The sequence below is a fragment of the Halomonas sp. ATBC28 genome, assembly GCF_005937175.1.
GTDB lineage: Bacteria > Pseudomonadota > Gammaproteobacteria > Pseudomonadales > Halomonadaceae > Vreelandella > Vreelandella titanicae.
This window is the reverse complement of record NZ_VCQL01000007.1, coordinates 1-221,164: the sequence shown is the minus strand read 5'-3', so window position 1 is coordinate 221,164 and position 221,164 is coordinate 1. Positions and strand designations below refer to the sequence as shown.

Here is a 221,164-nt window from a genome sequence, read left to right as displayed (position 1 = left end):
AACCACGCATGCCGTGAAGCGGAGTGCTCCCAAGCGGCTAAGGTCTCGCTGCTGCTAAAGCGGAATATAATCTGGTATTCATCGTCATCAGCCGGTGGCGACAGTACGCCAGAACCGAGGTAGCCAGCGAAGTCGGCCGCCAGTTCGCGTCCTTCATTAAGCCAACGATTAAAATCGGCGTAGCGGCCGTGCTCAACGCGACGAGCCACCATCAACGTGACGGGTGAGGCAGACATGGTATATCTCCTAATGTGTCTACAGCCAGCGCCGGGTAGGCAGGCTGTTTGCTTTCAAGGGGATAACCCTGAAAGTCCAATTGGCACATTATACAAGCAATGTTGATGCCATGTGATGAATGATTCGCTATACCCGTTGGCGCGACATGGATTCGCGCCCAGGCACAGGGTGGGGGCGCTCGCCGCGCTGAAAGGCGCATACATGAACATAGATATCCACAGCGCTGCGAATGGCATCGGCCTCTTGGGCGTCGGGCTCTACTACCGGGCCGGTATACTCACCTTCGCTACGCAGCACAGCCTCTAACTCGGTGCGGTAACGGTCGAGCAGGTGCTCCAGGTTGATGCGAATACGATGAACTTCCAGACCAAACGCTTGGCGTTGATCGGTGCGTTTAAGGATGTCCAAAGGATTTGAAGCGGCTTCGATCAAGCTTTCTAACGTAGCGAAAACTAACTTTTCAGCACTGTTTAAATTAGGAATAATGGAATAAATGAGGTCATTTAAAGTGATCGGTGTTCCATGGCGGTGCATAGGCGGTTCAACGTCCGGTTAAGGGGTCAATGCTAATAAATCGGCCCTGCTCAGAAAAACTTAATCGATAAATGCCGCGCACACCGTCCCGGCCCACCACCCGCCGAATTGCTTCGGCGGGAAATATCACCCAACGGCCATCTACGCTGCGGGTTCGCACGTTGGCGATACGCCCTTCGTAATGGGCTAGACATTCATCATAATTAAGATTAATGACCACATCAATGGTTTGCATAGGGCAGGGATAGACTTGGCATAGGCTGGCATCGTGTCAGAAAAGTGTTGGCATCGCACAGCGCAAACTTGCACTGTCGGCGTTGCTCGCTAATACTTCATGGTATCCCAACTCGTACTTAGTCGGTAATGACCTATGGCCGTTTCTTCCATTAGCACTGTTTCTCACGCTGCCGGGACGTACCCTTCAGCGAATACAATGTCCCCGCGCGTTGAGCAAGCCGCTAAAGGCCGTGCTCTAGAAGAAGATACGGCGTCTACCGACGACCCAAAAACGACTAGTGCTAGTGAAGAGAGCAGCAGTGCCGAGGCTGGCCCCAAACGGGCTGACGGTACGCCCATGGCGCCGGATGAGATTCGGCTACTAGACCAGCTTAAACAGAACGACCGCGAAGTTCGCCAGCACGAGATGGCGCACCAAACCGTGGGCGGTGCCTATGCAGGCGGCGCCAGCTACGAATATGAAGTTGGCCCCGATGGCAAGCGCTACGCGGTCGCGGGAGAAGTACCGATCGATTATGGCCCGGTACCCAATGACCCCCAAGCCACTATCGAAAAAATGCAGACCGTGATCGCCGCAGCCATGGCGCCTGCAGATCCCTCTCCCAAAGATCATCAAGTGGCTGCCCAAGCGCGTCAGTACTTGTTGGAAGCCAAGCTCGAAGCGTCCATGCAGCGCAGTGAAATGGAGCAAGCCCGCAGCAACGGCGCCGAGGCAACTTCTTCTGCTGATGAATCAGCCGCTAACGAGCAACCTTCAGAGGAACAAGCCGCTTAATTGTCCGCTAGCGCAAGAGAGCTCCACTCTTCACGGCTAGGCCAATTTGCCAACCAGGTAGGTAATGCCTCGGCGGGCATAGGCCGCGCAATACCATAGCCTTGGGCTAAATCGCAGCCTAGCGCCATCAAGGCTTTGGCATGGTCTAAGGTTTCTACCCCCTCTGCCAGCATGGGCCGCTTAAAGCGATTAGCCATGTAAATGACGCTTTCTACAATCGCCATATCATCCTGATCGGTGAGCATATCGCGGACAAAGCTCTGATCAATTTTGATCAGGCTGACCGGCAACTGCCGCAGATGGGTTAACGACGAAAACCCGGTGCCAAAATCATCAATAGCAAAACTCACCCCCAGCGACTGGCAGCGCGCCATATTTTGCAGCGCAGCCTGGATATCGTGCATTGCGGCGCTCTCCAGCACTTCGAGCTTGAGCATTACGGGCGGTACATCAGGGTAGCGTGCCAATAACTCGCCAAGCCGCTGGCTAAAATCACTCACTAACAGATGCGTAGGGCTTATATTCACATTGATCGGCAGCGCGATGCCCTGAACTTGCCACTCACTCAACTGACGCAGCGCTCGTTCAATGACCCACTCGCCAAGATCCACCTCCAACGGCGTGGTATCGATGATGGGTAAAAACTGCCCAGGTGCCAGCAGCCCATCTTCAGGGTGCTGCCAACGAATCAGCGCCTCTAGACCGACCACTTTGCCACTGCGCATATCGACCTGGGGCTGATAGTAAAGGCACAGCTCATTGTGAGTGAGGGCATCAATAAAACGCTGGCGCTGCTCATGGCGCACCTGCAGCAAGCGGTCATGGTTAGGGTCAAACAGGTGGAACGTGTCGCGGCCACGCTGTTTGGCACGATACATGGCCTGATTGGCATGCCGCAGCAGCACATCGCCCTGAACGTGGTCATTAGGGTAGAGCGTAACCCCCAGGCTCGCCGTCAGATGAACACTCTGGCCCTCAATCATCATCGGTTGTCGAATGGAGCCCAGCAACTTCTCGAAAAAGTCATCGTCGACACCGTGGTGCAGTAACAGCACGAACTCATCGCCACCCACCCGCGCCAGCACGTCATCGCCAAACAGCAGATGGCTGATGCGCTGTGAAAAAGAAGACAGCAGCGCATCGCCTACGGTGGGACCCAGCCGGTCATTAATATTTTTGAAGAAGTCGATATCCAGCGAACACACCGCCAAGGGGAGCTGCTTGGCTTCTGCATGCTGCATGGACTCTTGAATCAACTGCGTCAGCAGTTGCAGGTTGGGTAGCCCCGTGAGGGCATCAAAGTAGACTTCTCGATTAAGGTGGCGGGCATGGGCCGGAATGGCCGAAAGATCTGCGAGCACAATCACATGGTGATCGATCTCGCCGTGCTCATTGCGCACACGATTGATCGACATCATGCCGGGATAAAACTGGCCATCGTGACTACGGTAGCTCACCTGGCTTTTGCTACGGTCACGCAACTGCAGCTCTTCCCGCATCAACCGCGTGGTGCGGCTATCGTCCAGCGGTAAAATGCTGAACGCTTCTGGTGTTTTGCCCTGTACATCGCCCTGCGTAATCCCCGTTAATTCACAAAAAGCGGGGTTCACCTCCACCACCCGATTTTCCGCATCAGTAATAATGATCGCTTCGTTGGCGTAACTAAATACCGATTCAGCGGGTGACGCCGCATGGCTTACAGATGCCGTTGGCATCGCATTCGAGCGGGGCAGTGAAGGCGATGGCTGGGAGTGCTGTTGAGACAAAGACTGTTCCTTCGATAAATTCAAGGATTCATACATATGTCTTTGCTCTCCTCGTCGTTTTTATAGAGCCGTCGCTATATAGGTTCGTTGTTATATAGAGCCGTTATTATGAAGACAGTAGTATTGCTAGGCATAATAACACCCTATGACGGCGAAGGTACTTTGCACTACAAAGTACCTTATCGGCTGACGAGGTAATTAGTTAAAGAGTTTGCTCAATATAATGGCAGGTAAGCTACGCGGGAGAGAGGGCTAAACGCTGGGTGGCCAACGCCGTATCGCGTACTTGGTAATCGCTCACTTTGCGGGTCATATCATCGGCCTGATCATCAAGAGAGCGGCTCGCCGCGGCCATTTCCTCAACCAATGCAGCGTTTTGCTGAGTCACCTCCTCTAACTGGGCCATGGCACGGTTAATTTGCTCAATACCCGCCGACTGTTCATGGGTAGCCGACGCCATTTCATCCATCAGGCTTGCCATTTGCCCTACCCGTTGAGCAATCCGCCCCAGAGCTTCATTGGTGGTAGTCACCAGGCTTTCGCCTTCTGAAATTTTGGTCACATTATTATCGATCAATTGGCGAATCTGGCTGGCCTCCTGGGCGCTGCGGCTAGCCAATTTGCGTACTTCATCGGCAACCACCGCAAAACCACGCCCATGCTCACCGGCTCTCGCCGCTTCAACCGAGGCATTAAGCGCCAGCAAATTGGTTTGGAAAGCGATGTTATCGATGGTCGCCACAATGCTAGTCACCTGCTCGTTGGCTTGCAGGATAAGCTGCATGGCTGCCTGGGTTTGAGAAGCGACTGCGGTGGCTTCTTTTGCCTCTTGAACCACCTCACCGGTCATCTGCTGGGCTTGCTGCGCGTTCTCAGCACTCTGGCGCACCGTGGCGGTGATCTGCTCCATGCTCGACGCGGTTTGCACCAGCGAGGCGGACTGCTCTTCGGTTCGCTGGGCAAGATCCTGATTACCCTGCGCCATTTGATTGCTGGCCACCGCCACCGACTGCGCATTGCGCTTAACGTCAGCGACCAGCGCTTCAGTAACTTCCGACGATTCATTAAACGCCTGATATAGCTTTGATAACTCATCGCTACCCGGCACCACTAAGCGCTGTGTCAAATCGCTACCCCGGGTCGCGATACTGGTTAGCGCTTGGTTAAGCGACTGGGTAATGACGCGTACGATCAATACGGCAGCGACAATCGCCATCAAGCTGGCCACGAGCGCAATTACCGCATACTGCCAAAGTGCCTGTTGGGCCGACTCACGCAGCGCGACAGTCTGGGCCACCACTGTATCTGCCACGCTATCCTCTAACGCTTTAAGGCGGGCAATTTTCACCGTTTGCCACTCAAACCACTGTTCCGGGTCGACACCATAACCGCCGGCTTGCGCTTGACTGATCGCCAATTCGCGCCGAGCCAAGAGACGCTCGATCTCTGCACCGCTCAATGCCTGGTCAAGCTGGTCGCGGCTTTCATCTCCAGCCAACAGGCGGAAGCTTGTCAAGAATGCCTGTTCCTCGCCCAGCAAGGACAAGAAACGGCGTAACGTAGCGTCGGGCATGCCGTCGCTGGCGAAGGCATTGGAAAGCAGAGCCCGCTCAATCCCCGCTAAATCTTTGGCTTCCAGCAGTTGGTAGTAGGCACTTAGCTGGCGAGCAATACCCCCTTCGCTGGTGAGATGCGACAGCGTACCCACAAAGGCCATTAGTTGGCCGTTGATGCCAGTGTAGTGGCTTAACGCATCGCCCATCGCCATATCCAGGTCATCGACACGTTTGCGCAAGGCTGCCTGGCGCTGCCACTGGGCGTCGATTTCGTTGAGTCGTTGCTGGGCAGCAGGCGTTAACAGCGCTGAATCCAAGGCATCACGCTGAGTTTGGAAAGCCTGCACAGCGGCGTCGGTGTTGGGTCGCTGCTCACGTAGTCGGTTGCCAAATGCTTCGCCTTCGCTGCCCAAAAAACCAGCGGTCATACCCCGTTCAAGCTGCATTTGGTGCACGGCGTCACCGGCACGTTGGGCCAGTTGGGTTAAGGCGTGCAGACGATCGAACTCCTGCACCGTCGCGCGCCGTTCCATAATGCCTTGCGCAGCAAACCAAGCCAGGGCAAGCAAGGGGAGCACCAACACACAGGCAAATTTAAACCGCATCGACATGCGGTTAACGATAGTTTTCATAGCTTAGCCTCAAATATATAGCGTCGTTGGGGTAAGCGGCGTGCTCAATTATTGTTGTCCGCATCAGCTGACGCGTTTAGCTAAGTCTGCCGCACTTTGCCGTTTAGTAAAATATGATTAATTTTAGGGGATGAAATAACGACAAGCGGCGCGAGTATAGGGCGTGTGAGGAACTCTATATTGATTCAAGTCATAAAGTCTGACGGATTTTCCGGCCTACCAAGCGGCTGAGTTGAGCGCCCCTTAAGGCGCTGGACTGGCGGCACCCAAAAAGCGCGCCTGCCAGTAATCGATCTCTAACGGCACGCTGACTACTGCACGGCCCTTACCAGGTGCATGAATCATTTGGCCGTTGCCACGATAAATTCCTACGTGGGTCGCTTTGCGACGGTCGCCAAAGAAAAGCAGATCACCAGGGCGTGGTTTTTTCACCTGTGGCAAGGCACGAAACTGTTCATCGGCGGAACGCGGAACACGAATACCCGCCGCCCGGTAGGTCATTTCCACTAAGCCAGAGCAGTCCAGACCATCGGGCGTATTTCCCCCAAAACGATACGGTGTGCCAATGGCCTGCTGAGCATGGGAGAGAATCAGCGCACGCTCCATAGAGAGTCCTGCGCGGTTAGGAGGCGCCTCAATGGGGGTAAGATCGCGGCTGGCACAACCCGCTAGTGCCAGTAGTAACAGGCAGGTAAGCAGCCACCTTCCAGAAGGTGCCAACCCGCAAGGTAGAGGCCACAGGCGAACCAGTAGCATGGGCAGCCGCTCCAATAAATCAACATGCTTTCATGATGGCGCAAAGCATGCCTAGCCGCCAATGGTTAGCGGCCAATCCACTCGACAAAGCTGGTTTCACCCAGCGCATGGCGTTCATGCCGCACCCGGCTCATTGCCGCGTAGGGTAAATCCATTGCCAGTACCCGCGAAAGCGGCTGCTCGATCACCTGGCGCAGCAGGCCATTGCAGACAAACAGATGCGCCACTACCAGCACATGCTTGCCAGGCGGGTTACTTAACAGCTGCTGCCAGGCCTCGGCTAATCGCGCGTCAAAGGCTTGCAGGGTTTCGCCACCGGGCGGCGACACCGCGGCAGGATCGAACCAAAAGGCACTCATTCGCTCGGTGCCCTCTTCGGCAAACACCTGGGCGTGGGTTTTGCCCTCCCACTGCCCCAAATGCAACTCGGCGAAATCGTCTTCCACCTGAACGGGCAGATCAAACTCCTCGCCCAGCCATAAGGCGAATTCACGGCAGCGTGTTAACGGCGAGGTAACGATCGCATCGTAGGGCAAATGCCCGTCGACCGTTTGCCTCATGACTGCATCGGTCACCTGCTGCCAGCCGGTTTCACTCAGCGGATGGTCGGTGGAGCCGCGGAGCATACGCCCGCCCACCGGCTCGCCGTGGCGCAGTAAATCTATCGTTGTTTGTTCGGCTTCAGGAAAGCGCATAGGGGTAACCTCGCCGACCTAGGCAGTTTGTAGATTAGGAAACCAATTACTAGATAATCGCGTGACGCACACGTGCGGAAATCCACTCCGACACCAGCACGGTAGCGAAAATCATAATAAAGATGACGCTAACTTGATCCCAGGCGAGGCTATTGATCGAGGCATTCAACTGCAGACCAATACCACCTGCCCCGACCAAGCCCAACACCGTCGACTCACGGATATTAATGTCCCAGCGGTAAACGCTAATCCCCGCGAACGCGGGCATCACCTGGGGCAGCACGCCGTAGTTCATCACCTGCAGTCGACTCGCGCCGGTAGCGCTAATCGCCTCAACGGGCGTGGGATGGATCTCTTCAATCGCTTCGTAAAGCAGCTTGCCCACAAAGCCGATGGAGCGCAGGGCAATGGCAATAATCCCCGCCAGTACGCCGGGGCCAAGAATGGTGACCAGTAGCATCGCCCAAATCAGCGAGTTAATGGAGCGCGATGAAACGATCACCATCAGCGCCAAACTGCGCACCAGCGGATGCGGCGTCGTGTTACGGGCGGCTAAAAATGCCACCGGAAACGCCATCATAATCCCTAACGCGGTGCCCAAAGTGGCGATATTGATGGTGTCCCACATGGGCTTCCAGAGCACATTGGCGTAGCTCCATTCGGGAGGGGTCATGCGGCTGATCAAATCTGCTCCCTGGCGGCCGGCATCTTCCACAAACACCCACATGGTGTTGTCGGAAATCATCTTCCAGCAGAGCAGAAATAGGCTGACACCCGCCAGCCAAGCCAGGTACTGCAACCATTGAGCGCGGGTGGTGCGCCGCCGCCAAACCGGCTGACCCTGGGGTGTAGTGGAAACAGGCATTTAAACTCTCGACAAATTAAGGGGCCAGAACTTACGGATCCAGCAGTTACTGAATCAGCGTTTACTGAGTCCAGCGGCGGACATGGCTTGAGCTGTACTCGCACAGCAGCACGATGGCGATGATAATCAGCAGAATCGCCGCGGAGGTGTCGTACTCATAGCGGCTCAGCGAGGTATTCAGCGTGGCGCCAATACCGCCTGCGCCGACAATGCCAATCACCGAGGACTCACGGAAGTTGATATCCAAACGGTACATGGAGAGCCCGATCAAACGCGGCATGACCTGGGGCTGCACGGCGTGGTTCATGGTTTGCCACCAACTGGCGCCCGTGGCGCGTACCGCTTCTACCTGCCGCCAATCCAAATCTTCAATATCTTCCGCCAGTAGCTTGGCCATAAAGCCAATCGTCGCGAAGGCCAGAGTAATCATGCCCGCAAAGGGCCCGAAGCCGAACATCACCACAAACAGAATCGCGATGATGATCTCCTGGAACGTGCGCGAAACGGCGATAATCGCGCGGCACACAAAGTAGATCGGCAGTGGTGAAATGTTACGCGCTGCCCCTAAACCCACGGGGATCGCCAGCAGCACACCCAGTACCGTGGAGGTGAGCGTCATGGTCAAACTTTCCAGCAATCCCGCGACGATATCGTCGTAGCGGCTGACAAAGTCGGGCTGCATAAAGGCGCCTAAAAAATTAACCGCACGGCCTGCGCCTTCCGCCACCCGCTCCCAGTTCACCTCAACCGAGGCAAGCGCTAAAGACAGATACACCACTGCACCAATGGCGAGCCCCCAGCGCAAGCGGGGACTGTCAATTAGCGGTAGTCGCCGCCACTGACCGTGCTGCGCCGCCTGCTGGCGTGCATGCTCGCTCATCGTGCTGCCCCCGCTTCGATTGACGACATCACCCGCGCGTAGGGAGGATTAATCGGAGCAGTGTTAGTCGCCTCATCGCCGCTGACTTCATCGTCCATTGGTTCAGGCGTGGTGTCCCAGTCCTCTTCACCGTAAATCGTGGTGAGGATCTCGCTGGTGAGGTCGCTGGGAAGGCCATCAAAGACGATTTCACCCGCCCGCAGGCCGACAATGCGGTCAGCAAATTGCTGGGCCAGCGCTACGTCGTGAATATTGATGATCGCCGCCAGTTCGCGCTCTGCGCACAGCTCACGAATCAAACGCATGATTTGGCGCGAAGTTTTTGGGTCAAGGCTGGCGGTGGGTTCATCCACCAGCAACAGCTTAGGACTTTGCAGGAGCGCCCTGGCGATACCCACCCGCTGGCGCTGGCCGCCAGACAGGGCATCGGCACGTTTATCGATGGCATGCGGCAACCCCACTCGCTCCAATAGACGGAAGGCTTCAATCACAGCCTCCTGCGGGTAGCGGCGCAGGAAGCTGCGCCAAAAGCCCACGTAACCGAGCTGACCTGAAAGCACGTTTTCCATCACGGTTAGGCGGTCTACTAACGCATACTCTTGAAAAATCATTCCCATGGAGCGGCGGGCATGACGCAGCTTATGTCCCGAGAGCTTCGTCAGTTCCGTGCCGTCCAGGCGAATGCTGCCCTGAGTAGGCTCAACCAACCGGTTCACACAGCGAATCAGTGTGCTTTTACCCGCGCCAGATGGTCCAATCAGCGCCATCACTTGGCCTTTGGGCAGCGTGAGTTCAATATCCGTCAGCGCTCGATCCCCGGTAGGGTAACGTTTACCAACGCCGGTGAGTGTCAACATGGAAGTGCCTCATCTACATAGCGGTTCGGCCAGAAGGTTGCCCTCCTGGCCGATCGTATTGGGGTACTGTTTAAAGATTAATCGCAGTCGTAGGTCACGCCGTTGGCGTCAGCGATAGTGCGAATAACCGCCCAGTTATCCTGATAAGTAATCGGAATAAACTGCGCTTCGCCGGAGTTGGCGAATTCTGACTCGAGGGCCGTGCCTTCCCAGTCGTAGCTGAAGAACGCATCCTGAATCTTCTCGGCAAGTTCCGGGTTCAGGTTATTCGCCAGCCCGTAAGCGGTGGTGGGAAAGGTTTGTGAGGTGTAGATAATTTCGTAATCACCTTCGTTAACTACACCGCGGGAAATCATCCGCTTGCCCACGGAGTTAGCAATCGCCGCCGCGTCGTAGTCTTCGTTGACCACGCCGAGAATGGAGTTGTCGTGAGAACCAGAGAAAGCGGTCTCAAAATCTTCCCCCGCTTCCATACCGTACTCAGAGCGCAGCAGCGCAGAGGGGGCGCGGAAGCCAGAGTTAGAGGTTTCTGAGGTAAACGCTAGTTGGCGACCCTGCAAGTCTTCAACGGCTTCAATGCCGCTTCCTGGGTAGGTGATAATCTCCATCTCATAGCCAAAACTGCCATCTTCCGCGGCCATCATGGCGAAGGGGCGGAAACCACCGCAGTTAACCGCGACCGGGACGCCACCGGTATTGAAACCGGCTACGTGGAGACGGCCAGCGCGCAGCGCTTCCTGCTGGGCAGCATTGGACTGCACCGGGAAGAACTGGACTTTTTTGCCCGTAGCTTCGCTCAGGTGATCCAGAAAGTCAGACCAGACATCCGCGTAAACCGCGGGGTCTTCAACCGGCGTGTAGGCAAACACTAAAGTATCCGGATCTACCCACTGAGACTCATCGCTGGGGACATCGGCGACCATATCGCCATCGTTATCCACATAGCGCGATGAAAGATCCGCAGAGGCGTTCACTGCGACCAAGGCGAAGGCACTGGCAACGGCGGCACTGATTAACGTGCGGGAGAGGGATAATGTCTGCATGGGTCACCTGTAGCGTTCTGTAGAGTTATTAAAAGATGACAACATCCTGACGACTCCAGATGACAAAAATGGGGCACTTATATGACCGCTTCGTGACGTTTTGGCGAAGGACAGTTAATCTGCAGTTTGAAAAGCCTCGTGACCGCGGCGCTCTACAAACAGGCTGTTACCGGGAATTTTTTTCGCCTGATGCTTCAGCTCAGAAAGCTCGCCTGCGATATCCAGCGATTGGCAGGTAGTCGTATCATGGATGGGTTTTACCGCAATCGAGACGCTCACAAAGGGAAAAAACGTCATTCTATTTTGACGGTTTTCGATGTAAATCCCGCCCTGAAGGCGATCAGCCTCTTCATAGAAGCCCGGTGCCATCACCTCGAATGAGTGCAGAATTTGCTGGCAAACACTTTCCCAGTACTCAAGCGGCAGCAACATCATAAAATCATCGCCGCCAATATGGCCAATAAAGCCCCCGGCATTCTCTACCTGTGCTTGCAGCAGCCGCGATAGCGAAATGATGATGTGGTCACCTCGGGCGTAGCCATAGGCATCGTTAAAGGCTTTAAAGTTATCCAAGTCAACATAGGCCGCAGCAAACCCATGCCCGGAGGCCAAATAAGCCGCCAGTGTTTCATTGATCAGGATATTACCCGGCAGGCCGGTGAGCGGGTTGGCATGCCGCGCTTGGCGCACCTGAATCGCGGTAATCTCACGCAAAAGGTCAACGATATTGCCCATCCCCAGGTAGTCTCCGTTAGCGTTAACGATGACAAAGTCCTCTTGCTCAATATCCCGGCTGTCGGTCAACTTCTGACTCAAAATCTCAAGCGGAGTATCCGCTTCGGCCACCAGCATGCGTGCATCAGCAACGTCCAGCACACGGCGCTTGGCATAAAGCGAATGGCTATAGGGGTTGGTAAATAGAGTTAAAAACGAGTTGCGTCGCACCACCGCCACGGGCTTACCATTCTCCAGCACGGCCACGCAGCGCAAGCTGGGTTGTTGGCGAAATCGCTCGGAGATATACGGCACTGCGCAATCCGTCGTTATGGCATCGGTAGCCCGTAAAATCGAGCGCGTGGTGCGACCCGCAGGGCTTTTTAATTGGGTGCTCGCTGGCAGCACCATATTGAGTTCTAAAGGCGGCTGCTGGTTGGGTCGGGCGAAATAGAAGCCTTGTAGTAGTGCGAGCCCACGGTCGAGTTCCCACAAGCAAAGATGCTCAGCAGCGGTCTCCACCCCTTCGGCGATCACTTGGCAGTCCAGGCTACGCGCCACATCGAGAATCGAACGCAGGAACTCTCGCTTGGCAGGATCCTGGTCAATGCCGGAGATAAAGTGTCGGTCGAGTTTAACGAAATCGGGGCGCAGCTCTGACCAGTGACGCAGGCTTGAGTGCCCTGCACCGAGATCATCCAGTGCGACTTGAAAGCCCATAGTGCGGTAGTGATCCACCGCTTGGCGCATTAGCTCGTAGTCGTGGATTGGCACGTGTTCAGTGAGCTCGATCACCACCCGCTCTGGGGGCAAGCCGCTGTCACGAATAAAGCCAAGCGTTAAGCCTTCACGAAAATCACGCTCTACGATCGTCAACGGCATAACGTTAAGAAACAGCAGGCCCGGCAGATCGAGCTCTGCAAAGCGGTAGATGGCTAACCGTCGGCAGAGTATATCTAATTCCACCAGCTTTCCGGCCTGAGTGGCTACTTCAAACAGTCGTAACGGCGAGTGAAGCGGCGATGTTTTAGGCCCACGAATCAGTGCTTCGTAGCCATAAATCGCCTGCTGGCTGGCATCCACAATGGGCTGAAAGAGCACGTGCAACTCTTCTGTTGCAATAATCTTTTGCAACCACTGCGATTCTTGTGCGGTCATTTGCCTGCTGCCCTATTCTGCCACCCTAATAACCAGCGGTGGTTCCTATGATGTGTCACCTTCCCTGGAGTTGGTTGATAAGCTGCAAGCAAGCGTGCGTCATTTTTGTGACGCTATAATGACAATCATCAAGGACATCAGTCAGTTGACGCTACACTGATGTTAAATGAGCGGTTTTTCCCGCGCCGGAAAGACCACCTCGCTACCGTCGGCGTCGAGCTGTCGGATATCGATAGGGTGGCCTTTTTCATCCAGCGTTACTAAGCCAATGCCGCTGGCGTTCCACAGCCGTTCACCCGCGCTGGCGCGGTCAGGATCGCGGGGGTGAACGCTTAGCTTGCGGCGCTTGGTGAACCAATTAAGCGGCGACCACGGCGCATAGAGCCAGCGATTGAGCCGGTCAAAGGTATTGAGCAGGTTTTTGGGAAAGGTGTTTTTGATCCCGCTTGAGGTGATCTGCCACAGATGGGGAGAACGGCGCTGATGACGCACCACAATGTCGTAGACAAACGAGTAGTGCACGTCGCCAGATAGAATCACGTAGTTGCCTGGGGTTTTGGAGTGCCGCCAAATCTGCAGCAGCGTATTGGCCGCTCCCCGGTGCGCCATCCAGTTTTCGGCATCCACCACCAACGGCTTACCGGCAAGGGTAAACAGCTTTTGGATTCCCTCTATCAACTTGACGCCGAACATCGGTGCGGGAGAGACAATCACCGCACTTTTGGCCCCCATTAGCGCCTGCTGCATTTCCATTAGCGCCTCCCAGTCCATCAAGCCTGAAGGCCGATGCGGGCTGCGTTCGCTGCGCCAGCGTCGGGTGCGGGTATCCAGCACGATTAGTGCGGGAGTGCCGGGCACCTGAAACTCCCAGCCCTGAAAACGCAGCAATCGCTCGATCAGCCCATCCTGTTCAGCGCAGACTAGCGGTTGTTCGCCATCACCCAGCAGGGTCAAGGCATGATGGGCTAACGGGTTCAATTTATCCGGATCGTTACCCCAGGCTTGGCAAAGCAGATAGGCCACCAGAGCGTTACCGATAATACGTTTAGAGAACGGGTGACCGTAGGCGGCGCGCTCCCAGTCGGCGGTTAGGTTCCAGTCGTCGGTAACGTCGTGGTCATCGAAGATCATCAGGCTGGGCAGGTGCGCCATCAACCGCGCACACTGGGGCAAGCCTTCAGCAAAGGCATCGATTACCGCCTGCTCCTGACGATAGAGCTCGGCGTCTTTTTCATCTAAGGCAGGCGCTTTAGGGGCAATCACCTGCCAGGGCACCGGCGACCACACCAGGCAGTACATGGCGAGCATTTCAGCCAGCGTCATCAAGTGATTATGGGCATTCGCCGAGGTAAACACTGGCTTTTTGACACCGCCGAAGAAGCGCTCGCGCAGTGCCGCGTTGCTGGTCACATCGGGCAGCAGCTCCGCGCGCCGATAGTAGCTATCCGGCGAGCGGTAGAGCGCCTGGCTATCGTCGACAGTCGCGCCTTCCAGCCGCTCATCCACCAGCCCTAACCGCTCAATCAACGCATGCACGGCGCGTAGCATCGGCCCGGCCACGTCGTCGGCGTACACCTGGTCACCGGTCATCAGCAGCCAAGCGGGCCACTCGGTGGGCGCTGACTGCTGCTCAGCAAGCCAACTGTCGGCGCGCACCAGGCCATCGGCACTGTCGTGATGGGGCTTGCGGCAGGAGCCATGCATCAGGCGGTGATGGCGGGATGCAATCACAAAGGCAGGATAGGCGGCGCCATCATAACAGAGCCACGGCGCCCACTCGGGCAGAGAGCGCCACTCGCCCTGCTGGGTTTCCACCTGCAGGTCGTACTCGATGCGCTCGTCACAGGGCAGCGCTGAATCAAGCTCACAATCAATTAGGTAGATAAAGGCCCGCTGACCGATGGGGATGCACTGCTGGTGGTGCGCTAAGCCGATTGACTGGCTATCGGCGTGCCCTGGGCGCAGCACTAATGCCATGTTCAGTGGCCGAGTGGCGACGAGCCAAAGTACCAGCCGTGTAGTGCTGATACGTCTTAATAGGGGGCCGGCGACTATATCGGGCAGCGTATCTGTACGATTCATTCGGTGCGGTCTCCATTATTTATACGAGACGATTACGCGCGACGACGGGCAGCTCCACCACGACTTTTAACCCACCAGTGCTGGCGCGGCTAAGGTGCAGTTGGCCGCTATACAGAGCGACAAGATCAGTCACAATGGCCAAACCCAAGCCACTGCCCGAACGCTGTTCATCCAACCGTTTACCGCGCTGCACCGCCTGCTGGCACTCTGATTCGTTCATACCGGGGCCGTCGTCGCTAACGGTCAAGGTTAACTGCTGCCCGTCACTCTCTAGCTGTAGCTGCACATCGCTATGCGCCCAGCGCAGCGCGTTATCCATTAAGTTACCCACCAGCTCTTGAATATCCTGCCCATCCATATGGACTTTAATCTCACCCGCCCAGGTTTGGCGCAGCTCAATGCCACGCCGCTGGGCAAGCTTGGCCAGCCCATTGAGCAGCGGCGCCAGGGTGGCATGTAAATCAATGGGCGCAAAGCGAACGCCTTCGCCCGCCGCTGAAGCGCGTGCCAAATGATGACGTACCGCGCTATCCACGCGTTCTAGCTCAACCTCCCAGGCGGCTCGGTTCGCTTCCGGCAACTGGCGTAGCTGCAGGCGCATCACGCTCAGCGGGGTTTTCAGCGCATGGGCAAGGTTGCCAGCGGTATGGCGGCCACGCTCAATCAAGCGCTGATCGCGGGCCAGCACCGCGTTCATTGAGGCAGCAAGCGTTGCCAGCTCGTCGGGCAAGCGGGTATCTAACTGCTCGGCGCGCCCCTGCTCCACCTCATGCAGGTTGGCGTGCATGCGGCGCAGTGGCGCTAGCCCCCAGCGTACCTGGAGCGCCAATACGCCAAGCAACAACACGCCCAGGCCCACTAAACCGCCCCACAGCAGGCGCTGAAATTCGCCAATGTCCCGGGCCAACACATCGTCCCGGGCGGCGACGCTAATATGTAGCGGCGTTTCTAACGGCGCCAAATAGATATCACGCTCCACCACGCGCAGCGACTGCCCCCGAGGGCCAGGTATCGAGCGAGCGCTAAGAGTGTCGCTATCAATCACCGGCAGGCGCTGATCCCACAGCGAGCGCGAGGCCAACGTATGCTGCTCGCCATCGGTGATTTGCCAATACCAGCCGGAGTAGACATTGTCAAAACGCGGGTCGCCCAGCGCCCGGTCATGGACAAGCTGTTGCTCTATGCGGTCGTAGGTAACGCCCGCCATGATGACGTTGAGGGTGGCCCCCAGGCGCTCATCAAAGGCCTGAGTGGCCGAGGCACGGTAATGATGAGAAAGCAGCGTGCCCGCAACGGGCAGCGCCAGCCCTATCATCACTAGCACCGCCAGCAGTAGCCGCAGGCTTATAGAGCGCTTTGCCCAGCGCCTTACCCAAAGTTCAGGCCAGACCGAATTGAGTCGACTCATTCGGTAGCGGGCTCTTCTGCTAATAAGCGATAGCCCTGGCCACGCAGGGTGGCAATTCGCCAACTGCCCAACTTGCGACGCAGGCGGCTGACCTGAACATCGATCACGTTGGAGTCCGGCTCGTGGTCGCGGTCATAAACGTGCTCCGAGAGCTCGGTGCGGCTCACCACCCGCGGTGCGGCGTGCATTAAATAGCCCAGCAGTCGGGTTTCCTGGGCGGTTAATCCCACCGGACGCCCTGCCAAGGTGACGTGCTGGGTGTGGGTATCCAAACTCAACTCACCCACTTTCAGTACTGGATGGGCATGGCCGTGGCTGCGGCGCACAAGGGCGCGCAGGCGAAACAGTACTTCCGCGGGCTCAAAGGGTTTTGTGACGTAGTCATCCGCCCCGGCAGTAAAACCCGCGGCTTTATCGGCCCAGCGTTCCCGGGCGGTAAGGATCAGCACCGGCAGGTCGATACCATCTTCCCGCCATGCCGAAAGCCAGCGAGTGCCATCGCCATCGGGTAGTCCGACATCCAGAATCAGCGTGTCGTAGGCTTCCGTGCGTACCAGAAAATCAGCATCCTGACCGTTAGCCGCATGCTCTACAAGCCAGTCGCCATCGCGCAATGCTTGGCTAAGCTCGCGAGCCAGCGCCTGGTCGTCCTCTACCAACAAACACTTCATCGGCTAACTACCCTTTTTTGGCAAGTGACATCAACAGGCTAGCGGCGCATATCATTGATACGCACCCCTTCAATGGCCATCAATTGGCCGTTATGGCCATCAAACTCGAACTCGACCACTTGGCCCTGGGGGCCAAGCAATTTGATCTCATACTCGACATAACCCCCTTCACGTTCCACCTCAACCTCCAGTACTTCCCCTATATAGTGCGCTTCCAGCCAGTCCAAAATAGTGTCGAGAGGCACAACCTCACCGCGGCGCACTTCACCGTGTAGCGACTCCCAATGCTGGTCACCCACCGCGCTACCCGCCAGCAACAGCACCAAGGCTAACCCAGTGACGTTGCGGCGAGGGACGCTGCGCAGTAGCTTTTTAAAGTGGCGTAGGATTTTACTCATTGGGTCAGCATGCCAAAGGCAACATGAACGTTAGATGAACAGCTTTGTCAGCTTAAGGAAAGTATCGGGGTGGTATAAATTCACTGTCGCATTCGCTGAATGCCGTTTATTCACTGTTGTATAAACATTGACGTACAGACATTCTCGTACAGATACGTAAAGAAGGAATTTGCTATGAACACCATGAAAAAAATGCTGCTGATCCCGACCTCTGCGCTGCTGCTTGCTGCGGCTGCAGGGAGTGTGCAGGCCGACGATTCGCTGCCGATGGATCGCATTGATGACGTATTGACCCACGCCAATGACTACGGTTTCAGCCACTACGAAGAAGTTAGCATTAAAAGCCGTGGCCGCGTAGAGGTAGAAGGTTGGCTGGACGATGAGTGGTACGCCGATGTGGAATTTTCTCTTGATAACGGTGAAACGCTACAAGAGAAACGCGAGCGCCTGATTACCGGTGCCTGGGGTATGAGCGAAGACGATATCCGTCAAGCACTGGACGTAGCTAGCCAGGAGGGTATGGTTGAATTTGAAGATCTCGATATCGATAAAAGCGGCATCATCGATATTGAAGGCCGCGGCGAAGATGGCCGTGAGCTAGAAATCAGCGTCCGTCAGGGTTCTTCCGAAGTGACTCAAATTGACCGCGATTAATTTATCCAGCTAATCGCTTTGCGGGCTCCCCACGGGGAGCCCGCTGCGTTTATGGTAGGCTGACAAATCATGTAGCTAAAGTGATAGTGCTGACCTTATGAGGTTGCTGAGGAGATATCCGTGCTGAACGAAGGCGTTGATGGCGCGCTGGAGAATGTAGAACTCGGCAACACGGTGTCAGTGCTAAGAGATTTGGCTTGGCTGATCTCCACGCCTGATCTTGTGGTGCTTCCTCCGCCGATCCCCTGTGGAGGGCGGCCCACCATTAAAGAGTTAGGGCTGGAGAAAGCGCTATTGCCCTGGCTACGTAAGCTTGGCCTATCACCGCTAACCGCGTTGAACGGCAGCCGCGCAACGCGCATGGGCCATTACCACGAACGCCTGTGGCATATGCTATTAGATCACGCACCGAATACACGGCTGCTCGCCCGGAACGTGCGCATCACCCGCCAGCGCAACACCCTGGGCGAGCTGGATATGCTGTACAGAACCCGCGACAACCCGGCACCGATACATTTAGAAGTCGCTATTAAGTTCTACCTGGGGCTGCCTGAAGGGCCTGGGGCAGCCAATAGTCAAAGCCGCTGGATTGGCCCCGGCGGGTTAGACAGCCTGGCGCTTAAGTGCTCTCACCTCAGACGTCACCAGCTCCCCCTTTCCACCACGGCGCCTGCGCTGGAAACGCTTACGCATTGGCTAACGCCACGGGATCTGGGTGTTTCTGATCTGCGTTTAGGCGAGCAGTTAACCCAGCGGTTGGCGATGCCCGGCGTACTTTACTACCCCTGGCACGCCGCCATGCCAGCGCCCGAAGGCGCGACGGCAGACCATCGCCGAGGTACCTGGTGCTACTTACGTGACTGGCCTGCGCTGGCAGCCCGGTTTCCCGCCATGCCGCGCATGGCGTGGTTGGAAAAACCTCACTGGTTGGCACCGCCGCCCCTCAGCGCTTTTCGCCCTGCGGCGGAGCAGTTGCCCGCCATTATCGAAAAGGTTCACGCCTGGCGCTCACCCCAGCAAGTGATGCTGTGCTTCTCAGAGCGGGAGCACAATGAACAACGCTACGAGCGGCTATTTTTGGTACCTGATGACTGGCCCCGGCAAGTGCCTCTACCGCCCCGCATTCGGGACTGAAAAACGACCAGAAGAAGCCTCTATATCACGACAAGGTTATCGCGATGGATCAGTTCATGGGCTTCCACGTAACCGAGGATGGCTTCGATCTGGTGGCTGGGCTGGCCCGCCAATTGGCGCGCTTCATCAGCGCCATAGTTCACCAAGCCTTTGGCCACTGACGCACCCTGCTCATCCACACACACCACCATATCGCCGCGTTTGAAACCGCCCTGTACGTCGCGCACGCCCACTGCCAGCAGGCTTGAGCCTTTATCGCGCAATACTTTGACTGCTCCCGCATCCAGCACCAGCGTACCACGCACCTGCAGTTGACCCGCCAGCCAGCGCTTGCGCGCCGCCATGGGCACTTGGTCAGGACGCAGCAGCGTGCCTAGCGCTTCGCCCGACATTATCCGGTTGATAACGTCGGGCTGGCGGCCACTGGCAATCACCGTGACCGCCCCGGAACGCGCCGCCAACTGCGCCGCGCGCACCTTGGTGGTCATACCGCCCCGCCCCAGCGCGCCACCGCTGCCTGCGACGGCGGCTAAGCGTGGGTCGTCGGCGCGCCCTTCGGCAATCATCTGGGCATTGGGGTTGTGCCGTGGGTCGGCGTCAAACAGGCCTTCCTGGTCGGTCAATAGCAGCAGCGCATCCGCTTCCAGTAGGTTAGCAACCAGCGCGCCTAGGGTGTCGTTGTCGCCAAAGCGAATCTCATCAGTGACTACGGTGTCGTTTTCATTGATCACCGGCACCACGCGCATCTCTACCAACGTACGCAGCGCTGAGAGCGCATTCAGGTAGCGCTTGCGGTTGGAAAGATCATCATGAGTAAGCAGAATCTGCGCGGTGAGCATGTCGTGGCGGGCAAAGTGCTGCTCGTAGCATTGGGTCAGGCCATTTTGGCCTACCGCCGCAGCCGCCTGCAGTTCATGCACGGCGCTGGGGCGCACCTGCCAGCCAAGGCGCACCATGCCAGCCGCCACGGCGCCGGAAGAGACCAGCACCACTTCAATCCCCTTCTGGTGCAAAGCGGCAATTTGATCCACCCAGCCACCGATGGCGGGTTCGTCCAGGCCGCGGCCATCGTTAGTCAGCAGCGCACTACCAATCTTCACCACGACCCGCCGTGCACGGCTGAGCGCGCTGCGGCCCAGGATTTGCTCGTTACTTTCCATGCGACCCACCTCAATCAGACGCTAACAACTTAATCAGGTACTCATCACTAAATCAGCCACTTGCAACTTAATCAGACGCCCATAAAAGGGGCCGCGCGAACGCAGCCCCCTTTTTGCATACTACCGATTTCAGCTTACTACCGAATGCACCCGCTCAATACCACTAAGGGGCGTATTCGACTTCAACGTCGTAATCATCGTCGTCGAAGTCTTCGTCATCTTCATCGTCCCGCTTACGCCGACGGCCCAGGCGAGCTTCGGTACGCGCAACCGACTCCTCTTCCATGCGGCGGCGCATCTCTTCTTCACGGGCCAACGCCTCTTCATCTTCGTGCTCAAGGCGGCGCTGCTCGGTCAACCAGCGGTAAGCCGCCTGAACCAGTTTATCGGTGCCGTCGCTGCTGATCGCCGAAATGCGAAACACCGGGCCTTCCCAGTTGAGCGCCTGAATAATCTTCTGGGCGCGCTCTTCACGCTCATCTTCCGGCAGCAGGTCAAACTTGTTCAGCACCAGCCAGCGCGGCCGCTCAGAAAGCGCCGGAGAAAACTGCCCCAACTCATGAACAATGGCTTTTGCCGCTTCCACCGGGTCGGACTCGTCAAACGGTGCGACGTCGACCACGTGGAATAGCAGCCGCGTGCGGGTTAAGTGCTTCAGGAAGCGCAGCCCTAAACCGGCGCCATCAGAGGCTCCTTCAATCAAGCCGGGTACATCGGCCATTACGAAGTGCTCGTGCATACCCAGTTTTACCACGCCCAAGTTGGGCACTAAGGTCGTGAACGGGTAGTTGGCAACCTTGGGCTTGGCGGCAGACACCGAACGAATCAGCGTCGACTTACCCGCGTTGGGCATGCCCAGCAGGCCCACATCGGCCATTACCTTCATTTCCAAGCGCAGGTTGCGGCGGTCACCGTCGGTACCCGGTGTCGTCCGACGCGGTGCGCGGTTGGTAGACGATTTAAAGTGGATGTTACCCAAACCACGACGACCACCTTCGCCCACCAGCACCACCTGGCCAATTTCGGTCACATCGGCGATGACTTCCAGGGTGTCTTCATCAATCACCGTGGTGCCCACCGGCACTTTGACGTGCAGGTCTTCACCGGCCTTGCCGCTCATTTGACGGCCCATGCCGCCCTGCCCGTTCTGGGCTTTATAGAAGCGCTGGAATTTAAAATCGATCAAAGTGTTAAGAGCATCGTCACCAATTAGGTAAACGCTACCACCATGACCGCCATCGCCCCCATCGGGGCCGCCCCTGGGCACATATTTTTCGCGGCGAAAGCTCAGACAGCCATTGCCGCCTTTGCCCGCCTCAACAATAATCGAGGCTTCATCGACGAACTGCATTGGATTCTCCCGGCCGCTTCCGCCGCCCTAATATATGCACTACTTTTTCTCCAACCCTTTATTCCCACCAGTATCTTGGTAAAACCCAGCATTCTGGTAAAGCGTATTGGAAAAGAGATTTAACCGACAAAAAAGCCCCGCCATAGCGGGGCCTTTTTCTCGCAACCGCGAGCATAGTACTAGCCGTTTAGGCAGAAACGATGCTAACGAACTTGCGGTTTTTCGGGCCTTTGGTCTCAAACTTCACAAAACCGTCGCTCAGTGCGAACAGTGTGTGGTCACGACCAAGACCTACGCCTGTGCCCGCGTGGAAACGCGTGCCGCGCTGACGCACGATGATGTTACCCGCAGTCGCCGCTTGGCCACCGAAGAGTTTTACACCTAAGCGTTTGGACTCGGAATCGCGACCGTTACGCGTGGAGCCGGCTGCCTTTTTATGTGCCATTGCAAAATCCTCCTAAGGGAATTGACCGCTTACGCAGAAATTCCGGTAATTTTGACTTCAGTGAACCACTGGCGGTGGCCCTGACGCTTCATGTGGTGCTTACGACGACGGAACTTGATGATGGTGACTTTATCGCCGCGCCCGTGGGAAACCACTTCGGCAGAGACTTTAGCACCACTGATCATCGGCGCACCGATGTTGAAGTCATCGCCGTCAGCGACCATCAGCACTTCGTCAAACTCAATCGTTTCGCCGGTAGCGACTTCGATTTTCTCGAGCTTGAGGGTTTGACCTTCTTGAACGCGGTACTGCTTACCACCGCTTTTGATAACTGCGTACATGTCGCTCTCCGGACTGTCGTTAATGCCGTTCTAACGGTTAAACGGCACTCATCTCCTACGCTCTTTCGAGTCGTGCTCTTATCGACCTGCTGCGAGTGGCGCCCCTTTTGGAGCCATCTGACAGGGAGCAAGATGAGTGGGTCGCGGATTATAACGACTATCTTCTCTTACCACAAGACCATAGGCCGTTGTCAATTGACACGACCATCTCCTTATAACGGCATATCATAGCGTGACCACAGCGCGTGTCTTGACGCCTAACAGGCAGCCCCATAGCATGACCTCCACTATGGGCGGGAGTTACCGCCTCAATCTGCCGCGATGAACGTATCCCATGACCGCTAACGTCTCCTCAGCCCAGCCTGACAGCCCAACGCCTTCACCGCTGCATGCCGTGGTGGCCGATGATTTCGCAGCCGTCAATCGGACAATTGTCGAGCAGCTCAATTCTAAAGTGCCACTGGTTGAAACGATCGGCCAGTACATTACCGAAAGCGGCGGCAAGCGCTTGCGCCCTTTACTGGCACTCCTAGCCGCCCGCTCCCTCGACTACACCGGCGACAAGCATATTCCGCTGGCCACATTAATAGAGTTTATGCACACCTCCACGCTGCTACACGATGACGTGGTGGATGAATCGCATATGCGCCGGGGCAAGAAAACCGCCAACGACGCCTGGGGCAATGCGCCCTCGGTACTGGTCGGCGACTTCCTCTACGCCCGCTCGTTTCAGATGATGGTCGATGTGGGCTCGATGCGCATTATGGCGATCCTTTCCGGCGCTACCTGCATCATCGCGGAAGGGGAAGTGCTGCAGTTGACCAACATCGGCAACCCCAGCATCTCCGAAGAGGACTACTTCGAGACCATTTTGGGCAAAACCGCCATGCTGTTTGAAGCGGCTTCCCACAGCGGTGCTGTGCTGGCAGAAGCAACGCCGGAACAGGAGCGCGCTCTCCAATATTATGGCCGCTACTTAGGTCTCGCCTTTCAGTTGATCGATGACCTGCTGGATTATCAGGGCGACGCCGATGCCATGGGCAAAAACGTTGGCGACGACCTAGCCGAAGGTAAGCCGACACTGCCGCTGATCCACGCCATGGAGCAAGGCACGCCGGAACAGGCCAAGCTGATTCGCCAGGTGATTCGCGATGGCGGGCTTGAGCAGCTCGACGCCGTACTGGAAATTATTCACGCCACCGGCGCACTCGACTATACCCGCCAGCGCGCCGAAGAGATGGCCGATAAAGCCCTGCAGCAACTGGACGCCCTACCGCCCAGCGTCTACCGCGACAGCATGGCCCAATTGGCCCGCTTAGCGGTTGATCGCCAAGCATAAAAATTGCTAGATCTCACCGCCGAGGACTTGAAAAAACACGTCTGGCTAAGTATGATCCACCTCCGTTGTTGAGCACAGATAAGCATTGCTCGGCAACCTTCGGAATATAGCTCAGCTTGGTAGAGCGCTGCCTTCGGGAGGCAGAGGTCGTAGGTTCGAATCCTGCTATTCCGACCAAAAATTCCAGAAAAAACGGCCACTTAGCTAATGCAGCAAGTGGCCGTTTTTTGTTGGTAGCAACACTAGGTTCCATATAGGTTCCAAGCTGAAACATTAGAGGGCTAGCAGCAAATGGTTAATCCATCGCAAAAGCTCACCCGCTTCACCTACCGCCTACGCCAGGATAAGAACAGCGACCATTACGCCTGGTTTGAAATCCGCTCACAGAATCGGCGCGCCAAGATCGGCTTACTACCTTCAGAAACTGAAGAGCTGTGGATTACCTACGCTGAAATGCCCCACTCCCTGGCTCATATGGTTGATGATCGAACCTGGGATGCCCACCGAAAACCTATCTTAGAAATGCTTGCGGCTCACTACCTCCCACCATCTCACTGACCACCTCTAAAACTGCAAAAATGCGCATGAAAACGCATAAAAAACTGTTCCCTTAAAACTGTCCTTCCGCCCAGCACTGGCGTGGCTTGAGCCGCTGCCGCACTGGTGCATAAAAACCACTACATTTAGCGCGCGGGCGGGGCGGGGTGACGATGGCGCGTGTTAGCACCTATTCACTCCAAAAAAACGTAGCACCTGATGATATCGCATGATATTTTCAAAGGACTTAGTTAATTTAAATGAGATAGAGGGACGCGATATGGCTAGACCTTATGACTTTCCAGACCCGAATGATAGAAGCCCAAACCACCCTTCTGAGCTAGCAGAACGGGATCGCATAATCAGTTTATACAATTCTATTCATCCAAATGAACCGGCACAAAGAATGTCCAATTCTGTAAAAACTTGGTTCAACACAGCAGCTACTGAAGCTGGATGGAGTGATATTCAGTTTGTTGGCGACCAAGCAGTACTCACCGCTAGCGTTACTCTCAACAACTAGTCTAGACGTTATCAACGGTTCATGGCTTACAAAAGATTTATATAGGGTCTACTTTCACCTAAATAAGATCGCTTGGTAATCAAACCGTAGAATGAGTTAATTTCTTACCTACACTAAAAAGCCGCCTAGCTAGGCGGCTTTTTAGTGATCGCGGTTAATCAACACTGGCTTATTCCAACAAATACGGATCGAACCTCACCACCTCTTCCCCCACGTGCTCGTTGATCTCTTTAAAAGTGGCTTGGAGTGGCTCTAGCTCGTTGGCCACATATACCTTGGCGGCTTTTTCCGCGTCGCCAAATCCGGCGGCGTTTTGCGGCACCACACCCATTAGCTGTGGCGGGATTCGATGCCCGGCCAGTTGATCGTCGCGGGTGATATTTTTGATGTTGTAGAACTCGTCTTTCGCCGCGACCTCTGAGACCGGGATGATCTGCACCCCGTCCTTTTTGCCCCTGGGGGAGTAAAGGAACAGGTTGCGGAAGTTACCCGGCCCTTTGCTCTGTTTGAGCGCTTTACGCATGTCGTCGATGTCTTTTTGATCGTGGGCCGGGTCGTTGACGTACATGATGAAGCCCGCGTGGCTGCCGTTGAGATAATACCGGCGGCGGAACAGGGTGGCGGATTCGTTAAGCCAGGCGCTTTGCAAGCTGCCGATATAGTCCGGCACCCCATAAATGGTCTGATCGATATCCGGCTCAAGCAGATGAACGGTGCGCCCTGCAGGCAGCTCTACCCGCTCCATGTAGTTGGGTACCCACCAATAGCGGTCATTCTCACCGCGACGCATATACTTAGCGCCGCGATGCTGCAAACCCAGCCGCCGCCCTAGCCGCCCGCGAACATCCTCAAGGTAGCCATTGCCAAACACCAGGTAGTCGAGGGCCAGCGAGCTAAAGGTGCGGCGGTTCAACAGCGGGTGGGGAATAAAGGTTTTCAGCAGGATATTGCGCTTCACCTGCAAGGCGCTGCCGTGGTGGGCGGTGGCCCGGTAGCTCTTGGCCAACACACTTAGCGGGATCGGCGGCTCATACCACTCATCCGGCGTTAGCCACACCCCCTCATACCAAACATCACGCATGCTGGTGACCGGCTCCGGGTCGCCAAAAGTGAACGCCTCCATACGGCCACTGTCGGTGGCCACCGCCGGGGCGGTATCGTTTTGAACCTGATACGCAGGCACGCGAATGCGCGGCTTGGCCGCCGCGGTGTTAGTCGTCATCGTCAGAAAACTCCATGATGGAACGCCCAGCGCCTTCACTGGCTGGGCCGTCGAGTGGCTCGAAATGTAGGGCGTGCATGGTGGCCCACGCGAGATCCGCGTGGCCGGTCGCCTTGCTGCGGCCGGAAACATAAGTGAACTGGCGGCCGCTGCCGGTCAGCTCTTTTTTGATCGCCATAAAGGAGGCGGCCAGATCCGACCAGCCCGCATCAAACTCCAGCCGGTCTTTACGCATGATCTGCTGGGCTTGCAGCACCATTGAGGTTTTTAGCGAAACGTCATAGCGGTAGCGTACCACCGTGGGGAACCACTTCTCGACGTACTCGGCCACCGCGCCGCCGATGCCGGTGGTGTCGATACCGATGTGACCAATGGTGTATTTGTCGCGGAAGGATTCGATAAAGGCGGCCTGGTCTTCGTAGTCCTGGCCCTTCAATCGGTGCCGCTCCAATACCCGGTGCTTTTCGTTGCTCGAGCGCGCAGGCAGAACCACCACCAGCCCCGCTCCATCGCCATCTTCGCCAGTACCGGTCGGGTCATAGCCAATCCACACTTCCCGATCGCCCACCGGGCGAGGCGCAAAGGGCCGGTAGTCGTCCCACACTTCCCAGCTATCGACCATGCAGGCTTTCATCACCGCCAGCGGGAAGGCGCTTTGACTGTCATCGACAAAGCCACACATCAGCAGGTTGTCGAACTCTTCCGGCGAGTACTCCATGCGCAGCTGCTCAAGATCGAACAGGTGGCAGCCGCCCTCGATAGCATCCAGTACCGTCACGATCTGCCGCCAATGGCCATCCGGGCACAGCTTGCCGTTCTTCAGCGCCTCATGGCTGACATCAAACTCGGCGCGCTCGGATTTTTTACGCCGCTTGTTGAACAGCTCACCGTTCCAGAACGGATACCCCTCATGGCCAACGCTGGAAGGCGTACTGAAATACGTCTGCCGCCACTTCTTGTGCATGGCCATGCCGCTGGTGACCTTGCGGAACTCGGCAAAGCGGTGAATCCAGAAGTACTCATCCAGGTACACATCACCGTGATAGCCCTGGGCGGTTTTGGAGTTGGTACCCAGGAAGTGCAGCTCGGCGCCGTTATCTAAAACAATCGGGTCGCCTTTAAGCTCCACATCGCACACCTCTTTGACGAACTGCACGATGTAATTGCGGAAGATATGCGCCTGGGCGCGGCTGGCAGAAAGGAAGATCTTATTACGCCCGGTTTTGAACGCATCAACGATGGCCTCGCGGGCAAAAAACCACGTTGCGCCAATCTGGCGGCTTTTGAGAATATTGCGAATGCGGTGCTTATGCCCCGCTTCAAACCAAACCTTCTGATACTCGAACAAAGAATCGAGAAACGCGATTTCCAGCGCCTCCATTAGCTCTTCATTCAGCGCATTACGTCGCGGCTTCTTTTTCGGCCCAGCGTTGCGAGCTTCGATGTTCGGATTGAGATCCGCCTCACTACCCGTTTCTTGATACCGCCTTACACGTGCTAGTCGCTCAATCTGTCGGCCCAGCAGGTCAATCTCTTTGAAGTGCTTGCCTTCCTTATCAGGCAGCGCGATGAGCTGAACCATCCGCGCCTCAAGCGAGTGCTCAACGCGTTCGGTCGGCGTGGCATCTTCCCAACGGTCGCGCGCTTTCCAGCTATGCACCGTCGCAGGTTTCTCGTTAATCACCTCAGCAATACGCGCGACTCGCCACCCCTGCCAGTACAAATGGCGGGCGGTCATTCGCGGCGCTTCCTCGGCGCTTAAAGTCGGGGTGGGGGCTGTCGTCGTCATGTCGCCAGCGTACCCGCCGCGCGCGATGCCCACGCCTGCCGCGCCTTGTGCTAGCCCGCCCGCACAACGCGCAACCGTTGAGCCAAAACGCTTACACGCGGAACCTGAGCGCACATCAACCGCCGCCCCGCTCAGGAAGCCCAACATGTCAGGAAAAACTAAAAAATTCCGCGTCGCCACCGAAGGCGCAACCACCGACGGCCGCGAGATCCAGCGCGAATGGATCGAGCAGATGGCCGCCAACTACGACCCCAATAAGTACGGCGCCCGCGTCTGGATGGAGCACATCCGCGGCATGACCGCCGACAGCGTCTTTAACGCCCTCGGCGACGTGCTCTCGGTAGAAGCCCGCGAAGTCGAAGACGGCAAGCTCGCCCTATTCGCCGAGATCGACCCCACCGACGAACTCAAGGCCATCAACAAAAAGCGCCAAAAGGTCTACAGCTCCATCGAAGTAAACCCCAAGTTTGGCGACACCGGCGAAGCCTACCTGGAAGGGCTGGCGGTCACCGACTCCCCCGCCTCGCTGGGTACCGAGATGATCAAGTTCAGCCGCGAAGCGGGCAGCGCCTCACCACTGGCCAGCCGCAAGCAACACGCTGAAAACGTGTTCACCGAAGCGGTAGAGATTGAGCTCGACTTCAGCGAAGAGAAACCACCCGCCGCCGAAGGCCTGAAAGCCAAGATCGCCGCGCTGTTCAGCCGCCAGGACACCAAAACCGCCAAAGGCTTTGAAACCTTCCGCACCGAACTGGAAGGCACCTTGGAAGTGGTCGCCGAGCACTACAACGCCCTAGCCGACGAACTGGAAACCCGCCCCACCGCCGACCAGTTCAGCCAGCTGCAAACCGCCCATGACGATCTGAAAAAACGCTTCGAAGAGCTATACACCCAGCTCGACAACGAACAGGACAGGCCGCCGCGTAAACCCGCCACAGGCGGTGAGGCCCAGCTAACCGACTGCTAAGCGCTGGCCATACCTGCCAACGCCACCACTTCAAGGAAACCCAATGCGCAACGATACCCGTAAAGCCTTTAACGCCTTCAAAACTCGGTTAGCCCAGCTAAACGGCGTCGACAACACCGGCGAGCAGTTCAACGTCGAGCCCAGCGTCCAGCAAACGCTGGAGAGCAAGATGCAGGAATCCAGTGCCTTCCTGGGCCAAATCAACGTCATTGGCGTGGATGAGATCAAAGGTCAGAAAGTCGGCCTGGGCGTCTCCGGCCCCATCGCCGGGCGTACCAACGTCGATGAAAAAGACCGCAGCACCCGTGATGTCACCGAACTCAGCGATACCACTTACGAATGTGTCAGCACCGAATTTGATACCCATATTCGCTGGGCACAGCTGGATGCCTGGTCACGCTTCCCCGATTTTCAGGCGCGCATCCGCAACGCCATCATCAAACGCCAGGCGTTGGATCGCATCATGATCGGCTTTAACGGCACCAGTGCCGCCGTGGAAACCGACCGCACCACTAACCCCATGCTGGAAGACGTCAACAAAGGCTGGCTGCACCACTACCGCACTCACGCCCCCGCCCGCGTGCTCACCGGCGGCGCCACGGCGGGCAAAGTCATCGTTGGCCCGGCGGGCGACTACAAAAACCTCGATGCCCTGGTATTCGATGCGGTGAGCGAAATGATCGACCCCTGGTTCCGGGAAGACACCGCCCTGGTGGCCATCATGGGCCGCAAAATGCTGGCCGATAAATACTTCCCGATGATTCAGCAGTACGCCGAAACGCCTAGCGAAGCCCGCGACCTAGACATGATGGTCAGCCAAAAGCGCGTCGGTGGGCTGCAAGCCGTCCGCGCCCCCTTCGTGCCCGACGGCTCCCTGTTGATTACCTCCCTGGCCAACCTCTCGCTCTACTGGCAGTTGGGCAGCCGCCGCCGTCATGTCATCGACAACCCCAAGCGCAACCGCATCGAAAACTACGAATCCAGCAACGACGCCTACGTGGTCGAGGATTACGGCTTCGGCTGCCTGGTTGAAAACATCGAACTGACAGAAGCCGAATAAGGGGAACCGATGAAAAGCCCAGCCCGTAAACACTACGAGCAAGTGACCGCCGCGAAAGCGGCGGGCGCTGCCACCCCCGGCCAGCAGCAGGCAGGCGAGCAGTACGAGCTCCACGCCGCTGCGCTCTATGACGCCACGCGCACGCTGAAAAGCATCAAATCGATCCAAGCCAAAATCGAGAAAAAGCGCGAGCTGCTGCCCGACTTTCTGCCCTATGTGGAAGGCGTATTAAGCGAAGGCAACGGCGCCAAAGACGACGTGCTCATGACCATGATGGTCTGGTGCATCGACGTGGGGGATTTTGAAAAAGCCCTCGCCATTGGAGCCTATGCCGTGAAGCACAACATCGACACCCCCGACCGCTACGCCCGGGACACCGTCAGCATCCTGGCCGAAGAGATCGCCGAAGGCGTCAAAAGCGCCTTGGCCAAGGAAGATGCCGACGCCGATGCGCTCGCCAACGTCATGGCCCGCGCCGCCGCCATCGTGGATAACCACGATATGCACGATGAGATCAAAGCCAAGCTGCACAAGACCTACGGCTACGCCCTGCGCGCCGCCGAAGATACTGAAGGCGCGCTTGATCAACTCAAGGCCGCGTTAGCGCTGGATGAACGCATTGGCGTCAAGCAAGACATCCAACGGCTGGAAAACCAACTCAAAAAACAGGGTGGCCAGGCCAAGGCCTGACACCAACCGAGTCGCACCCCGACGGCAAGGGGGCACCGCCCAGCAAGGGCTTTTAGCCTCGCGCGAAGCGGTCCACCCCCTTCTTAATCCAGTCGGTAACCACAGGTCGCCATTATGCTTGGCCACAGCACCAACCCACCCAGCCCAACGCTGGACATCATCATCAACAACGGCTTCTGGCCGGATATCGACCCCAACGACTTCCGCGAAGAAGAGCGCGTGCACAACGTCACGCCTCCGCGTTTACGCCAATCACTGCGCGCCGCCGTGGCCGATGTTAACCGCCAGTTGGCCAACTACCAGCACGCGCACCAACAAGCGGGCCGCATGGCCTGCGATGCCATACCGCCAGAACCCTGGCAAAGCCCAGGCGATATCCAACTGCTCTACCTGCGCGCGGTTTACGCCCAGGCCCAGGCGGATCTCCTGGAGCGCTACCGCGACGCCTCCGCCACCGGCAAAGGCGACGAACGCGGCGAAGCCAAAGACCTGGCCGCTGATGACTACCGTGCCGATGCCCGCTGGGCCATCGCTGAGCTCGTCGGCCGCCGCCATACCACGGTCGAGCTGATATGAAGCGCACCGTATATGCACACCAGGGTGAAACGCTGGACGCCCTGCTCTACCGCGTATACGGCAAAACCGCCGATATCACCGAGCAGGCGCTGCGGCTAAACCCGCACCTGGTCAACCAGGGGCCAGTCCTGCGCGAAGGCACGCCGGTCACGCTGCCGCCACCACCGGAAGCACGCGACACCACCCAACCGCCCATCCAGCTTTGGAACTAAGCGACCATGAGCCACCCGTATGAAATCACCACCGAGAGCGTCAAGGCCGCCCCACCGGCCATCGTCTCCCTACTGCATATGGGCGGCATGACGCCCGCCGATTGGGTCACGGTACTCACGCTGCTCTATCTCGCGCTGCAAATCGGCCTGCTGTTGCCGCGCTACCTAAAACGCATCCGGAACTACCTAGAGGAGCGCCGCCGTGAGTCTTAAACGCCGCCTTGCCATCGGCGCGACAGCCGGGGCGCTCAGCATCGCCACCGCCGTGGTCTCCTATTACGAAGGCTACCAGCCCACCGCCTACCGCGACCCGGTCGGCGTGCCCACCATCTGCTTTGGCCACACCGCCACGGCACGAATGGGGCAAACGCTTAGCCAGGAACGCTGCACCGAACTGCTGCAGGCGGATCTTGGTCACGCCTTTTCGGCCGTGGATCGACGCGCCCAGTTGGATCTCCCCCCACCCACCCGCGCCGCGCTCGCCTCCTTTGTTTACAACGTGGGGGAAGGCGCCTTTGCCCGCTCCACCCTGCTGCGCAAACTCAACGCCGGAGATCTACGCGGCGCCTGCCATGAGCTAAGCCGCTGGGTATACGCCGGTGGCAGAAAGTTAAACGGCCTGGTCAAACGCCGCGCCACAGAGCGCGAGCTGTGCTTGCAAGGCATCGAGCAGGAGCCAGCACCATGACCCGCCTACTCACTGCCTTGGCCATTCTGCTGCTGGTGGTGCTGGTCACCTGGGCGCTCTGGCAGCGCAGCAACGCCGCGGATGCCCGCGCCGAACTGGCCGAACAGCAACTGGCTGAATCCCACTACCGGGAACAAAAAAGCCTGGTGATTATTGATGCGCTTTGGGAGAACGCCCGCCGCCTGGAAGCCCAACGCCGTGCGCTGGATGAACAGCAAGCGGCGCTTAGCCATACCGCCGCCAACCGCTTGGCCACCATAGAGGAACTGCAACGTGAAAACGCCACGCTACGCGCTTGGGCCAACACTCACCTGCCTAGCGCTGTTATCCGCCTGCGCAAGCGCCCCGCCGTCACCGGTGCCAGTGATTACTATCAATCGCTGCGCGACGCCGAGCCCCTGCAGCCTGCCAGCGAGTAACCCGCAAACCAACGGCGAACTGCACCTGCAGTTGGAAAGCACCGAAGCCGCCTGGGCACAGTGCGCCGCCGAAGTGGATGCCATCATCCTTTGCCACAGCGAAGCACCGCAATGATCAAACTCCAGTCCCTACGCCAACACCTGCTCGCCTCAATCCCAGAACTAAAGCGCAACCCCGAGCAGCTCCATACCTTCGTCAATGACGGCAAGATCAAGTTTGCGCGCGGTACCAACCTAAGCCACCAATACACGGTCGATGCCCAAATCATCATTACCGACTACAGCGGCAGCCTCGACATGGTGATGGTTCCGCTACTGCAGTGGCTCAACAGTTACCAGCCCGATTTAGTCGAAGATGAAGCCGTTCAGATTGAGGCCGAGATACTCAACAACACCCATTGGGATCTCGCCTTAACCGTCCGCCTCACCGAACGCGTCGTCGCCAAAGTGGATTGCCAAACCGGCGACATCAACGCCGAACACCGCATGCCTGAATACCCGGTGGACGCCTGCCCGGCGAAAAGCTGGCAGCTGTACGTCAAAGGCCCAAGCGATGCCGAACACGTACTTAAAAGCGAATGGCAAAGCCCAGGTGGCGGCGAATGAGTGACGACCTCCAACAGCTGGAAAGCTGGCTAACGCCGCTAATCAACAAGCTCAGCCCCAAAGAGCGGCGGGTGCTGGCAAGGGAAGTCGCGCGGGATCTGCGCATTGCCAACCGCAGCCGCATCAAGGCCCAAACCAACCCCGACGGCGCGCCGTTTGAACCCCGCACCCAACTACGCGGCCGCAGCGGAGCCATCCGCCGCAAAGCGATGTTCACCAAGCTGCGCACCGCTAAATACCTTCGCATCAAAACCACGGCAGACACCGCCGAGGTGGGTTTCCTGGGCCGCATTAACCGCATCGCCCGTGTACACCACTACGGCCTGCGCGACCGCGTCGAGAAAGGCGGCCCACAACACCAATACGCCCGCCGCGAGCTGGTGGGTATCACACCGGCCGACCGAGAACGCACCGCTGAGAACGTTCTTAACCACCTAATGCCTCCCAATCGCTAGGTTGCGTTTCTTGTGAGCGGTACTACAATTCAGTATCATTTTAGTATGAAACGAAAACACGCCAAGACACTGGCTGCTATTTTTAGCCGACCCACTCCCGGCACCATTGCCTGGAGTGATATCGAATCGCTATTCAAGGCGATGGGGGCAGAGATCCAGGAGCGGGAAGGGTCGCGTATTGCCGTTGTATTGTTTGATGAAGTGCGTGTTTTTCATCGCCCGCACCCATCACCGGATACCGATAAGGGCGCAGTGGCCAGCATACGCAAATGGTTAGAAGAGAACGGAGAGACGCCATGAATAACATCATGATCATTGACGGCTATCGTGCCGTCATCCAGTACGACCCCGACATTGAAATGTTCCGTGGCGAATTCATTGGGCTGAGCGGCGGGGCCGACTTCTACGCCGACAGCGTTGCCAAACTACGCGACGAAGGCGAAATCTCGCTGCGTATTTTTCTGGAGGAGTGCCAGAAGCGCGGCATTAAACCCACCAAGACCTACTCGGGCAAGTTCCAGGTACGCCTACCGGAAGACCTACACAAACACGCCGCCGATGCCGCCACGGCCAAAGGACAAAGCCTCAATCAGTTTGTGGCCACCGCTATTGAGCACGAACTATCTGCGTGACTGCGTCGGTTTTGGCCCCAGGGCGTAGCCCTAATCAAAGAACCAGACCCATAACAGCCTAACGCTCCCAGCCAAGCCTGGGGGCGTCACTTGTCCTACCCACCCCGCACAACGCCCGCCGCTACCCATCCGCGCGTAACGCCACCACCATTAGCGGCATGACTAACGCCGCCGAACTACTCCGCCTAATACATAACCTGATCCGCATCGGCACCATCGCCGAGGTGGATTACGGTGACCCAAGCGCCGAGCCGCCAAAACCACCCCGCGTGCGGGTCGACATTGGCGATATGAAAACCGGCTGGCTGCGCTGGATCGAAAGCCGCGCGGGTACCACACGCACCTGGTGCCCGCCTACGGTCGATGAGCAGGTCATCGTTATTTCCCCCGGCGGAGATCTCAATGCAGGCGTAGTGCTAACGGGCCTGTTTCGTAGCCTTCACCCCGCCCCCAGCGATAACGGCGACCACTTCCACGCCGTGATGCCCGACGGCGCGGTGATCGATTACAACCACATTGAGCATCATTTGAAGGTCGACATTCCTGGCGACATCACCATCAACGCCACCGGCGAGATCCGCATTACCGCCAGCGGCGATATGCACCTCAAGGGCCGCAACATTTATGAAAACTAAGCCTGTAAAAGCCAGGGAGCAATCACATGGGCGTTAAAACCAGCGATGAAAACGCTATCGACTACACCGACGACTTCGCGCAAATGATCGCTGTCGGCGAGCAGATCCGCGACGAACTCACGCTGATTCGTGAGGCGCTCTATGCCGGCGAGCAAGCCGACGGCAATTCACTGGCCACCAGCCAACACGCCATTGCCCAAGCCATTGAGCAAATCCGGCAACGGGCTAGCCAAGAGCAGCTGGGCATTTTCACGCGCCCCATCACGAAAGGCGACGGCGGCCTCAGCCGCGCCGCCATGATCAACGCGCTCAAACAGTCAGACCAACTCGACAACGTGCGCCAGGAAATGGCGGCCCCCACGCCGCTATAGGAGAACTCCATGCCCGCTGCTACCCGTCTAGGCGATATATGTACCGGCCACGGCTCATGCTCACCACGGCCGTCGGTATCTGGCTCGCCCAATGTGTTTGTGAACAGCATCCCCAGCCACCGCGTGGCCGATGCCTGGGCGCGCCACTGCTCCCATGAATCCGTGCTAGCAGCGGGCTCCAAAACGGTATTCGTCAACGGCCGCCCCAAAGGCCGCGTTGGCGACCCGGTCGCCTGCGGTTCGCTGGTGGCCACCGGCTCGCCCAATGTGTTTGTAGGGGGCTGACCATGGCAGGCATGCGCACATCAAACGGCCACCTGGTCAGCGGGCTGGCTCATATCCAGCAAAGCATCCGCGACATTCTCACCACGCCCATTGGCACCCGCGTGATGCGCCGGGAGTACGGTTCGCTGCTGCCGGAACTGATCGACCAGCCGCTAAACGACACCACCTTGCTACAAGCCTACGCCGCCAGCGTCATGGCCATAACCCGCTGGGAGCCAAGAGTGCGCGTGCTGCGCGTCAACCGCCAAGTGGATGCCAGCCAACACGGCCGCGCCATGCTGGAGATCGACGCCCAAACCCACGATGGCCAGCGCTTCCATGTGGAGGTACCGTTCACATGAGCACCCCCATCGATCTTTCCCAGATCACCCCGCCGAATGTGATTGAGCCGCTGGACTTTGAAGCGTTGCTGAGCGAACGCAAAGCGCGCCTGCTAGAACTCACCCCCAGCGATGAACGGGAAGAGCTGGCCAACACCCTAGCCCTTGAAAGCGAACCGCTCACCAAGCTGCTGCAGGAAAACGCCTACCGCGAACTGCTACTGCGCGAACGCATTAACGACGCCGCCCGCGCCGTGATGCTTGCCTATGCCGCCGGTGGGGATCTCGACCAGCTAGGCGCTAATTTCCAAGTTACCCGCTTAATGCTCGACCCCGGCAACCCCAACGCGGTGCCGCCGGTACCGCCCAGCTATGAACACGACCGCGACTTTCGCGCCCGCATCCAATTAGCGTTTGAAGGGCTATCGGTGGCCGGGCCGGTGGGCGCCTACCAGTTCCACGCCGCTGCCGCGCATCCCGATGTGCGCGATGTGGCGGTGGAAAGCCCCGAGCCGGTGGATGTGGTGCTGACCGTGCTATCACGCAAAAACGACGGCATCGCCACGCCCGCGCTGCTGAATATCGTGCGTGACTACTTGGAGCCATACCGTCCCCTAACAGACCGGCTCACCCTGCAGCCCGCCGACCGGGTCGATTACACCATCAACGCCACGCTGACCCTACGCCCCGGCCCCGATGCGGAGCTGGTGATCGAGGAAGCTCGCCGGGAGCTAAACACCTACACCGACGCCCGCTACAAGCTGGGCACCTGGGTGACCCGCTCCGGCATTAGCGCCGCGCTCACGGTGCAAGGGGTGGAAAACGTCACACTGCATAACTGGCAGGATCTACGCAGCCAACCCCACCAAGCGCCCCGCTGCACCGCGATTCATATCGCTACGGAGCGGCAGCCATGATCCACCTGTTACCTCCCAACCGTAGCCAGTTGGAAGCCCGCGTTGCTGCCTCGCACCCGCTGGCCCTGCCGGTACCGCTGCGCACGCTGTGGAACCCGGCCACCTGCCCGGCGGAACTGCTGCCGTTCCTCGCCTGGGCGTTTTCCGTAGATGTATGGGAAGCCGACTGGCCAGAGGCCACCAAGCGCGCCGTGATCGCCGAAAGCTTTGCCGTCCACCGCATCAAAGGCACCCGGCTGGCGGTGGAAAAAGCCCTGTCGGCCATGGGTATCAAAGTCACGCTCACCGAATGGTTTGAGCAGCAACCGACTACCAAGCCAGGCACCTTCCGTGCGCGCCTGCACCTGAACGACAACCGTGAAGTAGCCGACCAGCTCAGCGGCACCTTTTATCAGCAGATCCACCACGCCATTCAAAGCGCCAAGAACCTGCGCAGCCACTACGATTTTTCGCTTTCCGCCCAGTTCGGCCCTGGTCGTGTTGGCGTGGCCAGCGCCCAGAGTGCCGCCGGTTTAGCCCGCAACGATGCCCGCCCGACCCAACCGCCACTTGAGATCACCGCCGAAATCGCCGTTACGGCAACGCATGAGGCCGGTGCACTGACTCGCCGGGCGGCACAGGTAACGGCTGACGCCACGCTTTCACCGGCATGGCTCGCCATTATCAGTGCCTGTCGCGGGCTGGCCGTTACTCGTCGGCTCATGGCCAACGCCCCCAATACCGACCTACCCGATGCTGTGGCCCAGGCCAATCTCCCGGCAGCGTCGCTGTTAGTCGCCGGTGCCTATCGCGGGCTGGCCGTCACTCGTCGGCTTATGGCTAACGCACCCGATACCGATCTGCCCGACTCTGTCGCCCAAGCTAACCTTCCGGCGGCTTCGCTGTTAGTCGCCGGTGCCTGTCGCGGATTTGCCGTTACTCATCACACCATGGAGAGCACCACATGACAGCTCTTGTACCCGTTATTACCACGGCGGGCCTCGCCGCCGTATTCAATGCCGAGAGCGATGGCCTCGCCGCGCGTATTACGCATATCGCCATCGGTGACAACGCCCGCAATCCCGGCAAGAACGAATTCAAGCTGGTCAACGAACGCAGGCGCGTCAGCATCGCCGATGGCCAACGCGTCAGCCCCCACCAAATTCACCTCACCGGCGTAGTGGATGGCGATGGCCCCGAGTTCTGGGTGCATGAAGTGGGCTTCTTTCTGGAAGACGGCACGCTACTCGCTGTGTGGTCGGATGCCCAGCCGCTAGCCTACATCTCCAACGCGGTACCGCTGCTGCTGGCGTTCGATCTGCGCCTGGACGCCCTGCCCGCCGAATCTGTCACGGTGGAAGGCACCGGCGCGAACCTCTCGCTGGCCGCCTGGGGCGAGCAGTACACCGCCAACGCGGCGGCCATCGTTGAGAACATGGCCCGCCAGGTCAATCTGCTTTATCGCGTGCACGAGTTAGAGAAACGCGCATGAGTACCCAGGCACCCACGATCAGCATGGTCGCCGGTACCACCTACCGCTTTAGCGCGACCTGGGCCAGCGACGACCCTAGCGCCGCGCCGGTGGATCTCACTGGCTGCGAAGCCACGTTCGTGGTGGCCACCACCCAGGGCGCGCCGCTGCTCAGCTGTGAAACCGGTAACGGCATCGAGCTGGTACCCAGCGAAGGCGGCATCAACGTGCATATCCGCCCCGAGCAAACAGCGGGCGCCGTATCGCCGGAGTGGTCGGGCGCCCGTTACGAGCTGCGCATCACGTTCCCATCCGGTGATGTGTACAGCCTACTGCGTGGCCACTTTCAGCTAACGCCGGGGGTAGTTCATGACTAACGCCACTCGCCTCACCGTTCAAATGCCCGCGCGCTCGGTCACGGTTCACCTACCCGCGCCGCCACGCTTCCAAGTGATTAGCCACGGCACGCAAGGCCCGCCCGGCACCCTCTCGCCGGAGATCCTTGCCCAAGTGGAGGAAGCCCGCCACGCCACCCAGCAGCTCGGCAGCATGATGGCCGCGCTCACCGACGCCATTAGCTACCACGGCGGCATGATCGCCGCCCAGGAGGACGCCACCCCATGAGCTTCGATGAAAACCTCATCGCCCTGCGCCAAGCCGTCACCCATACCCTGGGGGTGATCGACGGCAAGCTGCGCAATAAGGCCAACAAAGCCGACGTGCCCACCATCGAGCAGATCGACCAGCGCTTCAGTGCCCTGGCCGGTAGCGCGCCGGAAACCCTGGACACTCTCGCCGAGCTCGCCGAAGCCCTGGGCAATAACCCTAACTTCGCCACCACCATCACCGAAGAGCTGGCCAAGAAGGCTGCCAAAACGCAGGTAACCGAGTTGGAAAACCAGTTAAGTGAATCGCTCACGGCATTAACCGACGCCTTTGCCCAGGGCGCCGCCACTATTCAAAACAGCACCACCAATGAACAGGAGGCCACATGAGCCTAGAAACCCAAATCGCCGCGCTGGTTGGCGCTACCAATAACCTGACCAGCGAAGTCGCTAATAAGATGAGTGGCATTGATCAGAAGGTTGATCAAGCGACGGAGGCCGTTCCGGAAGCCGTTGCTAAACTTTCTGACCGCATAATTTGTGTTGATGCCGTCAACGGTAGCGATGCGAACAGCGGGGATGACTTCAATAGCGCAAAGCGAACCATTCCAGGCGCCCTTAACGACCTACCGGCAAAGATCAATATTGAAATTCGCTTGGCAGCGTCGCAGACACATGTCCTCGATGCTGTCGCCCAGATGAAGGGAAGCTCAATTCTCGCAAGATCGTACTATACGACCTCTTCAATGGGCATTGCGCTGCGCAGTGGTGATGATGCTGATCGGGCGACTATTGTTCAGTCCGGTATAAGCATTAGTGACGGAGCTACACGCGCCGCTAACTTTAGGCCTGGGTTTGGGGGTGTTTTCTGGTGCGTTCAGCTGAATTTTGAAACAGCAACGCTAACCAGTGATAGTGACGGAACCAGGGTTGAACCTTGGCAGTGTGGGCTTTTTCCTTCTATATCATCAACGTTCGTGTTCTTGTCTCAAAACATCGGCATTAAGATAAATAGCACACCGTTTTCGCATGTCCATGCATCGGGCAGTATCGGTAAAGGTGACTATTACATCACTAACTCAGATGTTGTTATTTCTGATTTAGCGACGCTCCCTTCTAGTGCGGCAGACCAAAAGCTGATCTCTAACAATGGCTCAGACTCCATCCCGTTTGACCTATTCGTCGTTAATAGCACGCTGGCTGGTGCTGCCGATTGGTCAAATGTTGTTTCCGCCAACACGGATAACGTGACCACCAACCTAGTATTTTAAGGGCGCATTCAATGATTATTAACATGAAGCACAATGGCACCACCTATTCAGAGTTTCATCACGCTGGCTTGCTGGAGAGAGGGGTGCCTATCGAGCTTGTCAAAGCAGCCGCTGCGAAAGTCTTAGGTCGTCAGGTCGACACCGCCGCAGGCAACGCCCGCGCCGCTTTCGTTAGCCCCGGCAGCTATATCGATCAGGAGTACCTGCTGGCCAAGCAAGAGGCTGAAGCATGGTTGGCTAACGGCAAGGATGAAACGGCCATCCCTTCCAGCGTCAGCGACCACATGGCCATGTTTGAGGTCAGTGCCGAAGCGGCCGCCCAAGAGATCGTCGCCACCGCCGAGCAATGGGAAACCGCCCTGCGCGATATCCGCAACTTGCGTTTGGGTGGTAAAGCAGCGGTGCAACGCGCTGACACCATCGAAGCCGCAGAAGAAGCGGCCCAGCAAGCCATTGAGCAGCTCAATCGCTACCGACCGCCAGAAGCGTAACACCTACCCTAAACGAATGAAGCCCGCCAATATTGGCGGGCTTCACTCTTCGGAACTAGAACGATACGTTACCTAATGCCACTGACATGGCTATCGCTCAACAAAGCATCCATAAACAACGGATCATCAAACAGCTCATCGAGCGTTTCTTCAATCGCCAATTCTACAGGCCTGGCTAGGTTAGACGCAGACTGGTACATCAGGCCTTTATATTCAGGGGCAACGGATATTTCTCTGCTGAACAGCACCTCATCGGCTTCTAACATCACCTCTAGCTGAATCGTAGACTTACCTACCGCCTTGCCTGTAAAGAAGGTGTCTATCAGGTGTAAGTTCGAGTACAGCTCGGTGATATCGCCTTGAATAATGACAGAAGCATCACCGTCTAACCCAAACCCTCTAGCTAACAACTCCTGCTCGATGGCAGCTTTCACGGCTTCTTCTACTGGCTCCTCACTATGAATCGATGCCATCGGAAAGCCCCAGCTGTGTCGTTTATGACTGATACGGCGCTGATCCTCACGCGCATCCTCAACCACAACATTGACCGCGACCTGCGAAGCACCCTCAACAGGGGTAACGTCTGGCTGCGGTTCATAGGCCAGCTTATGAGATTCGGGTACGGCCGCACAGCCGTGCAACAGCGCTAATCCAGCCAACAACCCGATAATTTTCAAGTACTTCATGTGTTCCCCTTGCTACGTCATTTTTTAGTTTTGAGGTTTAGTTTGCCGGGAAACCTTAAAGGTAAATTATGGTTAGTCAACTTTTTGAACGTATGGAGACTGTCAATACCATTGAAGTGACCAGGAGAGCTTGCATGCAGGCCATTGAGCAGCTCAACCTAAACAGCCCATAGTTAATCTGAGCACTTAGCAAAATATATGGCTCGCCAATGCACGAACCATATTGTTTTTCGATCAGCAATGATTAAAAATCATACAAAAGAACAACCACATTCAAAAATAAAATACAAAAAATAATTTCGACATTCTTGACGAGAACCTGAAGATTCATATATTGTGAGTATGCAAGAACGTAACGCCCCTAACCAAAGGAACAGCACGATGACCAACGATGAAACAAAAGTAACTTGCTTGCTTAGCTTTATAATTATCTTGCTAAAAGAGGTCAGGCATGAGCGAAACATACACCAAGCCCAGCTAGGAGAGATGGCGGGGAAGACGCCCAATGCATGGACTAAGATAGAAACTGGCAGAAGTCCTATGACATTTGAGGTGTATCTACGGATATGTAATGGGCTTCAATTGCCACCCTCTTATGTGTTGGCCGCTGCTGAAAGACATTCAATGCTGTTTACTCAAAATGGTTGGGCAGTGCTTGGCTCACAGCTTGAGTTCAACGAAGATGCTCTTTTAAAGTTGTCTCAAGAATATTGGTCTTCACCTGGATACCGTAAGCGTGCGCCGCACATGTGGGGATATCAATCTGTCCTTAACGGACCTATATACAACCAAGATGGTTCTATAACCATTGCCCCCGTCTTTCAATTTATATTAGACCCCACGTTTAGGGCCGAACAACTGACTGATTAAGCTGATTCAGCCCGCCTCGGCGGGCTTTTTTGTGTCCGCTATCCACAGCTTTCTGTCCCCCACCTCCCGCACAACGCCCGCCACTACCCTCCCGCGCGAAGCCTGCCCACCATAGCAGCACACCTCAACAGAACCCCGCTTGAACCTGCGCAGGAGACAAGCATGGCCCAGGATTACCATCACGGCGTCCGCGTCGTCGAAATTAACGAAGGCACGCGCCCCATTCGCACCGTGGCCACCGCCGTTATCGGGCTGGTGGCCACCGGCCCGGAGGCAGACGCCGAACGCTTCCCCCTCGATACCCCGGTGCTGGTCACAGATATTTACTCCGCCATTGGCGCGGCGGGCACCACCGGCACCCTGGCCCGTTCGCTTCGTGCCATTGTCGAAGAAACCCGCGCCCTATGTGTGGTGGTGCGCGTGGCAGAAGGCCAGGACGAAGCCGAAACCACCGCCAACATCATTGGCAGCGTGACCGCCACCGGTCAGAAAACCGGCATTCAAGCCCTGCTCGCCGCCGAACAGCGCTTTGGCGTGAAACCGCGCATTCTAGGCGTGCCGGATCTGGATAACGAAAACGTCGCCACCGCCCTGATCAGCGTGGCCATCAAGCTACGCGCCTTCGCCTACGTGGCCGCCCACGGCTGCGAAACCAAGGAAGAAGCGGTGATGTACCGCGAGAACTTCGGCGAACGGGAAGCCATGGTGATCTGGCCCAACTTCCAGAACTTCGATGTGAACGCCCAGGAAAGCCGCCCACTCTCCGCCGTTGCCAAGGCGCTCGGCCACCGCGCCCGGTTGGATAACGAAATCGGCTGGCACAAAACTCTCTCGAACATGCCTGTAAACAGCGTCACCGGCATTACCCACGATGTGTTCTGGGATCTCCAAGACCCCGCCACCGATGCCGGGTATCTCAATGCCGCCGAGGTCACCACGCTGATCAACAAAAGCGGCTTCCGTTTCTGGGGCTCTCGCACCTGTACCGAAGACCCGCTGTTCGCGTTTGAATCCTACACCCGCACCGCGCAAGTCCTCGCCGACACCATCGCGGAAGCGCATTTGTGGGCAGTGGATAAGCCCATGCACCCCAGCTTGGTGCGCGACATTATCGAAGGCATCAACGCCAAGTTCCGCGAGCTCACCCGCAAAGGCTACATCCTGGGCGGTGAAGCCTGGTTCGACCCCGAGCTAAACAGTAAGGAAGTGCTAAAAAGCGGCAAGCTCTACATCGACTACGACTACACGCCGGTGCCCCCGCTGGAAAACCTCATGCTGCAGCAGCGCATTACCGACCGCTACCTGGTCGATTTTGCCGACCGCATCAACGCCTAACAGGAGCAACTGACCATGGCACTCCCCCACATCCTTAAAGACTTCAACCTGTTCGGCGATGGCAACAACTGGCAGGGCCAGATCCCCGAACTCACCCTGCCCGAGCTGGCCCGCCGCATGGTCGAGTACGAAGGCGGCGGTATGGAAGGCCCGATCGAAGTCGACCAGGGCAATGAGCTGCAGGAATTCGAGTGGACGGCCGGCGGCATGATTGTCGATATCTACGAAAGCTACGGCAGCCCCATCCACGACGCCGCCATGCTGCGTATGACCGGCTCTTACGAATCCGACGAAGATGGCGGGATTATTCCGGTCGAGATCGTCATGCGCGGCCGCCACAAAACCATCGCCATGGGTGATGCCAGCAAAGGCGACAACAACCAGATCAGCGTCACCACCACCCTTTCGTACTTCAAATTAATCGTCGATGGCGAAGAGGTCATCGAGCGCGACGTCCCCGGCTTCATCTTCAAAGTTCGTGGCAAGGATCGCTTGGCAGAGCGCCGCGCCGCCCTGGGTGTGTAAAGCACCTCCACCCTACGGCCACCCCGGTGGCCCTACCCCTTTTCTTTTATAGGACACGACCATGATTGATAAGACCGAAAACCAAAACACCGACACCCAAGCCGTTGAGAAAAACGAAGAGCTAACCACCGCTACCGCCCCAGGCGTGCCGACCGAAGTAGTGCCACTGGAAACCCCGCTGCAGCGTGGCAAAACGTTGGTTAAAGAGATCACCGTGCGTAAACCCATGTCCGGCGGTATGCGTGGCGTCAGCTTGGTCGACATCATGAACTTCGAAGTGACAGCCCTGCATAAAGTGTTGCCCCGCATCACTACGCCATCGCTCACCGAAGCCGAGGTGAAAACGCTCGATATCGTCGACCTCATTCAGCTCGGCACGGCGCTCAACGGTTTTTTGATCCCAAAGAAATTCAAGGAAACCGAGGCCTAGCCCTTCAAAAAAGAGCCCTTCCCGAGTTCGTAGAAGACGCCATGGCGGATCTCGCCATGGTGTTCCACTGGGAGCCCAGCGCCATGGACAACATGGAACTCGAAGAACTCATGCAGTGGCGCGAACGCGCCCGCAAACGCCACGAAGGCAGCAAGCCCGGTAAACGCACCAAATAGGAAAAAAGCCGATGTCGCGTAATCTACGCCTGCAAGTCATGTTGAACGCGGTAGATCGCGTCACCGGCCCCCTAAAGCGGATGCGCCAAGGTGCAGGCCAAACCGCCCAAGCCATGCGCGAAACCCGCGACCAGTTAAAAGACCTGCAGCGGCAACAAAGCGACCTCACCAGCTACCGCAAAGCTAACGCCGCCCTGCGCACCAACACCCGCGCAATGCGCGACGCCCGCACCCGCAACCAGCAATACACCCAGGCACTCGATAAGCAGCGCGAAGCCCACGCCGGTATTAAATCCGGCCTGACCGTTGCCCGCCGAGAATACGACCGCCTAGCCCGCGAGCTACTCAAAACCAAGCAGCCCAGCGACCAACTGACCGCCTCACTGGAACGCGCCCGCGTTCGCCTGCACGGCCAGCAGACCGAGTTCGACCGATCCGCCCGCGCGATGCGGGAATACCGCAACCGAACCCGCAACGCAGGCGAAGAGGTCAAGCGCCTCACCCAGAACCACGCCACCCAAACCGAGCGGGTGCGGGGCTTAAAAACCCGGCTGGATGAGGCGGGCATCAGTACCGACAACCTCGGCCGCAGCGCCCGGGAGCTGCGCACCAAAGAGGAACGCTTAAACACCGCGCTGCAGGAACAAAAGCGCCACTTATCTGAAGTCGCCGAACGCCAGCGCCGCTTAACCCAGGCCCGCGACCGCTACCAGAATGGCATGGCCAACGTCGCCCGCGCCCAAGGGGTGGGCATGGGCATGTTCGGCACCGGTATCGCCCAAGGCTACGCCGCCTCTCGCCTGTTAACGCCTGGCGTTGCCTGGGCGGAACAGATGAGCACCCTACAGGCCGTTGGCCGCTTCGATGCCGACGACGAACGCTACCAGGGGCTACGCCAGCAATCCCGCAACTTAGGGTCAACCACCGCCTTCAGCGCAACCGAAGTGGGTGCAGGCCAAGAGTTCCTACTGCGCGCAGGTATGAGCGCCGGGGCCATTCAGGCCTCAATGAAAGACGTGCTCGCGCTATCGCTGGCCAATAATACCGAGCTGGCCCGCGCGGCGGATATTGCCTCCAACATCGCCGGGGCGTTCAAGGTCGATATGGAAGCGGAAGGCGCCATGGCCCGCGTCGGGGATATCCTCTCCGGTACCGCCAGCCGCGCCAACGTTAACCTGGAAATGCTCGGCGAAACCATGAAGTACCTGGGCGGCGCCGAAGACCTCAAACTCACCATGGAACAAGCCGCCGCCATGTCGGGCATTCTCGGCAACATCGGCATCCAGGGTAGCCAGGCCGGTACCACCATGCGCGCCATGATGAACCGGCTCACCAACCCTGCCGCCAAGGGAGCGGCCGCAATTGAAAACATCGGGCTCCAAATTTCCGACGCCAACGGCAACATGCGCGCCATGCCCGATATCCTGCGTGATATCAGCCAGGCCACGGCGGATCTGGGCAACGTCGAACGTAAAGCCATCATGCAGGATATCTTCGGCGTAGAAGCGGGCTCCGGCATGGCGGAACTGGTCGACGCCATGGGCGGTGGCCAGCTGGATGACATCATCAATGCCCTGGGCGACAACATGGGCGAAAACGCCCGTATGGCCGAAGTCATGGCCGACAACATCGGCGGCGATTTAAAGAACCTGCGCAGCGCCTGGGAAGAAGTCGGCATCAGTATCACCGACACCAACGACGGCCCCCTGCGCGACCTGGTGCAGAACATCACCGCCATCACGCGAAGCGTAGGCGACTGGATCAAAGCCAATCCCGAGCTGGCAGGCACCATCGCCAAAGTGGCCGCGGCCATGATCGCCCTGGCCACCATCGGCGGCGCGGTCACCATGACGTTTGCCAGCATTCTCTCCCCGCTGCTGTTCGCCCGCTTCGCCATGTCCACCCTGGGCATCCAGGCAGGCGTGCTAGCCCCGGTGTTAAAAACGGCAGGCGCGGCACTGTTTGCGGTGGGTAAAGCGCTCACGGTTGGCCTACTCGGCGCACTCAAAGCCACGGCGGTATTCCTGGCCACCAACCCCATTGGCTGGGCAATCCTGGCCATCGCCGCTACCGCGTTGGTGATCTACAAATACTGGGAACCCATCAAAGGCTTTTTCCTGGGCCTATGGCAGCAAGTGAAAGACGCCTTTGGTGACGGCATCGGCGGCGTGTCTCGCCTGCTCATCAACTGGTCACCGCTTGGGCTGCTGTATAGCGCTTTCACCAGCACCCTCGAACGCCTGGGCATTTCAGTGCCGGAAAACTTCCGCAGCCTGGGCGGCTTTATTATCGACGGCCTGCTGGGCGGGCTGACCGAAAAGCTCACCGCCCTGCGCGAACGGGTGACCAGCATCGCCTCCAGCGTGGCCAACTGGTTCAAAGGCGTGCTTGGCATCAACTCCCCCAGCCGCGTGTTTGAAGGCTTCGGCGTCAATATCGTTGAGGGCATGATCAACGGCATCGGCAGCATGATCGGTGCCCTGCGCGACCAAGTGATGGGCATGGCGGGCAATATCGCAGGCTGGGTGCAGGACGCCATGGGTAGCGCGCTGGACTCACTCAGCAGCGGTGCCAACCGCGCTATCCAACTAGGAAAGGATACCGCCGCCGGTTTAGGGCAAGGGATACGCGACGGCGCCAATCGCGCAACGGAAAGCGCCGCCAATCTGGCCAACGACGTCACAACCACCGTGCGCGGCTGGCTGGATATCCACTCCCCCAGCCGCGTGTTTGCCACCATTGGTAACTACATCTCCCAAGGCCTGGCCAACGGCATTGAAGCCGACGCCGATGGCCCCGTTAAGCAAGTGCGCAGCCTCGCCTCCCACCTACACAATGCAGCCGCTGGGCTAATGCTGGGCGCAGGGGTGGCATCGCCCGCTATCGCCATGGAAGTGGAGCGGCCTACGTTACCCCAGCTGGGCGCGTTAGAGATCCAACGCCCCGAGCTGCCCACGCTCCATAGCGAGGTGGCCAAGCCCGAAACACCCACGCTGGATGCACTGCGCATCGAGCGGCCAGCACTTCCCGAGCTGGGCGCGATGCCATTCGAGTGGCCAACGCCGCCGACCTTCGACCCGCTACGCATCGACACCAGCGGCATACAGATCGACGCCCGGCCACCGCTGCAGAGCCACGCCAGCCAGCCCAGCGGCGGGCTGGTGATAAACGGCGGCATCAATATCGAGATCAACGCCGCCCCCGGCATGGATGAACAAGCCCTGGCACGGCTGGTAAACGCCGAAGTACAACGCGCCCTGCGCGATGCCGAACGCCGCGCCCAGGCAAGCCACCGCAGCGCCTTCCACGACATTGATTAAAGAGCAGTGAGGAAATATCACCATGATGATGATTTACGGCATGTTCGTGTTCGCCCTCGACACCGCCGCCTATCAAGAGCTGCAACGCCAAACCCGATGGCGGCAGGAAGCCCAAGGCCGGGTCGGCCTGCTGCCCGCCCGCCAGTTTCTCGGCCCAGGGGAAGACACCTTCACGCTCACAGGCACCCTTCACCCCCAGTTCACCGGCGGCCAACCCCACCTGGATCAATTACGCGACATGGCCAGCCAAGGCCACGCCTGGCCATTGATCGAAGGCACCGGCAAAAACTACGGCTTTTTTGTCATGGAAAGCCTAAAGGAGCGCAAGGTCGCATTGATGCGCGACGGCGCCGCCCAGCAAATTGATTTTGATATGGTGCTGCATCGGGTAGAAGACGATAACGGCAACCTGCTGGCCATGCTCGGCCCGCTGGCCGGTATGGCCATGCGCGCCGTGCCAAGGTTGGTGTAAGCATGATTCCCGCCCGACGCCCCGCCTACGCCATCGGCGGCATGGCCGCCACCGGCCGCCTGCAAAGCCTGACTATCACCGACCGGCGCGGTACCACCACCGACGAACTCACCATGACCCTGGAAGACCACGACGGCCGCCTCGCCATCCCCCCGCGCGGCAAGATCCTGACCGTGGCCCTGGGCTGGGAGGGTGAAGCCCTGGTGGATCGCGGCAGCTTTACCGTGGATGAAGTCGAACACTCAGGCGCGCCGGATGTGCTCACCATCCGCGCCCGCAGCGCCGACCTGCGCAAAGAGAACCCCGCCAAGCGCTGCGAAAGCTACCACGAGAAAACGCTCGAAGAGATTGTGGCCACCGCCGCCGGTCGCCTGGGGCTGGCTCCTAACATCGCCTCAGCGCTGGCAGGCATATTCATTGATCACATCGACCAAACCGACGAAAGCGATTTACACTTTTTGCACCGCCTGGCTGAACGCTATGACGCCCTATGCATGGCCAAAAACGGCAACTTACTGTTTATGCCCATGAACGGCGGCGTTACCGCAGGCGGCACCCCCATCCCGATGCTCACCCTCAAGCGCGGTGTAGGCGACACCCACCGCTATCTCATCGCTGACCGTGAAGAGTTCACCGGCGTGCTGGCTTATTGGAGCGACCTGGAAAGTGCGGAGAGAAAAGAAGTGCTGGTGGGCAGCAGCGACAATACCAAGCGCCTGCGCCACACCTACGCAAGCGAGGCCCACGCCATTGAAGAAGCCAGCGCCGAACTCAAGCGCCTACAGCGCAAGCACTCCGAACTCACACTGGAGCTAGCCGAAGGCCGCGCCGATATCTACCCCGAAACCCCGGTCACTGCAAAGGGTTACAAGCCAGAGATCGACGCCACACCCTGGATCATTGACGAAGTGACCCACAATTTCAGTGAAAGGGGCTATACCTGCAGTATTCGGATGGAGACGCGGTGAGTATTAACGCAGAGAGGGCAGGAAGGACTATCGAGATTAGCCCTTAAAAGCAGCACCTAACAACACCCGGCCATCCGTTGGCCGAGGGCTTTTGGTATCCGTCTCCTTACAGAAAAGCTGGTTCCTTCCATCTCGCGCATCCAAGCGTCATAATCAGCATAGACCAAAAAATAGCCCCTGTTTGTAAGAAATTGCCGACAAGATTTGTAAGAGATATCTTACAACTTTGTGTTTAGCATCTTTGACGAAGTGACCCACAATGTCACGGAGCAGGGGTATATGTAGAAACAATGAGGCTCACCGTAGATTTGCCTAGTGAAAGGAAAGCAGCGTATCTCCGTGCCATAACACTCGGCCCGTTTGTAGGAGGCGGTATGGGCATTATTAGAGGAACATGCTATGCATTTATACGCGAATGATCACAGCTCACAGCGGCAGCGCAAGGCGGCAACCATTGAGGCCGCACGTAAGCGCTATCTTGCCGCGAAACGGCAAGGCAATGTGAGAGTCAGCCTGAGCGCTGAAGAAGCACGGAAACGCGCTCAGAAGTCCATTTTTCGCCTATCTTAATTTTCCAGCTTCCAAAAAACCCCCGACCATACAACATGGCCGAGGGTTTTGTTTGCCGCAATCTTCTGACGAAGCGTTTCCGCCACGCGTGCTATTAGGCGACCACACCACTATGCCAAATTAACTGAGCAATGCATGTAAGCATTTTGCCATCTGTTTGTAAGAAATAACCTACACCGCCCAACACCTAGCCTGCCTCACCACCACCCCGCGATACTGCTTAGCGGTGATAAAACACCCCTGGCCACCAGCAGTGGGCAATAACCGGCAACGGCTACCCACGCGGTGGGATTTAAACAATCGGTACTCCCCTTCCACCTCAGCCACCACCAGATCGGCATGGCCAAACGTGCGCGCCTCATCCACCACCAGCACATCGCCCTCCATCCACGGCCCGCCTGGCTGCGCGTCCTCACTAATCTCCACCAGAAAGCAGCTGGGTGAAAATTTTCGCCTGTCCATTTCGGCCACTGCTGGGTGCTCCACGCCCACCACTGCTGGCCCCAAGTAATTTACTCGCATGCTGTTGCCCTGTGCTTGCTCCACATTAAGCGACGTACATTAGCGTTTGCCTGTCGCTTCCCTGGCTGCTAATACTGTATAAATTAACAGTCTTACACAAGTAGTGGAGCTCAATATGATTGGCCTGGTGGACTGCAACAATTTCTATGTCAGCTGCGAGCGTGTGTTCAATCACAAGCTGAATGGGCGCCCCGTGGGCATTATGTCCAACAACGACGGCTGCATTATCGCCCGTTCAGAAGAGCTGAAAGCGCTGGGTATCGAGATGGGCACCCCCGCCCACCAGGTGCGTCACCTGGTCGATCGCGGCGAGATTGTGTTGCACTCCTCCAACTACGAACTTTACGGCGATATGTCCCACCGGGTGCAAGGCATCCTGGAGCGCGAAACCGCTGGGGTAGAGCCTTACTCAATCGATGAGATGTTCGTACGCATGGATGGCTTTGATCCTGAAGCGCTGCTGGAACACGCCAAATCACTGCATCGGATGATCCGCCGCGGCACCGGCATTCCCGTCTGTGTAGGCGTGGCCGCAACACACACCCTTGCCAAGCTGGCCAACCGCATCGCAAAAAAACACCCCGGCTACCCTGGCGTGTGCATCCTTCACGCGGAGAGCGACGAAGCCAAACACCTGCTAAAGCAGATCGAAGTAGGCGATGTGTGGGGCGTTGGCCGCCGCCTGAATGAGCGCCTGCAGATCCTTGGCATCAACACCGCCTGGGATCTCCGCGAAGCGGACGCCAAACGCCTGCGGCGTAAGTTCTCGGTGAACATGGAGCGCACGGTACTGGAACTACGCGGCATCAGTTGCCTGAAGATGAACGACGTTAACGAACCACGCCAGCGCATTATGACCAGCCGATCGTTCGGCCGACCCACTTCACAGCTTTACGACCTACAGGGCGCTATTCGCCAACACGCCCAACGGGGCGCCGAAAAGCTACGCGAGCAGAAAAGCCTTGCCCGCGCCGTGCTGGTGTTCCTCAAAACAGACCGCTTTAGGCCCGACCTGCCCCAATACTCCCCCAGCCTGGCGGTAGAAATGGAACGCCCCAGCCAGGACACCCGCGACATCCTCCACGCCGCCCAGGAGGCGCTGCGCAAGATCTATCGGCCAAAGTACGGCTACAAAAAAGCAGGCGTGATGCTGATCGACCTCACCGACGAGAACCGCCAACAGCTCAGCCTGATGGACACACCGCAAACGGAAGAAGAACGCCAGCGCAGCCAAAAGCTAATGGCCACCATGGACGCGCTAAACGAGAAGATGGGAAAAGGAACGGTACGCTTAGGGCTGCCAGAAAAGAACGCCCCCTGGCACCTACGCTGCGCGAACCGCAGCCCGCGCTATACCACTAACTGGGATGAGTTGATGGTGGCGTATACGGATGAGGGAGCGGCGAAGAAAAAGAAGGTGGCCATGCAGCCCCACGGGTACTAAAATGGCGTTAAATAACGCAATAATGAAATAACGCAATAAAGAAATAACGCAATAGGGGTGTGCCTGCGTCATCATAGGGCGTTAGAATCGCCACCATTTCGAATACCATCATCCCGTGAGGGAGTTAAGGTTTAGGACAACGTCATGCCAACAGCAGTGTCACTTTTCTCAGGTTGCGGAGGCTCAGACGCTGGCATCATCAATGCTGGCTTCGATGTGCTGATGGCCAACGATGTGTTGGCTTATGCGCAAGCGGTATATGAGCACAACCATCCAGAAACTGACTACCGCCTTGGAAGCATAAGCAAAATAGAACATTTTCCTGACGCCGAGTTGCTGGTTGGATGCTACCCATGCCAAGGGTTCAGCCAGGGCGGGGTGCGTGATGCTGGCAGACAAATTAATACCCTTTACCTTGAGTTTGCTCGTGCGTTAGGACAGATCAAGCCCAAGGCTTTCATCGTTGAGAACGTCTCCGGCATGGTGCGTAAAAATTACGCCCATCTTCTGCAGGATCAGCTGAGAGTATTCACTGAGGCTGGGTACAACGTTTCATTTCAAGTACTTAATTCAGCAGATTTTGGAGTTGCCCAAGAACGTAAGAGAATTTTCATCGTCGGTATTCGTGACGACTTTGGTATTGATTATACGTTTCCGCAGCCAACTCACGGCATAACAGGCGGCCCTGCCAAAGCAACGATTCATGATGCTATTGGCGGTATGCCCGAATGGCCTGAGGGTGAATTTTACGACCTAGATTTTCACTGGTACTACTTATCCAGAAACCGGCGTAATGACTGGGCAGAGCAATCAAAAACGATTGTGGCGAATCCAAGACACATGCCCCTTCACCCAATGAGCCCGCCGCTGGAGAAGTTGGAGCATAATGTATGGCGTTTCACGCACGATGGGCCAGCGCGCCGCTTTAGCTATCGTGAAGCCGCCAAGCTACAGGGGTTCGAAGACCTAGCTTTTCCAGAACACAAGTCGGGCAGCATGAGCATGCGATACAAAGTGGTAGGCAATGCGGTACCACCGCCCTTATTTCAGGCGGTAGCTGAGGCAATACCAGCTATATGGGATTAATAAAAAGAAATTTCGAGAGCCTCTTGTATCGTCTCTCTTTTTATAACCTCATGAATATTTACTTGATATTGCTTCGCAATTCTCATAATTCTAAAGCGATCAACTACAATTGACCTAGAAAAATCAGAGTACTTAAGCCAATCTTTACCATCATTGGTCAACATCGATTGGGGCATAAAATAATAACAAGCCCACTCATAACCTACCTTTAAATGAAGGCCGAGTTTACTAGGTGAAGCTTCTAACATTTTCATACCAAACTCCTCTGCTGTACATCCGCATTGAGCGAAAGCCATTGGTATGAGGTTTCGTTCATCTGACATAGGGTGCCAAGCTACTAAATCCAACCCACCATCACCTTGGTCGCGCTCACTAAAATGAGTTCGTTTTGCGGCCAATTCACCTCTTACGTCATCGGCAAGTAACGAGAGCTTGTCGTAAAGATGTCCACGATATCTACTTGATTTATCTTTGCCGAATGGATGAACAACCCACCCTTGCGGCATTAAACATTTGAATATCGCATAACTTACTTCTTCAAATGGGCCAGTGAGCTCATGCCGACGGGAACGCGGGCAATAACGAAGAGCAGAAGATATTAAAAGTTGAATATAAAAATAATGCCAATCAGTAAGTTCATCTTTAAGATATATTGATTGTAATTCTTCATCAAAATAAAATGGATAAAGTTCGTCTCCAAAATGACGCAATCTACTTTTTAGATGGAGAAATCTCTCATATGTTTTCTGCTGCAGTCGATCGTTTACAGCTGGAGTAGATTGATACATTTCATCATGTTGAAATTCATCAAAATCAAGACCTAAATCTTCAGCATATTCTTCATCTGAAATATCATCAGCATCATCTCTCGTATCTGTCATCTCCTCCTGAGTCTCCATTAAATCAGAACGAGAAAAGCTTTTATCTGGGTGTACTAGACAACGTAGCTCTATATAATCACACCAAACAAAAACATCTGACAATCGAGGCAGTAATGATAACTTAGTAAATATTTCATTACTCATCGTCTAACCGCCCCTTAATCACAGAACGAATGCTTTTAGATAAATCAAAAATACTCTGTATCTCATCCTCATGGCTTTTGTCGACTTCACTAACGGAAGGGAGGGTTTCATAGGCCAAATTTAGTTTCTTTTTAGCAGCCTCTAGCATTTGAGAAAAAGCCACCTGCGGGCCTTCAGTCATTAAGAAGGCTTCATTTAAATCGCCCTTTCTCTTTAAATTTGAAACTGCCTCTTGATTAGCGACAACTGCAGCAAGATCTTTTAGTTTTCTTGAATCAGAAACAATAGTATTTCCCTGTTGGTCTTGGGAGTAAATCCATGAAAATACATCTTTCAGCTTATCATCTTCAACATTTTCACATTGGGTATCAACCTTACTTTCTAAACCTAAGTAATCAGAAATATTTCTATATCCAATTGCGGTTGTGAGCAATGTAAACTCAATCCCTTTTTCAGTAATTCCTGGCAAATTAAAGAACTCACTATCTTTAGCTTTATCATAAAGCTCAAGGCCCGTGAGCATAGTTCCGACATAATCAGACCTACTACCAATCTCTTTGGCTAGCATTTTCAGCTGAAGCTCTTCTGGCTCATCAGCATATACATCTTCTCTTAATTGCTTTAAGTATCTTGCCTTTGCTAATGGCCCCCAGGCTTTTATCCCAGTAATATGCCTAAAACCTAAATATCTTAAAATATCTTTTCTTTCTGAAAATACGATACATGGTACTTTCGTAGGCTTCTCGGTAGCATCTTCAATAATTGAAAAAACAGTTTTAAGTCTTTTCGGTGTTTCAAGCTCACCATTCAGCAGCTTTAAAGCAGCCAGGCGGCGATTACCTTCAACCACATAGTATTTTTTGCTATCTGAAGCCTGGGCCACCAACAATGGTTCCCCTTCAAAATAACCTTGCACACCAATGCTTTGCATAACCTCCGCGACACGTTCGTCACGAATCATTTTCTCCAAAATAATATTTTCCGCGCCGGATGATATTTCCCGTGGAAAGCGGGGATTTTCTGGATCAAACAATAACTCGCTTGTATTAAGCGTTTCTGGATAAGGAAATTTAGCCATATCACCCCCTGCGCATAAACCTGTTTATAAATAATTATAAAATCATTGAGTAAATCAAAACTTTCGAATTAGCCGTCTTTATATATTCAACTTTTACACTCAAACCACCCGCCCAATACGAATCTCACACCGCCCAAGTATCTCCACATCATGCATATCCTGCGGCTTGATCATTTCCGGCTGGTAGTGATCGTTATCACTAATCAAGTACAACGCCCCGCCCGCCAGGCGCTGCACCCGTTTGATTCTTCGCTCCCCACTTACTAGCAACAAAAACACGCCTTCCTGTTTAGGGTCGCGGTTGCTGCGATCTACCAGCACCCAGTCCCCATCGGCCAGAGTTCCGTCCATCGAGTCGCCACGAACCTTAATGCCTACAACTTGCGCAGGATCTAGCCCCTGCTCGGAAAGCTCAGCCGTCGAAAAATACAGCGTGGTTTTTACCGGTTCGCCTTCAAAGCTGCGTCCAGCGCCCGCTGCCGCTTCAATGTCGTACATCTTAACGGGTGAGAGATCCGGCCCGGGCTCATTAGCCGCCAAGCTCAAAGACTCACCACCTGATGAAATCGAACGATTCCCTGTTAGCACGTAATGAGTGTTCACCCCGGCAGCATGCAAAGCCGAAAGGTAATCAGCCTTGGGGCTACGCTTCTCACTCTCATAGAGCATTTGGGTGTTTTTCGTGATGCCGGCAATGTCACCAAGCTCCGTTTGAGAGAAGCCTAGCCTTACCCGTTCCTCACGCAAACGCATCCCTATAGAACTCATTTAATTTCATTCCCCATTGACAATGAAATCATTTGATTCCATTCTAATGATGTCTTTTACTTCACAACACACCGCAAGGGAGCCACTGCCATGGCCACACCTGCTGATACATCACCGCTCATCACGGTGGAAAAACTGACCGTTAACAAAACCCAAGGGATGCTTACCGTCGAGAGCGCTCAAGAAGGCCTCGAAAGCTTCAATGCCCGTTGTCAGGAAAAGCCAATGCCCTTCCAAGAGTTCGTCAACGTATTGCTGATTCTCAGCGGCTTTGGCGCAACCGACATCACCGCCTCTTTCCTACCCAATCAGTCAGGGGCTCAAAAAGTGTCGTGGACGCTAACCGTCGCCTCAGCCTGACCCTTTTAAAGCCTTTTACTCCACTAAGGAAGCCTAACCCATGGCCACCGCTAACACCATTGCCCCAAAGCCGATTTATGCCCCCAAAGGGTGTAACTCGCCAATCATGACCTACCTCACCGAAGCCGAGCGAGGAAGCCTGGAACGCATTACCCAGCTGGAAATGCGTTCGATGTCGGCCACCGCTCGCATGCTCATGCTGCGCGGTATCGCCCAATACGACCAAGAAACCCTTTCCGCCGATTAACCCGTTGTTCGTGCTTCTGCATAAGGAACGCCGTCATGCACCAAGACACCCGTCGCATCCGTCAACGCTATGCCGCCATCAATTTGGACGACTACGAAGCCAAGTTGATTGACGCCCTGGTCGACTACACCGGCATGTCGAAAGCCACCTTGCTGCGCCAATTGGTGCTGAAAGAAGCGCTCGAAACACTCGGCGTTAGCGACATCGTGAATACCAGTATGGGCCAACGTGCGTCGTAAAAGCAGGCACAAAAAAGGCCCAAAAGGAGCACCCAAAATGCCCCATGAGTTTCGCTTAGCACTGGATGAAGAGCTGGACACCCAGCTGGAGGCAGTGCGGCAACAGCAAGGGCTTGAAACGCTCGACCAAGCCGCGGAGTGGCTCGCCCGCCGACGACTACGCAAGGGCACGGCCAGCCTCACCGGAAGAGGCCGCGCCCTTTACGAAATAAGGGGGCCGAGTGACTGAAAAAACAGATGTGAAACAGGGCTCCATCGAAGGGGAATACCTCGAAGGAGAAGAAACAGAAGGCGTAGAACACCAGGACAGTCGGCTGCGGTTCGATTGCCCTCACTGCGGATCACATATGTGGGTGCGAACTTCGAAGACGCATCTACCCATCTTCCGGGTGCTCTACCTGCACTGTAGCAACGTATTTGGTTGTGGCTTCCGTACCACAGCCGACCTTTCGTTAAAGCATGTGCTGGCCCCCAGTTTCAGGCCAAACCCAAAAGTAGATCTTCCGTACTCACCTTGGTTCAAGCGGCACGCCCGCTTGGAGAAACAAGGCCAGATGCGTCTGGGTATCGAAGATCAAACCAAGAAGGAACCACAACATGAACGTAGCACCCATTAACGCTGCAAAAACCCCCTTCGATATCGCCACCGAAGTGCTCTGGCAAAACCGCTGGGATAGCCGCGCCGAAGCGCTGCGCATCACCATCGGCACCCTGGTGCATGACTACGGCATCGCGGAAGCCACCGCCGAAGTGGCCGCCATTCAAGCCTTCGCGGATCTGGATAGCGTCAATCTGGATTCAAGCATCGACCTGAACGCCAGCACTTCCCATGTAGTGGTGCTGCGCACCCGTAACGGCTGCCCTGTGGTGTTCACCGCCCGTGACCTCGACCACATGATCCAGCAGGCCCGCGATGCTGGCCTTGCTCAAGTGGTCGATGCCGATACCCGCCGTCCCATCGTCCTCGAGCACTAAGGTAAAAGCCATGGCTAACGTAACGCCGTTACCCACACGCCAACCCGCGCCCATCGTCCACGCCGACCGCGCTGGGTTCGGTGAACTCCGCGCCGAGCTGCACAGCCGCGCGGCGGATCAAGACTTGATCAGCGTCTGGGCGGATCTCCCCTTCCCTGAACGCCGCTTTGTGCTGAAAAGTGCCGGACTAACCCCGGATGCCACCCAACAAATCAGCCAGCTAGCCAAGCCGGAACGCGCCGCCGTGCGCGCCGCCATTCACCGCATGAGCGACTACGCCAGCGGCCTGAAAGACCAACTGCGCAACCGCGCCCAACACCCCAGCCGTGAACTGGCCAGCCACGCCCGTCAGGCGTTGGCGGAAGGCAACACCAAAGCCGCCCTGCACTGGCTCAGCCTGATCGAAAAGGGGGTGGCATGAATATCGATAGCACCATGTTGGCGATCTATCTTGCCCACGAGCAACTCACCAACCTAGCTGAGCAGCTAGAACAGCAGGGCTTCTCCATGGCCGCTGCTGAGCTTGTTCGCGAAACAAAAGCACTCGGACGCCAAGCAATGCAGATTGAAGGCGTGCTGGGCGACTACCCAACGGAAATTGCCGCCGCGCAAAACCCTGCGCCGTGCTGGCTCGGTATCGACTTTGCCAAGGTGCCCGCATGAGCGCGCTGGAACTCGCCTTTGGCCACAGCTCTGGCACCAAAGATTGCTACCTGTACTTAAAGGGCCACTTTGAGCGCCTGCCCTCGCTGGCGGAAAAGTTGGCGGGTGGCTATGTGCACGTTTCCAAACGCCACGGCCACGCCGCTGCTAACCGCTGGTTAGCGCGCAACACTCGCGAGCTCATCGACCCCGCCAGCGTGTACCGCCGCTTCCCTGCCATCGCCAAAGATCTGGAGCGCGGCTTTAACGGGCTGGTCAAACGCGCACCCACCACCATCGAAGGCTTGCAACAGGGCTGCCGCTGGCTGGCCAGCGTCGAAAAGGATCTGGTGCTGCACGGCCTGAACGTCACCCACGACGATGAAGCGGTCATCAATCACGCCGATGCTCAAGCCACGGCGATTGAGCGAGAACGCAGCAAGCTGATTGGCGGCATCGCCGAGCATAACCGCCGCCTGCGCCTGGGCTTGCTGCCGCCACCGCTGAACCTGAAAACGCCCAAGGCGCGCACCCTTTCCGGCCAAGCGCGGGAAGTCGCCCTGCAAATCGCGGATTCCCGCAATCCATTAAGCCCGCCGCTGGGCGTCATTCCATTGATGGCAGTGTTCAACTGGCACCGTGCGCCGGTCATGAGCCTATCCGTCGTCAATGAAATGGCGCTCGTCAAAGCCCGCCACCGGGCGCGCCTGCACGGCATCAACCCGCCCAGCCTCAAGCTGAAAAGCGCCGTGCAGCTGGCCAAGCTAACCGACCCCATTTGGTGGCGTCGGCAGCTGCGCCGCCTGGGCGGCCGCCGGTTGGAACAGGTGCAGCGGGAAGCCCACCGCGTACATAAGCGCGCAGGCATCTACTGCAGCAACGTCACGCTCGACCGCCGCCGCGCACAGAAGAACCGTAACCGCGCCCTGCTCGAGGCATTGGAAGCGATCAACCAGGAAGGCCAGGTTTACACCCTGGCCGAACTCGCCGAGTTGGGTTTATCGAACCCCGACCACCGCCGGGCGGAGTTGATGCTGCGTATCAGCGACACCGAGGCGGAGTCCCGCCGCATGGGCCATGTGGGCATGTTCTACACCATCACCGCGCCCAGCCGTTTCCACCCGGTGATCTCCGAAAACAGCGTCAGCAACCCAAAGTATGACGGCAGCACCCCGCGCGAAGCCCAAGCCCACCTGCAGCAGGTATGGGCACGCGCCCGCGCTGCACTGGCCCGCGAAAACCTGGGTATTTACGGCATTCGTGTGGTGGAACCCCACCACGACGGCACGCCCCACTGGCACCTGTTGCTGTGGATGAAGCCGGAGCACACAAAGCGAGTAAACGAGATCTTGCGCAGCCACGCGGAAGCGGACACCCCCGAGGAGCTGTTCGACCGTCGCGGCAACAAAACCACCGCCCGCTTTAAGGTGGAAAAGATCGACTACAAGCGCGGTACCGCCGCGGGCTACGTGGCCAAGTACATCAGCAAGAACATCAACGGCGAGCAGTTCGTCCGTGATGGCGTGCAAAACGATGACAAAGACCGCTATGGCCATGAGCTAACCAGCGTCGCGCCGCGCATTGAGTCGTGGGCGGCGGTGTGGGGCATTCGCCAGTTTCAGTTCGTCGGCCTGCCCAGCGTCACCGTGTGGCGTGAAGTGCGCCGCCTAAACGAAAAGCACATCGATGAGCTGGAAAGCTGGGAGCAAGCCACCCGCCCCGATAAACGCATCGCCAGCCGTTTGGAACAGATCCGCAAGGCGGCCAACGCCGGTCAGTGGGATCAATTCCTGCGTTTGATGGGCGGCCCCAACCTGCCCCGCAAACAGCGCCCCGTTAAACCCTGGACGATGCCCCGCGTGGATCTCGAACGGGCTGAATTTAGCCACGCCACCGGCGAGGTGCGCGAAGGCATCGAGGCCAAAGGCCGCCACGGCGAAAGCAAGCTGGGCACCTTCGGCATCGTCGTTTCAGACGGCCGGGGCAACGAACACGAATACCTGACCCGCTTCTACCGCTGGCAAGTGCGCGGCAAGTCGCAGCGGCACCAAGGGGTTTCGGGAGGCGGCGAAGCCGCGTCCCCTTGGACTCGTGTCACTAACTGTACGCAGGGGCCAGATATCCAGCCCCGAGAGCCATCACCCGACGAGAAAAAAGCCCAGCGCGAACGTCTCGAAGAGTGGAAGCGCTCAGAAATTTACCGGGCCGAAGCGGAAGACGCCTACCGCGAAGCCCAGGAAGCCAGAGAAGCCGCGCGAAAACTCTTCGCGCCGTCCAACCCTACCCAGCAGGAAGAGTACTTCCCGCCCGAACTTTGCTAACCGAAGGAAGAACGATGGCAGATAACGCCGACCGCGCCGCGGTCACCATCCAACAAAGCCTGGAGGCCACGCTGGCACGCCGCGCCACGCTCGCCACCCAGGCCGCCAACGATGAATGTGTTGATTGCGGCTACGAAATCCCCGCCCAGCGCCGCAAAGCCGCGCCCTGGGCCACCACCTGCATCGAGTGCCAGGGCATTCGTGAGCTGAAAAACAAGCAAGGACGGTAAACGATGAAAAACCCAATACCCGTCAACCATCGTTCGGCCATTACCTTGCTCGCCGCAGGTTTTGGCCTGGGCGCCGCTTTCCAGCTAGGCGTGAGCACCGTTAGCCACTTCAAACCCCGCGTTGAGGTGATCGAGATCCGCACTCAAGCAAAAGCGGTGCCCAAGGGCATCGCGCAGCGTTTTGAGTTTTAGGGGGCTACATGGCTATTGATCCGAACTGGGTTCGTGAGAACCCCGAAGAGGCTGCAAAACAGTTAGACGTACTCGGCGAAATGCATGTTGATCATGTTCGCTACTTGTGGGAATTGCGTGGTTTCGGGGGATGTGTAGAGTTTGCGGAGGCCTTCGATTCGCTGGAGAAAAAGTACGCTGCGCTTTCTTTGGCAAAGCTGGAGGCCATGCCCGCCGACCTTAAAGATCGCTACTTGGTGGTAAGGATTAACGACATTTGGCATCAAACAGAGGTTAATAAAATTGGAAAGGAGCTGCGTAAACACTGCTCAGGTGTTGGCATTTTTTGGAATATGGACGTTGATATCGAAGCGCTCGATATGACAAAGCGCGATGCGTTAAAACAGGCTGAAGCGCTGGAAGAGGCGGCGGCAGAAACAGTGCCAGCCATGCACAAGATGGCTAATTGGCTTATCGCTCGCGCTGCAGAGAAACGCCGCAAAGCCGCACCCTGGGCCACCACCTGCATCGAGTGCCAGGGCATTCGTGAGCTAAGGGGGCGGCATGTTCGCAAATAAATTAATTGAGTGTTTGCAGCATCAATCGAGCACCAAGGCTCATGATTTCAGTGACCGCTTTGCGAACGGCATCGCTACTGCCTTTTTTGGCGGCATCAGCCAGTTGGTCACCCAAGCTCGGTTCATCGGTAAGGCTGGTCGGCTTGATCTTAAGCACCTCAAGCCCCTTGGCGGTCAGTACGCCGTTCTTAACGATTCGATCATTGCCATCTTGTTCATCCGCATGGATATACCCCGCTCGGCGCAGCCACTCAACCGTTGCAATAAAAAAGACAGCATCAGGGGAAGCCCTATCGCACTGAGAACTTTCATCATACTGAGTTGGCTGTTCTACAAAGTCTCTGGCTTGCAGATTAATGGGTACCGGAAAGCTGTTGTAAAAACTAGCCAATACCTGACCACTGAATTCATCAAATTTTTCAATATTGTTCGCTTGCGTCATGAGGCCGCCCACCATGAATAGTGATGAAAAAGAAAGAATCCTATCGTCAGTTGATTACCTAGTCACCCAGCAAACTCGCAACCTGATGCCATACGACGAAGCTGAGCGAATTTGGAATAACCTTCTGGCCAACGCACCAAGAGAAACGATAGCCGAAGGGCTGGCCGTATCACTAACGGGTCTCAAATCACAGGTGAACACCTGCCCACTTGCTCAGCAGCTCCAGGCGCTTTGCTCAAAGAGGCATCCATGACTCAAAAGCAACCTGCTCGCGGTGGCGCCGTGGCACGCCAGGCAGCCATGCTTTGCCAGGATCGCGCCTTCCAGCTCTACCTGGATCGTCGCCGCCGAGCCAAGTTTGGCATTGATGAAAGCACCTTGCCCGACGGTACCCACAACGAACAGGACGCCCGGGATTGGTTAATCGCGGCCTGCCAAATCAACAGCCGCGCCGAGCTGGACAGCAACCCAGCCGCGCGCCAAACGTTTCGCATCATTCGCAACCGCTTCAACCGCTGGCGGGCTAAACAGAAGGGAGAAAAGAACCAATGAGTATTAACGATCAACGTGATATCGATAAAGAGCTAGCTGATGCCTTGGCCCGCGCAAAGGCAGGGGTAGACCTGGCAATGATCGAGCTGCCAGATATCGTGGTTTTCCCGCGGCTAATTCCGGCAATGCCAGCGACAGCAAGAAAGGCGCGCAGCACTGGCATCCTACTCGGTAGGCCTGGGCCACGATTCGTGAAGCGTGGCCACCATGTGCGCTATCGCCTATCTGACGTATACGCCTGGCTGGAATCAAGCGAGAGCTATTCAAGCACCGCTGAAGCCTCAATGCGCAGCGCTACTTCCATCGCCTCGTAACTCCTTGCCCATGACCTCTTTCCCCTGCCCGATCTGAGCAAACAGCTGTACCGCATTACGCTTATGGTCGGGCTGGAGGTGGGCATAGTATTTGATCGTCGTCTGAATATCCGAGTGAGCCATCAGTTTGCTCACCGTGAGAAGATCCACTCCCGCCATAACCAACTGGCTCGCAAAGTTATGGCGCAGCGTATATAGCACCATTCCATCGTTTAACCCTGCCAACTGGCGCACCCGCCTCCACGGCTTTCGCATTGCATCTTTGCCCAGCCGCTTGCCCGTAACAGGTGATGAAAACACATAACCGCTGCTGGGCTTCCCTTGCTGCTCCCACCACGTTTCCAGCACTTCCATGGCCGGATCTGAAAGCGGGAAAGTTTGCGGCTCGGGGGATTGGTGCGCGGTTTTTTCGATGATTTTGCGAACGCTCTTAAACTCGAAACTCACATGCGGCCAACGAAGACCAAATAAATCACCTGGTCGAAACCCGGTGTAATACATGAGCAGTAGCCACGGCGTGGCATGATCGACATAGGCCACACCATCCAGGTCGGGTAAATACCGCTTACCATGAGCCCGGCTGCTTCTTCGCTGCGCCCGCTTTTCCTCCTGGTAGGCATCCAGACCAGCAAAAAAGGCGTCACGCTCACTAGCCTCCAGGTAACGGCGCCCCTCGTCCGCTTCAAGTTGGTCGTCCGTAAGCGCTGGCTTCTGGAGCTTGATGTCTTTTAGCGGGTTTTGAGTAATGACGCCGCGCTTAGCCGCGTGGTTAAGCAGTGTTTGCAGTGCGCCATAGGAGCGTTTCATGGTTTGGTAAGCCTGGGGTTTTACCGGTGGGTCTGCATCCGGGGCTCCCACCTCTTTTTGAGATTGCCAGCGCTCAACATCAGCCAGGCCGAGGGTTTCCATCGGCTTATCAAGCCAATCGGTAAAGCTATTTTCGATACGTCTTAAGGTGGCGTCGCCATCCTTGCGGCGCTTCTGGTGATCGGCATAATCAGTCTGCAGGTAAGATCTAAGCGTTTGTTGCTGCTGGTGTTGCGCTTCGGCTTTCGTCTCTTCAATCACCGCGCGGGGATCGCCACCTTGGGCAACGACAGCCAACGCCTCGCGCGCGGTTTCTCGCGCTTGAGTAGCGGTATAGACACCAAACTTGCCAATTGTAAGCACGCGCCGTTTATTCAGCGTGTTGTAATAAGAGAGCCGGATCGACAAGCCTCGCTTGCCAGCGCGAACGTGGTAACCTCCAAGATCCGAATCCCAAACCTCATCACCTTCCGCCAGCTCTTTGGCCAGACGCTCCATTAGTCGCGCTGTCAGCTTCGCTGTAGTCTTATCCATAAAAACTAGGTTCCAAATAGGTTCTAAGCGGAGGATAAAAGAGGGGCAATGCGTCGACAAGCAGAAAAGAAGCCTAGCCCATAAGTGATTGATTCAAAATAACTCTAGTTATCCACACATTTCTGGGGATATATCGAGTTATTTTATCCACAAGCCTTCGGGAGGCAGAGGTCGTAGGTTCGAATCCTGCTATTCCGACCAAAAATTCCGGAAAACGGCCACTTAGCTAATACAGCAAGTGGCCGTTTTTTGTTGGGAGAGGTTCTAGGTAGCAAATAGGTAGCAAAATAAAAACATTGGAAGGGAGGTAGCTAATGGCAATGTCATCGCAAAAGCTCACCCGCTTCACCTACCGCCTACGCCAGAATTCGAACGGTGGCCACTACGCCTGGTTTGAAATCCGAATCCGCTCGCAGAGCCAGCGCGTCAAGGGCGGTTCTTTGACCGCATTAGCCGTTGTATTGTTTGATGAAGTGCGTGTTTTTCATCGCCCGCACCCATCACCGGATACCGATAAGGGCGCAGTGGCCAGCATACGTAAATGGTTAGGAGAGAACGGAGAGACGCCATGAATAACATCATGATCATTGACGGCTATCGCGCCGTCATCCAGTACGCCCCCGACATTGAAATGTTCTGTGGCGAATGCATTGAGTTAAGCGGCGGGGCCGACTTCTACGCCAATAGCGTTGCCAAGCTACGCGACGAAGGCAAAATCTCGCTGCGTATTTTTCTGGATGAATGCCAAAAGCGCGGCATTAAACCCACCAAGTCCTACTCTGGCAAGTTTCAGGTGCGTCTACCGGAAGAACTGCACAAACACGCCGCCGACGCCGCCACGACCAAAGGACAAAGCCTTAATCAGTTTGTAACCACCGCTATCGAACACGAACTTTCTGTTTAAGCAATTCAGCCGCTTCATTTTCCCAATACCCTGTTTTAAAAACATAATCCCCGGCCATCCAATGGCCGATAGTCTTTGGTATCCGTCTCCTTACAGAAAAGCTGGCTCCTTCCAGCTCGCGCATCCAAGCGTCATAGCCAGCTCCTCAAGCCCCCATTGATGTAAGCCATTGCCGACAAGATTTGTAAAAGATCTCTTACACCGACAATCACCGGATAATCGACGGAACCACCCATTGAGTAAACTGGGGTTATCAGGGTTATAGAAGTTGACCCTTTTTAAACTCGGGGGTTATAGTAACCCCAGAAATTAACAGCACAGGGGCAGGAGGTGGATAGCAGAACACTGATAAAAGAACTGAAGAAAGATGGCTGGGAGTTGGTCAGAGTCAACGGCAGCCACCACCACTTCAGGCACCCTACCAAGCCCGGCACGGTCACCGTGCCACATCCTAAAAAGGATTTGAAAACGGGCTTGGTAAGAGCAATCAGAAAAAGCGCCGGCCTCTTATGAGGTTGGCCACTGCTGCCCCCCATAAAGGAGATCAACGTATGTTGTTTCCCATTGCAATTGAGCGCGGCGACGAACAGCACGCCTATGGCGTCGTAGTACCCGATCTTAACGGCTGCTTTTCAGCGGGTGACACCTTTGAAGAGGCGTTAGCCAATGTGAAAGCAGCGATCGAAGGATGGCTGGAAGTAGCCGTGGACTATGGCGACCCCATTCCCGAAGCAACGTCTATTGAGCACCACATGGACAACCCTGAATACGCCGGCTGGATCTGGGCGGTGGTGGATATCGACCTGACCCCCTATCTGGGCAAAAGCCACAAGATCAACGTCACATTACCTGATTTACTGGTTAAGCAAATTGACGACTTTGTGGCCAGCCACCCCGGCGACAAAACCCGCTCGGGCTTTCTCTCCCGCGTCGCCATGGCCGAACTGGCCAGAGCACGCAAAGGCGCATAACCCAAGCAAAACAAAACCCCCGGCTACTCCAAATAGCCGAGGGTTTTTATTGCCGCATTATTCTGGCGAAGCGTTCTCGCAACGCGTGCTATTAGGCGACACCTTCAATATGGCAAAGTTTGGCTAAGTTGCAAACAAGTAATTTAACGTTACTCAATGTAATGTCTCACCTGCACCACCCAACACCTAGCCTGCCTCCCCCTTTAAACTGCGCAAGATCTATCGGCCCAAGTACGGCTACAAGAGATCGACCTGACTGACGAGAACCGCCAACAGCTCAGCCTAACGGGCACACCGCAAACGGAAGAAAAACGCCAACTCAGCTACAAGCTCATGGTCACCATGGATGTGTTAAACGAAAAGATGGGGAAGGGAACGGTAAGCCTAGGGCTACCGGAAAAGAATGCCCCCTGGCATCTGCGCTGCGCGAATCGAAGCCCGCGCTATACGACGAATTGGTATGAGTTGATGAAGATGTATACGGATTAGGGTGACGGCTAAGAAAAATAGCTTTCGACCTGGGTTCATAGAATAAGCGCAGCAGATTGCTTGGATTAGATTTGTTGGCACACATCAACAGTACGACCAAGTAAATGCGGAGACTGTATGATGAATATCCAGCCTATCCATAACGATGCCGATCTTGATCGTGCATTTGCTCACCTAGAAGAGCTATGGGCCGCAGATGCTGGTACTCCAGAGGCTGATGAGCTTGAGGCACTCTCCTTGTTCATCAAGAAATATGAAGATGACCACTACCCCGTCGGTTCTTCCCATAGCGCTTAACAGTTCGTAGCCAAGCCTGACTGTTTGAGAAGCAGAAGGTAAAAAACACAAACATAGCATGCTAACAAACATGCTACGATATGCGTTTATGCTTTTCACTCTCCCTCCTTCTCTTGGTATGGACAAGACTATTAGCCAATTAACGCATATTAAGGCCGTACTACTGTTTGCCAGCACCATGACCGTGATGTCGGGGGCAATTATCGCGCCTGCACTGCCGGGCATCAGCCGCCATTTTCCCGACCAGCCCCAGGTAGTGATCCAGCTGATTCTGACCCTGCCTGCGCTGATGATTACGCTGTTCAGTCCACTGATGGGCTATCTTGCTGACCGGTTTGGGCGCAAGAAATTGCTGCTGATGATGCTGGGCATCTACGGTTTTGCGGGGGGCGCGGGCTTTTTCATTGATCGCGTGGATCTGCTATTAAGCTCCCGCGCACTGATGGGGATTGCGGTAGCCGGTATTCTCAGTATCAGTACCACGCTGGTGGGGGATTATTTTGACAGCTCCGAACGCGCCCGTTTTTTGGGGCTGCAAAGCAGCTGCATGGCGCTGGGCGGGGTAATCTTTATTAACCTAGGCGGGCTACTTTCCGACTGGAGTTGGCGCGGCCCGTTTTTACTCTATATGACCGGTGTGCTGCTGCTTCCCTATGCCTGGGCGATTCTCCAAGAGCCTCAATCCAGTGATGGTGCCAGCCGCGATACAAGCGATGCGCCGGTAACGGTGGACTACGGGCGTACCTGTCTTGCTTACCTGATCGCCATGATCAGCATGACCATGTTTTATATGTTTCCCGCGCAGCTGCCCTTTCTGCTTTCCCAGCAGGGTCAAGTCAGCGGCGTAGCGATCGGCGTGGCGCTCTCGATGGCAGCCCTGACGGCCAGCATCGTGGCGTTTTGCTATGGTTACTACAAGCCGTTCCTGTCGGTGATGACCATCTATGTGCTCGGTTTTTTCCTGGCGGCCGCCGGTTTTTTGGTGGTGGGCTTCACCCAGAGTTACGCCATGGCCATCGTGGGTGCGGCGATCTCCGGTTTTGGCCTTGGCGCCTTTATGCCCAATACCACCACGTGGCTGATGCGGATCACTCCTCAACGAGTGCGTGGTCGGGTGTTTGGCGGTTTTACCTCGACCTTCTTTTTCGGCCAGTTTGTCTCCCCGGTAGTGGTCGCCCCGGCGGTCATCTGGCTGGATTCGCTGCGTAATGTGTTTACCGGCATGGCAGTCGTGTGCGGCCTGCTGGCCGTTGTCCTGATCATTCTGGGCAAGACGACGCTAAAGGCCGACAGCCAGCTTTGAGCATCAGCACTTACGCGGGCGGGTGAATCAACCCCACGACACTGACAAGAATCAGCACCGCGCCCAGCACACGAAAGAACAGCCCGGTGTTCGCTTTGAGCATATAGCGATGGGCTTTATCGCCCACCAAATGGCCGATAAAGGCACAGGGCAGCAGCCACAGCTGGTGAATTAACTGAAGATCCACGCCTGCAATCAGGAACGAGACCATCTTGATCATCACCAGGATAAACCACAGCACAAACATGGTATCCCGCAGTTGCTCTTTGGCGACGTGAGTGGCGAATACCGCCACAATCAACGGCGCGCCAATCAGCGACGTACCGCTGACATACCCACCAAGCGCCAGCAGCACGTAGTCCACGTACTTGTTCTTGCTTTTGAACGGCTTATTCAATACATAGCCAATGGCATAGATGATCACAATGCCGAAAATGATACTGGTCATGACTTGTGCGGGCAGCGTTAACAGCCCCACTACCCCAATCAGCTTGGGGATGATCATGATTTTTAAGGCTTTGGTTAAATAACCCCAATCGATATTACTCTCTGGCGATGTGGTGCCCACGCCCGCTTGCTGTAGCTGGCGATGCCCACTCCAGGCGATCCAACTGGAGAAAATCAGCAGGTGAATGGCAATAATCGGCAAGAATACCAGTGGCTCATTGACGACCAAAAGCAGGAAAGGCAGTGCCAGCACGGCACCGCCAAAGCCCAAGCTGGTTCGCACAAAACCGCTCCAGGCAAAAATTAGCCCGATCAGCGCATACTGGTACCAGAGTAGATCTGTCATGGTTCGCGTTAGGATCCTAAGTTAGGGGTGGATATCTCCCAGCGTCCACCAGCGTGGCAATAGCGCACGTACGCTGGCCTGGGCAAAACGATCATCCATTAATACCACAACCCCTTGATCTTCTGGACTGCGAATAACGCGACCTGCGGCCTGCACCACTTTGATCATGCCGGGAATGCGGTAGGTATAGTCGTCACCTTGGCCGAAGCGGGCGGTTAGTCGTGCTTTAAGCGCTTCGTTAAAGTCGTTAAACGGCGGTAGTCCCAAGGTGGCGATAAAGGCTCCGATCAATCGGTCGCCGGGCAGGTCGATGCCTTCTGCAAAGGCACCGCCCAACACCGCAAAGCCGATGCCTTCTCCGCCGGGTGCAAAGCGCGCCAGAAATTCCTGGCGCTGCGCTTCCGGCATCCCGCGGGTTTGGCTGAAAACGGGTACTTCCGGGTGCGCCTCGCGAAACCGCGCCAGCGCTGCCTCCAGGTAGGCAAAGCTGCTGAAGAACGCTAAATAGTGGCCTGATTTGCGCTGATACTGCTGCGCTATGGCCGCGACGATAGGATCGATAGAGGCGTCCCGATCCCGAAAACGCGTGGAGATATCCGTGCGTATACGCACCTCCAACTGACACGCGGTAAAGGGCGATGCCACTTCCCGCCATACCGTGTTTTCCTGCAAGCCCAGCAGATCCCGGTAGTAGTGGGCAGGGTTTAACGTCGCCGAAAACAGCACCACTGAGTGGGCCGCGTTAAACCGTGCGGCCAGAAAATCGGCGGGTATCAGATTGCGTAACCCCAACACCGCCCGACCGCGCCCATAGCGGGTAAGATCACACAGGGAGTGCTCACCAAAGCGCTCCGCCAGGCGGCAGAATGCCAGCGCTTCAAATAACAATTCCTGTAGTTCCAGGCTGGCATCTTCGGGGTGCTCACCCAGGTGGTCAGTGATGGCGGCGCCCACCTGTTGGGCAGCGGTGACTAGCTTGTCGGGCAATACCGTAAGCAGCCGGTAGGCCGGTTTCCTGGGGTCGCCCTCCTCTTCCAGCCCTGCTTCTTTAATCACCGCTTGCCATTGGCGGGCCAAACGACCCAGGGGCCGGGAGAGCGCTTTGGGCGCAGCACGGCGAACCTGGTTGAAACGCTGCTGATCGAGCTCGGCGCTGTACATGCCGCGGGCGCGCTCAATCAGATTATGCGCTTCGTCGACCAGCACGCCCGTTCGCCAATCGTTGGCCTGGGCCAAACCGTGCAGCAGGGCGTGGCTATCGAACCAGTGATTGACGTCACCGACGATCACATCCGCCCAGCGCGCCAGCTCCTGGCCGAGATAATAGGGGCAAACATCGTGGGCCAACGCCACTTCGCGCAACGCGTCGCGATCCAGCCATCCCTGATCCACCGCCGCTTGGCGTGCTGCAGGCAGGCGATCGTAAAAGCCGGCGGCCAGTGGGCACGACTCGCCGTGGCAGGCGCGATCTGGGTATTCGCAGGCTTTCTCCCGCGCCACCAGTTCCAGCACCCGCAGAGGAAGTGTTTCATCACTAGTGCGCAGTGTAGCCAGGGCATCCAGCGCCAAACGGCGGCCGGGGGTTTTCATGGTCAGAAAGGCGATTCTATCAAGCTGCTGGCGGGGCATGGCCGAAAGCATCGGAAACAGCGTGCCCATGGTTTTACCAATACCGGTGGGCGCCTGAGCGAGCAGGCAGCGCCCGGTACTGGCAGCTTTGTAAACATCTTCAGCGAGTTCGCGCTGGCCGGGGCGAAACGCAGCATGGGGAAAGCGCAGGGTCTGCAGGCCACTATCGCGATCCTGACGGTGAACGGCCTCCTGTTCTGCCCAAGCGAGGAAGCGTTGGCACTGCTCGGTAAAGAACGCCTGGAGTTCATCGGCAGTGGCTTCCCGGCTGATCAGGGTCTCTTTGCCGCTGGCAATATCCAGATAAACCAACGTCAAGGTAATCTGTTCCAGCGCACGCTCAGCACACAGCAGCGCGCCGTAGACTTTTACCTGCGCCCAGTGGAGGGCGCGCTGATTATCCGCCATGCGCTCCAGGCTGCCACGGTGGGTTTTGATCTCCTCCAGGCGGTTGGCCGTGGGGTCGAAACCATCGGCGCGGCCGGTAACTATCAGCCCTTCAAACTTGCCCGACAGGGGCAGTTCAGCGAGATAGTCTTCTCCCCGGCGGCTGGTCACTAGCGTATGCCCTTCCATCCCTTCGCGCGCACTGGGCGCCGGGGTAAAGCGGTGATCGAGGTCACCCTCCCGAGCGGTAAAATCGCACAGCGCGCGCACCACCACGCGATAGGCCGCGCTCATGGTTCAGGCTCGTCGCCAGTCGACCAGCTCACGTAACACACCGCCACGGGCATGGCATGGCGGTGAAAAAACGTAAGCCAGCGGCGTTGGTTATCCTGCAGCCGATCGCCGGGGCCTTTGACCTCAATCATCCGATAGCACGGCTCGCCAACGGGCGCACCGGGCATAAATTGAATTAAATCCGGCAGTCCGGCCCGGTTGGCTTTCAGATCCCCCAGCAGCCGCTCAAAGCACAAGCGTAGGTGCACGGCGGGAATGCACGTCAACGCCAGCTCAACCAGCGGTTCATCGACAATCGCCCAGTGCACAAAGGGAGACGCCAGGCCGTGTTTCTCCCGCCAAGTCGCCCGAATCACCTCTTGGTAGCTGCCATCTTCCAGGTGCGCCAGGCACGCATCGAAGGCGTCTCGCCGTCGCGCCACGAAGTCCTCACGGTACAAGTCAGCTGGGCCATGGTGAAAGGGGTGGAAGAAAGCCCCCGGCAATGGAGCGAAAATCGCTGGCCAGCAGAGCAGACCAAACAGCCCGGTCAGCAGCGCGTTTTCCACGTAGTAGACCGGCGCCCCAGGCTCGCTGAGTGCCTCGACCACGGCGCGTTCGACCCACTGCGGCCCCGGCAATGATAAGTCCCAGCGCTCATGAGTGGGTTCGGGGTCGCTCGGCTCAGCAGGCAATTTAAGCCGCCGCTGCAAGCGGGGCAGAATCCGCGCCAGCGCCTGATGCTCGGTTTCGTTGGGGCTGCTATTGAGGGCTTGGGTCGCCAGCTCAAAGGCCGCAGTGTGTTCGCCTTGGCGCTCCAACACACGTAACTGCCGAATGCGCGCTTCGCTACTGGCGGACTCGCTATACAGTCTCAGCGCTAGCGCTGCGTCTCCGCTACGCTCTGCCTCACGGCCCAACTGGAGCAGTAACCGCGCGCGCCGTGTGGCTAGCCAGCGGTTATCCGCAGGCGGTGGCATTTCAGGGAATAGATCGGCGGGCAGCTCGCCGTCGTCCAGACGTTGGCGCAGACGATGGAGCGCTAAATACGTATCCACTTCATGGCGCGACTGGAAAGCGCGGGACTCTGGCGTGAAGGGCACACTTTCAAAACGCTGGAGGCCAAGCTCGGTTAACACGAACTCGGCCCAGTCCTGGCGCAGGTTGCCAAAGAACATCAGGCGCAGGCGGTCGCAGGTTTCCATGACTGTTAGCCGCAGAACTGGATCGTTTGCCTCGGGCCACCACTGGCATAACCGCTTGGGTTCATTGAGCTGGCTCGCCAGCGTGTCGTAGAGCACGGTTTTAGCGCTTGAGGCGCTCAGCCCGGCAGCGCGTATCTCCGCTACCAACGCCTGGCGCAGTTCGGCCAAGCGTAGCTGGTTAAACAGCTCATCAACGCTAAGCACCGATTCACTATCGACCCAACCTAGCGACATCAAGGGCGCCATGGCGCTGGCACTGTCGCCAACCTCGGCGTAGCTTAATTTGCTGAGCCGAAACAGCTCGCCCTTGCGCATCACCATGCGCACCAGCAGCGCTTGGGAGGCTTGCGGTAAGCTCTCAAACTGTTCAAGAAAAGCGAGCTCGTCTGCCGCGAGCAGATCAGCGTGGCGCTCCCCCACCCAGGCCAAAACGAAGCGGAAGTTCGTTAAGTAATAGAAGGGGTCATCAAGGGAGGCGGTAGGTGTCGCGAAAGCACTGTTCATTTATCCATTGTATCAGTGCGATGCTATTTTGACAGTCTCGCCGTCATTGAGATTAAACAGCACTATGTCAGTTGCCAGTCTGCAAGCTCTGACTACTCAAGCTTAATAACTCGTTACTGTCATTCCTTCGGCACAAGGTCAGCCGTGTTCTGCTGGTACTGGCGTGGCGTCATGCCCTTTAGCTCACGAAAGTGACGGTTGAAATTGGAGAGGTTGTTATAACCAACCTCGAAACATATATCGGCGATGGACTGCTTACCTTCAAGCAACAGCCGACAGGCATGACCAATGCGGATCCTCCTGAGAAAGGCAACGAAGGTGTCGCCGGTGGCATGCTTAAAAAAACGCGAAAAGGTGGAAGGCGTCATGCCGTTATTCTCAGCCATTGTCGACATGCGCAGCCCTTCATGAAAGTGGTCGTGGATATAGAGCAGTATGGCATCGACCTGCTCGGAAGAGGCGCCCTTGGCATCCAGGCCGTACTCTCGACCGGCCAGGGTATGGTATTCGCTTTGCGAGAGCCTGCGCAGAATGGTCAACATGGTCAGTAGCCTGCCAGCATTATCCTGCTCGCCCATCCTGATGAGCAGTTCGGCACAGCGTGCCGCTTCTTCCCCCTTGAACTCCACTCCCAAGGCCGAGTCCTCGATGAGCGTCGACAGGCAGTTGAGCTCCGGGCAGAGCGCCATCATGTGTTCCAGCCACTCGCCCTTGAACTGGAGGACAACGTCACGGCCCTTGATCACCGGTTGCACGTCATCGAGCTCGCTAAACCAGGCGTGCGGAATATTCGGTCCCACCAGCACTAAATTACCGGGTTCGAAGCGGCCAATATAATCCCCTACAAAATAATGCCCTGCCGAATAACGGATGAGATGTAACTCATATTCGGGATGGTAATTCCAGCGGGCAATAGGGGCGGGGAAATCATGGCTGTGCCAGTAGAAACTAAATTTCGGATCCTGACTGATGCACTCGAAAACAGGCGCACCAAGAGGAGTATCGTTGAGATGCGAAGTAATCATAGTTTATCAGTGCCTCTTTCAGCTATCAGCGATGTCTGGATAAGACGCCCATGCCTGATCTCTTACTATCCTGAATTAAAGTGAGCCGTTGGCCTTTTATACTTTGGTCACAAAAAGTCTTTCGTCTTTCCAACAGCACCACCCAGGCATTATGGAAAGTGCCATTTAAAACAGACCATTACCTACCACGCTAAGAAAGCCTGCAAAAAAGTATCAGTCCCAAGCAAATTATAGCCTAGCGGTTTTTTCCACATGGCGCGTAGATTTGTTTCAAGCCTGAAGCGAGGTTAACTAGACCAAAAAAAGGCCGGTTCTCGCCCCTTTAAATACAATTCGAGAATAGCGTCATGAAAGCAAAAGCTCTGGTGCTGGAGAAGAAACGCGAGCTGTCGTTACGAGAGATCGAGCTCCCTGACCAGCTCGGCCCAGAGGACGTTCGCGTGCGCATCCATACCGTCGGCATCTGCGGTAGCGACGTGCATTACTATACCCACGGCCAGATCGGCCCCTTTGTAGTCCGTGAGCCAATGGTACTCGGCCATGAAGCATCCGGTGTAGTGACTGACGTCGGCCGAAACGTAAGCCATCTTCATGTGGGCGATCGGGTGTGCATGGAGCCTGGTATACCCAACCCCAGCTCGCGCGCCGCCAAACTAGGCGTCTACAACGTCGACCCGAGCGTAAGGTTTTGGGCCACGCCACCCGTGCACGGTTGTCTGACGCCCGAAGTCATCCACCCAGCAGCATTCACCTTCGCACTTCCCGATTCGGTGTCCTTTGCCGAAGGCGCCATGATTGAGCCGTTCGCGATCGGCATGCAGGCGGTCATTAAAGCGCGCATGCAGCCAGGCGATATCTGCGTCGTGACCGGCGCAGGGCCGATCGGCCTGATGGTTGCCCTGGCCGCGCTTGCGGGCGGCGCCAGCGAGGTGCTGGTCTCCGACTTGGTTGAGGAAAAGCTGGCAATCGCGGCTCGTTATAAGGGCATCACGACTGTCAATGTTTCGCGGCACTCCTTGCGAGAAGCCGTCGACAGGTGTTGCGGCCACGAGTGGGGTGTCGATGTGGTATTCGAGGCCAGTGGTAGCCCCAAAGTCTACGACGACATCTTGGCCTGCACCCGACCTGCCGGCACGATCGTGCTGGTTGGTATGCCTGTCGAGCCGGTCACCTTCGATATCGTGTCGGCGCAAGCCAAGGAACTGCACATCGAGACCGTGTTCCGCTACGCCAACGTTTACGACCGGGCGATCGACCTGATCGCTTCGGGTAAGGTAGACCTCAAACCATTGATTACCGAGACCTTTGATTTCGAACACAGTATCGATGCGTTCGAGCGTGCCGCAAGCGCACGGCCCAATGATGTCAAGCTGCAGATCACGCTTGATACCTAACCCCGCCAGACCTGAACCCAAGAGAGGAAAACAACAATGACCCAGTTCAAGCGTCGCGACATATTAAAAGGAATGGGTGGACTCGCCGGCCTATCGTTGATGGGCGCAGGCCCACTGCGCACGGCCCTGGCCCAAGGCATGGCCAGCGATGAGGCCTGGAAGCAAGCCAGTGGCACCACCATCCAATTCATCTCCGAGAACACTCCACCGACCACCGCCATCGCCGCCAACCTGGCGTCTTTCCAGGAACTCACTGGCATCACTGTCAACATCACCGAAATGCAGTTGGGTGCCTTGGTACAGAAAGTTGCGTTGGACTTCGGCGCTGGGCGCAGCGCCTTCGATGTGATCTATGCTGATCCTTACCAGGTACTCGCGCCATATCATCGTGGCCTAGTGGATCTCAATACCTTCATCAACGACGACCAGCAGTTGGTCGTGCCCCAGGGCATCGAGGACTTCATCCCCTCGCAACTGGCCGCCGCGGGCCGTTTCAAAGACAGTGAAAGCCTGTACACCCTGCCCTACGACTGCCCGACGATGATCTGGATCTACCGGCGTGACCTGTTCGAAAAATACCACGACCAGATGCAACAGGATCTCGGCTTCGACCCGACTCCGTCGGACAGCACCACCTGGGAGCAGTACTACCAGATCGCCGAGTGGTTTAGCCAAGGCAACGCCAGCGAGGTTCAGTACGGAACCGGTCATCAGGCTCAGCAGTACGATTCGCTGATGTGCGACTTCTCCAACGTGCTGTTCGCCTACGGCGGCGATTACTTTGCCAACGGCCAGCAGGTCGGCCTACTCGGCACCGACTCCCCTGGCGCCTGCCAACTGACCAGCGAGCCCGCGCTGGAAGCCGCGCGCTTCTACCAGAAGTTGCTCAAGGTCGCCCACCCCGGCAGCACCAGTTGGGATTGGACTGGTGTCGCCAACGCATTCCAGAACGGCGAATTCGCGATGATGCCAGAGTGGCACGAGTTCGCCGGTTCGCTGGAAAGCTCTCAGCTACAAGGCAAAATCGGCTACGCCCCGCTGCCCAAGGGGCCAGCACGCAGCGCCAACCTGTGGGGCGGCACCGGGATCGGCATTAACGCCAACGCCTCGGCCGAAAAGCAGAAAGCGGCCTGGCTATTCCTGGTCTGGGCGACCTCGCCACAGACACAACTGATGGGGCTGAGAAGCGAGGACGGTGGCGGCACACCGACACGCCAATCGGTTTACGACATGCCTGAGGTCAAGGCCGCCAGCACCCCACCCACCGACATGCCCAACATGCTCACGGCGGACACCATGCTGACCGCCTGGCAGGACGACCACATCGGTCTGAGGCCCAAGATCGCCCAGTGGAACGAGGTCGACACGGTCATCTTCACCGAGCTTTCCAAGATGTTGGCGGGGCAAATGTCCCCCGAGGAAACCATGCAGAGCGCCAAGCAGCGCATCGATCGCATCGTTGGGGCGTAACCCATGGCGCTGACGACCGGAAAACCCTCGACGCGGCGACAGGGATTCGAGCTGGCGATGATGTCGCCAGCGCTTTTTCTGCTCGCCCTGATCACGCTGGTCCCGTTCTTCTCGATCATCTGGATGAGCTTCAATGATGTCAGCCTGATGGGCGGTCTGGCCTTCGAGTTCTCGGGCCTCGATAACTGGCAGCGGGTGTTCACGGATCCGGACATCCGCTCCAGTTGGCTGATCAGCCTGGTCTATTTCCTGGCCACGGTGGGCCTGGAAATGGTCATCGGCACCGTGATGGCGCTGCTGGTTTATAGCCTAACGCGGGGCAGCAACATCATCATCTCGCTGCTGTTGATCCCGATGTTCATCGCCCCGGTGATCGTCGGGCTACTGGGGCGTTTCATGCTCGACCCCAGTCATGGCCTGTATGCCTGGCTGCTCAATGAAAGCGGTCTGTTCGACGGCAACATCCTGGGCAGCGTAGGCTCCGCGATGGTCGCAGTCATCCTCATGGATGTCTGGGAATGGACGCCGCTGGTCGCGCTGATCGTCCTCGCGGGGCTTGCTTCAGTACCCGAGGACACCCTGGAAGCGGCCGAGATGGACGGCGCCAAATACGGCCAAAAACTTCTCTATATTATCCTGCCGTCTATCTCCAATATCCTGCTGGTGGCGCTGCTCATCCGCGCCATGGACGCGATTCGCTTCTTCGCGATCATCTTCATCACCACCAACGGCGGGCCCGCGGATTCCACCAAGATCATCCCCATTAGGCTCTACGACATCGCCTTTCGTTTTTTTGATCTGGGCTATGCCGCCGCCGTGGGCATCACCATGCTGGTGTTCTCGATCATGGTGGCTACAGCGTTTACGAAACTGCTCAAACGCCAGGAGACGAGTTCATGAATACCTCCAAACGCTGGCTGCCCCACACGTTCAAAATCGCTCTGTTAACGCTCCTGCTGTTATGGACGCTGATACCGATTATCTGGATGGTGCTGTCCTCTTTCAAGTCGAACGACATCATCACCGCCGGTACGCCGCGAGTCTTCTTTACCCCTACCCTGGAGCATTACACCTCGTTGTTCAGCAGCGGCAACAGCCTCTGGCCTTACCTGCTCAACAGCCTGTTCATCGCCGGGGTCTCGACGCTGATCGCCGTAGTGCTCGGCTGTATGGCCGGCTTCGGGCTGTCGCGGATTAGAATCAAGGGCAAGCAGCATCTGGCCTTCTGGATCATCAGCACCCGTATGGCGCCGATCGCCGCAGTTATCGTGCCGCTATACCTGCTGTTCCGTTACCTCTACCTGCTCGACACTCACGCCGGCCTGATCGTCGCCTACCTGAGTTTCAACCTGCCCTTCGCCATCTGGCTGATGACCGCATTCTTCGACGACCTGCCACCTGACCTGGAGGAAGCGGCGATGATCGACGGTGCCACCAAGCTCCAGGCGTTCCGCTACGTTGTGCTGCCGCTGATGACCCCCGGGCTGGTGACCACCGCTATCCTGTGCTTCATCTTCGCCTGGAACGATTACGCCTTTGCCCAAACGTTTTCCGGGCCCAGCACGCAGACCATTCCCATTGCCGCGGCGCAGTTGCTGACCCAGACCGGCATCGATTGGGGCAAGCTGCTGGCGATCGGCACCATCGTGGTCTGCCCGATGGCGATTGCCGGGCTGCTGGTCAAGCGCTGGCTGGTTCAAGGGCTGACCCTGGGCGCGGTGAAATGACTGGCCCTAAGACAACGGATCTACGGTAAAGGCCCCGACAATAACGGCTCTACAATAAAAACAGGGAGAAAACCATGAACGTGATGTCACAGTTCGATCTCAGCGGCAAGGTCGCCGTCGTCACCGGCGGCAACGGCGGGCTCGGAGAAGCATTCGCCCATGCGCTGGCCCAGGCCGGCGCCCAGGTCGCCATCGCCGCCCGGGGGCACGCGCGCAGCCTGGAAGTGGTTAAGGATCTGCAGGACGCCGGGCATCGCGCCATGGCGGTGGAAGTCGACATTACCCAACCCGAAGCAGCTGACACCCTGCTCGACGAGGTCGAGGCCACCCTCGGCCCGGTCGATATCTTCCTCAACAACGCCGGCGCCTGCCAGCACGCGCCGGCGCTGGAGGTCACCCCGGAGCGCTGGCAGGACATCTTCAATATCAACGTCCACGGGCTCTGGTACTGCGCCCAGTCCGCCGGACGGCGGATGCAGTCGCGCGGCGGCGTGATCATCAATATTGGCTCGATCTCGGCGATGATCGTCAACCGCCCACAGATGCAGCCTGCCTACAACGCCTCCAAGGCCGCGGTGCATCAATTGACCAAGTCGCTAGCCGCGGAGTGGGCCCCCTACGGCATTCGCGTCAACGCGCTGGCTCCCGGCTACGTCAAGACCAGCATGGCGCCGGTCGACGACCCCAGGTTCAAGCCACGCTGGATCGATGACGCGCCCATGCAGCGCGCCGCCACTCCCGAAGAGCTCGGCCCCACCATCGTCTACATGGCCAGTAATGCATCAAGTTTCATGACCGGCTCCATCGTCGTGGTGGATGGCGGCTACACCCTCTGGTAACCACAATTCGAGTAACCGCCCGACCCGCAAGGAACCCGACATGGCAACGCTACAACTCAACAACATCGTCAAAGACTTCGGCGGCACCCAAGTCATCAAGGGGGTCGACCTAGAGGTCAAAGACCGCGAATTCGTAGTCTTCGTCGGGCCTTCGGGCTGCGGCAAGTCGACCTTGATGCGCATGATCGCCGGGCTCGAGAGCGCCACCAGCGGCGACATCTCGATCGACGGTGAGCGCATCAACGACGTTGGCCCAGCCGACCGCGGTCTGGCGATGGTCTTCCAGAGCTACGCGCTTTACCCGCATATGACCGTCGAGGACAACATGGGCTTTAGCCTGCGCCTGGCCAAGGTGCCCAAGGCCGAGCGTCGCGAGAAAGTCCTGGCCGCCGCGCGCATCCTGCAACTCGAAGAGCTTCTCGACCGCAAGCCCCGCGCGCTGTCCGGCGGCCAGCGCCAGCGCGTGGCGATCGGCCGGGCAATCGTGCGCAACCCAAGCATCTTCCTATTCGACGAGCCGCTGTCGAATCTCGACGCGGCGCTGCGCGTACAGATGCGCATCGAGCTGGCGCGACTACACGAGGAGCTCGACGCGACGATGATCTACGTCACCCACGACCAAATCGAGGCCATGACCATGGCCGACAAGATCGTCGTGCTGCAGGGCGGCGTGGTCGAGCAGATCGGTTCGCCGATGGCGCTCTACCACCATCCGTGCAACCGCTTTGTGGCCGGCTTCATAGGCTCGCCGAAGATGAACTTTCTGGATGTGGAGGTTCGCGGGGCTGACGCTGAGGGGGTCGATGTGGTGCTGCCCGGCGGCGATTGCCGGGTGCCAGTCGAGGGCAACGGTGTCAGCAGCGGCGACACGCTGACGCTGGGCGTCCGTCCAGAGCACCTCACGCTTGATGACCAGGGGCCGTTGACGGGCAACATTTTGGTCATCGAGCGCCTTGGCGGAGCGACCACCCTGTATCTAGAGAACGCTGACAGCCAATGGACATTGGTAGCCGACGGCGATGTCGCTCACCGGGTGCACGATCAAGTACGCTTTTCCTTCGATCCGGCCTGCGCGCACCTTTTCAATGGCAGCGGCGAGGCACTGCCCCACCGACACCGCCATCCACTGGTCGCCATTGACCGTAAGGAAAACCGTGCACCGCCAGCCTGAAGATTTCTACTGGCCCTACCCCACCCGATGCTGCTTGAGCACGGTGAGACTTCTCTCTTCCTCGCTTTGCGGCTGGGAAGGAGCTTGACGGGTGCCGACCAGCACGTACCACTCGGCCTCTGAAAGGTAGGTTTGGCACCAGCGGCCAAGGTCGGCGGCGCTCTCCTCGCGGCTAGAATCGCCGCAGCGGTAGTCGTTCGCCAAATGAAGGAGGTCTTGGCGGGCGGTACGCGCACGGGCGTTGCCACCGTGTACTTTTACCAGCGGGCAGCGTCGGTCATAGGCAGCGTTGGTTAACGCATTAAGCCAACGCTCCAATTCATGTGCCTGAATTCCACCATACACTGCCACGCTTGAGCTCCCTGCCCCGTTGAAAGGGCAATAGCCTGCCCGATTTAGGGGCCGCTGTCACGGTTAACCTTTACCCTTGTTTAGATGCAGTTCCAGACCGTTTTATAGCGCCTGTTCAAAACCTTGTAACACGTTGACTACATTGACACCTATTTCATCTACAGCATAGCCCCCTTCCATCAGAAACACGCTGGGTAAGCCTACTTGGGCCAGGCGCTCACCTAAAGCTGTGAAATCTTCGCTGGTAAAGGTGAAGGCACTTATGGGGTCACCTTCGAAGATATCGACCCCTAACGATACGATCAGGCATTCACACTCCGCAGCTTTAATTTGCGCCAAGGCTTGTTCAAGTGTGGCCATCCACGTGGTAACGCTGGTGCCCGGCGGCAACGGGTAATTGACGTTAAAGCCCTTGCCTTGCCCTTCGCCGTTTTCATCAGCGTAGCCCAAATAGTAAGGAAATGTGACTTCAGGGTCGCCGTGCAGTGAGATAAACAGCACATCATCACGCTTGTAGAAAATCTGCTGGGTGCCGTTGCCGTGGTGAAAGTCGACGTCAAGAATGGCGACCCGGCGTTTGCCTGCATCCAGCGCTCGCTGGGCGGCAATGGCGGCATTGTTAAAGAAGCAGTAACCGCCAAACTGATCAAACGCGGCGTGGTGCCCTGGCGGCCGGCATAAACCAAAACTGGGTTCGCCGGTTTGTAGCGTATGTTCTAGAGCGCCTAACGCCACGTCTTTACTCGCCATGGCGGCTTCAAAGGTGCCTGCTGAGATCGACGTTTCCGCCGCCAGCGCGTAGTAGCCTAGCTGACCGCTAACCGATCGCGGGATGCGGTCGCCACGCATGGTTCGTGCGGGCCAAATATTGGGAATCGCCTCCCCCTCATGCCCAGCCGCCTGCCACTCTTGCCAACAGTTGGCTAGAAACGTTACGTACTCTTTGTCATGCACCGCTAATACTGGGGCTAATCCATAAGCGCTAGGGGTACGAATATCGCCAAGCCCGGACTGGTGAAGATGCTTTAGCACTAGATCAAGGCGTTCGGGGCACTCAAACGGGGTCACCAGCGCGCCGTCATGTAACTCCGTGCGCGCTTGGCGCAAACGGCTGTCCTCTGAGTAAAACGTCAGCATGTAGGTTCCTTAATCTACGCCTAACGGAAAAGATACTAGTTAGCTTCTAATTGTACAGGCCACTGCTTGGCCCAGCGGCGCTTTTGGCTCGGTGTTTGTTGCTTTAACTGATATTCAGCCCGGCTTGCGGCGGCGCGGTCTTCAAACGGTTCGGCACCCAGCAGTGCAACAGGCGGATTTGCACGGGTATAACGCGCCCCTTTGCCGGTGCAGTGCGCTTGATAACGCTTTGCCAGGTTATTGGTAATGCCCGTATAGGTGCCACGCTGGCACTCCAGCAAATAGAGATACCATTGCGGTTCGGCTTTGTGAGGCTGAACGATGCCACTATTCACCGCAACATACCTTTAATTTACGCCCACTACCACATAAGCACGGGTCGTTGCGGCGTGGTTTCAGGCGGGTAAGCGTGGGTGTTCCGTCTATATACCACCAGCGTTGCTGCTCTTTAACGAAGCGGGAGACCTCTTCTAATACATGCCAGCCTTTTTGCACTCGCCCCCTTTCATAAAAACAGGCACGAAAATGCACGTAACCGATATTGTCGAGCGGCGGTTCTGCGGAGACGATAGATAGCGACTTCCACTCAGCGTCAGGATCAGGCGCAAGCTCTGCAGGGCGGGTAGAGGGGTGCCATGTCGCCAACAGGTAGTCGCTACGCCCTAGCACAAAAGCCACATAGCGAGAGCGCATCAAAGCTTCAGGCGTGGGGGCAAGCCCGCCTTGGTGATAACGGCCACAGCACTTATCAAGCGTTAATAAGCTACCACAGGGGCAACTTGGATTAGTTGTGGAGGTCATAGAAAAGCTCGTTAGTCACATCTTTTATAGCCTAACCGATACGCCCTATGCGCGTCGCCCAACGCGTATCACTATTGTTCGATATTTATGCTGCGTTAGGTATATAGTAGTGGGGCAATACATTCAGACGATGGGGTACGAAACACGATCGATCATTCTTTCCAAAATTTTTGGAGGTTCTCCTATGAAGGTCTTTAAACCGGAATGGCAGTGCACGTTTAGCGTAAACGAAGGCGCGGAAGAATCAGCAACTTGGAAAGAGAAAATCGCGTGGCGGCTCAGGGGAGTTGCGGATCGGCTGGAAGGTGGTGGGCGCACGGTAAAAATCGATTACCGAGTGACGCCAGCGGTTAGCCAACAGGAAGTCGACACTTGCTTAGGCAAGGGCTTCGAAGTAACTCAACGCCTGCTAACGCAGTTAGCCCAACAGCAGGCGTGCGAAGATGTGATGCGCCATGCCAAAGCTGAGCTGTTTGAACAACATCCTCAGCACTGAAAAAGCGACATGGTATGAAAGCACTACAAAAAATCCCACCCCATTAGCCGGGTGGGATTTTTTTGGGCAGTTATTAGCTAGTTAGAGAGTCTTCTCTAACGCTTTACCCATCTTCGTTAGAAAATCCTCACACGCTTCAAGCTGCTCAATATCAATATATTCATCGGGCTGATGCGCCTGGGCGATGCTGCCAGGGCCAAGAATTATTGTCTGCAAGCCCTGGCCCTGGAACTGCCCCGCTTCCGTGGCGTAAGCCACCGCGTGGTCGCAGCACCCTGCGGGCAAATGGTCTTTGGCTAGGCGAAGTACCTGATCGTTTTCGCGGTCGGCCAGGCCCGGCACTGTCACGTTTAGCGGCTCAGTAGTAATTTCAACGTGCTTGCCTTTGGCCTGCAGCTCAGCGCTTAGCTGGGCGCAACAGGCCTCAAAGCGCGCGTATATTTCGTCGAAGGTGTCCGTGGGCAGATGGCGAATTTCCCACTCGAACTGGCACTCCCGCGCCATAATATTGATCGCCGTACCACCTTTTATTTTGCCGACGTGCAGGCTGGTGTGAGGCACGTTAAAGGCCTCATCGATGCGCCCCTCTTCCACCAACACCGCCATGGTGTCCTCAATAAAGGCCACTAGCCTTGCCGCTACGTGGATGGCTGAGGTGCCTTGATTGACCTGACTGCTGTGAGCTTCCTGACCAATCACGGTGGTACGCAGATTGGTCGCCCCTTTCTGCGCTACCACTGGCTGCATGCTGGTGGGCTCGCCGACAATCACATGGGCGGTGGTGGAGTAGTGCTCGTAAAAGCGCTTAATGAGGCTTGGCGCACCCACGCAGCCGATCTCTTCGTCATAGGAGAAACCCAGATAAATCGGCTGCTGCAGAGGCGCTTTCGTCCAAGTGGGCACCATCGACAATACGCAGGCGATAAAACCTTTCATATCGCAGGTGCCACGCCCATAAAGGCGCCCATCGCCACCATCACGCAGGGTGAACGGATCGCTCGACCACGGCTGCCCCGCCACCGGTACCACATCGGTATGCCCGGAAAGCATCACACCGCCCGGCGCCTCTGGGCCAATTCTTGCGATCAGGTTGGCTTTGGTACCGCAGGGGCTCATCACCCGCTCGGCGCTAACGCCATACTCTTCCAAATAGCCTTCCACATACTCAATCAGCGCCAGATTGGATTCACTGGAAGTGGTATCGAATGACACCAGCTTCATCAGTAAAGTGGTCACGTCAGTCATACTGCTCTCGTTAGTTGGACTCTTCCTATCACACTATCATCGCCCTCTTCCTTTTCCTACTCAGTAGGCCTGCTGGCAGCGCAATGTTGCCTGTCACGGCAGGTTCATCGTGCATTCACTAAAACGTCATCTACACTTCTTACTGTTCAGTGCATCTAAAAATCTCAACAAACGCATTGCACGCCTGACTAAGTTCAGGCCCATAAGGAGCTTGTTATGTCTCGTTTCACACTGCACGCGCTTGCCGTAGGGGTGGCGACGGCCAGCCTAAGCCTGTCTGCTCAGGCGGCAACAGAGATTAGCTGGTGGCACGCCATGGGCGGCCAACTGGGCGAAATTCTCGAAGAGATGACCCAAGACTTCAACGAGTCTCAAGACGACTACCACGTTACCCCCAGCTATCGCGGCACCTATACCGAAACGATGACGGGCGCGATCGCCGCCTTCCGTGCCAACGAGCAGCCGCATATCCTGCAGGTGTTTGAAGTCGGCACTGGCACCATGATGAACGCCAAAGGCGCCATCTACCCAGTGTACGAGCTGATGGAAGAGCATGGCCGCGCTTTCGATAAAGAAGCCTTCCTGCCAGCCGTCGTGGGTTATTACACCGACACCAACGGCAATATGCTCTCTTTCCCGTTTAACTCCTCTACGCCAATCATGTACTACAACAGGGATATGTTTGAAGAAGCGGGTCTGGATCCCGAGCAGCCCCCACAAACATGGGACGAAGTGGCCGATTTTTCACGCCAAATCGTCGAGTCTGGTGCGGCCAGCTGTGGCTTTACCACCTCCTGGCCTAGCTGGGTCATGCTGGAAAACTTCTCCGCTTGGCATAACGTGCCGCTAGGTACACTGGAAAACGGCTTTGGCGGTATGGAAACCGAGTTTACCTTCAACAATGAGCTGGTCGCTCGCCACTGGGACAACCTCCACGACTGGCAGGAAGAAGGTGTCTTTAAATGGGGTGGCCCCGGCTCCGGCCCCGACTCTGAGCCGATGTTCTACTCCCAGGACTGCGCGATTTTCTTCGGCTCTTCTGCTTCACGTGCGGATGTCGCCGCCAATTCAGAATTTGAAGTTGGCTTTGGCATGCAGCCCTACTACGACGACGTAGAAGGCGCACCGCAGAACTCAATTATCGGTGGCGCCACTCTGTGGGCACTGCAGGGCCATAGCGATGACGAATACGAAGCCGTTGCGGCGTTCTTTGAGTACCTCTCCCAGCCCGAAGTACAGGCACAGTGGCACCAGCAAACTGGCTACCTGCCCATCACTCAGGCCGCTTGGGATCTGAGCCAAGAACAGGGCTACTACGAAGAGAATCCAGGCGCGGATATTTCGCTGAAACAGATGACTCTCAACGAGCCGACCGAGAACTCCAAAGGCCTACGCTTTGGTAACTTCGTGCAGATTCGCGACATCATCTCCGAAGAGATGGAAGCGGTGATGACCGGTGACAAATCGGGTCAGGAAGCAGCGGATGAAGCAGTAGCACGCGGCAATGATCTGCTCCGTGATTTTGAAGCTGTCAACCAGTAAATAAGTACTCACTTCGCCGCCTACCCTTCTGGGTAGGCGGCGATTTCGTTTGTTGATGCTTATTTTTGCTAACAATTTGCAGAGCTGCCCATGCAAACCAAACGCATGACCTACCCTGGTCGCTTTTTGCCCTACGCGCTGCTGGCGCCCCAGGTGATTGTGACACTGATTTTCTTTATCTGGCCTGCGGGCCAGGCGCTGTATCAGTCGCTACTGCGCGAAGACGCCTTTGGGCTGCGCTCAACGTTTGTGGGTCTTGAGAACTTTGCCCGTCTATTTCGTGACGGCAGTTATGTCAATTCGCTATCGGTGACGGTGGTATTCGCCGTGGGCACTACCCTGCTATCGATGACAGTGGCGCTTTTATTGGCCAGTACCGTCAACCGGATGATTCGCTCACGCAGCACCTACACCACGCTACTGGTGTGGCCCTACGCCATCGCCCCCGCGCTTGCGGGCGTGTTGTGGTGGTTTATCTTCAACCCCTCTATCGGCATTGTGCCCTATATGCTGGAAATGGTGGGTTACCAGTGGAACCACCGTAACTCGGGCAGTGACGCCATGCTGCTGGTGATTTTTGCCGCCGCCTGGAAGCAGATATCCTATAACTTTTTGTTTTTCCTGGCGGGCTTACAGTCAATCCCGCAATCGCTGATTGAAGCCGCCTCCATTGACGGCGCCAGCCCGACTAAGCGCTTCTGGACGATTATTTTCCCGCTGCTCACGCCGACCACTTTCTTCTTGCTGGTGGTTAATGTGGTGTATGCCATGTTCGACACCTTCGCGATCATCCACGCCACCACCGCGGGCGGCCCCGCTCAGGCGACCAATATTTTAGTGTACAAGGTCTACGCCGATGGTTTTGTGGGCCTCAACCTCGGTTCCTCGGCAGCTCAGTCGGTGATTCTGATGGTGATCGTGGTGGCATTAACGATGATCCAGTTCCGCTTTATTGAGCGCCGAGTCAACTACTAGGGCCTGTTGAGGTTTCACTCACGGCCGCGCTGGAGCCCGTTTTTATTCGCGGCAAGGCAGGAGGAGAGAGGTTTGGTGATTCCAAATGAACGACGACTAACGCCGCCGCGGGTAAAAACGGGCCCAGCCCTACGGGTTGCCCCACAAATCGCGCCATACGGCGTTGCAAAACTTGAAAAGGGAACCACCCTTCCCTGCGTTTTGCGCCTTGTCTGGCGCGATTTGTGGGGCAACGCGGTTCGTGATGAAACGTCAACAGGCCCTAGCCTTGGGGAGAACGTTAATGGTTGAAAACCGCCCTTGGGCTAACCTGATAGCCCATATTGTTTTGATCTCTGGTGTCGCGCTGGTGGTTTTTCCGGTGTATGTCGCGATCATCGCCTCTACCCATTCCCTATCGGGTTTGCTGCAGGGTACGCTGCCACTGCTGCCCGGTGGCCACGGGATCGAAAACTACACGCGCATGTGGCAGTCGGGCGTCTCCAATGCCGGCGCACCGCCGGCCGCCCTGATGCTGTGGAACAGTTTTATAATGGCCATGGCGATCACAGTGGGTAAGCTGTCTATTTCGCTGCTTTCCGCCTTTGCCATCGTCTACTTCCGTTTCCGCTTCCGGATGTTCTTCTTCTGGGTGATCTTCGTCACGTTGATGCTGCCGGTGGAAGTGCGCATTATTCCGACTTTTCAGGTCGTTGCGGATCTTAAAATGCTCAATAGCTTTGCCGGGCTATCGATCCCGCTAATTGCCTCGGCTACCGCAACCTTCTTGTTCCGCCAGTTCTTTATGACCATTCCCGAAGAGATGCTCGAAGCCGCCCGGGTCGATGGCGCCGGGCCACTGAAGTTTTTTAAAGACATCTTAATGCCGCTGTCGGTGACCAATATCGCCGCGCTGTTTGTGATCATGTTTATCTACGGCTGGAACCAGTACCTCTGGCCGTTAATTATCACTACCGACCCTGATTATTACACCATCGTAATGGGCATTCAGCGCATGACCTCGGAAGAGAACCCACAGTGGCAATTAGTGATGGCCGCGGTGGTCATGGCAGCGCTGCCGCCTGTATTAGTGATTCTGTTTATGCAACGCCTATTTGTGAAAGGCCTGACCGAGACGGAGAAATAAGATGGCCAGCATTACCTTGGAAGGGCTAAAGAAAACCTATAGCGGCGATGTTCAGGCCGTCAAAGGCATCGACTTACAGATTGAAGATGGCGAGTTTGTGGTGCTGGTGGGGCCTTCCGGCTGCGGCAAATCTACCCTACTCCGCATGGTGGCGGGGCTTGAAACCATTACCGAAGGCACGCTCAAAATCGGTGACCGGGTGGTCAATAAGCTAGAGCCCGCCGAGCGCGATATCGCCATGGTGTTCCAGAACTACGCGCTCTACCCGCATATGACGGTGTACAACAACCTAGCTTACGGCCTCAAGAACCGCGGGTTTAACAAAGAAGACATTGAAAAGCGCGTGCGAATTGCCGCCAAAATGCTCGAGATCGAAGAGTTTCTGGAGCGCAAACCGCGCAAGCTCTCTGGTGGTCAGCGCCAGCGCGTCGCCATGGGCCGCGCGTTGGTGCGCGACCCGGCAGCCTTTCTATTCGATGAGCCACTTTCCAACCTGGATGCCAAACTGCGCGTGCAGATGCGCGTGGAGATCAAACAGCTGCAGCGGCGCCTGAAGACTACCAGCCTGTATGTGACCCACGACCAGCTGGAAGCCATGACACTGGGTGACCGTTTAGTGGTTCTTAACGCCGGGCAGATTGAGCAAGTGGGCACACCCATGGATATCTACGCCCGCCCCGCCAGCATGTTTGTCGCCGGGTTTATCGGCTCCCCCGCCATGAACATGCTGCCGGTGGATTACTTGAACGAACAAGGCGCCAATGGCCTGCTGGATAACCTGCCCGACGGCACCGATGTCGTCGGCATTCGACCGGATGATATGCATCTAACGCCGCCGACCGCGCCTCACCTAATTGTCGACTCAACGCTGGCGCTGTTTGAAGCCGCGGGGGCCGAAAGCCACCTATATGTGACCCTCGCCGATAGCGACCAGCCTACAGTCATCCGCGTTTCGGGGCAGCCGCCCGTTGCCGAAGGCGAAACCCTGCGATTTTTTGTGACCCGCGACACTCTGCATCCTTTCAACAGCGCCACGGGAAAACGCACCGGGGATTGAATACCTATCCCCCGAAAGACAAAACAAGAAAAACAAGAAAAACAAGTCAACGGAGAAACCATGCGCTACGTTTGAGATAAAGCTTACGGATCTCCCTTGATGAGTACTGAACCTTCATACGTCGATGACCTGTATCGTGAGCACTCCCGGCGCGTGCAGGCGACGCTGATACGCCTGCTGGGGGATTTTGAACTAGCCGAAGAAGCCATGCAGGATGCCTTTGTGGCGGCGGTTCAACAGTGGCCGGTTAACGGCAAACCTGACAACCCCACGGCATGGCTAATTCGCACCGGCTACCACTGCGGAATAGACCAAATTCGCCAACGCAGTACTGCTCGCCGTCGGGCTCACTTGCTATTACCCACAGATGAAGCGCTGGATCTTGAGCCCACCACCATCGAAGATGACGCCTTGCGGCTGCTATTCACCTGCTGCCACCCAAGTTTGAGCATGGAAGCACGGATTGCCCTGACGCTTCGCGAGATGTGCGGTTTGACCACTGAGCAAGTAGCCAGCGCGCTACTGATGAAGCCTACGACGCTGGCACAGCGTATCGTACGAGCCAAACGCAAAATTCGCGATGCGCATATCCCTTATGCCGTGCCTACCCAGGAAGAGCTGCCCGAGCGTTTACCCGATGTGCTCCAAGTCATCTATCTGGTCTTCAACGAAGGCTACTCGCGCAGCACGGGCGCCAGCGTGGTCGATATCAGCCTAACAAAAGAAGCCATGCGACTGGGTAATGAGCTGGCGCGGCTACTGCCCCAGGGGGAAGTATTTGGGCTGATGGCTTTGATGCTGCTTAATGATGCCCGCCGGGATGCGCGCCAGGATAGCGACGGTGAGCTGGTAACCCTGGATGCTCAGGACAGACGCCTATGGCGCCAAGAGGATATCCAGGTCGGAATAACGTGGCTAGAACAGGCACTGGCGCTCACCCCCACCGGGTACTACACCCTTCAGGCGTCGATTGCCGCCGTACACGCCCAGGCTAGCCACGCCGAGCAAACAGACTGGGGGCGTATCGTCAGACTCTACGATGCTCTCTGCCGACGTTTTCCATCGCCGATTCTGGCGCTGAACCGTGCGGTCGCCATTGCCATGAATGGTGCACCCGATACCGGCCTGAAGTTACTCGACGACATCGCTCATCACCCACAAATCAACCGCTATTATCTATTTCATGCCGCAAAAGCGGATTTACTGCGTCGCCAAGGCCAGCATGAGGCCGCGCGCAGCGCCTATCAACAGGCGCTACTATTGGTCACCCTGGATCCAGAAAAACGCTTTTTGAACAGGCGATTGGCAGAACTCGAAAATTCCCCATAAAAAAATGCTTAGGCTATGTCGATTCAAGACGACGCCAAACGACTACAGAGAGTCACTACCCTGACCAACCAGGAGGCTCTCAATGAAATTCATGCTGATACGCCGTGCCGATGCCAACACCGAGAATGGCGCTATGCCATCCCAGGAGATGCTTGCCGCCATGGCTGCTTATAACCAGCGAATGATCGAGGCTGGCGTGTTTTTGAACGGCGATGGCTTACATCCGACCAGCGAAGGGTGCCTGATCCGTTTCAAAAACGGTGAGCCCACCATCATCCCCGGGCCTTTGTCTCCAGCCAGTGAGCGTATTGCCGGTTATAGCGTGCTCGAAGCCCCCTCTCTGCAGGCGGCCATTGAGTGGGCCCAACAGTGGCCCACCCAAGATGCCGATGGCAACGTGACCCTTGAGCTACGGCGCTACTTCTCGCTGGAGGATTTTGAGCCCGGCGCCGGAATTGAGCAGCACCGTAACCTTGCTCGTATACCGGATGCCATGAACGTGCACGTTGCCTTTCCCGGCACCTGCCGGGAAGCCATGCAGTTCTATGCCGATGTCACCGGAGGGCATCTGGAGTGCCTGTTGACCTATGCTGACACACCCGCCGCTGAACACATGCCGCCTGCTCTCCATGACCGCATTATCCATGCTTCGTTGAACCTACGTGGCCGTCGCTTAATGGGCGCCGATATGGCGGCTGACTGCTATACACCACCGCAAGGGATAGAGGTTCAATTGGAGTATCAGGATATCGAGCAGGCCGCACGAACCTTTGCTCAGCTAGCGGAGGGTGGAAAGATCGTCATGCCGTTCGAAGCGACCTTCTGGTCACCAGGGTTCGGCATGACGGTAGATCGTTTTGGCGTCGGCTGGATGGTAAACGTTCCGTCAGACAACTGCCCCTTGGCCACAGAAGGAGACTCCCCATGAAGTACGTTGCGCTGGTCTATTACCAAGAACAGATTATCAACGCCATGAGCGAACAGGCGTGGCACGACCTCAACCAAGAATGCATTGCTGGGGTTGAGCGCCTGAGCGCCAGCGGCCACTACCTGGCCGGGCAGCCATTACAACCGACGGAGACCGCCACCACCGTGCGTGTGCGCGATGGCGAGACGTTAATCTCCGATGGTCCCTTTGCGGAAACCAAGGAGCAGTTGGCCGGTTTCTACCTGCTCGAAGCCCACGACTTGAATGAGGCGCTGCAGCTGGCTAGCCGTATTCCACCCGCCCGGCTGGGCAGCATTGAGGTACGCCCCGTTCGAGAACTCCCCCCTAAAGCAGAATAAAACAGTAATAGGAGAACAGCCATGAGCAAGCTTACACACCCTTATGTAGATGGTTTCGTCGCTGCTGTGCCCAGCGCTAATAAAGATGAGTTTATTGAGCATGCCCGTGCCGCGGCCGTTGTTTTCAAGGAACACGGCGCACTGCGGGTCGTGGAGTGCTGGGGAGACGATGTCCCCGAAGGGGAAGTGACCTCCTTCACCATGGCGGTCAAGCGCAAGGATGACGAAAGCATCATCTTTTCCTGGATAGAGTGGCCATCGCGCAGCGTGCGCGATGAGGCCATGCCGAAAGTCATGCAAGACCCGCGCTTGCAGATGGACGTTAACCCGATGCCCTTTGATGGCAAGCGGCTCATCTTTGGCGGCTTTGAAAGCATCATTGATGAGTAAGCGCTACCCGTGGCCCGGAACTCACTACGACGCTTCCTGGGCCACATCCTCTGGCACCACACCTTCTTGAGCTACATCAGTAATCCGCCCTTCCACCTGGTAGAACACCTCTTTACGTTCCACCATATAGTCGCGCAGCATCTCCCAATCCGTATTGCCGACGATGGTGTTGCGCCCATCTTCATAGGCAGCGCCAAGTACCGTATGACCGTCGCCGCCAGCAGCGGTAAAGTTATTGGTGGCGATGATGTAAGTACGCTCGGGGTCAATCGCCTGCATTGCGCCTTCCTGGGCAACGCTTAGGCTAACCACCCGCTCGCCCGACGGCTCACCGCTGTCGTATATCAACTCTACGCCTGCCGACACCTGCAGAAAACCGCCGTCTTCGCCGGGTGCATTAGCCAGGGCGATCTCGAAGGTTTCCAGCAGCTCGGCGCCGGTGACATCAAGCAGCGTCAGGCGATTGCCAAATGGCTGCACGGCGATCAAATCACCCACAGACACATCCCCACTCTCAATCGCTTCACGGATGCCGCCGCTATTCTGAATCGCCATAACCGTGTCGGGTGCCACCTGCTGCGCAGCATGCAACTGGGCATCGGCGATTAAATTGCCCAGCGCTGTTTCATTGGCACGCACGCTCCGTTCATCGCCACGCCCATGGCGCGGGTTGGGTAGCGTGGAGATTACCTTGGCGCCGACCTGGGTATCCCGCAGTGTCTCAATCTCTGCGGTGTAGGATTCAAGCCGCTTGGCGGCATCAGCGTCCGCTTCCCGATCGTCGGCAGCGAGCAGTTCACCGCTGGCATCCACCACCACGCCGTTTTCGTCGAAGGTGACCTGCATAACGCCCAGATGCTGGCCATACTCGCCTGCCTGGCCAATCACCGTCGGTGATAGGAGCTTCTCACCAGCGCGGCTCTCGCTCAGCAGCCTGGGGGGCGGCACTTGGGTATGGCTGTGACCACCAATAATAATGTCGATGCCTTCGACATGCTCTGCCAGCAGCAGGTCATTACCTACGCTGGGGTCACTGTCGTAGCCCAAGTGGGTAAGGGCAATAATCTTGTTAACGCCCTGCTCTTCAAAGCTTGCCACCATGGCTTCAGCCGCTTGGCGATAATCGCTGATGGTGACGTGGCCAGGGCTGGAAATCGTCTCACTGTCCTGAGTGCTTAACCCAAAGATGCCGATTGGCTCGCCGTTATGCTCAACGATCATGCCGTCATAAAGCGTCCCAGCCTGCGGCTCAGCGCTGACTGAATCACCCAACATGTCAGCAAACTCCGGGCCTGCGGAGAAGTCCAGATTCGCCCCTAAAATAGGAAACTCGGCGCCTGCGAAAAACGCCGCTAGCGCTTGGTGCCCCTGTTCCGGGTCACCCAAATCGAACTCATGGTTGCCGGGCACAAAGGCGTCGTAGCCCATTAAATTCATAAATTCGAGGGCATCCTGGCCTTGAAACTCTGTGAAGTAGAGCGTGCCTGTAAAGATATCACCGGCATCCAGCAGCAACCCTTCGCCAAAGCGCTCCTGCGCCTCATTCAGCGTGGTAATTAGATAGGGGTACTGATCGGTACGCCCATGTAGATCGTTGGTGTGAAATAGCGTCAGGGTGTAGTTATCAGCAAAGGCAGGAGGAACGGTGGCAAATAGCGCTGTCCCTAGCGCCAAGCCATAGCGGTGAAAACGCATTTAAATGACTCCTTTCATAACAGTGTTCAGACACTTTAGCAGCAAAGATAGCCTACCAGCGACATTTCGTCTCCATGGTAAAAGTATTGCCTTACCCCCCTCTCCCTAAATTTATATTGAGAGGAATAACTCACCGAGAAGAAGAGCGCCTCTTTGAAGTCAGGTAAGTAAAGCATAAAATATAAAAACGCTAAAAACCGGTGTGAAATTATCCACACCGGTAAAGATCGAAACATGCGAGCTAACTAAAAGCTAAAGAACTAATGCAAAAAACTAATGCAACACTACCGCTAACATCACTCTATGAATTAGAAGTGATAGCGAGCGCCTAATGCGTAGTACATATCTTCTTCGAAGTCATTAACAGCATCCAGGTTACGATCGTTCAGCTCAAGGAACATATCGAAATTGCTAGACAGCTTGTACATTGACCCTAGCGCCCAAGCGTTACGCTCATCGCTAGCGCCGTCTACGTCGATGTTGTAGTAATCGGCGAAGAACTTCCAGGAATCGATGGCGTACGTAGCACCAACGCCGATTTTATCGAAACCACCACCGTTAACATCGTCATCACCGCGGGTTTCATAACCTACACGAGCAGCGAAAGCATCTGTAACAGCAAACTCGCCCGTAGCGCCATAACGCACTTCACCGTTACCGCCACCACGTACCGTATCTTCCACATAGCCAAGCGCTAAACGAGCTGGGCCTGTTTCGTAGACAACACCACCCTGAGTGGCGATAACGGATCCTTCGGAAGTCTGCTCGGCTTCAGTCAAACCACGCTCAGAGAAGTGCTTGGCAGAAATAACCGCCTGAAAACCACTCATTTTAGGCGTTTTATAGCCAATAGAGTCGCCGCGTGCCTGGGTACCACCACCCGCAAACTCGTAGCCGCGCTCAACGTAAACATCGAACGGCGTCATCACGTAGTTATCGTAGAAACTGTTGTAGTTCCCGGCCATAAAGGTACCGAACTGCTGGCTTTCCAGGCCTAGGTAGCTGTTACGTACCTCATCGAAACCAGAGGATGTATTACGCTCATCACCCGTAAAACGCCACTCTACACGGGCGAATGCACGCAGGTCAGAGGAAATCTGGTGGCCAGCGGTAATCCGTAAACGCGAGCCGAAATTACGGAACTCTTCGCCGTTATCAACACCGTTGTCAACACCACCGCCTTCAAGACCCATAGCGATGCGACCATAGATTTCGAGATCGGTACCGTCTTGGTCATAAACGGTTGCTGCTTGTGCTGCAGAGGCTGCCAATAAACCGCTAACGGCTAGGGCCAGTGTCGTTTTTTTAAACATGATCGTTCCCATTGAAGTAGTTAATGCTTGCGCTTGCGAAGGCACAATGAAGGACGAATAACGCCTCAACACAGGGAACCTTAAAGGAGTTATGTTTCATTAATCTTAAAGTTTTATTTTTTGGGAACTTATTTTTTTATGCGCTATTAAATAAAACTGCCATCCAAATTTAACATTGAACTGATATTAGAACAGATGGCTGTAGCACTTTGTCTACTAGCCTATTTATTTAAGCGTGTCATCACTTATTCACCTGTTTGTCTCGGCAGTGTCATTCACCCCACCCACACTGAACGAAAACGTGATAAAGGGATGAATCGCTCATGCGGCTCTGCATCGTTAGTGAGACATGGTCACCGGACATCAATGGCGTTGCCCATACACTGAGCCGGTTAAGCTATGAACTTAACCGGCAAGGAGTGCCGGTGGATGTGATCCGCCCTCGGCCACGATCTGCGGGTAATGCAACCGGTATTAACCGCGAGCTACAGGTGCAGCGCCTTGCCCTACCTGGCTACACCGATGTGCAGGTAGGGCTGGTTAGGCCCGTTACACTGCGCCGCTTTTGGCGCCAACATCGCCCCGATATCATCTATGTAGCGACCCAAGGCCCTCTCGGCTGGGCGGCACGCCAAGCGGCACGGCAACTCAATATCCCCCTGGTAGCGGGCTGGCACACCAACTTTGACCACTACTGTGAAGATTATGGCGTCAATTGGCTGGCCTCGACCACACGCCGCTACCTGCGCTACTTCCATAACGGCTGTGATCTGACGTTAGTGCCTACTCATCAGCAGGCTAAAGCACTGCAGCGTCAAGGGATTCGGGGGGTTCATGTGCTGTCACGCGGGCTGGATGGCGAGCGCTTTTCACCTGCCCACCGTGACCCTTCATTACGCGAACGCTGGGGAGTTAGCGAGCATCAGCCGGTGGCCCTTTACGTTGGCCGACTAGCCGCAGAAAAAAATCTCACCTTGCTCCATGAAAGCCTTCAAGCCATGCGTGAGGTGCGGCCCGATATCGCCCAAGTGATCGTCGGCGATGGCCCCGCACGGGCACAATTGGAAAAGGCGCTGCCCGATGCCCACTTCACCGGCTTTGTGGGGCAGGGATCGCTTGCTCGCCACTATGCCAGCGCCGACCTGTTTATTTTCCCCTCGCTTTCAGAAACCTGGGGCAATGTGGTGGCGGAAGCCATGGCCAGCGGCTTAGCCGTGGTGGCCTATGATCATGCAGCCAGCGCTGAGCTCATTAGCAGCGGCCACAACGGTGTCACCGTACCCGCTGGCAATAGCACCGCTTTTCAACAGGCAGCAGTTGAGTTGTGCCAACACCCAGCTGACTACGCTCGTTTAGGCCGAGTAGCGCGTTTACGCGCCCTTGAGCAGAGTTGGACAGGTATTGCCGAGCAGTTTTTGCGTTACTTACACCAAGCCCAGGAGGCTCATCATGCGCCCGCGTCCGCTTGTCGTATTCGATCGTCTTGACCTGCTGGAGTGGCAGTTCTGCCAGCGCATTGCGCGGCTATCGATCTACCGCCCCTGGCGAATCACGCTTCAGGCCGCCAGCCGCTTAGGCGATTGGCCTATTTGGGTGCTGCTGATTCTCGCCCAGCCCTGGCTTCAACCCAATGGCGCCTGGCGCGTACTGCAGTACAGCGTTATCGCTCTATTTGCCGTGGCGGTTTATCGACTGGTGAAAACTCGCTTATGCCGTGAGCGACCCTTCATTACCTATAGTGAAGGCATCGAGTGCTGTGAACCTGCCCGCGACCGTTACAGTTTTCCCAGCGGCCACACCATGCACGCGGTGATGTTTAGCGTCTTGGTCGCCGCCCACACGCCCTGGCTACTACCGGTGGTATTGCCATTAACGCTTCTAATAGCGGTCTCACGGGTAGGCTTAGGGCTGCACTATGTCAGCGATGTACTGGCAGGGGCAGCGATGGGCTACGCTTTTGCCTTGGCCAGCCTGTATTGGATGGGGTAAAGCGCGTCCTGTCCCCCCCAATGGACAACCCTTTGATGGACAGCCGCGTGATAGACACCAGCGCAAAAACGCCCGCATAAGCGGGCGTTTTACTTTCAAGGCAGATAGTTAAACGTCGGGCGGCATGTCATCGCGTTCATCAATACTGGCCGTAAACGATGTCTTAAACATCATATACACGCCCACGCCTGAAAACCCTAAGAACAAAACAAACATGCATAACATCAATGCCATCGCCATAATCTTGTCCCTGATCGTGCGCGGTCGTTACGTTGACGTTTTCTAACCGCTGCATTTTGGTTTCATCGAAGGATAGACCAAAATCACACTTTTTTCTGTACAAAAGCTGTGCAAAAACCAGAGCCTTATAGAAAGTACTTATCTATCAAATGATTATTTAAATCACACATGCGAAAAAACCACCTCACTTGCATGAGATGGTTGATTCGCATCGGTCCGCTCCCTGGTTTGATGAACAGCGCCTCCTTACGCTGCAACCAGTGAGTGGGCTAATTGTCCCTTAAACATCCTGTTCGTTTTTCGGCTTCCTGCCTTCCATTTTGCTGTTAGCCCACTCACTCAGTTACTGGTGAAAAATGTTAACTCGACTAGCGTTAAGTGACTGAATTTAAAAATGACTTACTTTATTCATTTGCGAGTATTTACTTGGTTTCTTGCTGGATTCTACTTAGTAACTGCAGGCAATGAGCCAAACCATGCCAATAACGAATATAAACATTAAAAAACAACTACTTAAAACAATAAAAAGTGAATGACAAAGCACTCTCCACCTCTATTTTTCATGTATAGAAGTGGCACATGCGACATAAACATACGGTTTCGAGGCACACTGCTATGCTTCCTTGTGTTTAAACGTATTGAAAACCGTAGCGTATCGTCACGACAGAGGGTATTTTTGCTTTCTACTCCTTTCACTAGCGGTATGCCTTCGAAGGAGGCTTTTATGAAACGCACTATCGCCCTCGGCTTCGTGATGGTGGTGACCCTGATGCTGGTCAGTGGCTGTAATACCATTCGCGGTGCGGGTGAAGACCTTCAACAGGGTGGCGAAGCTATCCAGCGTGCAGCGAGCTAACCGTTATGATGACCGTTTATCTATCCCATGGCCTTGAGAGCGGGCCAGGCGCACTGAAAACCCAGGCAATGAAAGGTGTTGCGCAAAAGCTGGATGACTGTGAGCCGGTGGTCATGGATTATCGAGGCATAGCAGAACCACAGCAGCGCCTTGAATACCTTCTGAGAGTATTAGCCGAGCGCGGAGATGATCCTGCCCAGTGTGTACTGGCAGGCTCCAGCTTGGGGGGTTGGCTAAGCGCGGCGGTTAGCGCTCAGCAGCCGGTGTTGGGCTGCTTTCTGCTGGCGCCTGCATTGGGACTTGCCGACTATCCGGAAACGTCACCGGTTATTCAGGCGCAGCACAGCCATATTATTCATGGCTGGCGGGATGATGTGGTTGCCCCTGAACCGGTGATCGAACGTGCTCGTCTTCAGCGCCTATCGCTGCGGATGGTTGACGACGATCACCGCCTGCACGCGAGCCTGGAGACTATTTTATGTGATTTTGAGCGCTTCTTATGCCAGTGCGCCACGCCTAATCACTACGATTAGCAAGGCTAGTTAAAGCAAACATTCGACACGAGCACTTCAATCCTATACAAATAGTGTACAAGAGACATTGATAGCGAGGAGATTGCTCATGTTAGGTATGTTTAAGCGTGACCCCAAAAAGAAGCTTCAACAAGAGTATGAGCGCAAACTACAAGCCGCCATGGAGGCTTCACGCAATGGCGATATGCGTGCCAATGCCACACTTACTGAAGAAGCAGAAGCGTTACTTGCCGAAATCAGGCGCATTGAAGCGACACAATAACTGCCATAGACAACGCTGTTGCTGCCCAGCGTCACTTCGGCAGCCTACTCAAGCCCAGGGTAGTGGTGGCAGGATGAGCAGCCACTCACCAGCAGCGACTGCACTTTGCCCAACCCCACCACCCTAGCCGATGCGGTATATATACTCGCTGGCGACTAGGAGCCTGTCTGGCTTGACCGATCATCGCGAGAAGCACGAATTTTGAGCCAAATTTATCGATCGATTGAGGCGAATAGCGTGCTATTTAACGAAATCGATCGAATAAAGTTGGCCAAAATACCGGGACTCGCAGTAGATCAGTGTTAAGCCAGACAGGCTCCTAACGTTTACTCGTCAGCGAGTGCCGGTAGCAGTGTTTTCAGTTTACGCGTGAGCGTATTGCGCCCCCAGCCCAGCAGCTCGGCGGCTTCACCTTTGCGCCCGCCGGTATGTTTTAGCGCTGTCTCAATCAGAATCCGCTCAAAATCGGGCACCGCTTCTTCCAGTAGATGGGTATGGCCTTCGGCCAGGGCATGATCCGCCCAGTCACGAAACGCCGTGCGCCAATCGCCGTGGGCGCTGCTTTCAGAAGCGCTGGGTGAACGCAGCTCCGGCGGTAGATCTTCAACCAGAATCTCACGCCCTGATGCCATCACGGTGAGCCAACGGCAGATATTTTCTAACTGCCGCACGTTGCCGGGCCACGGCAAACGCGTTAGGTGGGCTTCCGCTTCGCTGGTCAGCACCTTGATATCGGTCGTCAGCTCTTTCGCCGCTTCAGCTAAAAAGTGCCGCGTTAAACGAGGGATATCTTCGCGGCGCTCGGCAAGCTTGGGCAGGTGAATACGGATCACGTTCAGGCGGTGGAACAAATCCTCCCGGAAGCGGCCGTCATCCACCAACACTTCTAGGTTTTGGTGGGTGGCAGCAATAATGCGCACATCCACTTTGACCGGCGTATGCCCGCCAACGCGATAGAACTCTCCATCGGCCAGCACGCGCAGTAGCCGCGTTTGGGTTTCAGCGGGCATATCGCCTATTTCGTCTAAAAATAGCGTACCGCCGTTGGCTTGCTCAAACCGCCCCTGGCGCTGCTGGGTCGCCCCGGTAAAAGCCCCCTTCTCGTGACCAAACAGCTCAGACTCAATCAAATCACGGGGAATCGCCGCCATATTGAGGGCAATAAACGGCTTGCCCGCACGAGGGCTATGCTGATGGAGTGCCTGGGCAACGCGCTCTTTGCCGGTTCCCGACTCACCATTAATCAACACTGTGATGTGGGAGTGCGAGAGGCGACCAATGGCACGGAACACCTCCTGCATGGCGGGCGCTTCACCGATAATTTCGGCGTTCAAGCCTTCCGGCACGGTCACCGGACGCTGGCGTTCACGGGCGTGAGCCACGGCGCGACGTACCAGCGCCAGGGCCTCGTCAACATCGAACGGCTTGGGCAGGTATTCAAATGCCCCGCCCTGATACGAGGCCACGGCGCTGTCCAGGTCGGAGTGCGCGGTCATCACGATCACCGGCAGGTCAGGATGCGCTTCGCGTACCCGGGACATTAGATCCAGCCCGTCGATACCTGGCATACGAATATCGGTAACCAGCACGTCGGGTGGGTTTTCCAACAAACGTGTCAGGGCAACGTCGGCGCGCTCGATACACTCAACGTCAAGGTCGGGTTGCGCCAAGGCGCGCTCCAACACCCAGCGGATAGCGCGGTCATCATCGACAATGACCACCCGCGCAACATCATTACGTGCAGCCTCAGTCATGACGCTTCTCCGGTGAAATTAATAACCATGGGAATCAGTAAACGAAATTCGGTGTGTCCAGGACGTGAATCGCATTCAATCAATCCTTGATGCTGGTGCAAAATCGACTGGGCAATAGAGAGCCCAAGGCCGCTGCCTTCCGCGCGTCCCGACACCATGGGGTAAAACAGTGTTTCCTGCAGCGTATCGGGAATACCGGGGCCGTTATCGATCACGGCGACTTCACTGACCAGCCGGTGACGTTCGGCGCCAAGCGTAAACTGGCGACGGGCGCGGGTGCGTAGTATTAAAGTGGGCTCCGGCGTTTGTGCATCGCTCATGGCCTGTACCGCATTGCGCGCCACATTGAGCACCGCCTGAATCATTTGCGATTCATCGCCGGAAAGATCGGGCAAGCTGGGGTCGTAATCACGGCTGATTGTCACACTAGGGTGTTCGGCAATCAGCAGCGCCCGCACTCGCTCCAGCACCTTGTGGATGTTGACTGGCTCGTGTTTAAGCATCCGGTTAGGGCCGAGCATGGAGTCGACCAGGTCGCGCAGCCGATCCACCTCTTCAACAATGATATGGGTATATTCGCGCAGCGCCGGGTCGTCTAGATCACGCTCTAGTAGCTGTGCTGCCCCGCGAATGCCACCCAGCGGGTTTTTGACTTCATGGGCGAGCCCGCGGGCGAGCACCTTGATGGTCTCCTGGCGTGTGGTTAGCGCCTCTTCCCGGGAGATCTGCATCAGCCGATCCCGCGGCTCTACTTCCAGTAGCAGCTCATCGTCGGATAAGGGCGTCACCGTGTAGTCCACCGTGAGCGGTTCGCTATTCAACGGGGTAATGCGTGCTTCACGCTGGGTATAGGGGTGAAACGCATCCCGCGCCTTGGCCAATACTTCGTCAATGCTTACATCCCCGCCAAGTAGCGTATCCAGGCTGATGCCGTGAACACGGCTAAGGCTGACCGCTAACAACGCTTCAGCGGCAGGGTTCATCCATCGCACACGCAGTTCGCCGTCTAGCAGCAATACCGCTGTGGTGAGATGCTCAAGCAAACGCTGATGCATGGTGGTGTCCTGAAAAATCGCGTCTTCCATCGCCGATACAGACCTACAGGTGGATGATCAATGAGGGAGCTGCAAAAAGCGCGCCAACTATACGTTTATGTCCATTTGCACGGCTTGCGGGCATCGCAGCGAAAGAGCGCGAATCGTTTTAGCGCACTTGCCGTGCCAAATGCTCCTGCTCATGCACCACTTTAGTGCACCCAGGTTTTGGTAGGTAATACTTAGGGCTGTTTTTTTGATCGCGTTTATTAAAGCGCTCTTAAGGAACCGTAATCGTCACCGCTGCCGTGCGGTGCTGTAAACGCTGGCTGCTCTCCAGCATTCTGCCTGGATCTCGTGCCCCCTTGCGGCAGGCCTGTTAACCAGAAGACATCACTGTGCAGCGCTTTCTGGCTAATCTCGCCATTCACCAACAGCCGTACCTGATTGTCGTCGCGCAACGGTGGCGCAATAACCACCTCCACCACGGTCATTCCCTCTTCCACCTGTGCGCCTTGCTGGGGCAGAGCGATGGAAAAGTGGTCGTAGGGCATAAAGGGCTGCTTGGGTTATCGGTAAAGGTAACGTTGCCGTGCTGATCGGTCACCCGATACACCGCCTGCCCGAACGCCGTGCCACCCACTCCCCCACGCCCAAGAGAGCTACCAGCACACTGCTCATCGCCCCTCTGGCACGCTTCTCAGCCTCCCAGCAATAAAAAAACCCCGCCGTAGCGGGGTTCTATTGGCAATCATTGTTACCACCGCCTGGCTGATAGTAACAGCCAGAGGCGAGGAACGCTGATTAACAGCTGTACTTAACAACTGTAGTACATATCAAACTCGATGGGGTGAGTGGTCATACGAATACGCTCCACTTCTTCCATCTTGAGGTCAATGTAGGCATCGATCATTTCGTCGGTGAACACGCCACCTTCGGTCAAGAACGCACGGTCAGCGTCGAGGGCTTCCAGTGCTTGATCCAGGCTGTGCGCCACAGTCGGTACTGACTTGCCTTCTTCTGGCGGCAGGTCGTACAGGTTTTTGTCCATGGCATCGCCAGGGTGGATCTTGTTTTTGATACCGTCGATACCCGCCATCAACATGGCAGAGAACGCCAGGTAAGGGTTGGCAGTCGGATCAGGGAAGCGCGCTTCAACACGCTTGCCTTTCGGGCTGGCGGTGTAAGGAATACGGATTGAAGCCGAACGGTTGCGGGCACTGTAGGCCAGCATGACCGGCGCTTCAAAGCCAGGCACCAGACGCTTGTACGAGTTGGTAGAAGCGTTAGTAAAGGCGTTCAGGGCACGGGCGTGCTTGATGATGCCGCCGATGTAGAAAAGCGCCATTTCAGACAGGCCAGCGTACTCGTCACCGGCGAACTGGTTGTTACCATCTTTCCAGAACGACTGGTGCACGTGCATACCCGAACCGTTATCACCGACCAGCGGCTTCGGCATAAAGGTGGCCGTTTTGCCATACGCGTGGGCCACGTTGTGGATCACGTACTTCATTTCCTGAACTTCGTCAGCTTTCTTCACCAGCGTGTTGAACTTAACGCCGATTTCGTTCTGACCTGCGTTGGAAACCTCGTGGTGGTGTACCTCGACGGTCTGACCAATCGCCTCCAGGGTATTACACATTGCGCCACGAATATCGTGGAAGCTATCGACCGGAGGAACCGGGAAGTAGCCGCCTTTAACGCGCGGACGGTGGCCAAGGTTGCCGCCTTCCACGACACTGTCGGTTGCCCAAGCGCCTTCGTCGGAGGTGATTTTGTACATGGAGCCCTGGATATCAGACTTCCAATGCACTTCGTCAAAAATAAAGAATTCAGGCTCAGGACCGAAGAACGCGGTGTCGCCCAGGCCCGTAGACTGCAGGTAAGCTTCTGCGCGCTTAGCGATAGAGCGCGGGTCACGATCATAGCCCTGCATAGTGGCCGGCTCGATGATGTCACAGCGCAGCACCAGCGTCGCATCTTCGGTGAAGGGGTCAAGGTAGCCCGTACCATCTTCCGGGCGCAGAATCATGTCGGATTCGTTAATGCCCTTCCAACCTTCAATAGAAGAGCCATCGAACATTTGGCCATTCTCGAAGAATTCTTCGTCTACATCGCGCGCAGGCACGGTCACGTGCTGTTCTTTACCGCGAGTGTCGGTGAAACGCAGGTCTACCCATTTAACATCGTGTTCTTCAATTAGCGCGAGAGTCTTGGCTGACATAGTGTCCTCCGGTATGAGCGTGGCTTAAAGCTAACGACAGTAAGCTACCGATAAAAGTGTTGTTCGACAAAATACGTGCTAAACCGCACGTTTGTCATTCTTGTTCGCTCAACGTTTGCCTGACATTGGTTAACAAATCGCTCAGCGAGCATTTCAGACCGGCTATCGTTTTAGCACGCCGCAGGGCTTATGCCTACGGCCCGCTAGCCGCTTGCAAATACAATGCAGAGAACATGCCAACACTGCACCAATATGGCATAAAAAAACAACAACTATCTGTTTTATAAACATTAAAAAATGGCTTCGAATGCCTCTTGATGACGCATAACGGCGCAACAGGCTATTCTGAACCGTCTAAAAAACCTCTTATGCACCAAAATAGAACAAAAATAATGCCGCGCGCCCCATTAAAGTGCACAAGTCATACTTAGCGCTGTTTTTTAGCTCGCAAATTTTTTTACTTGCTACGCAAATAAACCAGCTACTACAATAAATTACAATTTGATAGATTTGCTCACAATCGGAGTCGGCAAATGGGATCGGTCTGCTTTATCGTTGATGCCATGGTGACGGGTGAAATGTTGCCACGCCACTTAAAATCCATACGTGAATCCGGTGTCGCCGACCACTTGCTGCCCATTTTGGTGACAGCCACTCAAGCGCAAGCACGCCTGAGTGCTATTGAACAGCGCTACCATGCTCATTCGCTGATTACACCATCAAGGCCGCTGGGGGCTCGCTTGAATAAAGCCGCGTTTACCAGCCAAGCAGAGTGGCTCATCATTGCGCTACAGAAAAAACCACTGCCTGCGGAGCTTTGGTGTGCACTCTATTCACAGCTCAACACTTACACCCTTGACGCCTTGATTATTGGCCTCACCCGGCCATCGCTGTCGGAACGCATCCTGAGGCGCTTATTGGCCAGTGCTTTACTTTTGCCGCCCTACATTGCCGTGAGGCGAGCCTGGCTAGAACGCTTGGGTGGGTTTGACCCTGAGCTGGACGATAACAGCGCGATCGACGATTTTCTGCAACGTTTACACGCCTGCCCTACGCGTTTAAAAACCTACAACGGAAACCTGCTTAGACTAACGAAAGAGCCAGAAAACCCTTTTCTGGCTAACGCCCCGGTTACGGCTTTCACTCCACGCCCATAATGCGTTTTCTGCCGCTATCTACCGATATCATCCACAGATACCATCCACCGCCACTCTCTGACTAACTTACCTTTAGTCGCTTGCCGAACAGCATGGCGCCCAGTGTCGTGGTATTGGCGAGCTTATTAAGCCCCACTGACCCCACCACACCAACCGCCATAAGCGCCAGTGCATACACGCCAATGGGCAACGACAACGGCTCGACAGCCAGATCAGCGAGCACAAAGAACATGGGGTGAGCCAAGTAAATGCCAAACGAATACGCATTAATGTGGCGCACCCACAAAGGCGCAGGACGCCCGGCCAAGTAGCGCATGGCACACAGCGTGAACAGCACGAAGAAAGGAATGACCCACACCTCTTTGGAAGAGAAGGCCAGCCAACCTGCAAAGGTCGCGGCAATAATCAGCGCCACCATTAGCACCAACCAGACCGGGCGGGCCATTTGCTGCATCCAGGCAGGCCGCGCCAGCATCACGCTCTCAGGGGGTAGCGGGTAGTAGCGCACCAGCACCAGGGCAAGAAAAAACACATAGATCCAACCCAGTGGAGCAATCCACAGCAGATAGCCGGGCAGGTCAACCTCAAACCAGTAAGCCAACCCCCAATACGCCATGCTGATCACACAAGCGCCCCACAGCCACGGCACCGGGTTCAAACGCCACAGCTGCCAACGGGTAAACAGCCAATAGGCCACATAAAACTGCATCGCAATAATCAAAAAATAGCCATGCCAGCCCGCGTACACATAATACTCAATGGCGTTGGCCACGAACCCCACCGGTTCATCCGATGGCTGTTGGCTTAGCCATTCAGCCGTCGAATAAATAAAGCCATACACAAAATAGGGCACCATTACATACTTCACGCGCTGGGCAAGGAACCCTTCCGGCACGGATTTATCGTAGCGAACGGCAAACACAAAGACCGCAATAAACAGGAAAATCGGGGTACCCAACACCAGCGGTATGCGCATCAAATCGGTGGCAACGTTATCGAGGCGCTGATTGACATGATCTAGTAAGTGAAACAAAAAAACGGCTATACAGCCGTAAGCACGCAACCAATAGATCTCTTCAATTTTGCGCATTGGGCCTCCCGCCTCGACCTACTCCTACCCTGGCATTTTGCATGGCGATGATGAATGACTATGCTAACTGACTGTCTTATATGGCTATGATGAACAATAAAAGCCTTCGCGCTGTCCGACCCCATTGAACAGTTTTAATTCCCGGAGGAAACGTGTTCATCCCCAAGCCACCAGTATTCTCGTACCGATTTCACGCCCTACTTACGGCATTTATTGGCTGGCTAACGTTCAGTGGCCATAGCTTAGCCAGCGAGGTTGAACACCATCAGTTTTTCTCGCCCACGCTAGGTTACGACTACCCCTACAGTATTTATTTACCCGACAATTATGACGCCCAAGCGACAGACGCGTATCCGGTCGTTTATATGCTGCACGGCTCATTTAACACTGACCGCGACTGGGTTTCTCGCGGCAACTTGCAGCAGGTGGCGGATAGGTTAATCGCTGCCGGGCATATTCCTCCGGCCGTTTTCATTATGCCCGGCAGTCGCAGTTGGTGGGTAGATGGCCACAACGAACCCGCCCGCAGCGCATTTTTTAACGACCTAATGCCCCACGTGGAAGCGACCTACCGAGTGGGGCAAGAGCGCCACCTGCGTGGCGTAGCTGGCTATTCCGCCGGTGGCTACGGCGCACTCAACTTTGCCCTGGAGCGGCCTGAACTGTTTGCCGCGGTAGCCGCGTTAAGCCCCGCCAGCTACGCCCCCCTGCCGCCGCGTAACTCCACCGCCTGGCGCCACCCTTCATTTATCAATGACCAGGGCCGATTTGATCGCGAGCTGTGGCAAAACCTTAACTACACCAACTATTTGGAAGAGTATCGCCTGCGCGTAACCCCTCGCGGTACCGAAGATGAGGGCGACCTTTCCCCCGTACCGCTGTATATCAGCGCCGGGCGAAGCGACGTTTATGATGCAGAATTTCACGCCCGCATACTGCGCCAAGCCATGGAACGCATCCAGCCCAACGATGTGCGCCTCGACCTCTACCCCGGTGGCCATACATGGAAAGTATGGCGCGCCAGCCTACCGGCAGCGCTAAACTTTCTCTTTCAATACGTGGGGCAAGAAAACAGCCCAGTGGTGGAGACCAACAGGGCGGAGGATGAACAGCATACATAACCCCATTGAAGGCACTACACTGAAACTACACTCATCACGTCATTCAACAAGACAAGGAAGACAGCGATGCACCAGCATATCGAATGGGACGAACCCGGCAGCGCCAGTGTTATGCAGTACTTTAAAAAACACCCGGATCAAAGCAGCCAACCCGACCCGGGCGACATCATTTCCGCACGCTACCAAGGCGCCATGGTACGCGTCAAAGTAGAAGCCTACCGAGAAGATGACGCCGTCAGCATCGGCGAAGTCGCCGCCATCATCGACACCAACGGCGGCCGCCACCAAAGCCACGACAAGCTGGAAGTCGGCCACATCGTCCGGGTACCCGACGACAAACGCGCGATGGAAAAATGGGGAGACGACGAAACATAAGCATGAAGAGTGGCGCGGTTCTCGATACAGCGTTAACAGCCTTTAATCGCAGATCGCTTGCAAGGCCGCCCATTCAGCTGGCGTTAGAATCGCAGTAGTACCGCCTTGGCTTTCAGCTAATTGCTGGGCCTGGGTACCGCGCCAGCTGGAATCAGGGTGTGTAGATAAATGCTCGGGGGTAGCAATATCACCGTCCTCCAGCCCCTCGATCCGCGTAAAAAAGTTTGCAAACCCAGCCGCATCAACTTCCGCCGTAGCGAGCATTTCGAGAGCAAAACGGTCTGCCTCGACTTCAGCCTCCCGGCTATAAGAAGCAGTAAGCAAATGCTCACCCACCACCGCGGCACCCGCAAGATCGCCAAAAACCATGCTAAGCAGCCCCGCTGCCCCCGCCGCCCGTAATGCTTGCCGCATTGGGTCTCGCCGCTCCACATGGCCAATTTCATGAGCCAGTACCCCCGCCACCTCTTCGGGGGACTCAGCCTCTTCCAGCAATGCATTCAGGATAACCACCTGCCCGCCGGGAGCGGCAAACGCATTGACTTCAGAATGACCGAAAACCTGAATGTCTATGGCGTAGTGCATATCACGCCCTGCAGTCAACCTCTCCAGCATCGTATCTAGCGCCGCCACCCCCTCAGGAGAATCGCAGCGCTGCATGCCTGCGTTTGAACTACTTAGCACCCATTCGATTTGCTGGGTAACGGCTTTACCAAACGCAACTTCGCGCTCGATAGGAATGGCCTGAGCCAGGATATTGGCCATGCCCGGCAAAATAACGAAAAGCATCAGCGCAATGGCCGCCACCGCGCCCGCTCCCCATCCTGCCATGCGCAACCAGGTTCTTTTACGGACATCACGGCGGAAAAGATCAGGCTGTGTGGCACGCAACCAAGCAATAAAGTCGTTATCAGTGACAATAAGCCGTGCAGGATCTCTCTCGTCAACAGACGAGACATAACGGGTCAAGGTCAGCTGTTTTGTACTCGAACTATCACGGAGAGCACGAAGATCGGCGAGTTCCCAGCGAACGGGGTCAGCTAGTGATTCTGCGTGGATGACCAGCGTCTGCTGGTCATCTAACACCGAAATGCACACCTCATGACGATAGGCCGTCACGCCATCAAAGAATTGCGCCTGCAACATTAAAATGCGCCAGCGACATCGAGTGCATCCGCCACGCCCTCAGCACCAACGGCATCATCTGCCTGACGCTGCTGGATTTGATGTAAAGGCTCGGGATTTATGATACTAAACGTCTGAACATAATGCCCCAGTATAGGCTGAGTAATCATCACCATTTTCATTGCCTGAAACAGCAAGAATAAAAAGATATAGCTCAGCGCAGCACCAATGAATCCAACCGTGACTGACGAGATACCAAAATCAAAAATGGCCGTCATAACACTTATTATAAATAACGACATTACCCCCATCCCGACAGCTGCAATAAAGTAAATCCTGATAATAGCCCCCGTGCGCGGCTCAGCCTTAAAGCTAACCTCCTCGCCTAGTGTCTTGTGAGAAGTCATATAAGCAAAACTCTTAACCTGGTAATACACAACACCGATAGCCACCCAGACGCCGCCAACACAAAGCAGGGCTGTCGCGAGACCGTTATACCCCCATGTAAAAATACCTAAACATACCAAGAGAATGACGATACCAATAAACAAATGCGTTAGCGACGAATAGAGACGCGGCCAAGATCCACCCTGCTTGATACGAGCATCACCATAGTAACTCCGCTCGGCCATATACTGCTCTAACTTGAACGTAGCCAGCGGGGCCAGCGCACCCAATGTTACGACCGTCAGCAACCTGTAGCCGATGGCACGGATCACATACCCCCAAGCGCCTTTTTCCATACTAAAACGAATGCCGCACCACCGCGTTCGACTCATCATGTATCGGCGTTTCTGATAACTGGCATAAAAAAGAAGAGGCAAAACAGCAAGAATGTGTATATACACAACAACCAGATAACGAGCTTGCTCAGTTGGATTAGTAGCACTCGACGAGACGTTAAACATCGAAAGGCCGAAGTAGAAGAGCAACATCTGAAAAACGCCGAGATACAACGCCAGGATAACCAGGGCAATGAGAAAGCCAATAAACTTCTCAAGCCCTGTACCCGTGTACTCCAAGGCAGAATCATTGGCACTTGTAGAAGCCCAAAGATACTGACGGATGCGAGTCGTTTGCCAGAAACGGTAAATACCCAGAGTAAGGATAGTGAGTAAGCCGGTTTTAAACACCAGAAAGAAAAGCGAGAGACTATCGGGCTCTTGACGAGCGGCCACGCTTTTCGGTTCAGACGCTAAGTGATGAGTGTCCATGCGGGAAATATCCATGTCTTTTAACGTTAGTGATATAGCTTAATTTGACGTCTAGCTACATAAGTATATCTCAACGCTGAACAAAAACTAAGTAGACTTTGCCATTAATTGCAGTTAGATACCCAGAAATCGGCAGAAGGACTCAATGCTCGCCACTTATGACGATTCATGCACATTTCGATTAGACGTGATAAGCCTCAAGCGCAGCGGTGCCACGAGCACACACTTTAATAAGCTTATGCCGCTGGCCATGCTTTCTGAGCGGCCTATATGGCAACACCTACTCTGCCACCTAGTCCGGGGCATGCACATTTCGAGTACGTTAGCGCACCCGCGAAAGCACCGCGCAGAGGTGCCACGGGCACACACTTAAATAAGCTTACGCCGCTGGCGATGCTTTCTGAACGGTCTATATGGCAACACCTACTCTGCCACCTAGTCCGGGGTCATGCACATTTCGAGTAGCGAGGCGTAAGCGTTAGCGCACCCGCGAAAGCACCGCGCAGCGGTGCCACGGGCACATACTTTAAATCTATAGCCATACTGCCTGGGCGGCAGCTAACCGACTAACCGCTAATCAAAAGGAGGTGGGTATTTTCTGAGCTGCCTGTGCGTTATTACCCCCTATTGTAATACATACTTTTTGCCATGCGAGGGTCGTTCCGAGGCTAAATAAGCATATATACATGGGTAAATGCTCATACATTCTTAAGATAAAAACTTGTTGCGCTCCACAAAAAAAGAAGATATACCCACATACATACATAGTTTATGTTTCACAACAGCCCCCAGCTTTCAGCTTAGCTGTGTATATTTTCGTTGAATTCATCGGTGAGTTTATGTTTGTGACTACCAAAGCAAAAGTATTAATTGACAATTCAGGCTCATACGTTGAAATGCCCGTACTTATGTCGCCCAGCGGAGTAGTTGGGCCTTTATTCCACTATTGCTTCAATAAAATACAAGAAAAAAGCATTTCGTGGATGAAAAAAACAATCTTTTCAGTAAAGCTATTTTTTGAATACATACAAGCCAATCCTAAAGAAACAGATTCTCAGATAGTTTTCAGAAACTTTTCACTTAGGCTTTACACTGGCACATTTAATAATGAAACAGGGCTAGACGATAGTTGGTTGTGCTGGAGCGCTAGATCACCAAAAAATGTAAAATTAATTATTGCTAACTTATCTAACTTTTTCGACTGGATAAATAACGAACATCCCAAAACACCTGTTTTTAACCCAAGATACAGCGGCAGTCCCTACGACCAACAGCTGGACAAAATTGCTTATTTATACAGGAGAAGCAAAGCTTTCCTAGGACACAACTGGGCTGCAAATCCAACTTCCACCGTGGGTAGAAAAGTTAGGAGTAGGCAAGCGCCTAAAATAGAAAACGGAGAACCTCCAGCATTTCCAGAGGATCGGTTTGAAGAGTTTTTATTTAACGGATTTAAAACTAGAGGTCGTCAGAACTATAGAAACATGTTAATCACGTTGCTACTACACGGGGCAGGATTTAGGGCCTCGGAACCTTTTCATTTATATATTTCTGATGTTCATAAAGACCCAATTAATCCACTTCAAGCAAAAGTGCTTATTCATCATCCAATGTTTGGAAAACCGCCAAAAAATGATATTCCGAACAATCTAAATAAGGCTTATAACCGCAAAGAGTATTTAAGTAAAAATTTTGGTCTTTTACCTCGAAGCGAAGCGCTTGGTAAAAATCACTCAGGCTGGAAGGGGGGAATGCATGATGCGTCATATTATAAAATAGCGCATTGGTTCACACCTCAATATGGTGAGTATTTTTTAAATATTTGGTATAAGTATTTAGAAGAGGTTGCCCTTTTTGAGCGTAACCATCCATTTGCTTTTATTAACTTAAGTCGTGCCCCCTTAGGAGCTCCATACACTCTATCACAGTATAATAAGGCGCACGCTGCTGCTTGCCATCGTATTGGCATTCCAGCTGGCAAACAGCTGGGAACAACTCCCCATGGACACAGACATGCGTATGGCCGCAGATTATGTGCAGGCGGATTGAGCAAGGATTTAATACGCAGGTGTATGCACCACTCTTCGATTAATAGCCAAGATATATATACAAGAGCTACCACCTCTGAAACCTTAAAAGCTTTGTCTTCTGCTGCAAAAAATATTGAAAACTCACTTACTATTATTACTAAGAGCTGAGAATGAAAAAAAACACAGTGAAATCTAGTGACTTAACACTTTCTTGGGTCATCCGCGATCATCCTGAGTTATCACAGTGGCACGAGCATGCCGTAAAATGGCTAGCTAACGAACACGTGAATTTACAAGATAGGTTACAGGCATTCATCTATTTTTTTAGAGATTACTTATACAGAGAAAATTTACCATCTTCCCCAGCTAAGTTTTTAGAACGAGGTAGCGTTCTCCCTGACTTTTATTCAACTGCTTGCCCACAGTCTGCTGCAGGCATTAAATATACTAGCATTATAAATCAATTCATCAACTATGTATTGCTTACAGATTACAGTGATTTTGATGATAACGACCAACCTATTGTAAGCCCAGCATTCCACAATCCTATCAGGATAGTATCCAGAAGCATCTTACCAAAATATAGTGAAAGCATTTATAACCCACTGCCCTATGGTTATGTAGATGAGCTTAGAAAAATAATTGTTGAAGGTAGTAATTTTATTGATTGGAAATGGGCTAGAAGTGCTCTGGGTGCTAAAGAAGGCATACCTGGGCCTAAGAATACGGACTGGTTTGAAGTTAATAATGAGTTAATTAACAAAAGGGATCCTGATTGTGTTTGGCGTGAAAGAATAGTAAATAAAAAACTTAGATATGAAATCTGGAGTCCTGTGCGTTGGGTAGGGCTCTTGACAAAACTAATTCTTCCTTTAAGAACATATCAAGTACGAATGTTAGATTCTGGAGAAGCGGACACCTGGCGTTACTCCCGCAAAAGCTGGAAGATAAATTTTAATTTAATTTCTGAAGGCAATGAATCTAGACCTCTAGAGCAAGGTGTATTTCGAAGAGCTTTCTCACCATTAGGTGACAGCAAGGTGTCAACTGTATTTTATGTGAACACTAATAAAACAGCAGATATACAAAAAAGTGGTATAGAGAAAGGCTATACCTTCCCATGGTTAGATGACACTCCTTTACATCAAGATATATTTTACTGGTTAGAAAAATTACGCGACTGGCAAGAAAAATACAATCCCGTTAAAAGAAGGACAAACTGGTCAGAGTTAGATCATAGACACATGTCCAAAAAAAGCGAGAAACAGCTTTTAGAGTATCCTAATGCTTGCTTTCTTTTTAGAAACCCTGATGCGAAGCCTGATGAAAAACACCTACCAATGCATGAAACTGCAATGCATACATGTTGGTTTAAATTGCTAGAGAAATTTGAAAACAAACTTGAGGCCAGAGAAGAAACACATAGCAATGGCGACAAAATAACTCTTCTGCCAAATAAAAGCACTAGAAAGCCTGGATCGAATACAACACTTTTTCCATTACATAGTCTTCGCGTCTCAATTATTACTGCGTTGGCTTTAGATGGACAGTTACCTCTAACTATTCTACAAAAACTTGTAGGACATAGTCGCTTAATCATGACACTCTATTATGTTAAGCCTGGACAGCCATATATACATCAAAAACTTTCCGATGCAGCCGAATACTTAGAAAGTAAAAAAGAAGAGAGTATAGTAAATTTCATAAAAAACACTGAACACCACAACTTAGTTGAAACTGCTATCTGCAATGATCCTGAGACTTTACAAGTCTCAGTCCAAAAAAACACAGGGGACCGAAATCCTGCAGGCTGGATGATGATGCACCATGGTATTTGCTTAGCAGGAGGAAACACGGTTGAGAATCAAGAAAACAAATCGCTAGGGGGTTGTTTTAATGGCGGTGATAAAATTTATAAAGGAGACTCCTCTCGCCCTCCGCGATATGAAGCTGTAGCTGGCGGTGCTAGAAATTGTATTCGCTGCAGATGGTTTGTGACTGAACCACATTACCTACCTTCTCTTGTAGCCCATTTCAACAATTTATCATATCACCTTGATGAATCTCGCAATGACCATTTAAGATATGAACAACAGCTTACAGAGTTAAAAAAAGAAAAACTTGATGCTGAGGAAAATGGATTACCCTTTGAAAAACTAAAGAAATACCGTCAAGTTGAGAGGCTTTGGGAAAAAACTATAAAACGCTTTAGCGATATCTCTGAAAATATTGTAGCCTGCTGGAGACTTGTGGAGCGCTGCAAAAAAGCTTTACAAGAAGACAACTACAAGAACATTAAATTTATATCTATAGCACCAAAAGAAGAAATCTCAATCTCATTCGAAGAGACTGATTCAGAATTACTTCAGCTTTCAGGGGTGTGTGGTGATATTGAAATCTATCCAGACCTAGAACCTGGAAAAGCTATTCTCCGTCGCAGCCAAATTTTGGACCAACTTCTCTATCGAGAAAACATCCCTCCTTTATTCATGAACCTTAGTGAAGAGGATCAATTAACTACAGGTAATGCTTTTATACAGCGCCTTGCTATACAAGCAGACACACTAAACCCAGAGCTAGCCAAAAATGAACTAATAACTCTAATTGAGTCCAAGCAAAAAATCAGAGATTTTTTTGACGTCGATTTAGAAATGGCACTATCTACTGAAGAAATCTGTGGTAAATTTTCTTACAATATTTCTAGCAATCTTTTAGATGATATTAAAAATGACTAACCAAAATTCAATACACCCTAATGAAGTGCATGATGCGCTAGCCGCTAAGGGTGGAAGAAATAAGCGCATCCAGAATCTTTCTAGAATTCATGAAATTTGCCACCGCCATTTTAAAAACGGTAACAAAAACTTTTCAGTTTCTGTAGTTGGAAAATTATTGGAAGCCGAAGGTATTATTAAATCACGCGCCCTATATAATGCAGCTTCTGCTGACTACAAAATATTACTTAATGCTTGGCAGGAATACGCTGGGAGCCCTACAACCGAAAGCAGCACGCCTAACCTATCTTTCATCAAGAGGATTGAAGACCCGGCCATAAGACAAATAATACAATCAATAATCTCAGAAAGAGACCAGTTAAAATCTCAACTTAACACTTTAAAGAACAACTCAAGCATAAGTATTGACTATCGACCTCAAAAAAATGAAAATATTAATTCGCCAAATGTTGTTACTGTTTTTTCTCCTCTTAAGCAACTTACAGATATTGAAATAGAATCGCTTAAAAAAGCAATTTGCAAGGATTACCTAGCTTATCACGGCATGATAGAAGGTACACATGGTGAAATACTTAACAATAAAGGGCGAATAGTTTTTGATGTGGGTTTCGCCCGGGCTATACGAAAGCTAATTGAATAAAGTGCAATTATTTTCGTGCAAATAGCTATACAGTTGAGAACTTTTATGACTGACCGTACAGGCCAAATTTTTGGCTCGCTATTAGTTATTAATGATAATGGCACTTCACAACTACTGTGCCGCTGTAAATGTGGAACGGAAGGTAATTACCCACGTACAATTACTAAACCTTCTTACCGAGGGCCGAAATCATGCCCGTGGTGCCTTGGCTCTCCTTGTGAAGAGTGTGGCGCACTGATCCCTAAAAAAGGCAGGATGCCATCAAAAACTTGCTCAGATATCTGTCGAAAGGCAAGAGCAAATAGAAAAGAGATAGAGCGCTATAACCGTATTAAAAATACTAACCGTTTCAAGCTTTCACGTGCAGAATATTTAGATAAACTATCAAAATTAAAAGCATCTGATCCAGATCTTGCCGAAAGATTACGTGAACGTCACCGTCTAACTCTTAGAGCATGGCGAACAAAACAGCTCGCAGATCCTGAGCTTAGAAAGCGGTATCTCCAAAAAAAACGAGAGTATGAAAGTGCACGCTTGGAGCGTATTCGTTCTGATCCAGTGAAGCATGCCGAGTATCTTCGAAGGCAACGTGATTGGTATCATTCTTTAGGTGAAGAGGATTACCGAAGAATTTTTGTTATCAACCGTAAAAAATCTAAACGCTCATAACCTTCTTCCTTGGCAAGCAAAAAACTCACACCCCAACCAAAATCACCTCAACCTGCCCATCCAAACGCTCCTTCACTGACCGCCACTCGGGCATAAACCTATCCAGCAGTGCATAGAAGCGCGGGCTGTGGTTGTGCTCCACTAGGTGGCACAGTTCATGAAGTAGCACGTAGTCGATGGCTCGCGTGTTGGCTTTAATCAGGTGCGGGTTGAGTAGCACGGCACCTTCGGGTGAGCAGCTGCCCCATTGGGTTTGCATGTCGATCATGCGCCAATCGGGTACGGTTTTTGTCCATGGCAACGTCTCGACCATCATCATTAGGCGGCGCTGAAACACGTCCACCGCTCTGTCGCGGTACCACTGGCGGATTGCCTTTTGTATACGCTCAGTGCTCAGTTCTTTACCTTGCACCCGCAGCTGTCCGCCTATGAGCTTGCAGGTGACCTTCCGCTGGTTTGGGTCATCAATCACCTTGAGTACGTACCGGCGCCCCAGGTAAAGCATGCTCTCGCCGCTGACCCACGCTCTTGGTTGCACGTAGCGGTTTCGCTCTTCAATGTCATCCAGGTGCTTGAGTATCCATCTCGCCCGACGCTGCACCGCTGCTTTGATCTCGGGCAGCGGTGCCGATTTGGGCGCATCCACCTGCACCATGCCGTTGGGGTGAACATGCACCCGTATCGTGGCTTTTTTATGCTCGGGCAGATAGCACAGATGGTAGCTGAACGTTCGCTCACCGTAACGCGTTTGATACACGCGTGATTGTTCGTCCTGCGTGGCATCCACAGCGGTCATCACTTTGTTACTCCGTTACGCAGAATCTGAACCACTTCATCCAGGATCGCTTTGGCTTTATCCAAGCCTACCAGTGAGAACAGCTTCGGGAGCAAGTGTTTCCGTACATCTTGCTCAATGCCCACGGGGTTCAGTGAGTTTTCTGCCACAGCACGGTTCACCACCGTATCGATCTCAAAGGCCTCGTCGATCAATTGCTCGCCTTTGTCTTTTTCCAACACAGCGAAGTCATCACCCAGCACGAGTTTAAACGTGCCGTAGTAGGCCTGGGCATGCTTGTTTCCGCTAAACGCCTCTAGCGGTAGGTCAGGCACCTCTCGTTCTTCAACCTTGGCTTCCAGGTCGCTGAACAGCTTGAACTGCGCCTTGTAGTCGAACATGGATTCAGCTTTTTCGATGGCTTCCTTCAGCAATGCTGAGAACACCTTCTTGGCGTAGGGGTCGTCGCCTAGCTTCTCCTCGATGGTCTTCTTGGTACGCGTCTTGATTTTGTCGGTTTCGTTTTTGGTCTTCTCGTCGCTCCAGTTATCCGGGTTGCTCTCTACGGGGTCGATAAGCACGGGCTCATCGCCGGGGGCAACATGGACACCGGTGACATAACGATCAATCAGATCTCGAATCTGACCCTCGTAGGCGGAGTAATCGACGGTTTCCTGAGCATCCATCCGCACGGTCTTACGCAGGTCTGAAAACCACTTCAAATCCGATTTGTACCGACGGATATCCGCCTCGGTAAACGCCTTATCATCGAAGAAGCTCTGTGTAGAAAGCGCCGTTTTCAAACACATCCCGAAGTTGGTGACGGCCTCATAGAAATCCTCCCGCAGTGCCTGACGAACATCCACCTCTACACCGTCTTCGTCGGCTTCATAGTTAGGCATGAACACCTGGCGATAGGGTTCAGGGTCTAGGCGGTTATCAATATGCCCGAAGAAGCTTAGAAGCCGGTCGTGCAGCCTTGGCAGCTTCTTGTATTCCGTGTCGACGTTGGCATACAGGCCTTCAATATCCTCGATGGCAAAGCCGCCCTGAGTCTGATCCTCAAAGTTCTGGTAGTCCTTAATGGCGGTATCCAGCTCTCTGAGAATGCCCCGGTAATCGATCAGGTAACCAAAGGGCTTCTGAGGGTGCAGCCGGTTAACGCGAGCGATGGCCTGAATCAGATTGTGCCCTTTCAGCTGCTTATCGATGTAGAGGACGGTGTTACGAGGCTCATCAAAGCCTGTCAGAAGCTTATCAACAACGATCAGGATATCCGGTGGGCCATCGGTGCCGAAATCCTCTATCGTGGCTTTCTCGTAGTCCTGCGGGTCGCCCGTAACGTTCTGCTTCCACCACGCTTGCACTAACGGCAGGTTGGTTTCATCCACATCGGTATGGCCTTCGCGGGTATCCGGCGGAGAAATCACAATGGCACTGGTCACCATGCCTGCGCTATCAAGTTCCTGTTTATAGCGAATCGCACTGAGCTTGCTATCGGTGGCCAATTGGCCTTTGAGCTCCAACCCCGCCTTTTTGAAGTTTTCGCTGAAATGCACGCTGATATCAAACGCGTTGAGCTTGATGCGATCCTGCGCGGTATAAATTTGGCCTTGCTTGGCGTACTTGCGTTTGAGGTCGGCTTTCTGGTCGTCTGACAGGGCGGCGGTCACCTTATCAAACCAGCTGTCGACCGCCTTCTGATTGACATCTAGCTGGGGTTTTCGCTCTTCGTACAGCAGCGGCGTCACGGTGCCGTCTTCCACCGCCCGCTTCATGGTGTAGGCGTGAATGATGGACCCGAATTTCTCGGCAGTTTCGCTTTTCTCGTTTTTCAGTAGCGGCGTGCCGGTAAACGCAATGAACGATGCATTGGGCAGGGCTTGGCGCATCCGCTGGTGGTTTTCACCCCCCTGGCTGCGGTGGCCTTCATCCACAATCACGATGATATTTTCCGAGGGGTTATAGCATTCTGGCTGCTTAGCGGCGGAAGCGAATTTGTTGATGATGGTGAACATAATACGCTCATTGCCTTGGCCTATACGCTTGGCCAGCTCCTTGCCAGAACGCGTTTTGGCCAGAGAGTCACCGCTTTTCTTACCGGAAATGTCACTACCAAAGGCACCGCCGGTTAGAAAGGTCTTGGATAACTGTTTCTCAAGATCTACCCGATCCGTGACGACGATGACCCGGCAGTTCTTTAGCGCGTCACTGAGCAGTAGAGCGCGACATAGGTACACCATGGTGAACGATTTACCTGAGCCGGTGGTATGCCATAGCACGCCGCCCCGGCGCTCGCCGCTGGGCTTAAAGTCGGAGATGCGTTCCAACAGAGCCTTAATGCCGAACGCCTGGGGGTAACGGGCCGCAATCTTGCCTACTTTACGGTCGAACAGGATGAATAGCCGGAGAAACTCTAGAAACCGGTGCCTATCCAGCAAGCCGACGAGAAGCCGGTCTTGTTCGGTTGGCGTAACGTGTTTTGACCATAGCTGTTCAAAGTAAGCCCGGATCTTCGGGGGCTTGCCCTGGAATAGCAAGTCCTTAATGGAGCCAGATAAGGGCTGGTTCTTGATGCCCTGAACGTAGTGATCGTCAAACTCTTCATCTTTCCACGTTGACCAGAACTTGGCCGGGGTATGGGTCGTACCGTACCGGCCATCGTTGCTGCTGATGGCGAGCAGCAACTGGGCGAACGCGTACAGGTAAGGGATTTCATCGTTTTTCTGGTTACGGAGGTTCTGGCTAATGCCTTCCTCCACCATGTTCTTATTGGGGTTGCCAGAAGCGGCACGCTTGGCCTCTATCACCGCCAAAGGAATACCGTTCACGAACGCCACCACATCGGGTCGGCGGGTATGGGTGCCCTGGGTGGAGAGCACCTCCATCTCCTCGGTGATGTGGAATTCGTTGTTATCTAGGTGCTCCCAATCGATCAAGTGAATCGTCGGCTGGGCTTTCTTGCCGCCCACGAACTCGGTCACAGTAATACCCAACGTCAACATGTCATACACGGACTGGTTGGCGTCCATTAAGCCCTGAGCCATGGAGGGCGTCGTGATCTCTCGGATTACCTGATCAATAGCCTGATCAGACAGAGGGTACGATTCACCCTTAAATGTGAACCGGCGCTGGCGTAATACGCGCTCCAACACCGGCTTCATCACCACATCCCGCTGACTGCCTCGTATCGCCTGACACTCTGTGGCAGGTAGAAACGTCCAGCCCAGATTGATCAATGTCGCTAGGGCGGGAATGTGACTGGCATGCTGTTCGTTCCCTTGGGGGGCGGTGTTCATGCTGCCTCCACCTGCACCCGCACCCGCCGTTTGCCGGTCAGGAGCTGCTGCATCAGGGCTTTCTTTTCTTTCTTTAGGTGGTTCAGGCGTGTCACCAATAATTCACTCTCTCGATCAGCAGCGGACAAGACTTCGCTTATCACCTTCTGTTCTCTCGTCTCAGGCAGCTTGATCTGGAGATTTTTGATATCCGCACTGTTTACTGATTCAAATGTACTGCCTTGGGACAAGCTGGCCCAGCGCGGCTCGTACCAAAGCATCCACTGGTATAGAAAACCTTGGTCGTTACCGTTTTTAACCTCTATTGCACAAATACCACGCCCAATACATGCTTCGTGATCCGAAATAGCGACACTACCAACAGGTGCTCGAACACTAAGCAGTATATTCCCAGGCTGACAGCACTTCGTCACTTCAGAAGTGAAAACTCGCGGTCTTGATCGGCGACCTTCAATGTCTGCATTCCCTTGAAGTAGCGGTAAACCATCTCCTGTCGAGTTGTAGGATGCTGATTTAGGTGAAGTCCCCATTATAATGATAGCTGCGTCGCTCAATGTCGTTGTATTGAACTTTCCTACAAACCCCGGCAACCGCTTCTTCCCGGTCAGCAGCTGCTGCATCAACCCTTTCTTCCGCTGTTGGCTATTCTCAAGCAGGCACTCGGTGACGGTGATAGCCTGATCCCAGGTGGAGAGGATCTGAGCGATCTTTTTTTGTTCAGGGAGGGGAGGGACTGGCACCCTGAGTTTTTTTACTACCTTCACAGTAAGTGCCGGCTGAGCTGAACCGAAAGCCGCAGCTTCAATTTGTTTTCCAATTAACCGAGAACGGCACAATGCATACAGAAACTCGGAGGATAGCTCCGACTGAGCGGTTTCAAGGATCACCATTCCCGAGTTTATACGTATGACGTCATAGGGCACAGAGTCATCGAAGTAAGCAAATTGGCCGACTGTTCCCCTGGTCGTTAGGACTAAATTACCTCTGCGTACCTCACCTTTCCGAAGTTTTCGGTGCTTTTCTTCAGAAATAAACTGAACGTTATCAAATTTGAATCCCGCTTTGGTGACATTCTTTGCACTTAGGAAAACACAATAGCCATCCTCTAAAAGATCGTCGGAGGACGGGTATTCCTTGCCTCGATCACCGTCGATGACTTCAATTTCAACACCCGAAAAATCATCAGACTTCCACCCCTCAGGCACCTTCATAACCCAGCTCCTTCAGATATGCGTCCATCTGCTCGTTCAACTTCGCAATCTCAGCCTCGATCTCCTTCCGCTCTGCTTGCACGGCCATCAGGTCGATCTCTTCCTCCTCCTCGAAGGTGTCTACGTAGCGGGGGATGTTGAGGTTGAAGTCGTTCTCCTGAATCTCGTCCAAGCTGGCTACGTAGGAATACTTGTCCCGGGTGTTACGCTGCTTATAGGTGTCGACCACCTTAGCAATATTGTCATCGGAGAGTTGGTTTTGGTTCTTACCTGCCTTGAACTCGCGGCTGGCGTCGATGAACAGTACGTTGTTGTCGGTTTTATCCTTACGGAACACCAGGATCGCTGCCGGAATGCCGGTGCCGTAGAACAGCTTCTCGGGCAGGCCGATTACGGCATCTAGCAGGTTTTCTTCAATCAGCTTTTGGCGAATTCTGCCTTCGCTAGAGCCACGGAACAGGACGCCGTGGGGTACGACCACCGCCATGCGGCCTGATTTTGGTTTCATCGTCTCGATCATGTGCAGGATGAAGGCGTAATCACCCTTGGTCTTGGGCGGTAAGCCACGGCGGAATCGGGCATAGGGATCGCTTTCGGCGCCTTCTACACCCCACTTTTCCAACGAGAACGGCGGATTGGCCACCACGATATCGAAGTGCTTCAGGCCACCGTTTTCATCCAGCAACTTGGGATTGCGGATGGTGTCGCCCCATTCCAGCTTATGGTTGTCGATGCCGTGCAGAAACATGTTCATTTTCGCCAAGGCCCAGGTGCTGCCAATTGCTTCCTGACCGAACAGCGCGAAGCTCTTGGAGCCATCGGCCCCTTTGCGGATCTGATTGGCGCACTTCAACAACAGCGAGGCGGAACCACAGGCCGGATCGCAAATCTCATCGCCTTCTTTTGGCTCAACGATTTCAGCCATCAGCTCGGAGACTTCCGGCGGGGTATAGAACTCACCGGCCTTTTTGCCTGAGGTGGCCGCGAAGTTCTTGATCAGGTATTCGTAGGCGTTGCCGATCACATCCAGCTTACCAATACGGCTTGGGCGCAGGTTGAGCTCGGGCTTCGCAAAATCTTCCAGGATGTGGCGCAGAATCTCGTTCTTCTGCTTTTCATCGCCCAGCTTGTTGGAGTTGAAACTGATGTCTTGGAACACATCGGCCAGCTTAACGATGTTGGCCTCTTCAATGGCGTGCAGGGCTTTGTCGATACGCTCGCCGTTGCCTGGTTCATGCCGATGGTCATGCAGGGCGTAAAAGCCGGAATCCTTAGGTAGTACGAAGCGCTCATTTTTCATCAGCTCTTCGATTAGCTCCGGGGTATCACCGTATTCGGCCACATAGTTGTCGTAGTGATCCTGATACACGTCAGACAGGTACTTCACGAACAGCATCGTCAGTACGTAATCTTTGTAGATGCTGGGATCTACCGTGCCCCGAAAGGTGTCGCAGGCATTCCAGACCGCCTTGTTGATCTGTTCCTGCTTAACGGAATCGTTACTCATAACATTTTCCTGTCGTCGTATCAGGACGAAGTAGTTGGTGGCCAGCGGCATCAACCATGCGCTGCCGATTTTCGATTAACTGGTTCAAAAGCTGTTGTTCGCGGGTGGCGGCGTCGGCCAGTTTGACCATCAGCGTTTGCTTTTCAATAGGCGGCACCACAATAGGCAGGTTGCCCAGCTGTGACTTGGTGATACTGGGAGCCGCCGAACCCTGCGAGCACATGGCGAAATAGCGCTGGGCAGCCACATGGTTGAGCTGCCAAGCCAAAAACTCAGGCATTACGTTGCACGCATTTGGGGCTAGCCGGATGTGATAGAAATTCGGCGTGCAGACAGTATTGCGTGGAAGCTCCCGAACCACCGCCGCATCGTTACGCGTGCCCTTGGCCATAAACAGGATGTCGCCTGAACAGAGATATTCTGGGTGTTTTCGGCCTGGCAACGTCACCCGATCCAGCGTTTTGCCTTGTGGGTCATAAAGGGCTTCACCCACGACAAGGTGGCGATACTGCACAACAAAAGCATCGCCTTGGCTATCCAGCTCTAGCTTTCCACGAAAGGGGTAGCCAGGCTGAATGACAGCAATACTCTGTAGCAAACATCGTCTTTTGGGTTGATGATTCATGCAGCGATGCCAACATCATGGTTAAGATGAATTAACCTTACCACGCGTGCATCATCGCGCAAGATGCAGTTTAAAAATAAGGGCAATGCCAACCAAGGAGGCTGTAATGTCAGGTGAAGAACAAAAACCAGTGGAGACTCCACAAAATAACCCACTGCAAAAGCTCAAAGGCTCCATACAGCGCTATGAGCAGCCGTTTGAACCCGTTGGTGTCGAGGACTGGGAAGCAGCCCTGCTTGATGGGCTAACGCCTGAGACCGCCCATGCTGATGAGCTTGCGACACCATCCTTAAAAGAACTCGGGGAAGACCCTGACAGGAAGCGATAAATCTCTACTCAGAGCTTGTTGATGCGGCGCCCCTCCGTATACTGTATGAAACAACAGTTATTTGAGAGGCTCGGCGTATGACTACAACCGCTTCGTTCATAGGCACTGCTGCCCTATGCCCCGTACCCCAACCGTTACCCATGTTCGCCAGTGCTGTGCGGGCAGGATTTCCAAGTCCCGCTGATGACCACCTGGATGCGGAGATGGATCTGCATCGCCATGTCGTTAAGCGACCTGCGGCCACTTTCTTTGTGCGTGCTGAAGGCGACTCAATGTTAGGTGATGGCATCCATCATGGTGACCTGCTGGTGGTGGATCGCAGCCTAGAGCCGCTGCCTGGGCGTGTGATTGTTATTGCGGTCGATGGCGAACTCACTGTTAAACGGCTAGAGCGTGTTGGGCAACGTGCCTACCTGAGAGCAAGTAACCCTGCCTATAAGCCAATCCCATTGGAGGGTCGCGAATCGCATGTGTGGGGTGTCGTAACACATGTCCTGCACAGCCTGCCAGGTGCTACACCGCTATGATAGCCTTGGTCGATTGCAATAATTTCTACGTCAGCTGTGAGCGGGTGTTTAATCCCGCTCTGGAAGGCCGCCCGATTGGCGTTCTCTCCAATAACGATGGCTGTGTCGTTGCCCGCTCCAATGAGCTCAAAGCGCTAGGGGTCGAGATGGGAACGGCCAAGCACCTACTCCCCCCGTTTATCCGCCGCCAAGCAACTCTTTTATCAAGTAACTATGCGCTCTATGGGGACATGAGCCGTCGTGTCACTGATGTGCTGACTGAGTTTTCGCCGGACGTCGAGGTGTACTCCATCGACGAAAGCTTTGTGGGGTTTCACGGCTTTGAACCTGCGACCCTAGAGTTAAGGGGGCAACAGCTACGTCAAACGGTTCGCCAGTGGACAGGAATTCCAGTCTCCGTTGGCTTCGCGCCTACCCGTGTGCTGGCCAAGCTGGCCAACCACGCTGCCAAGAAACACCCGGGCTACCGAGAGCAAGGCGTTTGCCTGTTAACGGTGGACAGCCCTGCCACGCAAGCACTTCTCAAACAGCTGCCGGTGACCGAACTCTGGGGCATTGCACGACGTACCGGCGAACGATTACGCGTGATGGGGATAGATACCGCCTGGCAGCTGCGCGAAGCCGATCCTAAGCACATTCGGCGTCACTTCAGCGTGGTGCAGGAACGCATTGTCTGGGAATTACGGGGACAGCCTGCGATTCAACTCGACGATATGAGCCAACCCAAACAACAGATCATGGTATCCCGCTCGTTTGGGCGCCTCACCTCTAGCCCACACGATCTACGTGAAGCCCTTCGCCAACACGCTGCCCGCGCGGGTGAAAAACTACGCAAGCAGCACAGCGTCACCAGCGCCGTGATGGTGTTTGTGCGCACCAATGCGTTTCGACCTGACTTGCCGCAGTACCGTAATCGCGTGGTGGTGACACTAGACCGCCCGACGGACGATAGCCGCGAGTTGATCCACGCCGCTATCCAAGGGCTTAGACAGCTTTGGCGTAAGGGCTATGCCTACCACAAAGCTGGCGTCATGCTTCTTGACCTCTCCCCCAAAGCCAGCCGCCAACTAACACTGACGGAAACACCACAAACAGAGGTTGAAGCAAAACGCAGCGAACGACTGATGGCCACCGTCGACAAGCTCAATCGAGAATTAGGCCGAGGGACGATACAACTAGGGCTGCCTCGGGCAGGAAATGCCTGGACATTACGCGCTGAGCATCGCACGCCGCGCTATACCACTCGCTGGGAAGACCTAGTGAACGTTAAGCTTTAAGCGGCAGCGATGCTAATGGAAAAAGCTCAGAATGGTGAGCAAATCTAATAATCTGGTGCTAAGGTGGTTTAGAAAATAGCAGTTCGTATTCTATTGGAGAGCAGGATGCCCCCAGCCAAGCCGTCTACTAACGACCCTTTACAAAGTGCATTTGCTTTTCGCGCTTTTGATTTACGGGACAGATTCCCCCAGCCACTAGAAACGTTTCGCCAAGCACTGGAGTGCTTACAAAGCGGTGATGCTTACCTGCCCGATATGAGCGGTGAGATTGTGGCTTACCTCCGTGATGGTCGCGCACTGCCTATCCCCGAATATTTTTTCATCATTCAAAGCGGCAACACTAGCGCTGTGGTGCCACCGCAAGAAAATGATTATGTCTGCGCAGCTGTTGAAGCTTGGTTACGAGACGCGTTGCTGAAGACATCGACACTGCTAGAGAAAGCATCAGCAGTCAGACCTGCTCGGCTCAACATCCTACTTGATCAATGCGATCCAAATGCCCCGGAACCTGACGACATTCAAGGATGGCAGAATATGCGCGATGTCGGCAGAGAAATCATCGACACCCCCAGCAGAGAAGATGTCTGGGAAGCAGCAGTTCAGGTAATGGGGGAAGTATTGGCAAGGCGTTGGATGAAAACAGCGCATCCGAAGCTGGATGGGAAAAGCCCCAATTTATGCATTGAGGACGATCCTGCGCGGGTTTATGAGCTTGTGTTGCAGATGAACACAGGAACGAGCTAATGGCTGATATCGACCCTAAGCAGACGTTCTCTGAAACCCTAATTTTCGGGAGCTTTTAGCTGACACTGCGCGTTTTTCTGGTGGTTGTTGTAATGTGAGTGCGCATATTTCTGGTAAAGTATGCTGTAAGTTTTGGTAAAACAATGGTTTATAAAAAGGTGTTGTATGCTTATGTGCCATTTTGAAAAAATGATCATAAAGTTAGCGCGCATGCGCATTTTTCTAACGAGCCTTACCAGAAAAAATAGTATTCAACCCTTTTCTATCAGTAATTTAGGTACCTGTTGGCAAGGTGCGGCTTGCCAGAAAAACGCGCATGCGCATGAATAAAACTGTTAGGCTCTATCATGGAACTCGTACAAGCATCTACACATCTACTTGATAGCAGCCCTCTAAAAGGAATTTCTAGGGGGCTAATTTATTACGTTCATACGGGAAGGAATGCTTGGCATAGTACATGGGTAACTCAGTATGCAAACGGCTGCATGCACACTACTTTCGAATCCGCTAAAGAATACGCAGAGAAGAGAAGAACTAGAGGAACTGTATTTTATATCAAGCAATTACCCTGCTTAATATTTCGTAGTCAAAACACCTGTGTATTGGTAACTGAAATCAACAACAGAAATCCTCTGTCCGGTTATTCTCCTGATGCAACAACCGATGACGTAGCCTACGGCCTTAATAAAATAGAGGGAGCGCTTAATAACTATTTGAAAATTGGTGCCCCAATCAATGGTGTAGCAATGTCGTTTCTTCCAAATAGTCGGTTTTGGAATGTGAGACCAAGCCCAAGAGATTCAGTAATTATTCTAGCGTCCAATAACCCAGCTATGCCAGTAGAAAAAGTTCCCAGTGATAGCTTACTGGCATATAAATCATACTCAATTGGCGGTAATTATTATCTTGGCTGGTCTGGCATAGAATCAGAAATAAAGAGGCTGGCAGTATTGCAGCTATATCGAAAAGCTAAGCCTAACAAATCAAGTAAGACGGACGCGCAAAAAACGCGCGCCTCTTCTTGAGGCGTTAGCGATATAACCGGAAGTGGTGGAGTAAAATGAAAGCACTATTGGGAATACTAGGCGTTGTCGGAATTTCGTTAGGTGTAATGGCGTTTTTCTATGGCCAGGATATAGAAGCTTCCATCAACAGAGACGGGCTAGCGAAGGAGTGCCCCTCCTCCTCCCCCATCTTTGTTCGAGTAAGAAACTGGACTTTTAGCACAGTAAAGCAAGTCAATTTTCGTATGGAACTTTATAAAGGCCAGAGATCTCGCAATCTTCTCTCCAATTCAAGCTACATTCTTGACTATGTTATAGAGCCATTTAATAGCCAAACAGGCTGTTATTCCGACGAATACACGGATCGTCTAATAGCAACAAAAGACCAGCGGGATGGTGGGGAAGAGTACGTTAAAGTGAGTCTTTCCGACGCAATCGCGGAGGTGAATGCAGCTCGGGAATTTGGCTCATCGCATTCTGTGTACATAACCAATGTTGAGTACCAAATGTTGGACTAGGCGCTAACAAAGCGAAGCAGGCGGATAATTTAAAGCGTCTTTCCGCTTCGCTCCAAGCCACTTTAAATTACCGCTGTTCGCGGCGTTAGGTTTTTGAAGCTATGAAGCATCGGAGCTATAAAATCGAATGGGCAGTCTTGGCTTGTGCGGTATTGGTTGCCCTGGTATCTGTTGCAGCTGACTATTTCTACGACTCCTGGAACTGGTTCGCTCGTTCAGGAGCAATCGTGGTTTTGCTAGCCGCCGTTGTTGAGTACAGGATCTACAATCACATTTACGATGATGTTCAGCGGGCCCAGTTCCAGCAAACAAAAATCGATTTGTCGGTGCCTATCAAAGCCAAACCAACAAAGGAGCGCAGAAGGGTTTCCGTCGCCGCCCATGTGTTAGTGATTTTGGGCACAGTCATTTGGGGGTATGGTGATCTTATCTGGCCCCAAACCTAACAAATGCAGGCACGGCGACGGCTTTTCCGTTGCGGCTTCGCCTCCACTACAAAGCCGTGCGTGCTGCAGGCATTAGCGCTCCAAGGAGGATAGATAATGAGTCTGTTTTTAAAGAAGGAATATCTCGCATTTTTACTCTTGGCATTTTTCTTCAGTTCTTCTGCCGCTATGGACGTAAGCACCTATGAAGAACTTAAACAGGATTCCAGAGATGTTTTGAAAATCTATATAAGTGGTATTGGCGAGGGCTACTCTTGGAGTAATGCCATTGTTCAGGGTCGGGGAGATGCGGCGCTATACTGTCCTCCAGAGAAAATTGCCTTAAACGCGGAAAACTATATCAGCATCACCGATGATAAGATCGAGGCCTTGGGGGATTCCGAAGCTTCAAAAATACCTGTAGAGCTAATTTTAAATTTTGGCTTGGTCGAAACTTTCCCGTGTGCAGATTAGCTTTACCTCCTAACCAATGCAGTCAAGGGACGCTCCTGACGTCGCGCCCGTGCTGCAAGCGTTCGGCGGCTAAGGACGGCATATGAATTGGTTCAAGCAAATTTTTTCCGGTAACCACTCTCCACCTGAGAGGCCTGCTCCCGTAACTAAGGTCGAAAATCGTGAGCCTAGACGGCAGGTGACCATCGCCGCAGACAACCCTATTACTAGCGAAAGTGATGACGCCCTCAATAGAACAGCGATGGCGCATTCTTTTGCAGACCAGATACAAGCTATCGATGCAGGAAATGGATTGGTCGTGGGCGTCCTCGGGCCGTGGGGTTCCGGCAAGACTTCTTTCGTCAATTTGGCGCGCAGGAATCTAGAGGATGATGGGATTGCGGTTCTCGATTTCAACCCTTGGATGTTTAGTGGTGCCGATCAGTTAGTCCAGGCCTTCTTTGTCGAGGTAACGGCACAACTAAAACTGCGGCCTGGTTTCGCGGAAATTGGTGGATTGATAGAAGAGTATGGAGAAGCGTTCTCAGGCCTCGGGTGGCTGCCATTCGTTGGTCCGTGGATCGAACGCGGACACAAAGCGACCGGAATCCTGGCTAAACTGCTTCAGAGCAAAAAAGAAGGCGCAGGGGGACGGCGCGCTAAAGTAACCCGAGCACTAACGGATATACCCGCGCCCATCGTTGTGGTTCTGGATGACATCGATCGGCTGACGACGCCCGAAATTCGCGATGTGTTCAAGTTAGTTCGGCTCACGGCAAATTTCCCGAATATTGTCTACCTGTTGGCGTTTGACCGCGTTCGCGTTGAGCAAGCTCTCGGTGAGCAAGGTATACCTGGGCGAGATTACCTAGAAAAAATTCTGCAGATTGGAGTCGATCTTCCGGCAGTCCCCTTCGATGTACTTAATTCTCAAATATTTACAGGTATCGATGGGGCGCTGGTCGGTATCGAAAAGCCAGGAGATTTCGATTCGAATGTATGGCCAGATGTATTCATGGAGATCATCAGGCCACTAATTCGAAATATGCGCGATGTCCGGCGATTCGCTGCAGCAATCCATGGGGCCGTGCGCGACCTAGGTGGGCAAGTCGCATTGGTTGATGCCTTGGCACTTGAAGCCATTCGGGTCTTCCTTCCAGACGTCTTTGCTCGGCTCCATTCATCAGTGGCAGGCCTGACCACAACATCCAGCGATTTAGGTAGGGGGCGGGAGCCGGAGCATTTGAAAGAGCAGATTGATGTGCTAATTGAGTCAGCCGGCAATCATCAACAGGTTGTCCGGAGCTTGATTGAGCGTTTGTTCCCAGCCGCGCAGCGGCACATTGGCGGGTCTCACTACGGCGGCGACTGGAAGAACGGATGGCTCGTGAACCGGCGAATCGCCCATGAAGACATCCTTCGCCTCTACCTTGAGCGTGTGGTTGGTGAGCGTCTACAAGCATTTTCTAGTGCTGAAATTGCGTGGTCCAAATTGGCGGATAAAGGTGCCTTTAGCGAATTTCTCGGCGATCTTCCGACGGAGCAACTCCGCGAGGTGATATCTATGCTTGAAGCGTACGAGGAGAAATATACGCTTGAGCATGTAGTCCCCGGTTCAGTAGTTCTATTGAATTTGCAGCCGACCATTCCAGACGTTCAGCGTGGAATGTTCGATTTTGGGGCGCGAATGACGGTAACGAGAGTCGTTTACCGATTAGTGAGATCACTAGATGGGCCTGCAGCGGTTGAGGCAGCAGTGCGCGAAATTCTTCCCCAGGTTTCGCTGCTTTCTCCAAAGCTGGATTTGATAACCATCGTTGGCCATCGGGACGGCGCTGGTCACAGATTGGTAACCGAAGAGGCAGCAAAGGGGCTTGAGCAAGAGTGGCGAGCCGAAGTAAGGGACGCGGATCCGGCACTGCTTTCTCAGGAAGTGGATTTGATAAGAGTGCTCGGGCTGGCAATAGATGATGCCAAGGAAGACGAGCCAACGATCTCGGTGCCAGATCTCCCCGAAATTACGCTTGCACTGCTGGAATCAGCGAAGAGCGAGGTGAAAAGCCAGGCAATGGGGAGTCGTGCTGTAGTCCGAAAGCCGCGCCTTCATTGGGAAGGCTTAGTCAAGATATACGGTGATGAGGGAACGCTGCGGCAAAGAATCGATGCATTGAAGGCTGCAACGACGGAGGTCGACAGGGATTTAGTTGAGCTAGTCGACAAATATTTGAGCGGCTGGCGCCCGAAGGAGTTTGATGATAATTAGGATCGGAGCAACGCTGCCGAACAAATCGCTGCAGGTGACGTTTGACTCGCCACGCACTTTTACTGTCGCAAAAGCACGCGTCGCCTCAAACGCACCTGAGCTCAGACGTTATATCAGAGACTCCTACAAGACCGCTTCTGGCCGGTTTTTGCCCTTACCTTCACAGTGTGTCTTGGGCAGGCAGAAGAGATGCTGGCTCGCAGTGGAGCACGACAGCGAGCTCATATAGCTTTTCCACGGTTATTCTTACTTCACCCCGCTCGATTCTTCCCATGTAGCTGCGGTCGATGCCAACAGCCAAGGCAAAAGCCTCTTGCGAGAAACCTTTTTCCTTTCGTTTTTTCCTGATATTGCTTCCCAGCTTCTTCGCCAGCTCACCCATACCCGCCTCATTTCCTTTTGGCGGGACTATCCTTCGTTGCGGCCTATCTAGCCACGGACTATAATCCGCATTTTCGTTTTTACCTAGCCTACGGTGATGGTCATGTCGGGTACCCCTTCTTCGATTGATGAGCGCATTTTCGAGCTCCTTTTAGACACTGATAACGCTCAATTCACTATTCGCAGCCTCCGTGACCAGTACGCACATCGACATGGCATAGCCGCAGAGCATCGCGCTGATCTGCGGCGTTTTATCTATGAAAGGGTTAAAAAGCTAATCAACACTGGCTTGGTAGAGAAAGATCATGAAAAACGCAAACGCGACCAACTCTATTTTGTGTTGCCTTCAATAAGAGATGCGAGCGTGTGTCTGGAGGGGGAAAGTTTTGACACATGGCACCAGCGGCTCGTGTCGCAAACAAATGAAACAACAGAGAAATCCGTTATTCCAAAAGACGACGCTAGTATTGAACACCATTCCAGCACTAAGAAGGCGTCTAGCCAATATGCTTTGGAGAAAGTATTGAAGGAAACGCAAAGTGAATTCCTTTCTACCCTGGGTGAAGTCGAGGCGTTTCGTGAGCTTATGGATGAATACCCTGATCTGAAGCCGAGTATTGTGATGGATCATCGTGATGCTTACGACCGGAGCGCACGCTTAATGGGTCGGGTACGTGCGCTAGAAAAGTCACTACATCGACTGAGGGGTTCATGAGCACGAGGCTGCGTAAATGGCAATCAGAGTGCTTGGAACTAGCGAAGTCCCACTATTTACTGAGTAGCGACTTGTTCGTACAAGCAACCCCTGCCAGCGGCAAAACCCGTCTGGCCGCTGAAATTACGCGATGGCTCCTTGAAGAAGGACGTATAGATTTTGTTATCTGCTTTGCACCTACCAGAGAGGTGGTGGCTGGCATACAGCGCACCTTTACAGTGGTGTTGAACCAGCGGTTTGGCGATACGCTTGCGTCGGTTGGGGCCGCTTATACCTACCAGTCTATGGAATATCACCCTGAAGATTTTTGGGCGTTATTCACAGAATATCGCACCTTAACCATTTTTGATGAGATACATCACTGTGCAGGCCATGATCCGCTTCTCAGCAATACGTGGGGCCAGCAAATAATTCAGCGCATCCAAAATGCAGCCACTTACACCTTAGCACTGTCAGGAACGCCTTGGCGTTCGGATGACTTACCTATCGCATTAGCTCGCTACAGCGATCCAGAAGGCAAGCTCATCTGCGATTACCGTTATGACCTGAAGTCCGCCATTAAAGACGGCGTATGTCGCTCGCCAAGAATTACGCTTATCGATAACCCATTGATCCGTTTGACCGAAGAGAGCGAGAGTACAGCATCGGTAAAAGCGTTTTCCTCATTTCAACAGTTGCTCAGTGAATCGCCAATCAGCTACGAAGACCTGTTGCGACACGACGATATCCTGAATGCGGTGCTAGACCTAAGCATTGACCGAGTTAACCAAGAACGGAAAAGCGTACCTAATGCTGGCGGTCTAGTAGTGGCTACTGACATTGAACATGCCTATCAAATCGCAGAGCTTTTGCTTCACAAGGGTGAAAGCTATGTAGTGGTGACTAGCCAAACACCGAAGGCGCATCAACTCATTGACCAATACCGGCATAACAGTACGCGCTGGATTGTAGCGGTAAGCATGATATCCGAAGGGACTGATATTCAACGATTATGCGTATGTGCGTACCTGAGTAGGATTCGAACGGAATTGCATTACCGGCAGGTATTAGGCCGTATTTTACGCAAAATGGGCGACTTAGATGATAAAGCATGGCTCTATGTGATCGCCGAGCCGCTACTACGCAAATACTCACAACGAATTGCTGACGATCTTCCCGAAGACCAGGCAATGCTTCAAACCCAAAAGTTGAACCTACGATTGGAGCAGGTGCGTTCCCAACAAATGAATGGCACTCAGAGGGGTGAGTCAGCTGCAGGCAATGGCCAACCGGTATCAGCAAAAAATATTAATGAGCGTGAGATGCTGTCTCTTGAGCCCCCCATGCTAACGCTAAGCTTCTCTGAATATTACCGCCAACATCTTTTGTCTCTTATATAGGTTCAGCCTCTGCAAGATTAATGGGTCAAAAAGTGTACCTTTTGACCTGCTTCTATTATCTTTGAATCTTAATGGGTCATAATTGTCATTTTGGGTTATGGCCTAGGTTCAAAAGAAAACCCCACCTTATGATCCAAAATTGAGGATACAGCTCAATGGCAACGATCGGCTATCTCAGAGTCAGCTCCAGTGATCAAAGCACTCACTCTCAACGTAGCGAGATTGCGAATCGCCATAATGTCGAACGTTGGTGGAGTGACGAGGCAACGTCTGGGGTGTTACCTGCTCTGCAGCGTGCGGGCTTCTCGGCCTTGGCAGAGTATGTGCGTGAAGGCGACGTTCTAGTGGTCTATGCGATTGATCGTCTCGGGCGAGATACAGTCGATGTGCTGAATACAGTGCAATTCATGCAAAGCAAAGGAGTGTCGATCATCAGCCTGCGTGAAGGGTTTGATCTCAACACACCTATCGGCAAGGCAATGCTTACGATGCTAGCTGCAATGGCTGAGATTGAGCGCTCAAACATCCGCGAAAGGCAAATGGCCGGCATACGCCGTGCAAAAGCAGAAGGCCGACACCTAGGCCGTCCCAAGAAATCTGACGATGCTGAGATAAAGCGATGGAGAAAGGAGAACGAGGCAAGCATCAGCAAGACTGCTCAACACTTCGAAGTGTCCGAGTCGACCGTGAAGAGAGCAATCAAAGCCACCTCCTAGCAGAACTATGTATACATACTTCAAAATACATAGCTTTATACATAGATAAAATCATTTAAAATCAAACTCATAATTAAAAACTTGATTTATGTATGTATTTTATGGGGTAAGTTCTGCACGGCAGCGCACTAGAGCATATCAAAATTAATGTGCTGATTGTTAAAGAGCTTTAGCCAAAAAAAGCGGTATCACCCTTTTTCGAGCGACACCGCTAAGTGATTGATTATTGGTCGCCTATTTTCATGTTAGAAAAAAGGGTCAAAACCACGGCACTGTGGCGTCAGGGCTTAAGCCATAGTGATTAAACGAACCCGCCACCGGTTTTTCCTGAGGCTTGCCGTGTTCAATAAACAGGCTAAAGCGCTGCTGGGTGGAGCGGCTGTTTATTTGCACGAAGGGTAGCTCAATGCGCCGCGCCGCTAGCTTGGCATAAATCTGCTGCGCTTCATCTTCCGAAATGTCATGCCGCTTGGCATAGCGTTTGGCACGGCTTGGGCTGCCCGTATTGAACTGCTTGCGCGCCACGTTGAAGTGCTGAGAATTGGCGGGCACGGCAAGCACCTCGCTGACTTGGGTGTGATCACGCATGCCGGTTAGCCAGTCAGCGCCCATCAATTGCCCCAGCCGTGCCTGAGTGCCATGCAAACGCAGGTGATCACCTAATGTACGAGCACGGACTCCATGCTTATGGCCTGGAAAGCTAACGCCTAAATCCGTTGCCTGTAGGTCGAATAGCGCCCGGTGCAACTTGTTGTAAAGCGCACCCATCAGCATCGCCGGGGCAAAGTCAGGGTCAGGCCTAAGCCGAATATCAATATAGTGATCCATGGCTTACCCCGCTTCGCCGAAGACACCGCCACGGATCAGTGTTGCCATCACAAAGTGCTGATCTTCCTTCGTAGGCACTTGATCCTTGATCATCCAGTTATCCAGCAGTGAGTAGAAATCGGCCTTCTGCTTGGGCTGGCGGTACGCTTTGCCCTGGGTGGTCACTGAGCCATAAGGCTCGACAGCAATAGGCCCGAGGTCATCATCGTTTTCATTGGGGTACCAAGTGTCGATGGTGCGAATGGCATTACCCAGCTTTTGCGAGTGAATACCGGCAATATCGCTGACGTGATAAAGCGTTTTGCTCTTATCGCCACGACCCCGATCAAGAATCAGCTCTTGGGACGGAAACACCTCTTGGCCGCTACCCATACGCACATAGGCAACCACCTCAAGCAGTAAGTGCTGTTCACCCGCCAGCGCTGCTGCGATAACACTGGCAAGCTCTTTAAGCTCAGCAGTGTCCTCGAAAGCCCGCAACGAGAGCGACAGTGCATCAAAGTTCCACTCTTTAGTGGCTTTGCCCTGTGCCAGTTGGCGAATACTTACCTCTACTTGCTCTGCCCCCATACGGTTGCGCCACAAAAAACGCCCATTGGCGAGATTATTGGCGTACCGCTGGGCCAGCTCGCCGAAGCCTTGCGCTTGCTTATATGCGGCGACGGCTTGTTCCAGCTTGGCTTGGTATTCGGCGTTATTGCAGGCGGAGGGCGTCCCGGCACCGGCTAGCACTCGAAGGGTGAAACGAGCTACCAGGGTGTCAGCATCGTGGGGAAGTGTGGCGACATCCACCGTTTGCAGGTTGGGGGTTTCAATCTGTGCATCCAGCTTGGCGGGATCTTGGTCTTTCGCTTTTAAGCGGTTGGAAATAGTGCCGCGAACCGATTTTTCACGCACCACGACCGGCTGCCATTGCTGTTCATCTTGCCGCTTATCCCAGTTGCTGGCGTATAGCAGCGCATCGGAAGGGTCGAGCTTGCGCTCAAAAGCGAGGACGGAAGCGGTTTTAAGGGTATCGTTTTTAGCCATGATAAAGCTCCTTGTTTACTGTGCTGAGGCGCGAAGGTGGTAATCGTTATTGAGACGGTAAAGCCCCGCTTCTTCGTCGTTATCAACGTACCAAAGCAGGTCTTCAGGTTGCTTCATGCGGTGCGGGCTGACCCATTCACCAATGGAGTAGAGGCTTTCGACAAAGCGAAACTGGGTCATGGTATCGCGGGCGTTAGCCACTTCTCCGGGCTGGAAAAGGTCGGAAATAGCGCCATAACCAACTGGAATCGGCACAAGCCAGCCGCGATAGGGCCGCTGCGCCTGCCAAACGGGCTTCTCGTTGGGTTCACCTTCATTCTCTAACGTGCAAACATGGTTAAGACGAGAGAGGTCTAACCACGCATCCAGCAAACTGGCCTCAGGGTTGTGTTTTTGCAGCGTTGTGAGGTGTTCGGTGAGGTAGTCATCGCGCAGGGTCAGCGCAAAGCCCGGCAGCCAGCGGCGCTTCAGTCGAGCGAACTGCTTGTAGCGTTCATCTTCGTTGTCATCAAGCATGACCCATTGCGGGCGCTGCTTATGGCTCGGCACGTTGCGATTGGGCACCACACTGCCACCGGCAATACGCATGCCCGATACAGTCTCACTGATTTGGTGGGCGATATCCTCATGCTCGCTTTCTGCAGTGCCGGTATCAATCGCGAAGATCAGCGTGATATCCAGATGGATACGCCCTTCTTCTACAATCGCTGCCGTACCACCGGTTTTGTCCACCGGGTTGCGCGTCAGGTGAAAGCCACGAATGTAACCACCTTCAGTGGTCTGGGCTTCAAAGTCGTGGCAAATAACCCCAACGCGACCTAACGAAACGGGAAGACTCGCCTCTGCTAACTTCCGCTCCAGAGCATGCATCAAACCTACAAAAGCACTCATGGCAGGAAAGCCCCAGGTCATTGGGCTGGAAATCGCGTTGGCGTTTTGTACCCGCAAGCGCGGTAGAACCAGGAGGTTTTTCACTTCACTCATCGTCATCACCTCCTGGCAGGTTGTGTAAGTCTTCCATTAGGCTTTCCATCCATCGACGGTCACGATCCTGCAGGCGTTGATGGGTAGCATCTTTCGCCAATGTTTTCTGCCAGTGGCGAAATTCCACATCGCCTCATGGAAGCTTTTCACCCAACGCCGCATTGAGCCAGTTAGCAAAACGGTGGCGAATCTCTTCTGCCCACTCCACGCTGTTTCGAGCTTCACGAAAAGGAACATCCTCTTCAGCGCGGCCAGGATCTAGCCAGAAGGCTTCTTCGGCGACCAATTCACATTTTTCATCGTCGCTCCAACCCGCAGGTAGGCTATGCATCTGCATGGCAAACAGCGCTAGCTCGTCCATCAGCATGGCCGTGTAGTCATCGCGCAGGTCTCGGGTGTGCATATCTGTGGAGGGATCGGTCTCCAGAAAGCGCTTGAAGTCTTTAACAAGGGAGCGCACTTCTGACCGGCTGCCAAATACACCAGGGTGAGAAAACACAGAGGCTACTTTTAGCGGCGGGCGAATATCACTCACATTCCAGCTAGGCGGAAGCGATGCCAATAAATAATTGTTACCACCCCGCTCACTATTAAGTTGCGAGATATTTTGCGGCTTGGTGCCGCCCATTTTTTGTACGGCTAGGTTGGGGTAGCTGTGCACAGGTTGCTCAGCGTATTTACCTTCCCGCTTGGCTTTGCGTGAGTCTTTGGCCTCTTCGCTAAAGCGGTCATGGTTAATGGTTTGAAATACACGATGGGCCAACGAGGTGGCATAGAGCGGGGCTAGCAAACGGAAGTTATCGGCGTCATTTTCTAGCTCTGCGGCATCATCACCCACCAGCCAGTAGAGCTGTTTGCCGCGGGTATGTGAGGCGTGCTCGCCACGCGGTTCGGTAATCGCGGCAAAGGCATTGATCCACGCCTGGGCTTGTTCGGGATTATCGCTTAAAGCTTTGGCAAACTCGCTATCGTTTTCTAGTGCACGCTCAAGCAGCGATTTTCCTTCGAACTGCAGCTTCAAGAACTTATATACATCCAAGGCTGCGGCGTTCCCCACGACATCGCCCGCAAAATCAGCGGGTAGCACATGACTACCCACTAGGTTGTGGGCATGTAGCGATTCGGGTGGGGCGTAAAGATTGGAGCCTTTGGCATCGGGGTGGATAGGTTTTAGCGAGTGGGTGACGACTTGCAGTTGACCAACGCGCCTTGCCGCATCGTTGACCCAGGTATCGAATTGAAATTGCTCAACCAATGCCTGGTATTTTGGATCGTCGGGAGCTAGCTTTTCCGCTTTTGTATCGAAGCGCTCTTTTAAAAAGACTTCGATCAATGCTCGGAGTTGCTGCCAACTTCCGCTAGGAATGGTAGGCATTATTTATCCTTACGAATTTGGGAATCACTGAAATTCGTGCCAAAATAAGCCCCGAGGCAATACGCCTCGGGGCATCTGGCAGGCCAATCTAAAAGTCGGCCTCAAAATATTATGTTTACATGATAGCCAATCATGCTCAGAACCCTCCTATCTGCTCTGACCCTACAGATTTGGGTAACAGCGACGCATAAATATGTTTCAAGCCAGCCAAGGTGGTGTGCTACCACCCCTTGGCTAATTTGATACTAGGTCATCATTTTAAAATCATCAACCAGTTTATTCATTATAGTAATTATAAGATAAAATGACTTTGACTGTCTGTATCGCTACCCTATCTACGTTGCCGCCCAGGCAGCTTAGAAAAGTTTCTTCATTAGAGTAATGTGCGCTGCCGCCCAGGCAGCGGGCCGGTGTCTATCACCGGCCTTCATTTGCTCCGCCAAAATCCCAACACCGGGTGATACCCCCACCGCTGGTTTCTAGCCGAGGCGGTTACCGTGCCGAAGGTACGCGCGGCGCGATCAAGGGAGATATCCAGGTCTTCCGCTAAGTCAGCCAGCGCCGTTAGGTAATCACTTGCACCCCAGGGTTGAATCCGCTCACCCTGCTCTTTTGCTAGGTTTACCCGCACCAGCAGGCTTTCTTCCACCGGAACGTAGAGCTTTTCGCCTCGCCTTGCGCCATCGTCTACGCGATGTAGCGTCCAGGTTTCGCCGCCCTCGTCCGGCAACAGCGCTAGCGTTATCTCGGGTTCGAGCTGCTTGCGAAATGGGTCACGCTGAATCAATACACCGGTTAAATGCAGTTGCGGCATCCCATGCCAGCTATAGGCTCCCAAGGGCGGTGGCTTGGGGGTTTTACCGATTCGTAGCTCTTTTTTGGTTAACGGCTCGGCGGGCTGCTCAATCATCAATTGGTGCAGCCGCTCGTGCTCCAGGTCTACCAGGCTATCTTTGGCGTGGAGCGTTTCTCGCGCCAGCACGCGGGGGCGTGCATCGATCACCTGATACTCATCTGGCGTAAGAAGTGTGTTAAGTGAGTGGCTATTAAGACGCCAGGCCATCTTCGTTTCGAAGCCTGGCTTATGAAAAGCGGGTTCATCCCCGCGCTCCAGGTGCTTTAGGTTGGTCTCAAGGAGCAGAATATTCGCCACCTCGCAGGCCTGCTCACGGTGACGGCGCACCCGGCCCGCTAACTGAATAATCGAACGCATGGAGGACGGTTCAACAATCGCCCAATCATAATCGTGGTCGCGACCCACTTCCGTTACCGGCGAGCCAAGCACAATAAACAGGTGGTCGTTCTCTTCGCTGCTATCCATCAGGCGGCGGATATCCGGCTGCTGGAATACGCGATCTGGCTCAGCCCGTTGCAGTGTTTTATCTAACCGGCGTTCAATTTCTGAGCGCATGACCAAGGGGTGGCGGGAATGGTAGACGCACAGATGTAGCCGTACACCTTCAGAGGCGCCCTGCTGAAAAAGTGCTCTGGCTACGTCCACCAAGGGGTCGATATTGGCCATACGAATAAGGCCAAAGCTGACGCGTTTGCCTGTACACGGATCAAGCGTGTGGTGCTGCTCATGGAGTGTTTGCGCATGAGTGCGCAGCAGGGTCGCTATCGCGGGCCTGATCTCTTCGGGGCGTTTTCCCAGCGATGGTAACGTTAAAATATCCGCCCGGCGGCGTACTGGACTTTTGGCTAGGCGCTCTAACCGACGCTTGGCAAAGGCGTTGTGAGCCGCCTGAAAAGTTTCACTACTGGCGCAGTTGTGATGCTGCCGGTCGTGCTCGTCGAACCAAGCGCAGCAAATATCGGTCGCTAATCCCGGCTCGCCGCGGTGGCGTTGGAAGGCTTCACGACCGCTACGATAGGCTTCATACAACCCCTCCACCAGCGCAGGAGGCAAGGTGGCCGATGAAAGCAGTACCCGTGAACCTAGCAGCCCAGCCCAATTGACGAGCCGGGTAAGCGCAGGCAGGTCGTTGATATCGAAATCGTCGACCTCATCCAGCACTAGGTCACTGCTCATTAGGCGCAGCATGGGCACGATTTGACGCCCGCCCCGGGTGCTCTCCGTGGCAGGCACAAGATGATCAACGGTACATACCAAAATGGGGGCGGCAATCAGCGCGCGGGTGCCCGGCTCATCGCTCAAACGACGCAGCACGGGGTGGCTATCAAAATTGCCGTCAAACACCACGTGGGCATCTTCTTCTATCAGCGCCTGATTGGATGCCGAGCCGCTAGCTTCGGCTTCCTGCTCGTAGTGCTCAAACAGGGCTTGATTCGCACTGCCACCTACCCGCACGGCGAGTTCATCTTCGCCTAGATGCAGACGGTCACGTAATGCTTGGCCAGTTTGCAGAGTTAGGGTGCGCAGCCCTAGGGCTATGCTAAAGCGCGCGCCCTGCTGGGGGTCGGCCAGCGCGTACATAATGCGGCCATTCGCTAAGGTTTTACCACAGCCGGTGGATGCCATATTGATGCCAAAAAAGCCCTGCCGTTGGCTACGTTCCCTAAGCGATTGGGCCAGATCAAAGGCTTTATCCTGCCAGCGAAACCGTGGGTGACTGCTGCGTTTACGGAAGCCTTTATGGCGCGCTAGACGGGGTAAGTGACTGTCTACACTGGGCAGCGCACGGGCGACCGCGGCGGCATGTTTTTCAACCCCCAGAATATGCTCATCCAACGGCTGATTGGGCTTGCCGGTTTTGCGCACGGTATTGGCAATTAGCGGGTAATTGGGCTCGCCGCGAACGCGATGCTGAAGGTCTTCAAGGCTGGAGTAGTGGTGATCGGCCAGCATTAAGCTAAGCCGGGCTAAGTGCATAACGTAGCGGCTTTCCAACCAGTGCTCGCCATTTTGCAGTCGCGCCTGTAACCGCGTGGCAAGCTTTTTAGCACGATCACGCCAACGTGGGGTGCTAACGGGCAATCCGGCCTTGAACTGCCAGTAGGGCGCGATGCGTTTAGAGTCTTGCGTTTCAGGAATCTCGTTCCACTCGGCATGAATGGAAGCAAACAATCCGCCCAGTTGTTCTGCCTGAAGTGGTGCGTTTCCTCTGCCCCAGCGCCTTTCATTTTCGCCAACTTTTTCCGGCGGTTTTAAAGGTAGCCGGTGGTGGCTAAGCACCAGCCAACCAAGTGCAGCAGCCAGCGGCGGTAAGCGACTAAACACCGCTGAGGCGGGGGCATCTATCCCGTCGCGCTCTAATCCATCTAGCCAGTCCTGCTCTTGATAGCTGCCTTCGGCCAGACGCGCCAGCCAGGTGGCGTCGTCATCGTTCCCCACGAATGCTTGAAACAGGCGCAGCGATATCCACTCATGACGGTATAAGTTGCGACCTTCAAGTTTGCCTTTTAGCCGCTGCTGAAAGGCGTCGCAGGCTTTTCCCAGGTCGTGCAGTAGCGCTGCCAGGGCGGTGAGCAGAAGAATATCTTCACCGTTGTGCCAGTCGTTTTCATCCTGGCGGCGAAGAATATCGCGGGCAGTGGTGTTGGTCGGCACTGCTCCCTGGGTATTAAACCGCGAGGCATCCCCCACCACCCACATCAATTCACTATGGTCGTGGCCACGAATCCAATGGCAGGCAACGGCGGTATTCTTGCGGGCGGTTTTACGCAGCAATTTGCGCAGGGTATCCAGCCCGGCCTGAGTGATAGGCGTTTGCCAGGTTCGGTCGCCACGGCGTTCGGCAAACTGGTCGAGTATGCGACGGGTTTGTTTAAGGGCATTTTTGTTGCACTGGGAGATCAGCAGCACGTTCATTACTCGCCGCTCCCCAGCTCTTTCCCCAGTTCATGCCCCAGTTCCTGGGCAACTTCCTTGAGCGTATCAATCATAAAGTCGAGGGATTCGGTGCGAGTTAAGCGCTCGATGCAGGCTTGGCGAAACTCCTGCTCTTCATCACCGCGCATGGCGGAAATAAACGCCTGAGGCAGAATCACCGCGTCTTTCACTAAGTCCGCCACATCAAAGACTAGGCCGCCCCGGCGGGTTTTGCCGTGGAGTACCGCCAGGCCGTGGGGAATGCCCAACACCCAGGTGGCGGTCGCCGCTAGGCCATAGGCGAGGTAGTTGCCGTGATCGAGAAAGCGGTTGGCAGGGTCGGTGCCGGTACCGCGTTTGGCGCGGCTGAAGTCGCCGTAATCGACAGCGTTCACCGCCAGCTTGAACAGCGTTTTGGTTAAACGCGCTTCTAGGGTCAGCAGGTCAACGGTGCTGGGGGCTTTGTTGATTGCTTCACGGTGGTGGCTCAGTGCGCTGTGCAGGTGATCGGTGGAAATACTAAAACCAGCGTCTTTCATCACGCGGCTTGTCCACAGCGATTCAATACGCGCCAAACGCGCCTGCTGAAATGCACGGGCGGCATCCAGGCGTTTTACATCATCAAACCAGAAGCGCACCCAGTATTGGAGATACTCCGTGGGTCGATACTCGCTTTGCGGGGTCAGCCAGGCGACATCCACATCAACCTCATTGGCAGCAAATAACGGCGTACCGCCCCCACCACAAAACCCCACCAGCACCCCAGCTTTCGCCAATTCGCGCATAGCCGCTTGGGTAATCGAGGTGCCAGTACCCAACAGTATCGAGGTGGTGTTGGCAATGGGAATATTCCAGTATCGGGATTTACTGCCCTCATCGGTGACATACTCCACTCGGCCACCGTTCACCAACACCCGGCAATGCTGCAGGTAATAGAGGTTGGCACGCTTGGAATGAAGAATGGTTTTTAGGTCACTGGGCGAAAAGTCATCCATGCGGCGCTCCTGATTATCGTCTTCCCCCATCTAACCATCCTTCACCCCGCAGCACCATTGACCTTAGTCATACTTCACCACCCCTGAATCCCCCCACGTCTCATTTGTTTTGCGTGCTACGCTTAGCGCGACTGCTCCCCCTATATAGGCACTTCACCATGCATGCTTTTCGTCTTCTTGCCGCGCTGGTTACCACCTTGGTGATCACTCTGCCTGTCTCGCTACAAGCACAAGCCCAGACCCAGGCACAAACCGGCGAGCAGTGGAGTGAGTACGATGATGTGTTTGAGAACGGCGCCAGCCACGCCAATATTTGGCAGTGGGGTTGGACGGGCATTTACGCCACCAGCCTGTCGGTAAACGCTTACCAATCCAGCGAGGCGAGCGATCCGGATGACCGCTTTGATGCACGGGTGGGTGTGGTGAAATCAGCGCTGGCCTTGGGTGGTATGCTGACCGACCGCCAGCCGCACCCCGAGGCACTGGCCGAATATGAGCGTTTGAAAACCAGCGGTGATTTAAGCGGCGTGCAGGCACTGGGTTTACAGCTCGCCCAAGCGGAGCGTGAGCGCCGCGGCTGGGGCGCCCGGGTGAGCTCACTTGTGGTGAATGGCGTGGCGGGTGCAGTGATTGCCGCCGATGGCAGAGAAAGTGATGGTGCTATCAACTTTGTTACCGGCATGCTGGTGAATGAGCTACAAATTTGGACACAGCCGAATCAGGCGTCTTCTGCGATTAATCGCTTCCAACCCGCTAACCTATCGCTGGGGCCGATCACTATTCCCGGTGAATACGCGCTGCATGTAGCGCCGCAGCAGCTAGGTGCTACCTGGCGCTATTGATACACCCTACGGTTATTCCCTTAAAGCGCTGGCGACGGTTTTCCGCTAGCGCTTTATCGTTGCTAGCGCGGCGTGAACGAGTAAAATACTCAGCAATTTTTTGGCTTTGACAAACGTTATGTTATAACCTATTTGAAATTATACGAGGCCGCTTGATGAGTGAGCATACGCACCGCCATAACAAGGAGGGCCCCTGTCACTTCTCCTTGATGTCGCTATCAGCTGTTAAACGGCTGCTGTTTGTTGCCGTGCCGCTATTGGCGTTGTGGGGCTTGGTGGTTTGGGCTAGCGGGTGGTTAGGATGAGTCAGCGCTCTTTATCACGCTTACAGCTGCACAACCTGCACTTGGCCCAGGCGCGCCGCACGGTGCTGGAACATATCGAGGGCGACTTTAAGCCGGGCGCGATTACTGCGCTGATTGGCGCTAACGGCGCCGGTAAAAGCACACTAATTCAGGCCATTATGGGCGAACTTCGGCCCATTAGCGGCGAAGTGGTCTGCACCGTCGCGAAAGAGCGCCGCGCGTGGTTGCCACAGCAGTTGGCGCTGGATCTCACCTTCCCGATGAGTGTGGAAGAGTTAGTCATGACCGGCAGCTGGCCCAGCCACGGCGCGCTAACCGGCTACTGTGCAGGGCACTACCGTAAAGGCCGCGAGATTATGGCGCGGCTGGGTATTTCGCACTTGGCCCACCGCCCGCTGGGCGAACTTTCCGGAGGCCAGCGCCAGCGTGCACTGATCGGCCGTACGCTGATGCAGGAAGCCGAGCTACTGCTGCTCGATGAGCCATTTGCCAACGTGGATAGCGAAACCGTGGATATTTTGATCCGCATCCTGCGCCAAATGGCGGACGACGGCGCGACGATCATTGTCGTGCTGCACGATATGGATCACCTGCGCCGCCTGGCCGATGAAGTGCTGATGCTAAACGGCGGCCATGGCCGTTGGGTGGCGCCCAGTGCGCTGACCCATCAACACGCACCCGCTCAGGTAGTGCCGTTTACCATGGGAGGACGCCATGCTGGATCTGCTTAATGCGTGGTTTGTCAGCCCGTTCGATTACGGCTTTATGCGCCGCGCGGTGGTGGGTGGTTTGGCGCTTTCGTTGGCCGCGCCGCCGCTGGGTGTGTTTTTGGTGCTACGCGGCATGAGCCTGATTGGCGATGCCATGGCCCACGCGATTCTGCCCGGCGTCGCGCTGGGGTTCCTGCTGGCAGGTTTTTCGCTGCCGATTATGAGTATTGGCGGGGTGTTGTTTGGGTTAATGGTGGCGCTGCTGGCGGGGGCGGTCTCGAAAATGGGCGGCCAGCGCGAAGATGCCGCCATGGCGAGCTTTTTTATTATCTCGCTGGCCGCAGGCGTGATGCTGATTTCGCTGGGCGGTAGCAGCGTTGACCTTACCCATGTGCTGTTCGGCTCGATTCTGGCGATCAACTCCACCGCGCTGTTGCTAATCGCGGGTATCAGTACGCTGATTGTGCTGACCCTGGCAGTGGTGTTTCGCGCCCTGGTAGTGGAGTGTTTGGACCCGCTGTTTTTACGTGGCCAAAGCCGCCGCAGCGGTTGGGTACACAGCGTTTTCCTGGGCCTGCTGGTGCTGAACCTAACCGCCGGCTTTCAAACCCTGGGTACGCTAATGGCGGTGGGACTGATGATGCTGCCCGCCACCTCGGCGCGCTTTTGGAGCAAACGCCTGGAGGGCTTGATCGGCATCGCGATTGTGCTGGCCATGGTAGCGAGCACCGGTGGCCTGCTGCTCTCTTTTCATCTGGATATCCCCTCTGGCCCGAGCATTATTCTGCTGGCGGGGTTCGGTTATCTCTTTTCGGCCCTGTTTGGTCGCTACCACAGCTTGGCAGCCAAGCTGCGGCGTAAAACAACGCCGCTTGAAGTGGAGCAAGGGGCTTAATTATCAGTCTTCATGCTTATCGTAAGGAGTGTTGTATGTCGCTTGCCTATTTATCATCTCGGCCTTCGCGCTGGTTAGTCGGTGTTTCCGCGCTGCTGGCGCTGCCTGCTGCCATGGCTAATGAGCGCGTGCAGGTGGTGACCAGTTTCTCTATCCTGGCGGATATGGTCGAAAACGTAGGCGGCGAGCATGTCGAGGTGACCCCGCTGGTGGCTGCCGATGGCGATGCCCACGTTTACTCCCCCAGCCCCGGCGATGCACGCTCCCTGGCCAATGCCGATTTAGTCGTTTTCAACGGCCTGCTGTTTGAGGGCTGGATGGAGCGCCTGATTAGCGCCAGCGACTACAACGGGCCGATGGTCACCGCGACCGATGGTATTGAACCGCTCTCTTTCGCTGCACATGAAGAGCACGGCCATGATGATCATGACGAGCACGACCACGAAGAGCATGCCGATGAGCACGCGGGGCATGACCATGGCAATCAAGATCCTCACGCCTGGCAGGATATGCACCAAGCCGAGGTGTATATCGCCAATATCCGCGATGGCTTAATCGCCGCCGACGCAGATAACGCCGATGCCTACCGCGCCAATGCGGAGCAGTATTTACAGGAAATGGCCGAGGTAGACGACGAGATTCGTGCGCTGATTGACGAGATCCCGGCCTCCACCAGCGTGATTACCGGACACGACTCCTTTGGCTACTTCTCAAGCGCCTACGGGGTGACCTTCCTCTCTCCGGTAGGGCTTTCCACGGAAGCCGACCCCAGTGGCGCCAGCATGGCGGCGCTAGTGGATGTGATTGAGCAGGAGAACGTGAAGGCGCTGTTCCACGAGAACATGACCAACCAGTCGATCATCACCCAGCTCGCCGAAGAGACCGGCCTGCCCATTGCGGGCACGCTCTACGCCGATGCGCTGGCAGCAGAGGGCGAAGCGAGCATTTATCTGGGTATGATGCGCCACAATGCCCACGTGCTGCACGACGCGTTGGCCCAGCCGGGTCATAACGACCACGACCACGACCACGACCACGACCACGACCACGACCACGACCACGATGATCATGGTCACAGCCACTAAGCAGTTAACGTCAATAGTGCTGCTCAGGCATTAATGGCCGTGAGCAGCCATTCCCGGAAGGACACCATGGCGTGGGTTTCGGGGCGTGTCTGCAGGCGAGTCAGCCAGTAACCGCCTAGGCTAACAGCGGTGTCGAAAGGCTGTATCAGTGCGCCGCTGTTTAGTTGGCGGGGAAACATCAGCGGTGGCGCCAGCGCCACGCCTGCCCCTTGTAGGGCTGCTTCCACCATGGCGATGGAAGAATCAAACACAATGCTGTTGGTCATCGGAAAGCTGCGTGGTAGCCCTGCCGCCAATAGCCACTCTGTCCATTCATCGGCGCGATAAGAGCGCAGCCAAGTTTCCCCCAGCACATCGGCTGGGGTGTTAAGCCGCGCGGCGATATCAGGTATGCACATTACCGAGAGTGACGCCGGTAGTAGCGGCTGCGCCGCGGTGCCATGCCAGGCCCCTGTGCCAAAGCGGATCGCAAAATCCAGCCCCTCGCCGGCAATATCCGCGCGGTTGTTATGGGTGGAGAGCCGTAAATCGACGTAAGGGTACTGGCGCTGAAAGTCTCCCAGTCTCGGCAGCAACCAGCCGACGGCAAAAGTCCCCACCACGCCGACGTTTAATACCTCCCGATAGCTGCTCTCGCCCACCCGCTCCAGCGTGTGGGCTATCTGGTCGAATGAACTCTTCAATACCGGCAGCAGCAGCTCGCCCTCCTGGGTAAGCATTAGCCCCCTGGGCAAACGCTTGAACAGCGGCACCTTCAACAGCGTTTCGAGCAGCTTTACCTGGTGGCTTACCGCCGCCTGGGTCACATGAAGCTCTTCTGCCGCGCGAGTAAAGCTTAAATGCCTGGCCGACGCCTCAAACGCGCGCAACGCCTTCAACGGCAAGTAGGGACGCACCAACTTGACCCCCAAATTTTTCTAATGGCTTATGCAAAATATCGCTGTTTGTGAATTGCCGCAGCGCGCCGTAAGTTAACCCCTGTCACAGGCTTTGCGTCTGGAAATAACTCTCCGCCCTCTCTTGGTATTAATCACAACAGGATTTTGGTATGCATAAGATGTTAGCAGCAAACTGCGGCCTTATCATGACAGGTTCGCTTCTACTCAACGGCACTGCATGGGCTTCCGGCACGCCTGAAAGCGCCGATATTGAGGCCCTGGTGAACGATACTATCGCGCCTTTGATGGCCGAGCACCGTATCCCCGGCATGGCGATTGCGCTGAGCATTAACGGCCAGCAGCACTACTTTAATTATGGCCTCGCTAATCAAGAAGCGGGGATTCCGGTCACTGATGAGACGCTGTTCGAACTCGGCTCTATCAGCAAGATTTTCACGGCTGCACTCACTGGCTATGCCCAGGCTAGCGGCGCCCTCTCGCTTTCCGACCCGGCCAGCCACTACCTGACTGAACTTGAAGGCAGCGCCTTCGATGAGATCACGCTGCTGGAACTGGGCACTTACACGGCGGGCGAGCTGCCGCTACAGTTCCCTGAGTCGGTCCAAAGTGAAGAGACGATGATCGACTATTACCGCCAGTGGCAGCCTGAATCCGCCCCTGGCAGCCATCGGCTCTACTCCAACCCGAGCCTGGGCCTGTTCGGTTATCTCGCCGCACAAAGCCTTGGTCAGCCCTTCGAGATGGCGATGGAGGAGGCGCTGTTTGCCCCGTTAGGGCTTGAGCATAGCTACTTTCAGGTGCCTGAAGCGCAGCAGGCAAACTATGCCTACGGTTACTCTAAAGAGGATGAACCCATTCGGGTGAACCCAGGCATGCTGGATGCCCAAGCCTACGGATTGAAATCGACTGCCGCAGACGTACTAACGCTGGTGGAAGCCAATATGAGTGGTGCTGAGCTTAATGAACCACTAAGCCAAGCCTTGGCCGCTACGCGCACGGGGTACTTTGAGGTCGGCGATATGACCCAAGGACTCGGGTGGGAAAGCTATGCCTACCCGGTGGCGCTCGATCAGTTACTGGCAGGGAACTCGCTTGAGATGATTTTGCAGCCCAACCCTGCCAACCGCTTAACCCCACCGCTAGCCCCCAGGCAGGAAGCGCTCTATAACAAAACCGGCGCTACCAACGGCTTTGGCGGCTACGTGGCTTTTGTACCCAGCGAGCAAATCGGCATTGTGCTGCTGGCTAACCGCAACTACCCCAATCAGGCGCGCATCGAAGCTGCACACCATATTCTTACCAAGCTGACTGAAGCGCCCTAAGCAAGCAGCCAGACAACCTGATGCCGCCTTCGTGAACTGCACCCCAATCGTTGGATATTCATCCAATGGTTGGGGTGTTTTTTTATGGCGATATAAAGAAGATCAAACAACCGAAAGTTGCATTTTTTGCTGTCGATAAGGAGACTAGCACCCTCCCCCGTCACTTACCTTCACTGCGAAGAGCCCTTTCCCATGCGTCTAAACGCCGATTTTAGCCACTTTGCCTGTGTTACCCCGGAAGAGTATCAGTGGGTCGATTCCCCCAGCGCGGGGGTAGAGCGCATGATGTTTGACCGGATTGGTGATGAAGTTGCTCGCGCTACTAGCCTTGTGCGCTACGCCCCCAATACAAAGTTTGAGCGGCATACCCACGGCGGTGGCGAAGAGATTCTGGTATTGGAAGGCGTGTTCGCCGATGAGCATGGGCGCTACGCGGCGGGCAGCTACTTAAGAAACCCCATTGGCACCGGCCATACCCCGCAAATTGGCGAGGAAGGCGCGCTGATATTTGTCAAACTGCACCAGTTTGACCCCAACGACACGCTACAGTTGGCAGTGCCAGCGCATCGGCTGCCCTGGCAGCCTGATCGACGCCCGCGCATTGCCTATAAAATGCTGCACACCTACAAGCAGGAGCGCACCAGCCTAGAGCGCTGGTCGGCGGGCACCTCCATTACCTACCCCACGCTGCTGGGCGGGCTGGAGTTTTTGATTCTGGAAGGCACACTGAGCGATAGCGAACAGAGTTACACGGCAGGCACCTGGTGCCGCTACCCCAGCGGTTCTGCTCCGGCACTTACCGCCGGTGATGATGGCGTCATGATGTACCTCAAACGCGGCCATCTGCCAGCCGCTTAGCTTCGCGACATACCCAGGAACGGCAGCAGCGTAAGGGCGGCAATAAGCCCCACTGCTAGCAGTACTAACACGACCTGCACCGGGTGAGCGGCCAAACGACGCCACAGCGTCTCCGCGTCACCCCGCTCAACCGCCGCCTGGTGCTCGCGTTGGGCGCGCTCAAGGCGCTCCGCCTGGTAGGCTTCTAACGCCGCGATGGCAGCGTCGTGCTGATGTGGATTGCGCAGCCAAATCGCGTCAACGCCCAGGCGGAAAAAGCCCGCCTGGGTTTCATAGGTATCAAAGCCATGGGCAGCGAGCAGGTCACGCACCTCCATGGCCTCTTCGTCGGTCACATGGCGCAGCCGGAACAGTAGTTCAGCCATTGGCGTGCCTCAAGAGTCGCTCTTCCCCACCATCAGGTCTGCCTGAATCACTTCGATCCAGTAGCCGTCCGGGTCTTTAACGAAGATAACATCTTTCATCTTGCCCTGATCGGAGCGTTTGACGAAGGTGACGTCATGCTCGTCGAACCACGCCTGGGCCGCTGCCAAATCCGGTACGTTGAAGCAGATATGCCCAAAGCCCTGGGGTTCGGCATTGCCATCGTGATAGGCGAAATCTTCCTGGTCTTCAGTCCCCCAGTTGTGGGTCAGCTCCAGCAGCCCTTTCTGGCTAAACGTCCAGGCGGTACGCGCTTGTGCATCGTCCGGAACGCTGTCGCTGGGTTCCAGGTTGGCCAGGAAGTAGAGCGAGAACTGCATCTCTTCGAAATCCAGCCGCCGCATCACCTGCATACCAAACACTTTTGAGTAGAACGCCAATGCCTGCTCAGGGTCTTTCACCCGCAGCATGGTGTGGTTTAAACGAAACCCTTGAGTTTGGGGCGGCGTAGCCACGACGCCGGGATGCTGCTCGCCTTGAAAACTCATTTTGCTCTCCTATCGCTGATGTTGATCATTGAATCCATTGAGCTTCACGTACCGCTTACCATGGGGGCTTTATGGCCATAATAACAGCCCTTACAAGCACGTAGGCAGTGTCGTATCGAGGTGCCGATAAGCGCACTGGCAATACTAAACAAAAACCCTACACTTATTCTTCATAAGCTTTACAAAAAGCAGTTCCCGCAACATGAGTGATGCCCCACCTTTGAGGCGTCTACAGGAGTTTTCCATGAGTGCGATCGATATGACGCTGGGTGACCACCTGACGCTAAAACAGCTTTCCAATGCGCTTCACAACGGTTTTTCGCCGATTGTTGAAGTCGAGTCGATGGATGGAATCTACAAAGTGCGTTTTCACCATGCTAACGGCGTGTCTGAGCTGAGCGATAACAAGGGCCACGTCAGTACTTTTCTGGGCACGGGCGAAATCCGCGATACCCTGGGCCAACTGGGCTTGACCCACGGCGTGCTAACCTTCGCCGACCAGTGTGGTGACGAGATGATTGGGGTCGAGGGTAAAGCGATGACACCTGATGAAATGCTTACCTACGGTACGCGTATTTCGTTTCGTTAGATTGCTATCGTCCGCATCCGGGGCTTTACAGGGCTACTCCAGGCAAGGATAGTAATCCCTCGACAGGGGCGCCCTCCGTTACGGTTGGGCTGAGAAGCACCCTTTGAACCTGAACCGGATAACACCGGCGTAGGGAGTCGTGGTAACGCTTACCACCTCCCTGCCGGGAGGATGCTATGACCCTACGCCCGCTTGGCGATTACCTTGAGACGCTACGCTCAGTGACACCGCTGGTTCACTGTATGACCAACTATGTGGCCATGAACAGCACTGCCAACCTGCTGTTAGCCACCGGCGCGTCGCCCGCCATGCTGCATGCGCCTGAAGAAGTGGCTGAATTCACGGCTATCTCCGCGGGGCTGTCGATTAATATCGGTACGATCTCTGCCCACTGGGCTGACGCTATGCTCACCGCCACAGCGACTGCCGATCAGCATGCCATTCCCTGGGTATTAGATCCCGTCGCCGTTGGCGCCACGCGCTATCGCCAAACGCTGTGCGCGAAGCTGCTGACCGCTAAACCCAGCGTGATTCGTGGCAATGCGTCTGAAATTCTTGCCCTTAACGGTTTAGCTAGCCAAGGCCGTGGCGTGGACGCCACAGCCGCCACCGACCAAGCCGTGGACGCTGCAATAGCATTAGCGCAAAAACACGGCTGTATTGTCGCGATGACCGGTGAAAGCGACTGGGTGACGGACGGCACACAGCACTACCGCATTAACGGTGGCCATCCTTTGATGCCCCGCGTAACAACGCTTGGCTGTGGGCTGAGCGCGCTAGTGGCGGGATTTGTGGCTGCCAACCGCGATGCCCCACTGGGTGCAACGGTAGCCGCACTGGCCTGCTTTGCGGTCACAGGGGAGCGTGCGGGCAGCCACGCCAACGGGCCTGGTAGTTTTCAAGTGGCGCTACTGGATGCGCTGTATCAACTCACCCCTGACGACCTCACTACTTATGCCCAACTGGAGGCAATCCATGCCGCTTGATCTATCGCTCTACTTGGTCACCGATGCCACGCTCTGCCGAGAGCATGGTTTGGAACAAACGGTTGAGGCAGCGGTAAAAGGCGGTGTCACCATCGTGCAGTTGCGTGACAAGCATGCCAGCGACGAACAGATGATTGCCCAAGCCAAACGGTTAAAAGCGCTTCTGGCGGGCACCGATGTCCCGCTGATCATTAACGACCGTTTGCAGGTGGCACTAGAAAGCCAGGCAGATGGCCTGCATGTCGGTCAGAGCGACGCAGCCGTTCAGCAAGCGCGCCGGGTGCTAGGTGAGCAAGCGATTATTGGCCTGTCGATCAATACTATCGCCCAGCTGCAAGTCTCTCCGTTTGAGCTACTCGATTATGTCGGGATTGGCCCCGTGTTTGCCACCGAGAGCAAACAAGATCACGCCCAGCCCATCGGCTTTGGCGGTTTAGCGGCGCTGGTCAAGGCGTGCCCACTGCCCAGCGTGGCCATTGGTGGGCTGAAAGCGGATCATGCGATTAGCGTACAGCGCGCGGGAGCGAACGGTTTAGCGGTGATATCGGCCATTTGTGGCCAGCCTGACCCTTACCAGGCAGCGCGCGCTTTTCAGATTTTCCAAGCCGATTCGGCGTCATGAATCAGTTAGAGCATATCGTCGCTTTTGTGCGGGTAGCCGAGTTGGGTAGCTATACCCGCGCTGCTGAAGCGCTGGATATTTCCCGCACTCGCGTATCCCGCCAGGTCATGGCACTGGAAGAGACATTGGGCGCGCGACTGATACAACGCACCACGCGACGACTACATCTCACTGAGGCCGGAGAACGCTATCTAGTCCGCGCCCAAGGGATACTGCAAGCGCTCGATGAGGCCGCCGCCGAGGTGGGCCAAGGTACCAGCGATGTGCGTGGGCGGCTGCGCGTTAATGGGCCGATGAGTTTTGGCACCCGCTACCTGGCGCCACTCGTCGCCCAGTTTATGCATACCCACCCGGCGCTGGAAGTGCGCCTGGATTTGAACGACCGCCGTGTCGACCTGCTTGAAGAGGGTTACGACGTAGCGATCCGTATCGGCAGCCTGCCTGACTCCAGCCTGGTGGCGCGCCGACTGACGCGGTGCCGCCTACTGTTTTGCGCCTCGCCTGAATATCTTGCCAACCACGGTGAACCCGACAGCATTCAAGCCCTTGCCAAGCACCACTGCCTACGCTACCGCAGCGGCCAACAGAGCGCTGACTGGAAGATTGCCACGCAGTCATTGACGGTCAATGGCCCACTGGAAAGCAATAACGGCGATGTACTCACCCACGCCGCGGAAGCTGGCCTGGGCATCGCTCAGCAGCCCAGCTTTCTGGTCACAGAGAGTATCGCCAGCGGGCGTTTAGTGCCCATCTTGACCAATGAGCCAGCGGTACGGCTCGATGTTCATGCCCTCTACCCCGCCCGGCGCTACCTGCCCGCCAAGGTGGAGCGCTTCATCGACTTGCTCACCGAGGCGTGGGGCGATCCGCCAGTTTGGGAGCAGAACATTGGATTGTCGCCAATAACGCAACAGTGATGTGCAAAATACGCTGATTATCTCGATCTTATCCGGCTGTAAAGTAGCGTCATTAACCACTCGATGGAAGCTACTACGATGACAACGCATACTCACTCTGCCCCCTCTCTACAGCCCTCTGTACAGCACTCTTTACAACCCCAGGCCATCTCGCTACTGCGCGTCGCACTGGGTGTGATGGCCCTTGCTCACGGTTTGCTCAAGGTGTTTGTATTTACCCTACCGGGCACCGTCGGCTATTTTGAATCACTGGGTTTACCAGGGTTTCTGGCCTACTTGACCATTGCCGCGGAAGTGGGCGGTGGAGCCGCCCTGATTCTGGGTGTTTACACCCGCTGGGTGAGCCTGGCACTGGTGCCGGTACTGCTCGGCGCTGCTTGGGTGCATCTTGGCAACGGCTGGATGTTCTCAAATGCCGGCGGCGGTTGGGAATTCCCGGTGTTCTGGACGCTGGCGTTAATCGTGCAAGCGGGCCTGGGCAGCGGCCGCTGGGTGCTAAGTAACCGATTCGCCTAACACCTAAAACTATCGCCTAAAACTATCGCCTAACCCTATTGCCAGCGCTTGCTTACCGCCAGCGTTGGCCATGCTGCTGAGGAGACTCACTCATGTTACCTAGCCTGTTTATTTCCCATGGTTCGCCCATGCTGGCCCTCAATAAAACCCCGGCTCATGCCTTTCTACGCGAACTGGGTAGGCAGCTTGCGCCCAAGGCGGTGGTAGTGGTCTCAGCGCACTGGGAGAGCCTGGCGCTCAAGGTCAGCATCAGCGCCAAGCCAGAAACCATTCACGACTTTGGCGGCTTCCCACAGGCGCTTTTCGAGTGCCAGTATCCTGCCCCGGGTGAGCCGGAACTGGCTGAACGGCTGGCCGTGTTACTGGGCGCCGAGCGGGTAGAGCGCGGCCTGGATCACGGCGCCTGGGTGCCCCTTTCACTGATGTTTCCTGACGCCAATGTGCCGGTTGTCTCGCTGTCACTTCCGGTGCGCTGGAGCAATGCGGAGCTGGCCACGCTGGGCGAGCGCCTGTCGGCTCTGCGGGAAGAGGGGATTTTGGTGATCGGCTCGGGCAGCCTGACCCATAACCTGTATGAAATCATGCCCCAGGAGAGCCCTATGCCTTCCTGGGTAGGTGTATTTGCCACTTGGGTGAGCGACCGCCTTATCGCCAATGATCGTGAAGCACTGCTTAGCTGGGAGAACGCACCCAACGCGCGGGAGAACCACCCGACCCCTGAACACTTCCAGCCGTTACTGGTGGCCATGGGGGCAGGAGGTGACGCAAAACAGCTACACCACAGTGTGGAGCACGGTGTGCTTGCAATGGACGTTTATGCGTTTAGCTGATCGCTACCCCTAACGATTCAGGTTGTGCTGCTCTGGAAGGCTTGAGATCACGCATTAACAGCGCAAACTCAAGCTGTTCAGGGGTAATGCTGACCTTGGGAACGGGGATTCGCACGCGATGCCCAGAACCAGGTGCTGCGCTCTGCGCTTCACCTCGTAAGTTCTCGATATGCTCGAGCACGAAGCGGTGATTGCCACCTGGCAGCATCAGCTCCATGCCATCCCCTACTTCAAAGCGGTTTTTAACTTCTACCTCTAACCTGCCACGAGCCGGATCAAAACCCAGCACTTCACCGACAAACTGTTGGTGAACGCCGATGGAGTTCCCCTGCTCATAGCTTTGGTACTCACCGTGCACATGGCGTTGATAGAAGCCCTCGGTGTAGCCTCTATTCGCCAGGTTCTCAAGTTCATCCATTAGCCGTTTGTTAAAGGGGCGCCCAGCGACGGCGTCATCAATGGCTTGTCGATAAACTTGCGCTGTACGCGCGACGTAGTAATAGGACTTGGTGCGTCCTTCAATCTTTAGTGACGCCACGCCCATTTGCGTCAGCCGAGCCACGTGCTGCACCGCGCGCAGATCCTTGGAGTTCATGATGTAGGTGCCGTGTTCATCTTCATGCACAGGCATCAGCTTGCCAGGGCGGGAAACGTCTTCAATCAGCGCCGAAAGCTCATCTGGGCTGCCGGCCGCAGCGCTACCACTTCCTTGGGCGGCTATTAAGTCGCCCGTGTCATCGTGGGTTGCCGCTATGGTGTTGTATTTCCAGCGACACGCGTTGGTGCAGGTGCCTTGATTAGGGTCGCGATGATTGAAATAACCCGACAGCAGGCAACGCCCTGAATAGGCGATACACAGTGCGCCGTGAACAAAGGTTTCGATCTCTAAGCCTGGGCACTGTTCGCGTATTTCGCCGATCTCTTCCAGTGATAGCTCCCTAGACAAAATGATGCGGCTGATACCCTGCCGCTGCCAGAATTGGGCGGCAGCCCAGTTGACGACGTTCGATTGCACCGAGAGGTGGATAGGTTGATCCGGCCAGCGGTCACGAACCATCATAATCAAACCGGGATCCGACATAATCAGCGCATCGGGCCCTGCCTCGATCACCGGCGCCATATCCTGGAGATAGGTTTTCAGTTTGCTGTTGTGAGGGGCAATATTGGAGGCAACGTAAAACTGCTTGCCTCGGGCATGGGCATACTCGATACCACGATGTAAGTTATCAATTTTAAAATCGTTGTTGCGCACTCTGAGGGAATAGCGCGGCTGCCCCGCGTAAACCGCATCGGCCCCATAGGCAAAGGCGTAACGCATGTTCTTGAAGGTGCCTGCAGGGGAAAGTAGTTCGGGAGCTTGCTTCAGTCGTTCGGGGGCTTGCATAGACAGTCACCGTAATCAGGACGATGGCTCGCAGCGGACTGCGATGAAAGGCCAGGATTATAACCAGCCCAAACCCGCCGTTTTGGCAAGCTCACCGCTTCCGTGACCTAGATCAAAAAGTGGCGGTAGAGTGACGTCAGTTAAGCGGTAGGACGACGTTTAAGGGTTGTCCTACGGTCGTGATACGCCACCGCTAACCCGCTGCCCATTATCAAGGCACTGCCTACCCAGACCCAGAGATCCGGCATTTCGCCCCAGAACCACCAGCCCAGCAGTACCGCCCAGAGCATAGCGGTGTAATCAAACGGCGCGGCGATGGCCGCAGGGGCAAACCGGAAGGCCAAGGTGATAAAAGCGGTGGCCGCAACGCCCAATACTCCCGAGGCGAAAAAGCCTACCCAGTGCCACGGCTGGGGTGTCTGCCACACCCAGGGCAGCGTTAGCGCGGTCACCACCAGCGGCACACAGGTCATGTAAAACAGCATTGCCCAGAGGTGTTCGCGGGCGCCGTAGCGCCGGGCGGTAATCATCATCAGCGCATAGAATAGCGCCGCCCCCACCAATACCAGCGCGCCCATCTGAAACGCATCGCCGTTGGGCCGCACCACGATCAGCACCCCCGCAAACCCCACCAAGGATGCGATCAGCACCGGTGGATCAATGCGCTCACCCAACAATGGCACCGAAAGCAGGGTCACAAACAGCGGCGCCACAAAGGCAATCGCCGTGGCCTCCGCCAGGGGGAGCAGCGTTAGCCCCCATACGAAACAGACCATGGTGGCGGTATAAATCAATCCGCGCAGCAAATGGACACCCGGCCGTTTCGTACGCAGCTTGCGTAACCCACCGGCAAAATGGGCAAGCAGCGCAATCAGCGGTAGCGATACCAAGGCACGGAAGAAAATAATCTGCAGTGGCGAGTGCACTTCACCTAACCACTTGGAAACAGCGTCGCCTAGGGCGAGGAAAAGAACGCCCAAACACATGCAGAGTATGCCTTTCAGCGAGGTTGTCACCGCGATCTCCCTGTTCACTGGTCAATACAAAGTGCCAAAAAAGAAAAACCCCGCCAATTAGCCATTGGCGGGGTGATGACGGCCCCCCTTACAAGCTGGCGTTAACGACCATACAGTCCATACCTTGGGAGTGCAGCTCACGGCACGCTTGGCGAGCGCGCTGCTCGTCCAATGCCATTAGCCGGGCGCGATAAACAGGGTTTTGGCCCTCTACCGTGTCTACAGCAATGCGTCCGCCTAAAGTCTGAGCAATCCGCTGAGCCGCCTGCTGCGCCAATTGCCGTGCCTGGGCTTCACGACTGAAAGCACCCACTTGCACCCCCCAGCCACCGCCCGTTTCAGTGACAGAAGCCATCTTGCGTTCACGCTCAATGAACGCTTGAAGTGGGTCGGGCTGTGGATCTTCGCTTGCCGGCGTGGGGCGCTGAATGGTGACAATATCGGCTAGCTGTTCTTCAAGATCGACAACCGGCGTTGAGGGGGTAGAGTTACTCGATGGTGACAATGTTGACGTTTCGACCACCGCCAGCAGGGGTTGGCGTGGCGCTGGCTGCTGTGGTGCCACCGGCTGAGCAGGGGGTGCAAAGGCCATAAATTCCCGCGAGAAGCTGGTGTCACCCATCCAGCTTTGCTGGTCGCGTAGCGACGCACGCAAGAAGCTACGATCCAGCAGATTGGCCATATGGGTATCCCGGGACTGGGATGAAAAACCACCCATGACGACGCCCACCAGCCGCCGATCACCGCGCACTGCGGTAGTGGCCACGTTAAAGCCAGAGGCGCGAATGAACCCCGTTTTTAGGCCATCGGCACCTGGGTAGTCACGCACCAATCGATTGTGGCTGGTGTGCCGGGTGCCGCGGTAGGTAAACTCTTGCAGGCCGAAGTAGTGGTAGTACTGGGGGAAGTCCTGCATCACGCGTACCGAAAGCGTGAGCATATCCCGCGCGGTGGTGATTTGGCCGTCATCCGGCAAGCCAGAGGCATTGCGAAAGGTGGTGGCATGCATGCCCAGCTCGCGTGCCTTGGTGGTCATCATTTGGGCAAAGTGGGCTTCGCTGCCGCCCAGGGCTTCGGCAACCACTGCGGCAACATCATTGGCAGAGCGAACCGCGAGTGCGCGAATAGCGGTATCCACCGGAATTGAGCTGCCCGCCGCCAGCCACAGTTTGACAGCAGGCTTGGCGGCAGCGTAATGGGAAACCGGCAAGGGTTGGTCCAAGCGCAGCGTACCCTCTTCTAACGCTTCAAAGGTTAGATAGAGCGTCATCATTTTGGTAAGCGACGCAGGATAGCGCTGATCGTCAATATTCTCGGCGTAAAGCACTTCGCCATTATCCAGATCAACGACAATACCCGCATAGCGCGGGTTGTCGGCATGCGCAGTAGTGACCATCGCAAGTATGAGCAGCATTAGCATACTCAAAAACCCTATCGCCGACGCTCCCCCGGCAGCGCTTTTTATCCTCGCATACATACCTGCCCCTTGCTTGTTATCAATGCGCTAGTTCGAATCGCTGTTTAACCAACCTGCCGCTGCTTAACTACCATGCCACACTCAAGCTACAACACAAGGCTTGCCCAAGCGGCACGCGACGCTTACTCAATTTAATAATAGGCCGAGTATAGGGTATTAGTACGAAGAATAGACGCCGTTAAGTGTAGAAAACAGAAGATAAATGCGCCCATAAAAAAACCGACCACTGAGGGTCGGTTTTCATTCGCTACCAAAGAGGCCTGGCGCAGAGGATTACTCTTCTGCAGCGGCTTCTTCAACAACCGGACGGTCAACTAGTTCAACGAACGCCATAGGCGCGTTGTCGCCGGTGCGGAAACCGCACTTGAGAATACGGACGTAACCGCCCGGACGCTCGGCATAACGCGGACCCAATTCGTTGAACAGTTTGCCGACGGCTTCTTTAGAGCGCGTGCGGGCAAACGCCAAACGACGGTTTGCAACGCTATCCTGCTTAGACAAGGTGATCAGCGGCTCGATTACGCGACGCAGCTCCTTGGCTTTCGGCAGGGTTGTCTTAATGACTTCATGTTCGACCAGCGAGACAGACATGTTCTTGAACATGGCCTGACGATGCGAGCTGGTGCGATTCAGATGACGACCACTCTTACGATGACGCATGGTTGTAATTCCTTACCAAACTGGGACTCAAGTCGACGCTCACGCGGAGGCTTTGTCGTCCTTCAGGCTTGCCGGTGGCCAATTTTCCAACCGCATGCCAAGGGACAAGCCGCGAGCCGCCAATACATCTTTGATTTCATTCAAAGACTTTTTACCGAGGTTCGGTGTCTTCAACAGCTCAACTTCTGTGCGCTGGATAAGATCACCGATGTAGTAAATATTCTCGGCTTTTAGGCAGTTCGCGCTACGAACGGTCAACTCAAGATCGTCTACGGGGCGCAATAGAATTGGATCGACATGATCCTCTTCCTCTTCGACTTCCTGTTCTTTATCAGCTTCCAGGTCGACGAAGGCGGCCAGCTGCTCTTGCAGGATGGTCGCACTGCGACGGATAGCCTCTTCCGGATCCAGGGTACCGTCGGTTTCCAGATCGATAATTAGCTTATCGAGGTCGGTGCGCTGCTCGACACGAGCGGCCTCAACCGAGTAGGAAACACGGCGGACAGGGCTGAAGGTGGCATCCAGCTGCAGGCGGCCAATGGCACGTGACTCTTCATCAGAGCCGCGCGCGTCAGCCGGTTCGTAGCCACGACCCAGCGCTACCTTAAGCTGAATTTTCAGCTCGGCACCTTCATTGACATGAGCAATGACGTGGTCCGGGTTGACGATTTCGACGCTATGATCAAGCGCAATGTCGCCAGCGGTGACGACGGCTGGGCCCTGCTTGTTCAGCGTGAGCACCGCCTCATCGCGGCTGTGCATCTTGATCGCAACATCTTTCAAGTTCAGGAGGATTTCAATGACATCTTCCTGCACCCCTTCAAGCGCACTGTATTCATGCTCGACGCCGGCGATTTCAGCCTCTACCACGGCACAGCCGGGCATGGACGAAAGCAGAATGCGACGTAGTGCATTCCCCAGGGTGTGACCAAAACCACGCTCGAACGGTTCGAGCACGATTTTGGCGTGATGTGCGCTGATTTCTTCGACCTTGATGTCGCGAGGACGGAGAAACTCTGTCACTGAACGCTGCATATGAACACCTTTCAGGCTGCCAAACGGATACTTGGTACTCGGTAAGATCTGGCGCGGGCGTTAAACCGGCACCAGATTGACAAGAAACAGAAAACTGCTTACTTGGAGTACAGCTCGACGATCAGGTTTTCGTTGATGTCGGCAGACAGGTCACCGCGTTCAGGCAGAGCCTTGAAAGTGCCTTCCATCTTCTTGGCGTCGATTTCGATCCAAGCGATATCGCCACGGTTGGCCGCAATGGACAACGCGCTTTGAATACGTGCTTGGTTTTTCGCCTTTTCGCGAATGGAAACAACGTCACCCGGCTTCACTTGATAGGAAGCAACGTTAACGGTGCGGCCGTTCACGGAAATCGCTTTGTGGCTGACCAGCTGACGCGCTTCAGAGCGAGTCGAGCCGAAGCCCATGCGGTAGACGACATTATCCAGTCGGGATTCGAGCAACTGCAACAATACTTCACCGGTCGCACCTTTCAGGCGAGCGGCTTCTTTGTAGTAGTTACGGAACTGTTTTTCGAGTACGCCATACATGCGACGTACTTTTTGCTTCTCGCGAAGCTGCAAGCCGTAGTCTGAAAGACGCTGACGACGCTGGCCGTGTACACCCGGGATCTGCTCGGATTTACACTTTTTCTCGAAGGGAGTAACACCACTCTTCAAAAAGAGGTCGGTGCCTTCACGACGAGACAGTTTGCACTTCGGTCCAATATAACGAGCCATGAATCTGTCTCCTTAAACGCGGCGTTTCTTAGGCGGACGGCAGCCATTATGGGGAATGGGCGTCGCGTCTACGATGCTTTGCACGCGGAAGCCGGCGGCATTCAGTGCGCGCACGGCGGATTCACGACCGGGACCTGGGCCTTTAACCAGTACATCTACGTTTTTCACACCATACTCGGCTGCAGCAGTTGCTGCACGTTCGCTTGCCACTTGAGCAGCGAACGGGGTGCTCTTGCGAGAACCACGAAAACCCGAACCACCGGCAGTCGCCCAAGAAAGAGCGTTGCCCTGGCGGTCTGTGATCGTCACGATCGTGTTGTTAAAAGAGGCATGGATATGCGCAATCGCATCCACTACCTGCTTTTTAACCTTTTTACGGTTACTACGCGGGTTAGCCATGTTGATGTCTATTCCTGTCTTTACGCCAGAACGTGCGTGTTATTTGCGGATCGGCTTACGCGGGCCCTTACGGGTGCGCGCGTTAGTCTTAGTCCGCTGACCACGCAGCGGAAGACTACGACGATGACGCAGACCACGGTAGCAACCTAAGTCCATGAGACGCTTAATGTTAAGCGTGACATCACGACGAAGGTCGCCTTCTACGGTGTACTTACCAACTTCAGAACGCAGGGTGTCGACTTCTTCAGAAGACAGATCCTGGATCTTGGCAGTAGGCGCGATACCGGCTGCAGCACAGATGTGCTCAGCACGGGTACGGCCAATCCCGAAGATATAGGTCAGCGAGATCGCCGCATGCTTGTTGTCCGGGATATTGACGCCTGCAATACGGGCCATCAGCTTACTCCGAAATTTGAGCGGCTTGCTCGTTTATTCATCTACAAAAGGCGCAACAGCATACCCCATCATTTGCCCTAAGGCAAGGGGTATGCTGGCACCCGCTTAATACAACCCAGGCTATTAACCCTGGCGTTGTTTGTGCCGTGGCTCGCTGCAGATGACGCGGACAGCGCCATTGCGACGAATGATCTTGCAGTTACGGCACATTTTCTTTACGGAAGCTCGAACTTTCATCGATCTTTCTCCAAAAACCGGCTCGCGGCGCGCCCTCTCTAACTAAATAGGGGTGGACGGCGCCTCAGCGCATGATACCGCCGCTACCGTAGCCTTTCAGGTTGGACTTCTTCATCACTGAGTCATACTGATGCGACATGAGATGCGACTGCACCTGGGCCATGAAGTCCATGATGACCACGACTACGATTAACAACGAGGTACCGCCGAAGAAAAACGGCACGTTCCACGCCACAATCAAGAACTGGGGCATCAAGGAAACCGCAGTGATATACAAGGCACCGAACAGGGTCAAACGTGTCATGACCTTGTCGATATAGCGAGCGGTCTGCTCGCCGGGGCGAATGCCCGGCAGGAAAGCGCCTGACTTTTTAAGATTGTCAGCCACATCCTTGGGGTTGAAGACCAGCGCTGTGTAAAAGAAGCAGAAGAATACCACTGCCGCCGCGAAAAGCAAGATGTAAAGCGGTTGACCTGGGCCTAATGCCTGAGATGCACGCTGCAACCACTCCATACCTTCACCGGCACCTACCCACTGACCAATAGAGGCCGGGAAAAGCAGGATACTGGAGGCAAAAATCGCCGGAATAACACCGGCCATGTTGACCTTCAAAGGCAGGTAGCTACTTTGCCCTGCATACATCTTATTGCCCACTTGTCGCCGAGGGTAATTAACTTTAAGACGGCGTTGGCCGCGCTCAATGAAAACCACAAAGGCGACAGTCGCAATACCTAACACTGACAGCGCTAACAGCGGCAGAACATTCCAGGCCCCTTCATTACGGGCAAGCTCGAAGGCTTGGCCCACGGCACTGGGCAGTCCAGCGACAATACCGGCGAAGATCAGCAGCGAAATACCGTTGCCGATGCCCTTCTCGGTAATCTGCTCACCTAGCCACATCATAAACACCGCGCCCGATACAAACGTAATCACGGCGGTGAAATAGAAGCTGAAGTCAGCACTGTACGCGATGCCTTGGCTAGCCAGACCGACGGACATGCCGGTAGCCTGGACAAACGCCAGTATCACCGTGCCGTAGCGGGTGTACTGGCTAATCTTGCGGCGGCCAGCCTCACCCTCTTTCTTGAGCTGCTCAAGATGAGGGGAGACCGCAGTCATGAGCTGCATGATAATCGACGCCGATATATAGGGCATGATACCCAGGGCGAGAACACTCATGCGCTCCAGGGCGCCACCCGAGAACATGTTAAACATGCCCAGAATGGTGCCCTGTTGCTCCCTAAACAAGGCAGCAAGCTGGTCAGGATTGATACCGGGAACGGGAATGTGGGCACCAATACGGTACACCACGATGGCGAGGAGCACGAAGCGCAAACGCGCCCACAGTTCACTCAGACCGCTGCCCATCGCCGGCATTTTTCCTGACTTGGCCATTTAGTCCTCTACCTTGCCGCCAGCGGCTTCGATCGCTTCACGGGCACCTTTGGTGACCTTGATTCCGCGAACGGTAACCGCCGTTTTCAGTTCGCCAGAAAGGATGATCTTCGCGTGTAGCGTAGAGTCCTTTAGCACGTTGGCTTCTTTCAAAGATGCCAGGGTGACTTCGCCACCGGCAACTTTAGCAAGCTCAGCCAGGCGTACTTCTTCAGAGACCAGAGATTTTGCAGACGTAAAGCCGAATTTCGGCAAACGACGCTGCAAAGGCATCTGACCGCCTTCGAAACCGGGCTTAACACTGCCGCCACTACGTGACTTCTGACCTTTGTGACCACGGCCACCGGTCTTACCAAGACCGGAACCGATGCCACGACCAACGCGCTTTGCAGCGTGTTTGGAGCCCGGAGCCGGGCTTAGGTTATTGAGTTTCATGGATTACTCTCCCTCAACGCGCACAAGGTAGTTCACCTTGTGAATCATGCCGCGTACGGCAGGGGTGTCTTCCAGTTCAACCGTATGACCGATGCGACGCAGGCCCAAGCCTTTCATAGTAGCCTTGTGCTTGGGCATAATGCCGATGGTGCTGCGGATCTGGGTAACCTTGATCGTTGCTGCCATGGTGCCTTACCCCGTGATCGCTTCGACAGACAGACCGCGCTTGGCGGCCACGTCTTCCGGTGCTTGCATGGAGGAGAGACCTTTAACAGTCGCTCGTACCACGTTAACCGGGTTGGTGGAACCGTAGCACTTGGCCAGTACGTCGTGGACACCGGCGAGCTCTAATACAGAGCGCATGGCGCCACCGGCGATGATACCGGTACCTTCGGAAGCCGGCTGCATGTACACCTTGGAAGCACCGTGACGGGCTTTGACCGGGTACTGCAGCGTATGGCCAGCAAGGTTCACCTTGACCATGTTGCGACGAGCTTGATCCATCGCTTTCTGGATTGCGACAGGCACTTCACGCGCCTTGCCACGACCGAAACCGACACGACCTTTACCATCACCAACGACGGTCAGTGCGGTGAAGCCGAAAATACGACCACCCTTGACCACCTTGGCGACGCGGTTGACCTGCACTAACTTCTCTTGCAGATCACCGCTTTGCTGTTCGTTCTTCGCCATCGTAAAACCCTTTAGAATTCCAGGCCGCCTTCACGTGCGGCGTCGGCCAGCGCCTTGACGCGGCCGTGATACTTAAAGCCAGCACGGTCGAAGGCCACCTGGGTGATGCCTGCTTCTTTAGCGCGTTCAGCAATCAGAGCACCCACTTTAGAGGCCGCATCTGAGTTGCCGGTCGCACCCTCGCGCAGTACTTTGTCCAGCGTAGAAGCACTGGCTAGCACTTTGCCACCATCCGGCGAGATAATCTGCGCATAGATGTGACGCGGGGTACGGTTGACGCACAGGCGATACACGCCCAGCTCGCGGATCTTTGCGCGAGCGCGGCGGGCACGACGGAGACGAGATTCTTTCTTCGCGTTCATAACCCTGCCTTACTTCTTCTTGGCTTCTTTGCGACGCACCTGCTCGTCGGCGTACCGAACACCCTTGCCTTTATACGGCTCGGGGGGACGGAAGGCGCGGATTTCCGCGGCGCACTGGCCGAGCATCTGCTTATCCGCGCTTTTCAGCACGATAACGGTGTTCTTCGGCGTTTCCGCTGAGACACCTTTAGGCAGTTCATAGTCGACCGGGTGCGAGAAGCCCAGTGAAAGATTGAGCGTCTGGCCCTTAGCTTGGGCACGATAACCGACGCCAACAATTTCGAGAGTTCTTGTGAAACCCTCGGATACGCCCGTTACCAGGTTCTGAACTAAGGCGCGGGTAGTACCGGCCATGGCCCAGCTCTTGGCAGACTCACTCGGGGCGAAGGTCAGCTGGCCATCTTCTTGACCGACCACTACATCAGAGTGGATGGTCATAGATAGCGTGCCCTGGCCGCCTTTGGCGGTCAGCTGGTCAGCATTGATTTTAATCTCAACGCCGGCAGGCACTTTAACCGGATATTTCGCTATGCGGGACATTCCAGCCTCCTAGAATACGGTGCAGATGACTTCGCCACCGACACCCGCTTGGCGCGCGGCACGATCGGTCATGACACCATTGGATGTGGTGACAATCGCGATACCCAGGCCATCGGCAACCTTAGGCAAGTTATCCTTGCCCATGTAGCGGCGCAGGGACGGCTTGGAAACCCGCTGAATGTGCTCAATGACCGGCTTACCCTCAAAGTACTTGAGAGTTACGGTTAGCTCGGGCTTAGCGCCCTCCGCTACCGCAAAGTCGGCAATGTAGCCTTCTTCCTTTAGCACTCGGGCCACTTGCACTTTCAACTTGGAGGACGGCATGGTAGCCGTCTCCTTGGTGGCCATCTGCGCATTGCGGATACGTGTAAACATATCCGCCAGAGTGTCTTGCATGCTCATTTAATGTGCGCTCCTGATAATTCTACGTGGCGTTACCAACTGGATTTTTTCAACCCAGGAACGTCGCCACGCATGGCGGCTTCACGCAGCTTGTTACGGCCAAGGCCGAACTTGTTGTAAAAACCGTGCGGACGACCGGTGATACGGCAGCGGTTACGCTGACGCACCGGGCTTGAGTCGCGCGGCAGTTGCTGCAGCTTCAGCGTCGCCTCGAAGCGGTCTTCCTCAGACGTGTTCACGTCTGAGATGATCTTCTTGAGTTCAGCGCGCTTGGTCGCATACTTCGCGACCAGCTGAGTACGCTTAAGCTCACGCTCTACCATACTTTTCTTAGCCATGATCTCGCCCCTATTTCTTGAACGGGAAGTTCAGCGCGGTTAGTAGCGCACGACCTTCCTCGTCGGTTTTGGCGGTCGTAGTGATAGTGACGTCCAACCCCCGGATGCGATCGATTTTATCATACTCGATCTCCGGGAAGATGATCTGCTCACGCACACCCATGGAGTAGTTACCACGACCGTCGAAAGACTTCGGGTTGAGACCACGGAAGTCACGCACGCGGGGAATCGCGATGTAAACCAAACGGTCCAAGAAGTCCCACATACGCTCAGCGCGCAGAGTTACCTTGATGCCGATTGGCCAACCTTCGCGCACCTTGAAGCCCGCGATGGACTTACGTGCCTTGGTCACCAACGGTTTTTGACCAGAGAGTTTCTCTAGATCGCCGATGGCATTGTCAATCAACTTTTTATCGTTGACTGCTTCGCCGATACCCATGTTCAGAGTCACTTTCGTGATCCGGGGTACCTGCATAACGTTGGCATAGCTGAACTCTTCTTTGAGTTGAGCTGCTACCTCGTTTTGATAACGTTCTTTCAAGTTCGCCATTGTGCTACCCGACTCGCGTTAGGCGTCGATCTGCGTCTGCGTCGACTTGTAGATACGTACCTTGGTACCGTCTTCCTTCACTTGGAAGCCGACGCGATCCGCCTTACCGGTCTCCGAATTGAAGATGGCTACGTTGGACGCGTGAATCGGAGCCTCACGCTCGACGATACCGCCCTGATTACCCGCCATGGGATTTGGCTTGGTGTGACGTTTAATCATGTTCACACCGGACACCAAAAAGCGGTTTTCTAATACCCGCTTAACGGTGCCACGCTTGCCTTTATCCTTCCCGGCGATGACGATGACTTCATCGTCACGTTTGATCTTTTGCATATCCGCCTCGCTCCTTACAGCACTTCAGGCGCTAAGGAAATGATCTTCATGAACTTTTCATTACGAAGTTCACGAGTCACCGGCCCAAAAATACGGGTACCGATGGGCTGTTCGTTGGTGTTATTCAACAAAACTGCCGCATTTCCATCGAAACGGATGAGCGAACCGTCGGGACGACGGACGCCACTACGGGTCCGGACCACGACCGCTTTTAGCACCTGGCCTTTTTTGACCTTGCCACGCGGAATCGCTTCCTTAACCGTGACCTTGATGATATCACCAACGCGAGCGTAACGACGATGTGAACCGCCTAACACCTTGATGCACTGCACCCGGCGCGCTCCGCTGTTGTCGGCGACATCCAGCATTGTCTGAGTCTGAATCATCGGTTTTCTCCAAACCTAATCTGACTGCACTGATTGACAGGCCTTGGGATTAACCCTTGGCGTGTTCAACCACCTCGACCAGCGTCCAGGCTTTCTTCTTGGAAAGCGGACGGCACTCCTGAATGGAAACCGTATCGCCTGCCTTAGCCTGGTTCGCCTCATCATGGGCGTGCAGCTTGGTGGAGCGCTTAACGTATTTTCCGTAGATCGGGTGACGCTCGCGCCGCTCGATCATGACGACGATGGACTTGTCCATCTTATCGCTCACCACTTTACCGGTGAGCGTACGCTTTGTGTTTTCTTCGGCCATCTCAATCACCTGCCTTCTCGTTGAGCAAAGTCTTAACGCGGGCGATATCCCGGCGGACCTGCTTGAGCAGATGAGTCTGGCTCAGTTGGCCAGTGGCCTTCTGCATGCGCAGGTTAAACTGCTCGCGGAGGAGTTCGAGGAGTTGCTCCTGGAGCTCTCCTACGGACTTTTCACGAATTTCCTGGGCTTTCATCACATCACCGTCCGTTTCGCAAAGGTGGTGGATAAGGGCATTTTCTGTGCGGCAAGCTCAAACGCTTCACGAGCGAGCTCTTCCGACACGCCTTCAATTTCATACAGGACCCGACCCGGTTGGATCTGGGCAACCCAGTACTCAACAGAACCTTTACCTTTACCCATACGAACTTCGAGCGGCTTCTTGGAGATCGGCTTATCAGGGAAGACGCGGATCCAGATTTTACCGCCACGCTTTACGTGACGTGTGATCGCACGACGGCCTGCTTCGATCTGACGCGCAGTGATGCGGCCGCGACCAGTAGCTTTAAGGCCGTATTCCCCGAAGCTGATCTTGCTTCCGCGATGCGCCAGGCCACGGTTGCGGCCTTTCATCATCTTGCGGAATTTCATACGCTTGGGCTGTAACATCGACTCGCTCTCCCCTTACCTGGAACCTTTCTTCTTGGGCGCGTTGCCGGCAGGCTGTTGTTTAGCCTTGGCACGTACTTCCTCGATACCGCCGAGGATTTCACCCTTGAAGATCCACACTTTGACGCCGATAACGCCATAGGTGGTGTGAGCTTCGTAAGTGGCGTAGTCGATATCCGCACGCAACGTGTGCAGCGGAACGCGACCTTCGCGGTACCATTCGGTACGTGCGATTTCAGCGCCACCAAGACGACCTGACAGCTGAATCTTGATGCCACCAGCGCCAAGACGCATTGCGTTCTGTACCGCGCGCTTCATAGCACGACGGAACATGACGCGACGCTCAAGCTGACCCGCTACGTTAGCAGCGACTAGCTTGGCATCCAGCTCCGGCTTGCGAACTTCTTCGATGTTCACATGCACGGGAACGCCCATCATCTGAGTGAGATCGCGACGCAGACGGTCGACATCTTCACCTTTCTTACCAATCACGATACCCGGACGGGCAGTGTGAATGGTGATGCGGGCATTGTTCGCCGGACGCTCGATGTGGATGCGGCTAACAGAGGCGCTTTTAAGACGCTCTTCCAGGAAGCTACGCACTTCGAGATCGTTATTGAGCTTATCGGCGTAAGCGCCGCGCTCAGCATACCAGACAGAAGCATGGTCTTTGACGATGCCCAGTCGAATGCCTGTTGGATTGACTTTCTGACCCATCGGTCGACTCCTACTTCTCGGCTACCTTGACGGTGATGTGGCACGTGCGCTTCAAGATACGATCCGCACGCCCCTTGGCACGCGGCTTGATACGCTTGAGCGTCATGCCCTCATCGACGCAGATGGTCGAGACACGCAGCTCGTCAATATCCATGCCGTTATTTTCTTCCGCGTTTGCAATCGCGGATTGCAGCACCTTCTTAACCAGCTTGGCAGCCTTCTTCGGTGAGAAGGTCAGCAGGTCGAGTGCCTCGGCGACAGGTTTACCGCGCACCTGGTCAGCCACCAAACGGGCCTTCTGGGCGGATAAACGAGCGCCAAGCAGCTTAGCTGTGACTTCCATCTCTCAATCCTCTCTGGCTTACCGTTTGGCTTTTTTATCCGCCGCATGCCCGCGATAAGTGCGAGTAGCAGCGAATTCGCCCAATTTGTGGCCAACCATTTCCTCGGAGACGTGCACCGGGACGTGTTGGCGACCGTTATGGACCGCGATAGTGAGGCCTACCATATTGGGCAGGATCATAGAACGACGCGACCAAGTCTTGATCGGTTTGCGATCGTTCTTCTCCACTGCAACCTCTACCTTCTTCAAAAGATGAAGGTCAATGAAGGGACCTTTCTTTAGTGAACGTGGCACAGCCGTTACCTCTTAATGTCTTGGCAATGTAGATCAACGCGTCTTATTACGACGACGAATGATCAGCTTGTCGGTGCGCTTGTTCTTACGCGTCTTGTGACCCTTAGTCGGCACACCCCATGGGGATACCGGGTGACGACCACCACTGGTGCGGCCTTCGCCACCACCGTGCGGGTGATCGACTGGGTTCATCGCGACACCGCGAACAGTCGGACGCACACCTCTCCAGCGCTTCGCACCGGCCTTGCCAAGTTGACGCAGGCTGTGCTCTGAGTTGCTCACTTCACCCAAGGTCGCGCGGCACTCGGCCAACACTTTACGCATTTCGCCAGAGCGAAGACGCAGGGTGGCATAGTTACCTTCACGAGCAACCAGCTGGGCGCTTGTACCGGCACTGCGAGCAATCTGCGCGCCTTTACCCGGCTTGAGTTCGATGCAGTGCACCGTAGAACCCAACGGGACGTTGCGCAGCGGCAAGGCATTGCCTTTCTTGATTGACGCGTTAACACCAGATTCCAGCACGTCACCCGCGCTGACACCTTTCGGTGCAATGATGTAACGACGCTCACCATCGGCATACTTCAGCAGCGCAATGTGCGCACTGCGGTTGGGATCGTGCTCAAGACGCTCAACGGTGGCAGGAATGCCATCCTTGGTGCGTTTGAAATCGATCAACCGATAGTGGTGACGATGACCACCGCCCACGTGGCGGGTGGTGATACGACCGTAGTTGTTACGGCCGCCGGACTTGGACTGTTTTTCTAAAAGCGGTGCATAGGCACGGCCTTTAAACAGTTCCTCGCCAACGATCTTGACGACGTGGCGACGACCGGCGGAAGTGGGTTTGGTCTTGACGATTGCCATTATCCGTACTCCTGCCCTTATTCGGCGCCAGAGAAGTCTTCGAGCGTTTCACCCGCAGCCAGGGTCACATACGCTTTGCGATAACCCTTACGCAGGCCAACGCCGTTCGCAGTACGTTTTGTTTTACCCTTCATGTTCAGTACCTGAACACTACCGACCTTTTTGCCGAAAAGTGCTTCAACGGCCTTTTTGATCTCGGGCTTGGTAGCATCAGATGCCACCTTGAAAACGTACTGGTTGCGCTCGGCTGCCATTGCGGCCTTTTCGGTCACGTGCGGCCCAAGCAGAACCTTAAATACGCGTTCCTGGTTCATGCCAGCTTCTCCTCGAATTTACGCAGGGCGGAGACGGTAATCAGCACCTTATCAAAGGCTACCAGGCTTACCGGGTCAGCTGCCGCGACATCCACCACGTCAACGTGGGGAAGGTTGCGTGCGGCCAAATAGAGCTTTTCGTCAACTTCTTCAGTGACGATCAACACTTTTTCAAGGTTGAGCTCTTTTAGCTTGGCAGCTACCTGCTTGGTCTTAGGCGCATCGACGACGAACTCTTCAATCGCGACTAAACGCTCTTGACGTACCAGCTCTGACAAGATGGAGCGCATCGCTGCACGGTACATCTTGCGGTTAACCTTCTGGGTGTAGTCTTGCGGACGCGCCGCGAAGGTTACGCCACCACTACGCCATAGCGGAGAGCGGATGGTACCGGCACGTGCACGACCGGTGCCTTTCTGACGCCACGGCTTTTTACCACCGCCACGAACGTCGGAACGACTCTTTTGTGCGCGGGTTCCCTGACGACCAGCCGCCAAATAGGCAGTGACAACCTGGTGAACGAGCGCTTCGTTGAATTCTTTGCCAAAAGTGGCGTCGGCTACTTCAACGGTACCCGCGCCTGCAGCAAGATTCAGATTCATTGGTAATTATCCCCTTCAGCCTGCTTTCACGGCGCTGCGAACGATAACGTCACTACCGGGAGCACCCGGTACGGCGCCTTTAATCAGCAGCAGGTTACGCTCGGCGTCGACACGGACGATCTCAAGGCTCTGCACGGTGCAACGGGCGTTACCCATTTGACCGGCCATCTTTTTGCCTTTGAAAACGCGACCCGGAGTCTGACACATGCCGATAGAACCCGGCGCGCGATGCGACAGAGAGTTACCGTGAGTCATATCTTGGGTACGGAAATTCCAGCGCTTAACAGCACCCTGGAAGCCTTTACCCTTAGAGGTGCCAGTCACGTCAACCATTTGACCAGCTTCGAAGAGGGATACGGTGAGTTCGCCGCCTACTTCAGGAATCTCTTCGCCTTCTGCAAGACGAAATTCCATCAGTGCACGACCAGCTTCAACACCCGCCTTGGCAAACTGACCCGCTTGCGCTTTGGTGAGGTGCTTAGCTTTACGAGAGCCAGATGTGACCTGAATCGCTGCGTAACCGTCAGACTCGACAGATTTAACGCGTGTAACACGATTAGGATCAACTTCAATAACGGTTACGGGCACAGACGCGCCGTCTTCGGTAAAGACACGGGTCATCCCGGCCTTTTTACCGACTAAACCGATAGTCATACTCAGTCTCCTATAGTGTACGGGGCTATCACCCGCTATGGCTGCCCTTTCCAGAGCATTCCACTAGCACATTGTATGGCGCCTCACGGCGCGGCGGCTGCTGCTCATGCTAGCTCTTTACAAAGAACGATGAGCGCTGGGCCGCAAGTGACTAGTGTAATTAGTTGAGTTTGATTTGCACGTCAACGCCTGCGGCGAGATCAAGCTTCATCAAAGCATCAACAGTTTTTTCAGTCGGCTCAACAATGTCGAGCACACGCTTGTGCGTACGAATCTCATACTGGTCACGCGCATCTTTGTTGACGTGCGGTGAGATCAGAATGGTGTAACGCTCGCGGTTGGTCGGCAGCGGAATCGGACCACGAACCTGAGCACCAGTACGTTTAGCGGTTTCAACAATCTCCGCTGTAGACTGGTCGATCAGGCGATGGTCGAAAGCTTTCAACCGAATGCGAATCTTTTGGTTCTGCATTTGCCCTAAACTCCAATGGATGTCGACGGCGCGAGCCGTCTACCCACGCATTCAAAGGATGCGCATTATAGGCACGCCAAAAGCCCATGTCAAACATTTGCTGTTGGTGCGCAGAAAAGGGGGCTCATCAGAGCCCCCTTCATCATTCAAGCATGCTGCTTACTTGACGATTTTGGCCACAACGCCAGCACCGACAGTACGGCCGCCTTCACGAATAGCGAAGCGCAAGCCTTCGTCCATTGCGATCGGGGCGATCAAGGTAACAACCATCTGAACGTTGTCACCCGGCATGACCATTTCAACGCCTTCCGGCAGTTCACAGGTACCAGTTACGTCGGTGGTACGGAAGTAGAACTGCGGACGGTAGCCCTTGAAGAAAGGCGTGTGACGACCACCCTCTTCTTTGGACAGTACGTAAACTTCTGCTTCGAAGGTAGTGTGCGGGTTGATGGTGCCCGGCTTGGCCAGTACTTGGCCACGCTCGACGTCATCACGCTTAGTACCACGCAGCAGGGCGCCAACGTTCTCACCAGCACGACCTTCGTCGAGCAGTTTACGGAACATTTCAACACCGGTAACGATCGTTTTGGTGGTATCGCGGATACCCACGATTTCCACTTCTTCGCCCGCTTTGACGATACCGCGCTCTACACGACCGGTAACAACAGTACCGCGGCCAGAGATAGAGAACACGTCTTCGATCGGCATCAGGAACGGCTGGTCGATGGCACGCTCCGGCTCAGGGATGTAAGCATCCAGAGCTTTGATCAAATTAGCGACGGCAGTCGTACCCATGCCCTTGTCATCTTCACCGTTCAGCGCCATCAGCGCAGAGCCAGTGATGATCGGCGTGTCGTCACCCGGGAAGTCGTACTGGTCTAGAAGTTCGCGAACTTCCATTTCTACCAGCTCGAGCAGCTCTTCATCATCGACCATGTCCGCTTTGTTCAGGAACACAACGATGAACGGTACGCCAACCTGACGAGACAGCAGGATGTGCTCGCGAGTTTGCGGCATCGGGCCGTCTGCGGCAGAACATACCAGGATAGCGCCGTCCATCTGCGCAGCACCGGTGATCATGTTCTTGACGTAGTCAGCGTGTCCCGGACAGTCAACGTGCGCGTAGTGGCGATCTTCAGACTGGTATTCCACGTGGGAAGTAGCGATTGTGATACCGCGCTCACGCTCTTCAGGAGCGTTATCGATGGTATCAAACTCACGCCAGTCGCCGCCGAAAACCTCAGCAGACACGCGGGTCAGGGCCGCCGTCAGAGTCGTTTTACCGTGGTCGACGTGACCAATGGTGCCGACGTTGACGTGCGGTTTGGAACGTTCAAATTTTTCCTTAGCCACTGCTATAACCTCTTTACGTTAGCTAACGGTTAACCGTTTTGATTGATGACGGCTTCAACGACGCTGGAGGGCGCCTCGTCGTACTTCGAGAACTCCATAGAGTAGCTCGCACGGCCCTGGGTTTGTGAGCGCAGATCGGTTGCATAACCGAACATCTCGCCCAGTGGCACCGTCGCACGAATGACTTTACCAGAAGAGGAGTCATCCATACCCTGCACCAGGCCGCGACGACGGCTCAGGTCACCCATGACGTCACCCATAAATTCTTCGGGGGTCACGATTTCGACCTTCATCACCGGCTCCAGCAGCACGGCCTTGGCCTTCCTGGCACCTTCTTTTACTGCCATAGAAGAAGCAATCTTAAACGCAGTCTCGTTGGAGTCTACGTCGTGGAAGGAGCCATCAAACAGCGTTACTTTAACGTCGATCATCGGGTAACCCGCGATGACGCCGTTTTTGAGCTGCTCAAAAGCACCCTTCTCAACCGCGGGAACGTATTCCTTGGGAACCGCACCACCCACGATCTCAGAGTTGAACTTGAAGAACAGTTCGTCTTCGCCTTCACCCTTCTCTTCTGCTGTCAGCGGCTCGATACGCAGCCATACGTGACCATACTGACCACGACCACCGGACTGACGTACGAACTTGCCTTCTTGCTCAATGCTGCCGCGAATCGTTTCGCGATAGGCAACCTGAGGCTTACCGATATTGGCTTCAACCTTAAACTCGCGACGCATACGGTCAACGAGGATATCCAGGTGAAGCTCACCCATGCCAGAAATAATCGTCTGGCCGGTTTCTTCGTCGGTTTTGACCTGGAAGGAAGGGTCTTCTTGAGCAAGCTTGCCCAACGCAACACCCATCTTCTCTTGGTCTGCCTTAGATTTAGGCTCTACAGCAACCGAGATAACCGGATCCGGGAACTCCATGCGCTCGAGAACGATCTTGTTATCAATGTCGCACAGGGTATCACCCGTGGTGACGTCTTTCAGACCGATACAAGCAGCGATGTCGCCCGCCAGAACTTCTTTGATCTCTTCACGGGAATTGGCGTGCATCTGAACGATACGGCCAACGCGCTCTTTCTTCTGCTTAACGGAGTTATAGACACCGTCACCAGATTTAAGAACACCCGAGTAGACGCGAATAAAGGTCAGCGTACCAACGAAGGGGTCAGTGGCGATCTTAAACGCCAGGGCCGCAAACGGCGCACTGTCATCAGCTTCACGGGTATCAACGGTGCCGTCTTTATCGTCGAGCTCACCTTCGATCGCCTTAACTTCCGTCGGCGAAGGCATGTATTCGATAACGCCATCCAGCACTGCTTGAACGCCTTTGTTCTTAAAGGCAGAACCACAGGTAACCAGAACGATATCGTTAGCCAGGGTGCGCGCACGCAGACCGGCCTTGATCTCTTCAACCGATAGCTCACCGCCTTCAAGGTACTTTTCCATCAGCTCGTCAGAGCCTTCGGCAGCAGCTTCGACCATCTCTTCGCGGTACTTTTCTGCTGTTTCTTGTAGCTCAGCAGGAATGTCCGCGAGGTCATAATTCATACCCAGGCTTTCCTCGTCCCACAGGATAGCCTTCATCTGAATCAGATCAATAACGCCTTTAAAGTCCTCTTCCGTGCCCCAGTTAATCTGGATTGGCACAGCTTTGGCACCCAAACGCTCTTTCAACTGCTCGACAACCATGAAGAAGTCAGCGCCGGTACGGTCCATCTTATTGACGAAAACCATGCGCGGAACTTCGTACTTGTTGGCTTGGCGCCATACTGTTTCGGTCTGCGGCTGAACGCCGGAAGAACCACACAGTACAACAACCGCACCATCGAGTACGCGCAGAGAACGTTCAACTTCAATGGTGAAGTCAACGTGCCCCGGGGTGTCGATAATATTGATACGGTGCTCAGGGAACTGCTTGTTCATGCCCTGCCAGAAACAGGTAGTTGCAGCTGAGGTGATAGTGATACCACGCTCCTGCTCCTGCTCCATCCAGTCCATGGTCGCAGCACCGTCGTGTACTTCGCCCACTTTGTGGGAGAGGCCGGTGTAGAACAGTACACGCTCAGTCGTCGTGGTTTTACCCGCGTCGACGTGAGCGACGATACCGATATTACGGTAGCGATTTAGTGGAGTCTTGCGTGCCACGGTGAAACTCCCGTTTGTTGGCGATGCTCGTTAATTTAGCGGCGTATGCAAGCGAGGTTTATGCGGCCGCCGCTACCACTGCGTCATGGTAGCGGCTGAGTGTTGCAACTTTTGAATTGCAACAACGCGACTCAGCAAACATTCCACCATGCTGAACAACGTGCATATATAAACCAGAAAGCCATACTTAAAAACGCCGTACAAAGAAACGCCGATTTTAGAAACGCTGACCTTAAAAACGCCGACCTTAGAAACGGTAGTGCGAGAAGGCCTTGTTGGCTTCTGCCATGCGATGCACGTCTTCGCGCTTCTTAACGGCAGAACCTTTACCTTCAGCGGCATCCAGCATTTCACCCGCCAGACGCTGAACCATGGTTTTCTCACCGCGACGACGCGCCGCGTCTACCAGCCAGCGCATTGCCAGCGCTTGACGGCGAGACGGACGTACTTCAACCGGCACCTGATAGGTCGCACCACCAACGCGGCGCGACTTCACTTCGACCATCGGCTGGATGGCTTCCAGCGCTTTGTCGAAGATCTCCAGCGGATCTTCTTTACTACGCTCGGCAACCTTGTCCAACGCACCGTAGACGATACGCTCAGCTATGGACTTCTTGCCGCTGACCATCAGGTGGTTCATGAACTTCGCCAGACGCTCACTTCCGAACTTAGGATCCGGCAGAATCTCGCGTTTAGCTACTACTCTTCTTCTAGGCATGATAAGCCCTCAATTAAGGATCTTTCAGGTAAACCCGGAACTCATGCAACCTGTGTACGCTATTCAAGTACCACAAGTGCAGCCCGACCTTACTCTTATCAGACCGTCAAATTCGTGAAAATCGTTACTCAGCATGCCCTTTTGACGGGGCGACGCTGCACAGCTGACCTAGCCCTAGGACTTAAAACTTAGGACTTAGGACGCTTAGTACCGTATTTAGAACGACCCTGACGACGATTTTGAACGCCAGAGGTGTCAAGGGCGCCACGAACGGTGTGATAACGCACACCTGGCAAATCCTTTACACGACCGCCGCGAATCAAAACGACAGAGTGTTCTTGAAGGTTGTGACCTTCACCACCGATATAAGAAGACACTTCAAAGCCGTTGGTAAGGCGCACACGGCAAACCTTACGCAGAGCCGAGTTAGGCTTCTTCGGGGTGGTGGTGTAAACGCGCGTACAAACGCCGCGTTTTTGCGGACAGGCCTGCAGCGCTGGCACGTCACTTTTTGTGACGGGGCGCTTGCGCGGCTTGCGCACTAGCTGATTAATCGTTGCCATGGTGTTTAGCTGACTCCAATGGTTGCCTTGCCTTTTAAAAAATGCGGGCAGCGGATGCGGGCGCACCCACCCCACTGTTAAAGGCTGCGCATTCTAAAGGCTGACCCTAGGTCGCGTCAAGCCTTGCCGGCGGTTTTACCGGCAAGGTGACACTTTTTCAGGTCAGCTATTCGTTTTACTTACTCATGTTACCTACTGCTTTAGGCGCCAAATCTACAGCTCGTCGTCAGAATCGAGAGCGGTCAACTGTGCACCCAGCTCCTGTTCGACTTCGGTAGCCGAAGGATTGAACAGTTGCTCAACGTCTTCGCGCTTGCGACGACGTTCTGCGTGGTGAGTCAAGCCTGTACCAGCCGGTATCAGGCGACCAACCACCACGTTTTCTTTCAGGCCACGCAGGTAATCACGCTTGCCAGTCACCGCTGCTTCGGTCAGTACGCGGGTTGTCTCCTGGAAGGAGGCCGCGGAAATGAACGACTCGGTGGCCAAGCTGGCCTTGGTGATACCCAGCAGCATACGCTGATACTTGGCCGGGAATTTCTTCTCTTTTTCAAGGCGTTCGTTCTGTTCCAGCACGCGAACCAGTTCAGCCTGGTCGCCCGTGATGAAGTCAGAATCGCCCGAATCAGTAATCTCTACCTTACGCAGCATCTGACGCACAATGACTTCGATGTGCTTGTCGTTGATGCCTACGCCCTGCAGACGATAAACGTCCTGTACTTCGGCAGTGATGTACTTGGCGAGCTCCTCAACACCCAGCAAGCGCAGGATATCGTGCGGATTGCTCGGCCCATCGGAAATCACCTCGCCCTTCTCGACGGTTTCGCCTTCGAAGACGGCAATTTGACGCCATTTCGGAATCAGCGCTTCAAACGGATCGCCAGATTCCGGAGTAATGGTCAGACGACGCTTACCTTTGGTCTCTTTACCGAAGCTGATCACACCGCTGATCTCGGCCAGGATCGAGGACTCTTTCGGCTTACGCGCTTCGAACAAGTCAGCAACCCGCGGCAGACCACCGGTGATGTCTTTGTTCGCCGAGGCTTCTACCGGGATACGGGCAACCACTTCACCCACCCCGATCGTCACACCATCGTCGACCGAAATAATCGAGTTGCCCGGAAGCAGGTACTGAACCGGGGTGTTGGAGCCCGATACAGAGACGTACTCGCCCGAGCTGTCTTGCAGCATGACCATCGGGCGCTTGTCACGACCGGCCATGGGACGTGCTGCAGACTCGATCACCTCGATAGAGGAGAGGCCGGTCATCTCATCGACGCTGCGGTGCATGGTGACACCCTCGTCGAGATCGATGAACTGCGCCTTACCTTCTACTTCGGCAACGATCGGGTGGGTGTGCGGATCCCATTTGGCCACTGTCGCACCAGCGTCGACCACGTCGCCGTCGCGTACAGAAAGCTCAGCACCGTAAGGGAGCTTATAGTACTCACGCTCACGGCCATGGTCGTCAGCAACGGCCAGGGCGCTAGAACGAGATACCACCACCAGCTTACCGTCGGCACGCTCTACATGCTTGATGTTGTGCAGACGAACCTTACCGCCGTGCTTCACTTGTACGCTATCCACAGCAGACGAACGCGATGCCGCACCACCGATGTGGAAGGTACGCATGGTCAGCTGGGTACCCGGCTCACCGATGGACTGTGCGGCGATAACGCCGACGGCTTCACCGATGTTGACCTGATGGCCACGGGCCAAGTCACGGCCGTAACAGGAGGCACACACGCCGTGTGCGGTCTCACAGGTAATCGTAGAGCGAACGATGATCTCGTCGACACCCATGGTGTCGAGCTCGGCACACCATTTCTCGTCGAGCAAGGTACCTTTCGCGATCAAGACTTCACCGCTGCCTGGGTGAACCACATCCTGGGCGACTACACGACCAAGCACACGCTGGGAAAGCGGTACGATAATGTCGCCGCCTTCGATGATCGGGTGCAGGGTCAAGCCATTTTCGGTGCCACAGTCGACTTCGGTGATGACCAAGTCTTGCGCTACGTCTACCAAGCGACGGGTTAGGTAACCGGAGTTGGCGGTTTTCAACGCCGTGTCCGCAAGACCTTTACGTGCACCGTGGGTCGAGATGAAGTACTGCAGTACGTTCAGACCTTCACGGAAGTTGGCGACGATCGGTGTTTCGATGATTGAACCATCCGGCTTGGCCATCAGACCACGCATACCCGCCAACTGACGGATCTGGGCAGCACTACCACGAGCACCGGAGTCGGCCATGATGAAGACGCTGTTGAACGAATCCTGCTCAACTTCGTTACCATCACGATCGATGACAGTCTCTTTAGAGATACCCACCATCATCGCCTTGGCGACTTTATCGTTGGCCTTGGACCAGATATCGATAACCTTGTTGTACTTCTCACCCGCTGTTACCAGGCCAGAAGAGAACTGGTCTTCGATCTCTTTAACTTCGGCTTCCGCTGCATCAACGATTTCAGTTTTTGCTTCGGGGATAACGAAGTCGTTAACACCGATTGAGGCGCCGGACCAGGTCGCGAGACGGAAACCGGTATACATCAGCTGGTCAGCGAAAATGACGGTCGGCTTGAGGCCGGCACGACGGTAGACTTCGTTGATCAGGCTGGAGATCGCCTTCTTCTTCATCGGCTGGTCGATCAGCTCGAAGGGCACACCTTCGGGCAGAATGCGGAACAGCAGTGCACGGCCTACCGTCGTATCGTAAATACGGCGGTGGAAGCTACGCTCGCCGCTCTCTTCTTCGATATCGATTTCGTCCAGACGCACTTTGACCCGGGCGTGCAGTGATACTGACTGAGTACCAAAGGCGCGCTCAACTTCATTAAGGTCAGAGAACACCATGCCTTCGCCTTTGGCGTTGATCTTTTCGCGGGTCATGTAGTAAAGACCCAGAACAACGTCTTGCGACGGTACGATGATCGGCTCGCCGTTAGCGGGCGACAGCACGTTGTTGGTGGCCATCATCAGCGCACGCGCTTCAAGCTGTGCTTCCAGCGTCAGCGGTACGTGTACCGCCATCTGGTCACCGTCAAAGTCGGCGTTATAGGCAGCACATACCAGCGGGTGCAGCTGAATCGCTTTACCTTCGATCAGCAGCGGCTCAAACGCCTGGATACCCAAACGGTGAAGCGTGGGTGCGCGGTTAAGCAGTACCGGGTGTTCGCGGATAACATCGGCAAGGATGTCCCACACTTCCGGCAGCTCGCGCTCGACCATCTTCTTGGCGGCTTTGATCGTTGAGGCATAGCCCAGCGACTGCAGCTTGGAGTAGATAAACGGCTTGAACAGCTCAAGCGCCATTTTCTTGGGCAGACCACACTGGTGCAGACGCAGGGTCGGACCAACGGTAATCACCGAGCGGCCCGAGTAGTCGACGCGCTTACCCAGCAGGTTCTGACGGAAACGACCCTGCTTACCTTTGATCATGTCGGCGAGCGATTTCAGCGGGCGCTTGTTAGAGCCCGTGATCGCGCGGCCACGACGACCATTGTCGAGCAGTGCATCGACGGCTTCCTGCAGCATACGCTTCTCGTTGCGCACAATAATGTCCGGCGCATTGAGATCGAGCAGACGCTTCAGGCGGTTGTTACGGTTGATCACACGACGGTAAAGGTCGTTGAGATCGGAGGTCGCGAAACGGCCACCGTCCAGCGGTACCAGCGGACGCAGATCCGGTGGCAGCACGGGCAGCACTTCCATGACCATCCACGCCGGCGCGTTACCGGAGTGGTAGAAGGCTTCAAGCAGCTTGAGGCGCTTGGAGAGCTTCTTGATCTTGGTTTCGGAGTTAGTCTGCGGAATCTCTTCGCGCAGGTGGTTAATCTCTTCTTCCAGATCGATGTCTTTGAGCAGCTCCTGAACGGCTTCGGCACCCATGCGGGCGTCGAAGTCATCACCGAACTCTTCCAGTGCTTCAAAGTACTGCTCGTCGTTCATCAACTGACCACGCTCCAGCGTGGTCATGCCTGGATCGATAACGACAAAGCTTTCGAAATACAGCACGCGCTCGATATCACGCAGGGTCATATCGAGGAACATGCCGATACGCGACGGTAGTGACTTCAAAAACCAAATGTGTGCCACCGGCGAAGCGAGCTCGATGTGCCCCATGCGCTCACGGCGCACGGCGGCTTTGGTCACTTCTACGCCACACTTTTCGCAGATGATACCGCGGTGCTTCATGCGCTTATACTTGCCGCACAGGCACTCGTAATCCTTAACCGGGCCAAAAATCTTGGCGCAGAACAGGCCATCCCGCTCCGGTTTAAAGGTACGGTAGTTGATGGTCTCAGGCTTCTTCACCTCGCCAAACGACCAGGAGCGAATCATGTCCGGCGACGCCAGGGTAATCTTGATCGCGTCAAACTCTTCGGACTGAGACTGCGATTTGAGTACTTTCACCAAATCTTTCATGGGACGGCTCCTAGCTCTCTAACTCGATATCGATGCCCAGCGAGCGGATTTCCTTCACGAGTACGTTGAAGGATTCCGGCATGCCTGCCTGCATGGTGTGGTCGCCATCCACGATGTTTTTGTACATCTTGGTGCGGCCTTCGACGTCGTCCGACTTGACGGTGAGCATCTCTTGTAGCGTGTATGCAGCGCCGTAAGCTTCCAGCGCCCACACTTCCATCTCACCGAAGCGCTGACCACCGAATTGCGCCTTACCACCCAAGGGCTGCTGGGTAACCAGCGAGTAAGAACCAGTAGAACGCGCATGCATCTTGTCGTCTACCAAGTGGTTAAGCTTCAGCATGTACATGTAGCCAACGGTGACCGGACGGTCAAAAGCATCACCGGTACGGCCATCGAACAGGGCCATCTGACCCGACTCGGGGATGTCCGCCAGCTTCAGCAGGTGCTTGATTTCGTGCTCTTTGGCACCGTCAAACACCGGCGTGGCCATAGGCACACCACCTTTGAGGTTCTTCGCCAGGGCGATGATCTCGTCATCCGTCAGGGAGTCGAGATCTTCAACGCGCGTACCTTGCGTATTGTAGATCTGCCCCAGGAAATCACGGATCTCGGCCACTTGCTGTCCACGTGCGTCGCGCAGCATGGCTTCGATCTTGACGCCCAAGCCACGTGCCGCCATACCCAGGTGGGTTTCCAAAATCTGACCGACGTTCATACGCGACGGTACGCCCAGCGGGTTCAGCACCACGTCGACCGGCTCGCCCTTTTCATCAAACGGCATGTCTTCGATGGGCATAATCGCCGAGATAACACCTTTGTTACCGTGACGACCGGCCATCTTGTCACCCGGCTGGATGCGACGCTTAACCGCCATATAGACTTTGACGATTTTTAGCACGCCCGGTGCGAGATCATCGCCCTGGGTCAGCTTGCGCTTCTTATCTTCAAAGCGCTCGTCCATCTCTTTACGACGGGTTTCCAGCTGTTCGTCGGCCTGTGCCAGCAGCTCGTTGTAGGACTCATCCTGCAGACGCAGTTTGAACCACTGCTGACGCGGCAATTCATCCAGGTATGCCTCGTCGAGCACGTCACCTTTCTTGAGGTTCGGGCCGCCGTTAACAGCCTGACCGTCAAGGGTACGCTTTAGACGCTCAAAAGTGGCGTCTTCGGCGATACGGTAAGTCTCTTGGAGATCCTTACGAACTTCGTCAAGCTGAGTGCGCTCGATCGACAGGGCGCGTGAATCTTTCTCAACGCCGTCACGAGTAAACACCTGAACGTCGATGACCGTACCTTTCATGCCGGTGGGGGCACGCAGGGAAGTGTCTTTAACGTCAGACGCTTTCTCGCCGAAGATGGCACGTAGCAGCTTCTCTTCAGGCGTCAGCTGGGTTTCACCCTTCGGCGTTACTTTACCGACCAGAATATCGCCCGGGCCGACTTCGGCACCGATGTAGACAACGCCCGCTTCATCCAGCTTGGAGAGCGCAGACTCGCCCACGTTAGGGATATCGGAGGTAATTTCTTCCGAGCCCAACTTGGTGTCGCGGGACACACAGGTCAGTTCCTGAATGTGGATCGTGGTGAAACGGTCTTCTTGAACGACCCGCTCGGAAAGCAGGATGGAGTCCTCGAAGTTGTAACCGTTCCAGGGCATAAACGCGATGCGCATGTTCTGGCCCAGCGCCAGGTCGCCCATATCCACCGACGGGCCGTCAGCGAGAATATCGCCACGTGCCACGCTGTCGCCAGGCCGCACGATGGGGCGCTGGTTCATACAGGTGTTCTGGTTCGAGCGGGTGTACTTGGTCAGGTTGTAGATATCAACGCCGGCTTCACCGCCGATGATTTCATCTTCATTAACCCGTACAACGACACGACGCGCATCGACGGAATCAATCACGCCGCCGCGATTGGCCACCGCACAGACGCCGGAGTCACGGGCAACAAAGCGCTCCATGCCCGTACCTACCAGCGGCTTATCGGCACGCAGGGTCGGTACCGCCTGACGCTGCATGTTAGAACCCATCAAGGCGCGGTTGGCGTCATCGTGCTCCAGGAACGGAATCAATGCCGCTGCGACTGATACAACCTGACGTGGCGACACGTCCATTAGCGTCACTTGTTCAGGACGCATAAAGGTCGTTTCACCGCGGTGACGAACCTGAACCAGGTCATCACTTAACTTGTTGGACTCATCTACCGCTGCTGATGCCTGGGCGATAACGAAATCGCCCTCTTCGATCGCCGAGAGGTGAACGATGTCGTCGGTCAACTGACGATCAACCACTTTACGGTACGGCGTTTCGAGGAAACCGTAGCTGTTAGTGTGGCTGTAAGTGGCCAGCGAGTTAATCAGACCGATGTTCGGGCCTTCTGGCGTTTCGATCGGGCATAGACGCCCGTAGTGCGTGGCGTGAACGTCACGTACTTCGAAGCCAGCACGCTCACGGGTCAAACCACCGGGGCCGAGTGCCGACACACGACGCTTGTGGGTAACCTCAGAAAGCGGGTTGTTCTGATCCATAAACTGCGAAAGCTGGCTGGAACCGAAGAACTCCTTCACCGCCGCCGCGACCGGCTTGGCGTTGATCAAGTCTTGGGGCATCAGGCCTTCGCTTTCCGCCATGGAAAGACGCTCTTTCACGGCGCGCTCTACACGCACCAGGCCTACGCGGAACTGGTTCTCTGCCATCTCGCCCACACAGCGAATACGGCGGTTACCCAGGTGATCGATATCGTCAACGTCACCGAAGCCGTTACGGATACTGATCAGCTCGCGCAGCACATCAAGAATGTCTTTGCGATCCAGTACGCCGGAGCCCGTGTCAGTATCACGACGCAGGCGACGGTTGAACTTCATGCGGCCAACGCCAGACAGGTCGTAGCGGTCCTCAGAGAAGAACAGGTTGTTAAACAGGGTCTCGGCAGACTCTTTGGTGGGCGGTTCGCCGGGACGCATCATGCGGTAAATTTCGACTAACGCTTCAAGCGCGGAATTAGTAGCATCCAGCTTCAAGGTGTCGGAAATGAATGAACCGCAGTCGAGATCATTGGTGTAGAGCGTTTCCACCAAGGTAATGCCACCCTGGGCCATGCGCTCAAGCACCTCGGGAGTGATCTCGGTATTACACGGGCAGATCAGCTCGCCTGTTTTGGAGTCGATTTGATCTTTAGCCAGCGTTTTGCCGAACAGGTACTCCATCGGCACGTCCAGACGCTCAAGGCCGGCTTTTTCAAGCTGACGAATATGCTTCTGGGTAATCCGACGCCCCTCTTCAACGATCACATTACCTTCGCCATCCTTGATGTCGAAAGTAGCTGTCTCGCCGCGCAGGCGCGACGGAACCAGCTCAACATAGAAACCGGATTTCTCAATGTGGAAGACGCTGGTTTCAAAGAACTCGGCCAGAATTTCTTCGGTGTTCATCCCCAGCGCACGCATCAGTACCGAGGCCGGCAGCTTGCGGCGACGGTCAATACGTACGAAAACGTTATCCTTGGGGTCAAACTCGAAGTCTAACCAGGAGCCACGATAAGGAATCACGCGAGCTGAATAGAGCAGCTTGCCGGAAGAGTGGCTCTTACCTTTGTCGTGATCGAAGAACACACCGGGCGAGCGGTGGAGCTGGGAGACGATAACCCGCTCAGTACCGTTGATAACAAAGGTACCGTTCTCAGTCATCAGGGGGATTTCCCCCATGTAGACTTCTTGCTCTTTAATATCTTTAATTGCTTTGTTCGAGGAGTCGCGATCATAGATGATCAAGCGAACCTTGACGCGCAGCGGGGCGGAGTAAGTCACGCCGCGCAGTTGGCACTCCTTAACATCGAACGCCGGCGTGCCAAAGCGGTAGCTGACATACTCAAGCGCTGCATTGCCGGAGAAGCTCTCAATCGGAAACACGGACTTGAATGCCGCGTGCAGACCGACCTCGTGACGCTCGTCGGGCGAACGATCTTGCTGGAGGAAGTCGTAATAGGAATCAAGCTGGATCGCCAGCAAGTAAGGCACATCCATCACTTGGGGCAGTTTGCCGAAATCCTTGCGGATGCGTTTTTTCTCAGTATATGAGTAAGCCATCTGTATTCCCCAGCTTGTTCACCATGGGTGACCGATGCGTGGTCATCTGCCCTGCGAGCTTCGTCAGACACAGACAGCAAGCTCCTCAATCGGTAGCTCGCCGTCGAAAATCTAGTTCGATAACTCAGTCGTCGATAACACTGTAGTCGATAACACTATCTTCAATAACGCCATCTTCAATAACGCTTTTACGTTTCTGTCGTGGCTACTCTCAATGAGCAGTACTGCTGTCGTTCAATATCACCGAGTGTTCGACACCAGCTACAACAGAAAAAGGCCGGCAGCGGGAAATCCCGCCGCCAGCCGTGGAAGCTTACGCAGCGCGTAAAGCCGTCCGCACAAGGCTTACTTGAGCTCGACGGTTGCGCCCGCTTCTTCCAGCTTGGCTTTAGCTGCTTCAGCGTCGTCTTTAGACAGACCTTCTTTGATGGTCGCCGGAGCGCCGTCAACAGCACCTTTAGCTTCTTTCAAGCCAAGGCCAGTGATCTCACGTACTGCTTTGATCACGTTAACTTTCTTGTCGCCAGCAGCGGTCAGAACTACGTCAAACTCAGTCTGTTCTTCAGCTACTTCGCCGCCAGCAGCCGGACCAGCCATTACGGCAGCGGCAGCAGAAACGCCGAATTTCTCTTCCATTGCTTCGATCAGCTCGACAACTTCCATTACGGTCATGTCGGCTACAGCATTGATGATATCGTCTTTAGACAGTGCCATTGTTTCATTCCTAACTTTGCGGGAGTCTCGGTCAGCCGAGGACTCAGGATTCATTGCTCGGTTCAGGCAGCGCCCTGGTTAGACCGTTTACGCCACCTGCAAGAAGAACTGCTTATGCAGCTTCTTGCTTCTGGTCGCGCAGAGCGGCCAGAGTACGAACCAGCTTGCCAGCGGAGGCTTCTTTCATTACCGACATCAACTTGGCAATTGCTTCGTCGTGAGTCGGTAGGGTTGCCAGACGGTCGATGTCAGCAGCCGGAATCAGCTCACCTTCGTAGGCCAACGCTTTTACTTCGAAGTTCTTGTCCGCTTTAGCAAACTCTTTGAACAGACGAGCGGCAGCGCCCGGATGATCAGTAGAGAAGGCCAACAACGTAGGACCAACGAAGCTATCGTTCAAGCACTCCCACTGAGTGCCCTCGAGAGCGCGGCGAGCCAGCGTATTACGTACAACACGCAGCTCTACACCATTCTCACGCGCCTGCTTGCGCAGATCGGTCATTTTACCAACCGTAACGCCGCGAGAATCAGCAACTACGACGGAGAGTGCGCCCTTGGCCGCTTCACTGACCTCGGCAACAATCGCTTTCTTGCCTTCAAGTGCTAGTGGCACAGTGATCACTCCTTCGTGCCGGAACCCAGGAAGGTTCCGGTGGTTACCATCTCTCCCCACTCTGCTGTGCTAAAAGCGCTGCAAAGCGGGAAGCCTTGGGGATGGTGCTCACCAGAAAGCCGTCTTAAGCTTAACCAACTGGCGGCCACACCATCTGCGCAGGCGCTTATAGGGCAATTAAGCCGCCCTTGTAAGTACTTGCGTACTTATCAAGCGCGGCACCTGCGGTCTTTGACGATGCCCCGGCCAGTGATAGCCACCAAACGGGGGACCGCAAAGTTCTTGCTCGGTTCCTACAAAAAAACCAACGATGACTCGCTTACGCGAAAGCAGAGTGATCGATTGTCAAACCCGGGCCCATGGTAGTAGACAGGGTCATTTTTTTGAAGTAAATGCCTTTAGACGAGCTCGGCTTGAGGCGCTTCAGGTCAGCAACCAGTGCCTCCAGGTTGCCGTTAATCGCTGAGGCGTCAAAATCCACTTTACCCAGGGTAGTGTGGATGATGCCGTTCTTGTCAGTACGGAAACGCACCTGACCCGCTTTGGCATTTTTAACCGCCGTCGCCACGTCGGGCGTTACGGTGCCAACTTTCGGGTTAGGCATTAGGCCACGCGGGCCTAGAATTTGACCTAGTTGACCTACAACGCGCATAGCATCGGGCGAAGCGATAACGACGTCAAAATCCATCACGCCTTTTTTCACTTGCTCAGCCAAGTCGTCCATACCCACGATGTCGGCGCCGGCTTCTTTAGCGGCATCGGCATTAGCACCTTGGGTGAAGACTGCAACGCGTACGTCTTTACCGGTACCGTTAGGCATGACGGTAGCGCCACGCACAACCTGGTCGGATTTGCGTGGATCAACGCCCAGGTTGATGGCGACATCAACAGACTCTTTGAATTTAACAGTAGACAGCTCAGAGAGCAGCGCAACCGCTTCTTCAATAGAGTAGGCTTTAGTAGTGTCTACTTTTTCGCGAATGATTTTCGCACGCTTAGACAGTTTAGCCATGATCAGAGACCCTCCACGTTTAGGCCCATGCTGCGAGCGCTGCCAGCAATGGTGCGTACAGCGGCATCGAGATTCGCAGCCGTCAAATCAGGCTCTTTAGTCTTGGCGATCTCTTCAAGCTGTTCACGCGTTACGGTGCCGACCTTCTTCTTGTTCGGCTCACCAGAACCGGACTTGATGCCAGCGGCTTTTTTCAGCAGCACGGCAGCAGGCGGCGTCTTGGTGACGAACGTGAAGCTACGGTCAGAGTAGACGGTGATCACGACTGGCGTCGGCAGGCCCGGCTCAATTTCTTGAGTCGCGGCGTTGAACGCCTTACAGAATTCCATGATGTTCACGCCGTGCTGACCCAGCGCAGGGCCTACCGGCGGACTTGGATTGGCTTTACCTGCAGCAACCTGCAGCTTGATATAAGCCTGTACTTTCTTGGCCATCTTTAACACTCCAGTTGGGTAATAGCGCCCGAAGGCTCCCCGGTACCAGTGAAACAGCTGACTAGCCATTTCACACGAATTAACACTTACCGCTTATCTTACCATTCACTAGCTACTACTAACTATTCACTAGTTACTCTTTCTCGACCTGAGAGAACTCTAACTCAACAGGTGTAGAGCGCCCGAAGATCAGCACGCTGACATGCAGACGACTCTTTTCATAATTAACTTCTTCGACAACACCGTTGAAATCGGCAAACGGCCCATCGATAACGCGCACTGACTGGCCCGGTTCAAACATCGTTTTAGGCCGCGGCTTGTCAGTACCGTCTTTAACGCGCAGCAAAATTGCGTCTGCTTCACGAGAAGTAATTGGCGCTGGCTTCTCTTTTGTTCCACCGATAAAGCCCATAACACGCGGCGTCTCATTGACGAGGTGCCATGTTTCGTCGGCCATTTCCATCTCGACTAGTACGTAGCCGGGATAAAATTTGCGCTCGCTCTTGCGACGCTTGCCGTCACGCATTTCGACAACTTCTTCGGTCGGCACCAGAATTTCGCCAAAGCGATCTTCCATACCGTACATCTTCACACGCTCGATCAGTGAGCGCATGACATGCTTTTCAAAGCCAGAATAAGCGTGAACGACGTACCAACGTTTGGACATGAAAGCTCCTAACCAATGACGCCGGACATCGCCCAGCCAAGAAGAGTGTCGATCAACCACAGCATTAGCCCCACCACCAAGACGGCCACTAGCACAATGGCCGTGGTCTGAATGGTTTCGGGACGGGTCGGCCATACAACGCGCTGAATCTCTTTCTTGGCGCTTCTGGCAAGCTCTACTAAATCACGACCTTTGGTAGTGGTTAGCGCGATCAAACCCGCAATCACACACAACACCACCACACCAAGCACGCGGTAGAGCAGGCCAATATCGGCGAAATAGGTATTACCAACAACAGCAACGACAAGCAGCGCTACGACCGCCGCCCACTTGAGCCCGTCATGGCGCGTCTGTTGCACCTCGGCGCCATGTTTTACAGAACCAGGCTTCATAAAAACGAGACTCCTCAGGGTGCGGCGAACGATAAAAGAATTTTGGAAAAAGACATACCAACCTGGGGAAGGCTGGCAGGCCAGGAGGGAATCGAACCCCCAACCTGCGGTTTTGGAGACCGCTGCTCTGCCAATTGAGCTACTGGCCTGTATCGTCGTACTGACTTTCTATCTTCGTACTTTCTAGACTTTCTAACGTCTATCTACTTTTTGCTTCTTGCTTCTGCCAATAAGCGTCTTTTCGACCGCCTATACAACAGCGGGCGCCATGGTAGCGGAGAATCCCACACCTGACAACCCCTTCTTTATGCTCAAGCGTCACAAAAACCCACCCAAACACAGAGACAAAAAAAGCGAGCTTCGCTCGCTTGATCTGCAATATGGAGCTCATGGACGGAATTGAACCGTCGACCTCACCCTTACCAAGGGTGTGCTCTACCCCTGAGCTACATGAGCTAAACACATCAACTGGAGCGGGCGGCGGGAATCGAACCCGCACCATCAGCTTGGAAGGCTGAGGTTCTACCATTGAACTACGCCCGCCGAACTTGCCTATAGAATGACAATCCGCTGCACGAGAAACAGTAGCTAACGCCCGCTTACCGGCTTTTCATTCCCAAACACTGAACAGTTCAGCGCCTGATAAACTTGGTGGAGAGGGAAGGATTCGAACCTTCGAAGCTTTCGCGGCAGATTTACAGTCTGCTCCCTTTGGCCACTCGGGAACCTCTCCAACTGTGGCGGCACATTATGCCAGCCTCCAAAACAGTGTCAAGCTAGATATTTACTTAATTTATCGCAGCTTGCGATGCCAGCGCATCTTCTGCCTGCCTTGGAACGCGCTGCATTCTGTCAAAGCAGCATGGAGAATGCAAGTGCCGCGCGAATCTTTTCTAGCGCTACCGGCTCAGGCACCCGCGGCGCACCCGACATTTTGCCCGCACGCTCGGCGAAAGTCATCGGAAAGCACGCCTCTAAGCCGCCATAAACCATATCCGGCCACACCGCATGAGGCACCTGCACTCCCCGTGAGACAACACGCGCATCGCCCCCCGTCAACAGCATTGGCAGCGCCACACCCTCTTGATCGCACACTTCGCTATAAATGCGGTTAATGGCACTGACGGCGGCCATATAAATACCGTGATTAACCGCATCAACGGTGCGTCGTCCTGGCTCCAGCAACTCATCGGCCTCACTTTCAGGGTCGATGGCCACATTGCGAGTACCAAGCTTCAGGCTCTCTTTCATCAGGCGAAGACCGGGGATAATAAAGCCGCCCAGGTGCTGGCCCCCTGGCAGCACAAAGTCGATAGTAATCGCGCTGCCACAATCCACCGCACAGCAACCACCTGCTAGCTGATAGCCCGCCAGCGCCCCCATCCAACGATCGACGCCTAAACGCCCCGGCTCTTCGTAGCCATTAATCACGCCCAACGCCTCATGGGTTGAGTGCGCCACGTGCACATGACGCACCCGGCGGCGCAACAAGGCGACGGTTTCTTCCAGCACGGCCGCCCTGGCGACGCTTGATATACGTACCGCCTCGACCACGTCGAGATCGGGAATATCGGCCCCCGGGCGCCACTCTTCCCGGGTCCATACAGCCCCGCGGGAACGTATCTCGCTACTCTCGGCATCCTTGAGCCGCCATTTAGACAGCGTGTTGCCGATATCCAGATCCAGAATCATAAACGCCTGCGCACGCTGATCTCACCGCCGGCTAGGCGTCGCGAGTGACCATTTTCGGCAACCCAGAGGTTACCACTCTCATCCACTTCTCCGGCGATCGCATCGCTGGTCTGCTGTCCTTGAATCACTCTAATCGGCAGCCCCGCATAGGCGTGACGCTGATTCCACGCATCCCGCCAGGCGGCAAAGCCATGTTGTTCAAAGTTAGCCAGCATCGCCAGCAGGCCCGACACTACGTCTGAGGCCAACTGATTACGCGAGATATCCGGCAGTCGCTCGAAAAGCGCCGCAACAGGTTGGTCGATCGCTGCCCGCTGGGCAGCGGGCAGCCAAAGATTCATGCCCATACCAATGACGACTTCGCAGGGGCCTGCGGCATCCCCGGTCACTTCGATAAGAATACCGGCCAGCTTGCCTAACTCGTCGCCTGGGCCATCACCCTGCTCGGAGAGCAGGATATCGTTAGGCCACTTAAGCTTCGGCGCCACACCATGCTGCTCAAGCACTTGGGCAACGACAACGCCTACCGCCAAGCTCAAGCCCTCCAGCACCGCAATACCCGACTCAAAGCGCCAGCCCAGCGATAGCATTAAGCTCTGACCCCAGGGCGTCGACCAGACACGACCACGGCGCCCACGTCCCGCCGTTTGCAGCTCAACCAGGCACACTTCGCCATGCCCGGCGCCCTGCTCAAAGCGTTGGCGCAGATACTCATTGCTGGAGGGTAACTGGTCCTCAACAAACAGGCGCGCAAGGTGGTGGCGCGCCTGTGCGGGCAGCCGCTCCACGATTTTAGCGCCCTCCAAGGGCTCCAGGCGCTGCGAGAGCTGGTAGCCACGGCCTTTCACCGCCACTACCTCCACCCCTAGTGCTTCCAGTTTTTTTAACTGTTTCCACACCGCCGCACGAGAAATACCCAGCGCTTCACCCAGCTGCTCGCCAGAGTGAACCTCGCCATCGCTTAACAAACGCATCAGGTTGCCGATGGTCATGCTCCTGCCCCAGTGGGAAAAGCGCTAGTCTAGCGGATGGAGGTTCATGGCGAAAACATTCCTAGACCAAGGTTGATATGAGAGGCAGTAATATCAGCGAAGCCTTCGACATGGTAGAATGGCTATTGGACGCAAGCCCTGAGCCAAGATGGTCGGCAAATTGCCAGCCCTTGCGACCCGCATTTTCCGACCCGTGGACGAACGGGTGTTCACAAGAGTTCTCTCTCAGCATGCAAAACCAGCAAAACTCCAGCGCGGTTAATAACCTGCGCAACGTCGCGATCATAGCCCACGTTGACCATGGTAAAACCACACTGGTCGACAAGCTCCTGAGCCAGTCCGGCACCCTTGACCGTAAAGCAGAAGGTCAAGAGCGCATCATGGACTCAAACGATCAGGAAAAAGAGCGTGGCATTACCATTTTGGCCAAGAACACGGCCATTCAATGGCAAGACAGCCAAGGTAACGGCTACCACATCAACATCGTGGATACGCCTGGGCACGCCGATTTCGGCGGCGAGGTTGAGCGCGTCATGTCAATGGTCGATTCGGTGCTACTGCTAGTAGACGCCGTTGATGGCCCGATGCCGCAAACCCGCTTTGTGACCCAGAAAGCATTCGCCCAAGGCCTGAAGCCGATCGTGGTGGTCAACAAAATTGACCGTCCCGGAGCACGCCCTGACTGGGTTATCGACCAGATTTTTGACCTGTTCGACAACCTCGGTGCGTCTGACGAACAGCTCGATTTCCCAATCATCTACTGCTCTGCCCTAAACGGCATTGCCGGTATGGATCCTGAAGAGCTGGCGGACAACATGGATCCCATGTTCCAGGCCATCGTCGATATCGTCGAGCCGCCGAAGGTTGAGCTTGACGGCCCCTTCCAGATGCAGATCTCTGCGCTGGATTACAACAGCTATGTAGGCGTTATCGGCCTGGGTCGCATCAAGCGTGGCGCGGTGAAACCGAACCAGCAGGTGTCGATCATCGGCGTTGACGGCAATGTGCGTAAGGGCAAAATCGGTCAGGTCATGACCCATATGGGCCTTGAGCGCGTGCAGACCAACGAAGCCACCGCGGGCGACATCGTCTGTGTTACCGGCATCGACGATCTGTCGATTTCGGATACGCTATGCGATCCGGCCAAGGTCGAAGCGCTGCCGCCACTGTCCGTCGACGAACCGACCGTTTCAATGACCTTCCAGGTCAACGATTCACCGTTCGCCGGTAAAGACGGTAAGTTTGTGACCAGCCGCAACATCAAGGATCGCCTTGATCAAGAGCTGATTCACAACGTGGCCCTGCGCGTTGAGCAGGGCGAAACCCCTGAGAAGTTCAAGGTTTCTGGCCGTGGCGAGCTGCACCTCTCGGTGCTGATCGAAACCATGCGCCGTGAAGGCTTTGAGCTGGCCGTAGGCCGCCCTGAAGTCATCATCAAAGAGATCGACGGTGAGAAGCAGGAGCCCTACGAAGAGGTCATCATCGACTGTGAAGAGCAGCACCAAGGCTCGATCATGGAAGAGCTGGGCTACCGTAAAGGTGAGATGACCAACATGCTGCCGGACGGTAAAGGACGGGTTCGCCTGGACTTCATCATTCCTGCCCGCGGCTTGATCGGTTTCCGTGGCCAGTTTCTGACCCTGACTTCGGGCACCGGCATCCTGACCAGCCGCTTTGATCACTACGGCCCGCTGAAGCCTGAAGCCTCTATCGAGCGTCGCAACGGCGTGTTGGTTTCGATGGTCGACGGTAAAGCCCTTGCCTATGCGCTGTATGCGCTGCAAGAGCGCGGCAAGCTGATTATCGATCACGCCACGGAAGTTTACGAAGGCATGCTGATCGGTATCAACAACCGCGCTAACGACATGGTGGTTAACCCCACCAAAGGCAAGAAGCTCGACAACATGCGCTCCACCGGTAACGATGAAAACATCGTCTTAACCCCGCCGGTTAAGTTCTCCCTGGAGCAGGCCATCGAGTTCCTCGACTCTGACGAGCTCGTCGAAGTCACGCCGGCGCACATCCGCCTGCGCAAAAAGCTGCTGAAAGAAACCGAGCGTAAGCGTTACAGCAAGAAGTAATCCGTTCCAAGCAGTCAGTACCCAAAAACCCGCGAAAGCGGGTTTTTTTATGCCTCGTTGCCACACTTCATGACCGCTCAATAGCTGCCAAGATACTTCCCTAAACGCAGCCTAAACGCTAATACGCTGGAAAGGTGCCGCGTTCTATCGCACAGTGACGCTAAGTTCAGCGCGTCCAAGGCACGCTGACATCGCTACATTCATACAGGTGTTTGGATACTTACCCCCATCCTGACGCCCAAACACGGACACTCTTACCCATGAGCGGTCATAACGTCTGGACGCATAAAGGCACTTTTCTTCTCGCCGCCGTTGGTTCCGCCGTCGGTTTGGGCAATCTATGGCGCTTCCCCTACCTCACCGGTGAAAACGGTGGCGGTGCCTTTATATTGGTTTACGCACTGACGATCTTCGCCGTTGGCATACCGATTCTGATTGCCGAGATCATGCTGGGTCGCACCAGCCGCCAGAGCCCGATTATGGGTATGCGGCACCTGACCAAAACCCATGGCACCTCTCGGGCCTGGGAAACGATCGGCTGGCTGGGCGCTGCCTCGGCGTTTTTGATTTTAAGCTTCTATTCGGTGATTGCCGGCTGGGCGATTCACTACACTTGGCTGATGCTGACCGGCTCACTGGTCGGTGCCGACGCTCAGACCATTAGCACTGGCTTTGACGCACTACTGGCCGCCCCTGGCCTAATGACGCTCTATCACACCCTTTTCATTGCCGCGTCCGCGCTGATTGTCGGCATGGGGATTCATAAAGGCATCGAATCAGGCCTGCGCATTATGATGCCCGCGCTGTTTGTAATTCTGTTGGTAGTGCTGGCCTACGGCGTAGTGAATGGCGATATAGGTGCCGCTGCCAGCTTCCTGTTTACCTTTAATATCGCCGACCTCAGCCTTGAAGGCTGGCTGCAGGCCATGGGCCAATCATTCTTCACCCTTAGCCTGGGGATGGGGGCAATTATGGCTTACGGCGCCTACATGCCCAGCGAGGTCTCACTAACCCGCACCGCCTTTGCTGTTGCCATCGTCGATACCGCCGTGGCGATGGTGGCGGGCCTGGCCATTTTTGCTCTGGTGTTTGGCGCCGGTCTGGAAACCGGGCAAGGCCCTGGGCTAATGTTTGTTACCCTTCCGCTGGCGTTTGCCGAAATGCCGTTTGGCGCTTTGGTGGGCGGGGTGTTCTTTATTCTGGTTCTCGGCGCAGCTATCAGTTCCTCTATTTCGTTGATCGAGCCCGTCGCGGCGTTCCTGGTGGAGCGTTTCGACATGACCCGCCCACAGGCCGTTACCATTATGGTGATTGCCGCCTGGGCAATGGGTCTGTTGACGGTGGTTAGCTTCAATATGTGGGCCGAGGGGACGATTTTCCATAGCCTGTTTGGGCGCAGTGCGTTTGAGTTTATCGAGCTACTCACCAATATATTTATGCCGGTGGGCGGCCTGCTGATAGCCCTATTCGCCGGTTGGGCGCTAACCCAGAGCGAAGTGATGAAGGAACTGGGCAGCAGCGTCACTTGGTTTAAATTCTGGCGGTTTCTGGTGCGCTTTGTGGCCCCCGCCGCCGTAGCCTTTGTGTTTTTACGCACCATTCCTCAGGTGGATGGCTATCTTATCCCCACCCTCGGCGCGCTGCTCATTATTGGTGCCTTTGCAGCCAGCCAGCGGTGGCTGAAAAAACCACGACAAATAACTTAATAACAGTGTGCAGGCGGCTTAATTAGCCGCCTGTATCGCGTGGAGACACCATGACCCCTCTTATTGAAGTACAGCGAGTCAACAAAGCGTTCGGCGGCCTACAGGTGATTAATGACTGCTCCATTCAAGTGGAGAAGGGCTCCATTACCGGGATGATTGGCCCCAACGGCGCAGGTAAATCAACCCTGTTTAATCTCATTGCTGGCGCCCTGACGCCTGACAGCGGCCATGTGCTGCTTGATGGAGAAGACATTACCTCGCTCAGCGCCGACCAGCGCTTTCATCGCGGCTTATTGCGCACCTTTCAGATCGCCCACGAGTTCAGCCAGATGAGCGCGCTGGAAAACCTCATGATGGTACCGCCCAAGCAAGCCGGTGAAGACCTTTTCAGTGCCTGGCTAAAGCCCGGCAAAGTGCAGCGAGAAGAGGCGGAGGTGCGCCGCCGCGCCCTGGAAGTCATCGACTTTGTTGGCCTGCACCATGTGCGCAACGAGCTGGCGGGTAATTTGTCCGGAGGGCAAAAGAAGCTGCTGGAGCTTGGCCGCACCATGATGACCAACGCCAAGGTAGTGCTACTTGATGAGATCGCCGCCGGGGTAAACCGCACCCTGCTGGGTGATTTGATCGGCAATATTGAGCGGCTCAACCGCGAAATGGGTTACACCTTTCTGGTCATTGAGCACGATATGGAGATGATTGCCCGCCTTTGCGACCCGGTTATCGTGCTGGCTCAGGGCAGTGTGATGGTGGAGGGGCATATCAACGACATCCAGAATAATCCTGAGGTCATCGAGGCCTACTTCGGTACAGATGCCGCTTAAACGTGACGTTTTCTCCCATTAGCCAATTAATATAATGATGTCGCTGCCAAGCGACCTTGCTGGAATACTTTGCTTATGTCATCAACAACCAGGCCATTAATCGACGCACGGGATGTGCACGGCGGCTATGGCGGTATGAATATCCTTAACGGGGTAAACATGACGCTGGAAGCCGATGAGGTCGGTGTTATCGTCGGCCCTAACGGGGCGGGTAAATCCACCATGCTGAAAGCGGTCTTTGGCCTGCTGCATGTTAATCAGGGCGAGATACTGCTTAACGGCCAGCCCATCCAAAACCTGCCGCCTAACCAGCTGGTGCAGCGCGGCATGGGCTTCGTGCCCCAGGAGAAGAACGTTTTCCCCAGCCTTTCGGTGCAGGAAAACCTGGAGATGGGCGCCTTTTTAAAGCCGCAAAACGTCAAGCGCATGCTCGCTCAGATCTATGAGTTTTTCCCACCGCTGTACGAAAAGCGCCGCCAGCCTGCCGGTGAGCTTTCCGGTGGACAGCGCCAAATGGTCGCCATGGGCCGCGCTCTGATGGCCGAGCCGAGCCTACTGTTGCTGGACGAACCCACCGCAGGGCTGTCGCCGCTGTATATGAATGAGATTTTCGACCGCGTCAAACAGATCAACGCCGCTGGCGTGGGTATTTTGATGGTGGAACAGAACGCCAAACAGGCACTCGCGATAGCCGATAAGGGCTTTGTGCTGGCTGCTGGCCAAAACCGCTTTACCGACACTGGGGCGGCACTGCTCGCCGACCCCGATGTCGCCAAAAGCTTTTTGGGCGGCTAGCCCCAGGGAGATAGACGTGAACGAACTGGTTTTTTTCATCAATAATGTGGTGATTTCGGGCAGCGTCAGCGGCTCTATTTATGCCATTGGGGCCATTGGGGTAACGCTGATTTTCAGCATTATGCGCTTTGCCCACTTCGCCCACGCCGACATGATGACCTTCGGCGCCTTTATGGTGCTTCTGCTTACCACGCTGTTCCCAGCAGCGGGCGCCAGCCTAGGTGTACCCACCGCCGTGCTAATGCTGCCTCTGGCGATGCTGCTCACCGCCGCTTTGGCCGTGGGAATCGATAAAACCTTCTATAAACCGCTACGTGCCCATGGGGTCAAACCGATTGTGCTGGTGATTGGCTCGCTGGGGGTCACGTTGATTCTACAGGGCTTGATCCGCCTCTTTTCCGGCACCGGCGGGCAGAGTTTATATGTCGACGACCGTAAAGAGATCTTCCGCCTTGCGCTGCCCTTCGAGGGTGCCCGTGCACCGATTGTGGTTACCGAACCGCAGATTTATCTGTTCGTGATCACTATCGTTGCGGTCGTCGCACTACACCTTTTCCTTAACCGTTCGCGGTTAGGCAAGGCAATGCGCGCCATGTCGGATAACCCTGAACTCGCCCAAGCATCAGGTATTAATACCAATACCATCGTGGCGGTGACCTGGATGATTGCCGGAGCGCTGGCGGCTATTGCTGGAACGCTGCTCTCCTTAGACGTTACCTTCAAACCCGATTTGAGCTTCTTTCTGCTGCTGCCTATTTTCGCCGCCGCTATTGTGGGGGGCGTTGGTCACCCTTACGGCGCCATTGCCGGTGGCTTTGTGGTCGGCTTTGCCGAAACCCTGGCGGTGTTTAACTGGAACGTGCTACTACGTCCCTTCCGCGACAGCCTGCCCGCCTGGCTTGAGCTACCGTCGAATCTGGCCTTTGTGGGTACCGAGTACAAAATTGTGGTGCCGTTTTTCATTCTGGTAGCCATTTTGGTGTGGCGTCCCACCGGACTCTTTAAGGGCAAGGTGATCTAATGAGCAACTCAGAAAAAACGCGCAACCCTGCCTACACTCCCCAAGACGCCACGTCTGCCCGTCGCTTCCCGCTGCGCGAGCTGATTCTGTTTGGTGTGCTGCTCGTAGCGGTCTTGGCGGTCTACGCCATCATGGGCGCCGCCTACAGCACGCGCATGCTGGTAGAAGCTGCCTGCTACGCCATCCTCGCGCTGGGATTAACCATCCAGTGGGGCTATGCCGGCCAGTTCAACGCCGGGGTAATGGGCTTTGTCGCCCTGGGCGGCTTCTGTGCGATGTTTTTCAGCGTGCCGGTCAACGATGCCTTCTGGGGCACGGCGCTACCCGGCGAATTTGGCCGCGTGCTGCTTTATGGCGCAGCCGCTATTGTATTAATTGTTGGCGCCAGCAAGCTGGATCGACTGGGCGTACCCAAGCCCCTGCGTACGTTTATCGCGGTGGTGCTGGGTGTGGTGCTTTACCTCGTGGTGATTAGCCAGCTGCGCGAAGTCACTGATGCGATTGAAAGCCAGGCAGGCTTCGTCGGTGGGCTGGGCTTACCGCCCTGGATCGGCTGGATTGTCGGTGGCGCGCTGGCGGGTGGCGTCGGCTACTTTATTGGCCATATCTGTTTGGGCTTGCGCAGCGATTATCTGGCGATAGCCACCCTCGGCATAGCCGAGATCATCAAGGCGTTTCTAAAGAACTCCGACTGGCTGACCCGCGGTACCGCTACGGTTTCCCCACTTCCATGGCCCACACCGGGACCTGCCGAACTGGGGTTTACGCTCTCCCGGGCTATCTACCTTTCATTTACGGCGGTGATCATTGCGGTGATCTTCTTTCTGCTCAATCGCGCCTACAACGCCCCTTGGGGCCGTATGATCCGGGCGATTCGCGATAATGAAGTCTCCGCTGCGGCAATGGGTAAGGATATCAACAAACGGCGTCTGGAAATCTTCGTGCTGGGCTGCATTCTGATGGGCTTGGGCGGCGGCATACTGGGCACCTTCAATAGCCTCTTCGACCCTCAAGGCTACCTGCCGCTTAACCATACCTTCCTGGTACTGGTGATGGTGATTCTTGGTGGGCCAGGCAATAACCTGGGCACCATTTTTGGCGCTGTGGCGGTGTACATTATCTGGATTATGTCCGAGCCCCTGGCGCTGTTCTTAATGCAGTTAGCGGTGGCCTTTGGCGAAGGCGCTTTCGGCTGGGATGCACCAGGCAATATGGATAGCCGCGCCCTGCAGGCACGGGTGCTGGTGATTGGCTTATTGATCACCATGGTGCTGCGCTTCGCGCCCAAAGGGCTACTACCCGAGAAAATCAAAAGTCACAGTTGATGGGACAATTGATATGACCGATGAGCTAAGCCCGGCGCGCCAGATCTGGCGCGCTTTCGGGCAGCAACAGGTCACCAAGCGCCTTCAGTACGACAAGTTTTGGTAACAATCAATACTCGTATAACGAAAAGCGTGGGGTGGGGCTCACTCACTGATAATCTCCCAATGGCCCGACTTATCTGACCCTACTCTTTTCAACCTGCCCGCTTGCTGTAACTTGGCCATCGCACGGCCAATAGTACGTATGTCTTTCCCTGTGGTGTCGGCTATTTGCTGGCGAGTAATCGCCGGGTTGTGCTGAATTAACGCCATGATCGCTTCAGGTGTTTTTAGCCCAGAGACATTTACAGGGGCGTTTACAGGGACATTTACAGGGGCGTTTTGTACTAGTGTCTGAGCGATGACCGATAACATAAAATGAATAAAGGGCGTGCTCTCGGCTTGCTGATCTGCTTGTTCGAGCGCTTGGTAATAGCGCTGCTGGTTGTCTTTGATAACGCTTTCCAGCGGCAACGATAAAAACAGCGGATGCCATTGCGACAAAATCAGCGTTTGCCACAAGCGTCCCATGCGACCATTGCCATCGTTAAAAGGATGGATAAATTCAAACTCGTAATGAAATACACTGCTGGTAATTAAAGGATGGTCTTTAGCCTGTTTTAGCCAATGGGTTAAATCCGCCATTAGCCCCGATACCTGATGAGCAGGTGGCGCAACATGATGTACTACATTCCCTTTGTGGATGCCCACCGCTTTATGCCGAAACTCGCCAGCATTTACCAGAATATCCGACATCATCAAGCCATGGGCGGTGAGTAAGTCATTGATGCTATCAGGTTGCAGCTTGGGTAAGGCATCGTAAGCCTGAATCGCCCCTTTGACCTCAGCCAACTCGCGCACACTCCCCATCACGCGCTGGCCGTCTACAATCGCGGTGACCTGCTCTTCAGTCAGGGTATTGCCTTCAATCGCCAACGTTCCGGTAATGGTTTTAATGCGGTTTTGCTTGCGCAACTGAGGCGAAGCATCCAGTGCATTAGCGTTCAGTCTGCCCACTTGCTCGCTGATCTCTGCGACCAGATTGAGAATATCGGCGGTGATGGTAAACGGGGGTTTATAACTCATGGGTTTAATCATCCCCCCACACATTCAGAATTTAATTCTGATCCTATCACACGTGGAATTGCAGGGAAGATTAAGGACAACAAGGTGGGCCATGCCAAATAAAAAATGCCCGACTTAATAAGCCCGGCATTTTTAACACTAATGCTGAGAATTAAAGATCAACCTGACCTTTGCTGGTAAAGGTGCCGTCTTCCACAGCCATCTCGACCACCACGCCAGGCACGTCGCCGTTGTCATCGAACTCATGCGAACCAGAGGCGCCTTCGTAGTTGATGTCGGTGCCTGCGGCAATCAGCTCAACCGCTTTTTCCCACTCGCCGGGCAGAATGACCTCGCCGGGGGCGCTGGAAACACTACGCAGCGCTTCGGAAAGGCCTTCACGCTCCGCGCTGCCGTTCTGCTCAATCGCCAATGCGATCAGGAAAGCGGCATCGTAGGCCTGGGCGGCAAATACTGCGCTTGGATCGAAGTCAGCAGCTTCGGCGGCTTCGATAAAGATTTCGGTGCCGGGCAGGTCAGGGCTGCCGGGGCGCGTGGCGATCATACCATCCAGCACGTCTGCACCGATGGCTTCAATAAGGCTATCGCCGACCATGCCGTCAGCACCTACGTACTGGGTAAACATACCGCTTTCATAGGCTTGGCGCAGCACGGTCTGACCCGAGGTGTCGGCGTAGGCCAGCACGACGAGAGTATCCACGCCACTGACTGACAGTGAGCCTAGCTCAGAGCGATAATCCGCGCGGTTATCTTCGTGGGCAAGGTTCTCAGTAATCTCACCTCCGCCGGCTTCAAAAGCAGCGCTAAAGGCGTCAGAAAGCCCCTGACCATAATCATTGTTGACATAAGTGACCGCCACTGCGTCGATACCTTTTTCAAGCAACAGCTTGGCAAGAATCTCGCCCTGGAAAGCATCCGACGGCACGGTACGGAAGACGAGATCATTATCGTCCAGCTCAGATACCGCAGGGGCAGTAGAAGCGGGCGACACCATCAACACACCACCGGGAATGGCGGCGTTATTAGCCGCAGCAATGGTCGCACCAGTACACAGCGCACCGACAATCGCGGTGACATTTTCAGAGTTCACCATGCGGTCGGCGGCGTTAGAGGCAGCCGATGCATCGGAACAGGTGGTATCGCCAGACGGCATCACCAACGTTTGGCCATCTAGAATGCCGCCCTGCTCATTGATCTGCTCTACAGCTAGCTGAGCACCTTCAAAAATGGGTGGCGTTAAACTTTCGATTCCCCCGGTAAAACCGCCCAAGAAGCCAACTTTGACCTCTGCCTGTGCGAACCCGGTCATTGCCAGGGTTGAGGCCGCCACAGCGGTGGCTAATGCGCGCTTATTGATCATATTATTTGTCGCTCCCAGTGTCGTAAAAAGTTGTGCAATTTTTTAGTGTGCCTCAGCGGACAATCGTTAAGGCTGCTATTAATCTGGAACTGGAACGGCAAAAACACAAGCAACGCTTTCTAACGCTCGTCGCCTTCTTCAAGATATCGCCTGCGTTCAGCGAGCTGCTTTTGAAGGCGTTTGCGTCGGTAAAGCCGCACCAGCGCAATCGTTAACGCGGTGACCAGCATGGCGGCCAGCACCACACCCTGCCAAGGGCGTGCGGCGTTTCCCATCACCGTTTCCAGGGTAATAATCAGTATTAGGCCAATCGCCTGGGATCCGATCGCTAGCGCGCGCAGCTTATCGAAAGCGGGTGAGGGCATAACGTCTCCGTAATTTTCAGCTCAAATGATATGGTCTCCTAGTGTACCTGCTTCGCAGCATGCTTAACTGGGAACCCGAATTAAAAACCTACGTTGAAAACCTGAACGGGAAATCCATGAACGCCATTGCTCTCGGCCCGCTACTGATTTCGCTACCACGCCTGTACGCCGTTGGCTGCGCGCTGCTGCTACTGCTCTGCGCGCGCTTCTTGCTAGGGCTGCCTCGCCCGGCTCAGCAGCGCTGGTTTACCGGGCTTATTATTGTTTGGTTAGTGGGCGCTCGAGTGGGCCATATCCTGCTCAACCTGGATAGCTATAGCGTCGCCCCACTTGAAGCGCTCAAAGTCTGGCAACCCGGCTACCATGGCCTGTGGGGGATGACGGCTGGCTTGGTATGGACGGCCTGGACGCTGCGGGCTCGGTTACTGGCCATGGGCGGAGCAATGGCCATGCTGATCGCCGCTTCTAGCCTATGGCTGGTGCTGGTCACCCTGGCGCCCCTGGGCAATGACTTTGCGGTTGACGCCCTACCGGAGATCACCCTTGAGGATGTGGAAGGCAATGACGTGCATCTGCCCTCACTGACCGACAACGCTGACCTGATTATCGTCAACCTGTGGGCGACCTGGTGCCCTCCCTGCCTGCGTGAAATGCCGCTGCTCGAGGAGGCTGCAAAACGCGATGGTGTCAGCGTGGTGGTTGCTAACCAAGGCGAAGACCTACTGCCCATGGTGCGCTACCTGGATGAGCAGCAGCTTGAATTTCGCTACGCCCTGCGTGACCCCAGCCAGCAGCTGGTGGCGCTTTTTCAAGCACCGGGATTGCCCACCACAGCGCTGTTCGACGGCCAGGGGAACACCCTGGATATCCACGTTGGCGAGCTTACTCGCGCCCAGCTGGATCGCTGGTTACAAGATTGATGCCGATACACCTTAATCCCCCCGCTGCTTTGCGTTAGAATCCCCCGCCCTGTTGCTGCCGGCGCTCACTACCGGCGGCAGTCGACCCGTTTTGCAGACTCTCCCGAGGCATCATGAGCGATTTTTCTCCCGGCCAACGCTGGATTAGCGACGGCGAAGCCGAGCTTGGGCTCGGTACCGTGCTTAACTGCGACGCCCGTAGCGTTACCATTTTGTTCAGTGCCAGTCAGGAAACCCGTACCTATAACACCCGCCAAGCCCCGCTGACCCGCGTTATGTTCGGCAGCGGCGACCGCGTACTCTCTGCTGACGGCTGGCAGATCGTTGTCGATGACAGCAAAGAGTCCAACGGCCTGATCACCTATATCGGTGAAGACAAGGAAGGCAATCTGCGCGAGCTGCCCGAGGCCAAACTCGCCGATACCATGCAGTTCGACCAGGCTCGCGACCGCCTGCTGACCGGCCAGGTCGATCGCAACGACTGGTTTGATTTGCGCTTTCGTACCCTGCACCACTATCAACGTATCGAGCAGCACAGCGCGCTAGGCTTTTCCGGGCCGCGCATCGATCTGATACCCCATCAGCTCTACATTGCCAATGAAGTGGCCAACCGCCATGCACCCCGGGTACTGCTGGCGGATGAAGTGGGCCTGGGTAAAACCATTGAAGCTGGCCTGATTCTGCACCGCCTGCTGCTCAATGGCCGTGTTGAGCGGGCGCTGATTCTTGTGCCCGACAGCCTCACTCACCAGTGGCTGGTCGAGCTGCTGCGGCGCTTTTCGCTCAACGTCTCGCTACTGGATGAAACCCAGAGCCAGGCCCACGGCAGCGCCAACCCCTTTGAGAGCGCCCAGCTGGTGCTAGCGAGCCAGGGCTGGCTATTTGCCAACCCTCAGCGTCAAGAGCAGGCACTGGCCAGCCAGTTCGACCTGCTGATTGTTGACGAAGCGCACCACCTCGACTGGAGTGAAGAAGGCAGCGGCCCCGGCTATCGGTGCGTTGAACAGCTTTCGGCGGTGATTCCCGGCCTGCTGCTGCTCACCGCGACCCCCGAACAGATGGGTATCAAGAGCCACTTTGCCCGCCTGCGGTTGCTGGATAGCGAGCGCTACCACGATCTTGAGCGCTTCAAAGCCGAAGAGAGCCACTACACCGAAGTGGCCCGCGCCATCGACGCCTTGGAGGCACTGCCTGACGACCCTAGCGCCCGTAGCGACGTCTCCGCGGTAGCCGATGACCGCGACAGCCAAGCGCTGCTGGCCATCCTGTGCAACCCGGAGGCAAGCAAAGCGCAGCAGGACACCGCTCGCGACCAGCTGAGCGAAGCGCTGCTGGATCGCCACGGTACCGGTCGAGTGATGTTCCGCAACAGCCGCCGTCACGTAGGAGGCTTCCCGGAGCGGCGCTTAAACCTGGCACCGTTAGCGCTGCCTTCGGCCTACCGTCGCGTGGTGCGCCGCTTAGAGCGCGACGACGACTACCTCGACGAGCTGTTGATCGAGACCGGCATGGATCACCCCGACGTGCTGATCTACCCCGACGCGGCCTACCGCGAGCTCAGCAATGATCCCCTCAATGGCGAAGACTGGTGGCACATCGACCCGCGGGTTAACTGGCTACTGGAAAAGCTTAGCGACGACAGTGAGAGCGGCTTCGCCAACGAAAAAGTCCTGGTCATTGCCCACCACCGGGAAACCGCTGAAGGCCTTGCTGAAGGGCTACGGGTGCTGGGCGGCTACCACGCGCCGGTGTTCCACGAAGACCTCTCCCTGATCGAGCGTGACCGCGCGGCGGCGGCGTTTGCCGATGAGGATGAGGGCGTACAGGTTCTGGTCTGCTCGGAAATTGGCTCAGAGGGGCGCAACTTCCAGTTCTGCCGCCACCTGGTGATGTTCGATATGCCCCAGCACCCAGATCAGCTCGAACAGCGCATTGGCCGCCTGGATCGCATCGGTCAGCGCCACGCTATTGAGCTGCATATTCCTACTTTTGAGGGCAGCCCCGGCGAGCGCCTGCTGCGCTGGTACCACGAAGGTATGGATGCGTTCAGTGCCCCCCATGGGGTCGGCAACGAGCTGTTTGATGCCTTTGGTGACGCCCTGGCTGATGCCTTGCTGGATGATGAGGCACTTGACGAGATCATCGCCGAAACCCGCACGATGTTTAGCGCCAAGCTGGCGGAGCACGATGCGGGCCGCAACCGACTGCTGGAGCTCAACGCCTGCCGCCCCGCCCGCGCTCAGCAGGTGATCGACGCGGTGCGCGAGCTTGACGATGACGCCGCCCTGCCGCGCTATCTTGAGCGAGCGTTGGATATTTTCGGCGTGGATAGCCAGGAGATCGGCAAGGGCTTAATGCACCTGCAGCCCAGCCAACATATGCTGGATGGCCTGCCGGGCCTGGTTAAAGGTGAAGAGGGCTTTACCGCCACCTACAGCCGCTCCCAGGCGCTGGCCCGTGACGATGTGCAGCGGCTCTCCTGGGAACACCCACTGCTGCGTGAAATGATGGGTCGGGTGCTGGATGGCACCATGGGCAACTCGGCGCTGGCGCTACTGCGCCACGACGCCATTCCCAGCGGCCGCTTGATGGCCGAGCTGGTGTTTCGCACTCACTGCCCGGCACCCAAGAAGCTGCATCTTAACCGCTTCCTGCCACCCACCGCGGTGCGTTTGCTGCTGGATGAATCGGGCGCCAACCTGACCAGCAAGATCTCCTTCACCGGCTTGGGCAAAAACCTGCAGAAGGTCAACAAGTCGCTGGCGCGGGATTTGATCAAGAGCCGTCACGACCAGCTGCGTGAACTGCTAACGCAGGGTGAAGGCGAAGCCGAGCGCCAGTTGCCCAGCATCGTCGAGAACGCCGAAGCGCGTATGCGCACTCAGTTGGACGCCGAGATTGCCCGCTTAACCGCCCTGGCTGAGCACAACCCGGCGGTGCGCAGTGCGGAAATCGACGCGCTAAAAGATGAGCGCAAGGCACTTAGCGAAGCCATTGAAAACACCCGCCTGCGGCTGGACTCAGTACGGGTGATTATCACCGTTGATGCCGACCGCTAAAGGATCGCCTCAAGCGCCTTGTCCAGGGTGGGGTATTGGAAGCTAAACCCTGCCTCTTCCAGGCGCACGGGGCGCATATCTGCTCCGGTCAGCAGTAACCGCGACATTTCTCCAAAGCCCGCTTTTAATACAAAAGCGGGTACTGGGAAAATGGCCGGGCGATTGAGGTGACTGGCCAGGGTTTTAGTGAAGGTGGCATTAGTCACTGGATGCGGGGCACAGCCATTGAAGGCACCGCTCAAGTCCTCTTGATTGATGAGAAACAGGATCGCCGCGACTAAATCGTCGCGGTGGATCCACGGCATAAACTGCTCACCGCTGCCAAAGCGGCCACCCAGCCCCCACTTAAACGGCGGCAGCATCCTCTCCAGGCTGCCTCCACCCGCCTCTAGCACTAGGCCAATGCGCACAATCGCCAGCCGCACGCCCATGGCCTCAATAGGCTTAGCGGCTGCCTCCCACTGTTTGCACAGCCGATGGGCAAACTCATCGTTAGGTATGGTCTTCTCAGTCACCACGCGCTTGCCCTGATCGCCGTAGTAGCCCATCGCTGAACCCGACACCATCACCTTGGGCAGCGGCTGGCCGTTAGCTTTGAGCTGCTCGCAAAGCGCCACCAACTGCTCGGTCGCCGACACCCGGGAGTTAATCAGCTTGGCTTTCTGCTCATCGCTCCAGCGCTTGGCGGCAATCGGCTCACCGGCCAGGTTAACCAAGGCGTCCGGCGGCGATTCAATAAACGCCTGGGCGCTATCGCGAATGTCACAATTGTTCGGCAAACGATCCCGCACTTGGTGAGGCGAGCGGGAGACCACCTGCACCTCGTGACCCTGTTCAACTAACTGCCGGCATAGTCGCTGGCCGACAAAGCCACTGCCTCCGGTGATTAATACACGCATGGGGTTTTGCTCCTGTTGGTGGCATCGTTGAAATCCTGCATAGCCGCCTGGCCGACACTTACCTATCAGGCTAGTTCACGCGGCCGGCAGGCGCACAATGATGATCAAAAGCGCTGCTTATCGCTGGCGCTATGCGCAGCCATCAACTACTTGCGCACATGATTTCTTATACAATGCAAGTGGCCTGGCTCTGTGCGGCGACAGCTTCCGCGACGGCCGCGTTGAGGATGCCTGGCTATCCGGCCACCGTTTAGGAAAGGCGCTAATAGGTCGGTCGGTTCAATAAAGAGCGAGCTTAAATGATTAAGAAGGATTCTTATAAAGGTTGTACCGGGTAGCGACAAGTTGTACAAATGGGCATACAGTATCGTGCTAATGTTTAGTTTTTAAATCAGGCAACCTTTAAATGGAACATGAATCACCTTCGCCGCGGCGAACAATAACAAGCCCCTGCAGCGCCGCACTGCAGTCAACGAAGAGGTACTGGCGCCCATGAGTCTTAAGGCGACCCACCCCCCCGATACGCCACTCTATCCGATACGCGAGGTTTCTCGCTTAACTGGGGTGAATTCGGTCACGCTTCGCGCCTGGGAACGACGTTACGGGCTAATTCGCCCCCAGCGCACTCCGAAAGGTCATCGTCTTTACGCTCAGGACGACATCACCCGCATCGAACGCATCCTGCAGTGGCTCAATCGTGGTGTGCCGGTCAGTCAAGTCGCCGACTTGCTTGACCAGCCAGAAACAATTGAAGCCCCGTCACCTGATGCCGGAGACTGGGCGAGCCAGCGCCAGCAGTTGCAAGCTATTATCGAAGCGTTGGATCTCGCCAAGCTGGAGGCGTTTTATCATCAGAGTTTGGCGCTCTACCCACTGAGCGTGGCCATTAATGAACTCTGGCAGCCAGTTATTTTGACCTTAGAAGCCAAGTGGGCCATTCAGGCAGACCAGCTTGTTCGCCGCACGTTGGAAGCCTTTCTGCGCAGCCAGGTGGGCATCCGCTTGCACTATGCCAATCAGGCTACCCGTGGCCCGCTGATTCTACTCAACGCCATGCCCGACGACCCCGGCCCGCTGTGGGTACTGATGTCGGCGCTAATGGCCAGCGAGCAAGGCTACCGGGTGCAGATGCTTGACCACTCGCTGCCGCTTGAGGATCTTCCCCAGGCAGTGGCGCGGCTGCACTCGTCCATGGTGCTGCTCTCTAGCGGTCAGCGGGAGAGCGATAGCTATATCAACCAGGCGCTGCCTAAAGCGGCTGAGACGCTTAACGTACCCATCGGCGTATGCGGCGAAGTGGCTCGTCTGCGCGAAAACGATTTGCGCGATGGGCCAGTACACATGCTGGGCGATGACCTGCCTCAGGCGATTGCCCGGTTGCGCCCGCTATTACGCGAGTCGGGCGTACTCTAGCCAGCACGCTTTTATCCTGGCCGTTCGCCCATGTGGCGACCGGCCATTTTTTTGTGCCGCAGGAGCCCCCTATGACAGGTGAGCGTATGAAACATCAGTTGATATGGCTGCGCAGTGACCTGCGTATTGACGACAACAGTGCCCTCGCCGCCGCCGCGGCTAAGGGCCCTGTGATAGCGGTGTTTTTGCGCAGCAATGCCCAGTGGCAACAACATGGCCACGGCGCTAATAAGCTGGATTTTTGGGCGCGCGGCGTCGCTAGCGTCAAAACGGCGCTTAACGGTTTGAATATTCCGCTGCTGTATCGCGATATTGAACGTTATGACCAAGCGCCCGAGGCACTGCTCGACATCGCTCGCGAATATGCCGCTGAACAGCTGCACTTTAACTATGAGTACGCGCTCAATGAGCGGCACCGTGACCAGGCAGTGCAGGACGCCTTTAAGCAGGCCGGTATTGCCGCCCATGGTTACCACGACGCCGTCGCCTTTGCCCCCGGCAGCCTGCTAACCGGGAAGGGCGACTACTACGGGGTATTTACACCGTTCTCCAAGGCGTGGCACAAGCAGGTCAGCGCTGATCAGTTGGCGCTGCGCGCGACGCCACAGGTACAAGCGGTGCTGGATATTCAAAGCGACCTGCTGCCTGAACTTCCCAAGCTTGATAGCTCCCCTATCGATGGGCAGCTGTGGCCAGCCGGTGAAAATGCCGCGGCGGATAACTTAGCGCGCTTCCTACGCTTTCGTGGTCGTCACTATAACGCCCAGCGCGACCTACCGAAGGTGCGCGGCACCAGTGAACTGTCGCCCTACCTGGCACTCGGCATGATCTCCCATCGCCAGTGTCTACAAGCAGTGATGGCAGAGAACGGCGGGGATTTAGCCGATGGCGATATTGGCCTTACGACCTGGGTCAACGAGTTGGTCTGGCGGGAATTTTATCAGCACGTAGCGGTGGGGTTTCCGCAGGTATGCCGTTACCAGCCCTTTCAGGAGCATACCAAGCAACTAGCTTGGCGTGACGATGACGAAGGCTTTCAGGCTTGGTGCGAGGGGCGTACGGGATATCCCATTGTTGATGCCGCCATGCGCCAATTAGTGAACACCGGCTGGATGCATAACCGACTGCGCATGATCACGGCGATGTTTTTAAGCAAGCACCTCCTGATTGATTGGCGGCGCGGCGAGGCTTTCTTTATGAAGCATTTGGTGGATGGTGAATTCTGCGCCAATAACGGCGGCTGGCAATGGGCGGCCTCTACGGGTACTGATGCTGCGCCCTACTTCCGTATTTTCAATCCCACCACCCAATCCACCCGTTTTGATGCGGACGGTGAGTTTATTGCCCACTGGCTGCCTGAGCTTGCCAAACTACCCGCCAAAGCGCGCCACGCGCCACCTCAGGATCTGCTTAGCGACGTCGATTATCCAGCGCCTATTGTCGATCACAAGGCAGCACGTCAGCGCGCCTTAGAGGCATTTAAATCGCTCTCTAAATAAATCTGTTGTAGCAACTACTAGGGAGACCGTGATGGCTGAGCCTGCGGTATTAGAGGCGTTCTGCGCCTTTTTCAATAAACTAGACAATACCTGTACAGAAAAGCTATACGAGGTATATACTGAAAATATAATTTTTAGTGACCCGCTGCACCATATTGAAGGTCGCGACGCGTTAGCGCTTTATTTTTCAACCATGTATGAAAATGTCGAGCAGTGCCACTTCACTTACCACACTCGACAGTTACAGGGTCAGCAAGCATTTGTCACCTGGAGCATGACGTTTATTCATCCCCGATTGGCAGGTGGCCAGCCGGTCAATGTGGAAGGCTGTAGCGCACTTACCTTTGCCGCCGATGGGCGCGTTGAGCGTCATCGCGATTATTTTGATGCGGGCGCCATGCTTTACGAACATTTACCGCTGATGGGAAGCGCCATTCGCTGGTTAAAAAAACGCCTTGCCTAAGCGATAACATCACCGCAGGGAACCCGAGGAGGCTTAATGAGCACATGGAAAACGCCCCAACGCATTTGGTTAACCGGTGCCACCTCCGGCATTGGTGAAGCGCTTGCGCGTAAGCTCATCGCCCAAGGCCACCAGGTAGTGCTTAGCGCGCGCAGTGACGAAGCACTCGAAGCTCTGTGCCGGGGCCACCCCAATGCCCACCCTCTCCCGCTGGATATCAGCGACCGTCAAGCAGTGCTCAAGGCGGGTAACGACATCCGCGAGCAGCTCGGGGCGTTAAATTTGGCGCTCTTTAATGCCGGCACCTGCGAATATCTGAATGCTCAGCAGTTCGATATGGACTTAGTCGAGCGGGTTTTGAAGCCCAATCTATTCGGCACTTTGTACGGCGTCGAAGCCGCACTGCCGCTGTTGCGCGCGGCGCGCAAAGAGGGCCTCCTGGCTCGGTTAGCCGCCACCTCCAGCGCTTCAGCCTATTTACCGCTACCTCGTGCGGAAGCCTATGGGGCGTCTAAAGCCGCGGTAAGTTACTTTTTAGAGTCGCTGCGCTTAGACCTTGATCAGGAGGGCATTGAGGTCAGCCTGATCCACCCTGGCTTTGTTAAAACGCCGCTCACCGAACGTAATGACTTCCCTATGCCGATGCAGGTAACGGCAGAGCAAGCAGCTGATGCCATTATCGCGGGGCTGGTGAAGGGGCGGCTGGATATCCACTTTCCACGCCGGTTTACCTATCTGGTCAAATTGCTGGGCATTTTGCCCCCCACTGTGCGCCGTCAGATTGGCCTGCGCATGACCCGCAGCCAAAAGGAGTCGTCATGAGCGCCATGGCATCGCAAAGTTCTGGGGCATCACAACGTATTGCCATTGTTGGCAGCGGTATTAGCGGCATGGCAGCGGGCTGGTACCTCTCCGCCCAACATGACGTCACGCTGTTTGAAGCAGATTCACGCCTGGGAGGGCACACCGCCACCATGGACGTGAACGTTGCGGAACACTCCTACGCTATTGATACCGGCTTTATTGTCTTTAACGACTGGACCTATCCGCACTTTCAGCGCCTTATGGCCACCCTGGGCGTCGCCTCACAAGCCGCCGAAATGAGTTTCTCGGTACATGAAACAGCGCGGGATTTTGAGTACAACGGTCATACCTTGGGCTCGCTGTTTGCCCAAAGACGCAATTTGTTTAATCCCTCTTTTTATCGCCTGCTGGGCGACATTCTGCGCTTTAACAAGCAGGCCACCAACGCGCTGGAGAGCCAACAGCTTCCCGAATATATAACCCTGGGTGAATACCTGGATCGCAACCACTACAACCGCGATTTTCAGCAGCGCTACTTACTGCCCATGGGGGCTGCCATCTGGTCGGCCAGCATCAGTGATTTACGCGCTTTCCCGCTGGCGTTTTTTGTGCGTTTTTTTCGCAATCACGGCCTGCTATCGGTCAACCATCGCCCCCAGTGGTACACCCTGGTGGGCGGTTCGAAAAGCTATATCCCCGGTCTGACGGCGCCCTATGCATCGCGTATTCACCTCAATACACCGGTCACCCGAATTACCCGCAACAGTACCGGCGTTAGTATCACCACGCCCTCCGGAACCCAGCGCTTTGACCAAGTAGTGCTCGCCTGCCACGCCGACCAGGCCCTGGCCATGCTGGGCGACGCCAGCAGCGACGAGAAAGCGATCCTCGGCGCCATGCCGTACCAGGATAACGAAGTGGTGCTACATACCGATACCGCCCTGCTGCCGCGGCGCAAGCGCGCCTGGGCGAGCTGGAATTACCGCCTGGATCAGCGCGATAGCGAAGCACGGGTATCGGTCACTTACGCTATGAATATCCTTCAACGGATAGAGAGCGACACCACTTTTTGCGTGACCCTGAACGACAGCGCCAGCATTGATCCAAACAAGGTGCTGGGCCGCTACACTTACGCACACCCCCAGTTCACCCTGGCTGGCCAGGCGGCTCAGGCACGACACGCCGACATTTCGTCTACGGCCCATCGCACCCACTTTTGCGGTGCTTACTGGCGTAACGGCTTCCACGAAGACGGCGTGTGGAGCGCACTGCGGGTGGCGCAAGCGTTAGGCTGTGATGAAGCCGCCCCGCCGCCTGCGCCACCTTCCGCGCTACCTGCCCATGAGCTGCTAACGCCGCAAGGTGTCGAGGGGCTGAGTTGATGGCTAGCATGCTGACTGAAATGACAGCTGGGATAACCACCCAGCCACGCTCGCGTATTTATCGTGGCACCCTACGCCACCGGCGCTTTACGCCCAAATCCCACGCCTTTAGTTACCAGCTATGGATGGCCTGGCTGGATTTGGACGAGCTGCCCGAGCTGTTCGACAAAGTGCCCGGCTTTAGTGCCCGTCGCCCTGCGCTGGCGCGTTTTCGTCGCGAAGACTATCTGGGGCCGGTTGATCGCCCGCTGAAAACCGCCGTTCGCGAAGAGCTAATTCGGCAGTTGGGAAGCGCGCCTAATGGCCGTATCTGCGTGCTTACCCAGCTACGCACGCTGGGCTGCATGTTTAACCCTATTTCCGTCTACTACGCTTACGACCACCTGGGGCGACTGACAGCCGTATTAAGTGAGGTCACCAATATGCCCTGGCGTGAGCGCACCTGCTACGCCAGCGCGGTGGATCCCTCACGCCATAGTCACCAAGCACATTTCGATAAAGACCTCCACGTCTCGCCGTTTAACCCCATGGAGATGACTTACCGTTGGAAGTTTAATGCACCCGGCGAAAAGCTCTTTCTGCATATGGAAAATTGGCAGGATCAGCAGTGCCATTTTGATGCCACGTTGACCCTTGACGCCTCACCCGCCACCCGCGGCACGTTGCTAAAAGCCTTGGCTCGCCAGCCATGGATGAGCCTGAAAACCATTGCGGGTATTCATTTTGAAGCACTTCGCCTGTGGCTGAAGCGCGTCCCCGTTTATAACCACCCCAAGCGCAAGGAGACTTCAAAGTGACGACCCTGCGTTCCACGCCCCCTAACCTTCAACCGGTTGCCGAAAGCCGCTTAACCAAGTGGCTAAAGCCACGCCTAATGGCCCAACTGGACGCCTTTCGCGGCGGTCGTATCACCCTGATTGAAGGCGATCAGTGTCATCACTTGGGTCAGCAAGGCCCGCTGCAGGTGACCGTGGTGATACGCCACTCCCGCGCCTGGAAGCGCCTTGCCTTTGGCGGTACAGTGGGGGCTGCAGAATCGTATATGGACGGCGATTGGGACGCCGACGATCTGGTCGCCCTGGTACGGCTGTTCGCTGCCAACCTTGAGCATGTGAATGGGAAAATGGAGAACGGCAGCGCTCGCATTGCCCGCTGGCTGCTGGGTGCCGCCTACCGCTTTCAGCGCAACAGCCTAACTGGCTCGAAACGCAATATTGCCGCCCACTACGATATTGGCAACGATCTGTTTTCCACGTTTTTAGATCGTCATCACTGGATGTATTCAAGCGCCGTTTTCCCCTATCCAGAAGCCAGCTTGGAAGAGGCTTCTACCTATAAGCTCGATTTGATGCTTGAAAAGCTCGATGTACAGCCCGAGCATCACCTGCTAGAGATTGGTACCGGCTGGGGAGGACTGGCGATTCACGCCGCCAAAACCCGTGGCTGCCGTGTCACCACAACCACCATTTCGGACGAGCAGCACGCCCATACAGCAAAACGCATTATGGAAGAGGGGCTGGGGGACAGAATCACCCTGCTTAAGCAGGATTACCGGGAATTGACCGGCCGCTATGACCGGCTCATTTCGGTAGAGATGATTGAAGCGGTGGGGCATCAGTACCTCGATACCTACCTCAACAAGCTGGATAGCCTGCTGACCGACGATGGGCAGGCCATGCTGCAAGCCATCACCATCCGCGATCAGCGCTTTGAAGAAGCTAAACGCGATATGGACTTTATCAAGCGCTACATTTTTCCTGGCGGCTTTCTTCCCTCGCACCACGCCATGTTAACCAGCGTTATGCGTAAAACGTCGCTGAACATCGTCGCGCTGGATGAAATTGGCCCGCATTACGCGCGCACATTACGCGAGTGGCGCCACCGCTTCGAAGCCAGCCTGGAGCAGGTGAGAACACTGGGCTACGACGAGCGCTTTATTCGCATGTGGCGTTACTACCTGTGCTACTGCGAGGGTGGTTTTATCGAGCGCTCCATCGGCACCTGCCACCTACTGCTGGCGAAACCCGCGGCGAAACCCCTTCCGCTCACAGGCGCGCTCTAAATGGTATCGTGCAAGTGGCAGACGCTGGTGTTGAATGCCCTGCGCTTTGAGGCTGGCTGGCTACTATGCGTACTCGGTGGTTCATGGGTAGCAGCCTTTGCAGGGGGCAGCCTGTTGGCCTGGCATCTATGGCGCTGCGCGTGGCCCGGAGAGTGGCGCTTTATCGCCGGATTTGCGCTGCTGGGACTAGTGATTGATGGAGGCTTGCAATTACTAGGTGGTTTCGATTTTAACGATCAAACGCTGGTGCTAGGGCTTCTGCCGCTATGGCTATGGATGCTCTGGCCGCTGTTTGCCACCCTGGTCTATCACTCACTGGCCTGGCTGTGGCGCTACCCGCTGCTAGCCGCGCTATGTGGTGCCATTAGCGGCCCACTCTCTTATTATGGCGGCGCACTACTGGCAGAGGTGACCCTGTCGGCTTGGTTACTGCCCGCTCAGGCGCTCGTTTGGGCGTTGCTTTGTGTGGGTATTAGCTATTTTAAGCCTATGAGGCAGAGGGGACGGTGACTGGTGCAGGCACCAGACGTTTTTCCAACTCAGCGGCGGCAAGCGGTCGAGCAAAGTAGAACCCCTGTACGGACGTGCACCCGGCATTAACCAAGAACTGACACTGCTCTTTGGTTTCAACACCTTCGGCAATCACTCCTAGCCCCATGCCTTCCGCCATCGCTAGCACCGCCTTAACAATCGAGGCGTCCGCCTGATCGTGCGGCAGCTCTTTAATGAAGGCCCGATCGAGTTTAATTTTGTCCACCGGCAAGCGCTTCAAATAGCCAAGCGACGAATAGCCCGTACCAAAGTCGTCGATGGCAATCGCAAAGCCTTGATCCCGTAGCGCCTGCAAGCGTGGCCCCATATCCCCCGCACGCTCGTCGAGTAGCACCGACTCCGTCAGCTCTAAGCCAATTTGCGAAGACTTCAGTTGGTAACGCTTTAGGCAGGTCGTCAGTTGGCTCTCCAGGTCACCTTGAAACAGCTGCAGTGCCGAAATATTGACCCAAATTGTTAGCTTGGGCATAGCACTATTACGCCAATGGGCTTGCTGGGCACAGGCTTTTTCGATCACCCAGGCGCCCAGTTGACTCATTAAACCATGCCTCTCGGCCAACGGAATAAAGTCGCCTGGGGAAATCATGCCATCTTTGGGATGGCGCCAACGCAGTAACGCCTCCATGCCCACCAGCTCGCCGCTGGCAGGGTCATGCTGGGTTTGATAATGCAGTTCCAACTGGTCACCGGAAATAAGCGCGGCGCGCAGGTCACTGACCAGCGCCAGTTGAGGATTATCCTGCTTATCCAGCGCCGGGCGAAAGCGCTGACTTAAGTTACGTCCTAGCCGTTTGGCGCTATAAAGCGCCGACTCTAAGCGCTGGAAGAGTACGCCGGAGTCGTTACCATCTTCAGGCACGCGACAGCTGCCAATCGTGAGCCCTAAGCGCAGCGAGTGGTCGTTAATTTCAAAGGGCCGACTCATATGCTCACGCAGGGTGGCTACCCACTGGTCGTGATCGTCAAAAGTGGTGGTACGGATTACCATAAACTCATCGCCGCCCAGGCGCCCTACCACGCTCCCTGCTACATAGCCTGTTAGCCGCTGGGCAAAACGTGCTAACAGCCGATCACCCTGCTCAACCCCCAGGCTATCGTTGACTGATTTCAAACCATCTATATCCACCAGCGCCATATCCAGGCTCTCACCTGCGCGTAAATGGCGCAGGTGAGAGGCAAGCAGATCGTGGAGACGGCGACGGTTAGGCAGCCCAGTGAGAGGGTCCTCATAGCCGATACGGCGTAAATCGCGCTCACGAGCTTTTTGTGCCGAAATATCGGCAAACAAATTAATAAAATGGGTAATGTTGCCGCGTTTGTCGGTCACGGCACGGACTTTTAGCCACTCGGGGTACTCGTCGCCGTGTTTACGGCGGCTCCACATTTCACCTTCCCAGCGGCCGGTGCTTTTTAGCGTACTCCAAAACGTTTGATAAAAGGCTTTGTCATGGCGCGGGGCTGCCAGTGTCTCCAGCTTCAGCCCTTGAATCTCTTGGCTGGCATAGCCGGTAATTTCGGTAAATGCTGGGTTAACCACCATCACGCGATTTTGCGCATCGCTAATCACCATGGCATCGCTGGCAAGTCTTAACGTATCTTGCGACAGTCGCAGACGTAGCTGCTGTTGACGCACTTGTTTCCAGGCGTCCCACAGCCCAAGCGCGACCAGCGATGCTGCCACCAGACGTAGCATCGCATCAGGTATCCAAACACAGGCGGGAAGCGCCGTCAGTGCGACCCAAACTAACGGACGATTGAGTGAAACAGGAAGCCACATGGCGATTCGCTATACCCTATACAAATTAACTCAGATAAAAATTAGCGTTAGGTGCCATGCTGATCATGCCGCCTAATAAGTCACTTGGATACTCTATATTACGGCAATGGAACACTTATTGTGCATAATCGGCTATTAATGAGCCAAGCCGCTCACTTTTAGTGCTATCGGCCAACCCGCTAAAATCTCTAGTGATGGACGATAAATAGCCTGTTACGTGCATTCAGCGGTTTCGGGAAGTAGACTAGCCACACAACCAATTTGATATTCGGAACGATTCAGTGACCAAGCAACATTCCTTTGATCGCGAAGAACTGCTGGCCTGCTCCCGCGGCGAGCTATTCGGCCCCGGAAATGCACAGCTCCCGGCTCCTAACATGCTGATGCTTGATCGCATCAAGCACATTCACGAAGAGGGCGGTGAGCATGGCAAGGGCGAGCTGATCGCCGAGCTGGATATCACGCCTGACTTGTGGTTCTTTGACTGCCACTTCCCTGGGGATCCCGTTATGCCTGGCTGTTTAGGGTTAGACGCCATGTGGCAGCTAGTTGGGTTTTACCTGGGCTGGCTAGGCCACCCTGGTCGCGGACGTGCGCTTGGCTGCGGCGAAGTTAAATTCAGCGGACAGATCCTGCCGGATGCACAAAAAGTGACCTATAGCATTAATATTAAGCGTATTATTACCCGACGTCTTATCTTGGGTATCGCCGACGGCACCGTAACCGTCGACGGACGCGACATTTATCAGGCTAATGATCTGCGCGTTGGCCTATTTACCTCCACTGCGAATTTCTGAACAGGAGGCTCCCATGCGACGAGTGGTAGTCACCGGCCTTGGCATCGTATCGTGCCTTGGCAACGACCAACGACAGGTCCTGGACGCGCTCAAAACTGGGCGTAGCGGTATTCGTTTTAAGGAAGAGTATGCCGAGCGTGGCTTCCGTAGCCATGTGGCAGGCAGCGTCGATATCGATCTTGAAGCACTCATTGACCGCAAACTGCTCCGCTTTATGGGCGACGCGGCGGCCTATGCTTACGTTTCTATGGCCCAAGCTATCGAAGACGCTGGGCTAAGCGAAGCGCAGGTCTCCAACGAGCGTACGGGGCTTATTGCGGGCTCTGGCGGTGCTTCAAGCGCTAATCAGGTTGAAGCAGCCGACATACTGCGCGAAAAAGGTCTGCGCCGCGTTGGTCCTTATCGCGTCACTCGGACAATGGGTAGCACTGTGTCAGCGTGCTTGGCAACGCCGTTTAAAATCAAAGGCGTCAATTACTCCATCTCTTCTGCCTGCGCGACCTCCGCACACTGTATTGGCAGCGCGATGGAACAAATTCAGCTTAACAAGCAGGATGTGGTATTTGCCGGTGGCGGAGAAGAGGAGCACTGGACCCTCTCCTGTTTGTTTGATGCCATGGGTGCGCTCTCTACCCACTACAACGATACCCCTGAAAAGGCCTCACGCCCTTACGATAAAGCTCGTGACGGCTTTGTTATCGCCGGCGGCGGTGGCATGCTGGTGTTGGAAGAACTCGAGCACGCTAAAGCCCGCGGCGCCAAGATCTATGGCGAACTGGTGGGTTACGGCGCGACTTCTGACGGCCATGATATGGTCGCCCCTTCGGGAGAAGGTGCTACGCGTTGCATGCGTCAGGCGATGGCAACGGTCGATGGTGATATTGACTACATCAATACCCATGGCACTTCGACACCCGTCGGCGATGTTGCCGAACTGAAGGCGATACGCGAAGTGTTTGGGAATACAACACCTGCCATGAGCTCGACCAAATCGCTCACCGGCCACTCCCTGGGGGCTACCGGTGTACAGGAAGCGATCTACTCACTGCTGATGATGCAACACAACTTTGTTGCCGCCTCAGCGAATATCACCGATTTGGATGAGCAGGCCGACGGCTTTGATATTGTCACCGAACGCCGCGATGACGTGACGATAGAACGTGCCTTGTCTAATAGCTTCGGCTTTGGCGGTACCAATGCGTGTTTAGTCTTCCAGCGTTTCAACGACTAACGCTACGGCTACTCGCATGATAAGCATAAAAACGGCGCCCATTGTGAACTGACCCCATAAACTTGGACAGTGAAAAACTAAGCAGCCAAGGCCTGATTTCGGTACTGCACCGGACTCAGGCCTTTTAATTTGGTCTTAATCCGCTCGTGATTGTAGTAATGGATATAGTGCCGAATGCCCGCCTGTAATTGCTCAATGGTGTCAAAGCGGTTCAGGTAAAAATATTCTGACTTCAGCGTACCAAAGAAGCTCTCCATTGCGGCATTATC

The 221,164-nt window shown here is 55.3% G+C and carries 247 protein-coding genes, 5 tRNA genes and 1 riboswitch (1 of these 253 cut by a window edge); of the genes, 133 read left to right on the top strand and 119 right to left on the bottom strand.

Annotation, left to right across the window (positions count from 1 at the left end):
* From E0L35_RS10460 to E0L35_RS10450, 3 genes are all read right to left on the bottom strand, one after another.
* Window positions 1–236, bottom strand: the 5' portion of a protein-coding gene (locus tag E0L35_RS10460; protein WP_009287898.1) for an antibiotic biosynthesis monooxygenase. Its footprint begins 340 nt before the window's first position; 236 of the gene's 576 nt are visible here — the first part of the coding sequence; its start codon is at window positions 234–236; its stop codon lies off the left edge, out of view.
* 127 nt (window positions 237–363) lie between these two features.
* The gene (locus tag E0L35_RS10455) at window positions 364–771 is read right to left on the bottom strand and encodes a hypothetical protein (RefSeq protein WP_022520745.1); all 408 of its coding nucleotides are present in this window, start codon (window positions 769–771) and stop codon (window positions 364–366) included.
* Between the two features lie 7 nt (window positions 772–778).
* Window positions 779–1,006, bottom strand: coding sequence for a DUF2835 family protein (locus E0L35_RS10450; protein ID WP_022520746.1), 228 nt, complete (start codon window positions 1,004–1,006; stop codon window positions 779–781).
* Window positions 1,007–1,204: 198 nt separating this feature from the next.
* Here E0L35_RS10450 and E0L35_RS10445 point away from each other — a divergent pair, with 198 nt between their 5' ends.
* Complete coding sequence (locus E0L35_RS10445; RefSeq protein ID WP_235270528.1) at window positions 1,205–1,783, top strand: putative metalloprotease CJM1_0395 family protein; 579 nt, start codon at window positions 1,205–1,207, stop codon at window positions 1,781–1,783.
* Here E0L35_RS10445 and E0L35_RS10440 read toward each other — a convergent pair.
* The 13 genes from E0L35_RS10440 to E0L35_RS10380 form a co-directional block, all read right to left on the bottom strand.
* Window positions 1,780–3,549 (bottom strand): GGDEF domain-containing phosphodiesterase, encoded by a 1,770-nt coding sequence (locus E0L35_RS10440; RefSeq protein ID WP_039860044.1) that lies wholly within the window; start codon window positions 3,547–3,549, stop codon window positions 1,780–1,782. The two genes, E0L35_RS10445 and E0L35_RS10440, sit on opposite strands and share 4 nt — an antisense overlap.
* Before the next feature lie 235 nt (window positions 3,550–3,784).
* Entirely contained in the window at window positions 3,785–5,737 is a 1,953-nt protein-coding gene (locus E0L35_RS10435; RefSeq protein WP_138800230.1) for a methyl-accepting chemotaxis protein, read from the bottom strand.
* A gap of 243 nt (window positions 5,738–5,980) precedes the next feature.
* Window positions 5,981–6,493, bottom strand: coding sequence for a C40 family peptidase (locus tag E0L35_RS10430; RefSeq protein ID WP_022520749.1), 513 nt, complete (start codon window positions 6,491–6,493; stop codon window positions 5,981–5,983).
* A 65-nt stretch (window positions 6,494–6,558) separates the two neighbouring features.
* A complete protein-coding gene (locus E0L35_RS10425; RefSeq protein ID WP_027958201.1) occupies window positions 6,559–7,188 on the bottom strand; it encodes a histidine phosphatase family protein in 630 nt (209 codons plus the stop codon).
* A gap of 49 nt (window positions 7,189–7,237) precedes the next feature.
* A complete protein-coding gene (gene phnE, locus E0L35_RS10420; RefSeq protein ID WP_022520751.1) occupies window positions 7,238–8,053 on the bottom strand; it encodes a phosphonate ABC transporter, permease protein PhnE in 816 nt (271 codons plus the stop codon).
* A gap of 61 nt (window positions 8,054–8,114) precedes the next feature.
* On the bottom strand, window positions 8,115–8,933 hold the full coding sequence (gene phnE / locus E0L35_RS10415; RefSeq protein WP_041158979.1) for a phosphonate ABC transporter, permease protein PhnE: 819 nt from the start codon (window positions 8,931–8,933) through the stop codon (window positions 8,115–8,117).
* Window positions 8,930–9,790: a phosphonate ABC transporter ATP-binding protein gene (gene phnC / locus E0L35_RS10410; RefSeq protein ID WP_041158978.1), complete on the bottom strand. Its 861-nt coding sequence runs from the start codon at window positions 9,788–9,790 to the stop codon at window positions 8,930–8,932. Before phnC ends, phnE (E0L35_RS10415) begins: the two co-directional genes overlap by 4 nt.
* A gap of 77 nt (window positions 9,791–9,867) precedes the next feature.
* Window positions 9,868–10,833, bottom strand: a complete 966-nt coding sequence (phnD, locus tag E0L35_RS10405; RefSeq protein ID WP_138800229.1) for a phosphate/phosphite/phosphonate ABC transporter substrate-binding protein — start codon at window positions 10,831–10,833, stop codon at window positions 9,868–9,870.
* 114 nt (window positions 10,834–10,947) lie between these two features.
* On the bottom strand, window positions 10,948–12,705 hold the full coding sequence (locus E0L35_RS10400) for a bifunctional diguanylate cyclase/phosphodiesterase (protein WP_138800228.1): 1,758 nt from the start codon (window positions 12,703–12,705) through the stop codon (window positions 10,948–10,950).
* Window positions 12,706–12,867: 162 nt separating this feature from the next.
* Entirely contained in the window at window positions 12,868–14,787 is a 1,920-nt protein-coding gene (locus tag E0L35_RS10395; RefSeq protein ID WP_138800227.1) for an alkaline phosphatase D family protein, read from the bottom strand.
* Between the two features lie 19 nt (window positions 14,788–14,806).
* The gene (locus tag E0L35_RS10390) at window positions 14,807–16,195 is read right to left on the bottom strand and encodes a HAMP domain-containing sensor histidine kinase (protein WP_138800226.1); all 1,389 of its coding nucleotides are present in this window, start codon (window positions 16,193–16,195) and stop codon (window positions 14,807–14,809) included.
* The gene (locus E0L35_RS10385; RefSeq protein ID WP_022520756.1) at window positions 16,192–16,866 is read right to left on the bottom strand and encodes a response regulator transcription factor; all 675 of its coding nucleotides are present in this window, start codon (window positions 16,864–16,866) and stop codon (window positions 16,192–16,194) included. The genes E0L35_RS10390 and E0L35_RS10385 overlap by 4 nt, the downstream gene beginning before the upstream one ends.
* Before the next feature lie 38 nt (window positions 16,867–16,904).
* On the bottom strand, window positions 16,905–17,264 hold the full coding sequence (locus tag E0L35_RS10380; RefSeq protein WP_022520757.1) for a PepSY domain-containing protein: 360 nt from the start codon (window positions 17,262–17,264) through the stop codon (window positions 16,905–16,907).
* 174 nt (window positions 17,265–17,438) lie between these two features.
* Between E0L35_RS10380 and E0L35_RS10375 the strand changes: the two genes are divergently transcribed.
* Together E0L35_RS10375 and E0L35_RS10370 are read left to right on the top strand one after the other, a co-directional pair.
* Window positions 17,439–17,918, top strand: a complete 480-nt coding sequence (locus E0L35_RS10375; protein WP_027958197.1) for a hypothetical protein — start codon at window positions 17,439–17,441, stop codon at window positions 17,916–17,918.
* Between the two features lie 120 nt (window positions 17,919–18,038).
* On the top strand, window positions 18,039–19,052 hold the full coding sequence (locus E0L35_RS10370; RefSeq protein ID WP_138800225.1) for a DUF1853 family protein: 1,014 nt from the start codon (window positions 18,039–18,041) through the stop codon (window positions 19,050–19,052).
* A 20-nt stretch (window positions 19,053–19,072) separates the two neighbouring features.
* Here the strand turns inward: E0L35_RS10370 and proB are convergent, their stop codons facing one another.
* The 4 genes from proB to rplU all read right to left on the bottom strand — a co-directional run bounded on the left by proB (window position 19,073) and on the right by rplU (window position 22,349).
* Complete coding sequence (gene proB / locus E0L35_RS10365) at window positions 19,073–20,212, bottom strand: glutamate 5-kinase (protein WP_138800224.1); 1,140 nt, start codon at window positions 20,210–20,212, stop codon at window positions 19,073–19,075.
* 163 nt (window positions 20,213–20,375) lie between these two features.
* On the bottom strand, window positions 20,376–21,563 hold the full coding sequence (cgtA, locus tag E0L35_RS10360) for an Obg family GTPase CgtA (protein ID WP_009287884.1): 1,188 nt from the start codon (window positions 21,561–21,563) through the stop codon (window positions 20,376–20,378).
* A 187-nt stretch (window positions 21,564–21,750) separates the two neighbouring features.
* Window positions 21,751–22,008 carry a 50S ribosomal protein L27 gene (rpmA, locus tag E0L35_RS10355; RefSeq protein WP_008957069.1) on the bottom strand — a complete coding sequence of 86 codons (258 nt, stop codon included), beginning with the start codon at window positions 22,006–22,008 and terminating at the stop codon, window positions 21,751–21,753.
* Window positions 22,009–22,037: 29 nt separating this feature from the next.
* Window positions 22,038–22,349 carry a 50S ribosomal protein L21 gene (gene rplU, locus E0L35_RS10350; protein WP_022520761.1) on the bottom strand — a complete coding sequence of 104 codons (312 nt, stop codon included), beginning with the start codon at window positions 22,347–22,349 and terminating at the stop codon, window positions 22,038–22,040.
* 334 nt (window positions 22,350–22,683) lie between these two features.
* On the opposite strand from rplU, the gene ispB reads away from it, so the two are divergent.
* From ispB to E0L35_RS10330, 4 genes are all read left to right on the top strand, one after another.
* Window positions 22,684–23,688 (top strand): octaprenyl diphosphate synthase, encoded by a 1,005-nt coding sequence (ispB, locus tag E0L35_RS10345; RefSeq protein ID WP_009287882.1) that lies wholly within the window; start codon window positions 22,684–22,686, stop codon window positions 23,686–23,688.
* A 100-nt stretch (window positions 23,689–23,788) separates the two neighbouring features.
* Window positions 23,789–23,865: transfer RNA gene (locus tag E0L35_RS10340), tRNA-Pro, on the top strand.
* Between the two features lie 114 nt (window positions 23,866–23,979).
* Window positions 23,980–24,246 (top strand): hypothetical protein, encoded by a 267-nt coding sequence (locus E0L35_RS10335; RefSeq protein ID WP_138800223.1) that lies wholly within the window; start codon window positions 23,980–23,982, stop codon window positions 24,244–24,246.
* A 208-nt stretch (window positions 24,247–24,454) separates the two neighbouring features.
* Window positions 24,455–24,748: a hypothetical protein gene (locus E0L35_RS10330; protein WP_138800222.1), complete on the top strand. Its 294-nt coding sequence runs from the start codon at window positions 24,455–24,457 to the stop codon at window positions 24,746–24,748.
* 169 nt (window positions 24,749–24,917) lie between these two features.
* Here E0L35_RS10330 and E0L35_RS10325 read toward each other — a convergent pair whose 3' ends face one another.
* Together E0L35_RS10325 and E0L35_RS10320 are read right to left on the bottom strand one after the other, a co-directional pair.
* Window positions 24,918–25,970, bottom strand: coding sequence for a phage portal protein (locus E0L35_RS10325; RefSeq protein ID WP_138800221.1), 1,053 nt, complete (start codon window positions 25,968–25,970; stop codon window positions 24,918–24,920).
* The gene (locus E0L35_RS10320; RefSeq protein WP_138800246.1) at window positions 25,960–27,759 is read right to left on the bottom strand and encodes a terminase family protein; all 1,800 of its coding nucleotides are present in this window, start codon (window positions 27,757–27,759) and stop codon (window positions 25,960–25,962) included. Before E0L35_RS10320 ends, E0L35_RS10325 begins: the two co-directional genes overlap by 11 nt.
* A gap of 145 nt (window positions 27,760–27,904) precedes the next feature.
* Between E0L35_RS10320 and E0L35_RS10315 the strand changes: the two genes are divergently transcribed.
* From E0L35_RS10315 to E0L35_RS10195, 24 genes are all read left to right on the top strand, one after another.
* Complete coding sequence (locus E0L35_RS10315; RefSeq protein WP_138800220.1) at window positions 27,905–28,726, top strand: GPO family capsid scaffolding protein; 822 nt, start codon at window positions 27,905–27,907, stop codon at window positions 28,724–28,726.
* A 43-nt stretch (window positions 28,727–28,769) separates the two neighbouring features.
* Complete coding sequence (locus E0L35_RS10310) at window positions 28,770–29,786, top strand: phage major capsid protein, P2 family (protein ID WP_138800219.1); 1,017 nt, start codon at window positions 28,770–28,772, stop codon at window positions 29,784–29,786.
* A gap of 9 nt (window positions 29,787–29,795) precedes the next feature.
* Window positions 29,796–30,476: a phage terminase small subunit gene (gene gpM / locus E0L35_RS10305; RefSeq protein WP_138800218.1), complete on the top strand. Its 681-nt coding sequence runs from the start codon at window positions 29,796–29,798 to the stop codon at window positions 30,474–30,476.
* Window positions 30,477–30,590: 114 nt separating this feature from the next.
* Complete coding sequence (locus tag E0L35_RS10300; RefSeq protein WP_138800217.1) at window positions 30,591–31,052, top strand: head completion/stabilization protein; 462 nt, start codon at window positions 30,591–30,593, stop codon at window positions 31,050–31,052.
* Window positions 31,049–31,264 carry a tail protein X gene (locus tag E0L35_RS10295; protein ID WP_138800216.1) on the top strand — a complete coding sequence of 72 codons (216 nt, stop codon included), beginning with the start codon at window positions 31,049–31,051 and terminating at the stop codon, window positions 31,262–31,264. Before E0L35_RS10300 ends, E0L35_RS10295 begins: the two co-directional genes overlap by 4 nt.
* A 6-nt stretch (window positions 31,265–31,270) precedes the next feature.
* On the top strand, window positions 31,271–31,477 hold the full coding sequence (locus E0L35_RS10290; RefSeq protein WP_041158967.1) for a hypothetical protein: 207 nt from the start codon (window positions 31,271–31,273) through the stop codon (window positions 31,475–31,477).
* On the top strand, window positions 31,467–31,952 hold the full coding sequence (locus E0L35_RS10285; protein WP_138800215.1) for a lysozyme: 486 nt from the start codon (window positions 31,467–31,469) through the stop codon (window positions 31,950–31,952). Before E0L35_RS10290 ends, E0L35_RS10285 begins: the two co-directional genes overlap by 11 nt.
* The gene (lysB, locus tag E0L35_RS10280) at window positions 31,949–32,371 is read left to right on the top strand and encodes an Rz-like lysis system protein LysB (protein WP_138800214.1); all 423 of its coding nucleotides are present in this window, start codon (window positions 31,949–31,951) and stop codon (window positions 32,369–32,371) included. The genes E0L35_RS10285 and lysB overlap by 4 nt, the downstream gene beginning before the upstream one ends.
* 111 nt (window positions 32,372–32,482) lie before the next feature.
* Window positions 32,483–32,977, top strand: coding sequence for a phage tail protein (locus tag E0L35_RS10270; protein WP_138800213.1), 495 nt, complete (start codon window positions 32,483–32,485; stop codon window positions 32,975–32,977).
* Complete coding sequence (locus E0L35_RS10265; protein WP_138800212.1) at window positions 32,974–33,432, top strand: phage virion morphogenesis protein; 459 nt, start codon at window positions 32,974–32,976, stop codon at window positions 33,430–33,432. Before E0L35_RS10270 ends, E0L35_RS10265 begins: the two co-directional genes overlap by 4 nt.
* Window positions 33,433–33,477: 45 nt before the next feature.
* On the top strand, window positions 33,478–33,732 hold the full coding sequence (locus E0L35_RS10260; protein WP_138800211.1) for a type II toxin-antitoxin system HicA family toxin: 255 nt from the start codon (window positions 33,478–33,480) through the stop codon (window positions 33,730–33,732).
* Entirely contained in the window at window positions 33,729–34,064 is a 336-nt protein-coding gene (locus E0L35_RS10255; RefSeq protein WP_138800210.1) for a type II toxin-antitoxin system HicB family antitoxin, read from the top strand. Before E0L35_RS10260 ends, E0L35_RS10255 begins: the two co-directional genes overlap by 4 nt.
* Window positions 34,065–34,222: 158 nt before the next feature.
* Window positions 34,223–34,699, top strand: coding sequence for a phage baseplate assembly protein V (locus tag E0L35_RS10250; RefSeq protein WP_138800209.1), 477 nt, complete (start codon window positions 34,223–34,225; stop codon window positions 34,697–34,699).
* A 26-nt stretch (window positions 34,700–34,725) separates the two neighbouring features.
* On the top strand, window positions 34,726–35,070 hold the full coding sequence (locus E0L35_RS10245) for a hypothetical protein (RefSeq protein ID WP_138800208.1): 345 nt from the start codon (window positions 34,726–34,728) through the stop codon (window positions 35,068–35,070).
* A gap of 9 nt (window positions 35,071–35,079) precedes the next feature.
* Window positions 35,080–35,355, top strand: coding sequence for a PAAR domain-containing protein (locus tag E0L35_RS10240; RefSeq protein WP_138800207.1), 276 nt, complete (start codon window positions 35,080–35,082; stop codon window positions 35,353–35,355).
* 2 nt (window positions 35,356–35,357) lie between these two features.
* Window positions 35,358–35,696 (top strand): GPW/gp25 family protein, encoded by a 339-nt coding sequence (locus E0L35_RS10235; protein ID WP_041158962.1) that lies wholly within the window; start codon window positions 35,358–35,360, stop codon window positions 35,694–35,696.
* Window positions 35,693–36,592 (top strand): baseplate J/gp47 family protein, encoded by a 900-nt coding sequence (locus E0L35_RS10230; RefSeq protein ID WP_138800206.1) that lies wholly within the window; start codon window positions 35,693–35,695, stop codon window positions 36,590–36,592. Before E0L35_RS10235 ends, E0L35_RS10230 begins: the two co-directional genes overlap by 4 nt.
* Window positions 36,589–37,539: a phage tail protein I gene (locus tag E0L35_RS10225; protein WP_138800205.1), complete on the top strand. Its 951-nt coding sequence runs from the start codon at window positions 36,589–36,591 to the stop codon at window positions 37,537–37,539. Before E0L35_RS10230 ends, E0L35_RS10225 begins: the two co-directional genes overlap by 4 nt.
* A complete protein-coding gene (locus E0L35_RS10220; RefSeq protein WP_138800204.1) occupies window positions 37,536–38,063 on the top strand; it encodes a phage tail protein in 528 nt (175 codons plus the stop codon). The genes E0L35_RS10225 and E0L35_RS10220 overlap by 4 nt, the downstream gene beginning before the upstream one ends.
* On the top strand, window positions 38,060–38,419 hold the full coding sequence (locus E0L35_RS10215; RefSeq protein WP_138800203.1) for a hypothetical protein: 360 nt from the start codon (window positions 38,060–38,062) through the stop codon (window positions 38,417–38,419). The genes E0L35_RS10220 and E0L35_RS10215 overlap by 4 nt, the downstream gene beginning before the upstream one ends.
* Window positions 38,412–38,666: a hypothetical protein gene (locus tag E0L35_RS10210; protein ID WP_138800202.1), complete on the top strand. Its 255-nt coding sequence runs from the start codon at window positions 38,412–38,414 to the stop codon at window positions 38,664–38,666. Before E0L35_RS10215 ends, E0L35_RS10210 begins: the two co-directional genes overlap by 8 nt.
* Window positions 38,663–39,037 carry a hypothetical protein gene (locus tag E0L35_RS10205; protein ID WP_138800201.1) on the top strand — a complete coding sequence of 125 codons (375 nt, stop codon included), beginning with the start codon at window positions 38,663–38,665 and terminating at the stop codon, window positions 39,035–39,037. The genes E0L35_RS10210 and E0L35_RS10205 overlap by 4 nt, the downstream gene beginning before the upstream one ends.
* Entirely contained in the window at window positions 39,034–39,918 is an 885-nt protein-coding gene (locus E0L35_RS10200; protein WP_138800200.1) for a hypothetical protein, read from the top strand. Before E0L35_RS10205 ends, E0L35_RS10200 begins: the two co-directional genes overlap by 4 nt.
* An 11-nt stretch (window positions 39,919–39,929) precedes the next feature.
* On the top strand, window positions 39,930–40,409 hold the full coding sequence (locus tag E0L35_RS10195) for a hypothetical protein (RefSeq protein WP_138800199.1): 480 nt from the start codon (window positions 39,930–39,932) through the stop codon (window positions 40,407–40,409).
* Between the two features lie 68 nt (window positions 40,410–40,477).
* On the opposite strand, the gene E0L35_RS10190 is transcribed toward E0L35_RS10195, so the two are convergent.
* On the bottom strand, window positions 40,478–41,095 hold the full coding sequence (locus E0L35_RS10190; protein ID WP_138800198.1) for a YajG family lipoprotein: 618 nt from the start codon (window positions 41,093–41,095) through the stop codon (window positions 40,478–40,480).
* 381 nt (window positions 41,096–41,476) lie between these two features.
* On the opposite strand from E0L35_RS10190, the gene E0L35_RS10185 reads away from it, so the two are divergent.
* The 8 genes from E0L35_RS10185 (at window position 41,477) to E0L35_RS10150 (ending at window position 49,191) form a co-directional block, all read left to right on the top strand.
* A complete protein-coding gene (locus tag E0L35_RS10185; protein WP_212751674.1) occupies window positions 41,477–41,965 on the top strand; it encodes a helix-turn-helix transcriptional regulator in 489 nt (162 codons plus the stop codon).
* 162 nt (window positions 41,966–42,127) lie between these two features.
* Window positions 42,128–43,300 carry a phage tail sheath protein gene (locus E0L35_RS10180; RefSeq protein ID WP_138800197.1) on the top strand — a complete coding sequence of 391 codons (1,173 nt, stop codon included), beginning with the start codon at window positions 42,128–42,130 and terminating at the stop codon, window positions 43,298–43,300.
* Between the two features lie 15 nt (window positions 43,301–43,315).
* Window positions 43,316–43,825, top strand: a complete 510-nt coding sequence (locus E0L35_RS10175; RefSeq protein WP_138800196.1) for a phage major tail tube protein — start codon at window positions 43,316–43,318, stop codon at window positions 43,823–43,825.
* Window positions 43,826–43,886: 61 nt separating this feature from the next.
* Window positions 43,887–44,255, top strand: a complete 369-nt coding sequence (locus E0L35_RS10170; RefSeq protein ID WP_138800195.1) for a phage tail assembly protein — start codon at window positions 43,887–43,889, stop codon at window positions 44,253–44,255.
* 41 nt (window positions 44,256–44,296) lie between these two features.
* The gene (locus E0L35_RS10165) at window positions 44,297–44,431 is read left to right on the top strand and encodes a GpE family phage tail protein (protein WP_084625444.1); all 135 of its coding nucleotides are present in this window, start codon (window positions 44,297–44,299) and stop codon (window positions 44,429–44,431) included.
* A gap of 11 nt (window positions 44,432–44,442) precedes the next feature.
* Window positions 44,443–47,751 (top strand): phage tail tape measure protein, encoded by a 3,309-nt coding sequence (locus E0L35_RS10160; RefSeq protein WP_138800194.1) that lies wholly within the window; start codon window positions 44,443–44,445, stop codon window positions 47,749–47,751.
* 22 nt (window positions 47,752–47,773) lie between these two features.
* Window positions 47,774–48,223, top strand: coding sequence for a phage tail protein (locus tag E0L35_RS10155; RefSeq protein ID WP_041158950.1), 450 nt, complete (start codon window positions 47,774–47,776; stop codon window positions 48,221–48,223).
* 2 nt (window positions 48,224–48,225) lie between these two features.
* Window positions 48,226–49,191: a contractile injection system protein, VgrG/Pvc8 family gene (locus E0L35_RS10150; RefSeq protein WP_138800193.1), complete on the top strand. Its 966-nt coding sequence runs from the start codon at window positions 48,226–48,228 to the stop codon at window positions 49,189–49,191.
* Between the two features lie 741 nt (window positions 49,192–49,932).
* Here the strand turns inward: E0L35_RS10150 and E0L35_RS10145 are convergent.
* Entirely contained in the window at window positions 49,933–50,283 is a 351-nt protein-coding gene (locus E0L35_RS10145; protein WP_138800192.1) for a hypothetical protein, read from the bottom strand.
* A 115-nt stretch (window positions 50,284–50,398) separates the two neighbouring features.
* On the opposite strand from E0L35_RS10145, the gene E0L35_RS10140 reads away from it, so the two are divergent.
* The gene (locus E0L35_RS10140; RefSeq protein ID WP_138800191.1) at window positions 50,399–51,727 is read left to right on the top strand and encodes a Y-family DNA polymerase; all 1,329 of its coding nucleotides are present in this window, start codon (window positions 50,399–50,401) and stop codon (window positions 51,725–51,727) included.
* 144 nt (window positions 51,728–51,871) lie between these two features.
* The gene (locus E0L35_RS10135; protein ID WP_138800190.1) at window positions 51,872–52,813 is read left to right on the top strand and encodes a DNA cytosine methyltransferase; all 942 of its coding nucleotides are present in this window, start codon (window positions 51,872–51,874) and stop codon (window positions 52,811–52,813) included.
* Here the strand turns inward: E0L35_RS10135 and E0L35_RS10130 are convergent.
* The 3 genes from E0L35_RS10130 to E0L35_RS10120 all read right to left on the bottom strand — a co-directional run bounded on the left by E0L35_RS10130 (window position 52,810) and on the right by E0L35_RS10120 (window position 55,684).
* Window positions 52,810–53,838, bottom strand: coding sequence for a hypothetical protein (locus tag E0L35_RS10130; protein ID WP_138800189.1), 1,029 nt, complete (start codon window positions 53,836–53,838; stop codon window positions 52,810–52,812). The genes E0L35_RS10135 and E0L35_RS10130 overlap by 4 nt on opposite strands.
* Complete coding sequence (locus E0L35_RS10125) at window positions 53,831–54,916, bottom strand: ParB N-terminal domain-containing protein (RefSeq protein WP_138800188.1); 1,086 nt, start codon at window positions 54,914–54,916, stop codon at window positions 53,831–53,833. The genes E0L35_RS10130 and E0L35_RS10125 overlap by 8 nt, the downstream gene beginning before the upstream one ends.
* Before the next feature lie 99 nt (window positions 54,917–55,015).
* A complete protein-coding gene (locus tag E0L35_RS10120) occupies window positions 55,016–55,684 on the bottom strand; it encodes a LexA family transcriptional regulator (RefSeq protein ID WP_138800187.1) in 669 nt (222 codons plus the stop codon).
* Window positions 55,685–55,774: 90 nt separating this feature from the next.
* Here E0L35_RS10120 and E0L35_RS10115 point away from each other — a divergent pair, with 90 nt between their 5' ends.
* The 12 genes from E0L35_RS10115 to E0L35_RS10060 are packed head-to-tail and all read left to right on the top strand — an operon-like array spanning window position 55,775 to window position 61,447.
* Window positions 55,775–56,044, top strand: coding sequence for a hypothetical protein (locus tag E0L35_RS10115; protein WP_138800186.1), 270 nt, complete (start codon window positions 55,775–55,777; stop codon window positions 56,042–56,044).
* 40 nt (window positions 56,045–56,084) lie between these two features.
* Complete coding sequence (locus tag E0L35_RS10110) at window positions 56,085–56,291, top strand: hypothetical protein (protein WP_041158942.1); 207 nt, start codon at window positions 56,085–56,087, stop codon at window positions 56,289–56,291.
* 35 nt (window positions 56,292–56,326) lie between these two features.
* Window positions 56,327–56,530, top strand: a complete 204-nt coding sequence (locus E0L35_RS10105; protein ID WP_041158941.1) for a hypothetical protein — start codon at window positions 56,327–56,329, stop codon at window positions 56,528–56,530.
* 37 nt (window positions 56,531–56,567) lie between these two features.
* Window positions 56,568–56,759: a hypothetical protein gene (locus tag E0L35_RS10100; protein WP_041158940.1), complete on the top strand. Its 192-nt coding sequence runs from the start codon at window positions 56,568–56,570 to the stop codon at window positions 56,757–56,759.
* Window positions 56,752–57,147 (top strand): ogr/Delta-like zinc finger family protein, encoded by a 396-nt coding sequence (locus tag E0L35_RS10095; RefSeq protein ID WP_138800185.1) that lies wholly within the window; start codon window positions 56,752–56,754, stop codon window positions 57,145–57,147. Before E0L35_RS10100 ends, E0L35_RS10095 begins: the two co-directional genes overlap by 8 nt.
* Window positions 57,128–57,505, top strand: a complete 378-nt coding sequence (locus E0L35_RS10090; protein WP_138800184.1) for a hypothetical protein — start codon at window positions 57,128–57,130, stop codon at window positions 57,503–57,505. The genes E0L35_RS10095 and E0L35_RS10090 overlap by 20 nt, the downstream gene beginning before the upstream one ends.
* Window positions 57,506–57,515: 10 nt before the next feature.
* A complete protein-coding gene (locus E0L35_RS10085) occupies window positions 57,516–57,926 on the top strand; it encodes a hypothetical protein (RefSeq protein WP_138800183.1) in 411 nt (136 codons plus the stop codon).
* Window positions 57,923–58,168: a hypothetical protein gene (locus E0L35_RS10080; RefSeq protein ID WP_138800182.1), complete on the top strand. Its 246-nt coding sequence runs from the start codon at window positions 57,923–57,925 to the stop codon at window positions 58,166–58,168. Before E0L35_RS10085 ends, E0L35_RS10080 begins: the two co-directional genes overlap by 4 nt.
* The gene (locus E0L35_RS10075) at window positions 58,165–60,468 is read left to right on the top strand and encodes a replication endonuclease (protein ID WP_138800181.1); all 2,304 of its coding nucleotides are present in this window, start codon (window positions 58,165–58,167) and stop codon (window positions 60,466–60,468) included. The genes E0L35_RS10080 and E0L35_RS10075 overlap by 4 nt, the downstream gene beginning before the upstream one ends.
* 14 nt (window positions 60,469–60,482) lie before the next feature.
* Window positions 60,483–60,698 (top strand): TraR/DksA C4-type zinc finger protein, encoded by a 216-nt coding sequence (locus E0L35_RS10070; protein ID WP_138800180.1) that lies wholly within the window; start codon window positions 60,483–60,485, stop codon window positions 60,696–60,698.
* Window positions 60,699–60,701: 3 nt separating this feature from the next.
* Complete coding sequence (locus E0L35_RS10065; RefSeq protein ID WP_138800179.1) at window positions 60,702–60,890, top strand: hypothetical protein; 189 nt, start codon at window positions 60,702–60,704, stop codon at window positions 60,888–60,890.
* Between the two features lie 8 nt (window positions 60,891–60,898).
* Window positions 60,899–61,447, top strand: a complete 549-nt coding sequence (locus E0L35_RS10060; RefSeq protein WP_138800178.1) for a hypothetical protein — start codon at window positions 60,899–60,901, stop codon at window positions 61,445–61,447.
* Between the two features lies 1 nt (window position 61,448).
* Here E0L35_RS10060 and E0L35_RS10055 read toward each other — a convergent pair whose 3' ends face one another.
* Window positions 61,449–61,889 carry a hypothetical protein gene (locus E0L35_RS10055; protein ID WP_138800177.1) on the bottom strand — a complete coding sequence of 147 codons (441 nt, stop codon included), beginning with the start codon at window positions 61,887–61,889 and terminating at the stop codon, window positions 61,449–61,451.
* 13 nt (window positions 61,890–61,902) lie between these two features.
* Here E0L35_RS10055 and E0L35_RS10050 point away from each other — a divergent pair, with 13 nt between their 5' ends.
* The 3 genes from E0L35_RS10050 to E0L35_RS10040 are packed head-to-tail and all read left to right on the top strand — an operon-like array spanning window position 61,903 to window position 62,755.
* The gene (locus E0L35_RS10050) at window positions 61,903–62,142 is read left to right on the top strand and encodes a hypothetical protein (RefSeq protein WP_138800176.1); all 240 of its coding nucleotides are present in this window, start codon (window positions 61,903–61,905) and stop codon (window positions 62,140–62,142) included.
* On the top strand, window positions 62,139–62,441 hold the full coding sequence (locus tag E0L35_RS10045) for a hypothetical protein (RefSeq protein WP_138800175.1): 303 nt from the start codon (window positions 62,139–62,141) through the stop codon (window positions 62,439–62,441). The genes E0L35_RS10050 and E0L35_RS10045 overlap by 4 nt, the downstream gene beginning before the upstream one ends.
* Window positions 62,438–62,755 carry a hypothetical protein gene (locus E0L35_RS10040; protein WP_138800174.1) on the top strand — a complete coding sequence of 106 codons (318 nt, stop codon included), beginning with the start codon at window positions 62,438–62,440 and terminating at the stop codon, window positions 62,753–62,755. Before E0L35_RS10045 ends, E0L35_RS10040 begins: the two co-directional genes overlap by 4 nt.
* Here the strand turns inward: E0L35_RS10040 and E0L35_RS10035 are convergent.
* Window positions 62,723–64,096 (bottom strand): site-specific integrase, encoded by a 1,374-nt coding sequence (locus E0L35_RS10035; RefSeq protein WP_138800173.1) that lies wholly within the window; start codon window positions 64,094–64,096, stop codon window positions 62,723–62,725. The two genes, E0L35_RS10040 and E0L35_RS10035, sit on opposite strands and share 33 nt — an antisense overlap.
* 314 nt (window positions 64,097–64,410) lie before the next feature.
* Here E0L35_RS10035 and E0L35_RS26455 point away from each other — a divergent pair, with 314 nt between their 5' ends.
* From E0L35_RS26455 to E0L35_RS09990, 6 genes are all read left to right on the top strand, one after another.
* The gene (locus E0L35_RS26455; RefSeq protein ID WP_212751673.1) at window positions 64,411–64,668 is read left to right on the top strand and encodes a type II toxin-antitoxin system HicA family toxin; all 258 of its coding nucleotides are present in this window, start codon (window positions 64,411–64,413) and stop codon (window positions 64,666–64,668) included.
* Window positions 64,665–65,000: a type II toxin-antitoxin system HicB family antitoxin gene (locus E0L35_RS10020; protein ID WP_138800172.1), complete on the top strand. Its 336-nt coding sequence runs from the start codon at window positions 64,665–64,667 to the stop codon at window positions 64,998–65,000. The genes E0L35_RS26455 and E0L35_RS10020 overlap by 4 nt, the downstream gene beginning before the upstream one ends.
* 330 nt (window positions 65,001–65,330) lie before the next feature.
* Window positions 65,331–65,513, top strand: a complete 183-nt coding sequence (locus E0L35_RS10015) for a type II toxin-antitoxin system HicA family toxin (protein ID WP_084625441.1) — start codon at window positions 65,331–65,333, stop codon at window positions 65,511–65,513.
* Between the two features lie 38 nt (window positions 65,514–65,551).
* Window positions 65,552–65,971, top strand: coding sequence for a type II toxin-antitoxin system HicB family antitoxin (locus tag E0L35_RS10010; RefSeq protein WP_022520765.1), 420 nt, complete (start codon window positions 65,552–65,554; stop codon window positions 65,969–65,971).
* A 606-nt stretch (window positions 65,972–66,577) separates the two neighbouring features.
* Window positions 66,578–66,757: a hypothetical protein gene (locus E0L35_RS09995; RefSeq protein ID WP_212751672.1), complete on the top strand. Its 180-nt coding sequence runs from the start codon at window positions 66,578–66,580 to the stop codon at window positions 66,755–66,757.
* A gap of 88 nt (window positions 66,758–66,845) precedes the next feature.
* Window positions 66,846–68,060: an MFS transporter gene (locus E0L35_RS09990; protein ID WP_249362121.1), complete on the top strand. Its 1,215-nt coding sequence runs from the start codon at window positions 66,846–66,848 to the stop codon at window positions 68,058–68,060.
* Between the two features lie 10 nt (window positions 68,061–68,070).
* Here the strand turns inward: E0L35_RS09990 and E0L35_RS09985 are convergent, their stop codons facing one another.
* The 4 genes from E0L35_RS09985 to E0L35_RS09970 all read right to left on the bottom strand — a co-directional run bounded on the left by E0L35_RS09985 (window position 68,071) and on the right by E0L35_RS09970 (window position 73,876).
* Window positions 68,071–68,853, bottom strand: a complete 783-nt coding sequence (locus E0L35_RS09985) for a sulfite exporter TauE/SafE family protein (protein WP_138800171.1) — start codon at window positions 68,851–68,853, stop codon at window positions 68,071–68,073.
* Window positions 68,854–68,874: 21 nt separating this feature from the next.
* A complete protein-coding gene (locus E0L35_RS09980; RefSeq protein ID WP_138800170.1) occupies window positions 68,875–71,163 on the bottom strand; it encodes an ATP-dependent DNA helicase in 2,289 nt (762 codons plus the stop codon).
* Window positions 71,160–72,851, bottom strand: a complete 1,692-nt coding sequence (locus tag E0L35_RS09975) for a VRR-NUC domain-containing protein (protein WP_138800169.1) — start codon at window positions 72,849–72,851, stop codon at window positions 71,160–71,162. The genes E0L35_RS09980 and E0L35_RS09975 overlap by 4 nt, the downstream gene beginning before the upstream one ends.
* 119 nt (window positions 72,852–72,970) lie before the next feature.
* Complete coding sequence (locus tag E0L35_RS09970) at window positions 72,971–73,876, bottom strand: AraC family transcriptional regulator (RefSeq protein ID WP_027958183.1); 906 nt, start codon at window positions 73,874–73,876, stop codon at window positions 72,971–72,973.
* A gap of 347 nt (window positions 73,877–74,223) precedes the next feature.
* Between E0L35_RS09970 and E0L35_RS09965 the strand changes: the two genes are divergently transcribed.
* From E0L35_RS09965 to ugpC, 6 genes are all read left to right on the top strand, one after another.
* Window positions 74,224–75,270, top strand: a complete 1,047-nt coding sequence (locus E0L35_RS09965; RefSeq protein ID WP_138800168.1) for an NAD(P)-dependent alcohol dehydrogenase — start codon at window positions 74,224–74,226, stop codon at window positions 75,268–75,270.
* A gap of 36 nt (window positions 75,271–75,306) precedes the next feature.
* Window positions 75,307–76,740, top strand: a complete 1,434-nt coding sequence (locus E0L35_RS09960) for a sugar ABC transporter substrate-binding protein (RefSeq protein ID WP_138800167.1) — start codon at window positions 75,307–75,309, stop codon at window positions 76,738–76,740.
* Window positions 76,741–76,743: 3 nt separating this feature from the next.
* Window positions 76,744–77,640 carry a sugar ABC transporter permease gene (locus E0L35_RS09955; protein WP_138800166.1) on the top strand — a complete coding sequence of 299 codons (897 nt, stop codon included), beginning with the start codon at window positions 76,744–76,746 and terminating at the stop codon, window positions 77,638–77,640.
* Window positions 77,637–78,467 (top strand): carbohydrate ABC transporter permease, encoded by an 831-nt coding sequence (locus E0L35_RS09950; RefSeq protein WP_138800165.1) that lies wholly within the window; start codon window positions 77,637–77,639, stop codon window positions 78,465–78,467. The genes E0L35_RS09955 and E0L35_RS09950 overlap by 4 nt, the downstream gene beginning before the upstream one ends.
* A 74-nt stretch (window positions 78,468–78,541) precedes the next feature.
* On the top strand, window positions 78,542–79,306 hold the full coding sequence (locus tag E0L35_RS09945; protein ID WP_138800164.1) for an SDR family oxidoreductase: 765 nt from the start codon (window positions 78,542–78,544) through the stop codon (window positions 79,304–79,306).
* 40 nt (window positions 79,307–79,346) lie between these two features.
* Window positions 79,347–80,477 (top strand): sn-glycerol-3-phosphate ABC transporter ATP-binding protein UgpC, encoded by a 1,131-nt coding sequence (ugpC, locus tag E0L35_RS09940; protein WP_138800163.1) that lies wholly within the window; start codon window positions 79,347–79,349, stop codon window positions 80,475–80,477.
* A gap of 15 nt (window positions 80,478–80,492) precedes the next feature.
* On the opposite strand, the gene E0L35_RS09935 is transcribed toward ugpC, so the two are convergent.
* From E0L35_RS09935 to E0L35_RS09920, 4 genes are all read right to left on the bottom strand, one after another.
* Window positions 80,493–80,828 (bottom strand): hypothetical protein, encoded by a 336-nt coding sequence (locus E0L35_RS09935; protein ID WP_022520776.1) that lies wholly within the window; start codon window positions 80,826–80,828, stop codon window positions 80,493–80,495.
* Window positions 80,829–80,930: 102 nt separating this feature from the next.
* Window positions 80,931–81,965, bottom strand: coding sequence for a histone deacetylase family protein (locus E0L35_RS09930; protein ID WP_138800162.1), 1,035 nt, complete (start codon window positions 81,963–81,965; stop codon window positions 80,931–80,933).
* Window positions 81,966–82,000: 35 nt separating this feature from the next.
* Window positions 82,001–82,300, bottom strand: a complete 300-nt coding sequence (locus tag E0L35_RS09925; protein WP_022520778.1) for a GIY-YIG nuclease family protein — start codon at window positions 82,298–82,300, stop codon at window positions 82,001–82,003.
* The gene (locus E0L35_RS09920; RefSeq protein ID WP_041158919.1) at window positions 82,293–82,766 is read right to left on the bottom strand and encodes a YchJ family metal-binding protein; all 474 of its coding nucleotides are present in this window, start codon (window positions 82,764–82,766) and stop codon (window positions 82,293–82,295) included. The genes E0L35_RS09925 and E0L35_RS09920 overlap by 8 nt, the downstream gene beginning before the upstream one ends.
* A 184-nt stretch (window positions 82,767–82,950) precedes the next feature.
* Between E0L35_RS09920 and E0L35_RS09915 the strand changes: the two genes are divergently transcribed.
* Window positions 82,951–83,262, top strand: a complete 312-nt coding sequence (locus tag E0L35_RS09915) for a hypothetical protein (protein ID WP_022520780.1) — start codon at window positions 82,951–82,953, stop codon at window positions 83,260–83,262.
* Window positions 83,263–83,343: 81 nt separating this feature from the next.
* Here the strand turns inward: E0L35_RS09915 and argE are convergent, their stop codons facing one another.
* Entirely contained in the window at window positions 83,344–84,507 is a 1,164-nt protein-coding gene (argE, locus tag E0L35_RS09910) for an acetylornithine deacetylase (protein ID WP_138800161.1), read from the bottom strand.
* A gap of 216 nt (window positions 84,508–84,723) precedes the next feature.
* Here argE and ugpB point away from each other — a divergent pair, with 216 nt between their 5' ends.
* The 8 genes from ugpB (at window position 84,724) to E0L35_RS09870 (ending at window position 92,213) form a co-directional block, all read left to right on the top strand.
* Window positions 84,724–86,049, top strand: a complete 1,326-nt coding sequence (gene ugpB, locus E0L35_RS09905) for a sn-glycerol-3-phosphate ABC transporter substrate-binding protein UgpB (protein WP_138800160.1) — start codon at window positions 84,724–84,726, stop codon at window positions 86,047–86,049.
* A 90-nt stretch (window positions 86,050–86,139) separates the two neighbouring features.
* Window positions 86,140–87,024, top strand: a complete 885-nt coding sequence (gene ugpA / locus E0L35_RS09900) for a sn-glycerol-3-phosphate ABC transporter permease UgpA (RefSeq protein WP_009288107.1) — start codon at window positions 86,140–86,142, stop codon at window positions 87,022–87,024.
* 283 nt (window positions 87,025–87,307) lie between these two features.
* Complete coding sequence (gene ugpE, locus E0L35_RS09895) at window positions 87,308–88,150, top strand: sn-glycerol-3-phosphate ABC transporter permease UgpE (protein ID WP_022520784.1); 843 nt, start codon at window positions 87,308–87,310, stop codon at window positions 88,148–88,150.
* A gap of 1 nt (window position 88,151) precedes the next feature.
* Window positions 88,152–89,207 carry a sn-glycerol-3-phosphate import ATP-binding protein UgpC gene (locus tag E0L35_RS09890; protein WP_138800159.1) on the top strand — a complete coding sequence of 352 codons (1,056 nt, stop codon included), beginning with the start codon at window positions 88,152–88,154 and terminating at the stop codon, window positions 89,205–89,207.
* 99 nt (window positions 89,208–89,306) lie between these two features.
* Window positions 89,307–90,536, top strand: a complete 1,230-nt coding sequence (locus E0L35_RS09885) for an RNA polymerase sigma factor (RefSeq protein WP_138800158.1) — start codon at window positions 89,307–89,309, stop codon at window positions 90,534–90,536.
* Window positions 90,537–90,618: 82 nt separating this feature from the next.
* Window positions 90,619–91,464 carry a YciI family protein gene (locus E0L35_RS09880; RefSeq protein ID WP_138800157.1) on the top strand — a complete coding sequence of 282 codons (846 nt, stop codon included), beginning with the start codon at window positions 90,619–90,621 and terminating at the stop codon, window positions 91,462–91,464.
* Entirely contained in the window at window positions 91,461–91,823 is a 363-nt protein-coding gene (locus E0L35_RS09875) for a YciI family protein (RefSeq protein WP_138800156.1), read from the top strand. The genes E0L35_RS09880 and E0L35_RS09875 overlap by 4 nt, the downstream gene beginning before the upstream one ends.
* A 21-nt stretch (window positions 91,824–91,844) precedes the next feature.
* Window positions 91,845–92,213, top strand: coding sequence for a DUF1428 domain-containing protein (locus tag E0L35_RS09870; protein WP_022520789.1), 369 nt, complete (start codon window positions 91,845–91,847; stop codon window positions 92,211–92,213).
* A 24-nt stretch (window positions 92,214–92,237) separates the two neighbouring features.
* Here the strand turns inward: E0L35_RS09870 and E0L35_RS09865 are convergent, their stop codons facing one another.
* Window positions 92,238–93,908, bottom strand: a complete 1,671-nt coding sequence (locus tag E0L35_RS09865) for a 5'-nucleotidase C-terminal domain-containing protein (RefSeq protein WP_138800155.1) — start codon at window positions 93,906–93,908, stop codon at window positions 92,238–92,240.
* Between the two features lie 308 nt (window positions 93,909–94,216).
* Window positions 94,217–95,221, bottom strand: coding sequence for a porin (locus tag E0L35_RS09860; protein WP_022520796.1), 1,005 nt, complete (start codon window positions 95,219–95,221; stop codon window positions 94,217–94,219).
* Between the two features lie 323 nt (window positions 95,222–95,544).
* Between E0L35_RS09860 and E0L35_RS09855 the strand changes: the two genes are divergently transcribed.
* From E0L35_RS09855 to E0L35_RS09835, 5 genes are all read left to right on the top strand, one after another.
* Window positions 95,545–96,708 carry a glycosyltransferase family 1 protein gene (locus tag E0L35_RS09855; protein ID WP_022520797.1) on the top strand — a complete coding sequence of 388 codons (1,164 nt, stop codon included), beginning with the start codon at window positions 95,545–95,547 and terminating at the stop codon, window positions 96,706–96,708.
* Window positions 96,671–97,210, top strand: coding sequence for a phosphatase PAP2 family protein (locus E0L35_RS09850; RefSeq protein ID WP_022520798.1), 540 nt, complete (start codon window positions 96,671–96,673; stop codon window positions 97,208–97,210). Before E0L35_RS09855 ends, E0L35_RS09850 begins: the two co-directional genes overlap by 38 nt.
* Before the next feature lie 964 nt (window positions 97,211–98,174).
* The gene (locus E0L35_RS09845) at window positions 98,175–98,306 is read left to right on the top strand and encodes an entericidin A/B family lipoprotein (protein ID WP_027958157.1); all 132 of its coding nucleotides are present in this window, start codon (window positions 98,175–98,177) and stop codon (window positions 98,304–98,306) included.
* Window positions 98,307–98,311: 5 nt separating this feature from the next.
* Window positions 98,312–98,839 (top strand): YqiA/YcfP family alpha/beta fold hydrolase, encoded by a 528-nt coding sequence (locus E0L35_RS09840; protein WP_027958156.1) that lies wholly within the window; start codon window positions 98,312–98,314, stop codon window positions 98,837–98,839.
* 88 nt (window positions 98,840–98,927) lie between these two features.
* Window positions 98,928–99,101, top strand: a complete 174-nt coding sequence (locus E0L35_RS09835; RefSeq protein ID WP_007111925.1) for a DUF6435 family protein — start codon at window positions 98,928–98,930, stop codon at window positions 99,099–99,101.
* A 326-nt stretch (window positions 99,102–99,427) separates the two neighbouring features.
* On the opposite strand, the gene ntrC is transcribed toward E0L35_RS09835, so the two are convergent.
* The 4 genes from ntrC to E0L35_RS26935 form a co-directional block, all read right to left on the bottom strand.
* Window positions 99,428–100,855, bottom strand: coding sequence for a nitrogen regulation protein NR(I) (gene ntrC, locus E0L35_RS09830; protein WP_022520802.1), 1,428 nt, complete (start codon window positions 100,853–100,855; stop codon window positions 99,428–99,430).
* Entirely contained in the window at window positions 100,852–101,910 is a 1,059-nt protein-coding gene (gene glnL, locus E0L35_RS09825) for a nitrogen regulation protein NR(II) (protein WP_027958155.1), read from the bottom strand. Before glnL ends, ntrC begins: the two co-directional genes overlap by 4 nt.
* Before the next feature lie 248 nt (window positions 101,911–102,158).
* A complete protein-coding gene (locus E0L35_RS09820) occupies window positions 102,159–102,443 on the bottom strand; it encodes a hypothetical protein (protein WP_249362120.1) in 285 nt (94 codons plus the stop codon).
* Window positions 102,380–102,532 (bottom strand): DUF4124 domain-containing protein, encoded by a 153-nt coding sequence (locus E0L35_RS26935; RefSeq protein ID WP_349304638.1) that lies wholly within the window; start codon window positions 102,530–102,532, stop codon window positions 102,380–102,382. The genes E0L35_RS09820 and E0L35_RS26935 overlap by 64 nt, the downstream gene beginning before the upstream one ends.
* On the opposite strand from E0L35_RS26935, the gene E0L35_RS26930 reads away from it, so the two are divergent.
* Window positions 102,482–102,607 (top strand): hypothetical protein, encoded by a 126-nt coding sequence (locus E0L35_RS26930; RefSeq protein ID WP_255200397.1) that lies wholly within the window; start codon window positions 102,482–102,484, stop codon window positions 102,605–102,607. The genes E0L35_RS26935 and E0L35_RS26930 overlap by 51 nt on opposite strands.
* A gap of 99 nt (window positions 102,608–102,706) precedes the next feature.
* Here the strand turns inward: E0L35_RS26930 and glnA are convergent, their stop codons facing one another.
* On the bottom strand, window positions 102,707–104,113 hold the full coding sequence (glnA, locus tag E0L35_RS09815; RefSeq protein ID WP_022520804.1) for a glutamate--ammonia ligase: 1,407 nt from the start codon (window positions 104,111–104,113) through the stop codon (window positions 102,707–102,709).
* A gap of 533 nt (window positions 104,114–104,646) precedes the next feature.
* Between glnA and E0L35_RS09810 the strand changes: the two genes are divergently transcribed.
* Window positions 104,647–105,270 carry a hypothetical protein gene (locus tag E0L35_RS09810; RefSeq protein WP_022520805.1) on the top strand — a complete coding sequence of 208 codons (624 nt, stop codon included), beginning with the start codon at window positions 104,647–104,649 and terminating at the stop codon, window positions 105,268–105,270.
* Between the two features lie 61 nt (window positions 105,271–105,331).
* Here E0L35_RS09810 and E0L35_RS09805 read toward each other — a convergent pair whose 3' ends face one another.
* The gene (locus E0L35_RS09805) at window positions 105,332–106,360 is read right to left on the bottom strand and encodes an acyltransferase family protein (protein WP_009288118.1); all 1,029 of its coding nucleotides are present in this window, start codon (window positions 106,358–106,360) and stop codon (window positions 105,332–105,334) included.
* A gap of 152 nt (window positions 106,361–106,512) precedes the next feature.
* Between E0L35_RS09805 and E0L35_RS09800 the strand changes: the two genes are divergently transcribed.
* Together E0L35_RS09800 and E0L35_RS09795 are read left to right on the top strand one after the other, a co-directional pair.
* Window positions 106,513–107,481, top strand: coding sequence for an alpha/beta hydrolase-fold protein (locus E0L35_RS09800; protein ID WP_138800154.1), 969 nt, complete (start codon window positions 106,513–106,515; stop codon window positions 107,479–107,481).
* A 66-nt stretch (window positions 107,482–107,547) separates the two neighbouring features.
* Window positions 107,548–107,856, top strand: a complete 309-nt coding sequence (locus E0L35_RS09795) for a hypothetical protein (protein ID WP_138800153.1) — start codon at window positions 107,548–107,550, stop codon at window positions 107,854–107,856.
* A gap of 42 nt (window positions 107,857–107,898) precedes the next feature.
* Here the strand turns inward: E0L35_RS09795 and E0L35_RS09790 are convergent, their stop codons facing one another.
* Entirely contained in the window at window positions 107,899–109,002 is a 1,104-nt protein-coding gene (locus E0L35_RS09790; RefSeq protein WP_138800152.1) for a M48 family metallopeptidase, read from the bottom strand.
* Window positions 109,002–110,210 (bottom strand): DUF898 family protein, encoded by a 1,209-nt coding sequence (locus tag E0L35_RS09785; RefSeq protein ID WP_212751671.1) that lies wholly within the window; start codon window positions 110,208–110,210, stop codon window positions 109,002–109,004. The genes E0L35_RS09790 and E0L35_RS09785 overlap by 1 nt, the downstream gene beginning before the upstream one ends.
* Before the next feature lie 824 nt (window positions 110,211–111,034).
* Between E0L35_RS09785 and gmtY the strand changes: the two genes are divergently transcribed.
* From gmtY to E0L35_RS09765, 4 genes are read left to right on the top strand one after another with little or no spacing between them, the layout of a single operon-like run.
* Window positions 111,035–112,393 carry a gamma-mobile-trio recombinase GmtY gene (gmtY, locus tag E0L35_RS09780; RefSeq protein ID WP_138800151.1) on the top strand — a complete coding sequence of 453 codons (1,359 nt, stop codon included), beginning with the start codon at window positions 111,035–111,037 and terminating at the stop codon, window positions 112,391–112,393.
* Window positions 112,394–112,395: 2 nt separating this feature from the next.
* The gene (locus E0L35_RS09775) at window positions 112,396–114,960 is read left to right on the top strand and encodes a VPA1269 family protein (RefSeq protein WP_138800150.1); all 2,565 of its coding nucleotides are present in this window, start codon (window positions 112,396–112,398) and stop codon (window positions 114,958–114,960) included.
* Entirely contained in the window at window positions 114,953–115,600 is a 648-nt protein-coding gene (gene gmtX / locus E0L35_RS09770; RefSeq protein WP_138800149.1) for a gamma-mobile-trio protein GmtX, read from the top strand. The genes E0L35_RS09775 and gmtX overlap by 8 nt, the downstream gene beginning before the upstream one ends.
* A 45-nt stretch (window positions 115,601–115,645) precedes the next feature.
* Complete coding sequence (locus E0L35_RS09765; protein ID WP_138800148.1) at window positions 115,646–116,269, top strand: hypothetical protein; 624 nt, start codon at window positions 115,646–115,648, stop codon at window positions 116,267–116,269.
* A 25-nt stretch (window positions 116,270–116,294) separates the two neighbouring features.
* On the opposite strand, the gene E0L35_RS09760 is transcribed toward E0L35_RS09765, so the two are convergent.
* From E0L35_RS09760 to E0L35_RS09740, 5 genes are read right to left on the bottom strand one after another with little or no spacing between them, the layout of a single operon-like run.
* Window positions 116,295–117,065, bottom strand: a complete 771-nt coding sequence (locus E0L35_RS09760; RefSeq protein ID WP_138800147.1) for a SprT family zinc-dependent metalloprotease — start codon at window positions 117,063–117,065, stop codon at window positions 116,295–116,297.
* Window positions 117,065–120,343 carry a type I restriction endonuclease subunit R gene (locus E0L35_RS09755; protein ID WP_138800146.1) on the bottom strand — a complete coding sequence of 1,093 codons (3,279 nt, stop codon included), beginning with the start codon at window positions 120,341–120,343 and terminating at the stop codon, window positions 117,065–117,067. The genes E0L35_RS09760 and E0L35_RS09755 overlap by 1 nt, the downstream gene beginning before the upstream one ends.
* Complete coding sequence (locus E0L35_RS09750; protein WP_138800145.1) at window positions 120,340–121,554, bottom strand: restriction endonuclease subunit S; 1,215 nt, start codon at window positions 121,552–121,554, stop codon at window positions 120,340–120,342. The genes E0L35_RS09755 and E0L35_RS09750 overlap by 4 nt, the downstream gene beginning before the upstream one ends.
* Complete coding sequence (locus tag E0L35_RS09745; protein WP_138800144.1) at window positions 121,541–123,061, bottom strand: type I restriction-modification system subunit M; 1,521 nt, start codon at window positions 123,059–123,061, stop codon at window positions 121,541–121,543. Before E0L35_RS09745 ends, E0L35_RS09750 begins: the two co-directional genes overlap by 14 nt.
* The gene (locus E0L35_RS09740) at window positions 123,054–123,686 is read right to left on the bottom strand and encodes a restriction endonuclease subunit S (protein ID WP_138800143.1); all 633 of its coding nucleotides are present in this window, start codon (window positions 123,684–123,686) and stop codon (window positions 123,054–123,056) included. Before E0L35_RS09740 ends, E0L35_RS09745 begins: the two co-directional genes overlap by 8 nt.
* A 106-nt stretch (window positions 123,687–123,792) precedes the next feature.
* Here E0L35_RS09740 and E0L35_RS09735 point away from each other — a divergent pair, with 106 nt between their 5' ends.
* The 9 genes from E0L35_RS09735 (at window position 123,793) to E0L35_RS09695 (ending at window position 131,225) form a co-directional block, all read left to right on the top strand.
* Window positions 123,793–124,014 (top strand): hypothetical protein, encoded by a 222-nt coding sequence (locus tag E0L35_RS09735; protein WP_138800142.1) that lies wholly within the window; start codon window positions 123,793–123,795, stop codon window positions 124,012–124,014.
* A gap of 77 nt (window positions 124,015–124,091) precedes the next feature.
* The gene (gene umuD, locus E0L35_RS09730; protein ID WP_136938100.1) at window positions 124,092–124,541 is read left to right on the top strand and encodes a translesion error-prone DNA polymerase V autoproteolytic subunit; all 450 of its coding nucleotides are present in this window, start codon (window positions 124,092–124,094) and stop codon (window positions 124,539–124,541) included.
* Complete coding sequence (locus E0L35_RS09725) at window positions 124,538–125,818, top strand: Y-family DNA polymerase (protein ID WP_138800141.1); 1,281 nt, start codon at window positions 124,538–124,540, stop codon at window positions 125,816–125,818. Before umuD ends, E0L35_RS09725 begins: the two co-directional genes overlap by 4 nt.
* 105 nt (window positions 125,819–125,923) lie before the next feature.
* Window positions 125,924–126,562 (top strand): hypothetical protein, encoded by a 639-nt coding sequence (locus E0L35_RS26450; protein WP_212751669.1) that lies wholly within the window; start codon window positions 125,924–125,926, stop codon window positions 126,560–126,562.
* A gap of 347 nt (window positions 126,563–126,909) precedes the next feature.
* Window positions 126,910–127,587, top strand: a complete 678-nt coding sequence (locus tag E0L35_RS09715; protein WP_138800140.1) for a hypothetical protein — start codon at window positions 126,910–126,912, stop codon at window positions 127,585–127,587.
* Between the two features lie 35 nt (window positions 127,588–127,622).
* Window positions 127,623–128,084: a hypothetical protein gene (locus E0L35_RS09710; RefSeq protein ID WP_138800139.1), complete on the top strand. Its 462-nt coding sequence runs from the start codon at window positions 127,623–127,625 to the stop codon at window positions 128,082–128,084.
* Window positions 128,085–128,185: 101 nt separating this feature from the next.
* Window positions 128,186–128,530, top strand: coding sequence for a hypothetical protein (locus tag E0L35_RS09705; RefSeq protein WP_138800138.1), 345 nt, complete (start codon window positions 128,186–128,188; stop codon window positions 128,528–128,530).
* 96 nt (window positions 128,531–128,626) lie between these two features.
* Entirely contained in the window at window positions 128,627–128,983 is a 357-nt protein-coding gene (locus tag E0L35_RS09700; protein WP_138800137.1) for a hypothetical protein, read from the top strand.
* An 82-nt stretch (window positions 128,984–129,065) separates the two neighbouring features.
* A complete protein-coding gene (locus E0L35_RS09695; RefSeq protein ID WP_138800136.1) occupies window positions 129,066–131,225 on the top strand; it encodes a P-loop NTPase fold protein in 2,160 nt (719 codons plus the stop codon).
* A gap of 160 nt (window positions 131,226–131,385) precedes the next feature.
* Here E0L35_RS09695 and E0L35_RS09690 read toward each other — a convergent pair whose 3' ends face one another.
* Window positions 131,386–131,607: a helix-turn-helix transcriptional regulator gene (locus tag E0L35_RS09690; RefSeq protein ID WP_138800135.1), complete on the bottom strand. Its 222-nt coding sequence runs from the start codon at window positions 131,605–131,607 to the stop codon at window positions 131,386–131,388.
* 102 nt (window positions 131,608–131,709) lie between these two features.
* Between E0L35_RS09690 and E0L35_RS09685 the strand changes: the two genes are divergently transcribed.
* The 3 genes from E0L35_RS09685 (at window position 131,710) to E0L35_RS09675 (ending at window position 134,416) form a co-directional block, all read left to right on the top strand.
* Complete coding sequence (locus tag E0L35_RS09685) at window positions 131,710–132,321, top strand: hypothetical protein (protein WP_138800134.1); 612 nt, start codon at window positions 131,710–131,712, stop codon at window positions 132,319–132,321.
* The gene (locus E0L35_RS09680; RefSeq protein ID WP_138800133.1) at window positions 132,318–133,700 is read left to right on the top strand and encodes a DEAD/DEAH box helicase family protein; all 1,383 of its coding nucleotides are present in this window, start codon (window positions 132,318–132,320) and stop codon (window positions 133,698–133,700) included. The genes E0L35_RS09685 and E0L35_RS09680 overlap by 4 nt, the downstream gene beginning before the upstream one ends.
* 155 nt (window positions 133,701–133,855) lie before the next feature.
* Complete coding sequence (locus tag E0L35_RS09675; protein WP_138800132.1) at window positions 133,856–134,416, top strand: recombinase family protein; 561 nt, start codon at window positions 133,856–133,858, stop codon at window positions 134,414–134,416.
* 258 nt (window positions 134,417–134,674) lie between these two features.
* Here E0L35_RS09675 and cas6f read toward each other — a convergent pair whose 3' ends face one another.
* The 7 genes from cas6f to cas1f all read right to left on the bottom strand — a co-directional run bounded on the left by cas6f (window position 134,675) and on the right by cas1f (window position 143,429).
* Window positions 134,675–135,244 (bottom strand): type I-F CRISPR-associated endoribonuclease Cas6/Csy4, encoded by a 570-nt coding sequence (gene cas6f, locus E0L35_RS09670; RefSeq protein ID WP_009288124.1) that lies wholly within the window; start codon window positions 135,242–135,244, stop codon window positions 134,675–134,677.
* Window positions 135,245–135,247: 3 nt separating this feature from the next.
* Window positions 135,248–136,273, bottom strand: coding sequence for a type I-F CRISPR-associated protein Csy3 (csy3, locus tag E0L35_RS09665; protein WP_138800131.1), 1,026 nt, complete (start codon window positions 136,271–136,273; stop codon window positions 135,248–135,250).
* A gap of 15 nt (window positions 136,274–136,288) precedes the next feature.
* The gene (gene csy2 / locus E0L35_RS09660; protein ID WP_138800130.1) at window positions 136,289–137,257 is read right to left on the bottom strand and encodes a type I-F CRISPR-associated protein Csy2; all 969 of its coding nucleotides are present in this window, start codon (window positions 137,255–137,257) and stop codon (window positions 136,289–136,291) included.
* Window positions 137,250–137,384, bottom strand: a complete 135-nt coding sequence (locus tag E0L35_RS26840; protein WP_283241536.1) for a hypothetical protein — start codon at window positions 137,382–137,384, stop codon at window positions 137,250–137,252. Before E0L35_RS26840 ends, csy2 begins: the two co-directional genes overlap by 8 nt.
* Window positions 137,385–137,390: 6 nt before the next feature.
* Window positions 137,391–138,632 (bottom strand): type I-F CRISPR-associated protein Csy1, encoded by a 1,242-nt coding sequence (gene csy1, locus E0L35_RS09655; RefSeq protein ID WP_249362119.1) that lies wholly within the window; start codon window positions 138,630–138,632, stop codon window positions 137,391–137,393.
* Window positions 138,633–139,059: 427 nt separating this feature from the next.
* Window positions 139,060–142,404: a type I-F CRISPR-associated helicase Cas3f gene (cas3f, locus tag E0L35_RS09650; RefSeq protein ID WP_138800129.1), complete on the bottom strand. Its 3,345-nt coding sequence runs from the start codon at window positions 142,402–142,404 to the stop codon at window positions 139,060–139,062.
* Window positions 142,404–143,429: a type I-F CRISPR-associated endonuclease Cas1f gene (gene cas1f / locus E0L35_RS09645; RefSeq protein WP_249362118.1), complete on the bottom strand. Its 1,026-nt coding sequence runs from the start codon at window positions 143,427–143,429 to the stop codon at window positions 142,404–142,406. Before cas1f ends, cas3f begins: the two co-directional genes overlap by 1 nt.
* 128 nt (window positions 143,430–143,557) lie before the next feature.
* Here cas1f and E0L35_RS09640 point away from each other — a divergent pair, with 128 nt between their 5' ends.
* The 5 genes from E0L35_RS09640 to E0L35_RS09625 all read left to right on the top strand — a co-directional run bounded on the left by E0L35_RS09640 (window position 143,558) and on the right by E0L35_RS09625 (window position 147,236).
* Window positions 143,558–144,241, top strand: a complete 684-nt coding sequence (locus tag E0L35_RS09640; protein WP_138800128.1) for a hypothetical protein — start codon at window positions 143,558–143,560, stop codon at window positions 144,239–144,241.
* 155 nt (window positions 144,242–144,396) lie between these two features.
* A complete protein-coding gene (locus E0L35_RS26255) occupies window positions 144,397–144,546 on the top strand; it encodes a hypothetical protein (protein WP_162836274.1) in 150 nt (49 codons plus the stop codon).
* On the top strand, window positions 144,543–145,277 hold the full coding sequence (locus E0L35_RS09635; protein WP_035539377.1) for an ABC transporter ATP-binding protein: 735 nt from the start codon (window positions 144,543–144,545) through the stop codon (window positions 145,275–145,277). The genes E0L35_RS26255 and E0L35_RS09635 overlap by 4 nt, the downstream gene beginning before the upstream one ends.
* Window positions 145,261–146,151 (top strand): metal ABC transporter permease, encoded by an 891-nt coding sequence (locus E0L35_RS09630; RefSeq protein WP_009288130.1) that lies wholly within the window; start codon window positions 145,261–145,263, stop codon window positions 146,149–146,151. Before E0L35_RS09635 ends, E0L35_RS09630 begins: the two co-directional genes overlap by 17 nt.
* 35 nt (window positions 146,152–146,186) lie before the next feature.
* On the top strand, window positions 146,187–147,236 hold the full coding sequence (locus E0L35_RS09625; RefSeq protein WP_138800127.1) for a zinc ABC transporter substrate-binding protein: 1,050 nt from the start codon (window positions 146,187–146,189) through the stop codon (window positions 147,234–147,236).
* A 23-nt stretch (window positions 147,237–147,259) separates the two neighbouring features.
* Here the strand turns inward: E0L35_RS09625 and E0L35_RS09620 are convergent, their stop codons facing one another.
* Window positions 147,260–148,132, bottom strand: a complete 873-nt coding sequence (locus E0L35_RS09620) for a LysR family transcriptional regulator (RefSeq protein ID WP_283241535.1) — start codon at window positions 148,130–148,132, stop codon at window positions 147,260–147,262.
* Window positions 148,133–148,293: 161 nt separating this feature from the next.
* On the opposite strand from E0L35_RS09620, the gene ampC reads away from it, so the two are divergent.
* Window positions 148,294–149,457, top strand: coding sequence for a class C beta-lactamase (gene ampC, locus E0L35_RS09615; protein WP_212751675.1), 1,164 nt, complete (start codon window positions 148,294–148,296; stop codon window positions 149,455–149,457).
* Between the two features lie 192 nt (window positions 149,458–149,649).
* Window positions 149,650–150,315: a cupin domain-containing protein gene (locus tag E0L35_RS09610; RefSeq protein WP_022520852.1), complete on the top strand. Its 666-nt coding sequence runs from the start codon at window positions 149,650–149,652 to the stop codon at window positions 150,313–150,315.
* Here the strand turns inward: E0L35_RS09610 and E0L35_RS09605 are convergent.
* Together E0L35_RS09605 and gloA are read right to left on the bottom strand one after the other, a co-directional pair.
* Window positions 150,312–150,680: a DUF6164 family protein gene (locus tag E0L35_RS09605; RefSeq protein WP_022520853.1), complete on the bottom strand. Its 369-nt coding sequence runs from the start codon at window positions 150,678–150,680 to the stop codon at window positions 150,312–150,314. The two genes, E0L35_RS09610 and E0L35_RS09605, sit on opposite strands and share 4 nt — an antisense overlap.
* Before the next feature lie 9 nt (window positions 150,681–150,689).
* Window positions 150,690–151,226: a lactoylglutathione lyase gene (gloA, locus tag E0L35_RS09600; RefSeq protein WP_009288132.1), complete on the bottom strand. Its 537-nt coding sequence runs from the start codon at window positions 151,224–151,226 to the stop codon at window positions 150,690–150,692.
* A 244-nt stretch (window positions 151,227–151,470) separates the two neighbouring features.
* On the opposite strand from gloA, the gene E0L35_RS09595 reads away from it, so the two are divergent.
* The 6 genes from E0L35_RS09595 to E0L35_RS09570 all read left to right on the top strand — a co-directional run bounded on the left by E0L35_RS09595 (window position 151,471) and on the right by E0L35_RS09570 (window position 155,686).
* A complete protein-coding gene (locus E0L35_RS09595; protein WP_022520854.1) occupies window positions 151,471–151,815 on the top strand; it encodes a hypothetical protein in 345 nt (114 codons plus the stop codon).
* Window positions 151,816–151,869: 54 nt separating this feature from the next.
* Window positions 151,870–151,968, top strand: a riboswitch (TPP riboswitch).
* A gap of 23 nt (window positions 151,969–151,991) precedes the next feature.
* Window positions 151,992–152,801 (top strand): hydroxyethylthiazole kinase, encoded by an 810-nt coding sequence (thiM, locus tag E0L35_RS09590; RefSeq protein WP_138800124.1) that lies wholly within the window; start codon window positions 151,992–151,994, stop codon window positions 152,799–152,801.
* Entirely contained in the window at window positions 152,791–153,423 is a 633-nt protein-coding gene (gene thiE / locus E0L35_RS09585; RefSeq protein ID WP_138800123.1) for a thiamine phosphate synthase, read from the top strand. Before thiM ends, thiE begins: the two co-directional genes overlap by 11 nt.
* Window positions 153,420–154,340, top strand: a complete 921-nt coding sequence (locus E0L35_RS09580) for a LysR family transcriptional regulator (protein ID WP_138800122.1) — start codon at window positions 153,420–153,422, stop codon at window positions 154,338–154,340. Before thiE ends, E0L35_RS09580 begins: the two co-directional genes overlap by 4 nt.
* A 78-nt stretch (window positions 154,341–154,418) precedes the next feature.
* Window positions 154,419–154,856, top strand: a complete 438-nt coding sequence (locus E0L35_RS09575) for a DoxX family protein (protein ID WP_051052153.1) — start codon at window positions 154,419–154,421, stop codon at window positions 154,854–154,856.
* Between the two features lie 92 nt (window positions 154,857–154,948).
* Entirely contained in the window at window positions 154,949–155,686 is a 738-nt protein-coding gene (locus E0L35_RS09570; RefSeq protein ID WP_138800121.1) for a class III extradiol ring-cleavage dioxygenase, read from the top strand.
* Here the strand turns inward: E0L35_RS09570 and yegQ are convergent.
* The 49 genes from yegQ to E0L35_RS09320 form a co-directional block, all read right to left on the bottom strand.
* Window positions 155,679–157,070: a tRNA 5-hydroxyuridine modification protein YegQ gene (gene yegQ, locus E0L35_RS09565; protein ID WP_138800120.1), complete on the bottom strand. Its 1,392-nt coding sequence runs from the start codon at window positions 157,068–157,070 to the stop codon at window positions 155,679–155,681. The two genes, E0L35_RS09570 and yegQ, sit on opposite strands and share 8 nt — an antisense overlap.
* Before the next feature lie 140 nt (window positions 157,071–157,210).
* Entirely contained in the window at window positions 157,211–158,086 is an 876-nt protein-coding gene (locus tag E0L35_RS09560) for a DMT family transporter (RefSeq protein ID WP_027958798.1), read from the bottom strand.
* An 88-nt stretch (window positions 158,087–158,174) separates the two neighbouring features.
* On the bottom strand, window positions 158,175–159,506 hold the full coding sequence (locus E0L35_RS09555; protein WP_039860215.1) for a D-alanyl-D-alanine carboxypeptidase: 1,332 nt from the start codon (window positions 159,504–159,506) through the stop codon (window positions 158,175–158,177).
* 330 nt (window positions 159,507–159,836) lie between these two features.
* The gene (gene rplQ / locus E0L35_RS09550; RefSeq protein ID WP_008959150.1) at window positions 159,837–160,223 is read right to left on the bottom strand and encodes a 50S ribosomal protein L17; all 387 of its coding nucleotides are present in this window, start codon (window positions 160,221–160,223) and stop codon (window positions 159,837–159,839) included.
* A gap of 39 nt (window positions 160,224–160,262) precedes the next feature.
* Window positions 160,263–161,258: a DNA-directed RNA polymerase subunit alpha gene (rpoA, locus tag E0L35_RS09545; RefSeq protein WP_009288137.1), complete on the bottom strand. Its 996-nt coding sequence runs from the start codon at window positions 161,256–161,258 to the stop codon at window positions 160,263–160,265.
* 98 nt (window positions 161,259–161,356) lie between these two features.
* Complete coding sequence (gene rpsD / locus E0L35_RS09540) at window positions 161,357–161,977, bottom strand: 30S ribosomal protein S4 (protein WP_008959152.1); 621 nt, start codon at window positions 161,975–161,977, stop codon at window positions 161,357–161,359.
* Window positions 161,978–161,989: 12 nt separating this feature from the next.
* On the bottom strand, window positions 161,990–162,376 hold the full coding sequence (gene rpsK, locus E0L35_RS09535) for a 30S ribosomal protein S11 (protein WP_007111985.1): 387 nt from the start codon (window positions 162,374–162,376) through the stop codon (window positions 161,990–161,992).
* 39 nt (window positions 162,377–162,415) lie between these two features.
* Window positions 162,416–162,772 (bottom strand): 30S ribosomal protein S13, encoded by a 357-nt coding sequence (rpsM, locus tag E0L35_RS09530; protein ID WP_022520863.1) that lies wholly within the window; start codon window positions 162,770–162,772, stop codon window positions 162,416–162,418.
* 123 nt (window positions 162,773–162,895) lie between these two features.
* Window positions 162,896–163,009, bottom strand: a complete 114-nt coding sequence (gene rpmJ, locus E0L35_RS09525; protein ID WP_008959154.1) for a 50S ribosomal protein L36 — start codon at window positions 163,007–163,009, stop codon at window positions 162,896–162,898.
* A 64-nt stretch (window positions 163,010–163,073) separates the two neighbouring features.
* On the bottom strand, window positions 163,074–164,405 hold the full coding sequence (gene secY, locus E0L35_RS09520) for a preprotein translocase subunit SecY (protein ID WP_008959155.1): 1,332 nt from the start codon (window positions 164,403–164,405) through the stop codon (window positions 163,074–163,076).
* Entirely contained in the window at window positions 164,406–164,840 is a 435-nt protein-coding gene (rplO, locus tag E0L35_RS09515; RefSeq protein WP_009288138.1) for a 50S ribosomal protein L15, read from the bottom strand. It lies immediately after the preceding gene.
* Between the two features lie 3 nt (window positions 164,841–164,843).
* Window positions 164,844–165,026, bottom strand: coding sequence for a 50S ribosomal protein L30 (rpmD, locus tag E0L35_RS09510; protein WP_022520864.1), 183 nt, complete (start codon window positions 165,024–165,026; stop codon window positions 164,844–164,846).
* A gap of 6 nt (window positions 165,027–165,032) precedes the next feature.
* The gene (gene rpsE, locus E0L35_RS09505; RefSeq protein ID WP_007111990.1) at window positions 165,033–165,533 is read right to left on the bottom strand and encodes a 30S ribosomal protein S5; all 501 of its coding nucleotides are present in this window, start codon (window positions 165,531–165,533) and stop codon (window positions 165,033–165,035) included.
* Between the two features lie 11 nt (window positions 165,534–165,544).
* Window positions 165,545–165,895, bottom strand: coding sequence for a 50S ribosomal protein L18 (gene rplR, locus E0L35_RS09500; RefSeq protein WP_022520865.1), 351 nt, complete (start codon window positions 165,893–165,895; stop codon window positions 165,545–165,547).
* Window positions 165,896–165,904: 9 nt separating this feature from the next.
* The gene (rplF, locus tag E0L35_RS09495; protein WP_009288139.1) at window positions 165,905–166,435 is read right to left on the bottom strand and encodes a 50S ribosomal protein L6; all 531 of its coding nucleotides are present in this window, start codon (window positions 166,433–166,435) and stop codon (window positions 165,905–165,907) included.
* Window positions 166,436–166,444: 9 nt separating this feature from the next.
* Window positions 166,445–166,837 carry a 30S ribosomal protein S8 gene (gene rpsH, locus E0L35_RS09490; protein WP_007111993.1) on the bottom strand — a complete coding sequence of 131 codons (393 nt, stop codon included), beginning with the start codon at window positions 166,835–166,837 and terminating at the stop codon, window positions 166,445–166,447.
* A 32-nt stretch (window positions 166,838–166,869) separates the two neighbouring features.
* Window positions 166,870–167,175 carry a 30S ribosomal protein S14 gene (gene rpsN / locus E0L35_RS09485; protein ID WP_022520866.1) on the bottom strand — a complete coding sequence of 102 codons (306 nt, stop codon included), beginning with the start codon at window positions 167,173–167,175 and terminating at the stop codon, window positions 166,870–166,872.
* Window positions 167,176–167,185: 10 nt separating this feature from the next.
* Window positions 167,186–167,725: a 50S ribosomal protein L5 gene (rplE, locus tag E0L35_RS09480; RefSeq protein WP_007111995.1), complete on the bottom strand. Its 540-nt coding sequence runs from the start codon at window positions 167,723–167,725 to the stop codon at window positions 167,186–167,188.
* 18 nt (window positions 167,726–167,743) lie between these two features.
* Window positions 167,744–168,058: a 50S ribosomal protein L24 gene (gene rplX / locus E0L35_RS09475; protein ID WP_007111996.1), complete on the bottom strand. Its 315-nt coding sequence runs from the start codon at window positions 168,056–168,058 to the stop codon at window positions 167,744–167,746.
* A 14-nt stretch (window positions 168,059–168,072) separates the two neighbouring features.
* Complete coding sequence (rplN, locus tag E0L35_RS09470) at window positions 168,073–168,444, bottom strand: 50S ribosomal protein L14 (RefSeq protein ID WP_008959163.1); 372 nt, start codon at window positions 168,442–168,444, stop codon at window positions 168,073–168,075.
* A 49-nt stretch (window positions 168,445–168,493) separates the two neighbouring features.
* Window positions 168,494–168,754, bottom strand: a complete 261-nt coding sequence (gene rpsQ / locus E0L35_RS09465) for a 30S ribosomal protein S17 (RefSeq protein WP_007111998.1) — start codon at window positions 168,752–168,754, stop codon at window positions 168,494–168,496.
* A 1-nt stretch (window position 168,755) separates the two neighbouring features.
* Window positions 168,756–168,947 (bottom strand): 50S ribosomal protein L29, encoded by a 192-nt coding sequence (gene rpmC, locus E0L35_RS09460; protein WP_022520867.1) that lies wholly within the window; start codon window positions 168,945–168,947, stop codon window positions 168,756–168,758.
* A complete protein-coding gene (gene rplP, locus E0L35_RS09455) occupies window positions 168,947–169,360 on the bottom strand; it encodes a 50S ribosomal protein L16 (protein WP_007112000.1) in 414 nt (137 codons plus the stop codon). The genes rpmC and rplP overlap by 1 nt, the downstream gene beginning before the upstream one ends.
* Window positions 169,361–169,375: 15 nt before the next feature.
* Window positions 169,376–170,077, bottom strand: coding sequence for a 30S ribosomal protein S3 (gene rpsC / locus E0L35_RS09450; protein WP_009288141.1), 702 nt, complete (start codon window positions 170,075–170,077; stop codon window positions 169,376–169,378).
* A 10-nt stretch (window positions 170,078–170,087) separates the two neighbouring features.
* Complete coding sequence (gene rplV, locus E0L35_RS09445; RefSeq protein ID WP_007112002.1) at window positions 170,088–170,420, bottom strand: 50S ribosomal protein L22; 333 nt, start codon at window positions 170,418–170,420, stop codon at window positions 170,088–170,090.
* 18 nt (window positions 170,421–170,438) lie between these two features.
* Window positions 170,439–170,714, bottom strand: a complete 276-nt coding sequence (gene rpsS / locus E0L35_RS09440; protein WP_013330996.1) for a 30S ribosomal protein S19 — start codon at window positions 170,712–170,714, stop codon at window positions 170,439–170,441.
* Between the two features lie 33 nt (window positions 170,715–170,747).
* Entirely contained in the window at window positions 170,748–171,578 is an 831-nt protein-coding gene (rplB, locus tag E0L35_RS09435) for a 50S ribosomal protein L2 (RefSeq protein ID WP_008959166.1), read from the bottom strand.
* 17 nt (window positions 171,579–171,595) lie between these two features.
* Window positions 171,596–171,892: a 50S ribosomal protein L23 gene (gene rplW, locus E0L35_RS09430; RefSeq protein ID WP_008959167.1), complete on the bottom strand. Its 297-nt coding sequence runs from the start codon at window positions 171,890–171,892 to the stop codon at window positions 171,596–171,598.
* Window positions 171,889–172,494, bottom strand: coding sequence for a 50S ribosomal protein L4 (rplD, locus tag E0L35_RS09425; RefSeq protein ID WP_007112005.1), 606 nt, complete (start codon window positions 172,492–172,494; stop codon window positions 171,889–171,891). The genes rplW and rplD overlap by 4 nt, the downstream gene beginning before the upstream one ends.
* 15 nt (window positions 172,495–172,509) lie before the next feature.
* Entirely contained in the window at window positions 172,510–173,148 is a 639-nt protein-coding gene (gene rplC, locus E0L35_RS09420) for a 50S ribosomal protein L3 (RefSeq protein WP_009288142.1), read from the bottom strand.
* 160 nt (window positions 173,149–173,308) lie between these two features.
* The gene (gene rpsJ / locus E0L35_RS09415) at window positions 173,309–173,620 is read right to left on the bottom strand and encodes a 30S ribosomal protein S10 (RefSeq protein ID WP_007112007.1); all 312 of its coding nucleotides are present in this window, start codon (window positions 173,618–173,620) and stop codon (window positions 173,309–173,311) included.
* A 159-nt stretch (window positions 173,621–173,779) separates the two neighbouring features.
* A complete protein-coding gene (gene tuf / locus E0L35_RS09410; protein WP_009288143.1) occupies window positions 173,780–174,973 on the bottom strand; it encodes an elongation factor Tu in 1,194 nt (397 codons plus the stop codon).
* 29 nt (window positions 174,974–175,002) lie between these two features.
* On the bottom strand, window positions 175,003–177,126 hold the full coding sequence (gene fusA / locus E0L35_RS09405) for an elongation factor G (protein ID WP_009288144.1): 2,124 nt from the start codon (window positions 177,124–177,126) through the stop codon (window positions 175,003–175,005).
* A 247-nt stretch (window positions 177,127–177,373) separates the two neighbouring features.
* Complete coding sequence (rpsG, locus tag E0L35_RS09395) at window positions 177,374–177,844, bottom strand: 30S ribosomal protein S7 (protein WP_009288145.1); 471 nt, start codon at window positions 177,842–177,844, stop codon at window positions 177,374–177,376.
* Window positions 177,845–178,032: 188 nt separating this feature from the next.
* Window positions 178,033–178,407: a 30S ribosomal protein S12 gene (rpsL, locus tag E0L35_RS09390; RefSeq protein WP_008959173.1), complete on the bottom strand. Its 375-nt coding sequence runs from the start codon at window positions 178,405–178,407 to the stop codon at window positions 178,033–178,035.
* A 213-nt stretch (window positions 178,408–178,620) separates the two neighbouring features.
* The gene (rpoC, locus tag E0L35_RS09385; protein ID WP_009288147.1) at window positions 178,621–182,835 is read right to left on the bottom strand and encodes a DNA-directed RNA polymerase subunit beta'; all 4,215 of its coding nucleotides are present in this window, start codon (window positions 182,833–182,835) and stop codon (window positions 178,621–178,623) included.
* A gap of 10 nt (window positions 182,836–182,845) precedes the next feature.
* Window positions 182,846–186,922: a DNA-directed RNA polymerase subunit beta gene (rpoB, locus tag E0L35_RS09380; protein ID WP_138800118.1), complete on the bottom strand. Its 4,077-nt coding sequence runs from the start codon at window positions 186,920–186,922 to the stop codon at window positions 182,846–182,848.
* A gap of 345 nt (window positions 186,923–187,267) precedes the next feature.
* On the bottom strand, window positions 187,268–187,636 hold the full coding sequence (rplL, locus tag E0L35_RS09375) for a 50S ribosomal protein L7/L12 (protein WP_022520870.1): 369 nt from the start codon (window positions 187,634–187,636) through the stop codon (window positions 187,268–187,270).
* A 112-nt stretch (window positions 187,637–187,748) separates the two neighbouring features.
* Complete coding sequence (gene rplJ, locus E0L35_RS09370; RefSeq protein WP_022520871.1) at window positions 187,749–188,249, bottom strand: 50S ribosomal protein L10; 501 nt, start codon at window positions 188,247–188,249, stop codon at window positions 187,749–187,751.
* A 319-nt stretch (window positions 188,250–188,568) separates the two neighbouring features.
* Complete coding sequence (rplA, locus tag E0L35_RS09365) at window positions 188,569–189,261, bottom strand: 50S ribosomal protein L1 (RefSeq protein ID WP_022520872.1); 693 nt, start codon at window positions 189,259–189,261, stop codon at window positions 188,569–188,571.
* 2 nt (window positions 189,262–189,263) lie between these two features.
* A complete protein-coding gene (gene rplK / locus E0L35_RS09360; protein ID WP_007112017.1) occupies window positions 189,264–189,695 on the bottom strand; it encodes a 50S ribosomal protein L11 in 432 nt (143 codons plus the stop codon).
* A gap of 133 nt (window positions 189,696–189,828) precedes the next feature.
* Window positions 189,829–190,362, bottom strand: coding sequence for a transcription termination/antitermination protein NusG (gene nusG / locus E0L35_RS09355; protein ID WP_138800117.1), 534 nt, complete (start codon window positions 190,360–190,362; stop codon window positions 189,829–189,831).
* Window positions 190,363–190,370: 8 nt separating this feature from the next.
* Entirely contained in the window at window positions 190,371–190,754 is a 384-nt protein-coding gene (secE, locus tag E0L35_RS09350; RefSeq protein ID WP_022520874.1) for a preprotein translocase subunit SecE, read from the bottom strand.
* Between the two features lie 73 nt (window positions 190,755–190,827).
* Window positions 190,828–190,903: transfer RNA gene (locus E0L35_RS09345), tRNA-Trp, on the bottom strand.
* A gap of 232 nt (window positions 190,904–191,135) precedes the next feature.
* Window positions 191,136–191,210, bottom strand: a tRNA-Thr gene (locus E0L35_RS09340).
* A 13-nt stretch (window positions 191,211–191,223) separates the two neighbouring features.
* Window positions 191,224–191,297: transfer RNA gene (locus E0L35_RS09335), tRNA-Gly, on the bottom strand.
* 106 nt (window positions 191,298–191,403) lie between these two features.
* A tRNA-Tyr gene (locus tag E0L35_RS09330) sits at window positions 191,404–191,487 on the bottom strand.
* Between the two features lie 119 nt (window positions 191,488–191,606).
* Window positions 191,607–192,446, bottom strand: coding sequence for a type III pantothenate kinase (locus E0L35_RS09325; protein WP_022520875.1), 840 nt, complete (start codon window positions 192,444–192,446; stop codon window positions 191,607–191,609).
* Entirely contained in the window at window positions 192,443–193,438 is a 996-nt protein-coding gene (locus E0L35_RS09320) for a biotin--[acetyl-CoA-carboxylase] ligase (protein WP_009288153.1), read from the bottom strand. Before E0L35_RS09320 ends, E0L35_RS09325 begins: the two co-directional genes overlap by 4 nt.
* 230 nt (window positions 193,439–193,668) lie before the next feature.
* Between E0L35_RS09320 and typA the strand changes: the two genes are divergently transcribed.
* The 6 genes from typA to E0L35_RS09290 all read left to right on the top strand — a co-directional run bounded on the left by typA (window position 193,669) and on the right by E0L35_RS09290 (window position 201,187).
* Window positions 193,669–195,519 carry a translational GTPase TypA gene (typA, locus tag E0L35_RS09315; RefSeq protein ID WP_053856923.1) on the top strand — a complete coding sequence of 617 codons (1,851 nt, stop codon included), beginning with the start codon at window positions 193,669–193,671 and terminating at the stop codon, window positions 195,517–195,519.
* A 260-nt stretch (window positions 195,520–195,779) separates the two neighbouring features.
* A complete protein-coding gene (locus tag E0L35_RS09310) occupies window positions 195,780–197,225 on the top strand; it encodes a sodium-dependent transporter (RefSeq protein ID WP_039860221.1) in 1,446 nt (481 codons plus the stop codon).
* A gap of 50 nt (window positions 197,226–197,275) precedes the next feature.
* Window positions 197,276–198,046, top strand: a complete 771-nt coding sequence (locus E0L35_RS09305) for an ABC transporter ATP-binding protein (protein WP_022520878.1) — start codon at window positions 197,276–197,278, stop codon at window positions 198,044–198,046.
* Window positions 198,047–198,121: 75 nt separating this feature from the next.
* The gene (locus tag E0L35_RS09300; protein ID WP_022520879.1) at window positions 198,122–198,841 is read left to right on the top strand and encodes an ABC transporter ATP-binding protein; all 720 of its coding nucleotides are present in this window, start codon (window positions 198,122–198,124) and stop codon (window positions 198,839–198,841) included.
* Between the two features lie 16 nt (window positions 198,842–198,857).
* Window positions 198,858–199,862, top strand: a complete 1,005-nt coding sequence (locus E0L35_RS09295; RefSeq protein ID WP_022520880.1) for a branched-chain amino acid ABC transporter permease — start codon at window positions 198,858–198,860, stop codon at window positions 199,860–199,862.
* Window positions 199,862–201,187 (top strand): branched-chain amino acid ABC transporter permease, encoded by a 1,326-nt coding sequence (locus E0L35_RS09290; RefSeq protein ID WP_027958789.1) that lies wholly within the window; start codon window positions 199,862–199,864, stop codon window positions 201,185–201,187. The genes E0L35_RS09295 and E0L35_RS09290 overlap by 1 nt, the downstream gene beginning before the upstream one ends.
* A 144-nt stretch (window positions 201,188–201,331) precedes the next feature.
* Here the strand turns inward: E0L35_RS09290 and E0L35_RS09285 are convergent, their stop codons facing one another.
* From E0L35_RS09285 to E0L35_RS09275, 3 genes are all read right to left on the bottom strand, one after another.
* Window positions 201,332–202,312 (bottom strand): Fic family protein, encoded by a 981-nt coding sequence (locus E0L35_RS09285; protein WP_138800116.1) that lies wholly within the window; start codon window positions 202,310–202,312, stop codon window positions 201,332–201,334.
* 151 nt (window positions 202,313–202,463) lie between these two features.
* On the bottom strand, window positions 202,464–203,672 hold the full coding sequence (locus tag E0L35_RS09280) for an ABC transporter substrate-binding protein (RefSeq protein WP_138800115.1): 1,209 nt from the start codon (window positions 203,670–203,672) through the stop codon (window positions 202,464–202,466).
* A gap of 119 nt (window positions 203,673–203,791) precedes the next feature.
* A complete protein-coding gene (locus E0L35_RS09275; protein WP_138800114.1) occupies window positions 203,792–204,037 on the bottom strand; it encodes a hypothetical protein in 246 nt (81 codons plus the stop codon).
* A 116-nt stretch (window positions 204,038–204,153) separates the two neighbouring features.
* Between E0L35_RS09275 and E0L35_RS09270 the strand changes: the two genes are divergently transcribed.
* Both E0L35_RS09270 and rapA read left to right on the top strand, forming a co-directional pair.
* Window positions 204,154–204,957 (top strand): TlpA disulfide reductase family protein, encoded by an 804-nt coding sequence (locus E0L35_RS09270; RefSeq protein ID WP_138800113.1) that lies wholly within the window; start codon window positions 204,154–204,156, stop codon window positions 204,955–204,957.
* Between the two features lie 113 nt (window positions 204,958–205,070).
* The gene (rapA, locus tag E0L35_RS09265; RefSeq protein WP_039860224.1) at window positions 205,071–208,016 is read left to right on the top strand and encodes an RNA polymerase-associated protein RapA; all 2,946 of its coding nucleotides are present in this window, start codon (window positions 205,071–205,073) and stop codon (window positions 208,014–208,016) included.
* Here the strand turns inward: rapA and E0L35_RS09260 are convergent.
* Entirely contained in the window at window positions 208,013–208,915 is a 903-nt protein-coding gene (locus tag E0L35_RS09260; RefSeq protein ID WP_138800112.1) for a TIGR01777 family oxidoreductase, read from the bottom strand. The genes rapA and E0L35_RS09260 overlap by 4 nt on opposite strands.
* A 492-nt stretch (window positions 208,916–209,407) precedes the next feature.
* Between E0L35_RS09260 and E0L35_RS09250 the strand changes: the two genes are divergently transcribed.
* From E0L35_RS09250 to E0L35_RS09215, 8 genes are all read left to right on the top strand, one after another.
* The gene (locus tag E0L35_RS09250; protein WP_009288159.1) at window positions 209,408–210,328 is read left to right on the top strand and encodes a MerR family transcriptional regulator; all 921 of its coding nucleotides are present in this window, start codon (window positions 209,408–209,410) and stop codon (window positions 210,326–210,328) included.
* An 86-nt stretch (window positions 210,329–210,414) separates the two neighbouring features.
* Window positions 210,415–211,827 carry a deoxyribodipyrimidine photo-lyase gene (phrB, locus tag E0L35_RS09245; protein WP_138800239.1) on the top strand — a complete coding sequence of 471 codons (1,413 nt, stop codon included), beginning with the start codon at window positions 210,415–210,417 and terminating at the stop codon, window positions 211,825–211,827.
* A 31-nt stretch (window positions 211,828–211,858) separates the two neighbouring features.
* Window positions 211,859–212,290, top strand: a complete 432-nt coding sequence (locus tag E0L35_RS09240; RefSeq protein WP_022520889.1) for a nuclear transport factor 2 family protein — start codon at window positions 211,859–211,861, stop codon at window positions 212,288–212,290.
* Window positions 212,291–212,326: 36 nt separating this feature from the next.
* Complete coding sequence (locus E0L35_RS09235) at window positions 212,327–213,112, top strand: SDR family NAD(P)-dependent oxidoreductase (RefSeq protein WP_022520890.1); 786 nt, start codon at window positions 212,327–212,329, stop codon at window positions 213,110–213,112.
* A complete protein-coding gene (locus E0L35_RS09230; RefSeq protein WP_138800111.1) occupies window positions 213,109–214,476 on the top strand; it encodes an FAD-dependent oxidoreductase in 1,368 nt (455 codons plus the stop codon). Before E0L35_RS09235 ends, E0L35_RS09230 begins: the two co-directional genes overlap by 4 nt.
* 32 nt (window positions 214,477–214,508) lie before the next feature.
* On the top strand, window positions 214,509–215,273 hold the full coding sequence (locus E0L35_RS09225) for a DUF1365 domain-containing protein (RefSeq protein ID WP_085947163.1): 765 nt from the start codon (window positions 214,509–214,511) through the stop codon (window positions 215,271–215,273).
* Complete coding sequence (locus tag E0L35_RS09220; protein WP_138800110.1) at window positions 215,270–216,538, top strand: cyclopropane-fatty-acyl-phospholipid synthase family protein; 1,269 nt, start codon at window positions 215,270–215,272, stop codon at window positions 216,536–216,538. The genes E0L35_RS09225 and E0L35_RS09220 overlap by 4 nt, the downstream gene beginning before the upstream one ends.
* The gene (locus E0L35_RS09215; protein ID WP_022520893.1) at window positions 216,539–217,048 is read left to right on the top strand and encodes a DUF2878 domain-containing protein; all 510 of its coding nucleotides are present in this window, start codon (window positions 216,539–216,541) and stop codon (window positions 217,046–217,048) included. It abuts the gene before it with no gap.
* Here the strand turns inward: E0L35_RS09215 and E0L35_RS09210 are convergent.
* Window positions 217,026–218,867: a GGDEF domain-containing phosphodiesterase gene (locus E0L35_RS09210; protein ID WP_138800109.1), complete on the bottom strand. Its 1,842-nt coding sequence runs from the start codon at window positions 218,865–218,867 to the stop codon at window positions 217,026–217,028. The genes E0L35_RS09215 and E0L35_RS09210 overlap by 23 nt on opposite strands.
* A 281-nt stretch (window positions 218,868–219,148) precedes the next feature.
* On the opposite strand from E0L35_RS09210, the gene fabA reads away from it, so the two are divergent.
* Together fabA and fabB are read left to right on the top strand one after the other, a co-directional pair.
* Entirely contained in the window at window positions 219,149–219,664 is a 516-nt protein-coding gene (fabA, locus tag E0L35_RS09205) for a 3-hydroxyacyl-[acyl-carrier-protein] dehydratase FabA (protein WP_022520895.1), read from the top strand.
* A 13-nt stretch (window positions 219,665–219,677) separates the two neighbouring features.
* Window positions 219,678–220,895, top strand: a complete 1,218-nt coding sequence (gene fabB, locus E0L35_RS09200) for a beta-ketoacyl-ACP synthase I (RefSeq protein WP_022520896.1) — start codon at window positions 219,678–219,680, stop codon at window positions 220,893–220,895.
* A gap of 77 nt (window positions 220,896–220,972) precedes the next feature.
* Here fabB and E0L35_RS09195 read toward each other — a convergent pair.
* On the bottom strand, window positions 220,973–221,164 hold a 192-nt coding region (locus tag E0L35_RS09195), incomplete at its 5' end, for an IS3 family transposase (RefSeq protein ID WP_138800108.1).

Excerpts from the sequence above, each read along its gene's own strand:
- E0L35_RS10455 (WP_022520745.1), bottom strand. The coding sequence starts at position 771 with ATGCACCGCCATGGAACACCGATCACTTTAAATGACCTCATTTATTCC.
- E0L35_RS10450 (WP_022520746.1), bottom strand. The coding sequence starts at position 1,006 with ATGCAAACCATTGATGTGGTCATTAATCTTAATTATGATGAATGTCTA.
- E0L35_RS10445 (WP_235270528.1), top strand. The coding sequence starts at position 1,205 with ATGTCCCCGCGCGTTGAGCAAGCCGCTAAAGGCCGTGCTCTAGAAGAA.
- E0L35_RS10435 (WP_138800230.1), bottom strand. The coding sequence starts at position 5,737 with ATGAAAACTATCGTTAACCGCATGTCGATGCGGTTTAAATTTGCCTGT.
- E0L35_RS10430 (WP_022520749.1), bottom strand. The coding sequence starts at position 6,493 with ATGCTACTGGTTCGCCTGTGGCCTCTACCTTGCGGGTTGGCACCTTCT.
- E0L35_RS10425 (WP_027958201.1), bottom strand. The coding sequence starts at position 7,188 with ATGCGCTTTCCTGAAGCCGAACAAACAACGATAGATTTACTGCGCCAC.
- phnE (WP_022520751.1), bottom strand. The coding sequence starts at position 8,053 with ATGCCTGTTTCCACTACACCCCAGGGTCAGCCGGTTTGGCGGCGGCGC.
- phnE (WP_041158979.1), bottom strand. The coding sequence starts at position 8,933 with ATGAGCGAGCATGCACGCCAGCAGGCGGCGCAGCACGGTCAGTGGCGG.
- phnC (WP_041158978.1), bottom strand. The coding sequence starts at position 9,790 with ATGTTGACACTCACCGGCGTTGGTAAACGTTACCCTACCGGGGATCGA.
- phnD (WP_138800229.1), bottom strand. The coding sequence starts at position 10,833 with ATGCAGACATTATCCCTCTCCCGCACGTTAATCAGTGCCGCCGTTGCC.
- E0L35_RS10400 (WP_138800228.1), bottom strand. The coding sequence starts at position 12,705 with ATGACCGCACAAGAATCGCAGTGGTTGCAAAAGATTATTGCAACAGAA.
- E0L35_RS10395 (WP_138800227.1), bottom strand. The coding sequence starts at position 14,787 with ATGAATCGTACAGATACGCTGCCCGATATAGTCGCCGGCCCCCTATTA.
- E0L35_RS10390 (WP_138800226.1), bottom strand. The coding sequence starts at position 16,195 with ATGAGTCGACTCAATTCGGTCTGGCCTGAACTTTGGGTAAGGCGCTGG.
- E0L35_RS10385 (WP_022520756.1), bottom strand. The coding sequence starts at position 16,866 with ATGAAGTGTTTGTTGGTAGAGGACGACCAGGCGCTGGCTCGCGAGCTT.
- E0L35_RS10380 (WP_022520757.1), bottom strand. The coding sequence starts at position 17,264 with ATGAGTAAAATCCTACGCCACTTTAAAAAGCTACTGCGCAGCGTCCCT.
- E0L35_RS10375 (WP_027958197.1), top strand. The coding sequence starts at position 17,439 with ATGAACACCATGAAAAAAATGCTGCTGATCCCGACCTCTGCGCTGCTG.
- proB (WP_138800224.1), bottom strand. The coding sequence starts at position 20,212 with ATGGAAAGTAACGAGCAAATCCTGGGCCGCAGCGCGCTCAGCCGTGCA.
- cgtA (WP_009287884.1), bottom strand. The coding sequence starts at position 21,563 with ATGCAGTTCGTCGATGAAGCCTCGATTATTGTTGAGGCGGGCAAAGGC.
- rpmA (WP_008957069.1), bottom strand. The coding sequence starts at position 22,008 with ATGGCACATAAAAAGGCAGCCGGCTCCACGCGTAACGGTCGCGATTCC.
- rplU (WP_022520761.1), bottom strand. The coding sequence starts at position 22,349 with ATGTACGCAGTTATCAAAAGCGGTGGTAAGCAGTACCGCGTTCAAGAA.
- ispB (WP_009287882.1), top strand. The coding sequence starts at position 22,684 with ATGACCGCTAACGTCTCCTCAGCCCAGCCTGACAGCCCAACGCCTTCA.
- E0L35_RS10335 (WP_138800223.1), top strand. The coding sequence starts at position 23,980 with ATGGTTAATCCATCGCAAAAGCTCACCCGCTTCACCTACCGCCTACGC.
- E0L35_RS10330 (WP_138800222.1), top strand. The coding sequence starts at position 24,455 with ATGATATTTTCAAAGGACTTAGTTAATTTAAATGAGATAGAGGGACGC.
- E0L35_RS10325 (WP_138800221.1), bottom strand. The coding sequence starts at position 25,970 with ATGACGACTAACACCGCGGCGGCCAAGCCGCGCATTCGCGTGCCTGCG.
- E0L35_RS10320 (WP_138800246.1), bottom strand. The coding sequence starts at position 27,759 with ATGACGACGACAGCCCCCACCCCGACTTTAAGCGCCGAGGAAGCGCCG.
- E0L35_RS10315 (WP_138800220.1), top strand. The coding sequence starts at position 27,905 with ATGTCAGGAAAAACTAAAAAATTCCGCGTCGCCACCGAAGGCGCAACC.
- E0L35_RS10310 (WP_138800219.1), top strand. The coding sequence starts at position 28,770 with ATGCGCAACGATACCCGTAAAGCCTTTAACGCCTTCAAAACTCGGTTA.
- gpM (WP_138800218.1), top strand. The coding sequence starts at position 29,796 with ATGAAAAGCCCAGCCCGTAAACACTACGAGCAAGTGACCGCCGCGAAA.
- E0L35_RS10300 (WP_138800217.1), top strand. The coding sequence starts at position 30,591 with ATGCTTGGCCACAGCACCAACCCACCCAGCCCAACGCTGGACATCATC.
- E0L35_RS10295 (WP_138800216.1), top strand. The coding sequence starts at position 31,049 with ATGAAGCGCACCGTATATGCACACCAGGGTGAAACGCTGGACGCCCTG.
- E0L35_RS10290 (WP_041158967.1), top strand. The coding sequence starts at position 31,271 with ATGAGCCACCCGTATGAAATCACCACCGAGAGCGTCAAGGCCGCCCCA.
- lysB (WP_138800214.1), top strand. The coding sequence starts at position 31,949 with ATGACCCGCCTACTCACTGCCTTGGCCATTCTGCTGCTGGTGGTGCTG.
- E0L35_RS10270 (WP_138800213.1), top strand. The coding sequence starts at position 32,483 with ATGATCAAACTCCAGTCCCTACGCCAACACCTGCTCGCCTCAATCCCA.
- E0L35_RS10265 (WP_138800212.1), top strand. The coding sequence starts at position 32,974 with ATGAGTGACGACCTCCAACAGCTGGAAAGCTGGCTAACGCCGCTAATC.
- E0L35_RS10260 (WP_138800211.1), top strand. The coding sequence starts at position 33,478 with ATGAAACGAAAACACGCCAAGACACTGGCTGCTATTTTTAGCCGACCC.
- E0L35_RS10255 (WP_138800210.1), top strand. The coding sequence starts at position 33,729 with ATGAATAACATCATGATCATTGACGGCTATCGTGCCGTCATCCAGTAC.
- E0L35_RS10250 (WP_138800209.1), top strand. The coding sequence starts at position 34,223 with ATGACTAACGCCGCCGAACTACTCCGCCTAATACATAACCTGATCCGC.
- E0L35_RS10245 (WP_138800208.1), top strand. The coding sequence starts at position 34,726 with ATGGGCGTTAAAACCAGCGATGAAAACGCTATCGACTACACCGACGAC.
- E0L35_RS10240 (WP_138800207.1), top strand. The coding sequence starts at position 35,080 with ATGCCCGCTGCTACCCGTCTAGGCGATATATGTACCGGCCACGGCTCA.
- E0L35_RS10235 (WP_041158962.1), top strand. The coding sequence starts at position 35,358 with ATGGCAGGCATGCGCACATCAAACGGCCACCTGGTCAGCGGGCTGGCT.
- E0L35_RS10230 (WP_138800206.1), top strand. The coding sequence starts at position 35,693 with ATGAGCACCCCCATCGATCTTTCCCAGATCACCCCGCCGAATGTGATT.
- E0L35_RS10225 (WP_138800205.1), top strand. The coding sequence starts at position 36,589 with ATGATCCACCTGTTACCTCCCAACCGTAGCCAGTTGGAAGCCCGCGTT.
- E0L35_RS10220 (WP_138800204.1), top strand. The coding sequence starts at position 37,536 with ATGACAGCTCTTGTACCCGTTATTACCACGGCGGGCCTCGCCGCCGTA.
- E0L35_RS10215 (WP_138800203.1), top strand. The coding sequence starts at position 38,060 with ATGAGTACCCAGGCACCCACGATCAGCATGGTCGCCGGTACCACCTAC.
- E0L35_RS10210 (WP_138800202.1), top strand. The coding sequence starts at position 38,412 with ATGACTAACGCCACTCGCCTCACCGTTCAAATGCCCGCGCGCTCGGTC.
- E0L35_RS10205 (WP_138800201.1), top strand. The coding sequence starts at position 38,663 with ATGAGCTTCGATGAAAACCTCATCGCCCTGCGCCAAGCCGTCACCCAT.
- E0L35_RS10200 (WP_138800200.1), top strand. The coding sequence starts at position 39,034 with ATGAGCCTAGAAACCCAAATCGCCGCGCTGGTTGGCGCTACCAATAAC.
- E0L35_RS10195 (WP_138800199.1), top strand. The coding sequence starts at position 39,930 with ATGATTATTAACATGAAGCACAATGGCACCACCTATTCAGAGTTTCAT.
- E0L35_RS10190 (WP_138800198.1), bottom strand. The coding sequence starts at position 41,095 with ATGAAGTACTTGAAAATTATCGGGTTGTTGGCTGGATTAGCGCTGTTG.
- E0L35_RS10185 (WP_212751674.1), top strand. The coding sequence starts at position 41,477 with ATGACCAACGATGAAACAAAAGTAACTTGCTTGCTTAGCTTTATAATT.
- E0L35_RS10180 (WP_138800197.1), top strand. The coding sequence starts at position 42,128 with ATGGCCCAGGATTACCATCACGGCGTCCGCGTCGTCGAAATTAACGAA.
- E0L35_RS10175 (WP_138800196.1), top strand. The coding sequence starts at position 43,316 with ATGGCACTCCCCCACATCCTTAAAGACTTCAACCTGTTCGGCGATGGC.
- E0L35_RS10170 (WP_138800195.1), top strand. The coding sequence starts at position 43,887 with ATGATTGATAAGACCGAAAACCAAAACACCGACACCCAAGCCGTTGAG.
- E0L35_RS10165 (WP_084625444.1), top strand. The coding sequence starts at position 44,297 with ATGGCGGATCTCGCCATGGTGTTCCACTGGGAGCCCAGCGCCATGGAC.
- E0L35_RS10160 (WP_138800194.1), top strand. The coding sequence starts at position 44,443 with ATGTCGCGTAATCTACGCCTGCAAGTCATGTTGAACGCGGTAGATCGC.
- E0L35_RS10155 (WP_041158950.1), top strand. The coding sequence starts at position 47,774 with ATGATGATGATTTACGGCATGTTCGTGTTCGCCCTCGACACCGCCGCC.
- E0L35_RS10150 (WP_138800193.1), top strand. The coding sequence starts at position 48,226 with ATGATTCCCGCCCGACGCCCCGCCTACGCCATCGGCGGCATGGCCGCC.
- E0L35_RS10145 (WP_138800192.1), bottom strand. The coding sequence starts at position 50,283 with ATGCGAGTAAATTACTTGGGGCCAGCAGTGGTGGGCGTGGAGCACCCA.
- E0L35_RS10140 (WP_138800191.1), top strand. The coding sequence starts at position 50,399 with ATGATTGGCCTGGTGGACTGCAACAATTTCTATGTCAGCTGCGAGCGT.
- E0L35_RS10135 (WP_138800190.1), top strand. The coding sequence starts at position 51,872 with ATGCCAACAGCAGTGTCACTTTTCTCAGGTTGCGGAGGCTCAGACGCT.
- E0L35_RS10130 (WP_138800189.1), bottom strand. The coding sequence starts at position 53,838 with ATGAGTAATGAAATATTTACTAAGTTATCATTACTGCCTCGATTGTCA.
- E0L35_RS10125 (WP_138800188.1), bottom strand. The coding sequence starts at position 54,916 with ATGGCTAAATTTCCTTATCCAGAAACGCTTAATACAAGCGAGTTATTG.
- E0L35_RS10120 (WP_138800187.1), bottom strand. The coding sequence starts at position 55,684 with ATGAGTTCTATAGGGATGCGTTTGCGTGAGGAACGGGTAAGGCTAGGC.
- E0L35_RS10115 (WP_138800186.1), top strand. The coding sequence starts at position 55,775 with ATGGCCACACCTGCTGATACATCACCGCTCATCACGGTGGAAAAACTG.
- E0L35_RS10110 (WP_041158942.1), top strand. The coding sequence starts at position 56,085 with ATGGCCACCGCTAACACCATTGCCCCAAAGCCGATTTATGCCCCCAAA.
- E0L35_RS10105 (WP_041158941.1), top strand. The coding sequence starts at position 56,327 with ATGCACCAAGACACCCGTCGCATCCGTCAACGCTATGCCGCCATCAAT.
- E0L35_RS10100 (WP_041158940.1), top strand. The coding sequence starts at position 56,568 with ATGCCCCATGAGTTTCGCTTAGCACTGGATGAAGAGCTGGACACCCAG.
- E0L35_RS10090 (WP_138800184.1), top strand. The coding sequence starts at position 57,128 with ATGAACGTAGCACCCATTAACGCTGCAAAAACCCCCTTCGATATCGCC.
- E0L35_RS10085 (WP_138800183.1), top strand. The coding sequence starts at position 57,516 with ATGGCTAACGTAACGCCGTTACCCACACGCCAACCCGCGCCCATCGTC.
- E0L35_RS10080 (WP_138800182.1), top strand. The coding sequence starts at position 57,923 with ATGAATATCGATAGCACCATGTTGGCGATCTATCTTGCCCACGAGCAA.
- E0L35_RS10075 (WP_138800181.1), top strand. The coding sequence starts at position 58,165 with ATGAGCGCGCTGGAACTCGCCTTTGGCCACAGCTCTGGCACCAAAGAT.
- E0L35_RS10070 (WP_138800180.1), top strand. The coding sequence starts at position 60,483 with ATGGCAGATAACGCCGACCGCGCCGCGGTCACCATCCAACAAAGCCTG.
- E0L35_RS10065 (WP_138800179.1), top strand. The coding sequence starts at position 60,702 with ATGAAAAACCCAATACCCGTCAACCATCGTTCGGCCATTACCTTGCTC.
- E0L35_RS10060 (WP_138800178.1), top strand. The coding sequence starts at position 60,899 with ATGGCTATTGATCCGAACTGGGTTCGTGAGAACCCCGAAGAGGCTGCA.
- E0L35_RS10055 (WP_138800177.1), bottom strand. The coding sequence starts at position 61,889 with ATGACGCAAGCGAACAATATTGAAAAATTTGATGAATTCAGTGGTCAG.
- E0L35_RS10050 (WP_138800176.1), top strand. The coding sequence starts at position 61,903 with ATGAATAGTGATGAAAAAGAAAGAATCCTATCGTCAGTTGATTACCTA.
- E0L35_RS10045 (WP_138800175.1), top strand. The coding sequence starts at position 62,139 with ATGACTCAAAAGCAACCTGCTCGCGGTGGCGCCGTGGCACGCCAGGCA.
- E0L35_RS10040 (WP_138800174.1), top strand. The coding sequence starts at position 62,438 with ATGAGTATTAACGATCAACGTGATATCGATAAAGAGCTAGCTGATGCC.
- E0L35_RS10035 (WP_138800173.1), bottom strand. The coding sequence starts at position 64,096 with ATGGATAAGACTACAGCGAAGCTGACAGCGCGACTAATGGAGCGTCTG.
- E0L35_RS26455 (WP_212751673.1), top strand. The coding sequence starts at position 64,411 with ATGGCAATGTCATCGCAAAAGCTCACCCGCTTCACCTACCGCCTACGC.
- E0L35_RS10020 (WP_138800172.1), top strand. The coding sequence starts at position 64,665 with ATGAATAACATCATGATCATTGACGGCTATCGCGCCGTCATCCAGTAC.
- E0L35_RS10010 (WP_022520765.1), top strand. The coding sequence starts at position 65,552 with ATGTTGTTTCCCATTGCAATTGAGCGCGGCGACGAACAGCACGCCTAT.
- E0L35_RS09995 (WP_212751672.1), top strand. The coding sequence starts at position 66,578 with ATGATGAATATCCAGCCTATCCATAACGATGCCGATCTTGATCGTGCA.
- E0L35_RS09990 (WP_249362121.1), top strand. The coding sequence starts at position 66,846 with ATGCTTTTCACTCTCCCTCCTTCTCTTGGTATGGACAAGACTATTAGC.
- E0L35_RS09985 (WP_138800171.1), bottom strand. The coding sequence starts at position 68,853 with ATGACAGATCTACTCTGGTACCAGTATGCGCTGATCGGGCTAATTTTT.
- E0L35_RS09980 (WP_138800170.1), bottom strand. The coding sequence starts at position 71,163 with ATGAGCGCGGCCTATCGCGTGGTGGTGCGCGCGCTGTGCGATTTTACC.
- E0L35_RS09975 (WP_138800169.1), bottom strand. The coding sequence starts at position 72,851 with ATGAACAGTGCTTTCGCGACACCTACCGCCTCCCTTGATGACCCCTTC.
- E0L35_RS09970 (WP_027958183.1), bottom strand. The coding sequence starts at position 73,876 with ATGATTACTTCGCATCTCAACGATACTCCTCTTGGTGCGCCTGTTTTC.
- E0L35_RS09965 (WP_138800168.1), top strand. The coding sequence starts at position 74,224 with ATGAAAGCAAAAGCTCTGGTGCTGGAGAAGAAACGCGAGCTGTCGTTA.
- E0L35_RS09960 (WP_138800167.1), top strand. The coding sequence starts at position 75,307 with ATGACCCAGTTCAAGCGTCGCGACATATTAAAAGGAATGGGTGGACTC.
- E0L35_RS09955 (WP_138800166.1), top strand. The coding sequence starts at position 76,744 with ATGGCGCTGACGACCGGAAAACCCTCGACGCGGCGACAGGGATTCGAG.
- E0L35_RS09950 (WP_138800165.1), top strand. The coding sequence starts at position 77,637 with ATGAATACCTCCAAACGCTGGCTGCCCCACACGTTCAAAATCGCTCTG.
- E0L35_RS09945 (WP_138800164.1), top strand. The coding sequence starts at position 78,542 with ATGAACGTGATGTCACAGTTCGATCTCAGCGGCAAGGTCGCCGTCGTC.
- ugpC (WP_138800163.1), top strand. The coding sequence starts at position 79,347 with ATGGCAACGCTACAACTCAACAACATCGTCAAAGACTTCGGCGGCACC.
- E0L35_RS09930 (WP_138800162.1), bottom strand. The coding sequence starts at position 81,965 with ATGCTGACGTTTTACTCAGAGGACAGCCGTTTGCGCCAAGCGCGCACG.
- E0L35_RS09920 (WP_041158919.1), bottom strand. The coding sequence starts at position 82,766 with ATGACCTCCACAACTAATCCAAGTTGCCCCTGTGGTAGCTTATTAACG.
- E0L35_RS09915 (WP_022520780.1), top strand. The coding sequence starts at position 82,951 with ATGAAGGTCTTTAAACCGGAATGGCAGTGCACGTTTAGCGTAAACGAA.
- argE (WP_138800161.1), bottom strand. The coding sequence starts at position 84,507 with ATGACTGACGTGACCACTTTACTGATGAAGCTGGTGTCATTCGATACC.
- ugpB (WP_138800160.1), top strand. The coding sequence starts at position 84,724 with ATGTCTCGTTTCACACTGCACGCGCTTGCCGTAGGGGTGGCGACGGCC.
- ugpA (WP_009288107.1), top strand. The coding sequence starts at position 86,140 with ATGCAAACCAAACGCATGACCTACCCTGGTCGCTTTTTGCCCTACGCG.
- ugpE (WP_022520784.1), top strand. The coding sequence starts at position 87,308 with ATGGTTGAAAACCGCCCTTGGGCTAACCTGATAGCCCATATTGTTTTG.
- E0L35_RS09890 (WP_138800159.1), top strand. The coding sequence starts at position 88,152 with ATGGCCAGCATTACCTTGGAAGGGCTAAAGAAAACCTATAGCGGCGAT.
- E0L35_RS09885 (WP_138800158.1), top strand. The coding sequence starts at position 89,307 with ATGAGTACTGAACCTTCATACGTCGATGACCTGTATCGTGAGCACTCC.
- E0L35_RS09880 (WP_138800157.1), top strand. The coding sequence starts at position 90,619 with ATGAAATTCATGCTGATACGCCGTGCCGATGCCAACACCGAGAATGGC.
- E0L35_RS09875 (WP_138800156.1), top strand. The coding sequence starts at position 91,461 with ATGAAGTACGTTGCGCTGGTCTATTACCAAGAACAGATTATCAACGCC.
- E0L35_RS09870 (WP_022520789.1), top strand. The coding sequence starts at position 91,845 with ATGAGCAAGCTTACACACCCTTATGTAGATGGTTTCGTCGCTGCTGTG.
- E0L35_RS09865 (WP_138800155.1), bottom strand. The coding sequence starts at position 93,908 with ATGCGTTTTCACCGCTATGGCTTGGCGCTAGGGACAGCGCTATTTGCC.
- E0L35_RS09860 (WP_022520796.1), bottom strand. The coding sequence starts at position 95,221 with ATGTTTAAAAAAACGACACTGGCCCTAGCCGTTAGCGGTTTATTGGCA.
- E0L35_RS09855 (WP_022520797.1), top strand. The coding sequence starts at position 95,545 with ATGCGGCTCTGCATCGTTAGTGAGACATGGTCACCGGACATCAATGGC.
- E0L35_RS09850 (WP_022520798.1), top strand. The coding sequence starts at position 96,671 with ATGCGCCCGCGTCCGCTTGTCGTATTCGATCGTCTTGACCTGCTGGAG.
- E0L35_RS09845 (WP_027958157.1), top strand. The coding sequence starts at position 98,175 with ATGAAACGCACTATCGCCCTCGGCTTCGTGATGGTGGTGACCCTGATG.
- E0L35_RS09840 (WP_027958156.1), top strand. The coding sequence starts at position 98,312 with ATGATGACCGTTTATCTATCCCATGGCCTTGAGAGCGGGCCAGGCGCA.
- E0L35_RS09835 (WP_007111925.1), top strand. The coding sequence starts at position 98,928 with ATGTTAGGTATGTTTAAGCGTGACCCCAAAAAGAAGCTTCAACAAGAG.
- ntrC (WP_022520802.1), bottom strand. The coding sequence starts at position 100,855 with ATGACTGAGGCTGCACGTAATGATGTTGCGCGGGTGGTCATTGTCGAT.
- glnL (WP_027958155.1), bottom strand. The coding sequence starts at position 101,910 with ATGCATCAGCGTTTGCTTGAGCATCTCACCACAGCGGTATTGCTGCTA.
- E0L35_RS09820 (WP_249362120.1), bottom strand. The coding sequence starts at position 102,443 with ATGCCCTACGACCACTTTTCCATCGCTCTGCCCCAGCAAGGCGCACAG.
- glnA (WP_022520804.1), bottom strand. The coding sequence starts at position 104,113 with ATGTCAGCCAAGACTCTCGCGCTAATTGAAGAACACGATGTTAAATGG.
- E0L35_RS09810 (WP_022520805.1), top strand. The coding sequence starts at position 104,647 with ATGGGATCGGTCTGCTTTATCGTTGATGCCATGGTGACGGGTGAAATG.
- E0L35_RS09805 (WP_009288118.1), bottom strand. The coding sequence starts at position 106,360 with ATGCGCAAAATTGAAGAGATCTATTGGTTGCGTGCTTACGGCTGTATA.
- E0L35_RS09795 (WP_138800153.1), top strand. The coding sequence starts at position 107,548 with ATGCACCAGCATATCGAATGGGACGAACCCGGCAGCGCCAGTGTTATG.
- E0L35_RS09790 (WP_138800152.1), bottom strand. The coding sequence starts at position 109,002 with ATGTTGCAGGCGCAATTCTTTGATGGCGTGACGGCCTATCGTCATGAG.
- E0L35_RS09785 (WP_212751671.1), bottom strand. The coding sequence starts at position 110,210 with ATGGATATTTCCCGCATGGACACTCATCACTTAGCGTCTGAACCGAAA.
- gmtY (WP_138800151.1), top strand. The coding sequence starts at position 111,035 with ATGTTTGTGACTACCAAAGCAAAAGTATTAATTGACAATTCAGGCTCA.
- E0L35_RS09775 (WP_138800150.1), top strand. The coding sequence starts at position 112,396 with ATGAAAAAAAACACAGTGAAATCTAGTGACTTAACACTTTCTTGGGTC.
- gmtX (WP_138800149.1), top strand. The coding sequence starts at position 114,953 with ATGACTAACCAAAATTCAATACACCCTAATGAAGTGCATGATGCGCTA.
- E0L35_RS09765 (WP_138800148.1), top strand. The coding sequence starts at position 115,646 with ATGACTGACCGTACAGGCCAAATTTTTGGCTCGCTATTAGTTATTAAT.
- E0L35_RS09760 (WP_138800147.1), bottom strand. The coding sequence starts at position 117,065 with ATGACCGCTGTGGATGCCACGCAGGACGAACAATCACGCGTGTATCAA.
- E0L35_RS09755 (WP_138800146.1), bottom strand. The coding sequence starts at position 120,343 with ATGAACACCGCCCCCCAAGGGAACGAACAGCATGCCAGTCACATTCCC.
- E0L35_RS09750 (WP_138800145.1), bottom strand. The coding sequence starts at position 121,554 with ATGAAGGTGCCTGAGGGGTGGAAGTCTGATGATTTTTCGGGTGTTGAA.
- E0L35_RS09745 (WP_138800144.1), bottom strand. The coding sequence starts at position 123,061 with ATGAGTAACGATTCCGTTAAGCAGGAACAGATCAACAAGGCGGTCTGG.
- E0L35_RS09740 (WP_138800143.1), bottom strand. The coding sequence starts at position 123,686 with ATGAATCATCAACCCAAAAGACGATGTTTGCTACAGAGTATTGCTGTC.
- E0L35_RS09735 (WP_138800142.1), top strand. The coding sequence starts at position 123,793 with ATGTCAGGTGAAGAACAAAAACCAGTGGAGACTCCACAAAATAACCCA.
- umuD (WP_136938100.1), top strand. The coding sequence starts at position 124,092 with ATGACTACAACCGCTTCGTTCATAGGCACTGCTGCCCTATGCCCCGTA.
- E0L35_RS09725 (WP_138800141.1), top strand. The coding sequence starts at position 124,538 with ATGATAGCCTTGGTCGATTGCAATAATTTCTACGTCAGCTGTGAGCGG.
- E0L35_RS26450 (WP_212751669.1), top strand. The coding sequence starts at position 125,924 with ATGCCCCCAGCCAAGCCGTCTACTAACGACCCTTTACAAAGTGCATTT.
- E0L35_RS09715 (WP_138800140.1), top strand. The coding sequence starts at position 126,910 with ATGGAACTCGTACAAGCATCTACACATCTACTTGATAGCAGCCCTCTA.
- E0L35_RS09710 (WP_138800139.1), top strand. The coding sequence starts at position 127,623 with ATGAAAGCACTATTGGGAATACTAGGCGTTGTCGGAATTTCGTTAGGT.
- E0L35_RS09705 (WP_138800138.1), top strand. The coding sequence starts at position 128,186 with ATGAAGCATCGGAGCTATAAAATCGAATGGGCAGTCTTGGCTTGTGCG.
- E0L35_RS09700 (WP_138800137.1), top strand. The coding sequence starts at position 128,627 with ATGAGTCTGTTTTTAAAGAAGGAATATCTCGCATTTTTACTCTTGGCA.
- E0L35_RS09695 (WP_138800136.1), top strand. The coding sequence starts at position 129,066 with ATGAATTGGTTCAAGCAAATTTTTTCCGGTAACCACTCTCCACCTGAG.
- E0L35_RS09690 (WP_138800135.1), bottom strand. The coding sequence starts at position 131,607 with ATGGGTGAGCTGGCGAAGAAGCTGGGAAGCAATATCAGGAAAAAACGA.
- E0L35_RS09685 (WP_138800134.1), top strand. The coding sequence starts at position 131,710 with ATGTCGGGTACCCCTTCTTCGATTGATGAGCGCATTTTCGAGCTCCTT.
- E0L35_RS09680 (WP_138800133.1), top strand. The coding sequence starts at position 132,318 with ATGAGCACGAGGCTGCGTAAATGGCAATCAGAGTGCTTGGAACTAGCG.
- E0L35_RS09675 (WP_138800132.1), top strand. The coding sequence starts at position 133,856 with ATGGCAACGATCGGCTATCTCAGAGTCAGCTCCAGTGATCAAAGCACT.
- cas6f (WP_009288124.1), bottom strand. The coding sequence starts at position 135,244 with ATGGATCACTATATTGATATTCGGCTTAGGCCTGACCCTGACTTTGCC.
- csy3 (WP_138800131.1), bottom strand. The coding sequence starts at position 136,273 with ATGGCTAAAAACGATACCCTTAAAACCGCTTCCGTCCTCGCTTTTGAG.
- csy2 (WP_138800130.1), bottom strand. The coding sequence starts at position 137,257 with ATGAGTGAAGTGAAAAACCTCCTGGTTCTACCGCGCTTGCGGGTACAA.
- csy1 (WP_249362119.1), bottom strand. The coding sequence starts at position 138,632 with ATGCCTACCATTCCTAGCGGAAGTTGGCAGCAACTCCGAGCATTGATC.
- cas3f (WP_138800129.1), bottom strand. The coding sequence starts at position 142,404 with ATGAACGTGCTGCTGATCTCCCAGTGCAACAAAAATGCCCTTAAACAA.
- cas1f (WP_249362118.1), bottom strand. The coding sequence starts at position 143,429 with ATGGGGGAAGACGATAATCAGGAGCGCCGCATGGATGACTTTTCGCCC.
- E0L35_RS09640 (WP_138800128.1), top strand. The coding sequence starts at position 143,558 with ATGCATGCTTTTCGTCTTCTTGCCGCGCTGGTTACCACCTTGGTGATC.
- E0L35_RS26255 (WP_162836274.1), top strand. The coding sequence starts at position 144,397 with ATGAGTGAGCATACGCACCGCCATAACAAGGAGGGCCCCTGTCACTTC.
- E0L35_RS09635 (WP_035539377.1), top strand. The coding sequence starts at position 144,543 with ATGAGTCAGCGCTCTTTATCACGCTTACAGCTGCACAACCTGCACTTG.
- E0L35_RS09630 (WP_009288130.1), top strand. The coding sequence starts at position 145,261 with ATGCTGGATCTGCTTAATGCGTGGTTTGTCAGCCCGTTCGATTACGGC.
- E0L35_RS09625 (WP_138800127.1), top strand. The coding sequence starts at position 146,187 with ATGTCGCTTGCCTATTTATCATCTCGGCCTTCGCGCTGGTTAGTCGGT.
- ampC (WP_212751675.1), top strand. The coding sequence starts at position 148,294 with ATGTTAGCAGCAAACTGCGGCCTTATCATGACAGGTTCGCTTCTACTC.
- E0L35_RS09610 (WP_022520852.1), top strand. The coding sequence starts at position 149,650 with ATGCGTCTAAACGCCGATTTTAGCCACTTTGCCTGTGTTACCCCGGAA.
- E0L35_RS09605 (WP_022520853.1), bottom strand. The coding sequence starts at position 150,680 with ATGGCTGAACTACTGTTCCGGCTGCGCCATGTGACCGACGAAGAGGCC.
- gloA (WP_009288132.1), bottom strand. The coding sequence starts at position 151,226 with ATGAGTTTTCAAGGCGAGCAGCATCCCGGCGTCGTGGCTACGCCGCCC.
- E0L35_RS09595 (WP_022520854.1), top strand. The coding sequence starts at position 151,471 with ATGAGTGCGATCGATATGACGCTGGGTGACCACCTGACGCTAAAACAG.
- thiM (WP_138800124.1), top strand. The coding sequence starts at position 151,992 with ATGACCCTACGCCCGCTTGGCGATTACCTTGAGACGCTACGCTCAGTG.
- thiE (WP_138800123.1), top strand. The coding sequence starts at position 152,791 with ATGCCGCTTGATCTATCGCTCTACTTGGTCACCGATGCCACGCTCTGC.
- E0L35_RS09580 (WP_138800122.1), top strand. The coding sequence starts at position 153,420 with ATGAATCAGTTAGAGCATATCGTCGCTTTTGTGCGGGTAGCCGAGTTG.
- E0L35_RS09575 (WP_051052153.1), top strand. The coding sequence starts at position 154,419 with ATGACAACGCATACTCACTCTGCCCCCTCTCTACAGCCCTCTGTACAG.
- E0L35_RS09570 (WP_138800121.1), top strand. The coding sequence starts at position 154,949 with ATGTTACCTAGCCTGTTTATTTCCCATGGTTCGCCCATGCTGGCCCTC.
- yegQ (WP_138800120.1), bottom strand. The coding sequence starts at position 157,070 with ATGCAAGCCCCCGAACGACTGAAGCAAGCTCCCGAACTACTTTCCCCT.
- E0L35_RS09555 (WP_039860215.1), bottom strand. The coding sequence starts at position 159,506 with ATGCTAATGCTGCTCATACTTGCGATGGTCACTACTGCGCATGCCGAC.
- rplQ (WP_008959150.1), bottom strand. The coding sequence starts at position 160,223 with ATGCGTCATCGTAAGAGTGGTCGTCATCTGAATCGCACCAGCTCGCAT.
- rpoA (WP_009288137.1), bottom strand. The coding sequence starts at position 161,258 with ATGCAGCGTTCAGTGACAGAGTTTCTCCGTCCTCGCGACATCAAGGTC.
- rpsD (WP_008959152.1), bottom strand. The coding sequence starts at position 161,977 with ATGGCTCGTTATATTGGACCGAAGTGCAAACTGTCTCGTCGTGAAGGC.
- rpsK (WP_007111985.1), bottom strand. The coding sequence starts at position 162,376 with ATGGCTAACCCGCGTAGTAACCGTAAAAAGGTTAAAAAGCAGGTAGTG.
- rpsM (WP_022520863.1), bottom strand. The coding sequence starts at position 162,772 with ATGGCCCGTATTGCAGGCGTCAATATCCCGGACAACAAGCATGCGGCG.
- rpmJ (WP_008959154.1), bottom strand. The coding sequence starts at position 163,009 with ATGAAAGTTCGAGCTTCCGTAAAGAAAATGTGCCGTAACTGCAAGATC.
- secY (WP_008959155.1), bottom strand. The coding sequence starts at position 164,405 with ATGGCCAAGTCAGGAAAAATGCCGGCGATGGGCAGCGGTCTGAGTGAA.
- rplO (WP_009288138.1), bottom strand. The coding sequence starts at position 164,840 with ATGAAACTCAATAACCTAAGCCCGGCTCCGGGCTCCAAACACGCTGCA.
- rpmD (WP_022520864.1), bottom strand. The coding sequence starts at position 165,026 with ATGGCAGCAACGATCAAGGTTACCCAGATCCGCAGCACCATCGGCATT.
- rpsE (WP_007111990.1), bottom strand. The coding sequence starts at position 165,533 with ATGGCGAAGAACGAACAGCAAAGCGGTGATCTGCAAGAGAAGTTAGTG.
- rplR (WP_022520865.1), bottom strand. The coding sequence starts at position 165,895 with ATGAACGCGAAGAAAGAATCTCGTCTCCGTCGTGCCCGCCGCGCTCGC.
- rplF (WP_009288139.1), bottom strand. The coding sequence starts at position 166,435 with ATGTCCCGCATAGCGAAATATCCGGTTAAAGTGCCTGCCGGCGTTGAG.
- rpsH (WP_007111993.1), bottom strand. The coding sequence starts at position 166,837 with ATGAGCATGCAAGACACTCTGGCGGATATGTTTACACGTATCCGCAAT.
- rpsN (WP_022520866.1), bottom strand. The coding sequence starts at position 167,175 with ATGGCTAAGAAAAGTATGGTAGAGCGTGAGCTTAAGCGTACTCAGCTG.
- rplE (WP_007111995.1), bottom strand. The coding sequence starts at position 167,725 with ATGGCGAACTTGAAAGAACGTTATCAAAACGAGGTAGCAGCTCAACTC.
- rplX (WP_007111996.1), bottom strand. The coding sequence starts at position 168,058 with ATGCAAAAGATCAAACGTGACGATGAAGTCATCGTCATCGCCGGGAAG.
- rplN (WP_008959163.1), bottom strand. The coding sequence starts at position 168,444 with ATGATTCAGACTCAGACAATGCTGGATGTCGCCGACAACAGCGGAGCG.
- rpsQ (WP_007111998.1), bottom strand. The coding sequence starts at position 168,754 with ATGGCCGAAGAAAACACAAAGCGTACGCTCACCGGTAAAGTGGTGAGC.
- rpmC (WP_022520867.1), bottom strand. The coding sequence starts at position 168,947 with ATGAAAGCCCAGGAAATTCGTGAAAAGTCCGTAGGAGAGCTCCAGGAG.
- rplP (WP_007112000.1), bottom strand. The coding sequence starts at position 169,360 with ATGTTACAGCCCAAGCGTATGAAATTCCGCAAGATGATGAAAGGCCGC.
- rpsC (WP_009288141.1), bottom strand. The coding sequence starts at position 170,077 with ATGGGTCAGAAAGTCAATCCAACAGGCATTCGACTGGGCATCGTCAAA.
- rplV (WP_007112002.1), bottom strand. The coding sequence starts at position 170,420 with ATGGAAGTCACAGCTAAGCTGCTTGGCGCTCGTTTATCCGCCCAGAAG.
- rplB (WP_008959166.1), bottom strand. The coding sequence starts at position 171,578 with ATGGCAATCGTCAAGACCAAACCCACTTCCGCCGGTCGTCGCCACGTC.
- rplW (WP_008959167.1), bottom strand. The coding sequence starts at position 171,892 with ATGAACCAGGAACGCGTATTTAAGGTTCTGCTTGGGCCGCACGTGACC.
- rplD (WP_007112005.1), bottom strand. The coding sequence starts at position 172,494 with ATGAATCTGAATCTTGCTGCAGGCGCGGGTACCGTTGAAGTAGCCGAC.
- rplC (WP_009288142.1), bottom strand. The coding sequence starts at position 173,148 with ATGACTATCGGTTTAGTCGGTAAAAAGGCCGGGATGACCCGTGTCTTT.
- rpsJ (WP_007112007.1), bottom strand. The coding sequence starts at position 173,620 with ATGCAGAACCAAAAGATTCGCATTCGGTTGAAAGCTTTCGACCATCGC.
- rpsG (WP_009288145.1), bottom strand. The coding sequence starts at position 177,844 with ATGCCTAGAAGAAGAGTAGTAGCTAAACGCGAGATTCTGCCGGATCCT.
- rpsL (WP_008959173.1), bottom strand. The coding sequence starts at position 178,407 with ATGGCAACGATTAATCAGCTAGTGCGCAAGCCGCGCAAGCGCCCCGTC.
- rpoC (WP_009288147.1), bottom strand. The coding sequence starts at position 182,835 with ATGAAAGATTTGGTGAAAGTACTCAAATCGCAGTCTCAGTCCGAAGAG.
- rpoB (WP_138800118.1), bottom strand. The coding sequence starts at position 186,922 with ATGGCTTACTCATATACTGAGAAAAAACGCATCCGCAAGGATTTCGGC.
- rplL (WP_022520870.1), bottom strand. The coding sequence starts at position 187,636 with ATGGCACTGTCTAAAGACGATATCATCAATGCTGTAGCCGACATGACC.
- rplA (WP_022520872.1), bottom strand. The coding sequence starts at position 189,261 with ATGGCTAAACTGTCTAAGCGTGCGAAAATCATTCGCGAAAAAGTAGAC.
- rplK (WP_007112017.1), bottom strand. The coding sequence starts at position 189,695 with ATGGCCAAGAAAGTACAGGCTTATATCAAGCTGCAGGTTGCTGCAGGT.
- nusG (WP_138800117.1), bottom strand. The coding sequence starts at position 190,362 with ATGTCCAAACGTTGGTACGTCGTTCACGCTTATTCTGGCTTTGAAAAG.
- secE (WP_022520874.1), bottom strand. The coding sequence starts at position 190,754 with ATGAAGCCTGGTTCTGTAAAACATGGCGCCGAGGTGCAACAGACGCGC.
- E0L35_RS09325 (WP_022520875.1), bottom strand. The coding sequence starts at position 192,446 with ATGATTCTGGATCTGGATATCGGCAACACGCTGTCTAAATGGCGGCTC.
- E0L35_RS09320 (WP_009288153.1), bottom strand. The coding sequence starts at position 193,438 with ATGACCATCGGCAACCTGATGCGTTTGTTAAGCGATGGCGAGGTTCAC.
- typA (WP_053856923.1), top strand. The coding sequence starts at position 193,669 with ATGCAAAACCAGCAAAACTCCAGCGCGGTTAATAACCTGCGCAACGTC.
- E0L35_RS09310 (WP_039860221.1), top strand. The coding sequence starts at position 195,780 with ATGAGCGGTCATAACGTCTGGACGCATAAAGGCACTTTTCTTCTCGCC.
- E0L35_RS09305 (WP_022520878.1), top strand. The coding sequence starts at position 197,276 with ATGACCCCTCTTATTGAAGTACAGCGAGTCAACAAAGCGTTCGGCGGC.
- E0L35_RS09300 (WP_022520879.1), top strand. The coding sequence starts at position 198,122 with ATGTCATCAACAACCAGGCCATTAATCGACGCACGGGATGTGCACGGC.
- E0L35_RS09290 (WP_027958789.1), top strand. The coding sequence starts at position 199,862 with ATGAGCAACTCAGAAAAAACGCGCAACCCTGCCTACACTCCCCAAGAC.
- E0L35_RS09285 (WP_138800116.1), bottom strand. The coding sequence starts at position 202,312 with ATGAGTTATAAACCCCCGTTTACCATCACCGCCGATATTCTCAATCTG.
- E0L35_RS09280 (WP_138800115.1), bottom strand. The coding sequence starts at position 203,672 with ATGATCAATAAGCGCGCATTAGCCACCGCTGTGGCGGCCTCAACCCTG.
- E0L35_RS09275 (WP_138800114.1), bottom strand. The coding sequence starts at position 204,037 with ATGCCCTCACCCGCTTTCGATAAGCTGCGCGCGCTAGCGATCGGATCC.
- E0L35_RS09270 (WP_138800113.1), top strand. The coding sequence starts at position 204,154 with ATGAACGCCATTGCTCTCGGCCCGCTACTGATTTCGCTACCACGCCTG.
- rapA (WP_039860224.1), top strand. The coding sequence starts at position 205,071 with ATGAGCGATTTTTCTCCCGGCCAACGCTGGATTAGCGACGGCGAAGCC.
- E0L35_RS09260 (WP_138800112.1), bottom strand. The coding sequence starts at position 208,915 with ATGCGTGTATTAATCACCGGAGGCAGTGGCTTTGTCGGCCAGCGACTA.
- E0L35_RS09250 (WP_009288159.1), top strand. The coding sequence starts at position 209,408 with ATGAGTCTTAAGGCGACCCACCCCCCCGATACGCCACTCTATCCGATA.
- phrB (WP_138800239.1), top strand. The coding sequence starts at position 210,415 with ATGAAACATCAGTTGATATGGCTGCGCAGTGACCTGCGTATTGACGAC.
- E0L35_RS09240 (WP_022520889.1), top strand. The coding sequence starts at position 211,859 with ATGGCTGAGCCTGCGGTATTAGAGGCGTTCTGCGCCTTTTTCAATAAA.
- E0L35_RS09235 (WP_022520890.1), top strand. The coding sequence starts at position 212,327 with ATGAGCACATGGAAAACGCCCCAACGCATTTGGTTAACCGGTGCCACC.
- E0L35_RS09230 (WP_138800111.1), top strand. The coding sequence starts at position 213,109 with ATGAGCGCCATGGCATCGCAAAGTTCTGGGGCATCACAACGTATTGCC.
- E0L35_RS09215 (WP_022520893.1), top strand. The coding sequence starts at position 216,539 with ATGGTATCGTGCAAGTGGCAGACGCTGGTGTTGAATGCCCTGCGCTTT.
- E0L35_RS09210 (WP_138800109.1), bottom strand. The coding sequence starts at position 218,867 with ATGTGGCTTCCTGTTTCACTCAATCGTCCGTTAGTTTGGGTCGCACTG.
- fabB (WP_022520896.1), top strand. The coding sequence starts at position 219,678 with ATGCGACGAGTGGTAGTCACCGGCCTTGGCATCGTATCGTGCCTTGGC.